This window comes from Lysobacter sp. (assembly GCA_013141175.1).
GTDB lineage: Bacteria > Pseudomonadota > Gammaproteobacteria > Xanthomonadales > Xanthomonadaceae > Lysobacter_I.
Genome location: JABFRN010000001.1, coordinates 3,327,582 through 3,558,267 on the forward strand (window position 1 = coordinate 3,327,582; position 230,686 = coordinate 3,558,267).

Genomic DNA, 230,686 nt, shown 5'->3' on the forward strand with positions numbered 1-230,686 from the left:
CGACAGCGGCGGCGTGGGCGCGATGTCCTCGGGTTTGGGCACTTCCGGCATCGAGATCTGATGCTCGGGGCCGGGCTCGACGATCTGGAACGACGCCGCGCACACGAAGATCGGCTGCCCGTGCTGGATCGCGGTGACCCGGCGCACCGAGAAGCTGCCGCCATCGCGGGTGCGGTCCACGTCGTACACGATCGGATGTTCGATATCGCCCGCGCGCAGGAAATACGCATGCAGCGAATGCGCCGCGCGCGGGCCCTTGTCGGCATCGGCCGAATCCAGCGTCGCCTGCGCCGCCGACAGCGCCTGCCCCAGCACCTGGCCGCCGAACACGTACTTGGTGCCGATGTCGCGGCTCTGGCCGCGGAACAGATTGTTTTCCAGCCGCTCCAGCGACAGCAGATCGATCAATTCGGAGACGGGAGAGGTCATGGCCGTGCCGGTGGGGATTCGGCCGGATTATAGGCGCTCGCCCGACACGCATCGTTGCCGGCATGCGGTCGTCGTCCCGCGCTGCACGTGCGACCCTGCGCTGCCCGTATCGCTGGAGAGCGCCATGACCACTGTCGTCGCACCCCGGGTCCACGACATCGGCGGCTTCGAAGTCCGCCGCGCCGTGCCGTCCATCCAGGCGCGCAGCGTCGGCCCGTTCGTATTCGTCGACCACATGGGCCCCGCCGTGTTCGCGCCGGGGCAGGGCATCGACGTGCGCCCGCATCCGCATATCGGGCTGGCCACGGTCACCTTCCTCTGGTCCGGCGCCCTCCACCATCGCGACACCCTGGGCACGACCCGGGAGATCGGCCCCGGCGACGTGAACTGGATGACCGCCGGTCGCGGCATCGCCCATTCCGAGCGCACCCCGGCGGCGCTGCGCGAAGACGGGCATCCGCTGCATGGCATGCAGACCTGGGTGGCGCTGCCGAAAGCCGATGAAGACGCCGCACCGGCCTTCCATCATCACGCCGCCGCCACGCTGCCGCAGATCGAACGTCCCGGCGCGCGACTGCGCATCGTCGCCGGCCGCGCCTATGGCGAGGAATCACCGGTGCGCGTGTTCGCCGACACCCTGTACGTCGCCATCGATCTCGATGCCGGCGCCGAAACCGACCTCGATGCCCGCCACCGCGAACGCGCGCTCTACGTGCTCGAAGGCGAAGCGCAGCTCGATGGCGCGGACATGCCGGCGATGCATCTCATCGTCCTCGACGACGGCGTCCGCCACCGCCTGCGCGCGAAGACAGCGCTCAAAGCCATGCTGCTCGGCGGCGAGCCGCTCGACGGCCCGCGCCATCTCTGGTGGAACTTCGTATCGTCGTCGAAAGAGCGGATCGAACAGGCCAAGGAAGACTGGCGTGCCGGGCGCTTCGGTCAAATTCCGGGCGAAACCGAATTCATTCCGCTGCCTGAGCGTTGAAGCGTTTTCTTTGCGAACGTTCGGTCTTCGGCATGGGGCATGTGGCCCCGTGCGAACAGAACGCCGTGCCTTGCGCGTTCATCGTCGAGATGCGCGCGCACGCCATCGCGTCGACGCAGTCACACGCGGTAGAACGTGCGATACCACTCCACGAATTTCTTGACTCCCACGTCCACCGACGTCGTCGGCGCATACCCGGTATCCCGCGCCAGCGCACTGACATCGGCATACGTGTCGGGCACGTCGCCGGGCTGCAGCGGCAGCAGGTTCTTCTCGGCCTTGCGGCCCAGGCAGTCTTCCAGCACTTCGATGTAACGCAGCAGTTCGACCGGACTGTTGTTGCCGATGTTGTAGACGCGATAGGGCGCGGACGATGTGGCGGGGCTCGGGTTCAGCGGGTCGTGCAGCGGATCGGGGCCGGGCACGCGGTCGAGGCTGCGGATCACGCCGTCGACGATGTCGTCGATGTAGGTGAAGTCGCGGCTGTGCTTGCCGTGGTTGAACACGTCGATGGGCTCGCCGGCGAGGATTTTGCGCGTGAACAGGAACAGCGCCATGTCCGGGCGGCCCCACGGGCCGTAGACCGTGAAGAAACGCAGGCCGGTGGTCGGCAGGTTGAACAGATGGCTGTAGGTATGCGCCATCAGTTCGTTGGCTTTCTTGCTGGCGGCGTACAGGCTGACCGGGTGATCGACGCTGTCTTCCACCGCGAACGGCAGTTTGCGGTTCGAGCCGTACACCGAACTGGACGACGCGTAGACCAGATGCTCGATGTTGCGATGCCGGCAGGCTTCGAGAACGTTGAGGAAGCCGACGATATTGCTGTCGATGTAGGCGTGCGGATTTTCCAGCGAGTAGCGCACGCCGGCCTGCGCGGCGAGGTTGACCACGCGGTCCGGCTTGAAGCTGTCGAATGCCGCTTCCAGCGTCGCGCGGTCTTCCAGCGAGCCCTTGACGAACGAGAAGCCCGGCTTCGGCGTGAGCAGCGCAAGGCGCGCGTCCTTCAGCGCGGGATCGTAGTAATCGTTGAGGTTGTCATAGCCCAACACCTCGTCGCCGCGTGCGAGCAGGCGGTGGCTGAGGGTGGAGCCGATGAAGCCGGCGGCGCCGGTGACGAGGATGCGCATGGTCGTATGCCTGTTGAGCCGAGGCTGCTGGTTCGATTGTCATTCCCGCGAAGGCGGGAATCCAGTGCCTTCATGCGTGTCGATCGATCAAGACGCCGGACCCCCGCCTTCGCGGGGCGACGCTCGCTTGATTCGGATGCCGTGGTGCCGCTGAAGCGCTTTTTCGTGGTTACAGCCGGCCGTCGACCGCATCGCGCGGCAGGACCGCCTTCACGTCGAACAGCACGCTGCCCGGCTTGCCGAACCGGCGGATGCCTTCGACGCCGAGTTCGGCGAATTCGCGATGCGAGACCGCGAGGATCACCGCGTCGTAGGCGCCGGCCTGCGGTTGCGCGGTCATGGTGATGCCGTATTCCTCGTGCGCAAGCGCGGCATCGACCCAAGGATCGTGCACATCGACCTGCGCGTGGTAATTGCCCAGTTCGGCGAGGATGTCGACCACGCGGGTGTTGCGCAGGTCGGGGCAGTTTTCCTTGAACGCCAGGCCCAGCACCAGGATCTTCGCGTTGGCGATGGGCAAGCCGCGCTGGGTCATCGCCTTGATCGTGCACTGCGCGACGTGCTGGCCCATGCCGTCGTTGATGCGGCGACCGGCGAGGATCACGTCGGGGTGATAGCCGATCTGCTGCGCCTTGTGGGTGAGGTAATACGGATCGACGCCGATGCAGTGGCCGCCGACCAGACCGGGCTTGAACGGCAGGAAGTTCCACTTCGTGCCGGATGCGGCCAGCACCTCGTGGGTGTCGATGCCGAGGCGGTGGAAGATCAGCGCCAGTTCGTTGATCAGCGCGATGTTCACGTCGCGCTGGATGTTCTCGATGACCTTGGCCGATTCGGCGACGCGGATGCTGGAGGTCTTGTGGGTGCCGGCGTGGATGATGCTGGCGTACAGCGCATCGACCACATCGGCGGCTTCCGGCGTCGAGCCGGAGGTGACCTTCATGATGGTTTCCAGCCGATGCTGCTTGTCGCCCGGATTGATGCGCTCCGGGCTGTAGCCGGCGTAGAAGTCCCGATTGAACGTCAACCCCGATTCGCGCTCGACGATCGGCACGCAGACTTCTTCGGTCGCGCCGGGATAGACGGTGGATTCGTAGATCGCGATGCCGCCCGGGCGGATCGCGCGGCCGACGGTGCGGCTGGCGGATTCGAGCGGACGCAGGTCGGGGCGCTTGTATTCGTCGATCGGCGTGGGCACGGTGACGATGAAGACATTGCAACCGACCAGATCCGCCGCATCGCAGCTGAAGCGCAGTTTGTCGGAAGCGCGCAGTTCGTCCCCGGACACTTCGAGGGTGTGGTCGTGGCCCTGACCGAGTTCGGCGACGCGTTTCGCATCGATATCGAAACCGACCACCGGATAGCGTTTGCCGAAGGCGGCGGCCAGCGGCAGGCCGACATAGCCCAGACCGAGGATGGCGATACGGATGTCGTCTTGGGCGGGGAGCGCGGCCTGCATCGTGCGGAATTCCATCAAGAATGTGCGGAGTGAAGTTTACCAGCCATATCGACGACGCCACCGGCGCAGACACGATGGGACGTCGCACGACTTGCTCTGCTAGTCTTCGGTGCTGTCCCCGGCGTCCCTGTGGTGGCTTGCCCTCGGGCACGCGCAGGTATCCGGGAGTTGACGCGGAAAGCGGTTGGGCGCGGCCATGTCGGTACGCGCACGGCCGTTTCGCGCGTCGTTTCGGCGCAGCCCATTGCGCAGCACATCACTTTTACTGGCGGGCCTCGTTCCCATGCATGTTCTGGTTTGCGGCGGTGCCGGTTACATCGGAAGTCATACCTGCGTGGCATTGGCCGAGCGCGGGCATCGGGTGGTCATCGCCGACAACTTCAGCAACAGCGCACCGCCGGTGCTGGAGCGACTGGCGCGCCTGACCGGGCAGGCGCCCGACGCGCATCGCGTGGATGTGCGCGATGCCGCAGGGCTCGCGGTACTGTTCGCGGGGCAGCGCTTCGATGCCGTGATCCACTTCGCCGCGCTGAAGGCGGTCGGCGAATCCTGCGAACGTCCGCTGGACTATTTCGACAACAACATCTCCGGCACGATCACGCTGCTGAAGGCGATGCGCGCGGCCGATGTGCGGCGTCTGGTCTTCAGTTCCTCGGCCACGGTCTATGGCGAGCCGAAATCGGTGCCGATCGACGAGGACGCGCCGCTGTCGTCGACCAATCCCTACGGCCGCACCAAACTGGTGATGGAGCAACTGATCGGCGATGTCTGTGCCGCCGATCCGGGTTTCCAGGCGATCAGCCTGCGCTATTTCAACCCGGTGGGGGCGCATCCGTCGGGCCTGATCGGCGAAGCCCCGAACGGCGTGCCGAACAATCTGATGCCGTACATCTGCCAGGTCGCGGCGGGCAAGCGCGAACGGCTGCAGATCTACGGCGGCGACTGGCCCACGGTCGATGGCACCGGCGTGCGCGATTACATCCATGTGATGGATCTGGCGCAGGCGCATGTGCACGCGCTGGAAAAGCTCGACGGCGTGCGCGGCCATCTGCCGCTGAACCTGGGCGCGGGTCGCGGGGTCAGCGTGCTGGAACTGCTGCGCGCCTTCGAGAACGCCAGCGGCAGGGAAATTCCATATCGCATCGTCGATCGCCGCACGGGCGATGTCGCCGAGGTCTATGCCGACCCGTCGCGCGCCGAGCGCCTGCTGGGCTGGCGCACGCGGTTGGACGTGGACGCGATGTGTCGCGATGCCTGGCGCTGGCAGTCGATGAATCCGGACGGCTACGGCGAGACCTGAAGCGCGCTCCCGTCGTGCCGGCGGCTACGCGCGCTCGGCCGCTCCGAAGTGATCGAGCACGAGGATCCGGCTGCGTCCCGGGCGGGTGCCGAGCTTCAGCGCGCGATGGACATAGTCCGATGCGGCGCTGCAGGCATCGATCAGGGGCAGGCCGAGCGCGAGCTGGGCGGTGATCGCCGAGGCCAGCGTGCACCCGGTGCCGTGGGCGTCCAGGTCGAGCCGCGGGTGACGGATCTCGCGCCTTACCCGGTCACCGCCCTCGCGCCGCGCCGAAAACAGATCGACCACCTCGTTGCCGTCGGCGAGGTGGCCGCCCTTGAGCAGCACCGCGCCCGCACCGAGATCGAGCAAGGCATCGCAGGCGTCGCGCATCGCGTCGAGGTCGGGAATGGACCGGCCCAGCAGGAATTCCGCTTCATGCAGGTTCGGCGTGATCACCGTCGCCATCGGCACCAGGCGCTTGCGCAACACTTCGATCGCGGTGTTGGCGAGCAGCTGCGCGCCGGACGTGGCGACCATCACCGGGTCGAGCACGATATGCGGCGGACAGTGCTGGTCCAGTGCTTTGACCACCGCCTGGATCATGTCGGCGTTGGCGAGCATCCCGATCTTGACCGCAGCGATGTCGAAATCATCGAAACAGGCGTCGATCTGGGCGCGCAGGAACGCCGGGGGCGGCACTTCCACCGCCGTCACGCCCCGGGTGTGCTGCGCGGTGAGCGCGGCGATCGCGCACAGGCCGTGCACGCGATGCGCGGCGAACGTCTTCAGGTCCGCCTGGATGCCGGCGCCGCCGCCGGAGTCGGAGCCGGCGATGGTGAGCGCGGACACGGGAGGCGAGGAAATTGTCATGAGCCGATTCTGACCGAAGATGCGATCCGGTCAAAGTCGCATATGCGGCGGTGGCAGGCACCTGCCATTCCCGACAGGCCCTGCGGCGGCGGATGCCTTTCGGGACGGGCGTGCGGGTGTGTCGTATCCATCGGCAAGGATCACGACCCAAGATCGCGGCTGGCGGTGCCGGCGATCAGCTCTCCGGCCAGGACGAGCGCAGCGTCGTAATTCGGGACGATGTGCAGCGCACCTTCGCGCGGATGCAGGTGCATCTGCCCGAACACCCGTCTGGGCTGCGGCTGCAGGCCGGAGAGGACCAGGATGATGCCGCGCCGCTGGCACCGCTCCAGCAGCGCTTCCAGCGCGTGCATGCCGCTGGCGTCGATCACCGGCACCAGGCGCATGCGCAGGATGAAGACCCGGGGCGGTATCCGGAACTGGTCGAGCAGATCGTCCAGCCGGTTGGCGGCACCGAAGAACAGCGGACCGCTGATCTGGAAGGCTTCCACGCCGGCAGGCAGCCGCGCGCGCTGGTCGGGATCGGCGCCGGATTCGTCGTCGTCGCGCATCTGCATGCCGGATTGCACTTCGACCGCTTCGGCCATGCGGAACATGAAGATGAAGGCGGCGACCACCACGCCGGCCTCGATCGCGATGGTCAGGTCGAAGAACACGGTGAGGAAAAAGGTCAGCAGCAGCACCAGGCGGTCGCCCTTCGGCGCCGACAGCGTATGGCGGAAGGCTTCCACTTCGCTGATGTTCCAGGCCACGATCAGCAGGATCGAGGCGAGCGCGGCCAGCGGGACGTACTGCATCAGCGGTGCGAGCAACAGCATGAACGCCAGCAGGAACGCGGCATGCAGCATGCCGGAGACGGGAGTGCGCCCGCCGGAACGGATGTTGGTGGCGGTGCGTGCGATCGCGCCGGTGGCCGGCAGGCCGCCGAACAGCGCCGACACGGTGTTGGCCAGGCCCTGCGCAACCAGCTCCATGTTGGAACGATGCCGCCCGCCGGTCATGCCGTCGGCGACGACCGCCGACAACAGCGACTCCACGCCGGCGAGGAATGCGATGGTGAACGCGCTGGGCAGCAGTTCGCGCATGCGCTCGAACGGAATCTGCGGGAAATCGAAGCTCGGCAGCGCCGAGGGCAGGCCGCCGAACTTGGTGCCGATGGTTTCCGCCGGCAGCGCGAAGCCCATGCAGACCAGCGTGCACAGCAGCAGCGCGATCAGGAATCCGGGCCACGCCGGACGCCAGCGCCGGAGCACCAGAATCGCGATCAGCCCCAGCAGGGTCAGCGCCACGGCTGCAGGCTGGGTGGTGGCGATGTGCTTCGCGTACGCGGCCCAGCGCGGAATGAATTCCGCCGGCACCTGGCCCATCTGCAGGCCCAGTGCGTCCTTGATCTGGCTGGAGAAGATGCTGACCGCGATCCCGGCGGTGAAGCCGGTGACCACCGGCTGCGGCATGTATTTCATCAGTGTGCCGAGCCGCAGCAGCCCCGCCGCGATCAGCATCAGCCCGGCCATCAGCGTGCACAGGATCAGCCCGCCGTAGCCGAACTTCGCGATCACCGCGAACACCACCGGAATGAACGCCGCCGTCGGCCCGCCGATCTGGACTTTCGAGCCACCGAAGAAGGAGATCAGGAAGCCGGCGATGATCGCGGTGTGCAGGCCTTTTTCCGGCGTGGCGCCGCTGGCGATCGCCAGCGCCATCGCCAGCGGCAGGGCGATGATCGCGACCGTCAGCCCGGCGACCGCATCGGCGCGCAGGTCGGCGGAGCCGTAGCCGCGCCCCAGGGCACTGAAGGTCTTGGGCCGGAATTCGCGGAAGTACGCACGCCATTCGCTGCGATTCACTGGTCGGTCTCCTTCAGGCGGACGCCGCGACCCTTGGCCTGGCTGATCTGCTCATTGCCGATCAGTTCGACGCCGGCGGTCTCGATGGCATTGATGATCCTGGTCAGGGAGCCGACCACGCCGCGCACATTGCCATCGCTGGCTTCCATGCGTTGGATCGTCGGCAGCGAGACACCCGAGAGTTTCGCCAACTGCCGCTGGTCGATCCCGAGCAGGGCCCGGGCGGCACGCATCTGGGACGCGGTGATCATGAATGGACTCCTGTGAGTACAGGGAGATTATCCACTCATGGGATATCAAACATCAATGATAAGACATCATTGGTGATGTTTTAAACATCATTTCGGCTGAACCGTTACGAACGTCCGGTGGTCAGCGAACGTCGAGATCAGCGGGAATCAGCGAATGCACGATCGCTTCGCGCGGGTCGCCGTCGACGAGGATCCCGTTGCGGGCGATGCCTTCGCAGACCGCGCCGAGCTTGATCGCCACCCGCAGGCTGGCGCGATTCTCCGGCAGCACCTGGATGACGATCCGCTGCAGGCCGAGCGTGTCGAACCCGAATCGTGCCGCCTGCTTCGCGGCCTCGACGGCAACGCCGCGTCCGCGCGCAGAGTCGGCCACCCAGTAACCGAGATGCGCCGAGCGCGCAGCGCGGATGCGATGGTTCAGGCCGACGCTGCCGAGCAGCGCGCCGGTCGCGGTATCGAATGCACCGAAGTGGAATTCGTCTTCGGCTTCGCGCATGCGCTGGCAGTACGCGATCCATGCCGCGCTGTCGTCGCGCGAGTAGCCCGGTTTCGCCCATGGCAGCCATTGCGACAGCGTGGGCAGCGATGTCGATATCGTGTCGAACAAAGCATCGGCATCGCTCGCCGTCCATGGGCGGATGAGGATGCCGTTGCGCGTACCGGGCGTGCTCATGTCGCGATCACAGGACCTCGGACGCGTAGTCCGCCAACCGCGAGCGCTCGCCGCGCTTCAGCGTGATGTGCGCGCTGTGCGCCCAGTTCTTGAAGCGATCGACGGCATAAGTAAGGCCGGAAGTGGTTTCGGTGAGATAGGGCGTATCGATCTGTTCGACGTTGCCGAGGCAGATGATCTTGGTGCCCGGGCCGGCTCGGGTGATCAGCGTCTTCATCTGTTTCGGGGTGAGGTTCTGCGCTTCGTCGAGGATCAGCCAGCGGGTCAGGAAGGTCCGGCCGCGCATGAAATTCAGCGAACGGATCTTGATCCGCGAGGCCAGCAGATCGTTGGTCGCGGCGCGGCCCCAACTGCCGCCGTCCTGGGTGTTCGGCATCAGCACTTCGAGATTGTCGGTCAGCGCGCCCATCCACGGCGTCATCTTCTCCTCTTCGGTGCCGGGCAGGAACCCGATGTCCTCGCCGACGCTGACGGTCGCGCGGGTCATGATGATTTCGCGGTAGCGCTGCTGGTCCATCGTCTGCGCCAGACCTGCGGCAAGCGCGAGCAGGGTCTTGCCGGTGCCGGCGGTGCCGAGCAGGGTGACGAAATCGATCTCCGGATCCATCAGCGCGTTCATCGCGAAATTCTGTTCGCGGTTGCGCGCGGTGATGCCCCAGACCGCGTGCTGATGGCTGCGGTAGTCGTCGATGATCTGCAGTTCGACGAACGCGTCATCGACTTTGGCGACGCGGAATTCGGCTTCGTCGTCGCCGGGCAGGTACACGAACTGGTTCGGGTACCAGTCGTCGCCTTCGATGCGCGCGACCTTGTAGTAGGTGCGTCCCTTCTCGGTCCACGACTTCAGTCCGTCGCTGTAACGCTGCCAGAAGTCTTCCGGCAGCGCGGAGGTGCCGGTGTAGAGCAGGCTGAAATCGTCGAGCGCGCGGTCGTTTTCGTAGTCCTCGGACGGAATCCCGGCGATCGCGCCCTTGATCCGCAGGTTGATGTCCTTGGACACGAACACCACCGGCACTTCGGGCTCCGCTTCGCGCAGGGCGAGGATCGCGCCGAGGATCTGGTTGTCCGGCATCACCGCGCCGAAGCGCTTGGCCGAATCGAAACTGCCGGTCTGGAAGCGCAGTTTGCCGATGCTGTCGGCGGCGCGCAGTTGCAGGCCTTTCGGCCGCGACAGCGTCAGGCCGGTGGCGATCTTGTCGCTGCCGTGGGTTTCGATCAGCTCGTTGATGAAGCGGCTGACCTGGCGCGCATTGCGGCTGGCTTCCGAGGTGCCTTTCTTGGCGTTGTCCAGTTCCTCGATCACCTGCATCGGCAGGAACACATCGTGTTCCTCGAATTTGAACAGTGCGGTCGGGTCGTGCATCAGCACGTTGGTGTCGAGGACGTAGATGCGCTTGCCTTTGGTCATCATGCGTGGGCGCTACCGGTTGCGGGAGTCGGAAGGGAAGGGGCACGAAACAGGATCATTCAGGCGACCGAAAACCACCGCAGCCCGCGTTGCGGGGCGATGGCCGGCATTGCGAAGACGTTGGATCACCGGGCCTGGGCAGCCTTCAGCGCGTCGAGCACGGCTTGGGCGTGCCCGGGGACTTTCACGCCGCGCCATTCGGCGGCGAGCTTGCCCTTGGGATCGATCAGGAAGGTGCTGCGCACGATGCCCAGCACTTTCTTGCCGTACATGTTCTTTTCGTGGATCACGTCGAAGGCCTTGCACAGCGCTTCGTCGCCGTCGCTGACCAGCAGGAAGTCGAAGCCCTGCTTGGTGCAGAAGTTCTGGTGCGATCTGATCGAATCGCGCGATACGCCGAGCACGGTGGCGTCGAGTTTCGTGAACTTCGGCAGCAGCGCGTTGAAATCGATGCCTTCGGTGGTGCAACCCGGGGTCGAATCCTTCGGGTAGAAATACAGCACCAGCCATTGGCCCGCGTAACCGGAAAGCCTGGCGGTGCTGTCGTCGGACAGCGCCAGCGGCAGCGAGAGCGTGGATTTCGGAAGCGCTTTGCCGGCTTGCAGCTTGGTGGCGTCGGTCATCGTCAGAACTTCATCGGGTCCATGATCGCGTCGAGGTTCAGATGGTCGCAGAACTCCAGGAAATCGTCGCGCAGGCCGGCGATGTGCATGTCCGCCGGCACGCCGATGGTGACCTGCGCGGAAAACATGTCGGCGCCGGTCTGCATCGCACGGTAGCGCGCACAGTGCAGGCTCTCGATGGTGATGCCCTGGCGGTCGAAGAAATCGGCCAGTTGGTAGAGGATGCCCGGCTTGTCCGCGGCGACCACTTCAACGACGTACGGCAACAGGTTCGATTGCAGCGGCTTCGGGCCGGTGCGATACCAGATCAGTTTGAAGCCTTCCTCGCGCTCCAGCTTGGTGAGCATGGCTTCGAGCTTGGCGATGGCGTCCCAGGGGCCTACCGCCAGCGCGGTGACCGAGACATCGCGGCCGACCGTGGACAGGCGCGAGTCGACAAGGTTGCAGCCGCTGTCCGAGATCCTCCGGGTCACCGCCAACAGGGGCGACTGCGGATGCGTCGTATAGGCGTTGATCAGCAGGTAGTTCTCGTTCGGCGCAGGCCGTGCGGCGGTAGCAGAATCGGTCAAGGTGGCGTCCGCGGCGAGGGAAAGTGTTGCGAAGTGGTTCGATCGACGGCCGGTCGCGCCATGCGCGGTCCGGACGTCCCCAGCATACTTGGCCGTGGTTTCAGGCCGCAAGCGAAGTCTGACGATTGTGCGGGCGGTGCCTGCGCGGTCTTGCAGGCGGTTCGCATGCCGGCATGCAAGTGGTTGATTCGCATGACCGGGAACGGGCCATGCCGGGTGCGCATGATGCCATCTGCCGCCACCGGGCGTATTCGCGAAGGATGGAGTGTTCAGACCTTCCCAAGTAACATCCGGAACTCCGGCGCCGGACTCCCGCGCCGTCCCTCCAGGCACTCCAAGGTATCCGCGTGCATCTGTCCGGCAGCATCACCGCGCTGGCGACGCCGTTCACGGCGTCCAGCGATCCCGATGGCGAACTCGATCTTCCGGCGTGGGACCGTCTCATCCAGGCGCAGATCGCGGCCGGAACCCAGGGCGTGGTGGTGGCCGGTTCGACCGGCGAGGCCAATGCCCTGTCCGAAGAGGAATACGAAACCCTGTTGCGCCGTGCCGTGGCCGTGGTTGGCGGACGTATTCCGGTGCTGGCGGGGACCGGGCTGCCGAATACCGCGAAAACCATCGAAATGACCCGCCGTGCCGCCGCGTGGGGCGCAGATGCCGCGCTGGTGGTCGCGCCGCCCTATGTGCGACCGACGCAGGCGGGCCTGATTGCGCACTATCGCGCGATCGCCGATGACGGCGCATTGCCGGTGGTGCTGTACAACGTCCCCGGGCGCACAGGCTGCGATCTGCTGCCGGCCACCGTCGCCGAACTGGTCGCGCATCCACGGATCGTGGCGATCAAGGAAGCGAGCGTCGAGCCCGGACGCATGACCGAACTCCTCGCGCTTCGCTCGCCATCGTTCGCGGTGCTGTCCGGCGACGACCCGACCGCCGCGCGCGCGATGCTGGCCGGCGCCGACGGCGTGATCTCGGTGGCTTCGAATGTGATCCCGGCGGCCATGCGCCGGCTTTGCGATCTCGCCCGTTCCGGCAGGCACGCGGACACGCACGCGCATGCGGCCGAACTGCAGCCGATCTTCGATTTCATGGGTATCGAGCCCAACCCCATTCCGGTCAAGGCGATCCTGGCGCGCCAGGGGATCGGCCACGGCCTGCGCCTGCCGTTGACCGCGCTGTCGTCGGTCCACGCGACCGGGGCCCAGGTCATTTCCCACCGGATCGTCGAGATCGAACGCGCCGCATCGGCTTCGCCCGCTGCACGGGCCGGGTGAACACGTTCGTGCCGGCTGTCCTTCACCGTATTCCGGGCCCGTTGCCCGCACCGCTTTTCCGAGGAGAACCCATGTCATCGATTCGTCCGAACCACCGCAATGCCCTGTCCCTTGCCGCGAGGATCGCGATCGTGGTCGCGATGTCCGTCGCTGTCATCGGCGCATCGGGTTGCCGCTGGTTCCACAAGAAAGACGTGTACGCGCTGGAGACCGACGCGCGTCCGCTCGAATTCCCACCCGCGTTCGACGCGACCGAAGCCGAGCGCAGCCTGGCGACGACCGCCAGCGGTTCGGTCACGCGGTCTTCGCTGCCCGGCGCCGAACCGACGACGCGTGCGCTCGGCTTCAGCGTCCCCGGCGATCGTGCGACGGTGTTCGCACGGGTGGGCGAGCTGCTCGGCGCCACGCCGGGCCTGACCATCGCCAGCCGCGCGCAGTTGCTGGGCGCATTCGATGTCGATTACGAAGGCCAGAAGTTCCTGATCCGGATCAGCGAGGGCAGCAGCGGCAGCAACGTCTCGGCGGTCGATCCGCGCGGTCAGCCGGCCGACAACGCAGCCGCCTCCAAGGTGATCGCGGCGCTGCGGGCGGCACTGGTCAAGAACTGATCCGCTCCAATGGCCGGAATGCGGAACGGGCGCCGAAAGGCGCCCGTTTCCGTTGCGACGATATCAAGGCCGACAGCGCCGGATCAGCGCTCCAGCAGCGGCAGTTTGTCGATCTTGCCTTCCCAATCCTTGGCATCGGGCAGGGCGTCTTTGCGGGTGGTGATCACCGGCCACACCGCCGACAGTTCCTTGTTGAGCGCGGCGAAATTTTCCTGGCCCGCAGGCACGTCGTCCTCGGGGTAGATCGCATTGATCGGGCATTCCGGTTCGCACAGCGTGCAGTCGATGCACTCGTCCGGATCGATCACCAGGAAGTTGGGGCCTTCATGGAAGCAGTCCACGGGGCAGACTTCGACGCAATCGGTGTACTTGCACTTAATGCAGTTTTCGGTGACGACGAAAGGCATGGTTCGATCCGGGGCAACGAGAGCTGACAGGCGGGCAGTGTAAGGCGAGGCGCGCGGTACGCGAAGCGGCCGGGACCACCCCATGTCCAGACGACGAAGCCCGCACATCGCTGTGCGGGCCCCGGAGTTGGCGCTCCCTACGGGATTCGAACCCGTGTTTTAGCCTTGAGAGGGCCACGTCCTGGGCCTCTAGACGAAGGGAGCAGTTGAACTGCGCTCCATCGACAACGCGCGGACATGGTTGCCCGGAATCGTCGCTAGGGATCCGCCCTTCGCCGCAGCAAGCGGTGGGGGGCGGACAGGCTGCTAGTATAGCGGGTCATTCCGGAGGATGAACAACGATCCGGATCCAGGGATCCGACTTCGGGGATCCGAACCGACTCCGACCCGCCCGCGCTTTCGACCATGGTTTCAATGACCGATCCCACACTCCTGCCGACCGCGCCGCGCACCATTCCCCGTGATCAACACGCGATTTCGCGCAAGGACATCAGTCCCAGCGCGCTGCGCGTGCTGTACCGCCTGCATGAGGCCGGGTACGGGGCGTATCTGGTCGGAGGCGCGGTGCGCGATCTGTTGCTGGGCGAGCATCCGAAGGATTTCGATATCGCCACCGACGCCACGCCCGAGCAGGTCAAGCATCTGTTCCGCAATTGCCGGCTGATCGGCCGCCGCTTCCGCCTGGCGCACGTGGTGTACGGTCGCGAGATCATCGAAGTGGCCACCTTCCGCGCCAACAGCGACGATGGCAGCGGCGACCGCGAGCAGGACCAGGAAGGCCGGGTGCTGCGCGACAACGTCTACGGCAGCATCGAGGACGACGCGGTCCGCCGCGACTTCACCGCCAACGCGCTGTACTACGCGATCAGCGATTTCTCGGTGCGCGATTACGTCGGCGGCTTCGAGGACGTGAACAACCGGGTGATGAAGCTGATCGGCGACCCGGAAACCCGTTACCGCGAGGACCCGGTGCGCATGCTGCGCGCGGTGCGACTCGCGGCCAAACTGCGTTTCAGGATCGATCACGAAAGCGCCGAGCAGATTCCGAAACTCGCATCGCTGCTGCAGGAAGCGTCCGCGGCGCGGTTGTTCGAGGAATGCCTGAAACTGTTCCTGTCCGGCCACGCCGAGGCCAGTTTCCTCGGGCTCGAAGCCCACGGGCTGCTGGCGGGCCTGCTCCCGGAAACGGCGGTTGCGTTGGCTTCCAATCGCAGCGGTGCGTTGCGGCGGATGCTGCTCGAGGGCCTGCGCGCCACCGATGCCCGCATCGCCGCCGATGAACCCGTCTCGCCTGCATTCCTGTTCGCGCTGCTGCTGTGGCCGGCCTACTGCCGCACGCTCGCGATGCTGCAGGCGCAGGGCGTGCATGTGGCCGAAGCCGAGCGCCGCGCCGCCGATCGGGTCACCTTGCATCAGGTCACGACCGTGGCCCTGCCGCGCAGGTTCTCGCTGCCGATGCAGGAGATCTGGCTGCTGCAGGCGCGGTTCGCCCAGCGTCAGCGCAAGCGCGTGGTCCGGTTGCTGTCGCATCCGCGCTTCCGGGCCGCCTATGATTTCCTGCAGTTGCGCCAGTCGGCATCCGACAGCCACGCCGAGGACATCGCGTTCTGGGCCGAGGCGCAGCGCGACCCCGACCATGCGCTCGAGGTTGCCGCCTTGACGGTGCAGTCGGACGAGGAAGGCGAATCCGCCGAATCCCGCGGTCCGCGCCGACGCCGCCGTCGGCGTCCCGCCGCTGTCGGGCATTGATGATGTCCGAGCCCATCCCCGAGGTGGCGCTGGACCGCAGTCCGGTGCTGGCGTTCGTCGGTCTCGGCGGCAATGTCGGCGATTCCGCCGTCACGCTGCGCGCCGCCGTGCACCGGCTGATGACCGTGCCGCGCAGCCGGCTGGTCTCGGCCTCGCGGTTTTATCGGACCCCCGCCTGGGGCCAGGAACACCAGGCCGATTTCGTCAACGCGGTGGTCGCCATCGAAACCGCACTGCCGGCGCGCGTCCTGCTGGATGAACTGCTGCGCATCGAACGCGACTTCGGCCGCGAGCGTGCCGCCGATGGCAGCGGTCGCTGGGGCCCAAGGGTCCTGGATCTCGACATCCTGCTGTACGGAGGGCGGGTGATCGATGAGCCCGGTCTGCACGTGCCGCATCCGTATCTGCACGAACGTGCATTCGCGCTGGTCCCGCTGCTCGATCTGGTGTCCGATATCGACATCCCGGGCAGGGGTAGTGCGCGTCGCGCGCTGATGCTGGTCGGCGGGGCCGGCATCGAGTCGCTGGTGGAACGCTGAAACGCCTGAAAGCGTCCGCTCCGAACTGCTAGGCTAGCCGCCCCGGCCTCTTCCCCCGGCCCCATTCTGGACGCATATGGCCATTCGAGAAGACAAGCCCTGGACCGTGCCCGCGTTGGCCGATGCCAAGCGCAGCGGTCGCAAACTCGCGATGCTCACCGCCTACGACGCGGTCTTCGCGCGCGTCTTCGATCGCAACGGCGCGGACCTGATCCTGGTCGGCGATTCGCTCGGCATGGTGGTCAAAGGACAAGCCTCGACGCTGCCGGTCACGGTCGACGACATCGCGTATCACACCGCTGCGGTCGCGAGTCATCTTGAGCGCGCATTGCTCATCGCCGATCTGCCGTTCCAGGCCGACGCCACGCCCGAGCGCGCGCTCGACGCCGCGACCCGGCTGCTGCAGGCCGGCGCGCTGATGGTCAAACTCGAAGGCGCCGGTCCGCACAAGCTCGAAGCGATCCGGTACCTGGTCGAGCGCGAGATTCCGGTCTCCGCGCATCTCGGGCTGACCCCTCAATCGGTGCTGCGCTTCGGCGGTTTCAAGGTGCAGGGCCGCGAGGCGCTTGCCGCCGCGAAACTGCGCGAAGACGCGCGCGCGGTCGAAGACGCGGGCGCGTCGCTGCTGGTGCTGGAATGCGTGCCGACCGCGCTCGCGCAGACGATCACCGCCGCCAGCGCCATTCCCACCATCGGCATCGGCGCCGGCCCGCACTGCGACGGCCAGGTGCTGGTGCTGCACGACATGCTCGGCCTCGACAGCGGCCACCGTCGACCGAAATTCGTGAAGGATTTCCTTGCGGCAGGCGGCTCGGTCGCGGGCGCGGTGCAGGCGTATTGCGCAGCGGTGCGCGACGGATCGTTCCCCGACGCCGAGCATGCGTACTCATGAATCCTGTCCGTGCGTCGATGACGGGCCTCGCCGCTGCGCTGATGGTGCTTGCGTTCGCCGCTGCAGCCGCGAAGCGGGACGTTCCGGTGGTTGTCGGCGTGGAAGAAGAAATCGATGCCTGCGGCGGTTGGGCCGAAGTGTCGGGGTTGAATCCGAAGGGCGATGGTTTCCTCTCGGTGCGCGGCGGCCCGGGGTCGGATTACCCGATGCGGGATCGACTGCGCGAAGGCGACACGTTCTTCGTCTGCGATGCATCGCGCGACGGCGAATGGATGGCGATCGTCTACCCACGCAAGGGACAGGCCGCCGACGTTTGCGGCGTCTCCCGCGCGGTTCCCGAAGCGCGCGAATATCGCGGTCCCTGCGCTTCGGGCTGGGTCAACGCCACCTGGGTTCGCGTCCTCGCCGGCTGACGCGCCACATTTCACCTCATCGAACACGTCCATGATCGAAACCATCGTCGAACTGCGCCACCTGCGCGAACGCATCCTCGGCTGGCGCCGCGAAGGTCTGCGGATCGGCTTCGTGCCGACCATGGGCAATCTGCATGCCGGCCATTACTCGCTGGTCGCACTGGCGCGGCGGCATGCCGACCGGATCATTTCCAGTGTGTTCGTGAATCCCACCCAGTTCGGACCAAGCGAGGATTTCACCCGCTATCCACGCACGCCGGAAGCCGACACCAGCGGGCTCGAAGCCGCAGGCTGCGATGCGCTGTGGCTGCCGACGGTGGAGTCGATGTATCCCTTCGGCGTCGATCTCGCGGTGCGCATGCGCGTGCCGGGCGTCGCCGACGTGCTGGAAGGCGCGCACCGTCCCGGACATTTCGACGGGGTCTGCACGGTGGTCGCGCGGCTGTTCAATCAGGTGCAGCCCGACGTCGCCGCGTTCGGCAAGAAGGATTTCCAGCAGCTTGCGGTGATCCAGCAGATGGTCACCGATCTGGCGTATCCGCTGACCCTGCTGCGTGGCGAGATCGTGCGCGAGGACGACGGATTGGCGATGAGTTCGCGCAACCAGTACCTGTCGCCGCAGGATCGCGTGGTCGCCGCCGAAATCAACCGGACGCTGTTGGAAATGCGCGCGCAGCTGCAGGCGGGGGTATCGCGCGCTTCGGTCGAAGCCGGCGCGGCCCTGCGACTGGGCGACGCCGGATTTTCGGTGGATTACGCCGCGATCCGTACGCCGGATCTGGCCGAGCCCGACATCGAGCCGACGCGCTATGCCGGGCCCGGTCCGCGCGTCGCGCTGATCGCGGCCCGTCTCGGACGGACCCGGCTGATCGACAACCTCGAATTCGAGATCGGTTGAGCAGGCGCTCTACTGAGTCGATCTGGATCGAGCCGCAAGACGCGCATCCGCACTGGTTTCGTTTGCATGCCGGCCGCCGCCGCCGGCACGGCGACGATCTGGCAGAATCCGCGCATCGCACGCCGCAGCCCGATGAGCCCGACATGTCAAACCCGCACGACACTGTGTTCGATTCGCTGCAGCCTCACGCCGAACGCCTGCGGCAGGTCCCGATCGCGCAGTTGATCGCCGACGATTCCGCGCGACCGAAGGATTTCGCACTCCGCGTCGGTCCGCTCTATGCCAGTTTCGCGCGACAGCATTACGACCGCCCGGCGCTCGATGCGCTGTTCGACATCGCTGAAGCGGCGGATCTCTCCTTTGCGGTGCGCCGGTTGTTCGACGGCCACCTCGTCAACATCACGGAAGGCCGTGCAGCATTGCATACGGCGCTGCGCAGCGATCTTTCCGATATCGCCCACGTGCGCGAAGCTGCGGCGCAGGCGCGCGCCGCGCGCACGCGGATGGCGGCGATGGTCGAAGAACTGCTTGCTTCGGGCGTGACCGATGTGGTCAGTGTCGGCATCGGCGGTTCCGATCTCGGTCCGCGTCTGGTCGCCGATGCGTTGAGCGATGCGGTCGGCGGCCCGCGCCTGCGCGTGCATTTCGTCTCCAACGTCGACGGCAATGCGGTGCGCCGCACGTTGGCCAGGCTTGATCCTGCGCATAGCGCAGCGATCCTGATTTCCAAGACCTTCGGCACCCAGGAAACACTGCTCAACGGCACGGTGGTTCGCGACTGGCTGCAGGACGACAGCCGCGTGTATGCGGTCAGCGCGAACGTGCAGCGCGCCGCGGACTTCGGCATCGACGAGTCCCGGATCCTGCCGATGTGGGATTGGGTCGGTGGCCGTTATTCGCTGTGGTCGGCGGTGGGGTTCCCGATCGCGCTGGCGATCGGCATGGAAGGTTTCGAGCGACTGCTTGCCGGCGCAGCGGACATGGACGCGCACGTGTTGGCGACGCCGCTGCGCGACAACGTCGCGGCCTGGCATGCGCTGACCGCGATCTGGAACCGCAACGCCATGCACGCCGGTTCGCAAGCGGTGCTGCCGTACGACGAACGCCTGCGCCTGCTGCCGAATTACCTGCAGCAGCTGGTGATGGAAAGCCTCGGCAAATCGGCGCGTCTCGATGGCGCTGCGCTCTCTGGTCACACCGTGCCGGTGTGGTGGGGCGGGGCGGGCACCGATACCCAGCACAGCTTCTTCCAGGCGCTGCATCAGGGCACGCAGATCGTGCCGGCCGATTTCATCGGCGTGATCCGCGCCGATCATGCGCACGAAAGCAATCACGCGGCCTTGCTCGCGAATCTGCTCGCGCAGACCGAAGCCTTCGCCAACGGCCAGGCCAGCGACGATCCGCATCGCGCCTATGCCGGCAATCGCCCCAGCACGCTGCTGCTGCTCGATGTGCTGACGCCGGAGTCGCTCGGTGCGCTGATCGCGCTGTACGAGCACAGCGTCTATCTGCAGTCGGTGCTGTGGGGCATCAACGCGTTCGACCAGTTCGGCGTGGAGCTCGGCAAGCAGGTCGCGAACAGATTGCTGCCGGCGCTGCAGGGCGATGTCGAGGCGGACGATCCGGTGACGCGAGCGCTCTTGTCGGAAATCAGACATCGCTCGTGAGGGTGCGCGTGCCGCGAACCGGGTTTTCGCGACGATCACAGTGATGGCGCGCGACACGCGCACCCTATGCGCAGTGTTGCTTCAGCGCCCATTCGACATGCTCGCGCACCATCGCATCGTCGGTCTCTCTTCTGGATTGCAGTGCCCCGATGGTGTCCGGCGTCGTCGGCGCATTGCCCAGCGCGATCGCGAGATTGCGCAGCCAGCGCGCGTAGCCGCTTCGGCGGATCGGCGAGCCTTCGGTGCGCTGCAGGAATTCGGCTTCGCTCCACGCGAACAGATCCGCCAGCGTCGCCGTGTCCAGGTCGTTCCGCGCGCGGAAATCCGGCTCGTCGGTGGTCTTCGCGAATTTGTTCCATGGGCAGGCCAGCTGGCAATCGTCGCAGCCGAAGATGCGGTTGCCGATCAAGGGCCGCAATGCTTCGTCGATGCTGCCTTCGTGTTCGATGGTGAGATAGGCGATGCAGCGCCGCGCATCCAGTCGATACGGCGCCACGATGGCCTGCGTGGGACAGATGTCGATGCAGCGCGTGCAGGTGCCGCAATGCGCGCCTGCCGGCGGATCGATGGGCAGCGGCAGATCGACGTAGAGTTCGCCGAGGAAAAACCACGAGCCGCCGTCCTTGTCGATCAGGCAGGTGTGTTTGCCGATCCAGCCGAGCCCGGCATTGCGCGCCAGCGCGCGTTCCAGCACCGGTGCGGAATCCACGAACACGCGATAACCGAACGGGCCGATTTCCCCGGCGATGCGATCGGCGAGTTTCTGCAGGCGGTTGCGCATCAGCTTGTGGTAATCGCGACCCAGTGCGTAGCGCGCGACATAGGCGCGTCCGTGGTCGTCGAGCGCGGCCCAGGCTTCGTCGGGATCGCGGCCGTAGTCCATTCCCACCGAGATCACCCGCAGCGTGCCCGGTACCAGCTCCGCAGGACGGCTGCGCTTGTCGCCGTGCTGCGCCATCCACGCCATCGAGCCATGCAGCCCCTGCGCCAGCCAGTCGTGCAGATGCTGCTCGTCTTCGCCCAGTTTGACATCGGCGACCCCGCAGCGCTGGAAGCCGAATTCGCCCGCCAGCGCTTTGATCCGCAGTGCGAGGGCAGGCAGGTCGATGTCGGTGCTCGGAATCACGCCACGAGTATAGAATCCGGGCATGCATATCGCTTCCCTCCACGATCTGCCGAAGCTCTACCGCAGCGGCGCGATCCGCGCCGCCGAGCAGGTGGCGATGACGCGCTTCGGCCTGGATGAAGACGACCTGATGGCCCGCGCCGGCCTCGCCGCCTGGCGTCTGCTGCTGGATCGCTGGCCGCAGGCGCAGCGGATCGGCATCGTCTGCGGCCCCGGCAACAACGGCGGCGATGGCTACGTCCTGGCCGAACTGGCGCGCAGCGCCGGTCGCCATGTCTTCGTGCTGCGACTGGGCGCCGAGGTGAAGGCGGGTGCCGCCCGCCGCGCCGCCGACGCGTTCGTGCAGGCAGGCGGCGAAGCGGCGACGTTCCTCGTCGACGACGGCCTCCCGCAGGCCGATGTGTGGGTGGATGCGCTGTTCGGCATCGGCCTGCAGCGTCCGCTCGAAGGCATGGCCGCCGACATCGTCGCTGCGCTGAACCATCAGGATTCGCCAGTGCTGGCGCTGGATGTCCCCTCCGGTGTCGATGCCGACAGCGGTCATCATCCGGGTCTTGCGATCAAGGCGGTCGTCACGCTGAGCTTCATCGCGGGCAAACCCGGTCTCTACACCGGGCCCGGTCGCGCGTCGGTTGGCGAAGTCGTGATCGATACGCTCGGCTTGGCCGATCACGTCTTCGACGATCTCGAACCGGCCGCGCGCATCGCCCGACCGGAGGCGCTGCCGCTGTGGCTCAAGCCGCGCGCGCGCAATGCGCACAAGGGCAGTTTCGGAACCGTGCTGTGCATCGGTGGCGACCATGGTTTCGGCGGCGCGGTCGCGCTGTGCGCGGAAGCGGCGCATCGTGCCGGCGCCGGCATGGTCGGTGCGGCGACGCGCGCCGAGCATGTGCCGGTGCTGCTGGCGCGCTGTCCGGAAACCATGGTGCGCGCGGTCGAGTCCGCCGCGCAGCTCAAACCCATGCTCGATCGTTGCACGGTGATCGCCATCGGCCCTGGACTGGGAGGTGGCGAATGGGGCGAAGCGCTGTTCGAAGCCGCACTGGCGCAAGGCTTGCCGATGGTGATCGATGCGGATGCCCTGAATCAGCTGTCGAAGTCGCCGAAAACGCTGGAAATGGCGGTGCTCACGCCGCATCCGGGCGAGGCCGCGCGCCTGCTGCGGACAGCCATCGCGGACATCGAACAGGACCGCATCGCGTCGGCGAAACGATTGGCGGACGAATACGGCTGCGTCGTGGTCTGCAAAGGTGCGGGCACCGTGGTCGCGGCGCCGAACGACATTCCGGTGATCGTCGATGCCGGCAATCCCGGCATGGCCACAGGCGGCATGGGCGATGTGTTGACCGGCGTGATCGCCGCACTGATCGCACAGGGATGCTCGAACTTCGAGGCCGCGGTCTGCGGCACATTGCTGCACGCTGCTGCTGGCGATGCCGCTGCGCATGACGGCGGCGAGCGCGGGCTGCTGCCGTCGGATCTGTTTCCGCATCTGCGACGTCTCGCCAATCCGGTGCGGCGCGCATGAGTGCCGCGGTCGAATATGCGACTGTCGTGCTGCATCTGCAGGACGCGGAAGCCACCGAACGTCTGGCGCGTTCGCTTGCGCAAACCGCACCGACGCCGGCCGTGGTCCATCTGCAGGGCGATCTGGGCGCGGGCAAATCCACGCTCGCGCGCGGCTGGCTGCGTGCATTGGGCGTGACCGGCGCGATCCGCAGCCCCACCTACACTCTGGTCGAGCGCTATCCGTTGCCCACAGGCGAGGGTCTGCATCTCGATCTGTACCGTATCGGCGACGGTGCCGAGCTGGAATTCCTGGGCTTGGACGATGTCGACGCTGCGCTGTGGCTGGTCGAGTGGCCGGAGCGGGGCGGCGATTCCCTGCCTGTCGCCGATCTGCGGATTAGCCTGGCGATAGACGGCGACGGACGTCGCTGTGAGCTGTCGCCGATGACCTCGCGGGGGGCGTCCTGGCTGTCTCGCTTGGCATCCGCGCATGGGCTTGCGACCCCTTGCTGATGCCACGGCAGAGGAAGTTCCGGCAGGTTACGGATTATTAAGGGAAAAGTGCTTGAAAAATTTCCCGCCGGGTGGTTGACTACCGTCCATGCGCGTGAAGGGGACCACCATCCAGCAAATCATCCTGGGCCTAGCATTGCTGGCCGCCCTGTGCTGGAACCTTGCGCAAGCGAATGAAATCAATGGCTTGCATTTGATCGACGGTGCCACCGGCACGCGCGCCGAACTGCAGCTCCAGAGCGATGTCGCGTTCCGTACGATGACGCTGTCCAACCCCGACCGCTACGTGGTCGATCTTCCCGATACCGCCACCGGCCGCAGCCTGCAGTTGCCTGCGCCTGTCGGCGTGGTCAAGGCCGTGCGCAGCGGCAAGCCCACCGCCGGGACGACCCGGATCGTGTTCGATCTCGCTTCACCGATCGCGCCGATCAAGCCGCATCTGGAACGCGGTGCCGATGGCGTGCGTCTGGTGCTGGAATGGCCGGGCGATGGCGCCAAGCCGCTCGCTGCGATCCCGGTATCGACGCCCCCCATATCGACGGCCCCGACATCCACGCCGGTCGTGTCGTCTGTCGTCGCTCCAGCAGCCAACGTAGCGGCAAAACCCGCGCAGGTGCCCACGCCAACCACTTCGCCGGTTGCATCGGTGCCGCAGCAGCCGTCTGTCCTGGATCAGGTTCTGCCTGCACTGACCGCGCCTGCCGTCACCGCGCCTGCGGCAACCAAACCATTGGCGACTGTCGTGCCATCTGCGTCCGCGCCCGTGGCGGTGATCAAACCTGCCGACACGGCTGCCAAGCCCGTGATTGCGGTCGTTGAACCACCCGCTGCGACCGGCAAGTCCCTGCAGGATCTGCGTGTCGGTACCCGTCCGCTGATCGTGGCCATCGATGCCGGCCACGGCGGCCAGGATCCCGGTGCGCACGGTCCCAGCGGCAAGCGCGAAAAAGACGTGACCCTCGCCATCGCCCGCGAACTGGCCCGCCAGATCAACGCCACGCCCGGCCTCAAGGCCTACCTGACCCGCGACACCGATGTGTTCCTGCCGTTGCCGCGGCGGACCCAGTTGGCGCGACAGGCCCGGGCCGACATGTTCATCTCGATCCACGCCGACGCCGCCGAGAACCGCGCTGCCAAGGGCTCCTCGGTCTACGTGCTGTCGCTGCGCGGCGCATCGTCGCAGCGCGCGCGCTGGTTGGCCGACAAGGAAAACGCCGCCGATCTGATCGGCGGTGCCGGTGCGCACAAGCCCGACAACACGCTGGCCTCGGTGCTGCTCGATCTCACCCAGAGCGGCCAGATGAGGGCGTCGGAAGATGCGGCCGGTCACGTGCTCTCCGGCCTGAAGACCATCGGCAACAACCACAAGCCCGGGATCGAGCGCGCCAATTTCTCGGTGCTGCGGACGTCCGACATGCCGGCGATGCTGGTCGAAACGGCGTTCATCTCGAACCCCGATGAAGAGCGTCGCCTGATCGATCCGCAGTACCAGCGGACGGTCGCGCGCGCGGTGCTCGATGGCGTGAATACCTACTTCACCCGTCAGCCGCCGCCGGGCACGATCTTCGCGGCTCGCGCCAAGACGCTGGAAGGCACGGTCGTGGCCAGCGCTGCGGTCCAGCCTGCCGCCACGACGGGCGGAAGTCCCTGATCCTCAACGCCGGGCGGTCGTGCCCGCGACGCTGACGTATCATCCCGGTAGCTGGGCTTCCGGGTTTCCCATGTGTCGATATCCACTGATGGTCGTTACGCTGATGGCGATCGCGTCCGCCGGCTGCGCGCCGGTGACGACAGCGGCATCGGATATCGACTGCGAGCGCAACAAGCTCGCCAACATGCGTGAACTGGTCGTGGAAGGCCGCGTGGTCGAGGACAGCGCCATGTTCGAGCGTGCGCGCGACGACATGAGTCTGTCGACATTGGTCGCGACGCTCGGGCCGGCGAGTCGCGACATCGGCTCGGGCCTGCACATCTTCGTCTGGGAGGCGCGCGACGGTTCGACGCTGCGCGCGAGCGCCGGCGGGCTCTGCGACCGCGTCCTGAAGTTCGAGCGCATCCGCAGGTGACAGTGCAGCGCACATCACCGACCATTGCACGCAGCAGAACGCAGGCCATTTCCTTTCCGTGACCATCCGCCAACTCCCCGACACCCTCATCAACCAGATCGCCGCCGGTGAAGTCATCGAGCGTCCTGCTTCGGTGGTGAAAGAGCTGGTCGAGAACGCCATCGACGCCGGCGCGCGGCGCATCGATATCGATCTGGAAGACGGCGGCGTGCGCCTGATCCGGGTGCGCGACGACGGCGGCGGCATCGCGCCGGAGGAACTGCTGCTGGCGGTGCAGCGCCACGCCACCAGCAAGATCGCGTCGCTCGATGATCTCGAAGCCGTCGCCACGCTCGGTTTCCGCGGCGAAGCGCTGCCGTCGATCGCATCGGTCAGCCGTTTCAGCATCGCGTCGCGTCGCGGCGACGATGACCACGGCAGCGCATTGCCGGTCGAAGGCGGTCGCGTTGGCGATCTCGCGCCGAAGCAGCAGGCCGCAGGCACCACGGTCGAAGTCCGCGACCTGTTCTTCAACGTGCCGGCACGCCGCAAATTCCTGCGCGCCGAGCGCACCGAGTTGGGTCATATCGAAGAGTGGCTGCGGCAGCTCGCGCTGGCGAGGCCCGACGTCGAACTGCGCGTCAGCCACAACGGCAAACCGCTGCGGCGCTACAAAGGTGACAGCGGCGTGCTGTTTTCGGGCGAACGCCTGGCGGAAACCCTGGGCGATGAATTCCTCGCGAACGCGCTGCAGGTCGATCACGCCGCGCCACTGCCCACCGACAGCGGCAGCCTCATGCGTCTGTACGGCTGGATCGCGCAGCCGGCGTATTCGCGCGCCAGCGCCGATCAACAGTATCTGTACGTCAACGGCCGCGCGGTGCGCGATCGCAGCGTCGCGCACGCGGTGAAGCAGGCGTATGCCGATGTGCTGTTCCACGGGCGTCAGCCGGCGTATGTGCTGTTTCTCGAAGTCGACCCGCGCCGGGTCGATGTCAACGTGCATCCGGCGAAGCATGAAGTGCGCTTCCGCGATGCGCGCCCGATCCACGATTTCGTCTACCGCACGCTGCACGCCGCGCTCGCCGAGACCCGCGCCGGCATCGTTGCCGGCGTTGCCGATGGCGTGCCCGCGTTGGCGTCTTCCGGGTCCACGGCGCCTTACGCGAACGGTACCGCGCAGAACGGTGGCATGCCGCAGTGGAACCGGCCGATGCCGCAGAGCGGCCTGGGTCTGCGCGTCGACGAGACCCGCGCTGCGTACACCGCGCTGTATGCGCTGTCGTCGTCGCCGCAGCCTGCGGTACGCCCGCTGCCCGAAACCGGCGATGGCGACGTGCCGCCGCTCGGTTACGCCATCGCGCAGTTGCACGGCATCTACGTGCTCAGCGAAACCGCCGATGGCCTGATCGTGGTCGATATGCACGCGGCGCACGAGCGCATCGGCTACGAAAAGCTCAAGACCGCGCACGACAGCGTCGGCCTGCGCATGCAGCCGCTGCTGGTGCCGCAGACCATCGCGGTGTCGGCGCGCGAAGCGGATACCGCCGAGCGCGAGGCCGACACACTGGCGGCGCTCGGTTTCGAGATCACCCGCAGCGGGCCGCAGAGTCTGACCCTGCGCGGCGTGCCGGGGCTGCTTGCCGACGGTGAGGTCGAGGCATTGTTCCGCGACGTGATCGCCGATCTGGTCGAGCACGGCGAGTCCAGGCGCGTGGCAGCGGCCCGCGACGAACTGTTGGCGACGATGGCCTGTCACGCTGCGGTGCGCGCCAATCGTCGCCTGGGTGTTCCGGAAATGAATGCGCTGCTGCGCGAGATGGAAGCCACCGAACGATCGGGGCAATGCAATCATGGACGTCCGACCTGGGCGAAATTCACGTTGGGCGAGATCGATCGCTGGTTCTTGAGGGGGCGTTGAACATGGATACGATCCAGATGCGTAAAACCGCAGTCGTGCTTGCGCGTGCAGCGACCTTGTCGCTGCTCTTGGCGACGGTATCGGCCTGCGGCGACAAGAAGGCGACTGACGATGCGCCCTTGAGCGAAGCCGAGGCACGGTATCTGTCCGAAGAAAGTCTCTGGCGCATGCAGCGTCAGGAGGACCTGACCCAACCCGACGGTTGGTCCAGTCTCATCGGTCTGCACTGGCTCTCGCTGCAGTCGCACTATGTCGGCAGCGGTGCGCGCAGCGGTATCCGTATCGCGCTGGGGCCGGAGTCGCTGGGCATGTTCCAGCGCAACAACGGGAAAGTGTTCTTCACGCCCGAACGCGGGCTCGCGCTGACCTTGGACGGCCAGCCGTTCAAGGGCCGCGTCGAGCTGAAGGACGACAGCAGTGGTTCGCCCAGCGTGCTCGGTTTCGACGAAGGCAAAGGCAAGCTCACCGTGATCGAACGCGGCGGCAATCGCGCACTGCGGGTGAAGCATGCCGACGCGCCGACGCGCACGAATTTCAAGAGCATCGATTACTGGCCGGCCGATCGCGATTGGCGCGTCGAAGCGACCTTCATCCCGAATCCTGCCGGTACCACATTGCCGATCGCCACGATCATCGGCACCACCGAGAACATGCCGAATCCCGGTGCGCTGGAATTCCAGCGCGATGGCAAGACCTATCGTATCGAGGCGCTGGACCAGGGCGAAACGACCCTGTCGCTGATCATCGCCGACCGTACCAGCGGCCACGAAACCTATGGTGCTGGCCGCTATCTCGACGTGCCGCGCCCCGATGCGAAAGGCAAGGTCGTGATCGACTTCAACCGCGCCTACAACCCGCCGTGCGCGTTCACGCCGTTCGCCACCTGTCCGCTGCCGCCGAACCAGAACCGGCTGGATCTGCCGATCACCGCCGGCGAGAAGCGCTACGGCGTGAAACACTGACGCCGCACCATCGATATCACTCCAAGGAACGCCATGATGTTCAAGTCCGTCCTGCTCGGCATACTCGCTGTTTCCGCGGCATCGCTCTGCGCGGATGCCGCCACCTCGTCGCGCACCGCAACGGCGGCGCCGCCGGTGCCGTTGATGTGGAAAGTGTCGGATGCCGACAACGATCTGTATCTGCTCGGTTCGTTCCACATGCTGAAGCCGGGCGACTATCCGCTGTCGGCCGATGTGGATGCGGCTTTCGACGATGCCGAAGCACTGGCATTCGAATTGTCGCCGCAGGAATTGCTGTCGCCCGAGCTGGGCCAGGCGATGGGCATGGCGGCGCTGCGCACCGATCGCACGCCGCTCAACAGCGAATTGCCGGACGCGACCATCGCGAAACTCGACGCCTGGATCGCTGCCAACGACAAGGCGTTGCAGAAAATGGGCATGCCCGCACAGGCATTCCAGATGTTCGAGCCGTGGTTCGTCGGGCTGACGATTTCGCTCATCGAAATGGACAAGCAGGGACTCGACCCGAAGATCGGCCTCGATATGCACTTCATCCGCCGCGCCGGGGAAACCTCCAAGCCCACGATGGGTCTGGAAAAAGGCAGCGAACAGATCGCGGTGTTCGACGGCATGAGCAAAGTCGAACAACTGCAGTTCCTCGACGAATCGCTGAGCGAAGCCCGGAACGCGAAGGCCGAGATCGAGAAGCTGCATTCCGCGTGGCGTCGCGGCGATGCAGCCGAGCTGTTGGACGGAATGGCCGGCGATATGCGCCGGGAATACCCGCAGCTCTATCGCAAGATCAATGTCGCCCGCAACGATGCCTGGGTACCCAAGCTGCAGCGCATGCTCGATGACGAAACGAAAGACGATACGCTGGTCGTGGTCGGTGCGCTGCATCTGCTCGGCGACGACGGCGTGGTCGAGAAGCTGCGCGCCAAGGGTTACAAAGTGGAGCGCGTATGTGCGGCGTGCGGTCCGGCGTCGACCGCGCGCGGCAAGCGCTGAGCGCGACTCAGCCCGGCTCCGATTCGAGAGGCGGGACCAGTACGATGCAATCCACCGGGCACGCGGGAATGCACAGCTCGCAGCCGGTGCACAGCGGTTCGATCACCACGTGCATGTGCTTGGCCGCGCCGATGATGGCGTCGACCGGGCAGGCCTGGATGCACTTGGTGCAGCCGATGCAGTCCGCTTCCACCACCACCGCCACCTGCCCGGGTTTGTGCGTGCCGCGCGTGCGGTCGTAGGGCTGCGCCGGCACGCCCAGCACGCGTGCGAGCGCGCGTGCGCCGGCATCGCCGCCGGGTGGGCAACGATCGACGCCGGCCGCGCCGCGCGCCATCGCCTCCGCATACGGCCGGCAGCCTGCGTAACCGCATTGCCCGCATTGCGTCTGCGGCAGGATACGGTCGAGGCGTTCGAGGACGTCGACGCTCACGGAGTCGTGGGGCTGTCCGCTGTCGAGCAGTACGCCGCGAATCCTTCGGCGGTGTTTTCGAAGTTCGCCTGTTTCGCCAGCTCCCACGGCCGCACGCAGTCGCGTTCGCGCGCGCACCACGTGTAACCGGCAGGCGCCAGGCAGCCGTGCGCGTCGCGGTCGCCGCCGATCGGGCGCGGGGCCGGCAGCGGTTCTTTCGAGGTCGTATCGCCCGTCGACGTGCCGGCACAGCCGGAGGCGAGCGCGATGATCGAGATTGCGGTCAACGCGAGCGGTAACAGACGGGTATGGACATGGGTACTCATCGCCGTTCAGCGCACCGGCATGCCGGGCTCGGCGCCGCTGTCGGCATCGAGCAACGCCAGCGCGCCGCCATCGAAACCGGCGGAGAGGATCATGCCTTCGCTCACGCCGAAGCGCATCTTGCGCGGCGCGAGATTGGCGATGAACACCACGCTGCGACCGACGAGTACTTCGGGTTCGGCGTAGCTGCCACGGATGCCCGAGAAGATCTGTCGCTTGCCCAGTTCGCCCGCGTCCAGATCGAAACGCAGCAGCTTGTCCGAGCCCTCGACGAATTCGCAGGCCAGCACCTTGCCGATGCGCAGATCGAGCTTCGCGAAATCGTCCATGCCGATGAATCCGCCCGTTGCAGCCTCCGCCTTCGTCGCCTCTGCTTTTGTAGGAGCGGCTTTAGCCGCGAGCTTTTCTTCCGAGTCCGCAGGCTTCGCGGCTGAAGCCGCTCCTACAACAGCGGCGTCGGTCGGCTTCATCGATTCTTTGGAGGCTTCGGTCATGGCTTCGATCTGTTTCGGGTCGATTCGGGTGAACAAGGCTGCATACGGCTTGATCGCATGATTCAGTAGCGGGGCATCCAAGTCGCTCCACTGCGAGGTAGTGGCTGCAAGGAAAGACTCGGCTTGCAAAGACGTGTCGGGGAGAATCGGTTTCAAGTAAGCGTTGATCAGTCTGAAAGCATTCAATGCAGTTGTGCAAGTGGCGCGAAGGTCGCCATGCACAGATGGATCGATTTCAAGCTGCTTTGCCAGTTTCCATGGTGCTTGATTGGCAACGTACGCATTGGCTTCATCGCATGCTTCCATGATGCCGCGGAGCGCAGCTGCGGGATTGTTTGCAGCATAAGAAGCAACGATTTCATCGCGCCTTGCTAGTGTTTTTGAATACAGTTCTTCGCCATTTCCTGCCGTAAATTCGCTGCCGATCATTCCATCGCAATGTTTTTCGATGAAGCCAGCACAGCGGCTTGCGATATTGACGAACTTCCCGACAACATCACTGTTCACGCGAGCAACGAAGTCGCTCAGATTCAAATCGACATCTTCAACTTGACCGTTGCTTTTTGTGGCGAAGTAATAGCGCAATGCCTCAGGATGCAGTCCGCTGTCGAGATAGGTGCGCGCTTGGATGAAAGTGCCACGGCCTTTCGACATTTTCGTGCCGTCGACAGTGAGATACCCATTCACGTGCAGCCGCGTCGGCGTACGAAAACCCGAGCCCTGCAGCACCGCCGGCCAGAACAGGCCGTGGAAATTCACGATGTCCTTGCCGATGAAGTGATGCAGTTCCGCATCGCTGCCGGCCTTCGTGAACGCGTCGAAATCGTAGCCCTTGGCATCGCACAGCGCCTTGAAGCTGCTGAGGTAGCCGATCGGCGCGTCCAGCCAGACGTAGAAATACTTGCCGGGCTGGCCGGGGATCTCGAAGCCGAAGTAGGGCGCATCGCGGGAGATGTCCCACGGGCGCAGGCCGCCGTCGGAATCCAGCCATTCCTGCAGCTTGGCCTTCATGCCCGGCACCATCACGGGGCCGGCCAGCCATTCGCGCAGGAAATCGCTGAACTGCCCGAGCTCGAAGAAGAAATGCTCCGACTCGCGCATCTCCGGCGTGGCGCCGCTGATCACCGAGCGCGGCTCCTTCAGATCGGTCGGCGCGTAGGTGGCGCCGCATTGTTCGCAGTTGTCGCCGTACTGGTCGGGGGTGCCGCAGTTCGGGCAGATGCCCTTGATGTAGCGGTCGGGCAGGAACATGCCCTTGGCCGGGTCGTAGAACTGCTGCACCGAGCGCCGGCCGATGTGGCCCTTGGCGTCGAGCTCGGCGTAGATCGCCTCGGTCAGCGCGCGGTTGCCGGCGGAGTGGGTGGAGTCGTAGTGGTCGTAGACCACGCCGAACGCGGCGAAATCGCGCACGTGCGCGGCCTGGATGTCGGCGATGAAGGCTTCCGGCGTGGTGCCGGCTTTTTCCGCCGCGAGCATGATCGGCGTGCCGTGGGTGTCGTCGGCGCAGACGAAGTGGACGGTGTCGCCCGACATGCGCCTCGCCCGCACCCAGATATCGGCCTGGATGTAGCCCACCAGATGGCCGAGATGGATCTGGCCGTTGGCGTAGGGCAGGGCGTTGGTGACGAGCGCGGAACGAGTCATGGGCGGGGCAGGCCGGCAGTGGAAACGGCCGGCGATTATCGCATGCGCCGCTACGGCGACTCCCGCAGCCAGGTCTGGGTGCGGCCGAGCAGGGACAGGCCGAGGAAACCGCGCACTTCAAGCTTCCTGCCGCCGGCGATGGGCGTCATCTTCACCGAGTATTCCTTGCCGTTCTCGGGATCGAGGATCCGGCCGCCGCCCCAGGCCTTGCCCTGCGGTTTCAGCCCCCAGGCGATGGTCATGCCGAGGATCGGCTGGTTGTGGCGCGCGCCGCTGCAGTCGTCGCAGAGCGGGTTCGGGCCGTCGCTGGTATCGATGAGTTGAACGATCTTCGCCGACAGCGTGCCGTTGCCGGCTGCGGAGACTTCGATCACCGCCTTGGGCTTGCCGGTGGCGTCGTCGATGCTGCGCCAGCGGCCGAGTGGGGTGTTCTGGGCATGGACACTCAGCGGCAACAGGCAAGACAAAGTGAAAACAGCGAGGGATCTGCGGATCATGGCGAGTGCGGCCGGTCTGGATGCGTGGAAATGAAAACGGCCCGCGAATCGTTTCCGATCACGGGCCGTAGGGACGACGCTTATGCGTTGGATCAGTTCTCGCGGGTCCAGACCTGCTTCTTGCAGATCGGACCGAGGCAGCCGGAAACCTCGAACTTGCTGCCGCCCGCCTGCAACTGGGCCTTGGATTTGTAGGTCTTGCCGTTGGTGAGTTTCAGCACCTGGCCGCCGGTGAAGCTGCCATTGGCGCCGGGCTTCTGACCCCACATGATGACCATGCCCTTGATCGGCTTGCCCTTCTTGTCGCCGCTGCATTCGGTACAGACCGCATTGGGCTGGAACAGCGTATCGACGACCTTGGCGGCGTAGGTACCGCCCTTGGCTTCGTAAACGTCGACGATGAGCCGGGCTTTGCCGGTTTCTTCATCGTAGGTTTTCCATTGGCCGACCGGTGAAGCGTTCTGGGCCGACGCGACGAACGCCGCGGCCAGCATCGGCAGCGCGAGCAGTGTCATGAGTGATTTGATGCGCATCTTTCCCCTCCCAGGGCGTGAATCGAGTTGTCGAGCCCGGCCTGGCGGGAGCCGCGCCGGGGCAGGTCTTTATACCGCATCCGGAGGGGTACGGATGCCGTCTGCCAGATGAATCAAGCGCGCGAGGCGGTCAGGCATCCGTGGGGCAAAAAAAGAGCCCGGCTTGTGCCGGGCTCTTCCGTGTTGCGGCTCGCGTGTTGGCGAATCAGAACTTGTAGCTCAGCTCGAGACCGATTTCGCGGCCGATGGCGCTGTAACCCTGCCAGAAATAGGGATAGGTGGTGAACGTCTGATCGCGCGGTGCGATGTGGTCGAACACATTGTTGATGTTCGCACGCACGTACAGGCTATCCGTGATTTCCTTGCCGACCGTCATGTTCCACAGGATGTTCGGACCGGTACGGCTCTCGATATTGCCGTTGACGACGTTCGCGTTGGAGGGCGTCCAGATCGGGAAGCTGCCCGTGCGTGTCATCAGCACGGTGGCATCCCAGTCGCCCCTGCTCCAACTGGTGGTCCAGCGGAGGCGGCTGCGATAGTCGGCGGTGGAGTTGAGGTCGCGGGTCTGCAGCACCGGATCGCCTTGGCTCGACTGCTGCGTCGATTCCAGTGTGTGCGACCAGGCGAGGCTGGTGTTGAAATTGCCGAAACGATCCGTGTTCAGCCGGTAGGCGACGGTCGCGTCGATGCCCTTCACACCCTGAAGCGCGAGGTTGATGGGACCGCTGCGAATCTCGGTGATCGCGTTCGTGTTCGGATCGCGGCTGATGCGCGCCAGGGTTTCGGCGCAGAAGGCCGAACCTGATGCGAACGGGTAGGGATCGCCGTTCGGGAAGAATCCGGTGTTGCAACCCAGTTCCGCCTGCAGGATCGACGTGCCGGACTGCACGGTCACGACGTCTTCGAGCTCGATGTTGTAATAGTCCGCCGTGACCGACAGCGAATCGGTGATATCCCATACCGCGCCTGCGGTCCACGACTTGCCGGTTTCCTCGCGCAGGCCGGGCTGGCCTTCGGAAGTGGTGAACGCCGAATAGTTGTAGGTGCCGCCTGCGCTGCTGCACACCGAGGGGCTGATGCCGGCCTGGAAGCAACGATAGAAGTCGGTGACCGTGCCGAAGCTGCCGCTGCGTTCCGAGAACACGTAATGCATGTCCGGCGCCTTGAAGCTGGTCGCGTAGTTGCCCCGGATCAGCAGGCTTTCGAACGGACGGAATTCGAGGCCCACGCCCCAGGTCTTGGCGTCGTCGACGTCGGTGATGTCGTCGTATTTGTCGTAACGGCCGGCGAGGCTCACATCGAGCATGCTGAATATCGGAATGCGGAGTTCGCCGCCCGCCGCATAACGCGCGCGCTTGCCGCCACCACCAGTGCCGGTGAGGTTATAGATTTCGCGTACGTTCGGGAAAATCCGCGGATCGCTCTTGAGATTGTAGGACTGGCGGCTGGCTTCCACCATGGCCGCGAATCCGATCGGACCGGCAGGCAATTCGAACAGATCGCCGCTCAGCACGAAGCTGGTCGACGCGTTTTCGGATTTGCCGTTGTACTTGACCATGGTCGACATCGAAGCGTAGTCGGCTTCGGAAATCGGGCCATAGAAATGATCGAGGTTCAGGCGATAGATCGGCAGGCCGTTCGGGATGCCGGCGATGCCGCTGGTGGTGCCGAGGCGTGGGCCGAGGAAATAGTTGGTGGCGCCGGTCACGGTCAGGCGCGGACGCTCGCGAAGCGCCTGGTACTTGGCGCCGCCGATGGTCCAATCCCAGTCGAAGCGATCGGCGATGGTGCCGCGCAGGCCCAAGGCCAGATCGTAGGAATTCTCTTCGAATTTCTGGAAGGTGCCCTCGCTCCCGCCATAGGTTTCGGGCGTCAGTGCACGGATCGGGAAGATGCGCATGCCGAACTGCGGATCGTAGAAACTGGCGCCCGGCTGCGGGCCACCCTGCCACTGTTCCACGCCGCCGCCCAGACGCGAGCGGGAATTGAAGGCCATGGCGCTGGCCCAGCCTTCCAGATTGTCGTTGAAGTTGTAGGTGCCGTAGACGTAACCGGACAGATCGTTGTTGCCGTTCAATACGGTTTGTTCGGCCGGGAAACGGTCGTAACCGCAGCCAGGACCGAAGGTGGCGCCGGTGGCGCTGCTGGTATAGGTGTGCGGACGGTAGAAATCGCTGGCGCTGCAGTCGCGACCCGGAGCCTGTACGTAGCTGATGGTCGCGCCGGTGCTGCTGAGGCGACGGATCTGGATGCCGATCGGCGGCTGATAGCCACCCACGCCCACAGCGCCGTTGACGCCGGGAGGCGCCGGATTGTCTTCGGCCGAATCCATGAAGTCGCGTTGATAGCCGAACAGCGGCTCCGAGTTGAAGGACTCGAACGCATACGTGACGCTCCAGTTGTCGCCGGATTTGCCGCCGATCCACTGCAAGTCGCCGATGTCGCGACCGCCCTGGGTGCTGGTCTGGCCCTTGATCTTGAGCAGGTTGCCTTCGTAGTTGGTCTTGAGCACCACGTTGATCACGCCCGCGACCGCGTCGGAACCGTAGATCGCCGAGGCGCCGCCGGCCAGGATTTCGATGCGCTGCACCGCCGCTGCCGGAATGCTGTTGAAGTTCTGGAAATTGCTGCGACCGTTGTACGGGAACGGATAGTCGTTCGCGCGACGACCGTTGACCAGCAACAGGGTGCGGCCCGGACCAAGGCCGCGCAGGTTGATTACGCTGGCGTTCGGCGTGAATCCGCCGGCAGCGTTGAAGTCGTTCTGGGCGAAGCCGGTGTTCGCACTGATGGTTTCCAGCGCGTCGTAAACGGTATTGAAGCCTTCGCGTTCGATCTGCTCAGAAGTGATGACCGTGACCGGCGATGGCCCTTCGACGTCGGCGCGCTTGATGCGACTGCCGATGACTTCGATACGGTCGAGATTCTGCGACTGCTGGCCGCTGGCCTGGCTGTCCTGCTGATCGTCTTCGTTGTTGGTGCCGGTATTGGTGTCCTGGGCGAGCGCCATGCCCGAGATCAGGAACGTCGCCAGGATGGCGGAGGTCAGTTGGCTGCGTCGCAGCCTGAGTTGTGTGCGAGAAGTCATGGATTTCCCCGGTTGCAAGTTATCAAGCGAATAGAGACGGCAGATGGTCCCCCCGTCGTCCGTGGCTGAACTTAACATGACTTTAACGACGCTGTCATGTGAATCGGGTAGGTGCAGGGCATGATTTCCGGCGCCGGCTTGATGTTTTCCCGAGTGCGTCCGGGAAGGGACAAGATCGGCACATCGGGCGCCGTCTGGCTACTGGCGGGCGGGGCGGACACAATGGCGGGATGAAGACGACCACCACGCTCAGAATTCCGCCGCACGCCGTCCAGCCGGAGCTGTCTCCCTTGCCCCGGATCCGCAACATCATCGCGATCGGGTCGGGCAAGGGCGGGGTCGGCAAATCGACCACGTCGGCCAACCTCGCCGTCGCCCTGGCCGATCTCGGGGCCCGGGTCGGCCTGCTGGATGCCGATATCTACGGCCCGAGCATCCCGACCATGCTGGGGTTGTCGGGCCGCCCGGACAGCCCCGACGGCAAGTCGATCGTCCCGATGCGGGCCCACGGGATCGAAACCATGTCGATCGGGTTCCTGGTCGAACAGGACACCCCGATGATCTGGCGCGGGCCGATGGCGACTTCGGCGTTGACCCAGTTGCTCAACGAGACCCGCTGGGGCGGCGACGACGGCGATGGTCTGGACATCCTCATCGTCGACCTGCCGCCGGGCACCGGCGATATCCAGCTGACCCTCGCCCAGAAGATCCCGGTCGCGGGTGCGGTGATCGTGACCACCCCGCAGGACGTGGCCACGCTCGACGCCCGCAAAGCGCTGAAGATGTTCGAAAAAGTCCATGTCCCCATATTGGGGCTGATCGAGAACATGGCCCAGCACGTGTGCTCGAACTGCGGGCACGTCGAGCATCTGTTCGGCAGCGGCGGCGGCGAGCGCATGGCCGCGCAGTACGGAGTCCCGCTGTTGGGTTCGCTGCCGTTGGAGATCGCGATCCGCGAACAGGGCGACGCCGGCACGCCGGTGGTCCGCGCTGCGCCCGCATCCGCAGCCGCGCAGGCCTATCGCGATGTCGCGCAGCGGCTGCTCGCCGAATTGGACAAACGTCCGCGCGTGAAGGCCGAAATCGGCGCGCAGCTCGTCTGAGCGGATGAACCGATGGCATCCCGTAGAATGCCGGCCCTGACAATGACTGAAAACGGGCCCCGTGGCCCCGGGACGAGTGCATGAGCATCAAGAGCGACCGCTGGATCCGCCGCATGGCCGAGCAACAGGGCATGATCGAGCCGTTCGAGCCCGGCCAGGTCAAACATGCCGCCGATGGCCATCGGATCGTCAGCTACGGCACCTCCAGCTACGGCTACGACGTGCGCTGCGCGCGCGAGTTCAAGATCTTCACCAACATCAACTCGACGATTGTCGACCCCAAGCACTTCGACAGCGGCAGTTTCGTCGACATCACCGCCGACGAATGCATCATCCCGCCGAACTCGTTCGCGCTGGCGCGAACGGTCGAATACTTCCGCATTCCGCGCGACACCCTGGTGGTCTGTCTAGGCAAAAGCACCTACGCGCGCTGCGGCATCATCGTCAACGTGACCCCGCTGGAACCCGAGTGGGAGGGACACGTCACCCTCGAGTTCAGCAATACCACGCCGTTGCCCGCGCGCATCTACGCCAACGAAGGCGTGGCCCAGATGCTGTTCTTCCAGTCGGATGAAGTCTGCGAAACCTCGTACAAGGATCGCGGCGGCAAATACCAGGGCCAGACCGGCGTGACGCTGCCGCGGACGTGAGTCCCGGAGCGATCCCGTTCGCCGACAGGCTCGCGCAGGTTTATGCGCTTCTGCAGCAGTCGCGCCTGCTGGAAGCGGAGCAGGCGCTGACGCTGCTGGCGCATCAGGCGCCGCAGGATCCCGCGCTGCATCGCGCCCGCGCGGTCGCGGCGCAGATGGGCGGCCGGATCGAGGCTGCGATCGATGCGATGCGGACGGCGGTGGAATTCGCTCCCGATGCCGCGGCATTGCGGATGGAGCTGGGGCAGTTGCTTGCTTCGGCGGTGCGGATCAACGAGGCGATCGTTGCCTTCCAACAGGCGGCCACGCTGCAGCCGGATCTGGTCGAAGCCTGGTATTTCATGGGCATGACCCTGTACGGCGCACGCCGCGACGCCGAAGCGCTGCCGGCGCTGGCGCGGGCGTTTGCGCTCGCGCCCGGGCAACCGCAGATCCTGCGCGCCTACGCCGAAACCGAATACGGCCTCGAGCATCATGCCGAAGCGCTCGCGCTGTACGAGCGTATCGCTGCATCCGGTCAGCCTCATGATCCGGGACTGCCGCTGCGGCTGTCGCAATGCCGGCGTCGGTTGGGCGAGCCGCAGGCGGCGCTGACCATCGTGCGCGCCGGCCTTGAACGTTTTCCCGATGACGCGCCGCTGTGGATGGAACTGGGATGGGTCGGGGAAGACCTCGGCGATGCGGCGCAGGCGCAGGATGCGTATGCGCGTGCGCACGCGCTGCAGCCGGAATGGGGCGATCCGCTCGCCGCCTCCATCGCGCTGCTGCGCGCGAACGCACCGGGCGCGCTCGTGCGCGACGCCGAAGCGATGCTCGCGCAGGCCAAAGTCCCCGAGCATGAGCAGGCCTATCTGCATCACGTGCTGGGCAAACGCGACGATGCGCGCGGTGCCTACGCCGATGCCGCCCGGCATTGGTCGGCGGCGAACGCGCTGCGGCGGCGCGTGGATGGGGGATTCGATCGCGTCGAGTATTCCGCGAAGATCGAGGCAGCCATCGGAACATTCACGCTGGATCTGCTGCGGTCGCGCAATGCCGATGCGCTGCACGACGAGCGTCCTGTCTTCGTGCTGGGCATGCCGCGCAGCGGAACGACGCTGGTCGAACAGATCCTCGCCGCGCATCCGCAGGTGCATGGCTGCGGCGAATTGACCGGCATCGTCGCGATCGCGCAGGAAGCATTCGAGCGCACCGGGCTGCGCTGGCCGCAGGATGCCGCCCGTTTCGAAACCGAATGGTTGCGCCAATGCGCCGTCGATTATCTGGATGCTGCCGCGAAACCGGCGCCCGGCGATACGAAACGCCTGGTCGACAAACAACCCTACAATTTCCTGCATATCGGACTGATCGCGATGCTGTTCGCGGACGCGCGCATCGTCTGGTGCCGGCGCGATCCGCGCGATGTCGCACTGTCGATCTTCAGCGAAAGCTTTTCGCCGCTGTCCAGCTATGCCACCGATCTCGACGATATCCGTTTCTTCATCGACGGACAGGAACGCCTGATGCGCCACTGGCAGTCGGTGTCGCCATTGTCGATCCTCGAAGTGCACTATGAGGACGTCGTCGCCGATACCGAAACGCAGGCGCGCCGGTTGATCGATTTCGCGGGATTGCCGTGGGATGCAGCGTGTCTGGCGTTCCACCGCAGCGGCCGCTCGGTGCAGACGCTCAGCCGCTGGCAGGTACGCCAGCCGGTGCATACGCGTTCGGTCGGCCGCTGGCGCAATTATCCGCAGTGGTTCGGCGAAGCCTGACGGGTCTGGAGAGTACCGTCGAGATGAAAAAACGCCGCCCGGGCAAGGGGCGGCGTTCCGCATGACGGGTTACGACGCGCCCGTGATGTTCTCCGGCGCTTCGATGGTCTGCGCCAGTTCCTTGGCTTTGAGCGAGCCCATCAACGACAGCAGTGTGTTGAACGCATTGCCGCCATCGCCACCGAGCTGGATCTGCGGCACCAGCGGCACGCGCGACGTCTCGAAGGCTTCGGCGATGCGCAACATCACCGTCTGCATCAATTGCTTGTCGGCGCCTTCGCCCTCCAGCGCTTCGGATTTCGCCTTGATCGCGGAGGCTTCGGCCTCGCCGACCGCCTTGATCGCCGACGCACGGCCGCTGCCTTCCATTTCCTGCTTGAAGCGTTCGGCCTGCGCCAGCGCTTCGATTTCCTGCCGGCGCTTCTCGGCCGCCTTCACCGCCGCGGAACCCATGTTTTCCTTGATCGAGATGTCGACCAGCGAAGCGGTGAGTTCCTTCTGTTTGGACGCACGCTGCTCGGCTTCGTTCAGTTCTCGCTGCTTGTCCGCGGCGATCTGCTTCTGGGCGAAGGTTTCCACCTGCTCGCGGGCGATCTGGCGGTCGCGCAACTGCGCCATGATGTACTCGATCTGGGTGTCGCCCTGCTGCGGCTTCGGCGTGCCGATCAGCACTTCCTGGAATTCCAGCGAGTAGGCGAGGAAGCGCGTCTTCATGTCGACCGATGCCTGGGTCTGCAGCTCGCTGCGCGACTGGATCAGTTCGATGAAGGTCTTGGTCTGCGAGATGTTCTTGAAGTACGAGGACACCATCGGGTCGAGCGTCTGCTCGACCAGCTGGGCGACGTTGCCGAAGCGTTGGATCACCAGCGGCGCCTTGCGGTAGTCGATGTGCACGACCACCGACAGCGGCAGATTGGGCTCGAACGCGTCCTTGGTGATCAGCGTGATCTCGCGGAGGTTGGAATCGAAGCGCGAGCCGCTTTCGCCGGATTTCCACATCAGCACGAAGTTGGTGGTCGGCACCAGCTCGATCTTGCCCGCGTAGGTGTTGAACGCGTATTTGCCGGGCATCAGCGGGTCCTGCCAGACGCCGCGACAGCCGTTCTGGACCAGTTCGCCGTGGCTGTAGTCCTTGCCGGTGATGTCCTCGCCCTTGCCGCCGGTGTAGGACACGACCACGCCGACGTGGCCGACCGGGATGATCGTCTTCTTGATGAATTCGACGGTCGCGAACAAACGGTTGATGTAGTACGTGCCTTCGACCAGTACGCGTTCCTGTCGACCGCGCTTGCCGCCTGCGGCGAGGAATTTCTCGGGCTCCTGGAACGAGTTGTGGTCGTCGCCGACATCGGGCGCCAGCAGTTCGTCCTTCGGAAGGCCGGGGCCGTCCATCACGGTGACGATGGCGAGCTGGTCGGATTCGTGCGCGCCGGCGTCTTCCTTGATCACCACCGGCACGAACGCCGAGCGCATGTCGAGCACATCGCGCATCTTGGCGTAGTAGGCCTGTTCGTCGCTGGCGAGGGTGAGCGAGTAGGTGGCTTCCTCGGTCATGACCACGAACATCACCGGGTTGATGATGTGGGTACCTTCGCGCAGGACCTTGCGCTGCGGGCCTTTCTGCCCGTTGGCGGTCAGGAATGCGCGCACATCGCGGAAATCCGAAGCGAGCGCGTTGTCGGCGAGGGTCTGGCCGGCGGGCAGGTCGTGACCGTCGCGTGCGAACACGTAGCCGATCTTGCCCTGGGTGACCGAGACCATCGGATGGATGTGCACGCGATACTGGAACGGGAAGAAGAAATGGAAGCCGCCGCGCAGGAGGTCGGGCTGGTAGCCGGCTTCGCCGCCTAGGGCGAGCAGGCCGCTCTGCACGGAGCCGGATGCGCTCCACAGCTTTTCGACGACGCCGATCTTGTCGTTCGGGATGTATCGGATGACGCCGGAGAAATACAGCAGTGCGCCGATCGCGCACAAGGAAGCCAAAACGATGCCGGCCGCGAACAGCCAGCTCATATCAGAGGAGGTGCTGAACATGGATATGTTTCCTGGGAATAAGAGATGCGCGTTCGGCAGGCACGTCCGGAAGCTGGTTTCGACGTCGGCAGAGATGTCGCAACGGACACCGACGGACAGCAGCTTGATGTGTAAAGACGTTGGAGACGTGGCCGGAGAAAGGGATGAAACGCCGAACGGCATGCGCATTATGCGCTTTTCCAAGGGCGTGGGTGGGCCTGGGGTGGTACTCCGAGGGCGGTGCGGGATACCTCAATCGAAACAAGCACATGCCGATCCGCGACCGCGGAAAGGCGACGGCGGAGGTCGCTGACGGAGGCGCTGGCGCGAGGGCGGCTTGCGGCCCGGCCCGGAATGTGTGATTAATTGACGCCATCAATCAACAAGGACGTCCTCGGCCCCGGTCGATGCGGGTCGCCGTCACAGCGAGCCGACACCCGGGGGGAACGGAGGCCGCATGGGGGAGCATGTACGGAGTCATCTTCGATTTTCTGCGCAGCTATGTCATCGAGCGCCATGGCGGCCGGGCCACATGGGACGCGCTGCTGGCCGAGGCCGGCATCGGCTACAAGGTCTACTTCCCGGTGGCCCAGTATCCCGACGAGGAAATGGTCACGCTGGCGACCACCGCCGCGCGGATGCTCAACGTGCCGATCACTGCGGTGCTCGAGGATTTCGGCCAATTCGTCGGACCTTCGCTCGTCACGTATTACGAGATGTTCGTCAGGCCGGAATGGAAGACCTTCGATGTGCTGGAGAACGCCAGCTCGAAGATCCACGACGCGATCCACCGCCACAACCCCAGGCGGAATCCGCCGAAACTCATCGCGAGCCGGACCGGCGAACACCAGATGGTGTTGACCTACCAGTCGGATCGCAAGCTGTGTTTCGTCGCCAAGGGCATCATCTTCGGCTTGTCGAAGAAATACGGCGAAGACATCCAGGTCCGCGAGACGCAGTGCATGCATTCGGGCGCGGAACGCTGCCGTTTCGAGATCGAAAGGCGCGAGTGAGCTCGGCATGAGGGGGCCGGAACTCCTGCGGATCATGTAAGGTAGCGGGCCCATGTCGCCCGCCGCCCCCACCGTGTCCGCAGAACCCGCCGCCTACGATCCCGCCGCCCTTCAGACCGCTGCCCAGGCCTTCTGGCGCGACACGCGCGCCTTCGAGATCGCCGAGCATTCGGACAAGCCGAAGTATTTCTGCCTGTCGATGCTGCCGTACCCGTCGGGTGCGCTGCACATGGGCCATGTGCGCAACTACACGATCGGCGACGTGATCAGCCGCTTCCGGCGGATGACCGGGCACAACGTGCTGCAGCCGATGGGCTGGGACGCCTTCGGCCTGCCGGCCGAGAACGCCGCGATCAAGAACAAGACCGCACCGGCGAAGTGGACCTACGCCAACATCGACCATATGCGCGGTCAATTGCAGGCGCTGGGCTACGCGATCGACTGGTCGCGCGAATTCGCCACCTGCCGCCCGGACTACTACGTCCACGAGCAGCGCATGTTCACCCGGCTGATGAAGAAAGGCCTGGTCTATCGCAAGAATTCGGTCGTGAACTGGGACCCGGTCGACCAGACCGTGCTGGCCAACGAGCAGGTGATCGACGGCCGCGGCTGGCGCTCCGGCGCTGTCGTCGAAAAGCGCGAAATTCCGCAGTGGTTCCTGAAGATCACCGCCTACGCGCAGGAACTGCTGGACGGCCTGGATACGCTGCCGGGCTGGCCGGATTCGGTCAAGACCATGCAGCGCAACTGGATCGGTCGCAGCGAGGGGTTGGAGTTCTCGTTCGATGTGGCCGGCAGCGACGAAAAGCTGTCGGTGTACACCACCCGCCCCGACACCCTGATGGGCGTGACCTTCGTGAGCATCGCCGCCGAGCATCCGCTCGCCGCGCGCGCCGCCGAAGGCAATCCCGGACTGGCCGCCTTCATCGCCGATCTGCGCAAGGGCGGTGTGTCCGAGGCCGAACTGGAAACCCAGGAAAAGCGCGGAATGGCCACCGGCCTGTTCGCGGTGCACCCGGTCAGCGGCGAACAGATGCCGATCTGGGTCGCCAACTTCGTGTTGATGGGCTACGGCACCGGCGCGGTGATGGCGGTTCCGGGCCACGACCAGCGCGATTTCGAATTCGCGACCAAGTATTCGCTGCCGATCCAGCAGGCCATCGGCGTGCGATCGTCGCTGCCGCCGCATCTGCTGCCGGAAGCACTGCAGTACGACGCCACGCAGTGGAAAGACTGGTACGGCGACAAGACCCGCGACGATCTGATGTGCGTGAATTCTGGCGAACTCGACGGCATGGGCTACCCGCAGGCCTTCGAGCATCTGGTCGCGAAGTTCGAGCGCGAAGGCCGCGGCGAGCGCCGCATCAATTTTCGTATCCGCGACTGGGGCGTCAGCCGCCAGCGCTACTGGGGCTGCCCGATCCCGGTGATCTATTGCCCGACCTGCGATGCGGTGCCGGTGCCGGAAGACCAGTTGCCGGTCGTGCTGCCCGAGAACGTGGAAGACGCCTTCGCCGCCGGCGTGGTGCTGTCGCCGATCAAGGCCGATCCGGAGTGGCGCAAGACCACCTGCCCGCAGTGCGGCGGCGCTGCCGAGCGCGAGACCGACACCTTCGATACCTTCATGGAGTCGAGCTGGTACTACGCGCGCTACACATCGCCGGGCGCGACCGACATGGTCGACGAGCGCGCGAAATACTGGACCCCGGTCGACCAGTACATCGGCGGCATCGAGCACGCGATCCTGCACCTGCTGTACTTCCGCTTCTATCACAAGCTGCTGCGCGACGAAGGCCTGGTGGACAGCGACGAGCCGGCGATCAATCTGCTTTGCCAGGGCATGGTGATCGCCGAGACGTTCTATCGCGAAAACGCGAACGGCTCGAAAGAATGGTTCAACCCGGCGGATGTCGATGTCATCCGCGACGAGAAGGGTCGCATCACCGGTGCCGCGCTGCGCGAGGATGGCCGGCCGGTGCACATCGGCGGCGTCGAAAAGATGGCGAAGTCGAAGAACAACGGCGTCGATCCGCAAGCGATGGTCGACAAATACGGCGCCGACACCGTGCGCCTGTTCTCGATGTTCGCCGCGCCGCCGGAACAGTCGCTGGAGTGGAACGAGGCCGGTGTCGAAGGCATGTCGCGCTTCCTGCGCCGGTTCTGGCGCGAGGTGACCACCCACGCGCTGCAACCGGACCATCCGCAGGTCGATGCTTCGCAGTTGAACGCCACGCAGAAAACGATGCGCCGGCAACTGCACGAGACGGTCCAGAAAGTCGCCGACGACTACGGCCGCCGCTACAGTTTCAACACTGCGATCGCCGCGCTGATGGAACTGCTCAATCATGTCTCGAAGTTCGACGACATGAGCGAACAGGGCCGGGCGGTGCGTCATGAGACGCTGCAGACGATGGTGCTGCTGTTGAACCCGGTCACCCCGCACATCAGCCACCATCTGTGGCAGGTGCTGGGCAACGCCGAAACGCTGCTCGAAGACCTGCCGTTCCCGCAGGCCGATCCGGCCGCGCTCGCCCGCGATGCGGTGACGTTGGCGGTGCAGGTCAACGGCAAGCTGCGCGGGACGATCGAGGTCGGCGTGCAGACGCCGCGAGAGACGATCGAAGCCGCCGCGCTGGCCGAGCCCAATGTCGTCAAGTTCATGGACGGGATGACCGTGAAGAAGGTGATCGTCGTGCCGGGCAAGATCGTGAACATCGTGGCTGCCTGAACCGTACCGCTGCTTGCCCGTCGCTTCCGCCTCCGCCAGACTGCGCCCATGAAAAGTTTCCGCTCCGTCATCGTCCTGTCGTTGCTGCTGCCGCTGGCCGGCTGTGGCTTCCAACTCCGCAATGCGCTGGTGTTGCCGCCCGATATGGGCCCGGTCGCGGTGACCGCACGCGACCCCTACAGCCCGCTCGCCGATGCGCTGGCGCGTTCGCTGGAGCGCGCAGGCGCCACGCCAGCGGCGGCCGATGCGGTGCAGACGTCGACCAGGCTGGAAATCCTGTCCGAGAAATGGGTCGACCTGCCGATCGCGGTCGACACCCTTGGACGCGCGCAGGAGTACAGCCTGCGCTACGCGGTGGTCTTCCAATTGCGCAAGCCGGGCGCCGCGATGGCCGATGACGGTACCTCCGAAGACCGCATGCTGGTGCCGCAACAGGCTGTGGAGCTGTCCCGCGACTACATCGCGCCGGCCAGCGACTCGATCGGCCGCAACAGCGAACGCGAGCTGCTGGGGAGCGAAATGCGCAAGGACATGAACGCCGCGATCCTGCGCCGGATCGACGCCGCACTGCGCACCACCAAGGCTGCGACAGCGCCCTGAGCGGGCGATCGCCGTGGCTCGCACGACACCGCAATGGAACTGACCCCGGAACGTCTCGCCGCGCAACTCGCCGGTGAGCCGCTGCGGCCGGCCTATCTGATCGCCGGCCCGGAAACCCTGCGGGTACTGGAAGCCGCCGACGCCGTGCGCGCGCAGGCGCGCGCCGAGGGCATCGGCGAGCGCGAAGTGTTCGACGCCGACGGCCGCGATTTCGACTGGAACCAGCTTGCGCAAAGCGTCAACGCGCCCAGTCTGTTCGCGTCGCGCCGGGTGCTGGAAGTACGGCTGCCGTCGGCCAAGCCGGGCAAGGACGGCGCCGAATTCATCTCGGAGTTCTGTGCGCATCCGCCAAACGACGTGGTCCTGCTCATCACCGGCGAGGACTGGAGCCGCCAGCACGGCGGCAAGTGGAGCGAAGCCATCGCGCGCGTCGGCCACCACGCCATCGCCTGGGCCCTGAAACCGCATGAAATGCCCGAGTGGGTCGAGCGCCGCTTGCGCGCGCGTGGCCTGCGCGCCGACCGCGACGCGGTCGAGCGGCTGGTCGAACGTGTCGAGGGCAATCTGCTCGCCGCCGCACAGGAAATCGACAAGCTCGCGCTGCTGTCCGACGGCGAATCGATCGATCTGGCGCGGATGGAATCCTATGTCGCGGATGCCGCGCGCTTCGATATCTTCAGGCTGCTCGACGCCACCCTCAACGGCCAACCGGCACAGGCGCTGCGGATGCTCCACGGGCTGCGTGCGGAAGGCGAGGCGGTGCCGGCGCTGATGGGCATGCTGGTCATGGAACTGCAGCGCGCCGCCGCGCTGGCGCGGGTGCAGGCCAAGGGCGGCAACCTGGCCGCCGAATTCAAGGCGCAGCGTGTGTGGGACGCCAAGCAGGCGGTCTACCGCCGTGCGCTGCAGCGCCACGATGCCGCGCGCTGGGAGCGTTTCGTGGTCGAGGCCGGGCGCGTCGACCGCATCGCCAAGGGCCGCCCGCGCATCGGCGAGGAACCGGCCGATGCCTGGCTGGCGCTGGAACGCCTGCTGCTGGCCGTCGCCGATGCGCGCGGGAGTTCGCTGCTGTCGACGCGGGCGGTGGGCTGATGTCGCTGCCCCTGCGCGCGTTCTATGGTGGCACCTTCGATCCGGTGCACAACGGCCATCTCGCGATTGCGCTTGCCGCGCGCGAAACACTCGGCACCACGATCTGGATGATGCCCGCCGCGGATCCGCCGCATCGCGATGCTCCGGGCGCAGACGCCGGGGATCGCGCGGCGATGCTGGAGCTGGCGATCCAGGGACTGGCCGGACTGCGCGTGGACCGCCGCGAACTGCAGCGCGACACCCCCAGCTACACCATCGACACGCTGCGCGAATTGCGCGCGAAGCATGGCGATGCCGCGCCGCTGGCGTTCCTGATCGGCGCCGACAGCCTGCATGGCCTGGCGACCTGGAAAGAGCCCGAGGCATTGCTCGCCGGTGCGCACTGGGTCGTGGCCGAACGTCCCGGCAGTGCGCTGGACGAACACTTGCCGCCCGAGGTCGCCCGATTGGTCGGTGCGCGCTGGACCCTGAACGCGGCAGCGCTGCGCGAGAGCCCGGGCGGCAAGGTGCTGCGTCTGCGCCAACCGCCGCACGGTGAATCCGCGACCCAGATCCGGCGCCGGATCGCCGCTGGCGAGACCTGGCACCACCTGCTGCCGCTCGCGGTGTCGCGCTACATCGTCGAGCACGGCCTGTATGGCGCCACATCCCGGCCCGCTGTGGCGCCGGGGGTATAATTCCGGCATTCCAAGCGAGGATCGCTCTTGTCAAACTCGAAAAACGCGCACGTGATCAAAACCGTGCTGCCCAACCCGGCGCCGTCGGCCGAAGCGCTGCTGCGCCAGGTCCGCCTGGCATTGGAAGACCTCAAGGCCAAGGACGCCATCGAGATCGATGTCCGCGGCAAGACCAGCGTCTGCGATTACATGGTCATCGCGTCCGGCACCTCCACCCGTCACGTGAAGTCGATCGCCGACGAAGCCGTGCGCAAAGTCAAAGAGCTCGATGTCATGCCGCTCGGCGTCGAAGGCGAGCGTGAGGCCGAATGGGTGCTGGTCGACCTCGGCGACGTCGTGCTCCATGTGATGCTGCCGCGCGTCCGCGAGTTCTACGCGCTGGAGCGGCTGTGGACGGTGGGCGATCAGCCGCCGGGCGCCGAAGACTGACCGGCCCGACGCCACCCGCGCGTCGATGAAAGCCCGCCTCATCGCTGTCGGAGAGCGCGCACCCGCCTGGGTCGCGCAGGGTTTCAGCGAATATCAGAAGCGGTTGTCGCACTGGCTCCCGCTGGAGCTGATCGAAATCGAACCCGGTCTGCGCGGCAAAGGTCGCGACGCCGTGCGCGCGACCGCCGATGAAGGCGCCCGGGTGATGTCTGCACTGCCGAAGTCGGCGTGCATCGTCGCTCTGGACGGTCGCGGCAGGATGCACAGCTCCGAACAGCTCGCCCAGCGGTTGGAACACTGGCGCGGCGGCGGTCGCGATCTCGCCTTCCTGATCGGCGGTCCGGAAGGGCACGCGCCGGAGGTGCTGGCCCGCGCGGACGAATCCTGGTCGCTCGGCCCGTTGACCCTGCCGCATATGCTGGTGCGCTTGGTGTTGGCCGAACAGCTCTACCGTGCCGCCGCGCTGCTGGCGAACCACCCTTACCACCGCGCCTGATACGCGCGAGGCGGCGGAATGCGGCGCATGCGGGCGATGGAATGCTGCGCATTCGGCGGTTCCGATGCTTCGATCGACGCATTATCCGGCTTCGCGATGGCCCGAAAAATGTGAGCAAGCTCAAAAAAAGCCGGAAAAACAACGACTAAGCGTCTATCGAGGACCACCGTCACGGTTTATTCCCGACGAGCTTGCATAGTTCGTGGGCGTTCCGGCACCCGGCATCCCGTCGTCAACGCCTTGCAGGCCGGCACCGACTGCCTTGCAAGCCCATCCCCCATCGGCACTCTCACCGGTTCGCGTTCCCCCGCGCGACCGTGCAGCAGGAGATCCAATGCAAAGGCTTTACCCGTCCGTTTCCGTTTCCCTGGCCCTCGGCCGGTTCCTCGGCAAGTCCGTTCCGCTCCTTGCCCTCACGTTCGCGCTGGCCGCCTGCGACAGCAGCAATACACAGGTTCGGGTGTCGAGCCGTCCAGCAAAACAACCGGTCCAGGGCGAACCGCGCGATGGCGCTCTTGCGCAGTCGCGACAGACACCTCCGGTCGCGTCCGTCGCCCCATCCGCCGCGCCGCCGCTCACCACGAGCGCGGTCGGTACTGCGGTCAGCCCACGCGTCTCCAAACCGCTGATGCCCGCCGCCGAAACCATCGGCGTGGTCGATGTCCGCCTGCATCCGATCGAAGGCGTCGCCGCCGGCACTTCGCAGCTGGTGACCTTCGGTATTCCGTTTCCGCGCGATTCGATCACCGTCGCCGGTCTGTCGAAGCTGCGGGTGCTGAATGCCAAGGGTATCGAAATTCCGGCCCATGTCGAACAGCTCACCCCGTGGCGGCACATCAATACCCCCGCGCTCGACGGTACCTCGGTGCGCGTCGCGCGCGTGCAGATCCGCTACACCTTCACTGCGATCTATCCGAACTTCGAGACCGTGCGCATCGAATGGGGCTACAGCAACCGCACCCAGTCGCTGGCCACGCTGGAGAATCCGCGCAACGGTTGGCAGCCGGTCACGACCGGCAGCTTCGTCGCCGGCGACGGGGTGTCCGAGCCCAAGGTCTACGCGGTGCTCCCGTCGGCGACGCTGAGCAAGGGCGTGCTGAAAATCGGCCCGATGCGTTCGTTCGCGCAGGAGATCGCCGCTACCCGCGACTCACCGACATTGATGGACGCCACCGAGCATTACCCCGAGTTCAACGAACAGATGTACGGCGCGAAGAATTTCTTCTATGCGCACATCAACGAGGACGATCCGCTCGTCACCGCCGCCAATCAGATCCCCTACAAATCCGCTGAAGGCGAGCCCTGGCTGTACGACCGCGTGTCCGCGTTCTACGGCCTGTATTTCCGCAGCGGTTTCTTCAAGGTGCTGCGCGAATCGGTGCGCGCCTCCGAGTATTACCGGGTCAACCTGTATCCGCAGGGCACCACGCCGGACAGCGCGGTCGGTGCGTTCAAGCTCAAGAATCCGAGTCCATCCGCGTATATCGGCGCCAACGGCGCGATGTACAGCTATCCGGAGGGACTGGCCTATACGCATTGGCTGACCGGAGACGATCTGTCGAAGGACGGCGCCAAACTGGCGGCGAAAGCGCAGCAGGACGCCAACGATGAACCCGACCGCTGGTCGACGACCAGCAGTTACACGGAGCGTCATATCGGCATCAAGCTCTCGGGCCTCGTCATCGGCTACGAACTGTTCGGCGACGTGCCGTACAAGACCGGCGCCAGCCAGACCTATCGCGAGCGGGTCGTCACCCTCACCACCAATCTGATCTGGCACCAGAACGGCGGCGGCGGTGCATTGCCGGCGAACCGCGTGGATGGTGGACTGTGGAAGTACGGCGGCCAGGAAGGCAACGGCCCGCCCGGCACCACCAACCTGTTGGTGAGTTTCTGGCAGACGCCTTTCGTGATCGATCCGATGGTGCGCGCCTATGTGCTGACCGACAACATCGAGATCGCGCATTTCATCCGCCGCACCGGCAACGCGCTGAAGTTCGCCGGGAAGTCCTACACGCCCGCGCAGCGCGATTACTTCACCGATGCGCCGGAAAACCTGCGTCTGGTCGACTACGTCACCTTCATCGACGGATCGACCTATGCCGCCGACGGCGTCGGGCCGGAACACGTGCTGTCCGTGGCTGGCGCGATGGCGTGGGCGTATTACTTCAGCAAAGTCACGCAGCAGCAGGACGACACGCTGAAGCAGGCCGCGAACGAGCTGTATCGCACCTACGATTACGAATTGAACGAATGGATCCGTCCGGCAGGGCCGGCCAGCGGGCTCAGCGCGTACCGCAACAATCCGCCGCGCCGCTACAACTGGACCTACAAGTCCACCGGCAGTCTGTCCTGGTGTCTGTCGGAAGTGCGCTGGGTGCGGGACTGACGCCGCGGATGCGGCGCCAGCCCGGCGCCGCTTGGTTGGGTGTTGAAAAACGCACTCCGTGTGCGTTTGACTCGCCGCATCCGCGCGGCTCGCCCCTTCGGGGTCAGCTTCGCTGTTCGCGCCGGCTCCTGCCGGCGCAGTCAATCGCAAGTCCGGCACATGTCCGGACTTGCTCACGACGAATCAACCGCTTGCGCGCTTGTTTCGTCGTGGCGGCCATCCATGGCCGCCCTGACAGGCTGTCTTCAACAGTCTGTCTCCAACAGCCTGTTAGCCCGCGAAGCGCGGGTAGTCGGTGTAGCCCTTCGCGTCCCAGGTGTAGAACGTGCTGCGGTCGGCTTCGGCCAGTGGTGCGCCTGCGCGCAGGCGCTCGGGCAGATCGGGGTTGGCGATGAAAGGCACGCCGAACGCGACCGCATCGAGTTTGCCGTCGGCGATCGCGCTATCGGCTTCCTCGGCGCTGTAGCCCATGTTGCCGATCAGCACACCCTTGAAGGTTTCGCGTGCGGGCGTCATCGCGTCGCCGTGCTGCTGGCCGAGGAAATCGCCGCGCATCACGTGCCAGTAGGCGAGATCGAAATCGTTGAGCCGCTGCCCGAGCCAGCGCACGAGACCGATCGGATCGCTGTCGCGCATGTCGTTGTAACTGTTGAGCGGCGAGACGCGCAGGCCGACACGGCCGCTGCCCCAGACGCCGCAGACCGTTTCCAGCACGTCGAGCAGCAGCCGCGCGCGCTGTTCGACCGGGCCGCCATACGGACCGCTGCGCCGGTTCGAGCCGTCGCGCAGGAACTCGTCCAACAGGTAGCCGTTCGCGCCGTGCACTTCCACGCCGTCGAATCCGGCGGCCTTCGCATTGCGTGCCGCATGCGCGAAGCCGGCGACGATGTCCGGCAGTTCGTCGTCGGTCAGCGCGCGCGGCACGACGTAATCGACTTTGCCTTTCGGCGTGTACACCTGATCGTTGCCGATGGCGATGGCGCTGGGCGCCACCGGTTGCGCATCATCGTTGAGATCGGGATGGCAGGCGCGCCCACCGTGCCAGAGCTGCAATGCGATGCGCCCGCCCGCAGCGTGCACGGCGCCGGTGACGCGCTTCCAACCGGCGACCTGCGCCTCGCTGTGGATGCCCGGTTCGCGCCAGAACGCGGAGTTGCCCGGCATCGCCATCGTCGCTTCGGCGATGATCAGACCGGCGCTGGCGCGCTGTGCGTAGTATTCGGCCATCAGCGGCCCGGGCACGTGATCGTCTTCGGCGCGACAGCGCGTCAGCGGTGCCATCAGGATACGGTTGGGCAGGGCGAGATCGCCGGCCTGCAGCGGTGCGAAGAGATGCTTCATCGGAGTGCTCGTGTGAGGGCCGACGAGTGTCGCAGGTGGCTGCGGCGATCACTACGCGCGATTCCACGCACAGGCAGAACGATGCGGCGCATCCGATATGCGAAAAACCGCCGGTCGCTTCGACAGCGACCGGCGGCAACGTGTTGAAGCAGGTACTCGTTCGTAGCGCTATTGCAGACTCAGGCTGAAATTCACCGGCACGATGCCGTAGACCTGTACGGCCCGGCCATCGCGGATCGCAGGCCGGAACATCCACTTGCGCAGCACCTGCCGGCGCGCGGCGTCGTCGAGCCTGCGGTTGCCGCTGCTGCGCTCGATCTCCACCGACAGCGGTTTTCCGTCCACGTCCACCAGCACCTTCAACACCACCGTGCCCTGGATGCCGTTGAGCAGGGCTTCGCGCGGATAGGCGGGCGCCGGTGCGGATGCGTATTCGAGCCGCGTGCTGGGCAGCGGGTCGGGATTCGGCAGCGTCGGACCGATGTCCGGCATCGGGTCGGCGAGAGTGGGCGGAACATAGTCGGTGCCGTCGGGCACGATCACGTCCTGGTCCGGCATCGGCTGCGGTTTGGGTGGATTCGACAGCGTCGGCGCGGTGGCGCGGATCGTCTGCGGTCTCACGATCGGCACCGGCTCGGGCTCCACCGGCTTCGGTTTCGGCGGTTCCGGGAGGGTGAAGATTTCCTGGTCCGGCGGTGCGATCCGCATCGGCGCCGACACCGGCACCATCAACAGCATCAGTGCCGCGACATTGAGCGCGATCGCACCGGCGATACCGAGGATGCGGACGGGCTCGACCCTTGAGATCGCCTGCTGCAGACCTGCCGCGTGCGCATGTGGATGGCGTTGGGACAGCACCATGGGACACCTCCATCGGTTGGGGACGATGGTGGAAACGCGCCTTGGATTCCGCCGGGGTTAAGTGGGTCGAAAAAAATCCTGCGCAAACGAAAACACCCGCCGTGGGGCGGGTGTCGATGGGTCGAGGACGTCGGTTTTTGCTCAGCGGCCGAGTTCGAACACCACGTTGATCGTGGCCGACAGCGAGCTTTCGCCCGGCGACATCGGCGTGTCCGCGGCTTCCATGGCGGCGGCGCGCATCATCACCGGCATCGGCGTCGGTGGGGTATAGCCACCGCCTTCATTGATGCTGACGACGCGACGCACGCGCAGGCCGAGCGCTTTTGCGTAGAGTTCGGCGCGGTGCTGGGCTTTCTTGATCGCTGCGAGTCGCGCTTCGTCGTAGGCTTCTTCCGGGTTGTCGATCTCGAAGTTCGGCCCGTTCACCTGGTTCGCGCCCACCGCGACCATCGCGTCCAGCACCTTGCCCAGTTTCGCGATGTCGCGGACCTTCACGTTGAGTGTGTTGCTGGCCTGGTAGCCGATGATCGCGGGCGGCTGGTTTTCGGCGTAGCGATACTGCGGATTGATGCTGATGCCGGTGGTCTGCACGTCGCGTTCGGCGATGCCGGCGGCCTTGATCGCCGCGACCACTTTGCCCATCTGTTCGGTGTTCTGGCGGAGCGCGGCGTTGGCATCCGTGGCCTGGGTGACGACGCCGGTGGACAGGGTCGCGATGTCGGGGATGCGGGTGGCGCGCGCCTCGGCGCTGATCGACAGCAGGGTGCCGTCATTGGCGATCGTCGGCGGGGTCTGTGCGGATGCGGTCATGGCGAGGCCCGAGGCGAGGACAGTGGTGAAGATGGTGGCGAGCAAGCGGGGGAGGCGATGCATGTGAGGCTCCTGGTTGAGCCCTTGCGGGCCAGCGGGTGAACGCACTGTGAGCCCTGTCGGGGTTCGGGGAAGAACCGCGTTCAGGTAGCGCCGGTCCGCAATGTATCCTAGGCCGATGCTGCATCTTGCCTCGAAATCCCCCCGTCGTCGTGAACTGTTAAGGATGCTCGGCCTCGACTTCGGAATCCTCGACCTCGACCTTCCGGAAACGCCCGCGCCCGGCGAGCCGCCGGAAGACTACGTGCGTCGGGTCGCCCGTGAAAAAGCCGGGGCCGGCTTGCTGCGCGTGGTCGGTCAGCCCGATGCGGTGGTTCTGGGTGCGGACACCGAAGTGGTGCTCGATGGCCGGATCTACGGCAAACCTGTCGATGCCGACGACGCCGCGGCCATGCTGCGAAGCCTGTCGGGACGCACGCACGCGGTGATTTCGGCGCTGTCGATGGTCTCGGGTGGGCGCGAACTGCAGGCGGTCTCGGTGTCCGAGGTGACGTTCGCGCCGATGAGCGAAGCGGACATCCGCGCCTATCTCGTCACCGGCGAATGGGACGGCAAGGCCGGCGCCTACGCGATCCAGGGATTGGCGCAGAGTTTCATTTCGCATCTCTCGGGCAGCTACAGTGGCGTGATGGGCCTGCCTCTGCATGAAACCGCAGCCCTGCTGCGACAGTTCGGATTATTCCCCGCGCATCGCGCCCCTACGCCTGATGACGGCACCGCCGTGGAGCGCGCGACATGAGCGAAGAGATTCTGGTCAATGTCACGCCGCGCGAAACCCGGGTCGCGGTGGTCGAGAACGGCATGTTGCAGGAACTGCACATCGAGCGCGGCTGGCGGCGTGGCGTGGTCGGCAACATCTACAAGGGCAAGGTGCAGCGGGTGATGCCGGGCATGCAGGCGGCGTTCGTCGACATCGGCCTGGACCGCGCCGCGTTCCTGCACGCCAACGACATCTTCCGCGCCAGCGCCGCGCCGGCCATCGACACCACGCTGGGCGAAACCGGGCTGGACGGCGAAAGCGAGCCCGTCGCCGCGACCATCGCGCCGACGCTGGTGGTGCCTTCGATCACCGAACTGCTGCGCGACGGGCAGGAGATCGTGGTCCAGGTGGTGAAGGATCCGATCGGCAGCAAGGGTGCGCGCTTGACGACCCAGATCAGCATTCCGTCGCGCTATCTCGTGCTGCTGCCGCAATCCAAGGTCATCGGCGTGTCTTCCCGGATCGAGGAAGAAACCGAGCGCCAGCGGCTGAAATCGCTGGTCTCGGGCCAAGGCCAGAACGCCATCCAGGGCACCGGCCAGAGCGGCGCCCAGAACGGCCAGACGTCGCCCGGGTACATCGTGCGCACCAATGCCGAGGGACAGCCGGCGGAAGTGCTGGCCGAGGACATCGCTTACCTAGGCCGGGTCTGGGCGTTGATCGAACAGAACGTGCGCACCACCACGGTCGGCGAATGCGTCTACGAGGATCTCAGCCTGCCGATGCGCGCGGTGCGCGATCTGATCCGCCGCGACGTGGAGAAGGTGAAGGTCGATTCGCGCGAAACCTGCGACCGCCTGCGCACGTTCGCCGCGCAGTACATGCCGGGCCTCGCCGAAAAGATCGAGCACTATGTCGGCGCGCGTCCGGTGTTCGATCTCTATGGGGTCGAGGACGAGATCCAGCGCGCGCTGGAGAAAGAGGTTCCGCTGAAATCCGGCGGCTATCTGGTGATCGACCAGACCGAGGCAATGACCACGATCGACGTCAACACCGGTTCGTTCCTCGGCCAGCGCAATCTCGAGGAAACCGTCTACCGCACCAACCTGGAAGCGGCGCAGTCGGTAGCGCGACAGCTGCGGCTGCGCAATCTGGGCGGCATCATCATCATCGACTTCATCGATATGGTCGATCCCGAACACCGTCGCCAGGTGCTGCGGACGCTGGAGAAATCGCTGGCCCGCGATCACGCCAAGACCACCGTCTACGATTTTTCGCCGCTGGGTCTGGTCGAAATGACCCGCAAGCGCACCATCGAAAGCCTGCAGCGACAGCTCAGCGAGCCCTGCCACGAATGCAGCGGGCGCGGCACGCTGAAGACCGCCGAAACCGTGACCTACGAAATCTTCCGCGAGATCACCCGCGCGGTGCGCCAGTTCGAAGCCGCGCGGCTGTTGGTGATCGCATCGCCGAAAGTGGTGGCCCGCATCACCGAAGAGGAATCGCCCGCCGTCGCGGAGCTGGAGGAGTTCCTCGGCAAATCGATCCGCTTCCAGGCGGATGCGCAGTACACGCAGGAGCAATTCGATGTGGTCCTGCTGTAAACGTCCGGCGGCGTTGTGCGGAGCGTGCGGCTGATGCCGACCTCGCTCCGCCGTCGTCTGCGTCTTGCGCGTCGCGGGCTGTGGTACGTCACGGCGGTCTCGCTGGTGCTGCTGGCGCTGGTCGCAGGCATCGTCAGCCAAGTGCTGCCGCTGGCCGAACGTCATCCCGATCGCATCGCCGAGTGGCTGACGGCGCGGGCGGGGCGACCGGTGCAGTTCGATCGTGTCCAGACCGAATGGACGAGACGCGGCCCGCTGCTGCGGCTCGACGGTTTGCGCGTCGGCGAGGGCAAGGATGCGGTTGCGATCGGTGCGGCGGAAATCCTGGTCTCGCAATACGCCGGCTTGTTGCCGGGGCGTTCGTTCACCGAGCTGCGCGTGCGCAACCTGGCGTTGACGCTCGAACGCGCCGACGATGGTCGCTGGCAGGTACGCGGTCTGCCGGGGCAATCGCAGGGCGGCGATCCGCTGGGCGCATTGGAAGGTCTCGGCGAGCTGCAGGTGATCGATGCCCGGCTGGGCATTTCGGCGCCGTCGTTGCAGATCGACACCATGATTCCCGATGTCGACGTGCGCCTGCAGGTCAGCGGCGACCGCGTGCGCGGCGGTCTTCGCGCGCGGATCCGCGACGACGCCTCGCCGATCGATGTCGTGCTCGATTTCGATCGCGACACCGGCGACGGACATCTCTACGCGGCAGCGAAGAATGCCGACCTCTCGGCGTGGTCGCCGCTGCTGCGGATCGGTGGTGTGAGGATTGCGGCCGGTCGTGGACGCGCAGAAGTGTGGGCGACGCTGCGCAAGCGCCAAGTCGCAGCGATCAGCGTCGACGGCGACCTGTCGGGCGTTCGGCTGCGAGGCGCACCGTTCAAGGACGACAGGACTGCGCTCGCGCACGCAGCGGCGACGGCGATATCGACCGCAGCCGCGGCGCCGGTCGCAACGTTCGCGCGTTTGCAGACCGTCGCGCATTGGTCGGCCGACGCCAACGGCTGGCGTCTCGATGCGCCGAGCATGCAGGTGCATGCCGAGGCCGACAGCAAACCGCAGATCCTCGATGGCCTGGTGCTCGCCGGCGGCAAACATTACGGATTGCGCGCCGAACGCATCGACGCCGGCCCGCTGTTCGCGGTGATCGCGCTGAGCGACCGGCTCGATCCCGGGCTGCGACGTTGGCTGGCCTCGGCGAAACCCGGCGCGGTGCTCGAGCGCGTGCGCGTCGGCGGTCTGCGTGGCGGTGCGATGACCGCAGCCGCCACCGTGCGCGGACTGCAGTTCGCCTCCGTGGGCAACTCGCCGGGCATCAGCGGACTCGGCGGCGATCTGCGTGGCGATGGCGACGGTCTCTCCTTCGAATTCGATCCTGCATCGAACATGCGTTTCGACTGGCCGCGCGGCTTCGGTGTCGTGCATGCGGTGGGGCTGCGCGGCGAGGCGATCGGCTGGCGCGATGGCGACGGTTGGCGCGTGGAAACACCGGCGCTGCGCATCGATGGCGAGGGTTATGGCGCCGACGTGCGTGGCGGCCTGTGGTTCGAGGGCGACGGCACCGCACCGCAGATCGACATCGCGGCGGAACTCGACGATGCCGCCGCGCCCGTCGCCAAGAAATTCTGGCCGAAGCACGTGATGTCGAAGTCGTTGATCGACTGGCTCGATACCGCATTGGTCGCTGGACAGGTGCGCAACGGTCGTGCGCTGATTTCCGGCGATCTGGACGACTGGCCCTTCACGCCGGTTGCGGGCGTGCCACCGCAAGGCGTATTCGATGCCCGCGCGACGCTCGGGAACATGCGCGTCAAATTCCACGACGATTGGCCTGCCACGTCGGATATGGATGCCGAGATCGCTTTCATCGGCAATGGTTTTTCGGTCGGCGGCAAGGCGGTGCTGGCCGAGGTCGGCCTGCGTGCATTCGATGCGGGCATCGCCGATTTTTCGCAGGGCGCGCTTGCCATCGATGCGCACGCCGATGCCGATGCGTCCAAATTGCTGGGTCTGATACGGCAGAGTCCGCTGCGCAAGGATCATGGCGACATCCTCACCACCTTGGGCGCCAGTGGGCCGGCAGCGGTCGACTTCGCGCTCGACCTGCCGCTGCACGGCGGCCCGGCGCAGAAAGCACGCATCGACGGCAGCATCGATCTGCGCGGCGTGAGGCTGTCGGAATCGCAATGGAAGCTCGCGTTTTCCGGGGTGAACGGGCGCGCGAAGTACGACCAGGATGGTTTCAGCGCGAACGGTTTGCGCGCGCAGTACGACCGCCAGGAAGGCAGGCTGTCGCTGCGCGCCGGTCCCGGCCATGTGCGCGACAAGCGCCAGGGTTTCGAAGCGGAACTCGAAGCGTCGATGACCACCGACGATCTGCTCGATCGCAGCAGCGATCTGGATTGGCTGAAACCCTATGTGCGCGGGCGTTCGCGCTGGACCGCCGGGATCGCGATCCCCGCCGGCGGCAGCGCGCGTCCGGTACCGAAGTCCGCCAAAGCGCCGGTCGCGGCGCAGGTGACGCGTCTGCAGTTGCGTTCCGACCTGGTCGGCACCGCGTTCGATCTGCCGGCACCGATGGACAAGAGCGCAGGCGCCGTGTTGCCGACCACGATCGATCTGCAGTTGCCGCTGGGCAAGGGCGAAGTGGCGATCGCCTTCGGCCAGCGTTTCGCGCTGCGTGCGAAAGAGACCCAGGGACAGCTCGGGATTCGCGCCGCATTCGGCACCGACCGCGTCGCCGAAGCGCCACCCGCATCGGGACTCGTCGTCAGTGGACGCGCCGCGACGCTGGATGCGATCGGCTGGATCGCGCTCACCCGGGGCGATGGCGGCAACCGGCTGGTATTGCGCCGCGTCGATGCCAGCGCCGAACGCCTGCTGCTGCTCGGCGCGAATTTTCCGGACACGCGGCTGCAGATCGCGCCCGCCAGCGGCGGTCTCGCCGTGCAGCTCGACGGCCCCGCGCTTGCGGGCGCGTTGCTGGTGCCGGATGCCGCGGGCGGCACCGTCGCCGGGCGTCTGCAGCGGCTCCATTGGCGCAGCGCGGGCACGCCGGCGACATCGCCGACGAGCAATGGCGTCGCCGCGAACGGTGCCGGCAACACCGGCGCGGAGATCAATCCTGCGAACATCCCGGCGATGAATCTGCGTGTGGACGATCTGCGCATCGTCGATGCGGCGCTCGGCGATACCCAGTTCCGTTCGCGCGCCACCGCGACCGGCATGGAAATCCTGCAATTGCAGACCCGCGCGTCGAAGCGGCGGATCGATCTCACCGGCGATTGGAGCGGACGCGGCGCCGCAACGCGGACCCGGCTGTCGGCGACCCTCGCCAGCGACGATTTCGGTGCGCTGCTCACCGACCTGGGCGTCGGTGGACGCATCGAGGGCGGCAAGGGCGAGGCGCGTTTCGATGCGGGATGGACCGGCAGCCCGATGGCGTTCCAGATGGCCACGCTCGACGGCACTCTGAAGCTCGACGTCAAGGGCGGGCGCCTGGTCGAAGTCGAGCCCGGCGGCACCGGGCGCGTGCTGGGCCTGCTCAGCATCGCGCAGTTGCCGCGCCGCCTCACCCTCGATTTCCGCGATTTCTTCTCGAAAGGCTTCGCGTTCAACAAGCTGGCCGGTACCGTGCACTTCGGCGGCGGCAGCGCGCGCAGCGACGATCTGGCCATCGACGGGCCGTCGGCGCGGATCAATATCCGCGGCGCGGCGAATCTGCGCGCGCAGACCTTCGACCAGACCATCGAAGTGCTGCCCAAGGCTGGCAATCTGCTGACCGCTGTCGGCGCGATCGCTGGCGGTCCGGTCGGGGCGGCGGTCGGCGCGGTGGCGAATGCGGTGCTGCAGAAGCCGCTCGGCCAGGCCACAGCGAAGAACTATCGCGTCACCGGCCCGTGGAAAGATCCAAAGGTCGAAGTCATCGAACGTCCGAACGTCTCGGCGCGCGGTGCTCCCGCTTCGGTCGGCGGCCGGCCTTGATCGCGCCCGCGTCCGTCGCCATTCCTTCCACATCGCAGAATCCCACCGGAACCCCCATGCCCCAGATGTTGCAATTGTCCGAAGCGCGCCTGCTCGCACCCGCCGGGCTGGACCATGCCGGTCTCGAACGCGCCTTCGGCCTGCTGCTCGGCCCCGGCATCGATTTCGGCGATCTGTATTTCCAGCATTCGCGGCGCGAGAGCTGGATGATCGAGGACGGCATCGTCAAGGACGGCGTGCATTCGATCGACCAGGGCGTCGGCGTGCGCGCGATCTCCGGAGAAAAGACCGGTTTTGCGTATTCGGACGAAATCCAGTCCGATGCGCTGCTGGTGGCCGCGCGTTCCGCGCGTGCCATCGCGCGCGACGGCGAAACGCGCACGTCGTCGTCGCTGGTCGCGACCGGTGCGCGGCCGTCGGCGACGCTGTATCCGGCGCTCGATCCGATCGACGCCTACGCCAACGCCGACAAACTCGATGCGATGCGTCGCGTCGATCGCCTGCTGCGCGCTGCGGATCCGCGCGTGCAACAGGTCGTGGTCTCGCTGAGCGGCGTGGTCGACACGATCCTGGTCGCGCGCAGCGACGGCGTGATCGCCGGCGACATCCGACCGCTGGTGCGCATGAACGTGCAGGTGATCGTGGAGCAGAACGGCCGCCGCGAATCGGCCAGCACCGGCTTCGGCGGACGCTGTTCATACGAAGAACTCTTCGGTGGCGACAAGCCCGAGCGTTTCGCGCGCGAAGCGTTGCGCCAGGCGCTGGTGAATCTGGACGCGATCGATGCGCCGGCCGGCACCATGCCGGTGGTGCTGGGCAGCGGTTGGCCGGGTGTGCTGTTGCACGAAGCGGTCGGCCACGGTCTGGAAGGCGATTTCAACCGCAAGGGCACGTCGACGTACGCCGGCCGCATGGGTCAACGCGTGGCGTCGCCGGGCGTGACCATCGTCGACGACGGCACGCTTGCCGGCCGGCGCGGCTCGCTCAACATCGATGACGAGGGCACGCCGACGAGCTGCACGACGTTGATCGAGGACGGCATCCTCACCGGTTACATGCAGGACACCCTCAACGCGCGGCTGATGGGAATGCCCGTCACCGGCAACGGCCGTCGCGAATCCTTCGCGCACCTGGTGATGCCGCGGATGACCAACACCTACATGCGCGCCGGCCAGGATTCGCCCGAAGACATGATCCGCTCGGTCAAGCGCGGCCTGTATGCGGTGAACTTCGGCGGCGGGCAGGTCGATATCACCAGCGGCAAATACGTGTTCTCGGCCACCGAGGCCTACATGATCGAGGACGGTCGCATCACCGCGCCGGTGAAAGGCGCCACGCTGATCGGCAACGGCCCCGAGACCATGCAGCGGGTGAAGATGATCGGTCACGACCTAGCGCTGGACGATGGCGTCGGCGTCTGCGGCAAGGACGGGCAGAGCGTGCCGGTCGGTGTCGGCCAACCGTCGCTGCTGATCGACCAGCTCACCGTGGGCGGGACGAAGACGTGATCCGACGCGGTACGGAGACCCGGCGCTCAGGCTTCGTTGCTGTCGTCCGGTCCGGCGCTGGCTTCGGCGTCTTCGGAATGCCTGTCCGCCAGCAGCTCCCGCAATTCGCGGAACAGTTCGCGGAACGCATGGGGCGGCTTGTTGCGCAGCTTTTCCTCGTGCGCATTGCGCGCGAGTTGGCGCAGATGCTGGCGGTCGGCATGCGGGTATTCATCCAGCAGCTCGGTCAGCGCCGCATCGCCGTCGGCCATGAGCCGCTCGCGCCAGGTTTCGGCGCGATGGAGCATGGCGGTTTCCAGACGCGCCGCCTCGCCGCTGGAATCGAGCGCATCGCGGATCGCCTCCAGCGTTTCGTCGTCTTCCCGGCGCATCTGCTTCGCCAGAAACTGCAGCTGGCGCTTGTGCGCGCCGTGCGACGGAATCCGCCGGGTTTCGTCGATGTGCGGGACCAGACGCTCGGGCACCGGAAGCCGCGCGATCTGTTGCGCGGTCAGTTCGGACAGCTGCCGGGCCAGCTCGAGCACTTCCAGGGCCTCGCGCCGTTGCTGGCTGCGGCTCGGGGACAGGAACTCACCGGTTTCGAAATCTTTGCCTCTCATGACGACAGGATAATGCATTGAACGTGATCGCTTCTTCCCCGGTGTCCGCCGGACACGACGACAGCCAGGCCCGGCTCGACCGCCTGTCCGATCTTGCCCGCAACCTGTTGGCCCGCGCCCGCGCCCAGGGCGCGACCCAGGCCGAGGTCAGCTGCGATGAAGACCGGGGCCTCAACGTCAATGTGCGCATGGGTGCGGTCGAGAGCGTGGAGTCCACCCGCGACCGCTCCATCGGCGTCACGGTGTACTTCGGCCAGCGCAAGGGCAGCGCCACCACCGCCGATCTGCGCCCGGAGAGTCTTGAAGCGACGGTCGCCCAGGCCTGCGCCATCGCCCGGCATACCGAAGACGACCCGGCCTCGGGCCTGGCCGACGCGGGATTGATGGCGACCGACCCGCGCGAGTTCGACAGCTGGCACCCATCGACGATGGACGCCGACGAAGCGGTGGATCTTGCGCTGGCCTGCGAAGCCGCCGGTCGAGAAGCCGACCCCCGCATCGCCAATTCCGATGGCGCTTCGGTCTCCTGCGGACAGTCGGTCGGTGTCTACGCCAATTCGCACGGCTTCCTGGGTCGCGACCGCAATACCCACTACAGCATCAGCTGCGCGCTGATCGCCGGCGAAGGCGACGCGATGCAGCGCGACTACTGGTACAGCTTCGGGCTGGCCCGCGAGGATCTGGAATCGACCACGGCGATCGGTCGCCGCGCCGCCGAGCGCACGCTGGCGCGGATGGATCCACGTTCGCTCGCCACCGGCGAGATGCCGGTGCTGTTCCAGGCCGAAGTCGCGCGCTCGCTGGTCGGGCACCTGATCAACGCCATCTCCGGCAGCGCGCTTTATCGCCGTGCCAGTTTCCTGCTCGACAGCGTCGGCACGCCGGTGCTGCCCGACTGGTGCGCGATCCGCGAGCAGCCGTTCCTGATGCGCGGCCTGAGGTCCAGCGCGTTCGACGCCGAGGGCGTCGCCACGCGGGAGTCCGACCTGGTGCGCGACGGGATCCTCCAGCGCTACATGCTCGGCAGTTATTCCGCGCGCAGGCTGGGACTGCAGACCACCGCCAATGCAGGCGGCGTGCACAACCTCGATGTCGCCGCCAATGCCGGCGGCCTGCAGGACCTGATCCGCGGCATGGGCACCGGCCTGCTGGTGACCGAACTGATGGGGCAGGGCGTGAACGCCATTACCGGCGATTATTCGCGCGGTGCGGCGGGTTTCTACGTCGAGAACGGCGAGATCGCCTACCCCGTGGACGGCATCACCATCGCCGGCAATCTCAGGGGCATGCTCAGGAATATCGAGGCCATCGGTACGGATATCGACCCCCGGTCGTATATCCGGATGGGGTCGGTACTCCTCGGGCGGATGACCGTTGCCGGCGGATTTTGACGTTTGTGTATGCTAGAGCCTGCCCGCGTCGCGGGCTGAAGTGTCACCGAACGCATCATCCGAACGTAATGGGGAATCAAAAATGACCGATGGGAACGAATTCACCGCACCGCCGCCGGCACCGTCCGGGGCGCCCTCCGAAGACCAGAAGACACTTGCGCTGATCACGCACATCTCGGGCATCGTCCTCGGCTTCATCGTCCCGCTGATCATCTGGCTGATCAACAAAGACCAGGCCGACAAGGGCTTCATCAACGATCAGGCGAAGGAAGCGCTGAATTTCCAGATCACGCTGCTCTTCGTCTATGTGATCGGCATCGTACTGACCATCATCCTGATCGGCGCGTTGATCAATATGGCCGCTTGGGTCGCTTGCGTGGTGCTGAGCATCATCGCCGGCGTGAAGGCGCACCAGGGCGAAGCCTACCGCTATCCGTTCGCGATCCGCCTGATCAAGTAATCGTCCGATCCAGCGGTTCCTGCATAAGCCCCGGCGCGTTCTTCGCGCCGGGGCTTATGCTTTTCCGGGCCATCGGTGTCAACCATCCATGCTTCCAGGCGTTCCCGGTGAGGTCTTCCGGACCCTGGCGCATGACATGACGAATCCAGCGACAACCGCAGCCGTCAACCGTTTCGGTCTGGGTGCGATGCCGGGCGAGCTCGCCCGGGCGGGCGATGCGCGCGGCTGGCTGCAGGCGCAGTTGCGGGCGAAGCCCGATCTCGCGGCGTTCGCGAACCTGCCGGACAGTCTCGAGATCATCCAGCGCCAGACCGAGTACCGCCAGCAGCGCCGTCGCGCGCGCAATGAGGCCGGCAAGGGGCCAGGCAAAGCTGCCGACGCCGCGATGGCGCAGGAGATGCCGGCCAATCCTGCCGGCAACGACATCGAACCCACGTCGCTACAACAGGCGCTGCGCCGCGATGCGATGGCCGATCTCGCGTTGCGCTATCGGGTCGCCGCGACCACGACAACGCCGTTCGTCGAACGCCTGGTGCATTTCTGGTCGAATCACTTCGCGATTTCGATCGACAAGAACAGCGCGCGATTGCTCGCCGCGCCGATGGAGCGCGAAGCGATCCGGCCGCATGTGCTGGGCCGCTTCTCCGAGCTGCTGGCGGCGGTGGAAACCCATCCGGGCATGCTGCTGTACCTCGACAATGCCGCTTCGGTCGGCGACGACTCGATGCTGGCGCAGCGCGCCGAGCGCCGCGACGCCAAGCGCAAGCTCGGTGTCAACGAGAATCTGGCGCGCGAAATCCTCGAATTGCACACCCTGGGCGTCGATGGCGGTTACGCGCAGCAGGATGTGATCGAACTGGCGAAAGCGATCACCGGCTGGGGTACGCCGCTGCGCCGCGATCTGCGGAATCCGCAAGGGTCGGCGTTCGTATTCCGACCCGGCGCGCACGAACCCGGCGCGCGCAGCGTGCTCGGAAAGCGCTATGCGGAAGGCGGCGAGGCGCAGGGCCGCGCGATCCTGCGCGACCTTGCCGTGCATCCGGCGACCGCGCGCCATCTCAGTCTGAAACTCGCGCGTCACTTCGTTTCCGATACGCCGTCACCGGCGCTGGTCGAGCGTATGGCGGCAGCGTTCCTGCGCAGCGATGGATCGCTGCCGGCGCTGTACCGCGCGATGATCGACGACGATGCCGCGTGGTCGGACGATGCGCGCAAATTCAAGACGCCCGAAGATTTCGTGGTCTCGGCGATGCGTGCCGGCGGACTGCGGATCGATCGTCGGCCGCTGATCCTGATGCGCCTGTTGCAGCAGCTCGGACAGCCGACCTTCACCCCGCGCTCGCCAGCGGGTTTTCCCGATACCGCCGCCGATTGGGCCAGCGGCGACGCGCTGCGCAAGCGCGTGCAGGCGTCCGGCGTACTCGCGGAACAACTTGCGACCACGCGCAAGCCGGTCGAGCTTGCGGCGGACGTGCTGGGTTCCGAGGCGGTGCAGGGCCCGTTCGCTGAGCTGCTGCGTCGTGCCGGCTCGCCGCAGGAAGGTTTCGCGGTGTTGTTTTCCAGCCCTGCCTTCCAGTGGAGAGTGTGATGACGATGCCCTCGATCACCCGTCGCCGATTCCTCGCCGCGCTCGGCGGTACCGCCATGCTGACGCTGTGGCCCGGTCTGTCGCCGGCCGCATCGGGCGGGCAGACGCGGCTGGTGGTGGTGCTGCTGCGCGGCGCGATGGACGGCCTGCACCTGCTGCCGCCGCGCGACGATGCCGATTATCTGCGCGCGCGCGGCGAACTCGCGGTGCGCGATGCGTTGACGCTGGACGGCGGTTTCGGCCTGCATCCCAAAATGGTTTTCGCGCACCAGCTTTATCGCGAGAAGCAATTGCTGCCGCTGGTCGCGGTGGCGCCGCCGTACCAGCGGCGTTCGCATTTCGATGCGCAGGATTGTCTCGAGAACGGCACCGCAGCGCCCGGCGGCGCGCGCGACGGCTGGATCGGCCGCTGCATCCAGAGCATGGCGTCGTCCGAGGGCGTCGCCATCGCCCAGGTCATGCCGCTGGCGATGCGCGGTTCCGAGCGCACCGGGATCTGGTCGCCGCCGCTGCCGCGCGACCTGCCCGATGCCCTGATGCAGCAGCTGCAGCCCCTGTATGCGGCCGATACGCGGCTCGCACCGGCGTTCGCGGATGCGATGGCGGTGGCTGCGACCGAGATGGGCGACGCGCAGGGCAAGAATGGGCGCGGTGCGTTCCGTTTGCCGGACGCGATGGCCGCAGCCGCCAAGCGCATGCGCGGCCCGGATGCCGCGCGCATCGCGTTCGTCGAGGACAGCGGCTGGGATACGCATCGTGGCCAGCAGCTCGCGCTCGATCGCAAGTTCGCCGAACTCGACGCCGGCCTGCGCGCGATCCGGGATGGCCTCGCCGACGAATGGAGCCGCACGGCGGTCGTCGTGGTTACGGAATTCGGCCGTACCGTGGCGACCAACGGCAGCGCCGGCACCGATCACGGCGTCGGTGGCGTGTCGTTGCTGGCGGGCGGTGCGGTGCGCGGTGGGCGGGTCGGCGGCGATTGGCCCGGGCTCGCTGCCGGCGCGTTGCTGGAAGGCCGTGATCTGCGTCCGACCACCGATATGCGCGCGTTGTTCAAGGGCCTGCTCGCCGGGCATCTGGCGGTGCCGGAATCCGCGCTGGAGACGCGGATATTCCCCGACAGCCGCGCCGTCCGGCCACTGGAGGGCCTGCTGCGCGGTTGAGACGAGCGCCGCGCCATCGAGGTGCCGCGCGTATGTCTTTCGTTGGCTTGTTTACGCCTGCGGATGCCTCATCTTGTGCATGCGCCGGACGGTTCCGGACGCGCATTCCAAAGGTCCGCTTTGGGAGGATTCCGCCATGAACGACACCCTGAACACCACCGACACCGTTTCGGATATCGCCTCCAGCGACCGCAACTGGGCCGCAGGCGCGCATCTGGCCGCCTTGGTCGCCGCTTTCGCGACGTCGTGGTTCGCCGGTATCGCCGGTGCGGTCGGCGCGCTGGTTGTGTGGCTGCTGGTGCGCGACCGTTCCAGCTTCGCGGCCACGCACGCGAAGGAAGCGCTGAACTTCAACGTCAGCATGTTCCTGTACGCGGTCGCCAGCATCGTGCTGGTCGTGTTCACGCTCGGCCTCGGGCTGCTGATCGCGGTGCCGCTGTGGATCGCGCTGGCGATCGCGTGGGTCGTGTTGACCATCGTCGCTGCGGTCAAAGCCTATGACGGCGAGATGTATCGGTATCCGCTGACGATCCGGTTGTTCTGAATCCCGCCGCTCCGCCGAAAACAAAAGTCATCCCGAACGAGGGCGAAGCCCGAGGAGGGATCTGCTGTTGCTTGTCGAAATCAAGAAGCACAAGCAGGTCCCTCCGTCCGCTGTGCGGACGTTCGGGATGACAGATTTTTTCCGTAGAGCGGGCTGACCGGCCAATCGGCTCTTGAAAATCAGCCCGTTGGCTCGGTCACGAAGCGATGAGCACCAGGCGCTATGAAAAACCAAGTCATCCCGAACGAGGGCGAAGCCCGAGGAAGGGTCTGCTGTTGCTCGATCATGGACGAAGCAGAAGCAGGTCCCTCCGTCCGCTGCGCGGACGTTCGGGATGACAGATGTTTTTTTCTCGCTCGCCGCTTCAGCGGTCGCGTTCGATCACCTGTCGCGCCAGCGCGGCGAGCAGCGCGGCGCCATCGCCGAATGGCGCCAGCGCCGTGTGCATGACGTCGGCGAGTGCCGACAGTCGCGCGCGCGAGGCGTCGATGCCCAGCAGCGCCGGAAAAGTGGCTTTGTTCTGCGCGAGATCCTTGCCGGCGGTCTTGCCCAGCGTCGTGCTGTCGCTTTCGATGTCGAGCAGATCGTCGCGGATCTGGAACGCCAGGCCGAGCGCTTCGGCGTAGCGGTCGAGCGCAATGGATGCGGTGTCGTCGGCATGGCCGGCGATCGCGCCCAGGCGCACCGCGCATCGCAGCAGCGCGCCGGTTTTCAGCGCGTGCAGCCGCTGCAGTTCATGCAGCGAAATATCGCCGCCCCGGCCGGTCGCATCGATATCGAACGCCTGGCCGCCGCACATGCCGGCGGCACCGCTGGCGCAGGCGAGTTCGCGCACCATCGCGATCCGCGCGTCGGCCGGCAGCGGTGCGTCGGCGAGTTGCTGGAACGCCAGCGACTGCAGCGCGTCGCCGGCGAGGATCGCGGTCGCTTCGTCGAAAGCGACATGCACGGTGGGCTGGCCGCGACGCAGGGCATCGTCGTCCATCGCCGGCAGGTCGTCGTGGACCAGCGAATACGCATGGACCAGTTCGACCGCGCTGGCGGGGGCATCGAGTACGGCAACGTCAGCGCCGAGCAGATCGCCGGTGGCGTAGACCAGCATCGGGCGCATGCGCTTGCCGCCGAGCAGCGTGGCGTGGCGCATGGCGGCCTGCAGCCGCGAATCGTGGAGGGTGTGGTCGAGCAGTGCGCGTTCGAGCGCGGCGTCGACGCGTTGCCGCCAGTCTGGGAAGGCGGTGCTCGCGGAGGTCGGGGCGCGGATCGTGATGCGATTGGCCGAAAGCGGATCAGCCATGGTCGCTGGCGGTATCGCCGAAGGGTTCAGCCGTATCGGGCTGTTCCGGATCGCTGAGCAGGCGCACGCGCAGTTCGGCCTGTTCGAGGGCCTGCTGGCAACGACGGTAAAGGCCGACGCCGCGTTCGTAGGCGGCGAGGGAATCTTCCAGGCTCATCTGCCCTTGTTCCATCTTCTCGACCAGATGCTCGAGCGCATCGAGCGACTGCTCGAAGTTCGCCACGGGCGAGTCGATCCGGGACGGGTCTGCAGTGCTGTCGGACGCGGTCTTTTTGGCCATGGCGCGAGTGTAAGCCTTCGCGGTTTCAGCCGACAGGGGCCGGTCGCCGCGTCCATACCAGCCGTGCGCCCTGCGACTGCATCCAGTGTTCGAATCCGGCCGAACGGAGGCGGTCGGCCACGGCGAGCAGAATGCCGTTTTCGCCGGTGCTGATCAGCGGCATGCGCGCGCGTTCCCAGGGCGGGATGCCCTGTTCCTGCAGGACATGCTTGAGCGTGTGATGGTGTTCGCCGCGATCCGGCAGCAGGATGCGTTCGCCGCCGCGCCGCGCATGCACGAGCAGGGGCGAGGGGAAGCCGGAGGCACCAGCCAATTCCAGGCTGTCGCCATTGGGCAATGTCAGCATCGCGCATCCATCCCAGCGGCAGGACCATGCGGGATCGAGTGCGCGTCCGGTCTCGATCGCGTACAGGCCATCGCGCCAGCGCCGGATTTCCACGCTATGCCAGGCGAAGCTCGGCATGCGGTCGCGGGCAGCGCGGTCGGCTTCGATGCCGAGCAGATCGGTGTCGATCCGTGCGATGCCTTTCGCAGGCAGCGGCGGCCAGTCGAGGCTTGCGACCCAGTGTCGCAGCACCCGGGCACGGCGCGCGGCCGGCAAATCCCGCAGGGCAGGTACCGACAGCGCTGCGCCATTCCCATCGCGAACCGCCGCGAGCGTCCGGGCGTCCTGTTCGCTCAACAGCGCACTGCTCTGCGCAGCCAGCATCGCGGCGCGCGCGAACGCGGCATCCGCATCGGGCCAGCGTTCGCGCAGCATCGGAAGCACCCGGTGGCGCAGGAAATTGCGATCGAGCGCAATGTCGGCATTGCTGGAATCTTCGATCCAGGCCAGCGACCGCGCCCGCGCATGGGACAACAACGCCGCACGCGGCGTATCGAGCAGTGGCCGCCACATCCACCCGGCGGCGAAATGCCGCCACGGCCGCATCGAGGCCAGACCATCGGGGCCGGAGGCGCGGAGGGCGCGCAGCAGGAAAGTCTCGGCCTGGTCGTCGCGATGCTGCGCCAGTGCGAGCGTCTCTCCCGTGCGCAGAGTGCGCGCGAAGACTTCGCGCCGCGCATGCCGTGCCGCGGCTTCCGGGCCCAGGCCGCTATCGCGTTCGACCGTGACCCGCACGATGTCGCAGTCGATGCCCAGATCGGCGCAGACCCGTAGGCAATGCGCTGCCCAGAGATCGGCGTCGGGCCGCAGCCCGTGGTGGACATGGAGCGCGCGCAAACCATGCGCGCGGATCGCGGCGTCGTCCGCCAGAAGATGCAGCAGCACGCTCGAATCCACGCCGCCGCTGTAGGCGACCAGCACGGCCGACGATACGTCCGGGGCGATCAGGCGGATAGGCGGCGGGGGAGGCATGCCGTCATGCTAACGGCTGGCGATGCGGGTGAGCGGCGATCGTCAGGCCCGGCCTGGATCGTGTTCATGTGCATCCGGTTCACATGAATCCGTTTCACGTGGCTTCGCGGGTCGCGATGTCGATCCATTCGCGTTGCTCGCGCTGGTAATACTTCGGTGCCACCCGCGAGCGTTTCAACACCGTATTGAAGATATCGGACGCCTGTGTCGCGCGGCCTTCGCGCTTGAGCAACAGGCCAAAGCGCACGCGGGCTTCCTCGCCCGGGAAACCCGCCACCAGCGCCTCGTATTCGTGGATCGCCCCCGGGATATCGCCCAAAGCCTCCAGGCAGCGCGCATAGAGCAGATGGCCGTCGTCGGACCGGAAGTCCGGGTTGGCGGCGATCAGATCGTCCAGCGTCTGCCGCGCGTCGGTGTTGAGATTGAGGGCGAACTGGGAGCGGGCCAGGCCGAGCATCAATTCGGGGTCGGTCGCGTACAGGCCGCGCAGGCCGGATCGATACAGTTCCGCCGCCTGCTGGTAGTCGCCGCTGTTGAAGCTTTCCTGGGCCAGCCGGCGGCGGTTGTCGAGGGTGTCGGCCACGTCGAGCTGGCGCGTGGCCTCGCGTTTTCGCCGTTCGGGATCGATGCGGTCCTGTGCCCCGCGCAGGGCGCGTCTGGCGGTCCTGTTCTGCCCCAGCCCCGGCAGTACTTCCGCAATCAAATACGCGGCGATCGCGATGTAGGAACCGATGAACAGCAGAAAGATCCAGTACATCGGCCGGCCGGTACGTACCACATGCACCACGCACCCGATCTGCAGGATCGCGGACAGAATCAGCAACGGATGCATCGGCTTCCCCGGCCAGCGTGCCATGCGCACGCGATCGACCCAGTGTAGTCAGGCCGGTGCGGGTGCTCAACCTGTTGGCCGGCCTGTTATGGTTTGCGTCGATGACGCGCCGTGGAGCCATCGAGCGACGATGCACAACCATTCGACCATCGCCCTGCCTCCGATGCCGGAGATGACCGACGATGAGCGCGTCGCCGCCGCTTGCGCGTTCGCCGACGATCTCGCCCGCCGCCGCACCGTCCGCGATTACGCGCCGACGCAGGTGCCGCGTGCAATCATCGAGCATTGCCTGCGTGCCGCCGGTAGTGCGCCCAGTGGTGCCAACCAGCAGCCGTGGCGCTTCGTCGCGGTGCAGGATGCGCGGATCAAGCGCCGCATCCGCGAAGCCGCCGAGGCCGAGGAGCGGGAGTTCTACGCGCATCGTGCACCGGAGGAATGGCTCGGTGCGCTTGCGCCGCTGGGCACGGATGCCGACAAACCCTTCCTCGAAACCGCACCTTGGCTGATCGGCATTTTTTACGAGCGCTTCGGTATCGACGCCGCCGATCGCAAGGTCAAACGCTATTACCCGCATGAATCGGTGGGAATCGCCACGGGCATGCTGATCGCCGCGCTGCATCGGGCAGGGCTGGCCACCTTGACCCACACCCCAAGTCCGATGGGGTTTCTGAACGATATCCTCGGCCGGCCGAAGAACGAAATGGCCTATCTGCTGCTGGTCGTCGGCCATCCCGTCGCCGACTGTCGGGTGCCGGACATCCAGCGTTTCGCGCTCGACGACTACGCGAGTTTTGTCTGATGCCGATGGGCCGCGTCGATTGGGGTTTCGAAACAGACCGTGTTCGCGGGCGATTGGTGGCCGAGGGCGATGTCGATCTGTACGTGGGGCTGTATGCCGACGTTTCGGTGATGCGGCACATCGCCCAAGCCTTGAGCGCGGATGCCGCTGCCGACATGTTCGCCAAGGCGTTGAGGCACAACGCCAATCCGGCAGCACGGGCGCGCTATTGGCATCTCTCGCACCAGCGGACCGGCCAGACGCTCGGTTTGGCGGCGCTGGTGCGCGATGCGGCGGTGCCCTCCCGCGGCGAATTGGGATTGATGCTGCTGCCGCAGGCGCAGCATACCGGCGCCGGTATGCAGGCCCTGGAAGGCGTGGTCGATGGCGCGCTGTCGCAGCGCTGGCGGTTGGGAATCGACGAAGTCACGGGCAGGCATGCCGCAGGCAATATCGGTGCCGGACGTCTGATCGAACACCTGGGGTTCGATCCGTTCGACATCGATACGCCCGGTAGCGTCGGCTGGCGGATGACGGCCGATGCATGGCGTGCCCGGCTTGCCTCTCGCGCGTCCAACCCACACCATCGATGACTGCGCCTGTGTCCGGAACCGAAATGCAACCCACCAAAGGCAGTTATGTGGCCGTCGGCCTCGGCATGATGCTCGGTGCTCACGTCAGCCCGCGCTCGCGCAGCGAGATCGAGCATGCCGATATCGTCTTCGGCCTGGTCTCCGACGCCATCGTCGAGCTGTGGCTGCAGGGCATGCGCCCGGACATGCGCAGCCTGCAGCCGTACTACGCCGAGGGAAAGCGCCGCAACCAGAGTTATCGCGAGATGATCGAGGCGATGCTCACCGAAGTGCGTGCCGGCCACCGGGTCTGCGGAGTGTTCTACGGCCACCCCGGTGTCTTCGCCCAGGTGCCGCATCACACCATCGCCCAGGCCCGGGCCGAAGGTTTCGATGCCGGGATGCATGCCGGCATCTCGGCCGAAGACTGTCTGTATGCCGACCTCGGCATCGATCCCGGCACGTACGGCTGCCAGCACTATGAAGCCAGCCAGTTGCTGTTCTACCGTCGCCGGCTGGACCCGACCGCCTATCTGGTGCTTTGGCAGATCGGCGTGGTCGGCGACCGCTCGGTGTCGCGATTCGGGACCGGCGCGGCCTATCGACAGCTGTTGCTGGAGCTTCTGGCGGAGGAGGGATACCCGCCCGGGCACGAAGTCATCGTTTACGAAGCGGCCACCCTGCCGATCTCCGCCCCCCGGATGGAGCGGCTACCGCTGTCGGCGCTTGTGGATGCAAAGCTCAGCCCCCAGAGCACCCTCGTGGTGCCTCCGGCCCGGCCCATGGTCCGCAATGAGGCCATGCTGGCCAGAATCGCTGAGATCGATGCGGCATCTCATTGAACTTGTTGATATTTTTGATCGACTGACTTAGCCTGCTATGTGATGTCAATGGATTAACGTCGGGTTGGGCTTGGGGATAAGCCCGGGAACCGGGACCGCGTTCAATACGGACCTGTATGAAAGTTCAGGGTTTGGCCATGAAACCGCCTAAACCACGTCTACTCATAGATAATAGGGGGAGTTGTAATGTCGAATGTGATTCAGTTTCTTGAATCGATGGGTGCCAATGCCGCCATGGCGAGGATGCCCATCCCGGATTACGAAGCAGCTGTTGCGGCATTGAACGTCGAAGAAAACCAACGCGATAGCTTGCGTAGGGGAGATGCCAAGAGACTTGGCGACCAGCTCAATGGTCGGGACACACTGCTCTGCCTCGTTTTCAGTCCGTCTGAAGAGGAAGAAAGGAAGGCTCCGGATCAGGAAGAAGAATCGTCGGAAGAAGAGCCGAAAGCGGAATGACTTTTCGGCGTCATCGAAACGGAAACTAGGCTTGGGGTGAGTTGTGCAAAGGATGCTCCTGACATTGGTACTGGCGTTTCTGGCCATGGCATCGACCATGACTGCCCATGGGGCATCGCGCTACGGCGATCTGCTCGCCGAAGCCGACAGCATACGCAGCTCCAACCCCAAGCGCTTTCTGGAAATCATCGTCGTCCTCGAGAAGCGGAAATCCGAGGCGACGAAGATCGAGTCGCAGAAACTCCGGTATCTGCAGGCTTTCTCCACGATCTATCAGGATCGGTTCGCGGACGGCTTCAAACAATCGACACGGCTCTACAAGCAGGTTTCCGACGTCGATCTCAAATTCCGCACGGGCAGCCTCATCGCCAATCTGACGGCGATCAGTCGCGACTTCAGTACTGGCTTGCCCTACGTGCACAGCAACCTGGAAATGCGCGACAAGGTCAAGGACAAGAAGATCCGTCAAGACGGCATCGGCACCGCCGCGATGTTCTACAACCAGATGGGCCAGTATTCGCTCGGTTTGAAATACGCCGACGAAGTGCTCGGCGGATCTCCGGCGCCGCGCGTGAAATGTTTCGCGAGCAGCGTGAAGCTCGAAGCCCAACAGGTGCTCGGCAAGCTCGACGGCTCCAGCGATTCCTTCGATTCGGCTCTGGCGGATTGCCTCAAGCTTCCGGAGCTCATGGCGGCCAGCACCTTGAGGGCGACGCGTGCGCGTGAGCTGGCGAAATTGGGCGAGATCGAGAAGGCCGTGGCGCTGCTGGAGCAGGACGCGCTTCCGGACGTGCTCGCCACGCGCTATCCGCGCCTGATCGCGGAAATCCGCTCGCTGCTGGGTGAATTGAAGCTCAAGAAAGGCGATCTCACCGAGGCGCAAAAGCAGTCGGAGGAGACGATCGCGCTCGGCGACGCGATCAAATCGACGCAGGCACTGGTGACCGCATACGGCACGCTGTATCAGATCGCCGAACGCCGCGGGCAGACCGAGCAGGCACTCGCGCTGTACAAACAGTATGCCCAGGCCGAGAAGGCCTATCTGGGCGACGTGAAAGCGCGTGAAGTCGCGTATGAAATGTTTCACGAGCAGACGCAGCAGCAATCGCAACAGCTCGCGCTCGAGCGCGAGAGCACGCAAAAAGCACGTCTTGTGATGGTATTCCTGATGCTGTTGCTTGCAGGCATCATTTTCTGGGTCATTCAGATCAAGCGTCATCAGGGCCAATTGCAGCGTCTGGCGCAGACCGACACGCTGACGGGGCTGGGCAATCGCCATTTCTTCACGCAGAAGTCCGAGCGTGCGTTGATCGACGCGGCGCGTGCCGGTCAACCCGCGGCGCTGGTCATGTTCGATCTCGACCACTTCAAGGCGATCAACGACACCTACGGCCATGGCGCCGGCGACTGGGTGTTGAAACAGGTCGGCAAGACCTGTTCTTCGCATTGTCGCAAGGTCGACTATCTCGGCCGTATCGGTGGCGAGGAATTCGCGGTGTTGCTGCATGGCCTCGATCTGGCCACGGCTGCGCGTCTCGCCGAAGACTGCCGTTCGCAGCTCGCCCAGATCGACACCCGCGAATGCGGTTACTCGTTCGTGGTCACGGCGAGCTTCGGTGTCAGTTCGACCGCGCAGTCGGGCTATGACCTGTCGCGCCTGCTCTCGCACGCCGATCAGATGCTGTATCGCGCGAAGAACGAAGGCCGCAATCGCGTCTGCGCCTATACCGCTGAAACCGCCGCTGATTACAAATCGCCGAAACGCACGCCGACCCTGAGCGTGGTCGGCGGCGGTTGAGGCCGTCCATCGCTTGCCGGATGCAATGACAGCCGACGCGGGCCCATGCGTTGCCGAGCCGGCGGTCGACGGCCCGCTGATCCTTCCTGCCGCGCAGTGGCAATCGCTGCGCGCTGCCTACGCCGAACCGGCGCGTGCCTATCATCACTTCGGGCATGTGCGGGAAGTCCTGGCGCTCTACCGGGAGATCGACACTGGCCCCGGTTGGCATCGTCCGAACGAAATCTGGCTGGCGGTGCTGTACCACGACGCCGTGTATATCCCCGGGCGAAGCGACAACGAAGCCGCTTCCGCGCGACTCGCCATCGAGCACCTCGAGCGGTGGCCGCAGGCTGGGATCGATCCGCAACGCGTTGCTGGACTCATTCTTCTCACCGCCCGCCATGGCAGCCTGCGCGTCGAAGATGCCGGAACCGGCGAGGGGGGTGAGGACGCGCGCCATTTTCTGGATTGCGACATGGCCATCCTCGGGGCGTCGCCGGAGGCATTCGCTGCGTACGATCGGGCGATCGCAGAGGAATACTGCGCGGTGCCGCGATGGCTGTATCGCATCAAACGCCGGCAATTCTTCAAGAGACTATCCGTCTCCGATACGATTTTTCTCAGCGATTTCTTTCGCGATCGCTTCGAAGCGCAGGCGCGGCGCAATCTTCAGGCGTCGCTCAAGGCTTAGAATCGCAGCATGAATGCAGATACCCGGACCGGACAGGCCACGATCATGCCAGTCATCATCGAGCCGGCCATGACCAAGCCGACCATGAGCAATCCCATTACGATCAAGAACATCGCCGCATACCATTTCGTTCCGGTGATGGATCCCGATGCGCTCGCCGCCGGGTTGCAGGCGCGCGCGGAGACGGGCGGGCTCTCCGGCACCATTCTGGTGGCCCAGGAGGGCATCAATCTGTTCCTTGCGGGCGAAACGGCGGCGATCGACGATCTTGTCGCTGCCCTGCGCGACGATCCGCGGTTCGCGGAGATGACGGTCAAGGCCAGCGTTTCGTCGCACGTGCCGTTCTCGCGGCTCAAGGTGAAGGTCAAGCCGGAGATCATCAGCTTCCGCCAGTCCGATGCTTCGCCCGATGCCGGGCGGGCGCCGACGGTTTCGCCGGCATCGCTCGCGCGCTGGATCGGCCAAGGCGCCGACGACAACGGCCGTCGGTTGGTCCTGCTCGACACCCGCAACCGTGAGGAAGTCGAGTACGGCACTTTCGCGGATTCGATGGTGCTGCCGATCGACAACTTCACCGAACTGCCCGACGCCGTGCTGGCGCGGCGGGAAGCGCTGGCCGATGCCACCGTCGTCAGTTTCTGCACCGGCGGGATCCGATGCGAGAAAGCCGCGCTGTGGATGCGTGCGCAGGGCATGGAGAATGTCCTGCAGCTCGATGGCGGCATCCTCGGCTATTTCGAGGCGGTGGGCGGCCAAGGTTACGAGGGCGCCTGTTTCGTGTTCGACGACCGGATCGCGCTGGATCCTTCACTGACTCCCATTCCCGGCACGAACAGGTCAGAATCCGCGCATTCACCGAGAGGACATCGCGACCATGGCTGATATGGGCTGGATCGGACTGCTGTTGGCCATCGTCGGGGCGTACTTCGCCATCAAAGTGGTGAAGTTCGTCTTCAAGTTGTTCTGGTGGGCGGCGGTGCTGTTCGGCGCGTACTGGTTCCTGGCGCCGACGCTGGGGCTACCGCGCCCGTTCTGACCGCATCCACTCGCTCTGCGGAGGATGGCAATGACATCGCGCGACACGACATCGCTGGATCCACGCGTCGACGCCTACATCGCGCGTTCGGCCGACTTCGCCAAACCGGTCCTCGAGTACGTGCGTGCGCGGGTGCACGAGGCGTGCCCCGATGTCGAAGAGACGATCAAATGGGGCATGCCGACCTTCATGCATGCCGGCGGCATTCTCTGCGGCATGGCCGCGTTCAAACAGCATGCGTCGTTCGGATTCTGGAAGCATGCGCTCGTGGTCGGCGACGGCTCTCCCGTCGAGGGCATGGGGAGCTTCGGGAAGCTCTCGTCGGTAGCGGATCTCCCGGCGAAGCGGCAATTGCTGGCCTATCTCAAGAAAGCAGCGCGCCTGAACGAGCAGGGCGTCAGGACACCGGCTGCGCAAGGCCGCAACGCCCAAGCCGCTGCCGGAGGTCCCCGCCGATTTCGCAGCCGCACTGCGCGGCAATGCCACCGCGAAAACCACGTTCGAGCATTTCGCTCCGAGCCACCGTCGCGAATATCTCGAGTGGATTCTCGACGCCAAGCGCGAGGAGACGCGCGCGCGCCGGATCGCGCAGGCGGTGGAATGGCTTGCGGAGGGCAAATCCCGGAACTGGAAATACGAAAACTGCTGAAGCGGTTTCAGCGCAGCGTTTCGTCCGTCCGCATCACCGGATACAGCCCGAAACGTTCGTCCCACGCGGTGTGCAGGCGATAGAAGAACTCCAGCCGCGCCTGCGGATCGGCGGCGAATTCCGGGTCTTCCTTGATCCTGCGTTCGAAGCGCTCGCGCACCGCGGGATCGCGCGCGAGCATCTCGCGGGCCACGTCTTCGGCGACGTAATCCTCCATGTACTCCTTTTGCTCGAACGCATTGTTGAACAGCCCCCACGCGAGCAGCGAATCCGGCGCCAGCGGTTCGAGTAGCGACATCGCCAGCCGCGCCTTGGGCTGCGCGATCGGGACGAACAGCGCGCCTGTGCCGATGTCGTGGGTCTCGGCTTTCCATTCGCCTTCCACCGTCAGCCGTTGGTGGCTTTCCGAGGAAGCGGCGGCGAAGGTCGGAGTTTCATCGCGGAAAATGCCGACTTCCGCTTTCGTCAGCGCGTGGCCCAACCGTTGGTAAGCGATCCCGTGCGTGCGCAGTCTGGCGGCGACCATGTCGGCGTAGGCGGCCGGTACGAGATAGCCGCCTTTCGGTGCCGCGATGGCAAGGCCGGGTACGACATCATCACGCAACGGCAGCTTCCAGACCTGGGGTTTGCTGTCGTCGTACCGCGTCATCAGTGCGCCTGAGACATCCGACGGCGTGCGGGTATAGGCGTAGCCGCGGAAATCGATGGTGCGGACCTTGTCGCTGGCGGTCCAGGTCAGTGGAACCATGGTGCCGCCGAGTCCCTTCGCGCGCGAGTCCGCTTCGAGTGCGGTCCGGCGCCAGTCCGCGCCGTGCTTCGCCACGAGTTCCATTACCGCGATCACGCTGTTGCGCGTGATCCGGACCCGGGTCGGGTAGTCCTTCCACGAATGGGTTTCGACCAGCATCGCGATGCGATTGCGCAGGTGGAAATAGCCGGTCGAGAAGCGCGGCGGCGCGACGCCATCGACGAAGCCCGAGGCCGGGTTGTCGTTCTCGACGAAGGAGGGATAGAACGCCACCGGCAGCGAGCCCTGTTTGCGCAGTGCCGCCAGCGTGCCTTCCCGCAGTGCGAGACCGGCGGCGCGCAGAGGCTCGTCGCCGGCATGCAGCGGTTCCACCTGGATCGATACGTCGTGCTCGAATTTCGCCCCGTCGGTGACGTGCAGGTCGATCGTCGCGATCGGATCCCAGGCATTCTCCAGTGCCAGCATCGCCTGCATTTCGGGCGTGTCGGCCTTGGCGTAGTCGCGATTGAGATTGAAGTTCTGCGCGGTGACGCGCCAGCCCATTGCGGCCGGGCCGTTCTGGTTCGGGCGGTTCCATGCGCCGAAGCGTTCGTGGCCGTCGATGTTGAACACCGGCACGAAGATCAGCACGGTCTTGTCGAGCGCGCCGCGCGCGGCCTGTCCGTCCAGCATTTGCCGCAGCGCGAGGAATCCCGCGTCCTTGCCGTCGATCTCGCCCGCGTGGATCCCGCCCTGTATCAGCACGACCGGAAGGCCGGCACTCCGCGCCGCGTCAGCGGTCAGCGCGCGATTGCTGGCGACCAGCGCCTTCATCGGCCGGCCTTCGGGTGTGGTGCCGAAATCGATGCAGCGCACACGGTCCGGGTAGCGCCCCGCGAATGCGTCGCAGAGTGCGATCACCTCCGCGTAGCGGCCGGTGCGTGCGTAACCGCTGCGTTCTGCTTCGGTGGTGAGTCCTGCGGCGGCATGGACGGCGATGCTCGCGGTGAGCATCAGCAGGGGCAATGCGATCGACACGGCTGGGCGCATGGCGGAAGGGCTCGAAGGCGATCTCGCATTGTGCCGCGATCGGCCCTGCTGCGGGCATGTCTTTGGTCATGCGCGATCGCATCGGATGGCGTGCGAAGATTGGCGTCTTGGCATCTGGGTATTCGCATCTCGATACAGGAGTGGACATGAGCGCACCGCACTACACCCTTTATTATTCGCCGGGATCGGCCAGTCTGGTGGTTCACTGGATGCTGATCGAATTGGGCGCGCCGCATGCGCTGGCGCTCGTCGATACGGCTGCCGGGGCGCAGAAGCAGCCCGGATATCTGGCGCTGAACCCGAACGGCGTGGTGCCGACGCTGGTGATCGACGGTGCGCCGCACTATGAAGCCGCTGCGCTGCTGATGCATCTGGCGGATGCTTTCCCGGCTTCGGCGCTCGCCCCGCCGCTGGCGGACCCGCAGCGCGTCGACTACACCCAGTGGATGTTCAATCTCGCGAACATGGTGCAGCCGCTGTTCCGGCAGTGGTGGTATCCGCATGAGCCCGCGGGCGAGTCCCATGCCGAAACCGTGCGGCACTATGTGCAGCCACGGATCGAGGCGCAGTGGCAGCGCATCGATGCGCATCTCGCCGGGCATGGCCCGCATCTGCTGGGCGATCGCCTGACCGCCGCCGATTTCTATCTGGTGATGCTGATGCGCTGGTCGCGGAACATGCCGAAACAGGCGATCGATTGGCCGCATCTGGCCGCGTTGGCATCGCGTCTGAAGGCGCGGCCGTCGTTCACGACCCTTTACGAGCGCGAAGGGCTGGCCGAATGGGTTTGACAGGCGGCGCTCGATCGCAACAGCGCGGGATGTGGGCGCAAATGTCCCGCCTGCATCCCCGCATCACTCCGGCGGTGGTTGCTGCCGGCCCCGATTTCCCGACGAGGCGCTGATCCATGACGACCGCTACAGAAGCCAGCACGCCGGACTCCGGCGCGAAACTGCCCCGTCAGATTCCCTACATCATCGGCAACGAGGCCTGCGAGCGCTTCAGTTTCTACGGGATGCGCAACATCCTGGTGCAGTTCCTGGTCAGCAGCGTGATCCTGTCCTACCTGCCCGAAGCGGAACGGCAAGGCATGGCCAAAGAGGTTTTCCACAGTTTCGTCATCGGCGTGTATTTTTTCCCGCTGCTCGGCGGCTGGTTGTCCGATCGCTTCTTCGGAAAGTACCACACCATTTTCTGGCTCTCGCTGCTGTACTGCGTCGGCCACGCCTGTCTGGCGATCTTCGAAGGCAACCGCACCGGTTTTTATACCGGTCTGTTCCTGATCGCGCTCGGTTCCGGAGGCATCAAGCCGCTGGTTTCGTCGTTCGTCGGCGATCAGTTCACGCAATCGAACAAACATCTGGCGAAGATCGTTTACGACGCTTTCTATTGGACGATCAATTTCGGTTCGTTCTTCGCCTCGCTGCTGATGCCGATCCTGCTTCGCAACTACGGCCCGGCTGTGGCCTTCGGCGTGCCCGGCGTATTGATGTTCATCGCAACCATCATTTTCTGGATGGGCCGCAGCAAATACGTCAACATGCCCCCGAGCGCGCACGACCCGAATGCGTTCATGCGTGTGGTGATGACCGCGCTGCGCGGCGGAGCCAGCGGGCGGACGGGTATCGGTAGTGCAGTCGCGGCGAGCGGCGTGCTGATCGCTGCCGGCATGCTGCTGGGCTGGTGGCTGTCGCCGGTCTGGTGGCCGAAGGATTTCGGCTTCGTCATCTCGTTCTGTCTTGCGCTCGGCGCGGTTCTGCTGTTCGGTGGTGTCGGTACCGCGCTGCAACTCGACCATGCGCGCGGTGCGCATCCGGACGAAGTGGTCGACGGCGTACGCGCGGTGCTGCGGATTCTGATCATCTTTGCGATTGTCAGTCCGTTCTGGTCGTTGTTCGACCAGAAGGCATCGACCTGGGTGCTGCAGGGCAAGACCATGATCATGCCGAACGATCAGTGGTGGTGGCCCGGCTGGCTGATCAAGGAAGCTGGACAGATGCAGGCGCTGAATCCGCTGCTGGTGATGGCCCTGATTCCCTTCAACAATCTCGTGTTGTATCCGCTGCTGACGAAATTGGGCTTCAAAGTCACGGCGCTCCGTCGGATGGGCTTCGGAATCGCCTTTTCGGGCCTTGCGTGGGTCTTCGCCGGCATGATCCAACTGTGGATCGATGGCGGCGATCCGGTATCGCTGGCTTGGCAGATACTGCCTTACGCATTATTGACGCTCGGCGAGGTGTTGGTCTCGGCCACTGGTCTGGAGTTCGCGTACAGCCAGTCCCCGCCGAAAATGAAGGGCGTGATCATGAGCTTCTGGATGCTGTCGGTCACGTTCGGCAACGTCTGGGTGTTGCTGACCAACGCGGCGGTGCGCAACGACACCGCGATGGCGCAGATCGCGAGTACAGGATTGAGCGAGAACGCGTTCCTGATGTTCTTCTTCGCCGGATTCGCTTTTGTGGCAGCGCTGATCTTCGCCGCGTACGCCAGGCGTTATCCGCTGCAGGACCACTATCGTGCGGCTTGAGCCATATGTGATCTTTGAACCAGGCGCGTCATCTCGTCGGGAGAATGCATGAACGGCTACATCACGTTGGCGCTGATCGCAGTGACCGTGCTGGTGTCCTGGCAGGCCTGGGAGCGACCACGCTTGCTGGAGCGGCTGATCCTGTGGCCGCCGGCGATCGATCGCCAGCAGCAGTACGACCGGTTGCTGACGCATGGTTTCATCCATGCGGACGGGATGCACCTGATCTTCAACATGGTCACGTTGTATTCGTTCGGACAGATGATGGAGGGCTACTTCAGCGCACGCATCACGCCGATCGGCTATCTGTTGTTCTATCTGTCTGCAGTGGTGGTCGCGATCCTGCCGACGTTCATGAAACACCGGCACGATGCGAGCTATCGCAGTCTTGGTGCGTCGGGTGCGGTCTCGGCGGTTCTGTTCGCCTCGATACTGCTCGACCCATGGAGCGGGATCTACATGTTCTTCATCCCGATTCCCATACCGGCTTTCATCTTCGCGGGCCTGTACGTCTGGTACAGCATCTGGATGGACAAGCGCGGTGGCGACAACATCAATCACAGTGCGCACCTGTGGGGCGGGCTTTACGGAATGATGTTCACATTACTGCAGCAGCCGGAACTGGCGGGTCAATTCCTGCGGCGTCTGGTCAGCCCCGCTTTCGGTGGGGGCTGACCAGACGGTATCGCGTCAAGCGGCGTAGGCGGTACGGGTGATCTCGCCGCCGTAGGTCTGCTGCAGGCGCTTCTGGATCACGTAATCCAGAAGTTGGAACTCGCGGGTAGCAGTGTCGCCCTGGCGGGCGAGGTCGTACAGCCGCTCGACGACGGTGTCGTCGCTGACGTTGGCGGCGGGAGCATCGAGTTGCATGTGGACTCCTTAAGAGAAAAGGTGTCGCTATCGGTGGGACGGGGAACGCTGCACGGGTGTTTCAAGGAGTATTCAAGCATGAACCGTGCCAGCTGTTTCAGCGTCATGGAGGCGGCTTGAATCTGCCGCAATGTGTCAGCTTTCAACCGGATGCTGGTCGGCGATGACCTGTTGGGTCGCATGCCGCAAGTGGATGGCATGGGCAGGGTGGGGTGTCCTGATCCTTGAAAATGCGCTGTATTCAGGCGGGTTGAGCCGGGCGCTGGCATTGTGGTCCGCATGCGTCCTCGCCCTGCCCAGAAAACTTCGTCCCCCCACTTCCCAAATTGCCGGCGATGTGGTGTATGGTGGGCGCACTGTTCCAAGCGGGATCACGGTACATCGTGGCCCGATGCGGTAGATCCAAGGTTGCAAGCCGGCAGCGGCCCGTCCCGAACTTCCTCCATGAGGGCGTTCCCGACGGGGTTACACTCGGTCAAGCCCAGACGATCCGCTCATCGTTCGCGTTACCCCTGGCTAGACAGTCGCGGCGCCGCAAGGCTTCGTGTATCCACCAACTGTTTATGTTTAAGAGGAGTAACACACCATGTCCGATCGTCAGAGTGGCACCGTCAAGTGGTTCAACGATGCCAAGGGCTATGGCTTCATCACCCCGGAAAGCGGCCAGGATCTGTTCGTCCACTTCCGTTCGATCCAGGGCAATGGCTTCAAGTCGCTGAAGGAAGGCCAGCAGGTCACCTTCAAGGTTGTGCAGGGCCAGAAAGGCCTGCAGGCCGACGAAGTCCAGGCGCTCTGATACCGTACATACGAAACACGGCCCCGGGCGCCTGCGCTTGGGGCTTTCTTATTGGTTTCACCGGATACGGTCCCGGCCGATAGGCCCTGTATCCATCACCAGTCAATTCTCCAGGAGTAACGCAACATGTCAGATCGTCAGAGCGGCACCGTCAAGTGGTTCAACGATGCCAAGGGTTTTGGCTTCATCACCCCGGAAAGCGGCCAGGACCTCTTCGTCCACTTCCGTTCGATCCAGGGCAACGGCTTCAAGTCGCTGCAGGAAGGCCAGAAGGTCACCTTCAAGGTCGTGCAGGGCCAGAAGGGCCTGCAGGCTGATGAGGTCCAGGCGGTCTAATCACCGCTTGCGCAACAAGGCCCCGGGCGTTCGCGCCCGGGGTTTTTTTTGCCCGCGATTCCCATGGCCGGACATCCGGTGGGTCGATTCCGAAGTCGAACGACGCCTCCGATCTTCGGCTCACCGGCATCATCCGGTATCCTGATCACCCCGTTGTCGCCACGGCAGGCACCGCATTCCCATGAGTTACATCATGTCCAAAGCGCCCCGTTTTGTGCTTGTTGCCGCACTCGGCACCGCTGTTCTGTTGACTGCCTGCGACCAGAAAAAGGGCGCCGAGTCCGGTACGCAGACACCGGCTGCTGCGCCTGTCGCTGCACAGGCGCAGCCTGCGCCTGTCGAGCTGAAGGACGTCATCGAAAACGATGCCCGCTACATCATCGGCATCAGTTATCCCAAGCAGGCCGCGAAATATCCAGGCCTCGCGCAGGCGCTGCGCAGCTATGCGGACAGCGCGCGCGCAGAGCTTTTGAAGGCGATCGCTGCCGGTGATGCCGCCAAGCAGAATGGCCCCTACGACCTGACCTTGAATTTCACGCTTGTCGCGGAGACGCCCGAGGTGGTTGCGGTGGCCGCCGATGGCAGCAGTTTCACCGGGGGTGCGCATGGCACGCCGCTGGTCGCGCGCTTCGTGTGGTTGCCGCAACAGAATGCGCTGTTGGCTTCCGATACCCTGTTCGCCGACCCGCGCAGTTGGGGCGCCATTTCCGATTACACCCGCGAACAGCTTCACGCCGCGCTGTCGCAGCGCGTGGATGCCGACGAACTGCCGCCGGAAGAGCGTGCCGACGTCATGCGCTCGGTCGGCAAGATGATCGATGCCGGCACCGAGCCGGTCGCTGCCACGTTCGCTGCGTTCGAGCCGGTGCTCGCGCCCGAGGGCGACAAGCTGATGGGACTCCGCTTCGTGTTTCCGCCGTATCAGGTAGGCCCTTATGTCGACGGCGTGCGCACGGTCGAAGTGCCGACCGCTGTATTGATGCCGCATCTGGCGCCCGCGTATCGCGGCATGTTCGTGGCCGTCAACCCTGCGACGGTGGTCGACGCCGCCCCGGCGCAGACCGTGCCGCCGGGGCAATAACTTCCGCTGCCGCTCAATCGGTGGCGAACAAAGCGGCAAGCACCGCGCCGCAGTCGTTTTCCAGTTTCAGATCGACCAATCCATCAGCGCGCGTCTGTCCGCGATTGAGGATCGCGACGGGGGCGCCACGCTCGTGCGCCATCCGCGCGAAACGGAAGCCGGAATACACCATCAGCGACGAGCCGACGACCAGCATCGCATCCGCCGCTTCCAGTGCCTCCACTGCCTGCGCGTAGCGCACGCGCGGCACGTTTTCGCCGAAGAACACCACGTCCGGTTTGAGCAGGCCGCCGCAGAGCGTGCAGTACGGGGGCTCGAATTCCAGGACGGCGGCGGCATCGATGTCGGCATCGCCATCCGGCGCAACCGCCGCATCGCGGGGTCGCCAGTCGGCGTTGGCTGCGGTCATCCGCGTCTGCAGTTCCGTTCGTGGTCGTTCGTCGCCGCAAGCCAGACAGAGGACGCGGTCCAGCCGTCCGTGCAGATCGATGACGGCCCGGCTGCCGGCGCGCTGGTGCAGGGTATCGACATTCTGGGTGACCAATGCCGTGATGCGGCCGGTCTGCTCGAATGTCGTCAATGCGCGATGGCTCGCGTTCGGGGCTGCGGCCGAGAAACCGGGCCAGCCGACGTAGCTGCGTGCCCAATAGCGGCGGTAGGTGGCGGGATCGCCGACCAGCGCCTGATAGGTCACCGGCGGCGGTCGTTTCCACGCGCCATCGGTGTCGCGATAGTCGGGAATGCCCGATGCGGTGCTGACGCCGGCACCGGTGAGCACGAACACGCGGGCGTGGCGATCGAGCCATGCGCGCAACGCATGCGCATCGGCTGCGATCGATCCGGTATCCGAAGCTCGAAGCGAATGCGGCATCGGTCAAGCATAGGTCATGTCTGCGATCAGTGTGGGCCGAAAACGACATCGCCCGGACGAGCCGGGCGATGTCGGGAACGCGATGGCGGAGCGATCAGTGCGTGGTCAGACCGCGACGCTTCAGCAGCGGCTCGATCTGCGGTTCGCGACCGCGGAACTGCTTGAAGGTGCTGATCGCGTCTTCCGAACCGCCGCGGCTGAGCAGCTTGGCGCGGAACCAGTCGCCGTTCTTGCGGCTGAGACCGCCGTTCTCCTTGAACCATTCCACGCTTTCGGCATCCAGCACTTCCGACCAGATGTAGGCGTAGTAACCGGCCGAATAGCCGCCCATGATGTGGCTGAAATAAGTGGTGCGGTAACGCGGCGGCACGGCGTAGAAATCGGTGCCGTTCTTCTTCAGCGCCGCCGCTTCGAACGCGATCAGGTCCTTGCCGGCCGGCACCTGGTCGGCGCTCAGCTGGTGATAGCTCTGATCGAGCATTGCCGCACCCAGGTACTCGGTGGTGGTGAAGCCCTGGTTGAACTTCGATGCGGCCAGCACCTTGTCGAGCAGCGCCTTCGGCATCGGCTCGCCGGTCTGGTGGTGCTTGGCGTAATTGGCCAGCACTTCCGGCCAGTCGGCCCACATCTCGTTGACCTGCGACGGGTATTCCACGAAGTCGCGCGGCACGTTGGTGCCGGAGAAACGCGGGTACTGCACATCGGAGAACATGCCGTGCAATGCATGGCCGAACTCGTGGAACATGGTGGTCACTTCATCCCAGGTCATCAGCGTCGGTTCGCCGGCCGGCGGCTTCGGGATGTTGAGATGGTTGGCGACCACCGGCAGGTTGCCGGTCAGGCCGGACTGCGACACGTACTCGCTCATCCACGCACCGCCGCGCTTGGACGGACGCGCGTACATGTCGGCGATGAAGATCGCCAGCTGCTTGCCGTCGGCGTCGTACACGTCGTACACGGTGACGTCGGGGTGATAGACCGGCAGATCGGTGCGCTGCTTGAATTTCAGGCCGTAGAGCTGGCCGGCAGCGAAGAACACGCCGTTCTCCAGCACGTTCTTCATTTCGAAGTAGGGCTTGAGCTGCGATTCGTCGAAGTTGTAGCGCGCCTGGCGCACCTTCTCGGCGTAGAACGCCCAGTCCCACGGTTCCAGCTTGAAGCTCGGCTGTCCCTTGGCTTTCTGTTCGGCGTCGATCACCGCCTGCATATCGACGGCTTCGCGCTTGGCGTTCGTGACCGCCGGCGGCGCCAGTTTCGCCATCATCGCGTTCACCGCCTGCGGATTGCGCGCGGTTTCATCTTCGAGCACATAAGCCGCGTGGTTCGGGTAGCCCATGATCTTGGCGCGTTCGGCGCGCAGCTTGAGTACCTGCGAGACGATGGCGGTGTTGTCGAATTCGCCGCCGTGGCTGCCGCGCCCGATCGACGCCTTGTAGACGCGTTCGCGCAGGGCGCGGTTCTCGAGCTGGGTCAGCGTCGGTTGGCCGGTGGTGTTGAGCAGGGCGATGACGTACTTGCCTTCCAGTTTGCGCGTCTTCGCCGCTTCCGCCGCCGCCGCGATCTGGCCATCGGAGAGGCCGGCGAGTTCAGCCTTCGTGTCGACCACGACTGCAGAGGCGTTCACTTCCGCCAGCACGTTCTGGTTGAACTTCGTGCCCAGCGTCGCGAGTTCGGAATTGATGTCCTTGATCCGCGCTTTCTGGGCTTCGGTCAGGTTCGCGCCGGCGCGGACGAAATCGGTGTAGTAGCGTTCGATCAGGCGCACGCCTTCGGCGTTCAGGCCGAGCGACTGGCGTTGATCGTGGAGCGATTTGATCCGCGCGAACAACTTCGGGTTCAGCGAAATCGCGTCGCTGTGCGCCGACAGCTTGGCGGCATAGTCGCCTTGCAGTTTCTCGCGGGTGTCGTTGGTGTCGGCGCCGGTGAGGTTGAAGAACACGGTGGCTGCGCGGCCCAGCACCTGGCCGGATTTCTCCAGCGCGACGATGGTGTTGTCGAAGGTGGCCGGCTCGGCGTTGCTGGCGATGGCCTCGACTTCCTTCAGCTGGTCCGCCATGCCGCGGTCGAACGCCGGACCGAAGTCGCTGTCCTTGATCTTGTCGAACGTGGGGTATTTCAGCGGCAGCGTGCTTTCTGCGAAGAAGGGATTGTCCTGGGCGGCGGGTGCAGGCATGGCGGTCTTGTCGTTGTCGGCGTAGGCGGGCGGTGTGGTGGCGCAGCCGGCGAGGCCGGTGGCGATGGCCAGCGCGACAGCGCAGGCGAGCGGGCGATTCATGGGCGGTCCTCGGCGGGAGCGGGCGTGCGGAATTGCAGTGCTCAGGGTAGCGGATAGGGGCCGCTTCCGGCCCATGACGAAAGGCATGTTGCCTGCGGTGCGAAGCGGGGGGCGGTCTGTAACACACTGAATTGACGAATTGTTTACAATTTTCCGAACGGTCACCGGCGCTTTCCGCCAAACCACGCATCGCCGCCCCTCGGTTCTTCCCCACTCTCAGGATTCAATGTCATGACTCATTCCCATCGTCACGGCCGCCGCGCGTTGCGTATCGGCGGACTGGCCGCCGCCGTTCTTTTCGCTCTGCCGGCCATGGCCCAGGACACCGCCGCCCAACCCGGCGCACCCGAACTCGACGCCATCACCGTGACCGCGCAGCGCCGGGCCGAGAACATCCAGGACGTGCCGATGGCGATCACCACCGTCGATCGCGAAAAACTCGAAGTGCTGACTTCCGGCGGCGACGACATCCGCCTGCTTTCGGGTCGTCTGCCGAGCCTCAATATCGAATCCTCGTTCGGCCGCGCCTTCCCGCGCTTCTATATCCGTGGCCTGGGCAATACCGACTTCGATCTCAACGCCTCGCAGCCGGTGTCGCTGGTGTACGACGGCGTGGTGCAGGAGAACCCGATCCTCAAGGGTTTCCCGCTGTTCGATCTGGACCAGATCGAAATGGCCCGTGGCCCGCAGGGCACGCTGTTCGGCCGCAATTCGCCGGCCGGTGTGATCAAGTTCGAGTCCGCGCGTCCGGAGCAGGAGTTCGGCGGTCACGCCCGGATCGGCTACGGCAAATACAACACCATCAATGTCGAAGGCGCGGTCACCGGCGGCCTCAGTGAAACCGTCTCGGCGCGCCTGTCGGTGCTGCATGAGCGTCGCGACGACTGGGTCGACAATGCCGCGAACGGCCCGGGCGACGATCTCGAAGGCTACAAGGAAACGGCCGCGCGCCTGCAGGTGCTGTTCCAGCCCAGCGACACGTTCGAGGCGCTGGCCAATGTGCATATGCGCAAGCTCGACGGCACCGCGCGTCTGTTCCGCGCCGGTCTCATCCGTCCGGGCAGCAACGATCTCAACAGCGGCTTCTCCCGCGACCGCGTTTCGATCGATGGCCGCAATGAGCAGACCCTCGACCAGTTCGGCGCCAATCTGCGCATGCGCTGGGATCTCGGGCGCGTCAGCCTGTATTCCACCACCGGTTACGAAAGCGTCGAGACCTTCAGCCGTGGCGATATCGACGGCGGCTCGGTCTATGCCTTCCCGACCGGACCGATCGGCACCTCGTTGTTCCCGGCCGAGTCCGCCGACGGGTTGCCGGATCACCGCCAGCTGAGCCAGGAATTCCGCCTCGAATCGAACGAATGGGGTCGTTTCGACTGGCAGGCGGGGCTGTTCTGGTTCGACGAATCGATCGACGTGGACAGCTTTTCCTACGACGGTTTCGGCGGCCCGCAGAACGGCTACGCCATCCAGCGCCAGGACAACACCGCATGGGCGGTGTTCGCCTCCGGCGATTTCGATGTCACCGACAGGTTGAAGCTGCGCGGCGGCCTGCGTTACACCGACGACCAGAAGGATTTCAGCGCCGAGCGCGTCGTCGGTCCGTTCGGTCCGCCGATCGCGCCGATCAAGGTCAGCCCCAGCGACACCGATGTCAGCTGGGATCTCAGCGCGGTGTACGAAATCAACGATGACGTGAATGTCTATGGCCGGGTGGCCCGCGGTTTCCGCGCGCCGAGCGTGCAGGGCCGTTTGATGTTCGCCGATGCCACGCTGCCGGCGGACCAGTTGGTCACCGTCGCCGATACCGAAACCGTGCTGTCGTGGGAAGCCGGCGTGAAGGCGCAGTTGTGGGACAACCGCCTGCGTGTGGGTTTCGCCCTGTTCCGCTACACCGTGAACGATCAGCAGCTGACGGCGGTCGGCGGCGCCAGCAACATCGCCACATTGGTCAATGCCGACAAGACCATCGGCCAGGGCGCCGAGCTCGATGTGCAGGCCTGGTTGACCGACAATCTGTTCGTCACTTTCGGCGCCAGCTACAACGACACCGAGATCCAGGATCGCAACCTCACCGTGTTCGGCTGCGGCGGCGGCTGTCAGGTCAACGATCCCGCAGGCACCGTGGCCGGCACGTTCCGCATCGACGGCAACGCGCTGCCGCAGGCGCCGAAGAACGTCTACAACGTCACCGCGCGCTATGGCATTCCGACCAGTCGCGGCGAGTTCTTCGCTTACACCGACTGGGCGTATCGCAGCGACGTCAACTTCTTCCTTTACGAGTCGACCGAGTTCACCGGCGCCTCGCTGCTGGAAGGCGGCCTGCGCCTGGGCTACGCCTGGAACAGCGGCGATTATGAAATCGCGCTGCTGGGCCGCAACATCACCGACGAGGAAGCGATCGTAGGCGGCATCGACTTCAACAACCTCACCGGCTTCCTCAATGAGCCAAGGACGTGGGGCGTGGAGTTCAAGGCGAAGTTCTGATCGCACGACGCCTCGTGGATGACATCACCCGGCCTGCAGCGATGCGGGCCGGTTTTTTTGCGTCGGATCCGGATTCTCACCGGATGCGACGCGCCCGGTTACAGTAGCCACTGGCTTCCGACGCATCTCTGTTCCCATGAGCAAACCCGCTTCGAAAAACGCAGGTAAAGCCCGCACTGCCTTCGTCTGCGGCGACTGCGGGGCCGAGTCCGGCAAGTGGCAGGGGCAGTGCGGCGAATGCGGGGCGTGGAATACGCTCACCCAGATCGTATTGGAATCCGCAGCGTCGGCAGCTTCGCCGGCCGCGCGTCGCAGCAGTTGGGCCGGCAAGGTCGATCCGCCCAAGGTGACGCCGCTGAAGGACGTGCTGCATCACGAGGATGCGCGCACCAGCACCGGCATCGGCGAGTTCGACCGTGTGCTTGGCGGCGGGCTGGTCGAGGGCGCGGTGATCCTGATCGGCGGCGATCCGGGCATCGGCAAATCCACACTGTTGCTGCAGGCGCTGGCGGGCATGGCCGGGCGGTTGCCCGCGCTGTATGTCACCGGCGAGGAATCGCTGGCGCAGGTCGCCGGGCGTGCCTCCCGGCTCGGGCTGCCGCTGGATGGCCTGAGCGCGCTGGCCGAAACCGGCGTCGAGCGCATTCTCGAACAGGCCTCGCAGATGCGGCCGAAGCTGTTGGTCGCCGATTCGGTGCAGACGCTCTGGACCGAATCGCTGACCGCCGCGCCGGGCTCGGTCAGCCAGGTGCGCGAGAGCGCCGCACGACTCGTGCGTTATGCGAAGGAAACCGGCACCGCGATCTTCCTCGTCGGCCACGTCACCAAAGAGGGCGGCATTGCCGGCCCGCGCGTGCTCGAACACATGGTCGATGCGGTGCTGTATTTCGAGGGCGACAGCGGCAGCCGGTTCCGGGTGCTGCGCGCGTTCAAGAACCGCTTCGGCGCGGTGAATGAGCTGGGCGTGTTCGCGATGGGCGACAAAGGCCTGCGCGAAGTACCGAACCCTTCGGCGATCTTCCTCTCCGGCGGCAGCACGCCGCAGCCGGGCAGCTGCGTGATGGTCACCCGCGAGGGCACGCGCCCGCTGATGGTGGAAGTGCAGGCGCTGGTGGATTCCTCCCCGCTGTCCAACCCGCGCCGGGTCGCGGTCGGTCTAGAACAGAACCGCCTCGCGATGCTGCTGGCGGTGCTGCATCGCCACGGCGGGATCATGATCGGCGACCAGGATGTGTTCGTGAACGTGGTCGGCGGCATCCGCGTGCAGGAAACCGCCGCCGATCTGCCGGTACTGCTGGCGGTGCTGTCGTCGCTGCGCGACCGGCCGTTGGCGGACAAGACCATCGCGTTCGGCGAGGTCGGGCTGTCGGGCGAAATCCGCCCGGTGCCGAACGGCGAAGAGCGGCTGAAAGAAGCCGCCACCCACGGGTTCAAACGCGCCATCGTGTCCAAAGCCAACGCACCGAAAGCCGGTTCCTACAAAGGCATGGAGGTGGTCGCGGTCGAGCGACTTGCGGACGCGTTGAGCGCCGCCGCAGACTGATCGCGTTTTCCACTGACTCCGGAGCGTCGCCGATGACAGGTTTCTTCGCTGCAGTCCGTTCGTTGTTCGGTGGAGGCGCTGCCGAACCACGGATGAATCCCGCCGACTTCACCGAAGAAGTCGCGCGCCGCGTGCGTGCAGCCGCTCCGCGACTCGATGTGCGGGTCGTAGGCGAGCTGGAGCTTGCGATCGACATGAGCGAGGACGGCGGCAATCGCGCCTTCCTCAACAACGCCTATCAGATGTACCAGGGCGAATCCGCGCGCAATCGCAGCGATCTGATCGACCGGTTCGTGCGCTCTTTCGCCGAAGCCGCGGCAGGTCTGGAACGCAGTCGCGACGCGATCATCCCGATCGTCAAGGATCGCGGCTGGCTGGAGGAGATCCGCCAGTCGATGCGGCAGATGCACGGCACGGAAGGGCAGGACAAGGTCTACGAAGATCTCAACGACGATCTGGTGGTGGTCTATGCCATCGATACGCCCAGCAATATCGCCTATCTCAATCCGGATGAATTGGAACGGCTGGATGTGCCGCGCGAAGACCTGCGCGCGCTTGCCGTGCGCAACCTGCGTGGTTTGCTGCCGGGCATCGAAGTCCATCGTGGCGATCTGGTCAACATGATCACCGCCGACGGCAATTACGAAGCTTCCCTGCTGCTGTTCGCGGACCTGTGGGAGCGCGAGCGCGAAAAACTGCGCGGCGAACCGGTCGCCGCCGTGCCCGCTCGTGATCTGCTGCTCTTCGCCGACTCCGCCAACGCCGACGCGGTCGCGCAACTCAAGCAACTGGCATCGAAGATGCGCGCCGAAGCGACCTATGCGCTGACCGGTCGCCTGTTCGTGTTGCGCGACGGCCACTGGCTGCCGTTCTGACAGCGGTCGCTGGAATCGCGCTTAAAATCGGGTCATGCACGAGATCGAACCGCCGTCTGACGATGACGATGCGTCCGCTGCCCCAGCGGTCACGCCCGGCAAGCGACGCCGTCCGGAACTCACGCCCGCGCAGCGCGCGCTGGGACTGCTGGTCCGCCGCGAACATTCGCGCAAGGAACTGACGCGCAAGCTGACCGCACGCGGTGTGGAGGTGGACGACGCCAAGGCTGCCGTGGCACGGATGACCGCCGAAGGCTGGCAGGACGATGCCCGCTTCGCCGAACTGCTGGTCCGCAGTCGTGCCAGCAACGGCCATGGCCCGCTGCGGATCCGTGCCGAGCTGGGTACCCATGGTCTGGATCGCGACATCGTCGTCGCGGCAATGGACGCCTACGATGGCGACTGGACCGAAAACGCCCGCGATCTGGCCCGCCGCCGGTTTCCCGGACGGCTCGACGACCGTGCGATCCAGCGCAAGGCCGCCGATTTCCTGCTGCGCCGAGGTTTCAGCGGGGATCAGGTCCGCGCGGCGGTGCGGCTGGACGATGATGATTGAGCCCGCCAATTGTCATCCCGAGCGCAGCGAGGGACCTGCTTTTCGTTGTTCATGTTTCGCTTGTCGAAAAACAGATCCCTCGCTGCGCTCGGGATGACGGATCTTGTGTTTTCCCGTCGTCGAGCGCCGCCCAGTCGCCCTCCGCCTGTTAATCTAGAAGATCTTGGGTTGTTCGCTCGATTCCGCGTCGGCACATTGCCGTGCTTGCGGCGCGCGGACTGCGCCCGTCACACCGCCGATACCATGAAAACCACTGCTGACATCCGTCAAGACTTCCTCGAATTCTTCCGCTCGAAGGGCCACACCGTGGTGCCGTCCAGCCCGCTGGTGCCGGGCAACGACCCGACCCTGCTGTTCACCAATGCCGGTATGGTCCAGTTCAAGGACGTGTTCCTCGGCGCCGAGAAGCGCAGCTACACCCGCGCCGTGTCCAGCCAGCGCTGCGTGCGCGCCGGCGGCAAGCACAACGATCTCGATCAGGTCGGCTACACCGCGCGTCACCACACGTTTTTCGAAATGCTCGGCAATTTCAGCTTCGGCGACTACTTCAAGCGCGACGCCATCGCCTACGCATGGGAACTGCTGACCGGCGTGTGGGGCCTGCCGAAAGAGAAGCTGCTGGTCACGATCTATCACACCGACGACGAAGCCTTCGACATCTGGCACAACGAGATCGGCCTGCCGGCCGACCGGATCATCCGTATCGGCGACAACAAGGGCGCGGCGTACGCCTCCGACAATTTCTGGCAGATGGCCGACACCGGCCCCTGCGGCCCCTGCACCGAGATCTTCTACGACCACGGCGCGCATATTGCAGGCGGGCCGCCCGGATCGCCCGACGAAGACGGTGACCGTTACATCGAGATTTGGAACAATGTGTTCATGCAGTTCGACCGTCAGCCCGACGGCACCCTGCTACCGCTGCCGGCGCCGTGCGTGGACACCGGCATGGGCCTGGAGCGCATCGCCGCCGTGTTGCAGCACGTGCACAGCAACTACGAAATCGATCTGTTCCAGCATCTGGTCAAGGCCGCCGCCGCGATCACCAGCACCGCCGATCTCGAACACAAATCGCTGCGCGTGATCGCCGATCACACCCGCGCCTGCAGCTTCCTGATCGTCGACGGGGTGTTGCCGTCCAACGAAGGTCGCGGCTATGTGCTGCGCCGGATCATCCGCCGAGCGATTCGCCATTTGTGGAAGCTCGGTGCGCTCAGCGCCGAAGGCAACTTCTGGCGCATGGTGCTGCCGCTGATCGACGTGATGGGTGAAGCCTATCCGGAGCTGATCGAGAAGCGCGCGCTGATCGAACGCGCTCTCAAGGCCGAAGAAGCGGCATTCGCGCAGACCCTTGATGCGGGCATGGTCCGTCTCGAAGGCTATCTCGCGCAGAACAACGGCGGCATCGATGGCGAGCAACTGTTCCAGTTGCATGACACTTATGGCTGCCCGCCCGATCTGATCGCTGACATCCTGCGCGAAAAAGGCGGCGAACTGCCGCCGAGCGTGATGGCCGATTACGAACGGCTGATGGAAGAACAGCGTGAGCGTGCGCGCGCGGCCGGCAAGTTCGGTGGCGGTGTCGCGTTGCCGGCGGAACTGATTTCGCAACTGCAGCCCACGGGATTCCTCGGCTACGACGATCTCGAAGCCGATGGATTGGAGGTGGGCGCGATCCTCAAGGATGGAAAGCCGGCCGAGCAGATCCACGCGGGCGACAACGCCATCGTGATCCTCGACCGCACCCCGTTCTACGCCGAATCCGGCGGCCAGCTCGGCGATATCGGCCATTTGCTGGGCGAGGGCTCTGATTTCGCGGTTTCGGACACCCAGAAACTCGCCGGCCAATTCTTCGGCCATGTCGGTACGTTGAACGCCGGTACTCTGAAGCGCGGCGATCGCCTGAGCGCTTCGGTCGATGCCACCCGCCGCAGCGCCATCATCCTCAACCACAGCGCCACCCATCTGCTGCATGCGGCGCTGCGCAGCGTTCTGGGCACCCATGTGACCCAGAAGGGCTCGCTGGTGGCGCCGGATCGCCTGCGCTTCGATTTCGCGCATTTCCAGGCGATGAGCGCTGCGGAGCTGGCCGAGATCGAGCGTCTGGTCAATGTCGAGATCCGCGCCAACAGCGAGGCCGAAGTGCGTCACATGGGCATGCAGGAGGCGCTGGATTTCGGCGCGATGGCGCTGTTCGGCGAGAAATACGGCGAAAACGTCCGTGTCCTGCGCATGGGCGACACCTCCACCGAGCTGTGCGGCGGCACCCACGTGGGGCGTACCGGCGACATCGGCGTGTTCAAGATCGTTTCCGAAGGCGGCATCCAGGCCGGCGTGCGCCGGATCGAGGCCGTGACCGGGCAGGGCGCTCTGGATTACATCGCTGCGGAGGAGCGCCGACTCGATGAAGCGGCCGATCTGCTGGGCGGCAATCCGGCCGAGATCGGCGACAAACTGCGCGCGCTGCTCGATCGCCAGAAAAAGCTGGAACGCGAGTTGGAAGGCCTGAAAGCCAAAGCTGCCAATGCTGCGGTGGCCGATCTGGCGGCCTCGGCGGTCGACATCGGCGGGATCCGGGTGCTCGCCGCCCGTGTCGAAGGCCTGGACGCGAAGGCGTTGCGTGATGCCGTCGACAACCTGAAACAGCAACTTCGAGACGCAGTCGTACTGCTGGCCGGAGCTGCGGATGGTAAAGTAGCGCTCATTGCGGGTGTGAGCGGCGCAGCTCTGGGGTCGATCAAGGCCGGAGAACTGTTGGCGCACGTGGCCGGTCAGATCGGGGGCAAAGGCGGTGGCCGGCCCGATATGGCCCAAGGGGGCGGAGAAGATGGCCCCAACTTGCGTATCGCACTGGAAGGCATTCAGGAATGGGTGGGCGGGCGCTTGCGACCCGGGGCATGACCTTCGGCGCTTCCCGTTTCTGTATTACTCCGGTTATTCTTATCCATTGCGTTCGCGACGCAGGTTCCACCCCCGATTGATTCAGTCGCGGAACAACGACAGGGTGCCGACGAGGGGGACGTCGGCCATTGGAGACATGCAATGCTTATCTTGACTCGCCGGGTTGGCGAAACTCTGATGATCGGTGACGAGGTCACCGTGACGGTCCTTGGAGTGAAGGGCAACCAGGTGCGTATCGGAATCACGGCGCCTAAAGACGTCGCCGTGCACCGCGAAGAAATCTACCAGCGAATCCAGCGCGGCGAAGGCCACAATCCGAATTCGGGTTTGCCGCAGGGCGACTGAGCCAGTATCCTTTTCATCACGCGCATCGTCGCGTCGACGGAGAGTTGCCCGAGAGGCCGAAGGGGCTCCCCTGCTAAGGGAGTATGGGGTCAAAAGCTCCATCGAGGGTTCGAATCCCTCACTCTCCGCCATTTTTTCGCGCTTCATGCCGCTGATTCTTGAAGCGGTACGCAGAACGTCAGGATGGATGATCGACGCCAGCGCAGGATTGACCAAACCGATCAGGATTGGCACAATCCCGCTTCTTCACAACGCGCCCGTAGCTCAGTTGGATAGAGCACCAGGCTACGAACTTGGGGGTCGGGAGTTCGAATCTCTCCGGGCGCACCATCTGCATGAAAAAGCCGGCACTCGTTGCCGGCTTTTTCATTGTTGCGCATTGCCGCTTCGCTGCCGCTGTTTCAGGGGGCGTTTCCTTCCATCCGCTTGCGCAGCGACAGCGGACGCATGTCGGTCCAGACATCTTCGATGTGCCGCAGGCAAGCGGCCTTGTCGCCGCTGAAGCCTGCATCGTTCCAGCCGAGCGGCAATTCGCGATCCGCAGGCCAGATCGAATACTGCTCTTCGTGATTGATCACGACGCGGTAAATGCGGGTGTCTTCGGTGTCCATGGCAATCTCGATCTCCGTATAGCGATCGTCGGTTGTGCCGCTCTGGTTCGGGGCGACGATTCGCATCCTACGCCCGTGAATCGGACTTTCAATCGAGGAACTGCAATTTCGCGAGTTCCGCGTACAGTCCGCCCTGTGCCAGCAGTTCTTCGTGCGTGCCTTCGGCCACGATCCGGCCCTTGTCCATCACTACGATGCGGTCGGCCTTGAGGATGGTGGCGAGGCGGTGCGCGATCACCAGCGTCGTGCGCCCGCGCATCAGGTTTTCCAGCGCGTGCTGCACCGCGCGTTCGCTCTGCGCATCGAGCGCGGAAGTCGCTTCGTCCAGCAGCAGGATCGGCGCATCCTTCAACAGCGCGCGTGCGATCGCGATGCGCTGTTGTTGCCCGCCCGACAGCCGCACGCCGCGTTCGCCGAGTTCCTCGTCGTAGCCTTTCGGCAGTACGCTCAGGAATTCGTGCGCTTCGGCCGAACGCGCGGCGGTTTCGACTTCGGCGTCGCTCGCTTCCAATCGACCATAGCGGATGTTGTCACGCGCGCTGGTCGCGAACAGCGTCGGCTGCTGCGGCACCAGCGCGATGCGTTCGCGCAACTCGACCGGGTCGCAGTCGCGCACATCGATGTCGTCGATGGCGATGCGCCCGCTCTGCGGATCGTGAAAGCGCAGCAGCAGCGAGAACACGGTGCTCTTGCCGGCGCCGGAGGGCCCGACCAGCGCGACCGTCTCACCCGGTTTCACGAGCAGGTCGAAATCCTCGAGCGCGGGCAGTTCCGGGCGCATCGGATAGTGGAAAGCCACGTGGTCCAGCCGCACCTCGCCGCGCAGCGGTTTCGGCAGGGATTTTGGATGCGCGGGTGCGACGATCCCGGCGGTTTCCTGCATGAGTTCGCCGATGCGGCCCATGCCGCCGGCGGCGCGCTGCAGTTCGTTCCAGACTTCGGCCAATGCCGCCACCGATCCGCCCGCGAACAGCGCATACAGCACGAACTGGATCAGGGTGCCGGCGGTCATGCGGTGCGCGATCACGTCGTGCGCGCCGGACCACAACACCAGCGTGATCGCGCCGAAGAAGAGCATGATCGCGGCAGCGGTCATCACGGCCTGTGCGCTGATCCGCCTCGTCGCGGTGCGTACCGCGATCTGCACTGCGATGTCGAAGCGCCCGCGTTCGTAGATTTCGCGCGCGTGCGCCTGCACCGTGCGCACCGCGCCGAGCGTCTCGGTGGCCAGCGCATTGGCATCGGCGATGCGGTCCTGGCTGTTGCGCGAGATGCCCTGCATCCAGCGCCCGCCGATCACCATCGGCAATACCGCCAGCGGGATGCCGATCAACGCCCAGGACGCCAGCCGCGGGCTGGTCACGAACAGCATGACCAGCGAGCCGATCACGGTGATGCTGCTGCGCAGCGCCACGGACATGCTGCTGCCGACCACGCTGCGGATGAGCTCGACATCGGCGGTCAGTCGCGACACCAGTTCACCGCTGCGGTTGCGCTCGTGGAAGCCGGCGTCGAGCCCGATCAGGTGCGCATACAGCCGTTCGCGCAGGTCGGCGACCACGCGCTCGCCCAGCAGCGAGATGAAGAAGAAACGCGCCGCGGTGCTCAGCGCCAGGACCAGCGCGACTCCGAACAACAGCAGGAATGCGTGATCGATGTCGCTGCCGCTGCCGCTGCGGAAGCCTTCGTCGATCATGGTCTTGATCGCGAGCGGAAAGCTCAACGATGTGGCCGAGGACACGGTCAGCGCAAGCAACCAGGCCATGAACAGAACGCGATGCCGCCGTATGAAGGGCCAGATCGCGCGCAGGCTGCCGATGGGGGCTTTGGAATCGATCGGGTCTGGGTTGCTCATGGTTCGTTCGTCGGGAGAGGGGATGCATCGGCACCACGCGCTCGTCCGCGCGTCGCTGGGGACCCCGCGTTCAATCCTGCGTTGCGAACCGCACCCGGTCACGGGTGGTGTCGCGAAGGCGTGTTTTCAAGTCGTCGACGCGATCCGCGGGCAGCCGGACCCGCAGATTGACGCCGTCGGCATCGAAACGTTCGTCGATTTTGGATGCCTCGGCGGCGTTGAGCGCTGCGTGGGCATCGCCGAGGTTCGCGAACGGGCAGGCGAATTCGAGTTCGGCGAACACGATCAGCGGGCGTTTTTCGGCGCGACGCAGGCTTTCCGCCGCCGAGCCGCCGTAGGCACGCACCAGACCGCCGGCGCCGAGTTTGATCCCGCCGAACCAGCGTGTGACCACGACCAGCACCTGATCGCAGCTTTGGCCGTCGATGGCGGCGAGGATCGGCCTGCCGGCCGTGCCTGCGGGTTCGCCGTCGTCGCTGGAGCGGTACTGCGCGCCCACCCGCCAGGCCCAGCAGTTGTGGGTCGCGGCGGGGTCGCACAACGGCGCCAGGACGGCTTGCGCGGCGTCGGCGGAATCGATCGTCACGGCCTGTGCAAGAAACCGGCTGTGTTTGACTTCGAGCAGGTGCGAGGCCGGCGCGGCCAGCGTCCACAGGGTCATTTCACGGCGCGGGCAGGGTCGCCGCCAGTTTCCGCAGATCTTCAGGCAACTCGATATCGGGATAGCGCCGACGGAATTCCTGCAGGCTGTTCCGCGCCGCCTCCTGCTCGCCTTTGGCGATATGGTCGCGTATCCGCTTCAGCCACGCTTGGCGGAATTCCGGCGAATCGGCCGTCACCGGTGGGCTGGCATCGTAGGCGTCGAGGTCGCGCACTTTCCGCGCCTCCGCATCGCCTGCGGTGTTGTCGACGTAGCCGCGCGCCCGCTCGCTCTGCCGGGTCGGTGCGGGCGGTGGTGGTGAGGCGACCGCAGCAGGTCGTGCCGCAGCGGCGGCGCGATTGGCCGTCGATTTGGTCTCCGATTCCGAGAGCGCCTGTTCGCGGCGGTCGTTGAGCGGTGTGCGCGTGTATTCGGCGGCACCGACAGCGCGCTCGGCGGCAACGCGGGAACCGGTCACGCTGACCTTGTCGAGGGCGTCATCGGCCGCGACCGCGTTGGCGCTGGTGCCCGCAGATGGCGGCGAAGCGGCCGGAGCTTCCGTCGATACGACCGATTCCGCCATCGGCGCGTCCGCGACGAAATCGTGCTCGGAAGGTGCAGGCGCAGCCTTTGCCATGGGTGCCTGTGCCACATCGGCGCGACGCACGGCCGCATCCGCAGCACCGCCCAACGGCGGTGGTGGCGGTGGTGGGGTGCGCTCCATCGGCGGTTCCAGGATCACCGCTTCGGTGGCTTCTTCGTGGAAGACGGCTGCCGGAACGGATGAAGCACTGAAATCCTTCGAGCTGCCGTCGCCATCGCCCTGCAGACGCCAGCCGATCCCGGCGGCGAGCACCAGCGATGCGGCCAGACCCATGCCCAGCGGCCAGCGCGGCGTGGGTTTGCGTGGGCGCAGCGGTGTGACTTTGGGGTCGGCGGGCGTCGCTTCCCCGGGAGGCGCGGTCGTGGCTGCGGCGGGTTCGGACACCGCTGCGCGGGCCGCCGCCAGGATGATCGCATCGAGCGCAGGCGCAGGCTCGCGCCGGCCACCCAGACGCGCGAGGCGCTGGGCGAGGTCGCGTTCTTCCGCGGTCAGGGGTTCGCTCGGGCGGTTCATGCGTTCAATCTCTGGCGTAGTTTGTCCATCGCATAGCGCAAACGCGACTTCACGGTTTCCCGGCCGACGCCGGTCATTTCGCCGATTTCCTCCAGACTCAGGTCCTGTTCCAGACGCAGCAGGATCACCTCGCGTTGTTCGTCCGGCAATTCATCCAGCGCCAACTGCAATCTCCGCCGTTCCTCGAATTCAGACAACTGCCGTTCGGGGGTGTCGTGGTCGGGCATCCGCTCGGTGCGCTCGTCGGCATCGTCGGGCGTCGGCGGCCGGTGCTGCAGTGCCCGCCAATGGTCGGCGAGGCGGTTGTGCGCGATCCGGTACAGCCAGGTCGAAAACGCCGCGTCGGGCTTCCAGCTCTGCCGCGCGGTGATCACGCGCTGCCACACGTCCTGGAAGAATTCGTCGGCCAGTGCTCCGTTGCCGTGCAGTTGCCGGGCCAGAAACCGGTAGAGCTTGCTGCGATGGCGCTGGTAGAGGCGCTCGAACGCAGCCGCATCGCCCGCCGCGTAGGCGAGCATGAGGCTTTCGTCGCTGACCTCTGCCACATCGTTCATGGCGTGAAGGTTACGGGTTGCGGCCCGCTGCGTGAAGCCTGTCGCATATCGCGGGGTGCGCGAGCGACGGGCGACGGTGGTGGCAATGGCGGTGAAGGTAGGCATGACGGCGTGGACCGTGTCCGGGCGACGACGGCCTTACGGCCGCCGTCGGGTGCGGGTCAGTCGGCGATCATCCCGATCTGCGGCGTATCGCCTGCGGTGATCCGACGTGCGCTGTCCACCAGTTCGATGAACTCGGCGCGCTCGTGCCACGGGTCGCTGCCGGTGGCCTGACGCGCGGCCTTGGCGATGTCCTCCCATTTCCACTGCTCCAGGTGCGTACCGCCGCGCAGCGCATCGGCGTAGGCCGCGACCGCGGAGGCGAAGCGCATCGACGCGCTGGGGGCGTAGCGGCGCGGTTCGTGCACCGGCAGGATCGGCGTTTCGATCAGGCGGCTGTTGTCTTCGCCCGGACGCTTGTAGCGCAGGCGCAGATGCGCGAGTTCGCCTGCGACCGTGCCTTCCGTGGACTGTTTCTTGTCGCCGTAGCGCAGCGCGGACAGGCGCTCGGCGCCGGAGCCGACGAGGGTCAGTTCGTAGAGTGCGGTGACTTCATGGCCGGCACCGATGTCGCCGGCATCGACCTTGTCGTTGGCGAAGTCCTCATTGCGCAGCGCACGGTTCTCGTAGCCGATCAGGCGGTATTCCGCGACCCGCGCCGGATTGAACTCGATCTGGATCTTCACGTCCTTGGCGATGGTCAACAGCGTCGACTGCATTTCCTGCACCAGCACTTTGCGCGCTTCCTGCAGCGTATCGATGTAAGCGTGGTTGCCGTCGCCGACATCGGCCAGGCGCTCGGCCATCGCGTCGTTGTAGTTGCCGCGACCGAAGCCCAGCGTGGTCAGCGCGATGCCGTGCTTGCGCTGGTCGCCGGCCAGTGTTTCAAGCGCTTTCTGATCGGTGGTGCCGACGTTGAAATCGCCGTCGGTGGCGAGGATCACCCGATTCACGCCGTGCTTCATGTAGGCCTGCTTCGCCATCGCATACGCCAACTGGATGCCGGCGCCGCCGTTGGTGCTGCCGCCGGCACCCAGGTTGTCCAGCGCAGCGAGGATTTTTTCTTTCTGATCGCCGGGCGTGGGTTCCAGCACCAGGCCGGCCGAGCCGGCGTAGACCACCATCGACACGCGATCCTGCGGGCGCAGCTGTTCGACCAGTTGGGCGAAGGATTTCTTGAGCAGCGGCAGTTTGTTCTCGTCGCTCATCGAGCCGGAGGTATCGACCAGGAATACCAGATTCGCAGGCGGCAACTGCGCCTTGGGCACGTCGTAGCCCTTGATGCCGATCATCAGCAACTGGCGCTTGCCGTTCCATGGCGCTGCCGCGATTTCGGTGGTGACGCGGAACGGTGTGCCGAGCGCGGTCGGTGCGGGATGGCCGTAGTCGAAGTAGTTGATCATCTCTTCCGCGCGCACCGAGTCGGCCGGGGGACGCATGCCCTGGCGCAGCATGCTGCGGACGTTGGCGTAGCTGCCGGTGTCGACATCGATCGAAAAGGTGGACACCGGCTCATCGCTTGCGCGACGCACCGGGTTGTCGTCGCGATCGTCGTAGTGTTCGGTGTTGGCGAGCTCGGGCATCGGCTCGGCCGGCGCGATCATCATCAGGGGTGAAGGCGGAGGCGGCGCGGAGGCGTAACCGTCGGCGACGATGCCGTTGGCGGCTTTGCGCTCCTGCAGGCGCGCTATGCGTGAACCGGTGACCGCGATCTTGTCGACTTCCTGAAGGCCGCCAGCGGGTTTAGCGGCAGCATCGGCCCTGGGGCCTGTTTTCGGGGCTTCCTGACGCACTCGGCGCGCTTCGCTGCCGGTGGTCGCAACGGAATCCAGTGTCTCTTCGTCGGCAGCGGGCGCCGATCGGTCTTGTTGGCTGCCGACCCGGGCATCATCGCGCTTGTCGGCGAGGGTGGCACTGCGTTGGCAGCCCGCCAGCGCGAGCGCGCAGAGCACGGCGGCGGCGAGGACATGGCGGGGCATCTGGGCGGCGGAACGGTGCATGGCGGGTCTCCGTGAGTGGGCAGACCTGCAAACGCCCCATGCCGTCGAATGGGGTTGGCGGAACGCAAAACGGAGCGGACAGCCTTCGCCGACCGCTCCGTCGAGTCATCTCCGATGAATCATCTCCGCCGATTCATCTCCGCCGATTCATCTCTGCCGATTCATCGCGATGGATCCGCGATCAGAACCGGTAATCCACCTTGCCGTAGAAATACGTGCCATTGATACCGAAGGGCAGGGTTTCCCAGCCATAAGTGAAGCCGAGCTGCGGGAACGGGAACGCGTTGACCGCATCCCACTTGTCGGGATAGGTGTCGAAGATGTTGTTGCCGCCGATGCTGATCCGCAGCTTGTCGCTGACGTTCCAGCCCAGCGCGGCATCGAACAGGGTCGCGCCATCCCAGGTCTGCTTGAAGCCGGGCGTGAAGCCTTCGCCCGCGACTGCGCCGTAGTAGTTCGCACGCAGCGTCCAGTCCCAGTCGCCGCGCGTCCACACGCCCTGCAGGACGTGATGCGCGCCCGGCTGGCCTTCTTCGATCAACGTGACCTGACTGTCGTCGAACAACTGCTGCGGCGAGAGGATCGCCGACTGCGAGCGGCGCGCGGTGACTTCGGTCTTGTTCCAGTGCAGCAGCGCGGTGAGGTCGAGCGTGCCGCCGGCCGCCTCGGTGCTGAACTCGCCGACGATATCGAGGCCGGTGGTTTCGGTGTCGATGGCATTGGTGAAGAACTGCGCCTGGGCGACGCCGAACGGCGCCAGGATCGCGCGGATCGGGCAGTTGGTGTTCGTCGGTGTGCACGGCAGGCCGTTGGTGCCGACGGTTTCCGGTGCGATGTTGCTGGAGAAGATGATGCGGTCGTCGATGTCGATGCGGAACACATCGGCGGTCAGGCTGAAATGTTCGCTGGGACGCCAGGTGAAACCGATGCTGCCGCTCTTCGATTCCTCTTCCTTCAGCGGATCGATGCCGAAGGCGCGGGTGACCGCGCTGTTCTGGCGGGCGGTGAGCGTGTCGGCGAGCAGGCCGGTCGCAGGGTCGATGTTGGTCGAGCGCTGGCTGTAGAACAACTGCTGCACGCCGGGCGCGCGGAAACCGGTGGAGACGGTGCCGCGCAGCGCGAAGGTGTCGGTGAAGTCGTAGCGCAGCGACAGCTTGCCGGTGGTGGTGTTGCCGAAGTCGGAGTAGTCCTCGAAACGCACCGCGCCGCCGACCAGGAACTTGCCGCCGAAGCGGGTTTCGGCATCGGCGTAGAGCGCGTAGTTGTGGCGGCCGTCATCGACTTCCTCGTTCGGCGAGAAGCCCGGGAAGCCCTGGATGCCGGGTGCGGCGAACCCACCGTTCTGGTCCAGGATCACGATCGCAGGATTGTTGGTGCGGCCGTAGGTGTAGGACACCGGGTCGCCGGCTTCGATCGCGTAGTTCTCGCGTCGGTATTCGCCGCCGACCGCGAGGCTCAGAGGTTCGCTGCTGCCGAAATCCAGACTGCCGCGCACGTCGAGATTGACCGTGGTCTGGTCGAACTTCAGCGTGCCGGTGTCTGCGGACGTGGGCGATGCGCCATGGATGCCGGCGCCGAGCGGTTCGTACCACCAGCTCACGTTCACCGAGTTGCGTTCGTGGAAGCCGAACCGGCTGCGGCCATGATTGATGGAGACGTCCCAGTCCCACGTGTCGTTCAGTGGGGCGCGATAGCCGACCGCCAGCGAGCCGTCGTCGACGGTGGTGATGATGTTCGGCAGGAAACCGTTCGGGTACAGCGCCGGCACGGTGCGGCCATCGCCTGCGCTGCGGAAGAAACCGGAGGAATCGCCTTCGCGCCGCGAGAGTCCACCGAACCAGTACAGCTCGCCGGCGCCGAGGCCGATGCCGATGCCGCCGTTGAGCCACAGATATGCATCGGTGGAGTCGGCGTCGCCGATGCGCTGCGTCACGCGCGGCGGGTTGACCCGCAAAGTGTCGGGGCCGGCGCGGTTGGTTTCGCCGCGATCGCGGTATTCCACGCTGAGATTGATGAAGCCGTTGTCGCCGAGTTCGAACCCGGTGTTCAGGCCGCCGTGCAGCACTTCGCCATCGCCCTCGCGGGTCTGGCCGGCTTCGAAGAACAGTTGGGTTTCCTTGGTCTGCTTCTTCAGCACGACGTTGATGACACCGGCGATGGCATCGGAGCCGTACTGTGCCGCCGCACCGTCGCGCAGCACTTCGACGCGATCGATCGCGGTCACCGGGATGGCGTTGATGTCGGTGCCCGCGGAGCCGCGCGCGATGGTCTGCTGCACGTTGACCAGCGCCTGCTGATGGCGGCGCTTGCCGTTGACCAGCACCAGCACCTGATCCGGACCCAGCGCGCGCAGCGTGGCCGGGCGGAGGATGTCGGTGCCGTCGGAAATGGTGGTGCGCGAGAAGTTGAAGCTCGGTTCCAGCATCTGCAGCAGTTGACCGAGTTCGCGTGCGCCGGTCCTCTCCAGTTGCTGGCTGTCGATGATGTCGACCGGCGCGGCGGTTTCGGCGGCGGTGCGGTTCCTGGCACGGCTGCCGAGCACCTGGATGGTGTCGAGATCGCCGGCCTGTTGTGCGGTCTGTTCCTCGGCCGGCGCGTCCTGGGCGAGGGCGGGCAAGGCGACGCTCAGGGCCAGCGCGAGTGCGGTGATTGCGGGCGCGATTGGGCGGCGGCGGGTGGACATCGAGTAAGACATGGGACCTCCTGATCCTTCGGGTAGTGGGCGGAACGCCTGTGACGACGCTCCCCTCTAGCGCCGGCCAGGCCGGTGAGGGCGTGGCGATTCGGCGGCATTGATAACATTTTTTTAGCGTATGGACCGGTCGAGCCGGCACAGAACGCGAACTTCGTGTCGTCGACGCTTGTGATGCTCGACCGCTAGCGTAGGCTGAACGCTTTCCGGCAGAAGGGGCTGTCCATGGGAACGACCGAATCCGATCCGTCCTCGGCCCGGGGAAGCCCGCACCAGCGGCTTGCGCGGATGGCCGGGGACTGGGAGGGTGTCTACCGGCTGTGGTTCGAACGCGACATGCTCGCGGCGGAATCCAGCCAGCGCGGCACCGTGCGGATGGTGCTCGGCGGGCGGTTCCTGTTGCATGAGTACAGCTGGGAATTCGATGGCCGCAGCTACGCCGGTATCGCGCTGTACGGCTATCACATCGACGAGAAGCGCTGGGAATGCGCCTGGGTCGACAGCTTCCACAGCGGCAGCTCGATCGTGTTCTCGCACACCTCGGGCGATGCCGACCCCGCGCATTTCGCGGTGCTGGGCAGTTACGGCGACGGCCAGACACCGCCCGGCCCGCGTTGGCGTTGGCGCACCGAGATCGAACAGAGCGACGACGACGGCCTCCTCATCACCATGACCAACATTTCGCCCGATGGCGAAGAGACCCGGGCGGTCGAAGTGGAGTACGTGCGCAAACGCTAATCGTCTTTTTCGACGCGTAGTCTCAATGGTCCATCGCGCAGCCGTGCGTCGAGTTTTTCGCCGTTCTGCACATCATGCACGCTACGAACGATGCGGCCGTCGTTGCGTTGCAATATCGCGTAACCGCGCGCAACCGTCGCCAATGGGCTGACCGTTTCCAGCGAACGCGCCAACCCGTGCAGATGCAGTGCATGCCTCTGCAGCGCGCGTACGGTCGCGGCCTGGGGGCGTGGCGCCAGCGATTGCAGACGATCGCGCAGCAGCGAGAGCCGCCGCTGCGGGCGCGATGCGTGCAGCACCGCTGCGGCGTGCCGCAGCTGCGCGCGACGACGCTGATCCACAAGCGTCCAGGATGCGTGCAATCGTCGCAAGGCATCTTCCTGACGGCGGCGCAACGCATCCAGTCGCGCCTGTGGGCGCAATGCCTGCAGGCGCAGGGCCGCGCGATCGGTGCGCTGTGCGGCACTGCGCAGCAGGCGTTCGTGGACCGCATGCAGGCGTCGCATCTGCGCGCGCAGATGCGCGGTGAGATCGGCGCGATCGGGCACCAGCAGTTCGGCGGCGACCGAGGGCGTGGGCGCGCGCAGATCTGCGGCGAAATCGGCGAGGCTGATATCGACTTCATGCCCCACCGCCGACACCACCGGCACCGGCGAAGCGGCGATCGCGCGGGCCAGCGCTTCATCGTTGAAGGCCCAGAGATCTTCCAGAGAACCACCGCCGCGGGTGATCAGCAATGCGTCGTAGCGACCGCTGCGGCCGGCAGCCTGCAGCATGCGCACGATCTGCGCGGCTGCGGTGTCGCCCTGCACCGGGACCGGCAGGATCTCGACATCCACCAGCGGGAATCTCCGGCGCAGCACGCTGAGCACATCGCGCACCGCCGCGCCGCTGGGCGAGGTGAGGATGCCGAGCCGGCGCACATGCGCGGGCAGTTCGCGTTTGCGCGCCTGATCGAACAGGCCTTCCGCCTGCAGCTTCGCCTTCAACTGTTCATAGGCGCGTCGCAGCGCGCCTTCGCCGGCATCCTCCATCGTGTCGAGGATCAGCTGGTAGTCGCCGCGCGCTTCGTACAGCGTCAAACGGCCGCGCGCGAGCACGCGCAGACCTTCGCGCGGGGTGAATTTCAGCCACTGGCTTTTCGGCTTGAACAGCGCGCAGCGCACCTGGGCGCGTTCGTCCTTCAGGGTGAAATACAGATGCCCGGATGACGGGCGCGACAGGTTGCCCAATTCGCCTTCGACCCAGATCAGCGGGAAGGCGTCTTCGAGCAGATTGCGGGCGAGGGCGTTCAGCTGACTCGGGGTCAGGGCCTTGCGGTCGTCGCTGGGGGGGAAGGCGGGCATCGGCACAGGATACGGGAGACGGTCGTTTCCGTAGGCGACCCTGTGGCCCGGGCGAAAGCGCAGCCACTGGTTTTCTCACTCCCTTCGGCCTTCAGACCGAGGGGGGCGGAGAGGGGGCTTTGCTCAACCCCCTCCCAACCTCCCCCTGCGCTGCGCGCAAGGGGAGGAGCAATAGCGGTCTTCGCTGACCAAGTAGAATGCACCCATGTCCGCACAGCCCTTGCCCTGCCAATCCGAAGCCGCAGCGCCGATCTTCGGCCCCGCATCGCGTCGCAGCACCCGCCAGGTCCACGTCGGCGGCATCGCCGTCGGCGGGGATGCGCCGGTGGTGGTGCAGTCGATGACCAATACCGATACCGCCGATATCGCCGGAACGACCAGACAGGTCGCCGAACTGTGGCGTGCGGGCTCGGAACTGGTGCGGGTCACGGTGAACAATGCCGAATCCGCCGCCGCCGTGCCGCGCATCGTCGAGAAGCTGGCGATGATGGGCATCACGGTGCCGATCATCGGCGACTTCCACTACAACGGGCACCAGTTGCTGACCGCCGAGCCGGCCTGCGCCGAGGCGCTGGCGAAATACCGGATCAATCCCGGCAACGTCGGTTTCGGCAAGAAGCGCGATACCCAGTTCGCGCAATTGATCGAATTCGCGATCCGCTACGACAAACCGGTGCGGATCGGTGCGAATTGGGGTTCGCTGGATCAATCGCTGGCCACGCGGTTGATGGACGAGAACGCACAGCGCGCCACGCCGTGGGACGCCGGGCGCGTGCTGCGCGAAGCGCTGATCCGCTCGGCATTGGATTCGGCGGAGCGCGCGGTGGAGATCGGACTGGCGCGCGAACGCATCATCCTCAGCGCGAAAGTCAGCGGCGTGCAGGAACTGATCGCGGTCTATCGCGATATGGCCGCGCGTTCGGATTTCGCATTGCATCTCGGTCTTACCGAAGCCGGCATCGGCAGCAAGGGCATCGTTGCGTCCAGCGCGGCGCTGGCGGTGCTGATGCAGGAAGGCATCGGCGACACCATCCGCATTTCGCTCACGCCCGATCCCGGCGCGTCGCGCACGCAGGAGGTGATCGTCGCGCAGGAGCTGCTGCAGACCATGGGCCTGCGCGCGTTCACGCCGATGGTCACCGCCTGTCCGGGCTGCGGTCGCACCACGTCGGAGTTTTTCCAGGAGCTGGCGAAAGTGGTGCAGGAGCATGTGCGCGCGAAGATGCCGGAGTGGAAGATCAGCCATCCGGGCGCGGAGAATCTCACCCTTGCGGTGATGGGTTGCGTGGTCAACGGCCCGGGCGAATCGCGTCACGCGAACATCGGTATTTCGCTGCCCGGCACCGGCGAGGCGCCGGCGGCGCCGGTGTTCGTCGATGGCGAGAAGAGCGTGACCCTGCGCGGCGACAATATCGCGCAGGAATTCCTCGGCCTCATCGACGGCTACGTCGAACGCAAGTTCGGGCGTGACGCGCACGCCGGCTGAAGTGACCGCGACGCTGCGCGGGCAGCTGCGCTTCGGCGTGGATTTCCTGCGCCGCCGGATGCTGCGGCTGGCGCTGCTGTTCGTCGGCCTGCTGTTGCCGCTGTGGGGCTTCGCCGAGCTTGCCGACGAAGTCCGCGAGCGTGAGCCGTTCGTCTTCGACGAACCGATCCTGCGCTTCGCGCATGCGTTGACCGGCGATGGCCTCGACCGCGTGTGCGTATTCTTTTCGGCGGTGGGCTACCAGTGGGGCGTCGTGCCTTTCGATATCGCACTGCTTGTACTGCTGGCGTGGCGTCGGCGGATGCGCGACGGTCTGTTCGCCGGCATCGCGATCATCGGTTCGGCGTTGCTGAATCTGTCGACCAAACAGATTTTCGCGCGCGACCGTCCGAGCCTGTGGGAGTCGATCGCGCCGGAAACCACTTTCAGCTTTCCCAGCGGCCACGCGATGGGCTCCGCCACGATCGCGTGGGTGCTGCTGCTGTTGGCCTGGCACACCTCTTGGCGCTGGCCGGTTGCGGTGATGGTCGCGGGTTTCGCGGGCATGGTGGCGTTTTCACGGGTGTACCTGGGCGTGCATTACCCGTCCGACATCCTCGCCGGTTGGGCGGCGGCATCGGTCTGGACGGTGTCGGTCTACGTGCTGGTGTATCGCAATGGCATCCGCCCCTGGCATCCCGCCTGAGCGCCGGCCCGGGACGCCGAACGGACGCCGAAGGTCGGTGTGATGACGCTTTCATGACGTCCGGTTATTTGTGCACCGCAAAATCGACGGGAAGAAAGCAGAATTGAGAATGTCTATCACCGGCATGTCGGATCGGTGCTCATGATGCCTATACAATCGGGGCTTCGACCGCCCCAGGGGCGTTTCGAATGGGGCGCCTCTTCTTGCCGAAGACGGCTGCTGTGCCCCACGGGGTACATGGATTGACTCAGGGGTTTCGAATCCAACCTTCGCTTACCGAATTTGTCCGGGGGACAGTTATGTCACGCATCAACAAGTGGGGCGTCGCGGCCGGTGTATCCGTGCTGATCGCTGCGGCAGCTGCGGCTGCCTATCAATACACAACGAATGGACCGGGCGCTCCGGTCGTCACCGACGACGCGGGTCTCTCCGCGTCCAACGCCACGAGCGTCCCGGCGGGTCCTGCCGCCGACAGCGTGGGCAGCAGTGGCGTCAACGCCGCGGCAGGCGCCGCCTCCGACGTTCGCCAAGGCCGTGGTACCTACATCGTGGTCTTCAAGGAAGCCGCGTTGGCCAGCTACAAGGGCACCATTCCCGGCATCGGTGCCCCCGAACGCCGTCGCGACAAGCAGGGTACGCTGCGACTCAATGCGCAAGGCGACAACGCGCAGGAATACGTCGGTTATCTCGAGGCGCGCCAGCAGCAGATGGAAGCGCGCATGTCGACGATGGCCGGACGCGACGTCACCCCGCGACTCACGATGCAGCACGCCCTCAACGGCATGATCGTCGATCTCGCCGAAAGCGAAGCCAGCGCCGTCCGTGGCATGCCCGACGTCAGGCTGGTCGAGGAATATCGCGAAATCCCGCTCAATACCGACCTTGGCCCGCAGTTGATCGGCGCGGGCCCGGTCTGGGCCGGTACCAATCCCGGCGCACCGGGTCCGTTCAATGGCGAAAACGTCGTGTTCGGCGTGATCGATTCCGGCATCAACTTCGGCAGCCCCTCGTTCGCGGGCGTCGGCCCGGCCGACGGCTACGTCCACAACAATCCGCTCGGCGCCGGCAACTATCTGGGTTCCTGCGATGTCGGTGGCGTGGATGCCGGGCGTTGCAACGACAAGCTGATCGGCGGCTACGATTTCGTCTGCGGTTTGCCTGCCAATCTTTGCGGCGGTACCAACGTCCGCGAAGAACCGGGTTTCGGAGACACCAATGGCCACGGCAGCCACACCGCGTCGACTGCGGCCGGCAATACCCGCGACGTGGTCTTCAGCGGCAACAACCTGCGGATTTCCGGCGTTGCGCCTCACGCCAACGTCATCGCCTACGACGTCTGCTACACCAACACCTCGACCGGCCAGGGACTCTGCCCGAACTCGTCGGCGGTCGCGGCGGTGAACCAGGCGGTCGCCGACGGTATCGTCGACACCCTCAACTACTCCATCAGCGGCGGTGCCAACCCGTGGAGCGAATCGATTTCGCTGGCGTTCCTGAATGCCACCGACGCCGGTATCTACGTCGCAGCCGCTGCCGGCAACGCCGGTCCCGGTGCGAATACGCTGGACCACAACGAACCGTGGGTGGGCTCGACCGCTGCGTCGCAGACCGGCCGCAACGGCTTCTCCTATGCGTTGATGGTCACCGGTCCGGCCCCCGTGCCGGCCAATCTGGCGCCGGTGCTGATCAATGAAGGCAGCGGCGGCGTGCTGCTGTCCGCCACGATCCCCGGCACCACCCCGCTGCGGATCAGCTCGGGCATCGGCGGCACATCCGACGGCTGCGCCGCATACCCGGCCAACACCTTCGCCGGTGCGCTCGCGGTCATCCGTCGCGGTACCTGCAGCTTCACCATCAAGGTCAACAACGCCTCGGCTGCCGGCGCCATCGGCGTGATCATCGCCAACAACGCGGCAGGCGTGATTCTTCCGTCGGTGCCCGGCACGACCATCCCGGTCTTCAGCGTCACCCAGACGGAAGGCGATGCGCTGGCCACTTTCGGCCAGACCAATCCGGCCACCGCGACCGCGCAGATCACGTTCCCGCCGCTGCCCGTTCCGAATACGCCGGACGCGCTGGCATCATTCAGTTCGCGGGGTCCGGCCGGCACCTACAACCTGCTGAAGCCCGACATGACCGCGCCGGGCGTGCAGATCCTGGCCACGACTTCGGGCACCACGGCGGTGACCGGCTTCGAGCAGTCGATCGGTCTGATCAGCGGCACCTCGATGGCATCGCCGCACCATGCCGGCGCTGCGATGCTGGTTCGTCAGGCGCGGCCGACCTGGACACCGCCGGAGATCAAATCCGCGCTGGCCATGACCGCCGCCCAGACCGTGTTGCTGGAAAACCAGGTCACCCCCGCCAACCCGTTCGCGCGCGGTAGCGGTCGCATCCAGGTCGACAGGGCGATCAACGCCGGTCTGGTGCTCAATGAAACCACCGCCAATTACACCGCGGCCAATCCCGCCATCGGCGGCGACCCGACCACGCTGAACCAGGCGAACCTGTTCAACCGCAGCTGCTATCCGACCTGCGTGTTCAACCGCACCTTCCGCAATACCGGTGCGACCGCGACCACTTGGCGGGTGCAACTGGTGGGCGTCAGCGGTTCGGTCACGCCGATCATCACCGTGCCCGGCAACGGTTCGCTGACCGTGAAGTTCACGATCTATGGCTACAGCCTGCCGGCCAACGGTGCCACCAGCTTCGGTACCGTCGTGCTGACTCCGGCGACGGGCACCGCGCCGGTGCTGCGTTTGCCGGTGGGCCTGTCGGTACAGCCGCCGGTGATCTCGATGCCGGCCAGCCTGTCGTCCTCGCTGTCGACCAATTCCGCAGGGTCGGCGTCCTTCACGATCGGCAATACCGGTGGTTCGACCCTGAACTACACCTTCATCAACAGCGGTTCGGCTCCGGGGACGCTGGTCAACACGACCGGCACCGTCACCGGCAGCGGCTTCCGCAGTACCAGCTACACCGATCCCGCGACCGCCGGAAACCAGGCCCAGTTCTCGGCCGACGATTTCGTGCTGACGCAGTCGACGCAGATCACGTCGCTGTTCGTGGAAGGCTTCACGCTGGTGGCGCCGCCGCTCTCGACGGTCTCCCCGACGCTGACCTGGAGCCTCTATCCGGATGCCGGCGGTTTGCCGGCGGGTAATCCGCGTTCGGCGCCGGCTGCGGCCGTGTGGACCTACACCGCAGGCGCGACGTCGGCGGGCGTGACCACCATTTCGGACGCGAACGGCGACAACATCCTGCTCAACCTCACCGCTGCGGGCCAGAACGTGACGCTGCCACCGGGCCGCTATTGGCTGGTGGTGAATGCCAACAGCACCTTCGCCAATCGCTGGCACTGGTTCATCACGACCCAGGTCAGCGGCACGAGCGGCATCGCGACGATCTCGGTCTCGACCACCGGCACCGGTGCCTGGGCTGCGAACGCCACGACCGGCCTGTCGATGCGCGTCAACGCCTTGCTGCCCTGCGGTGCCCCGTGGATCAGCGGCACCTATGCGACGACCGGTACCTTGGCGCGCGGGACCAGCCGTACGGCGTTGACCGCGATCAACAGCACCGGCTTGGCTGCCGGCGGCTATCTGGGCAATGTCTGTGTGCAGAGCAACGACCCGGCGACCCCGGTGTTGGCGGTTCCGCTGTCGTTGACCGTGACGCCGTAAGGTCAAGCGTCAGCGTCGATCGAGGGCCCGGAGCGATCCGGGCCCTTTTTTGTGACCGGTATCACTCTCTTTCAACGTTCAAGCCGCTGAGCACCCGCTTTGGGCGCACCCGAGACCACCCCATGTGTCCTATCGATCCGGCCGGCGCGCATGCCGATCTCCTCGACTTCCTGCGCGAACGACTCGAACGCGGCAACGACTGTCTGCTGGCGGGCAACGCGCGTGGCGCCATCGTCTATTACGACAGCGCGCTGGCGTCTTTTCATCCGAACAGCCAGATCCCGGTGTTGCAGCCGACCTACCGCGCGCTCTGGACGAACAAGGCGTTGGCGCACCAGCAACTGCGTGAAATGGTCAAATCGCAGGAAGCGACGATGTTCGCGAACAGCCTGCCGCTGTCGGGTTGATCCGCCGTACCGATCGGGTCGGGTTCAAACAAACGGCCGCCTCCCGGCGGCCGTTCGCGTCGTGCGTGCAGATGCGAAATCTCACCAGATCCGCACGCGCTGCTCCGGAGGCAGGTAGAGCTTGTCGGCGGGTTTCACGTCGAAGGCGCGATACCACTCGTCGAGGTTCCGCAACGGACCGTTGATGCGGTACTGCGGCGGAGAATGCGAGTCGGTCTTCAGCCGGTTGAGCGTGGCTTCCTCGCGGGACTTGGATTTCCAGACCTGCGCCCAGGCCAGGAAAAAGCGCTGGTCGCCGGTCAGGCCGTCGATCACCGGCGCTGCCTTGCCTTTCAGACTGAGTTTGTAGGCGGTGTAGGCCATCGACAGGCCGCCGAGGTCGCCGATGTTCTCGCCCATGGTGAGCTGGCCGTTCACGCACTGGCCTTCGATGGGGCAATAGCCGGCGTACTGCGCGCCGAGCGCCTTGGTCCGTGCGTCGAAGCGGGTGCGGTCCTCATCGGTCCACCAGTTGCGCTGGATGCCGGCGGAGTCCGACTTCGAGCCCTGATCGTCGAAGCCGTGGCCCATCTCGTGGCCGATCACGCCGCCGATGGCGCCGTAGTTCACCGCCGGATCGGCATTCACGTCGAAGAACGGCGGCTGCAGGATGCCCGCCGGAAACACGATTTCGTTGAACGAGGCGTTGTAGTACGCGTTGACCGTCTGCGGGGTCATGAACCATTCCTCGCGATCGGGTTTTGTACCGAGGCGGCGGTTCTGGTCGTCGATGGCGTAGCGTCGCACCGAGAGGACGTTCGCGATCAGGTCGCCCGGAACGATCTTCACGGTGGCGTAGTCGCGCCATTTCCGGGTATAGCCGATCTTCGGCAGGAACGTGCCGAGTTTCTTGTAGGCCTCCGCCTTGGTCGCCTCGCCCATCCAGTCGAGGTTCTGGATGTTCTGGCGCAGCGCGGTACGCAGATTCTCGACCAGGTCATCCATCGCCGCCTTGGCTTCGGGTTTGAAGTGGCGGGCCACGTACATCCGGCCGACCGCATCGCCGAGGCCGGCGCTGCCACCGACGGCGGCGACCGCGCGTTTCCACGACTCTTTCTGCGCCTGCTGGCCCTGCAATACTTTGCCGGTGAACGCGAATGCGGCTTCATCGATCGCGGTGCTCAGCAACGGCGCGTGGTTTCGCACGGCGTGGTAGGTCAGATAGTCGCGCCAGACCGGCAGCGGCGTCTTCGCGACCACATCGAGCACCGGGCCGACTGCGCTGGGCGTCGAGATGTTGACCTCGGCCGGCGTCGACAGGCCCTGCGCGGCGAAGTGCGCGGCCCAGTCGTAGCCGGGGAATTCCTCGCGCAGCTGTGTGAAGCTGCGCAGGTTGTACGTCTTGTCGCGGTCGCGCAGTTGCGCGCGATCCCAGAGCCGTTTCGCCAGCTCGGTTTCCAGCGCGATGATCGCTTCGGCGCGGGGCCCGGCATCGGCGACACCGGCGAAGCCGAGCATCGTCGTCACGTGTTCCAGATACGCGGCCCGGATCTGGACGAAGCGCGGTTCCGGATTCAGGTAGTAGTCCTTGTCCGGAAGACCCAGGCCGCCCAGGCCGACTCCGACCAGATAGCGGTCCGGATTCTTGCGGTCGAGGGTCACGTTGGCGCCGACCGGGCTGCTGGTGCCGTCCATGCCGGAACGGCCGAAGGCGGCGGTCAGCGTCGCGACCGAATCGATGCCGGCGATACGGGCCAGGGTCGGCTTCAGCGGCGTGATGCCAGCGGCGTCGCGCGCGGCGGTATCCATGTAGCTGGCGTAGAAATCGCGGACTTTCTGCTCGTCGCTGCCCGGCACCAGATCCTTCCGTGCCAGCAATGCCTCGATGATCGCGCGGGTCTGTTCCTCGGCCAGATCGCTCAGCGCGTTGAACGAACCGTAGCGGGTGTCGTAATCGCGCAGCCGATAATTGTCGAACCATTGGCCGTTGGCGTAGCGGTCGAAATCGTCGCCGGGCTTCGCCGACAGGTCGCGATTCTCGAGCGCGATCCCGAAGCTGCCGAGCTGCGGCGGGGCGTTGTCGCTGGCGAATGCGGTGGCGGACGCCAGCGCGAGGCCCAGGGCGACATTCAGGGCGGTGCAGCGGTATCTCATCTTCGGTTCCGGAAAGAGCGGGCGATCCGCAAGCCTAGCGCGCATCGCCGCTCCGGCATGTGCCGAAGGTGTTGGGGCGCGATGCTAGGGCGTCGGCGGCGGGCTCTGCGTGCCGTAGATCGATTGCCGCGCTTCCTGCAGGCGGACGCGCAGATAGTCGTCGCGGCTCATGCCGCCGGGATAGCTCGTCATCGCCAGCACTTCGTTGACGATCTGCGCCTCGCGCGCCTTGTACTTCTGGAACTGGGTGTCCCGGCGTTGCTGTTCCTGGAATGCCGCCTGCCGTTCGGCGGTCTGTTTGCGATAGCGGTCCACGATCGCCTGCGACTGGCGGACGCGTTCAGAGTCATCCAGGACAGCCGCCTGGATCAGGCCGATGCGCAACACCACGGCGTCGCCTGCGGAGAGTTCCCGCGCCTGTTCGCGCCGATCGATCTCGCGACTGATGGCGCGCGCGCGCTCCAGTCTTGCGTTTGCGTCGAGCTTGGGGGCGTCGCGCAGGAACGCACGCGCCTGCTGTTCGAATGCCAAACGGCTGCGGTACGCCTGGGCTTCCGGCGTCGCTTCCAGCGCCGCCTGCTTGGGGTCGGTGGAGACCGGCGCTGGCGCCGGGGTTTCGGCAGGGATGTCGAGGCTTTCGACGAATGCATCCTTGCGGTGCCGGGCCGACATCCAGAGCGTGAGCGTCAGTACGGCAGCGATCGCCAGGCCGATGTGAATGGGTTTGATCTTCATGATGGGCGGCGCAGGATTCCTGGAATTGAGGGCGTCTCCCGGCGAACCCGCAGGACGGGTCCGCCGGGAGGCCGCTTGGACGATTAGACCAGCTGGTCGATGGTCCAGTACAGCAGATTGAACGGTTTGCTGCGATCGGCGGCGTCGCTGGCTTCGGTGGCGTCCAGCACGTTGCCCGAACCGACCAGTACGCTGTCGATGAAGTTCTTCAGCTCGAGGCTCATGGTCTGGACGTCGCCGTTCTTGAAGTCGACGATCGTGGTGCAGTGGCTTTCGTTGAGCGCGCGATATTGCGGGAAGTAGCCGCCGAAGTTGCCCAGGCCGTTGAGTTTCGCCGACAGCCGCTGGGTGTCGGTGCCCCAGCGGGCATGGATCAACGCTTCCTTGGCGGCCTGGGTCGGTGCGTTCTGGATATCCGTGAAGAACCGCTCGTACGAATACGAGGAGTAGTTCAGATCCTGCCAGAAGTGGGTTTGGCCGAGGCGGTCGTTCGGATACTTCGCGGACAGCGCGTTGTAGAGCGTGCCGAGCTGGTTGAGGTCGAGCTGCGGCATCTGGCTGGCAAGGTAGGGCAGCGGCCCATTCGGCTTGTTCAGCCCCCACGCCTGGCGCATCAGGCCCTGCAGCGGCGCGGACGGGTAAACACTCGGATTGCCGCCGAGCGGGGCGTCGAAGACCGGACCGGAATCGTCGATCAGGAAGCCACGGGTCGGCGCGAGGTCGCGGCGCAGCGGTGCGTAGTTGGTCAGGCTGCCGGCGCCGCCGGCGCTGCAGCCGGTGGACAGCATCTGCGTCGGACGCTGCACGTTGTCCTTCAGCCAGCTCACCACGGCGCGCACGTTGCGGGTGCCGTTGTGGTGCCAGACCAGCGGCGGCTTCAGGCCGGCCGGATCGTTGTAGACAGCCACTTTGTCGCCGCTGTAGATATCGCCGGTGCAGTAGGGCACGTAGACGATGTTCCATTGCTGGGTCTTGACCGAATCGAACGGACTGATGCGGGTGATGAACGGGCTGACCAGGCTCGCGCCGGGATTGAGCAGGCTCATGTAGTCGTCGGGAATGCCATTGGGATTGCGCGCGCCGCGCACGCCGGTCTGGCCGGTGCAGCTCGGGTAATCCCAGCAGGCGCCGCCGCCTTCCATGTAGATGATGGTGTTGCGGGTGTTGGGCACGCGATTGAAGAAGAACTTGTACTGCGAGCCGTTGCCGCAGACCGCGCCGGTTTCGGGGGCGAGCTTGATGGTCTGCCATTGGCTGTAAGCGCCGGGGCTGAAACCGTCGGCATAGCCGCCCGGGTTGGACAACAGCGGATAGTCGCCGGTGCGTTGCGCAGCGGTGACCTTGTTGTCGGCTTTTGGCGGTGTCACCAGATTCGCCAGTGTCTGCCAGAACGAATAATCGCCTTCCTCGGCACGCAGCGGCGCTGCGACCAGGATGGTGGCGATGGCGGTTGCAAGCACGACAGGCCTGCGGATTGATGCGGTCATGACCTTCTTTCCTTTGGGTGATGGACTGCGTTGAGTAAGACGCCCGTGGATGGGCGCTGTGCGACCGGCGACGCCCCCTGCATCGCGCCGTGCGATCCGGGCGATGCCGCGGACCGAAGGCGTGATGTACACCGGCGCACTTGAGCGGTCAATCGTGGTTCGATGATTCCATCCATCGCGCTGCGGCGGCGCACCGGGATTATTGCGTTGCAGCATCATTCGCCGGGCTTCACCGCTTCGATCGGTGCATGGGTGGCATCGCGGCGTACGAGCTGCGATTCGCGGTGTGCGATATAGGCGTTGGCCACGAAGATCACGCCCGCGCCGAGTGCGGTCCAGCGGTCGAGCGGTTCCTGGAACAACAGCCAGCCGGCGATCGCGACGATCGGCAACTGCATGAAACTGATCGGCGTCAGCGCGGAAACGTCGCCGATCTTCAGCGCCCGCGTCCACAGCATGTGCCCGCCGGTGCCGAGGAAGCCGGCGGCGACCACCCATGCCCACACGACCCCCTGCGGCCACTCCCAGACCGTCAGCGCCGGCAGCAGCGACATCGGCACCCACAGCAGCGTGGTGTAGAACACGATGCGATCGGCAGGCTCCACCTTCGACAACTGTTTGATCTGGATCGCGACGATGCCGCTGAGCACGGCCGCGGTCAGCGCGACCAGGCTGCCGGCGGTGAAGCTGTCGCTGCCGGGACGGACGATGATCATCATGCCGACGAACCCCAGCGCGACCGCCGCCCAGCGACGTGCGCGCACCTGTTCGTGCAGGAAGACCACTGCGGCGATGGTGACGAAGATCGGCGTGGAATACGACAACGCCACCGCCTGCGCCAAAGGCAGATGGCCGATGGCCCAGAAGCCCGCCATCATCGACACCGCACCGATGACGCAACGGAACAGATAGCGCGGCAGCTGCGTGGTCCGCAGCAGGTCCGGGCCATGGCGCAACAGCAGCGGCAGCGCCGCGATCAGCCCGAAGAAATTCCGGAAGAACGCGATCTCGAAGGTGTGCAGCGTCGCGGAGGCCAAGCGGATCGCGACCGCCATCAGCGCGAAGAACACGGTGCTGCCAAGCATCAACAGGGCCGCGCGCAGAGGCTGCGACCGCGCGGCGTTCACCAGTGCGCGCCGACGATCCGTGGCTCGGGCTCGATCGCGACGCCGAAACGCGCATGGACGCTGGTGGAGATCCCGCGCGCCAACGCCAGCAGTTCCGTGCCGGTCGCAAGGCCGTGATTCACCAGTACCAGCGCGTGTTTGTCGGACACGCCGGCATCGCCGCTGGCGCCGCCGCGATGGCCTTTCCAGCCGCAGGCGTCGATCAGCCACGCCGCCGAAAGTTTGCGCGTCGTGGCGTTGCCGCCGGGAAAGATCGGCAGCGTGGCGTGTTCGGATTTCAGCGCATCGGCCTGCGCGACCGGCACGATCGGATTCTTGAAGAAGCTGCCGGCATTGCCGATCACGGCGGGGTCGGGCAGCTTGCGGCGACGCAGGCGGATCACCGCTTCGGCGACGTCGCGCGCGTCAGGCGCCGCGATGTCCATCGACGCCAGTTCATCGCGGATGCCGGCGTAGTCGAGTTTCAACGCAGTCGTTTCCCGCGTTGGCGCAAGCTTGAATTCCACCGCGGTCACCAGCCAGCGGTCGGGCTCGTGCTTGAACACGCTGTCGCGGTACGCGAACCCGCACGCCTGCGCATCGAGGCGCTGGAATGCGCCGCTGGCGCGCTCGAAGACCTCGACCGCATGGATGCGCTCGCCCACTTCCACGCCATAAGCGCCGATGTTCTGGATCGGCGATGCGCCGACACTGCCGGGGATCAACGCAAGGTTTTCCAACCCCGCCAATCCGTGCTCCAGCGTCCACATCACCAACCGGTGCCATTCGACGCCGGCGTCTGCGCGGACAATGCCGGCCTGCGCATCGAGCGCTTCGATGCGCTGCGAATCCAGATGCAGTGCGGTCGTCGGCGCTTCGACGATCAGCAGGTTGCTGCCGCCGCCGAGAATCAACAGTTCCGGAGCCTGCGGCGAGTCGGCGGCGAGTTCATGGGCGAACAAGCCCGGCAGATCGTCGGCATGGTCGGTTTCGATCAACAGATCGACGCGCGCATCGACGCCGAAGGTGTTGCGCACGGGCGCGCGTTCGATGCGGCGGACGCTCATGCGTTGTTCGACAGGTGCCCGCGGCTGGGCGCTTCCTTGCGGCGGCGGATCGCGTCCACGCAGTCGTGGATCAGCGTCGGTCCGCGATAGATCAGGCCGGTGTAGCACTGCACGAGGCTCGCGCCGGCCGCCATTTTCTTCACCGCATCGGCGCCGGTCAGGATGCCACCGACGCCGATGATCGGAATATGTTCCGGCAATCGCGTGCGCAGCATGCGCAGCACCGCGGTGGATTTCGCCATCAGCGGTTCGCCCGACAGGCCGCCGGCTTCCTTCGCCAGCGGATGCTGGTGCACCGCGATCCGGGAGACAGTGGTATTCGTGGCGATCACACCGTCGACCTGCAGCTCGCCGAGCACGCGCGCGGTCACCTCGATGTCTTCATCGGCCAGGTCCGGCGCCACCTTCACCAGCATCGGCACGCGTTTGCCGTGGCGTGTCCACAGGCGTTCCCGGGCTTCCTTCAGCTCGCCGAGCAGACGCCGCAGGGCCTGTTCTTCCTGCAGCTCGCGCAGGCCGGCGGTGTTGGGCGAGGAGATGTTGATGGTGACGTAATCGGCCAGCGGATAGACCTTTTCCAGGCAGTGGACGTAGTCCAGCGCGGCCGATTCGTTCGGCGTGTCCTTGTTCTTGCCGATGTTGATGCCGAGGATGCCGTTGCCCTTGCGTCGCGCCTTCTCGACATTGCGCACCAGCGCGTCCACACCGTCGTTGTTGAAGCCGAGGCGGTTGATGATCGCGTTGTTTTCCGGCAACCGGAACATCCGCGGCTTCGGATTGCCCGGCTGCGGCTTCGGCGTGACCGTGCCGACTTCGACGAAACCGAAGCCCAGCGCGAACATCGCGTCGACGTGCGCGCCGTTCTTGTCCAGCCCGGCGGCGAGGCCGACCGGATTGGGGAAGGTCATGCCCAGCACCTTGACCGGAAACGACGGCATGCGCCTGGTGAGCAGCGGATTCAGCCCGGTGCGATAGGCGACTTCCAGCATCGACAATCCGAGGCCATGGGCGCGTTCGGCGTCGATGCGGAAGAGGAACGGGCGGGCGAGTCCGTACATTGAATTACCGGCGCAGGAAGGGGTTGTGTCGCGTCATGTCTCGACGCTCCGGGGTTCCACGAAGAGGAACGACAGCGCCAATACGGTTTCGACCAGGACCGCTGGAAGAATGTATGCATTGGCGTGCCCGGTGACGTACTCGACCAGTCCCAGCACGGCGAGGAGGCAGCAACCGGCAGCAAGGCCGAGACTCATCGCCTTTCTCGCCGACGATGGCGCCGAATGCCGCGCCAACCACAGCATGACGCCGAGGCCTGCGAAGAGTGCCGCGCACCGCCGCCCGACGAAACCGCTCTGGTAGGACGTTTCGACATCCCAGATCGACAGCGGCAGATCGGGAGCGCACATCCAGATCAATGCCAGCGCACCACAGGTGGCGGCTGACACGGTGGCCAGAGTGGCGTACTTCAGGGCCATGGCGGTGCGGGGATCCGGTGGTTACAGATCGAACTTGATGCCCTGTGCCAGCGGAAGCGCGTCCGAGTAGTTGATGGTGTTGGTTTGACGACGCATGTAGACCTTCCACGCATCCGAACCCGATTCGCGGCCACCGCCGGTTTCCTTCTCGCCGCCGAACGCGCCGCCGATTTCCGCGCCGCTCGTGCCGATATTGACGTTGGCGATGCCGCAGTCGCTGCCCGAAGCCGCGAGGAACGCTTCCGCCGCGCGCAGGTTGGCGGTGAAGATCGACGACGACAGGCCCTGCGGGACCGCGTTCTGCATGTCGATGGCTTCATCCAGGGTCTTGAACTTCATCACGTACAGGATCGGCGCGAAGGTCTCGTGCTGCACGATTTCCGCGTCGTTGGTGAGGCCGGTGACGATGGCCGGGAGCACGAAGTTGCCCTTGCCTTCGATCGCCGCGCCGCCGGTTTCGACCTTGCCGCCGCTGGCCTTGGCCTTGGCGATGGAATCGAGATAACCGTCGACCGCATCGCGGCTGTTGAGCGGACCCATGAGGTTCTTCGGGTCGGTCGGGTCGCCGATCCTGGTTTCCACCTGTTTGTAGGCGGTGATCAGCTTCGCCAGCACATCGTCGTACACGCTTTCGTGCACGATCAGGCGGCGGGTGGTGGTGCAGCGCTGGCCGGCGGTGCCGACGGCGCCGAAGACGATCGCCGGAATCGCCAGCTTCAGGTCGGCGCTGGCGTCGACGATGATCGCGTTGTTGCCGCCCAGTTCCAGCAGCGAACGCGCCATGCGTCGCGCGCAGCGCTCGCCGACGATGCGGCCGACCTTGGTCGAACCGGTGAAGCTGATCAGCGGAATGCGCTTGTCGTCGACGAAATTCGAGGCCAGTTCGGTGCCGGCGTCGTTGAACAGGAAGAAGATGTCCGGGAAGCCGCCTTTCTTCAGCGCCTCGTTGCAGATCTTCATCGAAGCGATCGCCGAGAGCGGGGTCTTCGGCGATGGTTTCCAGATGGTGATGTCGCCGCAGATCGCTGCGACGAACGCATTCCAAGCCCACACCGCGACCGGGAAGTTGAACGCCGAGATCACGCCGACGATGCCGATCGGATGCCACTGCTCGTACATCCGGTGACCCGGGCGCTCGCTGTGCATGGTCAGGCCGTAGAGCTGGCGCGACAGACCGACCGAGAACTCGCCGATATCGATCATCTCCTGCACTTCGCCGTCGCCCTCGGGCTTGGACTTGCCCATCTCCAGCGCGACCAGCGAGCCCAGTGCGTCCTTGTGGGTGCGCAGCGCGTCCGCGCACAGGCGGATGGCCTCGCCACGGCGCGGCGCCGGGGTGGTGCGCCAGGTCTTGAACGCCGCCTGGGCGCGCTCGACGATCAGATCGTAATCCGCCTGAGACGATGCCATCACCCGGCCCAGCACCTCGCCCGTGGTCGGATTGATCGGCTCCAGCACCCCTGCGTCGCTGGTCTTGGACCACTCGCCGTGGCCGAGATAGGTGCCGGATTCGCTGGCGCCAAGGCCGAGGGCGGTGAGGACGTGATGGGTCATCGGGAACTCCTGAGTGCGGTGGGGCCGCCCATGCCTGCCGGCATGCGCGCTTGCGAGTTGAATGGTGCTGGTGGCCCCGACACGATTCGAACGTGCGACCTGTCCCTTAGGAGGGGACCGCTCTATCCAGCTGAGCTACGGGGCCAAGTCCGGGATTATCGCAGGCTTGGTCGGGGGCCGGCACCCCCGGAAGTCGCCCCTAACCCCGCATGCGTCAGTCCTGCACATCCTTCTCCCCATGCCAAGCATGGGGAGAAGGTGGCCGAAGGCCGGATGAGGGGCCGCTTTGGCTTTGCGTCTCCATGCGAGGTGTCTCTTGGGGAGTCGCGCGCCGGTGCGGAGACTGGACAAACCGCTCCGGCCTATGGGCATCATTCGGCACGGCCGGCATGGACCGGGAACGGATGTTCGACAACGACAGGGAGGCTCGTATGCAGACCGGCAACGGCGGTGGTCCGGGAGGGAGCGTCATCGAGGATGCATCCGATGGCGACAGGCTCGAAGTGATCCAGGACATCGCAGCGGTCCGCGACGCGCGACCCAACATCCTGCTGATCCTGGTGGACCAGCTGTACTACCCGAATCCCGGCTACGGCGACGCAGGCTTCGCCAACGATCTCAAGAAAATTCTTTCCTTCGTCGGCAGCCTCGAAGGCAACGCCTACGCCAAGCATTTTCCGGGCTTCTGCAAACTGCGCGAGTACGCGACGGTATTCACCGACCACACCATCGCCGAATCGGCATGTATCCCCAGCCGCGCTGCGATCATGACCGGGCAATACGGGCCGCGCACCGGCGTGACCCAGACCGACGGCCTGTTCAAGAGCGGCGATGCGCAGAATTTTCCGTGGCTGCGTCCCGACGGTGCCCCCACGGCGGGCGATTATTTCCGCGAGCTGGGCTACAGCACGCACTACTTCGGAAAATGGCATGTCAGCGAGCCGCCGGAGCACACGCTGAAGGGCTACGGCTTCGGCGATTGGGAACTGTCGTGGCCAGAGCCGCACGGGTCTTCGATCAACAATCTCGGCACCTTCCGCGATTACCAGTTCGCCGATCTGGCATGCAACTTCCTGCGCAATCGCGGCTTGGGCGTGCCCTACAACCGCGCACTGTCACAGCAGGGCATGGATACGCCGCTCGACACGCGCAAGCCGCAGACGCCGCCGTTCTTCGCGGTGTGTTCGTTCACCAATCCGCACGACATCGCGACTTATCCGACGTTGCCGCGCGGGCTGCAGCCGAGCTTCCCGCCGCCCAGCGAGCTGGCGCCGCCGTCGCCGGTGGGGCCGGGCGGTTCGGTGCCGATTCCGCCGCAGGGCACGGTCAGCGTGACGCCCACCGAGGGCACGTTCCAGGTACCGCTGAATCCGACCGGGCTGCCGCAGGACTGCGCTACGGCATCTCCGACGCAGAACGAAGACCTGCTGACCAACAACAAGCCGCGCGCGCAGTACGACACCGCGTACAAGGTCGCGCTGGGGCTGGCGTCGAAGACCGGCCTGAGCATCGGTCAGGCGGCCGGCGGCGATGCGCAGACGGTGCTGCAGAATGCGGTGAAGGCGACGCTGGGCATCGCGATCCCGTTCCAGTTGCAGGACGACCCCGACGGCGCCGCCACCGGCTTCCTGCAGTACTACGCCTACATGATCTCGATGGTCGATCGCCACATCCTGCGCGTGCTGGAAGCGCTGGAAGCCAGCGGCCTGCGCGACGACACCATCGTGGTGTTCGCGTCGGATCACGGCGAATTCGGCGCCGCGCACGGCATGCAGATCGAGAAGTGGCACGGCGCGTATCAGGAAGTGGTGCATGTGCCGTTCCTGATCAGCAGCAGGCGCTTCAACGAAGCGCGCGACACGCCGCGCGCGGTGCTCGCGCAGACCAGTCATATCGATGTCCTGCCGACGCTGTTGAAGCTCGCACATGCGACCGACGACCACATCGCCCGCGCGCGACGCAATCTGTCGAAAACCCATGCCGCTGCGCCATTGCCCGGCGCGGATCTGCTTCCGGTGATCCGCGCCGGTGGCGGCCCGGTGATCGGGCCGGACGGCCATGAGCGCGAGGGCGTGCTGTTCGCCACCGACGACCTGATCACCGAGCCGCTGCCGCGCGACGACGACCCGCACAACGTGCAGTCCTGGCAGCAGTACGCGGTGTTCAACGCCACCGTCGAACTGCTGCGCACGCCGCCGGTCGCAGGCGCCGCCACGCATGCGTATCTGCCCGATCTCGCGCCCGGGCCGGTCGTGCAGCCCGCGCACGTACGCGCGCTGCGTTCGCAGCAATGGAAGCTGGTGCGCTACTGCGACCCGTGGAGCGAACGGCCGGTGCCGGACCAGTGGGAGTTGTACAACCTCGCTGTCGATCCGATCGAAAACATCAACCTGCTGATCTACGACGGCGCGTTCCCGACCTTGATCGATACGTTGCCCGACGGCTTGGAAGCCGCAGTGGTGCTTGAAGTTGCCCATCGCCTGCGTGCGGAGCTGGCGCGGCAGGAACTGGCGCTGCTGTCGCCGTATCCCAGCCGCTATCCCAGCGCGAGCGTGTGATTTCCGGCGGAAGTGGTCGGCAAAAGAAAAGGGACCTTGCGGTCCCTTTTCCGTAAGCGGCTATCGCTTGCGCGCATCGGCGTCGCGATTATTCCGGACGGACATCCACGCGAACGCGGATATGGTCGCCGGGGTGGTAATCGGTGCGGGTGACGTACTGGCGTCCGGCGTATTCGTAGGTCACGTCGTACGCGGTCACGTTGCTGCCGGTGTTCGAGTAGCTGCCTTCGCGTACCGGGTCGCACACCGTGATGCGCGGCTTCGGCTGGCGATTGCGTTGGCTGGTTTCGTAGATGCCGCGTCCCGCCATGCCGCCGACCATCGAACCGACCGCAGCGGTCGCGTAGCGGGCCGAACCGCCCCCGACCTTGCTGCCGAGCGCGGCACCGACGATACCGCCGATCACGGTCGCGACATTCCGGCCGGTCTCGGTGCCCTGGGTGCTGGAATAGCGGCCATCGTAGCGGCGGTCATCATCGCCTCGGCTGTCGTAGCCGCGGCTGTCATAGCTGCGGTTGTCATAGCCGCGGTTGTCATAGCGATCGTCGTAACGACGGTCGCCGTAGCGGTCATCGTACTGATCGCCGCTGCCGGCGTAGACATCATCGCTGTAGCAACGACCCGAAGAAGTCTGGGTATTGCCGTAGCCGGATTGCAGCACCGGGTCGACGCGGATGACGCGCGCTTCGTCGTAATAGGGGCTTGCCGTCTGCGCGTAGCGATCGTTTGTCGACGCCGGGTATTGCTGGCCTTGCATGGTGCTGTTCTGTGCAGATGCGGTGCCGGTGGTGGCGACCAGGGCGACGGCGAGGATCGAAACGGCGAGGCGGTTCATGAGGGACTCCGGACGCCGGGATGGCGCGGTGTGAACGCTAGGGTCGGCCGGCTAACGCTTGGCTGAATATCGCGGTTCCCGCTCCCGGGGTGTCCAAGGGGTTTATCCCGCCGTCATCCGCACGCCTGGCATGGAAGCGGTTCCAGCGGACGGAAGGGGCGAAGCCGAGTGATCGTATCGGGATCCCGCGAACAACGTCGAACGCAATATCCGCACGAAGGATTTCCAGAAAATGCCTGCATCAGGATCTGCATCAGGGAATGTCCACATCAGCGCAATCGGTCTTTGCGGCGGGTGCGGGCGCCCAGCACGAGCAACGAAAGCATCGACGCGAACAACATCGCGAAGATCAAGCCGTAGCACCAATCCGCAGGCCCCGAGTGGCCGACCGACTCGATGCCGAAAGACGATTCGAGCCGTGACCAGACGGGGAACAACAGTACCGTGATCACCACGCTCAGCGGCACGGCCAGCAAACATCCCGCGGCGAAAACAAGAATGGTGCGCAAGTGATGCTTCATGACGATCCCGCGTCGCAGAAGGATGCCCGGACTGTAACCGATGCATGCAGCAAGGGCATCAAGGGTGATTCCCGCGATTCCCGCCTGTCCGGCATCGCCACGCTGTCATCCTGCTTGACTCCGCGCCGGGCGCGACACCGCCCGGCGCTTTCGCTGTCGCTCGCGGCATCTCCCGCATCAGAACTTGAAGTTGCCGTCGTTGCGCGTCGTCGGCGCGCTGCAGTTGGCGGGCGTGGCGAATTCGCGGTTGCCCGACGTCGTGGCCTGATTGCTCTCCCACGCGGCGGTCGCTCCGTTCCATTTCACGTACTTGTACTGGATCGCGGTGCCGGGCGGCAGCGTCACCGTGCCCGACCACGGCACATTCGCGCCGCTGCCCTGGATGGTCAGGGCGAAGCCTGTGCCCGCCGACCAATCGCCGAGCGCGGCGACATTGCCGACCACGTACAGGTTCTGGCCGACGACGGTGCTGGCGTTGGCGATGGTGAAGGTGACCTGGCAGCTGCTGGGTGCGGTCGTGGTCACGTTGCGGGTGGCGCTGCTCGCCGAGACGTTGCCTGCGGCATCGTAGGCCCGCACCGTATACGCATAGGCGGTCGCGGCGGACAGTCCGGAATCGGTGTAGCTGGTCCCGGACGTGGTGCCGATCTGGTTGCCGCCACGGAAGATGCGATAACCGGCGACGCCGACATTGTCGGTGGACGCAGTCCACGACAGCGTCGCCGAGGTCGCAGTCACGCTGCTCGCGGTCAATCCCGTCGGCGCGCTGGGTGCGGTGCTGTCGTCGCCCAGGCACGGATCGGTGGTGCTGATCACGTTGTTCGTGATCGATGACACGCCGGTGGCGACCGGATAGTTCGCGCCGTTGCGGCTGTCCCAGACGCCGCTGCCATTGTTGAACGTGACCTGCGCGCCGGTCGCGGCGCCGATATTGATGGCCTTCGTGAACCAGCCGCTGCAGGCCGCCGTCATCGCCACGCCGGGAACCGCCGTCCAGCTGCCGCCGTTCGGTGCGTAGTGGATATTGACCGTGGTCCACACCGTCGTCGGCTTGTAGTAGATCGTGGCCATGTTGTTGACCAGCGGCGGTGTGGTCACGCTCAAGGCCGCGCTGGCGGCGGACAGATTGCCCACCGCGTCCTGCGCCTTGACCGTGTAGCTGTAGGTCGTGCCGGCGACAAGTCCGCTGTCGGCATGGCTCGTCGCCGCCGTGGTTCCGATCTGCGTACCGTTGCGATAGACCAGATACGCGGACACGCCGACATTGTCGGTCGATGCCGTCCAGCGCACGGTGACCGAGGTCGAGGTGAGGTTCTGCGCATTCAAGCCTGCGGGCACGCTCGGCGCCTGCGTGTCGGCGCGCGCCGGCGTGGTGATCGATACGGCCGTGGGAGCGGTGGAAAGATTCCCCGCAGCGTCGTAGGCGCGCACGGTGTAACTGTAGGTCATCGACGGCTGGACGGTGTTGTCAATGTAGCCGGTGCCGGTGGCGACGGTGCCGATCTGCAAGGTGTTGCGATACACGCGATAGCCGGCGATGCCGACGTTGTCGGTCGCCGCATTCCACGTCAGGCTCACCGTGTTGGCGTCGATCGCCTGGCCGCTCAGGCCGGTGGGCACCGATGGCGCCTGGGTATCGAGCGTGCAGGGGTCGGTTCCGGTGGACACCGCGCCGTTCTCGATCACGGAAATGCCGGTGCCCAGCGCGTAATTCTGGCCGCCCTTGTTGTCCCAGATGCCGCTGCCGTTGTTGAACACCGCCGCCAGTCCGGTGGCGCCGCCGAGATTCGCGGAATAGCGGTGCCAGCCGCTGCAGGCGAGCGTCATCGGCACGCCGGGGACGGTTGTCCAGATGCCGCCGGTCGGCGAGAAATGCAGGTTCACCGTGGTCCAGCCGGCGGGGGCGCGGTAGTACACGTTGGCGACGTTGCCGGCGAGCGTGGAAGCGTTGAGCGCCGCCGATGCGATCGATTGATTGCCGGCCGCGTCCTTGGCCTTGATGGTGTAGGTGTAGGCGGTCGACGGTTGCAGATTGTTGTCGATGTAATTGGTCGTGGTGGATGTGCCGGCCAACGAGCCATTGCGATGAATCTGATAGTCGGCGACGCCGTAGTTGTCGGTCGCCGCTGTCCAGCTCAATGCGATCGAACTTGCGGTCCTTGTGCCTGCGACCGGCATGCCCGGTGCGCTCGGAGCGACGGTGTCCGCCGCACGGGTGGTGATCGCCAGCGCCGCGCTGCGCGCGGATTGATTGCCGGCGGCATCGAACGCGAGTACCTGATAGCTGTAGGCGGTCGACGCCGACAGGCCGCTGTCGTTGAACTGCGTGCCACTGCCGGTCCCCACCAGCACATTGTTGCGGAAGATCTGATAGCCCGCGACGCGGACGTTGTCGGTGGCCGGCGACCAGGCGATCGTCACCGAGCGATCGGTGAGGTTGCTCGATGCGAGCGCGCCCAGGAACACCGGCGCGGTGGTGTCGACGGTCAGGAACGGGCGCACGCCCGCGACCGTGCCGTTGGTGTCTTCGACATGGCCCGAGCCGGTGGTGGTCTTGCGATAGGTGCCCGCGCCGACATGGACCTGCTGGATTTCGCTGCGGGTGACATTGCCGCGGCTGTCGGTCGCTTCGATGTAATAGTCGAGCAACTGGTTGCGATAGCCGCTGAAATACGCGAAGTAGAGATTGCCGATTTCCTGCGCGGGCAGCACCTGCATCGTCGCCTGGGTGGTCGGCATCCACGACACGCCGTTCATCACCGGGCGCAGGTCGCGCATCTGCATCGGATACGAGGTCCACGCCGAGACGTTGGCCGGCGTGATCGACAGCCCGGGCTTGCCGACGTTCGCGGCCGGGTCGTAGACCTTGTAGGTGTCGTCGCTGGCGGCGATGTCGAGGGACGCATGCGTGCGCACCTTCACCCTGATGTCGGCGATGTTCGACAGATCGTAGGCGTAGGTGTAGATCGCGAATTCGTTGTTGTAGTGCTGGACGGTCCAGCCTTCGGCCTTCGATGCGTTGACCGAACCGGGGTTGTACGGATAGCGCTGCGGCCACCACACCGACGGCCCGGTGCGGTCCTTCACCAGGTTCGGCTGCACCAGCAGCTTCGAGAAGTACAGCGAATTGTTGAAGGCGAGGGTGGGTTTGACGTTGTCGTCCTTGTTCTCGTCGTAGTAGCCGAAACCCGAATCCATCGCCGGCAGCAGGAAATACCACGACAGCTCGGCCGGATTCGCGCCGCCCGCATAGCCATTGGCGGCATTGCCCTTCACCGGGTACGACATCATCCACGGATTGAGCTGATTGCCCGGATGGGTGATCTGCTGGTCCAGCGCGGTCGTCGGCGACCAGTGCGCCGGATGATCGTCCAGCCAGATCTGTTCGGCGGTCTTCGCGTAGTTCAGCGCCGCCTGCAGCAGCGCGAAATTGCGTTCGAGATAGTGCCAGCCGTATTCGAACGACACGGTCGCGCCTTCGGCCACGCCGGCGAGATTCACCTTCGGCGACAGATTGCTGCCGGTGGCGGCGTTGTAGGCCGGGAACTGGCCTTTCCAGATCAGGAACGGCAGTCGCCAGTGGTACCAGGTGGGGTCGGAAGACGAGTCGCGGGTGTCGATCCACGAACCGTCCTGCACGTGCTGGACATCGTTCGCCGGGATCGGATTGCGCAGCAGGTATTCGTCGATGCCCAGACAGCTGCCGCTCCCGGAACAGGTCGTGCCGTAGCCGTTCTGCCACGTCGACAGCGAGCCCGCGCGTCCGCCGGAGTTGTCGCCATCGTGGGCGATCACGTAGAACTGGCGCGGTTCCAGGCTCGCGTACGGCACGTATTCGTCGACCGTGACCGCGCCCTCCCAACCTTCCAGCCACGATCCGTTCTGGGAGACGGGAATGCCGGCGATCCTGCTGACCGTGCCGGTCGCCGGATCGACATGACGCACCCAGTGCGGCGTGGAGGCGAACGGATATTTGTTCACCACGACCTGTTGTTCGTGCGCCATCGGATTGGCGACCCAGGCACCGCTGGTCGATGTGTTGCGCAGGTCCGCGCGGTTCGGCGGCGAGGTCAGCGTGTCGCCGTTCGCATCGTAGGTCGCGTAGGGGTAGTCCTTGAGCGTGCGCGAAAAATGGTTGTTGCCGATCACCGACCACTGGATGCCGAGTTTCGACAGCACCGGGATCAAGCGGTCGGAAAAGCCGAGTTCGGTCGGGAAAAAGCCGCGCGACGATTTGAAGTTTCCACCGAGGAAATACGGCTGCGCCAGCGTCGCGCTCTGGTAGATCAGATCCTTGAGGAAATAATCGCTGCCCACCAGCGGGCCCATCGAGTGGTGGCCGGTGAAATGGATCAGGTCGAGGGTCTTGAAGTTGTTCTGCGTCGGCAGCCCGGTGTAGGCGCTGCGCCACGACGCGCCCCAACCGGGATTCGAGTAACCGGCGACATTCTGCGTGCTCTGCAGGTTGTCGACGTTGTTCACCACCGCGCCGGACATCGTGACGTGGATCTGGCCCTGCGATCCCGAATAATTGCGCAGCTCGTTCGCCACCTGTTGCGGCCAGTACTGGTATGCGCCGGTTTTCGCATCGTGGCTGTAGTACGTCACCAGATCGTCGTGCGGCATGATCGTGCCGCCGAGCGCTGCGGGCAGGTAGTAGCTGTAGCCTGCCGGCGGATTCTGCTTGAGCTTGATGACGTCGCCGTCGTAGAGGTAACGGATCGGCGCGCCGACCGCGGTCGCGTTGTATGCGTTGCCGACATCCACCGCGTAGAACGGCCAGAAGTTCGGCATGTGGTTGTGGTAGACGTGCGCGGATGGAATCGCTGCGGGCGCAGTCGAGCAGACCGATGCCAATACGAAAAGTCCGATCCCGATGGCGAGATGTGTCTTGCGAGCCTTCATCCTTGGTTCTCCCGATGGCGATTCGTGTGCAGCGCATCATCGCCGGACACCGCGTGCCCGTTGTCTGCGCGGCGACGTGCGTTGCGGATGCGTACTGTTGCGTCTTCCCCTGGCGCCGCGATTATTGGCCCGGCTGCGGGATCAAAGTCATTATTGAAAACGTATACATGCAATTCTTATTTGCTGCTGTGCAGCAATGCGGCGCCGACGATGCGTGCAAATGTGATGCGTGGCACGACAAGGATTCCGCCGTATCAACGATGCGCGTTCGACGACGCGCACGTGGTCGCGATCTGCCTCGATGCGCCGTAAACACTGGCGACACACACACGGCGGCGGAATGGTCGACGGCTCGATGCATCGCCTGTCCGGACGTCACGGGAAGCATGCCCGCTTGCGGTCCTCGTGCAGCTCCGCGCAGCGGCCATCGGCACCGGGGTGCCGATGCAAGCCTGCATCGCAGGCGCCGTCAGGGTTGTCCCGGACGCGTGCGCCCATCTTCCAATTTCCAGCAGCCTGCTAGACTTGGGCCATGGCATCCGCTGTCCGATCCAAGGCGAGTCGGAGCCATCCTGTCAGGGGGGACAGGATCATCGATTTCAGAACGGGAGATGGAAATGAACCGTAGTGATGTCCTTGGCTTGGTCCTGATGCTGGTCCTGTTGCCCGGTATGGTCGGCGCCGCCGAGACGATCGAATACGTCGCGCTGGTCGATGGCGGCAAGCAGGCAGGTCATCAGAAGGTCGTCCTCGGCGACGACGGCGTGACCCGGGTCGACTTCCTGTTCAAGGACAACGGCCGCGGCCCCGAACTGAAAGAAGAATATGTGCTCGCCGCCGATGGCACGTTCGCGACCTATGCGGCAAAGGGCACCTCGACCTTCGGTGCGCCGGTCGACGAGAGTTTCCGCGTCGAGAACGGCGTCGCCATCTGGAAGTCGACTTCTGACGCCGGTGAGCAGCCGCTGGTTGCCGGCGCCGCCTATTCGCCGCTCGGCGGCTCGCCGCAGGGTCTGGCGGTGGCGTTCTCGGCGCTGAGCCGTCGCAGCGACGGCAAGCTGCCGCTGATCCCCAGCGGCACGCTGACCATGCGCACGGTCGCCGAAGTGGATGTCTCCAAGGACGCCGAGACCCGCAAGGTGCAACTGGTGATGTTGACCGGCGTCGGCTTCACGCCGACGTTCTTCTGGGCCACGGTCGGGCCGCAGCCGCGGATGTTCGCTTTCATCTTCCCGGGTTACCTGCAGCTGATCGAAGCCGGATGGCAGGCCAATGCTCCTGCGCTCGAAGTCCGCCAGGAAGAGGCGGAGGCCGAAGCGTTGTCCGACCTGCAGCGGCGACTGTCGCATCCGCTGCGCGGGACGACCCTGATCCGCAATGCCCGCGTCTTCGACAGCGAGCACGCGACCCTTGGACCTGCGTCCGACCTGTTGATCGCGAACGGGCGCATCGTCTCGATCTCCGGCGGTGGCGAGGAAACCGCCCGTGTCGATCGCGTCGTCGATGCCGGTGGCCGCGTGCTGCTGCCCGGGCTGTTCGATATGCACGGTCATATCAATGCCTGGCAGGGCGGCCTGCATCTGGCGGCAGGCGTGACCACCGTCCGCGACATGGCCAACGACAACAAGACCCTGCAGCAGCTGATGGCCGATGAACGCGACGGGCGCCGCATGTCGCCGAGCATCGTCGCTGCCGGTTTCATCGAAGGCGAAAGCCCGATGTCCGCGCGCCATGGATTCGTCGTCAGCGATCTCGCGGGCGCGAAGCAGGCGGTGGACTGGTACGCCAGGCATGGCTACCCGCAGATCAAGATCTACAACTCGTTCCCGAAGGAGATCCTGCGCGAGACCGTGTCCTACGCGCACAGTCGCGACATGCGCGTGAGCGGGCACATCCCGGTGTTCCTGCGCGCGCAGGATGCGATCGACATGGGCTACGACGAGATCCAGCACATCAACCAGGTGTTGCTGAATTTCCTGGTCGAGGACACCACCGACACGCGCACGCTGGAGCGGTTCTACCTGCCGGCCAAGCGCATCGCCGACATGAATTTCGATGCCAAGCCGGTGCAGGACTACATCGCGCTGCTGGTGAAGAACCAGATCGCGATCGATCCGACGCTCGCCACGTTCGATTTCATCCGCCAGCGTCCCGGCGAGATGTCGCAGGCCTTCGCTGCGGTCGCCGACCACATGCCGCCGGATGTGCAGCGCGGCTTCAAGGTCGCGGAGTTCGATATCCCGGACGACGCCACCGCCGCGCGTTACAACAAATCCTACGACAAGATGGTCGACTTCGTCGGCCGCATGTACCGGGCCGGCGTGCCGATCCTCGCCGGTACCGATGGTCTGCCGGGCTTCACCCTGCAGCGCGAACTCGAACTCTACGTGAAGGCCGGGATGACCCCGGCGCAGGCGCTGCAGGTCGCGACCTGGAACGGCGCGAAGTACGCGCGCGTCCTCGATGACCGGGGTTCGATCGCGGTGGGCAAGCGCGCCGATCTGATTCTGGTCGATGGCGACCCCACCGTCGACATCGCCGCCATCCGCAACGTCGCGCTGGTGATCAAGAACGGCACCGCCTACTACCCGGGCGAAGTCTACGAAGCGTTGGGCATCAAGCCGTTCGCTGCGCCGCTGAAGGTAGAGTCCACCGCGCAGCAGGCTTCGCAGCCGTAACCGCATCACACGCCGTACGAACCACACACGCCAGGAGTGCCGGGATGACCACCGCTTATGATTTTTCCGCTGTCGATATCGATGGTCACGATCAAGCGCTTTCCGATTACAGCGGAAAAGTGCTGCTGGTGGTCAATGTCGCCTCGAAATGCGGATTCACCCCGCAATACACCGGGCTGCAGTCGCTGTGGGAAACCTATCGCGACCGCGGCCTGGTGGTGATGGGGTTTCCCTGCGACCAGTTTTCCCACCAGGAGCCGGGCGACGAGGCGGAAATCAAGAATTTCTGCACGCTGACCTACGATGTCGATTTCCCGATGTTCGCGAAGATCGACGTCAACGGCGCCAAGGCGCACCCGCTGTGGAAGTGGCTGAAGGACGAGAAGGGCGGCCTGCTCGGTATCGGTGCGATCAAATGGAACTTCAGCAAGTTCCTGGTCGGTCGCGACGGCCGGGTCATCAAGCGCTATGCGCCGACCGATACGCCGCAGTCGATGACGAAGGATATCGAAGCCGCGCTGGGCTGAGCATGGCTGACAGGGGCATGCAACCGTGACGTCCGGATTCGATCCGCAAAAACCGGGTTTCCAACTGGCGTTGAACACCGAAAGCAGCGGGCTGGTGGCCAATGTCACCGGCCGTATCGACACCGTCGACGCGCTGATCGCGTTGTTCATGGCGATCGGCGCCGAACTGCAGCGCACCGGCTTGCGCAATCTGCTGGTGATCGATCACACCTTCGGTGCGGTGCCGCCGGAGAATCAGCTTCGCAGGCTGTTTTCCTCGGTCGAGGGACAGGGTTTCGCCGAAGTGCGCGTGGCCTATGTCGACGCCCGGGGCACTGCGGTCAGTCGCATGGAAGTAGGCGAGATCATGGGCCGCGAACACGGCTACGAATGCCGTGTCTTCGACAACGAGGCGCGCGCACGCATCTGGCTGCATTACGGCGAGTAGAACGGGCCTTGGCGCGGGCCGCAGGGCGGGCTTCGGCCCGCTGCCCTGTTCATTTCTCGACGAACGCGCGCTCGAACACGTATTCCCCGGCAGTGCCGATCCGCGGCGAAGCGGTGAAGCCGTGGCTGTCGAGAATCCGGCGGAAGTCGGCCAGCATCTGCGGACTGCCGCAGATCATCGCGCGGTCGTATTTCGGGTCCAGCGGCTCGATGCCGAGATCGCCGGCGACGCGACCGCTGTCCAGCAGATCGGTGATGCGACCGCGCCGATGCTTGCCGTGCCAATAGAAGTCTTCGCGGCTCACCGCCGGGTAATAGAGCAGCTTGGCCCTGATTTCGTCGCCGAGGAATTCATGGCGCGGCAGTTCGTTGACGATGTAATCGCGATACGCGAGATCCGGCTCGCCGCGCACGCCGTGGCAGATGATCACGCGCTCGAAGCGTTCGTAGGTGGCGGGGTCTTTCACCACGGCCATCCACGGCGCCAGGCCGGTGCCGGTGGACAGCAGATACAGATTGCGGCCCGGGTGCACGTCGGAGATCAGCAGCGTGCCGGTGGGCTTGCGTCCGATCAGGATGGTGTCGCCGGGCGCGATGTGCTGCAGGCGCGAGGTCAATGGCCCGTTCTGCACCTTGATGCTGAAGAATTCGAGCTGCTCCTCCCAGTTGGCGCTGGCGATGGAATACGCGCGCATCAGCGGTTTTCCCTCCACTTCCAGGCCGATCATCACGAACTGGCCATTGTCGAAACGGAAACCGTCGTCGCGGGTGGTGGTGAAGCTGAAGTACGCGTCGGTCCAGTGGCGGACGTCAAGCACGGTTTCGGTACCGTAAGGGGAGGCCATGCGTGGGGTTCGGAAGTATTAGCAGGATCTAATTATAGCGGACCGCGCGCGCAACCGTTTTTGACCCGGCTCAGAATGCCGATCCGGAAACGCAGAAGGCCCGGGCAGCACCCGGGCCTTCGTGCGCATCGCGCTCGCCGGCATCGTCGCGGATCTTCAAAGCATCAGCGTGTGCACGACCTGCGCCCGGTCGTCGGGGTCGCTCTGGGTCACGAAGCCCAGGTGATGCGCGAGATGCGCCATCTCCCGGTTTTCGGCGAAATCGAGCGACACCATCCGTTTGATCCCACGTTCGCGGGCGGCCGAGATCAGGCGCTGCATCAGCAGCGTGCCCAGGCCGTGACCCTGCCAATCGTCGAGCACGGTGACCGCGATCTCGCATTGCAGCGGGTCGCTGCACACGGCGTAACGGGATACGCCGACGATCCGGGTGTCGGCGCTGTCTTCGGACAGAGCGACGAATGCCTCGTCGTTGATGTGATCCACATCGACCAGTTTCGCGACCATCTCCTGGCTGGGTTCGCCGATCTGTTCCTGGAAGCGGTAGCGGCGCGACTGCGGCGACAGCGCGGTGATGAATTCGCGCTCGGCGTCGGCGTCGCCGGGATTCATCGGGCGGATCAGTACCTGGCGCCCGTGCGCGAGCGTTTCGAGGCTGTAGGGCAGGAAGTGGTCGGCTGGCTCGAGATCGGGACCGGGCACTTGGGAGAGGGTATTCATTGCGCGACTCCGGGAGGGGGTATCCGGGATTGTGCGCCGCAACAAACGGCGGTTTTCTGATTCCGATCAGTTTGGGCCCGCGTGCGCCCGCGGGAAGCGCGGACCGAGAGCCTAGAACCGATGGTCGAACACGCAGGACCCCGCTGTCGCGGGGTCTGTTGCGCGTTGTCGGCGGGCCGTTCTTCCTCCGCCTGCCGATGGTTCCACCGGTATCCGCTGCCGCAGACCGCCGTATCAGCGCTCGGCTGCGGCCTTCATCTTCGCCAGACCGGCCTCGAAATCCTTGCCGATCATCTTGTCCATGTTCATCACCGTGTCCATCACCTTCGTGATGTAAGGGCTGGGGCCATCCATGACCCAGACCACCTCGGTGGTCCCATCCGGTTTGGGCGTGAGGGTGAATTCGGCCGTGTTGTGGGCCTCGAAGGGCGCGATGAAATCGAGTTTGATCATGAGCTTGCCGGGCGCTGCGGATTCGGTGATCTCCATCCGCCCTTGGCCGACATCGCGATTGCCGCTCCAGGCATAGGTCGCGCCGATGCCCCGGGCGGGGCCGCCGAAGGTGCGGGTCATGCCCGGGTCGAGCTCCTCCCACGGCGACCAATCGCGCCAGCGGTGGAAGTCGTCGATCATTTCAAAAATCTGCTCCGGCGGCGCGGCGATCGTCGTCCGGCGTTCGACCCGGAACGTGTCTGGTTTGGTCGCGGCATAGCCCAGCACGCCCGCGATGGCGATCAACAGCACGATCAGGATTTTCTTGAGCATGACGGCTTCCCTCACGGAATGGACGTAGGACGATTGTCTGCCGATTCCCGCCGCATGCAAGTGTGCGCCCTGCGCGGCGACGCCCGGCGCGCGGTAAAATCCGGATCCCCACACGTCCCGATGGTCCGCCCGTGTCCGCCCACACCACTACGCTGCCCGTCGACCGCCGCCCGGTCTCGATCAGGCAGGAAGACCTGATCCAGTCGATCGCCGATGGCCTGCAGTACATCAGCTACTACCATCCGGTCGACTACATCCGGAACCTCGCTGCCGCCTACGAGCGCGAGGCCTCCCCAGCGGCGAAGGACGCCATCGCCCAGATCCTGATCAACTCGCGGATGTGCGCCGAAGGCCATCGTCCGATCTGCCAGGACACCGGCATCGTCACCGTGTTCCTCGAAGTCGGCATGGACGTGCGTTGGGACGACGCGACGATGGGCGTCGAGGACATGGTCCACGAAGGCGTGCGCCGCGCCTACAACCATCCGGACAACAAGCTGCGCGCGTCGGTGCTGGCCGATCCCGCCGGCAAGCGCACCAACACCAGGGACAACACGCCCGGCGTGGTCAACGTGAAGATCGTGCCCGGCAACACCGTCCATGTGATCGTCGCGGCGAAGGGCGGCGGTTCCGAGGCCAAGTCGAAGTTCGCGATGCTCAATCCCTCCGATTCCATCGTCGATTGGGTGCTCAGGACCGTGCCGACCATGGGCGCCGGCTGGTGCCCGCCGGGCATGCTGGGCATCGGCATCGGCGGCACCGCCGAAAAGGCGATGCTGCTGGCGAAGGAAGCCTTGATGGAACCGATCGATATCGTCGATCTGCAGGCGCGCGGCGCATCCAATCGCGCCGAGGAGCTGCGGCTCGAACTGTACGAGAAGGTCAACGCGCTGGGCATCGGCGCGCAGGGCCTGGGCGGTTTGACGACCGTGCTCGACATCAAGGTCAAGGACTACCCGACCCATGCCGCGAACCTGCCGGTGGCGATGATTCCGAACTGCGCCGCCACCCGTCACGCGCATTTCACCCTCGACGGCAGCGGCCCGGTGATGCTGGATCCGCCGTCGCTCGCCGATTGGCCTGAGCTCACCTACGACGCCAGCAAGGGGCGCCGGGTGAATCTCGACACCGTGACACCCGAAGACGTCGCCGACTGGAAGCCGGGCGAAGTACTGCTGCTCAACGGCAAGCTGCTGACCGGCCGCGACGCCGCGCACAAGCGGATGGTCGAGATGCTCGACAAGGGCGAGCCGCTGCCGGTCGATTTCAAGGGCCGCTTCATCTATTACGTCGGCCCGGTCGACCCGGTGCGCGACGAAGTGGTCGGCCCCGCAGGCCCCACGACGGCAACGCGCATGGACAAGTTCACCGAGCAGGTGCTGGCGCAGACCGGACTGCTGGGGATGGTCGGCAAGGCCGAACGCGGTCCCGCAGGCATCGACGCGATCAGGAAACACCGGTCGGTCTATCTGATGGCGGTCGGTGGCGCCGCGTATCTGGTGTCGAAGGCGATCAAGGCCTCGAAAGTCGTCGGTTTCGCCGATCTCGGCATGGAAGCGATCTACGAATTCACGGTCGAAGACATGCCGGTGACGGTGGCCGTCGATTCCACCGGCGAATCCGTGCACAAGACCGGCCCGCGCGAATGGCAGGCGAAAATCGGCAAGATTCCGGTCGTGGTGGAATAGCCCCGCCAGAACGAAGACTTGCGGTCCGGATCCGGGCGGATGCGGTTGTGCCGCGGAACGCTGCTTGGAAGCGAAAACCTGCAGGCAGTGCCGGCGAGCGGTCCAGCGCAGCCCCGGCTCCGGCAAGATCGGGATTTCAATGCGTCGCGCCCGCAGCGATGCGCTGGTCTTCGTGCGCGATCAACGCGGTTTCAATCATCAACCTGAGCGCGGCAACGACCGTTTCCAGCGGCAGGTCGGGTTCGCCGGGCCGGTCCTGCGTTTGTTCGGGCAGATACGGGATGTGGATGAAGCTGCCGCGTGGTCGTGCGCGCGTCGCCGCCAGTGCGCGCATCAGCGCGTAGAAGACGTGGTTGCACACGAAAGTGCCGGCGGTCTGCGATATCTCGGCCGGAATGTTCGCGGCCAGCAGCGCCGCGCGCATGGATTTGATCGGTAGAGTCGTGAAATAGGCAGCGGGACCGCTGCCGACGATCCGTGTGTCGATGGGCTGGACGCCGTCGTTGTCGGCGATGCGGGCGTCGTCGATATTGATCGCGATCCGCTCCAGCGAAATCCACGGCCGGCCTCCCGCCTGGCCGATGCACAGGATCAATGCCGGTGCATGCTCGCGTAGCGCCGCGCGCAGGATGCGCGGTGCGCGCGCGAACGAAGTCGGCAGTTGCACGCCGACGATACGATGCCCGGCGATGACTTCGCCGTGCAGGCGCTCTGCGGCCAGCCAACTGGGGTTGGGGCATCACCGCCGAACGGATCGAAGCCGGTCAGCAGCACGGTCGGCGACAACTGTTCGCTCATTGCGGCGCCCTCATCGAAACATGCTCTCGTCGGAGCAGGCGCTCATCGGAACACGACCACGTACATCAGCACGATGTTGCACATCAGCAGCAGCGCGCCGGTACGCCACTGGGCGCGGATCACGCCATGCGGATCCTTCAGTTCCAGCAATGCGGCCGGCACCAGATTGAAGTTGGCGGCCATCGGCGTCATCAGCGTGCCGCAGTAGCCGGAGAGCATGCCGATCGCGGCCAAGGATGCCGCATCGGCGCCGTGCAACTTCACGAGCAGGGGCAGGGCGATGCCGGCGGTCATCACCGGAAACGCAGCGAAGGCGTTGCCCATGATGATCGTGAAGGCGGCCATGCCCAGGGCATAGGCGACGACGACCACGAATGCGTTGTCCACCGGGATCGCTGCGCGCACGAGTCCGGCGACCGCCTGGCCGACGCCGGCGGCATCGAACACGCTGCCCAGCGTCGCGAGCAGCAGCGGCAGCAGCGCCGCCCAGCCGATGGCGTCGACGAGTCTTCGCGATTGTTCGATGGCGCTCCACGGCGATTGCCGGGTCAGTCTGCACGCGGCGGCGAGCGCGATCAGACAGGCGATGGCGAGCGATGTCAGGGTGACGGTGTTGGCGCTGTCGAACAGCGGTTGGCCATGCCATTCGATGCGTTTCAGACCGAGCGTGCCGGACAGGGTGATCGCGGGAATCAGCAGCGCCGGCCAGAACAGGCGGTTGTTGAGGCGTTTCGCCTCGCCGCGTTTGTCGTCGGCGCTGGTTTCCTGATAGCGCCCCATGCGCAATCCGCCGAAACCGGCGAGCAGGACCAGCGCGATCACGCAGATGCCGACCGCGCGTACAGGCATGCGGTCCGCCGCGAACAGCAGCAGCGCCAGCAGCGCCCAGAACAGCGCGGTGGTATGACGACGCGGATTGCCGGTATCGCGGAAGCCGCGCCATGCCAGCGCAGCGAAGTAGGCACCGAGCAGCCAGTAGACGACGGTCATCGAGATCATGCGCCGGTTTCCGGCGCTGCCTGCGCGGCGGTAGCTGCCGATGCCTGTCGCGCGGCCAGCGCGCGCTCGAAGCGGCGGATGCGCCAGGCGTGGATGATGAAGGCGCAGATCGCGGTGGGAATGCCCCAGAGCGCGATCTGCAACGGCGCCAGTTCGATGCCGTTGTCCTTGAAGAACGACTGCATCAGCAGCACCGCGCCGAAGGCGATGAAGATGTCTTCGCCGAAGAACAGGCCGACATTGTCGGTCGCTGCGGACATCGCGCGGATGCGTTCGCGCTCCGCCTCGGGCAGCGCGCCGTGCGTGGTTTCGGCGGCACCTTCGGCCATCGGCGCCAGCAGCGGACGCACCGCCTGCGGATGGCCGCCGAGACTGGTCAGACCGATGGCGGAACTGGCCTGGCGCATCAGCAGATAGGCGATCAGCAATCGCGCCATCGTCGCGCCGCGCAGACGTGCGATCCACGCCTGCGCATGTTCCTTCAGGCCGTGGCGCTCGAGCAGCCCGATCACCGGCAGTGTGATCAGGAACAGCAGCAGGAAGCGCTTTTCGGTGAACGCCTTGCCGAGGATATCGATCACGTCCAGCGGCGACAGTTTCGCCGCCAGTCCGGCCACGAAACCGGCGACGACGACCACCAGCGCGGTGTTGAGTCGCAGCAGGAAGCCGAGCACCACGGCGAGCACGCCGAGCAGGGGCCAGTAGTTGATCGCGGCGTCGGTCATCGCTGAGGCTCGAGGGAATGGATGCGCACGCCGGCCTCAGTGAGCGCGGTGTGCAGGGCGTGGGCGAAATCGGCGGCATCGGCGCGGTCGCCGTGCAGGCACAGCGTGTCCGCTTGCAAACGCAGCGTGCGGCCATCGTGCAGTGCGATGGCATTGCGCAGCGCGAAGCCCAGCGCCTGCGCGGTGGCGGCAGCGGATGCCAGCACCGCGCCCGGCGTGCCGCGCGGCAGCAAGCGTCCGTCGGGGCCATAACCGCGTTCGGCGAAAACTTCATGCGCGGTGCGCAGGCCTGCGGCTTGCGCGGCTTCGATCGAGACGGTGCCCGACATCCCGACCAGCAGCAGCGACGGATCGTGGTCGCGCACGGCCTCGGCGATCGCGGCGGCGATGTCGGGTTCGCGCGCGGACTGGTTGTACAGCGCGCCGTGCGGTTTGACGTGGCGCAGCGTCAGTCCCTGTTCGCGCGCCAGGCGATCCATCAGCGCGATCTGATCGCGCACCAGCGCGACCAGCTCGGCATGCGGCAACGCCAGTTCGCGACGACCGAAGTGTTCGCGATCGGCATAGCCGGGGTGGGCGCCCACGACCACGCCATGCACATGGCACAGGCGCAAGGTTTCGCGGATCGTCGCGTCGTCGCCGGCATGCGCGCCGCAGGCGATGTTGGCCGAACTGATCCACGGCATGATCGCCGCGTCGTCGCCGCAGCCTTCGCCGAGATCGCAGTTGAAATCGATGCGTGGCATGGCGGTATCAGCGTCCCGATGGGTCATGAAGGGCAAGGTCGATGGCCCAGTGTAGCCGCGCGACATCACCCTGTCGGCGCTGCGCCGCAGCGCGTGCGGCGATGGCATCGACCGCGACGAAGCGCAGCGCGTCGCCGGCACGCCACTGCGCGAGACGCGGCAGATCGGCGGCGATCACATGCCCGAGTCGCGGGTAGCCGCCGACCGTCTGCGCATCGGCGAGCAGCACGATGGGCTGGCCATCGGGCGGCCGTTGGATCGTGCCGGGTGCGACCGGCGCCGAGATCTGCTCGCCGGTCGTCGCAGCGATGGCATCGCCGACGCAGCGCAGGCCCTGGCGATTGCTGCGCGCATCGACGGTCCAGGCGCGTTCGGCCAGCATCGGCGCCTCGGGCGATGCGCCGGGCACGTAGCGGATCGCATCCTGCGCGGATGCAGTCGCGTCGAGCGCGATCCACCAGTTCGGCGATGTTGGCGCATCCACCTCGATGGCGGGGTGCGCGCCGAGCGGCAGGGCATCGCCAGCACACAAGGCGCGACCGTCGAGACCGCCGAAGCCGCCGCGCAGATCGGTGCTGCGGCTGCCGAGCACACGCGGCACATCGATGCCGCCCGCGACCGCAAGCCACGCGCGCAGACCGTTGCGGATCATCCCGAGTCGCAGCGTTCCCGCAGGCAACGTCACCGGCCGGCCGAGTGGGACGACATGGCGCTGTGCGCGGGCATCCTCGAAATGCGCGTCGATCCGCGCGCCGCAGAGTGCCATGCGCGTGGGCTGCGCGAATTCGAGCACGGGGCCGCGCAGCGTGAGTTCGAGCACGGCGGCATACGCAGGATTGCCGACCAGACGATTCGCGAGCGACGCCTGCGCAGGATCCAGCGCACCCGCATGCGCGACACCGAGATGACGCCAACCGCTGCGGCCGGAATCCTGCACGGTGGTCAGCGCACCGCCGTGCCGCACATGCAGCGTCATGCTTCGCGCTCCGATCGCGCGAAGGTGTCGGCATCGATCGCGACGAACCGCACGCGGTCGCCCGGTGCGAGCAGCGACGGCGGGTCGCGCCGCGCATCGAACAGACGCAGCGGTGTGCGTCCGAGCAATCGCCAGCCGCCGGGGCTTTCGCGCGGATAGATGCCGGTCTGCGCGCCTCCGATCGCGACGCTGCCCGCAGGCACGTGCGTGCGCGGTGTGGCGAGCCGGGGCAGGGCCAGCGTCGGGTCGAGCCCACCCAGGTACGGGAAGCCGGGTGCGAAACCGATCATCGCGACCGTATACGTCGCTTCGCCATGGCGTGCGATCAGTTCGGCCGGTGCGATGCCCAGTTCGGTGGCCGCAGCCTCGAGGTCTTCGCCATGGGCACCGCCGTAACAGACCGGGATTTCGACGGTCCGGGATGGCGGCGCTGTCGTCGTTTCGATATCGGCGAGGCACTGCGCACGCAGCCAATCCCGTGCGCTGTCGGCATCGATGCTGCCGTCGAAAAACACGCCGAGGCTGGTGTAGGCGGGGACGAGGTCGCGCAGCCACGATGGTGCCGTGGCACGGATACGCGCAACGATCGCGTGGACGTGCGCATTGGTGGCGGTGTCCGCTGTCGTGCCGAGATGGATCAGCCAGGCATCGCCGGCGAGCGCTTCGAAACGTGGTGTCATCGCATGCGTGCTGTGTTCAATCGAAGCCCGGCCAGCGGCCGTTGTTGCGATCGACCCAACGGATCACCGCCCAATACCACCAGGCGCCGATGAAGTTGAATGTGCCCAGCAATGCCCATGGAAATACCACGGCGACCAGCATCGACAGCAAGCCCAAAGCGATGCAGCTCCAGAAAAACGCCAATGCCATGCCGCGCGAACTCAGTCCCCACATGCCCAGTTTGATCAGCGGGGGCGGTTGCGGCGGTAGGCGTGGTGGCATGGCCATGCAGTGTCCTCGATGTGGTTGGTGTCGGGATGGAGTCCGTGCGCGGTCAGTGCGCTTCCAGCGCATCGCGCAGCACTTCGACGCGCGCGATCAGCAGTTCCGGCGAGTACGGTTGGGCGCTGGCGGTACCCCAGACCGGGCGCGGCCAGGCGATATCGTCCTGGAAGCGCGCGATCACATGCACATGCAGTTGCGGCACCATGTTGCCCAGCGCGGCCACGTTGAGTTTGTGCGGTTTCACAGCAGCCTGCAGCGCGCGGCTGGCGCGGTCGATTTCCTGCATCAATTGCGTCTGCTGCGTCGTATCCAGATCGACCAGTTCGATCGCATTCTCGATCCTTGGCACGAGGATCAGCCACGGATGATTGGCGTCGTCCATCAGCCGCAGTTCGCACAGCGCGAACTGGGCCAGCGGGTGGGTGTCGTCGGCGAGCTGCGGATGCAGATGCCAGCCGTGGACTTCATGATGCGAATGGCGGCTCATCGCAGGTGCTCCTTCAGGAAAGCGGTGGTGCGTTCCCAGGCCAACGCGGCGGATTCGGGGGCGTAGTCGTGGCGCTCGTCGCAGTTGAAACCGTGGCCGGCCGGGTAGATGTGAACGGTGGCGTCGGGATGGTGCTCACGGTGCTTCTGCACGTCTTCGGGCGGAATGAGTGAATCGTTTTCGCCGAAATGGAACAGCATCGGCGCGCGTGCCGGTTCGCCCAGGAACGGCACGCTGCGTCCGCCGTAGTAGGTCACCGAGGTCAGGCCCTGACGGGTGTTGGCGAGCATCGCCACGGTGCCGCCCCAGCAGAAACCGGCCACGCCGACGCGGTGCCCGGACTCGCGCAGCCAGCGCGCGGCTGCCGAGACGATCTGCAGCGCGCGCTCGAAACCGAGGCTGGCGGCATGGTCGCGCCCCCGCGAGACGCCGGTGTCGTCGTAGCCAAGCTCGACATCGGGCTGCACGGGATCGAAAAGCGCGGGCGCCATCGCAGTGAAACCGGCCTTCGCGAACCGGTCGGTGACCCGGCGGATGTGCGGATTCACGCCGAAGATTTCCTGAACGACCACGACCGCGCCGAGCGGGGGCTGTTCAGGCCGAGCCAACCATCCGCGAACCGGGCCGGCAGGCGTCGTCAATGGAATCCACTCGCCCATGGGTCGGTCTCGCGGTCTCGGGGCTTCCATCCTAACGCCGCCATCGCGAGACGTGGGCAACGGGGGCGGCAAGGGGCAGGAGGCTATACTTCGCACCCGTTTTTCAACTTGCGGAGCCCGTTCGCGGCTCCCGGACCGTGCCCATGTCTCCACCCGAAGTGTCTTCCAGCGGTCGCAAGGTCGGTTTCGTCAGTCTCGGTTGCCCCAAGGCGCTGGTCGATTCCGAACGCATCCTCACCCAGCTGAAGGTCGAGGGTTACGACATCGTCCAGACCTACGACGATGCCGACGTGGTGGTGGTGAACACCTGCGGTTTCATCGACTCGGCGGTGACCGAGTCGCTGGACGCCATCGGCGAGGCGATGGCCGAGAACGGCAAGGTCATCGTCACCGGCTGTCTGGGCAAGCGCCCTGAACAGATCCGTGGAGTGCATCCGGGCGTATTGGCGATCACCGGTCCGCAGGATTACCAGAGCGTGATGGCGGCCGTGTACAAGGCGCTGCCGCCGCAGCACGACCCGTTCACGGACCTGGTATTGAAGCGTGCGGACGACAATGACATCGGCATCAAACTCACGCCGAAGCATTACGCCTACCTGAAGATTTCCGAAGGCTGCAACCATCGCTGCAGTTTCTGCATCATTCCGTCGATGCGCGGCGATCTGGTCTCGCGCCCGGTCGACGATGTGCTGCGCGAAGCCGAGAAACTGGCGATGGGTGGCGTCAAGGAACTGCTGGTGATTTCGCAGGACACGAGTGCTTATGGCGTGGACGTGAAATACGCCGAGCGCACCTGGCGCGGCAAGTCGTACCAGACGCGGATGAAGGCGCTGTGCGAAGGTCTGTCCGAACTCGGGCTGTGGACACGCCTGCACTACGTGTATCCGTATCCCCACGTCGACGACATCATTCCGCTGATGGCAGACGGGAAATTGCTTCCTTATCTCGACATCCCGTTCCAGCACGCCAGTCCGCGCGTGCTCAAGCTGATGAAGCGTCCGGGTGCGGTCGACAAGACCCTCGAACGCATCCAGCGCTGGCGCGACATCGCGCCGGACATCACCATCCGCAGCACCTTCATCGTCGGCTTTCCGGGCGAAACCGAAGCCGAGTTCGAGGAACTGCTGGATTTCCTCGACGAAGCGCAGCTCGACCGCGTCGGTGCGTTCGCCTACTCGCCGGTGGACGGCGCTGCGGCGAATGCGCTCCCCGGTCCGGTGCCCGATGAAGTGAAGCAGGAACGCCTGGCGCGTTTCATGGAACGCCAGGCGGATATCTCCGAAGCCAAGCTCGCCGACAAGATCGGCAGCGTGCAGCGCTGTCTGGTCGATGCGGTCGACGGCGATCTCGCCATCGCCCGTTCGATGGCCGATGCGCCGGAGATCGATGGCCTGGTGCAGATCCAGAACGGCCTCGAAGCCGGTCTGCGGCCCGGGCAGTTCGTCGATGTGCGGATCATGGGCAACGATGAGCACGATCTGTACGGCGAAGTCCTGATCGACGATTGACCGGTTCCGATCGGCATGGCGAAACGCCGGTTCATCGCGCCATCGCGAAGCGGGCTGGATGCCGCGGTCTTCGCGCATCCGGTCTTCGCGGGTCTCTCGCGCTTCCATGATTGGCTGGCATCGCCGGATTGGCCGATGTTGGCGCGGTTGAACGATGCGATGCCATTCGCACACGAAAGATTCGTACAGCAGGACCAAAGCCTGCTCGACGACGGCCTGCACTATGAAGTCCGTATTGCCGAACGCCATGCCATCGCGACCCGCGCGGAGAATTGGCACGACCTGTTCAACGCGATGATCTGGTGCCGTTATCCGGCCATCAAACAGGTGCTCAATGCGCGGCAGGTCGCGCATATCGCCACGATGGGCGCCGTACAGCGCAACCGCGCGCAATATGCGCTGACCCAGTTCGACGAAGCCGGCGTCATCGTGCGCGTGCGCGATCCGGCACTGCTCGCGCTGTGGGACCGGCACGATTGGTCAGCGCTGTTCCACCGGCATGCATCCGCATGGCGATCGGGCGATCTGCGCATCGCCGCAGTGATCGGCCATGCGCTGCTGGAGCACGCGCTGGTGCCGGAATTGCTGCTCGTCGGGAAATGCCTGGTGGTGCAGGGCGATGTCGACGACGAAACCTGCATCGCTGCGATTGCGCGCGCGATCGCCGAAGGACGTGTGCTGAACGACCCGCAGGAACTGCGTCCACTGCCGTTGGCCGGCATTCCCGGCTGGTATCCCGGACAGGATGCCGCGTTCTACGCCGAGGCCGAATGCTTTCAGCCGGCGCGCGCGGGGCGGGTGTATCCGTCGCCGCTGTGATCGCGACCCGCAGATATTCCGCAACGGCCCGACGCTGAGCCCGGAGTGATGCCGGGACCATCGATGCGGTCTGCCAGAGTGATTCGCACAATCACGACAGGGAGTAGCGACATGGTGGAATCGACTGTTTCGGAAGAACTGAAGTTCGGCGGCGCGATGTGGATCGTGCTGTTCGGGCTGGTGGTGATCGGTTGTCTTGCGTTCTTCCTGACCGGCAACGGCGCATGGGAGCCGGCGGACATCACCGCCCTCATCGGTTCGCTGACGACCTTCCTCGGCACCGTGGTCGGCGCGTTCCTGGGCGTGCAGGTCGGCGCGACCGGAAAGGCGAATGCCGAAAACGTCGCCAGACGCGCGCTCGCCGCGCTGCCGCCGGAATCGGCGAGGCAGGTGCTGGGGGATTGAACTGACTAGCGCATCGATCACGAAGAGGTTGCCATCGGTCCCGCCGCAAAGCGTGCTGCCTTGGCGGACCGCTTGATTTCCAGTCTGTGCGGGCCTTGGCTTTACAGGGCTACGACTAAACGCTTCATCAGTGAGCGTACTCGCCCCGCCTCAACGCGGCGGATCAACAAGCTCCATCGGTTCGATCACCACGCGTTTCAGATGCAGGTTCGCGACGTGTTCGGACGGTTTGCCGCCGTCCCAGAACTGCCAGCGTGTGGTCAGTTCGTCCGGGCCTAGGAAGGTGAAACTGGCGTCGTGCATATGCCCGGCCTTGGCGGGGTCGAAATTGATTGCGCCGTCGTAGTCGAACACCACGCGATCGCCGCCGGTATCGCGGGCGCGCATTTTCGGGTGATGGCCGCTGGCGCAGAAGTGCACCAGCACCACGTCGTCGCCGTCGCGCACGTACAGCGTGCGCATTTCGTGCGAGGTGCCGGGAAAGAGCAGTTCTTCCACTGCATTGCCGCCGGCGGTGACGGTGTAGCTGACGTTGGTGTCCGGCATCGAATTGCCGTCGAGACCCGCGCCGCTCCATTCGCCGGCCAGCGACTTGAAGCGTTCCAGGAGATGCGGTTTTGCGGCAGCTGGAGCAGTGGGCGCATCATGCGCTGACACGGGCAGGGCGAGTGCTGCGAGCAGGACGGTGGCGATCAGACGGCGCATGGCGGCGACTCCGGCGGTGGTGGCGTCGATCCTACGCCGTGGGCCTGCCTTTGCAACATGCACAATCCGGTGTTTGCGTCTTCAGGCGAGGTATTCGACTGCGACGATGAAAAATCTTTGCGGCCCATCCGGCAACTGCGCCTCGAAGTCGTCGTCGATGCGCTTTTTCAACATGGCGCGCGCCAGCGGCGAGTCGATGCTGATCCAGCCGAGTCTGGCGTCGGTTTCGTCGGGGCCGACGATACGGTAGCGGCTGCTCTCGCCGCTGACCGCGTGCTCCACTTCGACCGTGGCGCCGAAGAACACCGCCTCCGGGTCGCTGGGCGCGGTGTCGACCACGCGCAGCGCTTCGAGGCGTTTGGAGAGGTAGCGCACCCGGCGGTCGATCTCGCCGAGCTGCTTCTTGCGATAGATGTATTCGGCGTTCTCGGAGCGATCGCCCTCGGCCGCAGCGGCGGCGAGGGCTTTCACCACATCCCGGCGACGCACGCGCCAGAGATCGTCGAGTTCGGCCTTGAGCCGGGCATGGCCCTCGCGGGTGATGAGGGCCGTGCTTTTTTCGGCCGGAGGCCGCCAGCGCGACATGCTGGGCGCGTATCGAGGGGCGCTTACTTGGCGTCGGCCTGGCGCTTGAGCGTGGCGCCGCCGACGATCTTGACGCTGTCGTTGGACTCGATATCGAGCTGGCGATCGGTTTCGCCCTTGCTGTTGGGATCGAGCGTGACTTTCTTGCCGCCCTTCTGCAGCGTCCAGGTACCGTCGGTGGCGTTCCCGTCGATGCTCAGTGCGTAGGTGCCGTCGGCATTGATGTCGAGGGTGGTGTTGTCGGCGACATAGCGGCCGTCGAAGGCTTTTGTATCGAAGGTGGGCGCGGCGGCGATCGGCGTGGAGTGATCTTCGATGATCGCGGCATCGGTGCCCGGGACCGGCGCCGGCGGCGGAGGCGGCTCGACGGTACGGGCATCGAGGCCGGGGTCGGCGGCCGGTTCGACCGCGGTTTCCGCGGCGACTTCGGTGGCCGAAGCCGCTTCGGCTTCTTCGGCGGCATCCTTCTGGCAGCCGGCAGCGAACAGGACGAGGGGCAGGGCGAGCCACAGCAGCGGAGCGGACGTTCTGGAGGTCATCGTTGGGATCTCGATTGGTCGGAGGGTGAATGGATGAATCGCGTCAGCGCTTGCCGCCGAAAATGCCGCCGAGCAGGCCACGCAGGATCTGTTTGCCGAGCTGGTTGCCGACGGTGCGCGCGGTCTGTTTGGCCATGGTTTCGACCATGCCCTGGCGACGGCTGGTGCCGAACACCGCATCCTTGACCGATTGACCGAAACCACCTCCCTCTGCATCGTCCTGCGCGCGGGTGCGGGCAGGCGGGGCCTTGGCCTGTTCGGGCGCGGCTTCGATCTTTTTCGCCAGCATTTCGGCGGCGGACTCGCGGTCGATGCGGGTGTCGTAGCGGGTGCCGACCGGGCTGCCGGCGCGTACCTGGGCGCGTTCGGCTTCGGTGATCGCGCCCATCCGGCAGCGCGGCGGTGCGATCAGCGTGCGTTCGACCGGCATCGGAATGCCCTTGTCCTGCAGGGTCGATACCAGCGCCTCGCCGGTGCCGAGTTCGCCGATGGCCTTGGCCACGTCCAGCGCCGGATTGGCGACGAAGGTCTGCGCTGCGGTCTTCACCGCTTTCTGGTCGCGCGGCGTGAACGCGCGCAGCGCGTGCTGGAAGCGATTGCCGAGCTGGCCGAGGATATCGTCCGGCACGTCGTCGGGGAACTGCGAACAGAAGTACACGCCGACGCCCTTGGAACGGATGATGCGCACGACCTGCTCGATGCGCTGCCGCAAGGCCGGCGGAGCATCGTCGAACAGCAGATGTGCTTCGTCGAACACGAACACGAGCTTGGGTTTTTCCAGATCGCCGACTTCCGGCAGGCTCTCGAACAGCTCCGACAGCAGCCACAGCAGGAAGCTCGAATAGAGTTTCGGCTTGAGGATCAGCTGGTCGGCGGAAAGGATGTTGATCACGCCGCGACCATCGGTATTGGTGCGCATCAGGTCGTTGAGTTCGAGCGCCGGTTCGCCGAAGAACATCTCGGCGCCCTCCTGCTCCAGCCGCAGCAGCGCGCGCTGGATCGCGCCGATCGACTGGGTGCTGACCAGGCCATAGCTGGTCGAGATGTCCTTGCGCTCCTCGGCGACCAGGCCGAGCAGGGCGCGCAGGTCTTCCAGGTCCAGCAGCAGCAGGCCGCGGTCGTCGGCCAGCTTGAACACGATGTCGAGCACGCCGGCCTGGGTGTCGTTGAGTTCGAGGATGCGGCCGAGCAGGGTCGGGCCCATTTCGCTGACCGTGGTCCGCACCGGGTGGCCGAGCTTGCCGTAGATGTCCCAGAACACCACCGCGTTGGCCTCGTTGCGGTAATCGGGGTTGCCCATCAGCGCGAGGCGCTGCTGGATCTTCTCGTTCATGGCGCCGGCGGTGGCCAGGCCGGCCACATCGCCCTTCACATCGGCCAGGAACACCGGAACGCCGATCCGCGAGAATCCTTCCGCCAGCGTCATCAGGGTCACGGTCTTGCCGGTACCGGTGGCCCCGGCGATCAGGCCGTGGCGATTGCCGAACTTCGGCAGCAGATGCACGTTGCCGCTGGTGTCGGTGGTGACGGCTTTGCCGACCAGGATGGGGTCCATGAAGGGTCCTCGGAGTGGATCGTGGAATTCTATTCGGGATCGGGTCGATGCGTGCGTGCGATCGCATCGATGTGGTGCCGGGCAGGTGCCGGGCTTCGACACTGAACCTCGATGTGGCCCCCGACTTCGGCGGGTTGCCCGCATCGGCCCCGGGGGCTACCCTGCAGCTCCCCGCCGGTGTCGCTGTTGTTCATGTCCGAATCCGCTGCTGTTTCCGGGCCTTTGGCCCGTCTCTCCCCGTGCCTGCGCTTGGCCTGCCTGTTCGTATTGATGGTGCTGGCGGTGTTCCCCCATCGCGACGCGCAGGCGCAATCGCGCCGCGAACGCGATCTGGACGCCATGAAGATGAAGATGGCGGCTGCCGAGGGCCGGTATCGCGACGCGCTGATCAAGATCGACAACAACGACCCCACCGGCCTGCTCGAAAGCAACGCGGCGCTTGAGGATATGGAGGATGTGATCGCCGCCTGCGTCAAGGTCAAGAACTGTCCGATGTCGCAGTTGCTGACCAGCTACAAGCGCCTGTTGAAGACCGATGTCGACGCGCGGGTCGCCAGCGAAGGCGGCGACGAAGACGGCCAAGCGCTCATCGATACCGAGCTCGCCACCGGCAACGTGCCGAGTTCGGCCGAGGCGGCGGCGCTGTTGAGTGCCGATGGCCAGCGCTTCGTGAACATGGTGCAGATGAATCCGGCGGTGCAGGCGGGCATCCGCCGCTGGCTCACCGACATGCGCGTGTCGCTGGTGCAGAGCCATGAGAACTACCAGTACCTGCGTCATCTCATGGCGCCATCGTTCCAGCGCAACGGCCTGCCCGAAGCGCTGCTGTTCGGGATCATGGCGAAGGAATCCACCGGGCGTGTCCACATCGGTTCGCGTGTCGGCGCGGTCGGCCTGCTGCAGTTCATGCCTGCGACCGGGCGTCGCTTCGGCTTGGGGCCCGATGGCACCGGCTTCGATACCCGTTACGACCCGCGCGCTTCGGCCGATGCGGCAGCGTCGTATCTCAATGAGCGCTATTCCGAACTGGGCAACAACATCGAACTCTGGCTGGCCGCCTACAACGGCGGCGAGGGCCGTGCGCTGCGAGTGTTCCGCGCCTATCCGGACCGCAGCTTCTGGGACGAATCGGTCTACAACCAGTTCCCGGCAGAAACCAAGGACTACGTGCCGATGGTGATCGCCGCGGCCTGGCTGTATCTGCACCCGAAGGAATACGGCCTGAGCTTTCCGAAGATCGACGCCAAACCGGCGACGATCCGCCTCGTCCGCGCCACTTCCATCTACGAGCTCACGATCTGCCTGGGCAACGGCGGCACCCGCGACGGTTACATGCGCGCGCTGCGCAACCTCAACCCGCGCTTCGAAGCGGACGGCTGGATCTCCAGCGGCACCACGCTCAATGCCACGGTGAAGATCGCCGGCCTGTACAACCGCTATTGCGTCCAGGGCGAGCGCGCCGAGCTGGCGAAGCGGCTGGTCGAGAGCGAAGTGAGCGCGGCCATCGTCAGGGTCGGGCCGCTCGAATCGGTCGTCGCCACCGCCACCGGCGTGGACGGCACCGTGGCCCCTGCCGAAGCGCCGGCGCAGGGCAAACCCAAGCCGAAAGACACGCCGAAGCCCAAAGCCGCGCGCCAGCACAAGGTCGAACGCGGCGATACGCTGGTGTCGATCGCGCGCAAGTATTCATGCGATCTGGGCGATCTGGCCAAGGCCAACAGCATCAAGGGTCCGCGCTATACGGTGCGGCCGGGCCAGCGGTTGAAGTTGCAGGGCTGCGGCGGCTGATCAGGACGCGAACTGGTAGCGCACCAGCGCCATCGCCAGCGCGAACAGATAACCGTAGCCGAAGCGGTCGATGCGCAGACGCGTGTCGCCGCGTCGCGCACGCCAGCGACCCATGGCCATCATCGCCAACCCCGCCGCCAGCGGAGTCAGGACGATGTTCGCGATCCGCCATGCCTCCGGCACCAGGTTGTGGGGAAGGACCAGCAGGCTCAGTCCGCCGACGACAGCGCCGAACAGCGCATAGCCGATCGCGGCGATCCAGGGGTTCGGTGGTTTCCTGAGCGGCTCTGCGATCGAATGGATGCCCAGTTCGACCAGGAATTCAACGACGATCTGGATCAGCAGTTCGCCGAGCAGTTCCAACAGGAATTCCATGCCGCGCTCCAGTGTGGTGTAGAGGTCTGTTGGGCGTCATCGGTTTGATGCCGCCGCGCACGATCAAGCGGGCGCCACGATCCCGGCATCGGCGACCAGCGTCGATCCATCGCGGTTGCGACGGCTATCGCTGCCATCGAGGAACTGCAGGCACGCCAGTTCTTCGTACAGCCCGCCCTGCGCCATGAGGCTCTGATGCGTGCCTTCGGCGACGATACGGCCGCGATCCATCACCACGATGCGATCTGCCTTGAGGACGGTGGCCAGACGATGCGCGATCACCAGCGTCGTGCGTCCGTGCATCAACGATTCCAATGCGCGCTGCACCGCATGTTCGCTATGGGCATCGAGTGCGCTGGTCGCTTCGTCCAATAAAAGTATCGGTGCGTTCTTGAGCAAGGCGCGCGCGATCGCGATGCGCTGTTGCTGACCGCCCGATAGCCGCGAGCCGCGCTCACCCAGATCGGTATCCAGGCCTTGCGGCAACGCGGCGAGGAAATCGGCGGCTTGCGCCGCCCGCACCGCCGCCTCGAACGCAGCCTCATCGGCCGCGAGATTGCCGTAGCGGATGTTGTCGCGCGCCGAAACCGCGAACAGCGTCGGCTGCTGCGGCACAAGCGCCACCGCACCGCGCAATTCAGCTGGATCCAAGCGCGTCAACGGCACGCCGTCCACGCGGATGAGGCCTGCGCCGGGATCGTGGAATCGCAGCAACAACGAGAACACCGTGCTCTTGCCGGCGCCGGAAGGGCCGACCAACGCCACGGTTTCGCCAGGACGCACTCGTAGACTGAAGCGTTCAAGCGATGGCGTGTCCTGGCGCTGCGGGTAATGGAAAGTCACATCTTCGAAAACGATGTCGCCGCGAACCGGCTGCGGCAATCGTTCCGGGTTCGTTGGCGCGACGATCGCGGCGCGTTGCGCCAGCAATTCGGTGATTCGGCTCATGCCGCCGCTGGCCCTCTGAACGTCGTTCCAGACTTCAGCCAAGCCGCTCACCGCATCGCCACCCAGCAACGCGTACATCACGAATTGCGTCAACGTCCCCACGCTCATGCGTCCGGCCGCGACATCGTGCGCGCCGAGCCAAAGCACGAACAGAATCGCACCGCTGCCGAGAACGCCCGCTACCACCGTGAGCGCGGCCTGCGCCTGGATACGACGGCGCGCGGCCGATAGCGCGGCTTCCAACATGGCGGCGAAACGGCCGTGTTCATGATCCTCGCGCACATGCGCCTGTACCGTGCGTACGGCAGACAGTGTTTCATTGGCGAGCGCGTTGGCATCAGCGATGCGGTCCTGACCTGTGCGCGCAAGACCGCGCAAGCGACGCCCGCCCAGGATGCTGGGCAATACCGCCAGCGGGATTGCAAGCAACGCATAAAACGCCAATTGCGCGTTGGTCGCGAACAGCATCGCGATCGCACCGATCGTCATCACGGTACTGCGCAGCAGCCCGGAGATCGCAAAGGTCAACAAGAAACGCAGGAATTCCACATCGGACGTCAGTCGCGACACCAGCTCGCCGCTGCGGTTGCGGTCGTGGAAAGCGGCATCCAGCGTGAGCAGTCGCACGTAGAGGCGCTCGCGCAAGCTGGCGACCACGCGTTCGCCAAGCAGCGCCGCGAAGATATAGCGAGCGGTGCCGGCCAACGCCAACACCAGAGTGATGCCCAACAAGGCGAGGAAATCGCGATCGATCCGGGACGGGTCGCCTTGCGCGAAGCCACCATCGATCAACTGCGCCGAAGCCACCGGCAAGGTCAGCGTCGCGATGGTCGCCACGGCGAGCGAGATCAACCAGATCGCGAACAGCCAAGGATGTCGATGGACCAGTGGCCACAGCGCGCGTAGATCGCTTGTGGCGGTGGGCGTCGCCTGCTGCGTCGTGATGGTGTCGTCGTTGGTCATCGCATCCTGTGTTGCCAAAGGGGAGTACGAAGTGTGGCGCGGTCGCCACGCACACTCAAGCACCACCGTCATGCCCTAGGGCGCACCATGTTGCGTTGCGGCAATGGTGGACGTTCGAAGCTGGGCGCGACACCGGCGAACCTTGCACGCTTTGGCGAACGACCGGCTCGACCATAGCGCGCCGATCATCACGTTTCCATCGGCTGCAACGCCATCAGGACCAGCCTGCACACTGAACGAACGTGCGCGGGTATTGAATCCGCGGATAAGGGAGTTGACCTTATCGGTACAGCATGTTAACAACCAGAATAGAGTTGTCGGCGGTGGCAACCGGAATGGATAACAGCATCGGGGCAAGGCCCTGCCGCTTACGTCGCAATCTTCAATTTGTCTAAGGAACTGCCGTCATGCAGAACAATCAGGACGTTACGCTTTCCCAATTGGCCTCGTTGCAGAAGGTCGACACGAAGGCCGATCACAAGATCTTGCAGGCCCGTGTTGGCGTGGCTGCGGCAGGCTGCGCCGACCCGACCAACCAGGCCTTGCATCGCGTCCATCGATGCTGGCGCGGTTCCGATAGGAGGTATTGGCGCTGAAAACACGCAACGGGCCCCGACGCGGGCCTATCGCATTCACGTTAACGCTGCGTCGACGCGTGCTATGCGAATGTGAGGTTGCTCCCTTCCCTAGGGAGCCTCAGAACAATTCGGAGGCTCCGCGCGCCAGGGATGGCGCGCTCGCGGATCGATCGCGCAAGTGATCGATCCGGCGGGAGCAGACTCGGGCTTGGCCTGAGTCTGCGACGTCTGAATCACTCCAGGATGAAATATTCAGACCTTGCCTAGCAACACCCAAAAAACCAACAAGGAGTGACTTCATGCAGAACAAGAAGACGTTCGCTTTCCAACTCGCCTCGACCCAGAAGACCGAGGCGAAGGCCGATCAGAAGCAGTGGCAGGTGCGTGATGGCGTCGCGGTCGCCGGTTGCACAGACCCGACCCGTCAAGGCGATTTCCGTGAATCCTACGATATCTGGGGCACCTATCGCGGTCGCGACAAGGGCTACTGGTGCTGACTCGGCCGGCTTGAAGTTCCGGCGCCGCCGTCGCGAAAACGGCGGTCTCGAACGAACCATCGTTCACCACATCGATTCGACCCATAACACCATGAACATGGAGAAAGACATGCAAACGGACAACAAAACCAAGTCGTTCGCGTTCAAATTGGCTGCGGATACGAAACAGAAGACCGATAAGCAGCAGGCCTGGCAAATGCGCGACGGCGTTGCGGTCGCCGGTTGCAGCGGCCCCGACGCGCGCGCCGACAGGGCCTTCCCGTATCGCCGGGATGGCGGCATTTATTGTTGAGACACCATGTGCGGCCGAGCGATCCCCACACGCCGGCAACCGGGCCCCGCATCGCGGGGCCCGTGTTTTTTGCGCGAGATCGCTATCGCGCTTCACGATTCGCGACGACACATCCCCCAGTCCATGCATGAATAAACATATCCTGGTCATCACCCACAGCGGCGATCTGCATGCCGATCTGGTCGTTGAACGATTGCTCGCGCGCGACGCGGGCGTCTTCCGTCTCAACCTGGACCAGTTTCCAGCGCATTACCAATTGGATGTCCGCCAGATCGATGGCGTCTCGATCGGTGTCATGCGCCATCTGCCTACGAAAGCCGTGGTATCGATGGCCGACATCGGCAGTGTATGGACGCGCAAGTCCGGCGATTTCATGTTCTTGAGCGATGGCGAACTCGGCCCGCAAGAGCGCGCTTATGCGATCGAGGAGACCAAGCACATCCTCACTAGCCTGTTGCTGACGATCGACGGCTATTGGATGAATCATCCGATGGCGTCGCAGGCCGCGATGTGGAAGGGCGAGCAACTGCGCCGCGCGGCGCGACTTGGATTCCGCGTGCCGCTCTCGCTGGTGACCAACGATGGCGACGCCGTGCGCCGCTTCCGCAGCGCGGTCGGCGGTGAGATCATTTTCAAACCGCTGTCGTCGCCGTCGTTGGGCGCGGACGACGTCGATGTCGCCGATCGCATCGTGCCCAATCTCGCAACGACCATCATCACCGATGAGCACGAGGACATGCTCGACGCCCTGCGCGAGCTGCCTGGTTTTTTTCAGCAATATATCCCCAAACAGCACGAGCTTCGGGTGACGGTGATCGACGGCCACGTGTTTGCGGCACGCATCGACTCCCAGGGCGACGAACGCACACGCACCGACTATCGCGATTTTTCGGCGGAAATCGATTACAGAGCGGAACGGCTGCCGCCGGAGATCGAACGCCGCTGTCGCGACTTCATCCACAGCTATGGCTTGAAGTTCGGCGCCATCGACTTGATCTTCACGCCCGGAGGCGAGTATGTGTTCCTCGAGAACAATCCTGCCGGGCAATTCCTCTTCGTAGAGCAATTGGTGCCCGAGCTGCGCATGCTGGATGCGGTGACCGATTGCCTGGTCGACGGCGCGCAGCGCAAAGGCTGAAACCATGTCGGCATTCCCGCAACTGCAACTGTTCGAGCGCGATGGCCAGAGTCGCGCGCTGATTTTCGGCGCGACCCATTTGGACGCCGAACTCCTCCCCATGCTGTACGACACGCTGCGCAACATCGGCCACTCGCCTCGCCTCGATGTGATCGTGTATTGCCGCGGCGGTGAGGTCGCGGTGGCGCGGCGGATCGGCCTCCTGCTGCACCGGTTCACCGATCGTCTGCGTTTGATCGTGCCGCACCACTGCCAATCGGCGGGCACGGTGATGGCGCTCGCCGCGCATGAGATCGTGACTGGGCCGATGGCGATGTTCTCGCCCATCGATCCGCACCTTCACGGTAGCGATGCCCAAGGCGAGGTGACCGCGATGTCGGCGCAGGACATCCGCATGTTTCCGAAAATGGCGCAGGATTGGTTCGGTCTGGATGAATCCGAAGCGCGTGAACGTGCTCTGCCCCTGCTCTGCGACAGCATCGCACCGGCAACGCTTGCTGCGTTTTATCGCAGCACGCTCGCTGTACGTCAGATCGGCGAGGAGTTGCTTTGTTTGCATATGTCGCAAACGCCTGAAGCGCAACGCACCGCTGTCGTTGAGACATTGCTGTTCGGTTATCACGCGCACGATCACACTTTGACCGGAGAGGACCTGGCCTCGATCGGGCTGAACGTGCGCAACGATCCAACCCTGACCGATGCGGCGTGGGAGATCGCGCGCGAATTGCGCACACGCATGGGCCCGGAAACGCGGAAAACGAATGCGCGCGGCTGGTGCGATGCGCTCATCGCCACCCGCAACGGCGGCTGGGTACGCACGCGTCAACAGGACATGTTGCCCGGCGACTGGGACGTGTTCGAGGTCGCGTGATGAGCGTCGAATCCTATCTTGCGGAATGCTGTCGATGGTACGTGGTGATCGCGCTGCTGGCCGCAGCCGTCGGCAAGAGCATGGGCTTCGGGAGTTTCCGCAACAGTCTGGACGAATCGTTCCCGCCCTTGAAGGCCGGTGGAAGCCTGCTCGCCGCAGCTTCTATCCTGGTCGGCGAGTGGTCGGCGGCGCTGCTGATGCTTGCTGGCGGCGTGTTGTCGCGCGCGGGCTTGATGCTGGCATTCGGTTTGTTCGTGTTCCTCACCGCGGTCGTCGTGCTGGTGCTGGCGAAAGGCCTGTCAGTGCGCTGCAACTGTTTCGGCGCGTCGCAGCAACGCATTTCCGTTGTCGACCTGATACGCAATCTGCTGTTCATCACGGCTGCAGGCTTCGGTTTGTACGGCGCTTCCGCCACCGGTATCGCGAGCGCTTCTGGCGGTCTCGATGCGCCCGCCTCCGTGGCGATCGTCATGGTGGCCATGATGTTCTTCCTTCTTTCGATTCATCTGCGCGAGATCGCAGGTCTGCTGCGTATCCGTGGCGAGGATTTGTGACGATGTTCGACAGCGTCTTCGTTCCGCTCGATTCCACCTTGCTCAGCTTGCTGGTGGTCGCATTGGCCGTGCTGGTCGCGATCAACTTGTTCCTTAGCCTGCGCCTGACTACGCTGGTCGGCGCACTGGCTCATGCGCGATTGCCGGACACCGTGCCGATCGGTGTCGCCTTGCCGGACTTTCGGGCGCGGATGCTCGATGATGGCCGCCGTGTCGATGCGGATACTTTGCTGGCCGAACAGGCGACGGTACTGGTGTTTCTGAGCCCCGGCTGCAAATCGTGCCTGGAGCGTTTGCCGGAACTGCGGCGCATGCAGCCGCTGATGGAAGAGACTGGCGTGGCTCTGTGGGTGATCAGTAGTGGCCGCGAGCGACGTCTGCGCGCTTATTTCGAATCCACCGGCTTGCTATCGCGGGCGCTGCGCGTGAGCGACAGTGACATGCGCATGCTCAACCCGAAATACTCGGCACCGTTCTATATCTTCGTCGATGCGACGCGGGTCGTGCAGGCCAGCGACCTGATCGGCGATGCGAACTGGTTGAGTTTCCGTGACCAGATCGGCGATGCGGAATCGATTGATGCGGATGTTACCGGTACGAATTTATCGGCGACTTGAAACCGGCCGCGACGCATGCCTGCGGACGAATCAACCGCTCTTCGATGGCGACGTATCGAACGCGCCGGTTTCGATCAACTTGTCGATCACTGCGTCCATCGTCTCGGGGCGCGCGGCGCGGCAGACGATGCGACCGCCGGTCATCGCAGGGGTGACGAGAAACGTGCAGGTTTCGATGCGATCGGCGACGACGTCGTGATGTGCGTCGTGCAGCAAGCAGGATGGGCATCGCTACGTTCAACCCATCCTGCTTGCTGGGCTGCAACCTCGTTGCCGTTGAGTCCGGCCGTGATTCTTGGGAACACTGCCTCCAAGCAAGGCTTGGCGGGGAGACGTTCAACAACCTGTCGGGTCTCGTGCTTCGCGCCGTGGCTCAGAAGGCGGCCATCTCGATGCCCGACAACTTCCACAACAGAAGTTTCTCGCGTTTGAAGATCAAGGTCGAAGGCGGGATGGCATCGTCGTCGGGATGGAGCCTGACCGCGAACGTATTGAAGTCCTCGTAGCGCATTTCGGCCTGCCATTGCGGTAGATGCCTGCTGCTCTCGCGGTTGCCGTCCGCATTGCGGATGCCGGCGGTCGCCAATCCGTCGAGGGCGAGCCCGCCTCCCGTGAACATCATCGACAGCGCCTGTGGCGACAACATCGCATCGATCATCGGGTCTGCGATCGCGGTCGCCAGGCGGGCGCCCAGCTCACCGAATGCGTCGGCGCCATCGCTACCGCCGATGCGTTCGCCCATGGCGTCGGCAAGCTGGCGTTTGACGCTTTCGCGCAGTGCCGGGAAATCGATATGAGCGGCCAAGGCTTCAGCGTCGCCGCGCTCTGCAGCCAGACGCATCGAGCGCACGGTGAGATGCGGCGCGAAATACATCCACACGCAGAACGCGACGCCGAGGGCGACGATGGCGAGTCGGGCGATCCGGTTCATGCGCGGCTCCGGCGCGACGGGCGCCCACGCAAGTCTAGCGGCAACGACGGCTCGATGCCCCGACCGTTACCCGAACTGCAACCGAAGCGACTGTTCGCTCACCTCGTGATTCTGGACGAAGACATCGCCGCTCGTTCCCTTGCTCACGTTTTCGTAGGTCTCGAAACCCAGGCCGTCGCCGTTGTCCCACTCGATCTGATCGCCGATCTCGACCGACCAGTCGGGGTCCAGTTCGATGATGGTGTAACCGGAATCCGCAGTCAGGATCGCGGCGGCGCCCTGGTCGGGATCGATGATGCTGATGGTGCCCTTGCGACGCATGTCGTTCTCCTTGTCGTGCGACCCTTGCGGATCGCGTCGCCCCTGCGCGACGGGTGTCGCGCTCCCTGGTCAGCCGTCAAACATGTCGGCCGGCTGATTGGAACTTAAGCGCTATGGCAGGACAAGATCAATCGGCACAGGCTATAAGAAGTGACAGGTTTTTGGCAGCGACCGCTGCCCGTTCTGGAGCTGCGTGTCCGATGTGCGACTCAGTTCACGCTCGCCAGCGTTTGCCCGAGTCGCACCGGCGTTTCGGGTTTCAGGATGTCCGGCAGTTTCGCCACGCCCTTGGGCAGCAGCACGATGACGGTAGAGCCGTAGTTGAAGCGCGCCATCTCGGCGAAGCGGTCCAGCGCGATGTTCTGGCCGCGCCAGTCCTTGCGGGTGATGCGGTCGCCGTAGGCCGGGATCTCGACGCCGCTCCATACGGTTTCCACGCCCGAGACCAGCAGGGCGCCGACCATCACCTGGCACATCGGGCCGAAGTCGGTATCGAAATGGCAGACGAGGCGTTCGTTGCGTGCGAACAGTCGCGGCACCGATTTCACCGCATCGGTGCCGACGCTGAACAGCCGGCCCGGGACGTGCACGGTTTCGCGCAGCGTGCCGGCCCAGGGCATGTGCACGCGGTGGTAGTCGCGCGGCGAGAGATAGACGGTCGCGAAGACGCCGTCGGCGAACGGCGCGGCGGCGGCTTCGTCGCCCAGTAGTTCGGCGACCGTGAAGGATTGGCCCTTGGCCTGGAAGATCCGGCCTTCGACGATGTCGCCGCACTGGCTGATATGGCCGTCTGCCGGCATCAACAGCGCGCGCGGATCGGCGTCGGGCGTGCGCGCGTCCGGTTTGAGTGCGCGCGTAAAGAAGGCGTTGAAGGTCGGATAGGCGCGGGGGTCGGGTTCCGCGGCTTCATCCAGATCGACCTTGAACTTGCGGGTCACGGTATCGATCAGCCACTGCTTGATGGCCGGATTGCGCGAATACGCCAGCCGGCGTGCCGCCGAAGACATCCATCGATGCGGGAGGACGTAGGTGAGAGTCGTGATCAGCCCCACTTATTTGCCTGCCCCGGTGAGCGCGATCAGGTCCTCGGCGATGGCCTTGGGCTTCAGCGGCGGCTGGATCACACCGGCCATCCGGCCCTGCGGGTCCAGCACCACCACGGCGGCGGAATGGTCGATGGTGTACTGATCGGGCGGGGCATCCTTGCCCAGCGGTACTTTGGCGAACACCAGCGACAGCGATTTCGCGAATGCCTCCAGCGTCGGCAGGTCGGCGGTGGCGGCGAGGGTGTCCTTGTGGAAGCCATGGGCGTATTCGCCGAGCTTCTCGATCGAATCGCGCTCCGGATCCACCGAGACGAACAGGACCCGCGGTCGCGTGGTTTCCGGCAGCGCCGCCCAGCGCGCCTGCGCCTGCGCCAGTTCGCCGAGCGTCGTCGGGCACACGTCCGGGCAGTAGGTGAAGCCGATGAAGACCAGTGTCCAGTGTCCGTGCAGCTCGCCCGGGACCATTTGGGTCCGATCCGACTGCCGCAGCGTGAATCCCGGCAGCTCGCGCGGAGTCGTCAGCAGGCGGACGGTCTGCAGCTCGGGGCCTGCGGCGGTACGGCTGCCGAGAAAGTATTCGGCGGCCCAGAGCCCGGCGCCGGTCGCCAGCGCGACCAGCAGGATCAGGAGAGTGGTGCGGTTGAACATCGTGGCGATGTCTCGAGGGATGGCGACGGGTACGGCCATGATAACCGCGCGGCCGTTATACTTCGCGGTCACGCCGCGCGACCCCCAAGCCCAGACCCCGCCATGACCGACGAGCTGCAGACGATCATCGACCTGATCCGGTATGGCGCCAGCCGTTTCAACGCGGCCGGACTGACCTTCGGCCACAGCTACGACAACGCGCTCGACGAGGCCACCCAGCTCACCCTGCACGCCCTGCACCTGCCGCACGACCTGCCGCCGGTCTACGGCCAGTCGCGGGTCACGCTGGCCGAGAAGGAAGATGTGCTGAAACTGTTCCTGCGCCGCATCGAGGAACGCATTCCCGCCGCCTATCTCACCGGCGAGGCCTGGTTCGCCAGCCTCAGCTTCAAGACCGACGCCCGTGCGCTGGTGCCGCGTTCGCCGATCGCCGAACTCATCGAGTCGGGCTTCGAGCCCTGGCTGGGCGGCAGGGAGGTTCGCCGCGCGCTGGATCTGTGCACCGGTTCCGGCTGCATCGCCATCGCCATGGGCCACCACAATCCGGATTGGCAGGTCGACGGCATCGACATCAGCGACGACGCCCTCGCGCTGGCATCGGAAAACAAGGCGCGCCTGCACGCCGAAAACGTCCGTTTCCTGACCTCTGACCTGTTCGCTGGTCTGCAGGGCGAACATTACGATCTGATCGTCACCAATCCGCCCTACGTCACCAACGCCGAAACCGACGCGCTGCCGAAGGAGTATTCCTTCGAGCCCGAGCTGGGCCTGCGCGCGGGCGACGACGGCCTCGATCTGGCCCTGCGCATCCTCCGCGATGCGCCGCTGCATCTCACAGAAGACGGCGTGCTGATCTGCGAAGTCGGCGAGTCCGAGCGCGCACTCGGTCGCCTGCTGCCGGAACTGCCGCTGGCCTGGGTCGAGTTCAAGGTCGGGCAGATGGGCGTGTTCGTCGCCGAGTGTCGCGATCTGGTCACGTATCACGCGCGCATCCGTCAGCTGGCCGATGCGCGCGATCCCGCGCTGCGTACGCCTCCGGCACCGGCATCCGCCGGTTTGTTCTGAGGCCGGCCGCGTGAGCAACAGTTTCGGTCAACTGCTCCGCGTCACCACCTTCGGTGAATCGCATGGGCCGGCGATCGGCTGCGTGATCGACGGCTGCCCGCCGGGTCTGGCGATCTCGGAAGAAGCATTCGCGCAGGATTTGCAGCGTCGCGCCACCGGGCGCACGCGACACACTTCGCAGCGGCATGAAACCGATGCGGTCGAAATCCTCAGCGGCGTGTACGAAGGTCGTACCACGGGCACGCCGATCGCACTGCTGATCCGCAATACCGATGCGCGCAGCAAGGACTACAGCGACATCGCCGCGCAGTTCCGCCCGGCGCACGCCGATTACACCTACTGGCAGAAATACGGCCATCGCGATCCGCGCGGTGGCGGGCGCAGCAGCGCGCGCGAAACCACGATGCGCGTGGCCGCTGCCGTGATCGCCAAGCAATGGCTGGCCGAGCGCTACGGCGTGACCGTGCGCGGCCATCTGTCGCAGCTCGGTGAGGTGTTGCCGGATCACGCGCTGGGCGCGTTCGACTGGAGCGCGGTCGAGGACAACCCGTTCTTCTGGCCGGTCGCCGCACAGGTGCCGGCGCTCGAAACCTACATGGATGCGCTGCGCAAGTCCGGCGATTCGGTTGGCGCGCGCGTCACCGTGGTCGCGGATGGCGTGCCGCCGGGTTGGGGCGAGCCGGTCTACGGCAAGCTCGATGGCGATCTGGCCGCAGCGATGATGTCGATCAACGCGGTCAAGGGCGTGGAGATCGGTGATGGTTTCGCAGCCGTCGCGCAGAAAGGCAGCTTCCATCGCGATGGGATGAGCCGCGAGGGTTTTCTGTCGAATCACGCCGGCGGCATTCTCGGTGGGATCAGCAGCGGCCAGCAGGTGGTGTGTTCGGTGGCGTTCAAGCCCACGTCGAGCCTGCGCCTGCCGGGACGCGGCATGAACGTGCTGGGCGAGGAGGTCGAAGTGATCACCACTGGTCGCCACGACCCCTGCGTGGGTATCCGCGCGACGCCGATCTGCGAAGCGATGATGGCGCTGGTGCTGATGGATCAGGCGCTCCGCCATCGCGCGCAATGCGGCGATGTCGGCGAGATTTCGCCGCGAATTCCCGCGACCGCGAAAGCGGACGAAAAACGATAGCGGCCAGTCGCCGAATCCCGCCCCCCACAGGCACCGACTGCGCCGCAGCGACATCCGAAACGAATTTTTTCTGTAGGAGCGGCGCAAGCCGCGATACGCGCCCTGCAAACGGCTGATCGCGGCTTGCGCCGCTCCTACACCAGACCATAGCGAGCGAATCGAATGAGCAAGCAATTCAAGGTGGCGGTGGTCGGCGCGACGGGCGCCGTGGGCGAGGTGATGCTGACGGTGCTGGCCGAGCGCAAATTCCCGATCAGCGAGATCCATGCGTTGGCGAGCGAACGCTCGGCCGGCGAGTACGTGAAGTTCGGCGACGACGAAGTGATGGTGCGCGACCTCGCGACCTTCGATCCGGCCGGCATCGACATCGCGCTGTTTTCGGCCGGTGGCTCGATTTCGAAGGAATACGCGCCGAAATTCGCGGCTGCCGGCGTGGTGGTGATCGACAACTCCTCGGTCTTCCGCTACGACGACGACGTGCCGCTGGTGGTCAGCGAAGTCAATCCCGAGCAGATCCGCAACCGCCCGCGCGGCATCATCGCCAATCCGAACTGCTCGACCATGCAATTGATGGTCGCGCTGGCGCCGATCCATCGCAAAGTCGGGATCGAACGCATCAACATCGCGACCTACCAATCGGTCTCCGGTACCGGCCGGCGCGCGCTGGAGGAATTGGGCAAGCAGACCGCCGCGCTGTTGAACTTCCAGAGCGCCGAACCCGAGGTCTACCCGGTGCAGATCGCGTTCAATGTGATCCCGCATGGCGGCGATTTCCTCGACAACGGCTACACCAGCGAAGAAATGAAGCTGGTGTGGGAGACCCGCAAGATCCTCGCCGACGACAACATCCAGATCAATCCGACCGTGGTCCGGGTGCCGGTGTTCTACGGCCACTCCGAGGCGGTGCATATCGAAACCCGCGACAAGATCACCGCCGCCGAGGCCCGCGCGCTGCTGGAGCAGGCGCCGGGAGTGGAAGTCGTCGATGAACGCCAGGCCGGCGGTTATCCGACGCCGGTCACCCATGCGTCGGGTCGCGACCCGGCCTTCGTCGGCCGCATCCGCGAGGACATCTCGCACCCGCGCGGGCTCGATCTGTGGGTCGTCTCGGACAATATCCGCAAGGGCGCGGCGCTGAATGCGGTGCAGATCGCCGAACTGGTCGCGGCCGAAGGCTGACGGCAACCGTTGCGAACCCCGGGACAGATGGCTAGAGTCTCGGGGTTGGCTCTGGGGACAAGCGTGATCAAACACTTGCGCATCACAGTTAGTGTGCTACTGGCAGTGGCGGCCTTGTTGTCGCCGCTGTCGGCGTGGGCGCTCGGGCTGGGCCAGATCAATGTGATCTCGCAGCGCGACCAGCCGCTGTTGGCCGAAATCCCGATCATTTCCACGGATACCTCCGAGCTGGAGGCCCTTCATGCGCGTTTGGCTTCGCCGGAAACCTTCGCCCGGATCGGCCTGTCGCCGCCGCAGGGCATCGTCTCGGATCTGCAGTTCTCGGTCGCCCTGGACGCCCGTGGTCGTCCGGTGATCCGGGTGACCAGCGCCGTACCGGTGCAACAGTCGCTGTTGACCTTCCTCGTCGAGGTCGATTGGGGCAAAGGCCGTCTGGTGCGCGAATACTCCGCGCTGCTGGAGACCCCACAGACCGCCGCCGCACCTGCGCAGCCGCCGATCCAGGAAGCGACGGTCGATCCGGGCAATGCCGTCGTCCGACTCCCGGACCCGCCGCCAGCGCCCGCCAACCCCCTGGAAGCCGCCACGCCGACCGCTGTGCCGCTGCCGCCGACGCCCACCGGGCAGCAGACCGCGTCCGCCCCGAGCGACGTGCTCAGTTCGCCGGTCCCCATGCCGATCCCGCTGCCGGCCGAACCCGACGAAGTGGCGACTGCTGCGCCGATCGAAGTCGTCGCTGGCGGCGATACCCGGGCTGTGCGTGCCGGAGAAACCCTTGGCGGCATCGCCGCGGGTCTGGGGCGCGGCCACAGCCTCGACCAGACCATTCTCGCCTTGCTCCGCGCGAACCCGGAAGCCTTCATCGATGGCAATGCCAACCGGCTGAAGGCCGGCGCGGTGCTGCGCATCCCCGACGACGCCAGCATTGCCCAGTACACGCCCGACGAGGCCGCCGTCGTGGTGCGCGAACAGGCAGCGCAGTGGCGCGGCACCGGCCGTGCGCTGCCGCAGCCACCGGCAGTGGTGGGTGCGCCGACTAGCGATCCGGTGCCGGTCGCGACGGCGGCAACGCCAAGGCCTCCCCGCGCCGCGCGCCCGACCGCGCAGGCACGACTCGAAATTGTTCCGCCGTCGGCCAGCGACGCGCGGCGAGCAGGAACGCGATCCGGCGTCAGCGCCGGCGGTGAGGGCGAGATGTTGCGACAACAGGAACTGCAGCAGACCAAAGAAACATTGGTGGCGCGCGACGCCGAAGTCCAGGAGCTCAAGGCGCGCGTCGCCGAGCTCGAACAGCTGAAACAGCAGCAGGACCAGCTGGTCGCGCTCAAGGACAGCGAACTGGCGGCGGCGCAGCAACGCCTCGCCACGACCCAGGCGGCCGATGCCGGGACACCCGTGAATTTCGGGCCGTGGCTGGGTGTCGGCGCCGGTCTGCTGGTGATCGGTCTTCTGGCCGGATGGTGGTTGCGCCGTCGTCAGGCGGTCGCGGATGGGATCGGGCTGGATCGCCAGCGTGTCGCCCCGGCCATGCCCGAGTCTGCTGATGCCGACCTGGAAGCGCAGGGCGCGTTCGCCGAAGACGAGATCCCGCCGCAACCCGAACCCTTGCCGGTCGAGCCGGCATGGAACCGCCTGGCCAAACCCGTCGAGCCTGAGATCGAGACACCCGCGCCGCCCACGCGTGGCGTGCCGACCTGGCATTCCGGCGATTTCGAAGTCGGCCCGCTCAATCCGGCACCTCCGGGTCAAGGACGCCTCGATCTGGCGTGCGCCTATCTCGAGATGGGCGATCGCGACACCGCACGCAGCCTGCTGCAGGAAGTGGCGACCCGTGGCGACAACATCGATGTGCGCCGTCAAGCCGAGCAACTGTTGCGGGAACTGGGCTGACAGGATCTGTCGATGCGATATGCCCTTGGCGTCGAATACGACGGCAGCAATTTCAAAGGATGGCAGCGGCTCACGCCTTACGGCCAGGAAGGCGGGCCGCGCACGCTGCAGGTCACGCTGGAAGACGCCCTGTCGGGCGTCGCCAGCCACCCGGTTGAAGTGACCTGCGCCGGGCGTACCGACGCGGGCGTGCACGCCGAATGCCAGGTGGTGAATTTCGACAGCGATGCGCGGCGCGATCCGCGCGCGTGGGTCCTGGGCACGACCACGCGTCTGCCGCCCGCGATGCGCGTGCGCTGGTGCGTGCCGGTGAGCGATGAATTCAATGCCCGGTTTTCGGCACGGGCGCGGCGTTACCGCTATCGTCTGCTCAACCATCAGGTACGGCCGGCGCTGGGCAGGCAATACCTGGCCTGGGAGCGCCGCAGGCTGGATGCCGATGCGATGCATCGCGCGGCGCAAAGCCTGCTGGGCGAGCAGGATTTCACGACCTTCCGCACCGTGCATTGCCAGGCCTCGCATCCGCGACGGCACCTGCAGTTCATCGAAGTCGTACGGGAAGGCGATATCGTCACGGTGACCGTGCAGGCCAATGCGTTCCTGCATCACATGGTCCGCAATATCGTGGGTTCGTTGCTGATGATCGGCGCCGGCGAACGGCCCGAAACGTGGATGACCGAATTGCTGGCGGCGCGCGATCGCAGCGTCGCGGGGCCGACGGCCTTTGCGCAGGGATTGGTGTTGATCGGTCCGCGTTATCCCCGCGAATGGCCGTTGCCCGAAGAAGTGCTGCTCGATGCATGACCTGCGTCGCACCCGGATCAAATTCTGCGGACTGACACGCGCCGAAGACGTGGCCGTGGCTTGCGCGCTCGGTGTCGACGCCATCGGATTCGTGTTCGCCGAACGCAGCAAGCGCCGGTTGTCGCCGCAAGCTGCCGCCGCGCTCCGCGAGGAACTGCAGCCGTTCGTCGACACGGTCGCGCTGTTCATGGACAACGATGCCGACACCGTGCGCGACAGCGTCGCGATGGTGCGACCGACCTTGCTGCAGTTCCATGGTGGCGAGGACGATGCGTTCTGCGCCGGTTTCGGCCTGCCCTACCTGAAAGCGATCGCCATGGGCGGCGATGCAGGTATCGATGCCGATACCGATGCTGCTTCGCTGCTGCGCCGCTACCCGCGTGCGGCGGGCTTCCTGTTCGACAGCAACGCCAGCGGCCAGGCCGGTGGCAGCGGCCACACGTTCGACTGGTCGCGCATCCCTGCGGACTGCCCGCGACCGTATCTGCTTGCCGGTGGATTGAATCCGGACAACGTGTTCGAGGCGATCCGCGCCACCGGCTGCTGGGGCGTCGATGTCTCCAGCGGCATCGAAACCGCGCCCGGCGTCAAGAATCATGAGCGGATGCGGCGATTCGTGGCGGAAGTCGGGCGCGCAGACGGTATCCTGTGAACCTGCGCGCAGCGGATCGCGATCCGGGCGCTCCCCTTCCAGGATGCAGTGATCACGTCATGCTCGACACGCACACCGACTACAACGCCTTTCCGAACGCCGAGGGGCACTTCGACCGTTTCGGCGGACGCTTCGTCGCCGAGACCCTGATCGGCCCGCTGCAGGAATTGGCGGCGGCTTACGACACGGCCCGGGTCGATCCGGCATTCATCGCCGAGTTCGATCGCGATCTCAAGCACTACGTCGGTCGCCCCAGCCCGATCTACCACGCCGAACGGCTGAGCGCGAAAGTCGGCGGTGCGCGCATCCTGCTCAAGCGCGAAGACCTGAACCACACCGGCGCGCACAAGATCAACAACACCATCGGCCAGGCGCTGCTCGCCAGCCGCATGGGCAAGCCGCGGATCATCGCCGAAACCGGCGCCGGCCAGCACGGCGTGGCTTCGGCCACGGTCGCCGCGCGCCTCGGGCTGGAATGCGTCGTGTACATGGGCGCGACCGACATCGAACGCCAGAAGATCAACGTCTACCGGATGAAGCTGCTCGGTGCGACCGTCGTGCCTGTCACCAGCGGATCGGCCACGCTCAAGGACGCGTTGAACGAAGCGATGCGCGACTGGGTGACGAACGTGCACGACACGTTCTACATCATCGGCACCGTCGCTGGCCCCGACCCGTACCCGCGCATGGTCCGCGACTTCAACGCCGTGGTCGGCCGCGAAGCGCGCGCGCAGATGCTGGCCGATTACGGCCGACTGCCCGATGTGATCACCGCCTGCGTCGGCGGCGGCAGCAACGCGATCGGTATCTTCCACGCCTTCCTCAACGATGCCGGCGTGCGCCTGGTCGGCGCAGAAGCGGCGGGCGAGGGCATCGACACCGGTCACCACGCCGCGTCGCTGGCGGCAGGCCGTCCCGGCGTGCTCCACGGCAACCGCACCTACGTGCTGTGCGACGACGATGGCCAGATCATCGAAACCCACTCGATCTCGGCCGGCCTCGACTATCCCGGCGTCGGCCCCGAGCATGCGTTCCTGAAGGATCGCGGTCGCGCCGATTATCTCGGCATCACCGACGACGAGGCGATGGAAGCTTTTCATCTGCTTGCGCGCACCGAGGGCATCCTGCCGGCGCTCGAATCCGCCCATGCCATCGCCCAGGCGATGAAGCTCGCCCGCGAATTGCCGAAGGACGGGCTGGTGCTGTGCAATCTGTCCGGTCGCGGCGACAAGGACGTGCATACGGTCGCAGCGCGCGAAGGCATCATCTTCTGAACTGGGCACGCCTTGGCGCACCGTTCAAAAAACATCGCACTTCGGTGTGCCGAATGTAAAGCAACGGTGCGCCAAGGCGCACCCTATCGAATGAACCCATGAACCGCATCGACACCCGTTTCGCCCAGCTCAAATCCGTCGGCCGCAAGGCATTGGTGCCGTTCATGACCGCAGGCGATCCGTCGCGCGAAGCCACGGTGCCGGTCATGCATGCGCTCGTCGATGCCGGCGCCGATGTGATCGAGCTCGGCGTGCCGTTCTCCGATCCGATGGCCGACGGTCCGACCATCCAGCGCAGCTCCGAGCGTGCGCTCGCGCGCGGTGCCGGATTGACGTTCGTGTTCGAAGCGGTGCGTGAATTCCGCACGGTCGATGCCGATACGCCGGTGGTGCTGATGGGCTATCTCAACCCGGTCGAGATCCGCGGCTACGCGCGTTTCGCCGAAGAGGCCGCTGCCGCAGGTGTCGACGGTCTGTTGGTGGTCGATCTGCCGCCCGAGGAAGCCGACGATCTGCGCATCGCGATGCGAACGCACGGACAGTCGCTGATCCTGCTGGCCTCGCCGACCACTCCGGACAAGCGCCTGGACAGGCTCTGCGCCGACGCCGAGGGTTATCTCTATTACGTCAGTTATGCCGGGGTGACCGGTGCCGATCGCCTCGACGCCGGCGACGCCAGCGGACATCTCGACACCATCCGCTCCCGTGCCGGAGTGCCGGTCGTGGCCGGTTTCGGAATCAAGGATGCCGCCAGCGCTGCGGCGATGGCGCGCTCGGCCGAAGGCGTCGTGGTCGGCAGCGCGCTGGTCGCCGCCCTCGCGGAGGCGACGGATCCGGCCGATGCGGCGGCGCGCGCGCGCACCTTCCTCGCGCCACTGCGGGCGGCGCTCGACGCGGGTTGATGTGGCGACATCGTCTGCAGCGGAAGGCGGCACCATGCGGCAGCGTACGGAATACGAGGGGCAGTCTTGCTAGACTGCAGCGCTCGGGCCGATCCGGCCTGAGCCCTGTCCACACCTGAAGACGACACTCGAACGCATGTCCTGGCTGAAGAAATTGATGCCCGTTCGCATCCGCACGGAAAGCGGAGCCTCCCGGAAACGCAGCGTGCCCGAAGGGCTCTGGGAGAAATGTGATGGTTGCGGTGCGGTGCTGTACCGGCAGGAGCTGGAGGACAACCTCGAGGTCTGCCCGAAATGCGCGTTCCACATGCCGATTCGCGCCCGCGCCCGACTCGCCGGGTTTCTGGATGCCGGCGCCGGCCGTGAGATCGGTGCGGAACTCGGCCCGACCGATCCCCTGAAGTTCAGGGACCAGAAGAAATACATCGATCGCATCAAGTCGAGCCAGAAGGCGACCGGCGAGCGCGACGCGCTGATCGTGATGGAAGGCGCGCTCCGCCAGCGCCCGATCGTGGCCGCCGCGTTCGATTTCGCTTTCATGGGCGGCTCGATGGGATCGGTGGTCGGCGAACGCTTCGCCCGTGGCGCCGAACGCGCCCGAGACATCGGCTCGCCCTTCGTGTGCTTTTCCGCCAGCGGCGGCGCACGCATGCAGGAGAGCCTGTTCTCGCTGATGCAGATGGCCAAGACCTCGGCTTCGCTCGCGCGCCTGCGCGCGGCGGGTCTGCCGTACATCTCGGTGATGACCCATCCGACCACCGGCGGCGTGTCCGCGTCGTTCGCGATGCTCGGCGACATCAATATCGCCGAACCCGGCGCACTGATCGGTTTCGCCGGCCCGCGCGTGATCGAACAGACCGTGCGCGAGACGCTGCCGGAAGGTTTCCAGCGCCCCGAATTCCTGCTCGACCATGGCGCCCTCGACCAGATCTGCGACCGCCGCGAACAGCGCGAACGCATCGCACGGCTGGTCGCGCTGCTGATGCGCCAGCCGGAACCCGAAGACGAAGCCGTGGTGGAAGGCTGAGGCCGGCACCGCGGTATCCGTAATGCAGAATCGAGAAGCGAAGTGTCGTTGTCATCCCTCGCCCGCGGATCGGGGCGACGGCGACACGGGACGTTCACATTTTCCATTTCCCTTTTTCGATTCCCGGTTGTTCCAATGACAAGAAAATACTTCGGCACCGACGGCATCCGCGGCAGGGTCGGCGAGGGTGCGATCTCGGCGGATTTCGTGCTGCGCCTCGGCAACGCCTACGGTCATGCGCTGCGCCGCGCGGTACGCCATATCGACGAGAAAAACGGCGACGAATGGCGCAAGCCCGTCGTCGTGATCGGCAAGGACACGCGCATCTCCAATTACATGTTCGAGGCGGCGCTGGAGGCCGGGCTGGTGGCGGCCGGCGTCGACGTGCAGTTGATGGGGCCGATGCCCACGCCGGCGGTGTCGCACCTGACCCGTTCGCTCGGCGCCGATGGCGGCATTGTCATCAGCGCATCGCACAATCCGCACTACGACAACGGGATCAAGTTTTTTTCGGCCGAGGGCGAAAAGCTCGACGATGCGACCGAGCTGGCGATCGAAGCCGCGCTGGAGAAGCCTTTCAGCACCGTGCCCTCCGACCAGTTGGGCAAGGCGGTGCGCACCCGCGACACCATCGGCCGCTATGTCGAAGCCTGCAAGAGTTCGGTGCCGCGGCGTTTCGATCTGGGCGGCATGAAGATCGTCGTCGATTGCGCGCACGGCGCGACCTACCAGATCGGCCCGCTGGTGCTGCGCGAGCTGGGTGCCCAGGTCGAGGCCATCGGCGTCGATCCCAACGGCCTGAACATCAACGATGGCGTCGGCTCGACCCATCCGGAAACGCTGGTTGCGCGCGTACTGGCGAGCGGCGCGGACCTGGGCATCGCCTTCGACGGCGACGGCGACCGGCTGATGTTCGTCGACAGCGACGGCACGGTGCGCGATGGCGACGATCTCCTGTATGTGCTCGCGACCGACTGGCAGGCCAGCGGCCGTCTGCGCGGCCCGGTGGTCGGCACGCTGATGACCAATTACGGATTGGAACGTGCGTTCGCCGAACGCGGGATCGAATTCCTGCGCACCAAGGTGGGCGACCGCTACGTCCATCAGGCGCTGATCGAGCGCGCTGCGGTGCTCGGTGGCGAAACCTCCGGGCACCTGCTCTGCCTGGACCGGGTCAGTTCGGGCGACGGCATCATCAGCGCGCTGCAGGTACTGGAAGTGCTGCGCCGGCGCGGTCTGACGCTGCAGCAGGTGCTGGCCGGTTTCGGCAAAGTGCCGCAGAAGACCGTGAACGTGAAAATCGATGCCGGCAGCAAGCCCGCCGAAGCCGACAGCGTCAAGGCGGCGCTGGTCGAAGCCCAGGCAGCGGTAGCAGGGCGGGGAAGGGCGTTCCTGCGGCCTTCGGGTACCGAGCCGGTGGTGCGGGTCACCGTGGAGGCCGACGATGAGGCGTTGATGCGGGGTATCCTCGACCGCCTCGCCGAAGCAGTCCGCGCCGCCGCTTGATCGCGATCAAAGCCAACCAGGCCTCGCTGCAGGCAGAATTCCGCACTTCGCATGCCGGCCGGGCCCGGCAGCGGTAATCTTGACGACGACTCTCAGGACGATAGAACGACATGAGCGACCAGCCTTATATCCCGACCCTCGACATCCGCCGTTTCGATACGGACCGCGATGCTTTCGTTGCCGAACTCGGCGCGGCCTACCGCGAATGGGGCTTCGCCGGCATCCGCGGCCACGGTATCCCGCAGGAACTCATCGACGGCGCCTACGACGCCTTCCTGCACTTCTTCGCGTTGCCCACCGGAACCAAGATGCAGTACCACATCGCCGGCGGCGGCGGCGCGCGCGGCTATACGCCGTTCGGTGTGGAAACAGCGAAGGATTCCAAGCACTTCGATCTGAAAGAGTTCTGGCACGTCGGCCGCGAAGTGCGCGATGCCAAATACGTGGATGTCATGGCGCCGAACGTGTGGCCGTCGGAGGCCCCTGAATTCCGCGAGCGCGCGCTCGCGTTGTACGGTGCGCTCGACAGTCTCGGTTCGCGCATGCTGTCGGCGCTCGCGCTGAATCTCGGCCTGGCGGAGAACTACTTCGCCGACAAGACCGACAACGGCAATTCGATCCTCCGCCCGATCCATTATCCGCCGATCACCACCGACGACGTTCCGAACGTCCGTGCCGGCGCGCACGAGGACATCAACCTGATCACCCTGCTGGTCGGCGCCAGCGCTGAAGGCCTGCAGGTGCTGTCCCGCAAGGGCGAGTGGGTGCCGTACACCGCCGCCGCCGACACCATCGTGGTCAACATCGGCGACATGCTCCAGCGCCTGACCAATCATGTGCTGCCGTCGACGACCCATCGCGTCGTCAACCCGCCGGGCGAGAAGGCGCGTCAGCCGCGATACTCGACGCCGTTCTTCCTGCACCCGAATCCGGATTTCGTGATCGATGTGCTGCCCAACTGCGTGACTGCCGACAATCCGAACCGTTATCCCGAAGCGATCAGTGCACAGGGCTATCTCGAGGAACGGCTGCGCGAGATCGGACTGATGTGATCCGTGCGGGCGACCGGTGTTCCGGCGCTCGCGATTCCCGATGCCCCATCGATGAAAAGGGCCCCCGGTCGCTCGGGGGCCCTTTTCCGTTTGCAGGAAGCGGTCATGCCGCCTGCGGTCCGGTGCGAAGCATCAGCAGCCGATGGCGTTGCAGATCGGCACGATGTTGTAGCTGCTGAAGCGGGCGCCGACATAGGCGGTGCCGAACGCTCCGATATGCGGCCCGCTGACGACGCTGTTGACGAAATTGCCGGCGTGCGAGTTGTGGGTGAACTCGCGCAGCCATGGCCCGCCGCTGCTGCCATAAGTCATGTCGCAACCCTGCACCAGCACGTCGGAGCCTTCGGATGGTGCGTAGTAAGTCCATCCCGCGCAGACATTCGTGTACTGGGTGCTGAAGTTGCTGGCGTAACCATGGGAATAGGTCCACTGCTCGTAGCCCCAATCCCAACTGCGGCCCAGCCAGCCGACATAATTCACTACCGGCAGGCCGGTGGAGCTCTCGCCGGTGAGTTTGATCGCGGCGACATCGTCGCGGCGCCCGCCGACGTTGATCCAGCTGGTCAGGATCGTTGCCGTCTGCCAACCGTAGCTGCCGTAGGGCGCGGCGCCGTAACGGTCGGCCGGCACGAACACGAAGTTGTAGTTCCAGCCGGCGCCGCGGGTGTAGACGCAATGTGCCGCAGTGAGGATCACCGAATTGCCGCTGGCGACGCTCGCCGTGCAGTACGAACTGCCGCCGCCGGGCACGTTGAAATACAGCTTGCCGATCTTGTTCCACGGCGGGACCGTCCACTGCGAGGTGTAGTAGTTGCCCAGGAAGCGGGTGAAAGGATAGTGGGCGCCATCCTGCGGCGTGATGTCCCGGGTGCCGGCGGCACCGTTGTTTTCCTGCGCGGCGACCTTGTCCACGACATTCCATGCGCCCGGGAAGTCGTTGCGGGCCATGTAGTCGCCGAAACTGGGAGCGGTGCCACCGCTCGCCAGATCGGGGCGTGAAGCCCGGGTGCCGACGGTGGGCGCAGCAGGGCCGGCGTTTGCCACGGTGTCGTTCCAGATCATCGGTTTCACGGCCGCCCGCTGCGCCATCGTCGAGAAGGGGCGGACTGCGGTTGCGGATCGTTGCGCGGCCGGTGCGGCGATCTGCGCGATCTCGCCCGGTGCTGCGCGAAGGTTTTTCTCTGCGGAGAAGGCTGGGGCGCAGAAAGCGCCGAGTGCGATCGTGCAGACAGTGGCCATGCCGATCAAATGGCCGAGTGCACGGGAAGATCTCGATGCATCGTTCATGACGATTTCCTTCTGTTGATTGTGAAGAAACGAGCCACCGTCATCCGGACGGTGTGGGGCTGCATGCCGTGTTCGTACTGCGCGCAGCATCGCGTCGAGTCGCTCGTTTTATCCCGACGCGATTGTTCTATCGTGCTTGCATGGCGTGGATGGGACGTATGGCATCCCGCCGGCGGGTTCGTGGGCGAATGCTGGCAGGTGGTCGAATGCCGCCTCTGCGGAAGCGAGGGCGCTCCGGCCGGATGCTGGTCGATGTGGATGTCTGTATGGCATCCATGGAGACGCACGCGTCGGCATGCGCGCCCACCCGTCCGGTTCCGGTCCCTGCGGCGAGGCGGTATCGCCGCCTGCCCGGTACTTCCGTGCCCGGTACTTCCGTGTACGGTACTTCCGTGTACGACATATGCAGAACTCCTGTGCTGCAAATGATGATCCCGCTGCAATCATCGAAAACTTTTAATGCGTTGGCCGCAAGCTGTCATATCCAACAGCCCGTCATATCCAACAGCCCGTTTGCGGCGATGCTCGGGAAGCCACTGGCGGTCGTCCGGGCACGCGGAACGATCCGATGTGCGGCCGGTCACGCTCAGTCGCTGTCGCGGAATTCCTTGCTGCGGCTCGCCACCAGTGATCGTGCCAATCCATCCGGCAGGTATTTCGAAATCCCGGCGATCACCCGGTTGGCGCGTCCGGTCACGTAGCGGGTGCGACCCCGTTCCACCGCGTCCAGTCCCAGCCGGGCGACGCTGTCGGCGTCGAGCCACAGCAGCTTCGGCAGTTTCGACACCCGTTCGCGCATGCCGTTGACATCGTGGAACTCGGTGTAGGTGAATCCGGGGCAGAGCGCGCACACGTGGATGCCCTTTGCCCGTGTTTCCAGCGCCAGGCATTCCGAGAACCGGATGAGGAAGGCTTTGGTCGCGCCGTACAGCGTATGGCCCGCCGAGGCTGGAACGAGCCCCGCGAGCGAGGCGACGTTGATGATCCTTCCGTAGCCGGCGGCTTCCATTGCCGGCAGGAAGCGATGGGTCAGCTCGCAGACGCCCGTCAGCATCACCTGCAACGAATCGGCATGGGTCTTCCAGTCGGCGGACAGAAAGCGTCCGGGCACCCCATAGCCGGCATTGTTCACCAGATGCGCCACATGCAGGCCCCGGGATGCGATCTCTGCCTGCAGCGCCGCCGGGGCGCCGGGATCGGCCAGGTCTGCCGCCAGCACCACCACATCGACCTGCTTGCCGAGCTCTTCGGCCAAGGCCTGCAGGCGCTCGATCCGGCGTGCGGTCAGGATCACCGGCACGCCGCGACGGGCGTATTCCCTGGCGATCGCGGTGCCGATGCCGCTCGATGCGCCGGTGACCAATGCATGGCCTGCCACTGTGCTCGCCTGGTTTTTCGGGCTCATCCTGTTCTCCGTCGATCGGGGCCGCCAAGCATACCTGTGCCCCGACGACGCCCCGCCATCGGCTATCCTGTCGCATCTCGCTTCGGAGCAGGCCATGCGTCGCAAAATCGTTGCCGGAAACTGGAAGCTGCATGGCAGCAAAGCGTTCGCGGCGGATCTGGTCACTGCGATCGTCGCCGGCATGCCGGCGGACGGGGTCGATGTCGTGGTCCTGCCGCCGCTGCCTTATCTCGGTGAACTGATCGAAAGCTTCGAGGCCCGCATGCTGTCGTTCGGCGCCCAGGACGTCAGCGCCAACGAAAAAGGCGCTTACACGGGCGAGGTTTCGGCTGGGATGCTGGTCGATATCGGGGCCCGTTACGGTCTGGTGGGCCATTCGGAGCGCCGCCAGTACCACGCCGAGAGCGATGCCCTGGTCGCCCGCAAATTCATCGCGGCCAAGCACGCCGGGCTGGTTCCGATCCTCTGCGTCGGCGAATCGCTGCATGAGCGCGAAGCCGGGCAGACCGAATACCGGATCGAGACCCAGCTCGCCGCGATCTTCGAGCTTGCGGGCGCGCAGGCCTTCGCGGGCGCCGTGATCGCCTACGAGCCGGTCTGGGCGATCGGCACCGGAAAGACCGCGACACCTGCCCAGGCGCAGGCGGTCCATGCCTTCATTCGTGGCGAAATCGCGGCACGCGATGCTACAATCGCCGGCTCGCTGTCCATCCTGTACGGGGGCAGCTGCAAGCCGGACAACGCGGCCGAGCTGTTCTCGCAGCAGGACGTGGATGGCGGGTTGATCGGCGGCGCCTCGCTGGTGGCGTCCGATTTCCTCGCGATCGTCACGGCCGCACGGGCCTGATGTTTCCGGTTCCGCGCGGGCCGTGCCGGCGCCCCGCATTCCATTTCTGACGAGCGCCAACGATGCTGTTGATCCTCAATGTTCTCTACGTGCTGGTCGCGATCGCCATGATCGCGCTGATCCTCATGCAACGCGGCGCGGGTGCGCAGGCGGGTTCGGGCTTCGGTGCCGGCGCATCGGCCACGGTGTTCGGCTCGCGCGGTGCGTCCAACTTCCTGTCGAAGTCGACCAAGTGGCTGGCGATCGTGTTCTTCGCGGTGGCCCTGTTCATGGCCTGGAACGCGACCCACAGCGCCAAACCGAAGGCGGTGTCCGAACAGGATCTCGGCGTGATGTCGCAGACCGCGGTGCCGAAAGCGGACCAGAAGGCGCCTGCGGCACAGCCTGCTCCCAAAGCGGTTCCGCAAACGATCCCGGCCGCGCCAACGCAGTCGGTTCCCGCAGCGCCGACGCCTTCGCAGTCGGCACCGGCTGCGACGCCCCCCGTCTCGCCAGCGCCGAAGGGAGGCTGATCGCCAAGCGCTTCAGATATGCCGGGCGGATCCTTGTCATTGCCCGGCGCTGCCGACATTCGTCGCATGGCGGATGTCCCGGCGAACAGTGATGATCCGCATCCGGTTCTTGTTTGCTCCGGTCCTGCGATTCGGATCGATAAGGGTGCGACTTTCACTCGGCATCCTTTACAATATCCCGGCTTCGCGAATGCAAAGACGCGGGACCGCAGCACTGCCCAGATGGCGGAATTGGTAGACGCACTACCTTGAGGTGGTAGCGACGTAAGTCGTGGGGGTTCGAGTCCCCCTTTGGGCACCAATACGAAAGCTCGTGCATGGAAGCATGGGCTTGTCAGTCAGGGACGATGGACGTCAGCGATGGCGCCCGACCATGGCTCTCCGTGAGATCCGCACCTGTCGAGCGGCTCTGCGAAAGGCCAATGGGCCAGGAACGGCGCATTCGCGGTCGTTTCCGGCAACAGTCGTGGAGACGCGGCTATGTTTTTTCACGATCCGTCGACACAACTCAACGCCGAGAGAACTGAAGTGCTGGCCGAATATCTGCCGACCCTGCTGTTTCTGATCGTTGCTACCGGCATAGGCATCGCCCTGATTGTCGTTGGCAACTTCCTTGGCCCCAAGCGCTTCGATCCCGATAAGCTGTCGCCCTATGAGTGCGGATTCAACGCATTCGAGGACGCACGCATGCGTTTCGACGTCCGCTACTACCTGATCGCGATCCTGTTCATCGTCTTCGATCTCGAAATCGCCTTCGTCTACCCGTGGGCGCTGGTCTTCCGCGAGCTGGGCGTGTTCGGACTGATCGAGATGGGCGTGTTCCTGGGGCTGCTGCTGATCGGTTTCATTTACGTCTGGAAGAAGGGTGCGCTGGAATGGGAGTGATCCAAACCGTCCAGAAGGTCGCGGACTTCGCGAACAACCCGATCCCGGAAGGGAGGGTCGACGACATCCTTCGCCCCGAAAGCCTGCTCTCGACGGACGGCAATCCGCTGCTCGAGCATGGTTTCGTCACCACCAGCTTCGACGTGCTCTGGAACTGGGCACGTACCGGTTCCATGTGGCCGATGACCTTCGGCCTGGCCTGCTGCGCCGTGGAAATGATGCACGCCGGCGCTGCGCGCCTCGATCTCGACCGCTACGGCGTGGTGTTCCGCCCGTCGCCGCGCCAGTCGGACGTGATGATCGTCGCCGGCACGCTCGTCAACAAGATGGCCCCGGCGCTGCGCAAGGTCTACGACCAGATGCCCAATCCGAAGTGGGTGATCTCGATGGGCAGCTGCGCCAACGGCGGCGGTTACTATCACTATTCCTATTCGGTGGTGCGCGGCTGCGACCGTATCGTCCCGGTCGATGTCTATGTGCCCGGTTGTCCGCCGACCGCCGAAGCGCTGGTCTACGGCATCCTGCAACTGCAGAAGAAGATCCGTCGCGGCACCAATTTCGGCGACAACATCCAGGGTGTCCGCTGACATGGCTGAAACCGCCTTCGTCGAGCGCCTGCGCGCGCACTTTCCGGACGCCACCGTCACTGTCGCCGAGCCGCGCGGCGAAGTCGGCATCGAATTTCCGAATGGCGACTGGCATGCCGGCTGTGCAGCGCTGCGCGACGAGTTCGGTTTCGAGTCGCTGGTCGATCTGTGCGGTGTCGATTATCTCGGCTATGGCAGCGACGAGTGGGATACCGACGTGTCTTCGGAAGGTTTCAGCCGTGGCGTCGAAGGTCGTGGCGTAGGCCGTTTCAAGTACGGCGAAACCACCACCCGGCAGACCCAGGGGATCGAAGGCCAGGCCATCGAGCCCGTGCCGCACCGCCGCTACGCTGCGGTTGCGCAACTGTTGTCGGTGCAGCACAACCGCCGCGTGCGCGTGAAGGCCTTCGCGCAGAACGACGACCTGCCGGTCGTGGCCTCGCTCACCGGTCTGTGGCCGGTCTCGAACTGGTTCGAGCGCGAAGCGTTCGATCTGTTCGGCATCATCTTCGAAGGCCATCCCGACCTGCGCCGCATCCTCACCGACTACGGCTTCGTCGGTCACCCGTTCCGCAAGGATTTCCCGCTGATCGGCAACGTCGAAGTCCGTTACGACGAAGAGAAGAAGCGCGTGATCTACGAACCGGTCACTTCCGTCGAACCCCGCGTCGGCGTGCCGCGCGTGATCCGCGACGACGCACGCTACGCCACCGCCTCGGGCGAGTCGGCTGCGCGCAAGGCGGAGGCGACGAAATGAGCACTGCGCATCCGGCCAATGAAGCCTTCGCAAGCAACGCTGCGGAGTCGAAGCAGGAAATTCGGAACTACACCCTGAATTTCGGTCCGCAGCATCCGGCCGCGCACGGTGTGCTGCGCCTGATCCTGGAAATGGACGGCGAAATCGTCCAGCGCGCCGACCCGCATGTCGGGTTGTTGCATCGCGGCACCGAAAAGCTTGCCGAATCCAAGCCATTCAACCAGTCGATCGGCTACATGGATCGCCTGGACTACGTGTCGATGATGTGCAACGAACACGCCTACGTCCGCGCGATCGAAACCCTGATGGGGATCGAAGCGCCGGAACGCGCGCAGTGGATCCGCACGATGTTCGACGAGATCACCCGTATCCTGAACCACTTGATGTGGGTCGGCTCGAACGGTCTGGACCTCGGCGCGATGGCGGTGTTCCTGTACGCCTTCCGCGAGCGCGAAGAGCTGATGGACGTGTACGAAGCCGTGTCCGGCGCGCGCATGCACGCGGCCTACTACCGTCCCGGCGGCGTGTATCGCGATCTGCCGGAAAAAATGCCGCAATACCGCGAATCGCCGTGGCGCAAGGGCGGCAAGCTCAAGCGCTTCAACGAATGGCGCGAAGGCTCGATGCTCGATTACCTGGAAGCGTTCACCCACGACTTTCCGGCGCGCGTCGACGAATACGAAACCCTGCTCACCGACAACCGCATCTGGAAACAGCGCACGGTCGGCATCGGCGTGATTCCGCCGGAACAGGCGCTGGCCTGGGGCATGACCGGCCCGATGATCCGCGGTTCCGGCATCGCCTGGGACCTGCGCAAGAAGCAGCCGTACGCGAAATACGCCGAAGTGGATTTCGATATCCCGGTCGGCGTGAAGGGCGACTGCTACGACCGTTACCTGGTCCGGATCGCGGAAATGCGCGAGTCCAACCGCATCATCCAGCAGTGCGTGAAGTGGCTGAAGGCGAATCCCGGCCCGGTGATGATCGACAACTACAAGGTCGCACCGCCGAGCCGCGAGTCCATGAAGGACGACATGGAAGCGCTGATCCACCACTTCAAGCTGTTCACCGAAGGTTATTGCGTACCGGCCGGCGAAACGTATTGCGCGGTCGAAGCGCCGAAGGGCGAGTTCGGCTGTTACCTGGTATCCGATGGTGCGAACAAGCCGTTCCGTGCGCATCTGCGCGCGCCGGGTTTCGCCCATCTGTCGTCGATGGACGCGATCGTGAAAGGCCACATGCTGGCCGACGTGGTCGCGATGATCGGCACCTACGACATCGTGTTCGGCGAAATCGATCGCTGAGGCGCAGAGAAGAATGAAAGCGACTGGAAATTTCGAAGCCTGCCGCAACGTCGATCCGATGGTCGCGTTGTCCGACAAGACACGGGCGCATATCGATCACTGGCTGGCCAAGTTTCCGCCGGATCGCAAGCGTTCGGCGGTGCTGCAGGGCCTGCACGCGGCGCAGGAACAGAACGGCGGCTGGTTGAGCGACGAGCTGATCGCTGCGGTCGCGAAGTATCTCGACCTGCCGCCGGTGTGGGCGTACGAAGTCGCGACTTTCTACTCGATGTTCGAGACCGAGAAAGTCGGCCGCCACAACGTGGCGTTCTGCACCAACATCAGCTGCTGGCTCAACGGCGCCGAGGATCTGGTCGCGCATGCCGAGAAGAAGCTGGGCTGCAAGACCGGCGAATCCACCGAGGACGGACGCATCTTCCTCAAGCGCGAGGAAGAATGCCTGGCCGCGTGCTGCGGCGCGCCGATGATGGTCATCAACGGTCATTACCACGAAAAGCTCGACGTCGCGAAAGTCGACGAGCTGCTCGACGGTCTGAAGTGAGGCAGGGCGACGAGATGGCTCATCACGACACCAATCCGCACGCCACCGGTCCAGTCGGCCCCGCGCCGAAGGAACATCAGGTCGTCTACACCACGCTGCATTTCGACAAGCCGTGGTCGTACGAAAACTACCTGAAGACGGGCGGCTACAGTGCGCTGCGCAGGATCATCGAAGAAAAGATCCCGCCGGAACAGGTGATCGAAATGGTCAAGGGTTCCGGGCTGCGCGGCCGTGGTGGCGCGGGCTTTCCCACCGGCCTGAAGTGGAGCTTCATGCCCAAGGGCACCGGCATGCAGAAATACATCCTCTGCAACTCGGACGAATCCGAGCCGGGCACCTGCAAGGACCGCGACATCCTGCGTTTCAACCCGCATGCGGTGATCGAAGGCATGGCCATCGCGTGTTACGCGACCGGTTCGGCCGTCGCTTACAACTACCTGCGCGGCGAATTCCATCACGAGCCGTTCGAGCATCTGGAAGAAGCCACCGCCGAAGCCTACAAGCACGGCTGGCTGGGCAAGAACGTGCTCGGCAGCGGCCTCGACATCGATATCCACAACGCGCTCGGCGCGGGCGCCTACATCTGCGGCGAAGAAACCGCGCTGATGGAATCGCTGGAAGGCAAGAAGGGCCAGCCGCGCTTCAAACCGCCGTTCCCGGCCAACTTCGGCCTGTACGGCCGCCCGACCACGATCAACAACACCGAAACCTATGCGTCGGTGCCGGCGATCATCCGCAACGGCGCCGAATGGTTCCTCAATCTCGGCAAGCCGAACAATGGCGGCCCGAAGATCTTCTCGGTCTCCGGCCATGTCGCCAAGCCGGGCAATTACGAAATCCGACTCGGCACTTCGTTCGCCGATCTGCTGGAGATGGCAGGCGGCGTGCGCAATGGCCACCAGCTGAAAGCGGTGATTCCGGGCGGCTCGTCGATGCCGGTGCTGCCGGCCGAGACCATGATGGGCCTGACCATGGATTACGACGCGATCCAGAAGGCCGGTTCCGGTCTTGGCTCGGGCGCGGTGATCGTGATGGACGAAACCGCCTGCATGGTGCGCGCCTGCCAGCGCATCGCACGCTTCTATTTCAAGGAAAGCTGCGGCCAGTGCACGCCGTGCCGCGAAGGCACCGGCTGGATGTACCGCATGCTCACCCGCATCGTCGAGAAGCAGGCGACGATGGACGACCTGCACATGCTGAAAGCGGCGGCGGGCCAGATCGAAGGCCACACCATTTGCGCGTTCGGCGAAGCCGCCGCGTGGCCGGTGCAGGGTTTCCTGCGCCATTTCTGGCACGAATTCGAATACGCGATCGTGAACCGGCGTTTCCTGGTCGATGATCGGCGCGCGGGCACGGTGGTCGAACAGGCAACGGCCGAGAAGGTGACGGCATGAGTACCGAAACCGTCAACGCGCCCGTCGTGCCGGTCGTCCCCGAGGGCCACGTCGCGATCGAGATCGACGGTCAGCCGCTGTTCGCGCCGAAAGGCTCGATGATCATCCACGCCGCCGACAAGGCCGGCATTCCGATTCCGCGCTTCTGCTACCACGAGAAGCTGCCGATCGCCGCGAACTGCCGCATGTGTCTGGTCGACGCCGAAATGGGCGGACGGCCGATGCCCAAGCCGCAGCCGGCCTGCGCCACGCCGGTCGCCGACGGCATGAAGATATTCACGCGCAACGAGAAAGCGCTGAAAGCGCAGCGCAACGTGATGGAATTCCTGCTGATCAACCATCCGCTCGACTGTCCGATCTGCGATCAGGGCGGCGAGTGCGAACTGCAGGACATGTCGCTGGGCTACGGCCGTTCGGTCAGCCGGTTCTCGGAGCGCAAGCGCACCGTGGCCGACGAGGACATGGGGCCGCTGGTCGCCACCGACATGACCCGCTGCATCCAGTGCACGCGCTGCGTGCGCTTCACCGCGGACATCGCCGGCACCTACGAACTCGGCGGCATGCAGCGCGGCGAGAATCTGCAGATCGGCACGTTCGACGGCAAGCCGTTGACCACCGAACTCTCCGGCAACGTCATCGACGTGTGCCCGGTCGGCGCGCTCACCAATAAAGTGTTCCGCTTCCGCGCGCGTCCGTGGGAACTGATCGCCAAGGAATCGCTCGGCTATCACGATGCGCTGGGCAGCAACCTGTTCCTGCACGCGCGTCGCGGCGACGTGCTGCGTTCGGTGCCGCGCGACAACGAAGCGGTCAACGAGTGCTGGCTGTCGGATCGCGACCGTTACTCGCATCAAGGCCTGGGCGCCGAGGATCGCGCGACGAAGCCGCTGATCAAGGAAGGCGACACCTTCCGCGAAGCAAGCTGGGAAGAGGCGCTGGCCAAAGCCGCCGACATCCTGCGGGCCAACCGTGGCGACGCGCTGGGTGTGCTCGTGCATCCGGCGAGCTCGAACGAAGAAGGCGCGCTGCTCGCCCGTCTCGCCGGAGCGCTCGGCACCGGCAATCTTGATCACCGCATCGCCCAGCACGACCTGTCCGATGGCGCGACCGCCGCGCAGTTCGGCATGTCGGTCGCCGATCTCGAAACCGCCGATGCGATCGTCATCGTCGGCTCGAATCTGCGCCATGAAGTGCCGTTGCTGCATCAGCGCCTGCACAAGGCGGCGAAGCGCGGCGCGAAGATCCACGTCATCAATCCGGTCGATTTCGATTTCACCTTCAAGGCGGCTTCGAAGACCATCGTGCCGCCGTCGCAGTTGGCGTCGTCCTTGGCCGGCTTCAAGCTGGACAACCTCGCGAAAGCCGCGGTGATCGTCGGTGCCGTGGCCGAAAATTCCATCCACGCCGCTGCGATCCGCAGCGCAGCGGCTGCGTTCGCTTCCGCGAACAATGCCGCGCTGTGCCGCATTCCGCAGGGCGCCAACGCGCTGGGTCTTTCGCGCCACGGTGTGCTGCCGACCGCGCTCGATGCGCAGGCGATGCTCGCCGATCCGCGTGCCGCGTACGTGCTGTACGGCATCGAACCCGGCCTCGACTTCGCCGACCAGGCGCGCGCGCTCAAAGCGCTGGGTGCGGCCAAGGTCGTGGCGTTCAGCCAGTTCGCCTGCCGTTCGACGCGTGCGGTCGCCGACGTGATCCTGCCGATCGGCGCGCTGCCGGAAATCGACGCCACGCTGACCAATCTCGATGGTCGAGACCAGCGCGCGATCGCCGGCGGCAAGTTGCCGGGCGATGCGCGCCCGGGCTGGCGCGTGCTGCGTGCGCTTGGCGGCGAACTCGCTGCCCCCGGCTTCGAATTCACCGATCTCGCCGGCCTGCGTGCAGGCATCAGGACGCGCGATGTCGCGGTCAAGGTCTCGATGTCACCGACGCCGACCGGCGAGGGCATCGAACTCGTTGTCACACAGGCGATCTATCGCGTCGATGGCGTGACCCGTCGCGCCGCCGCGCTGCAAGCGCATCCGCTCAATGCCGGTCCGCGCATCGTGCTGCATCCGCAGGATGCCGCTGCGGCTTCGCTCGTGACGGGTGCGATGGCCAAGGTCGACAATGGTGTCGGCACTGCAACGCTGCAGGTCGTCCTCGACGATCGCGTCGCCAAGGGGGCCGCCTGGGTCGAATCCGGTTACGGCCCGACCGCAGCGCTGGGTGCGGGACGCGTTCGCGTCGCGGCGGTCGCATCGACGGGAGCCGACGCATGAACATGCTGTTCGACGTCCTGCGCGACTGGATCCTGGCCATGGGCACCACCGGCGCGGTCCTGTGGATCGTGCTGAAGATCCTCGCGGTCGCGATGCCGGTGATCATCGCCGTCGCGTTCTACGTGGTCTGGGAGCGCAAGCTCATCGGCTGGATGCATGTCCGTCATGGGCCGATGTATGTCGGCTGGGGCATCCTCCAGGCGTTCGCGGACGTCTTCAAACTGTTGTTCAAGGAAGTGATCCAGCCCAGCAGCGCGAACAAGCCGCTGTTCATCCTCGCGCCGATGATCGCACTGGTTCCCGCATTGGCGGCCTGGGCGGTGGTGCCGTTCGACGCGAAGCTGGTGTTGTCGAATGCGAACGCCGGCCTGCTGTATCTGCTGGCGATGACCTCGCTGGGCGTGTACGGCATCATCCTCGCCGGCTGGGCCTCGAACTCGAAGTACGCGTTTCTCGGCGCGATGCGCGCTGCCTCGCAGGTCGTGTCCTACGAAATCGCGATGGGCTTCGCGCTGGTCGGCGTGCTGATGGCCGCCGGCAGTCTGAACATCACCGACATCGTGGTCGCGCAGTCCGGCAACGCCGGCCCGTTCGAGTGGTTCTGGCTGCCGCTGCTGCCGCTGTTCGTCGTCTACTTCGTGTCCGGTGTGGCCGAAACCAACCGCGCGCCGTTCGACGTGGTGGAAGGCGAGTCCGAAATCGTCGCCGGCCACATGGTCGAGTATTCGGGTTCGCAGTTCTCGCTGTTCTTCCTGGCCGAATACGCCAACATGATCCTGGTCAGCTTCCTGACCGCGCTGTTCTTCCTCGGTGGCTGGCTCAGCCCATTCCAGGGCGTTCCACTGGGCGACGTGTCGCCGTGGGTCGACTGGATCTGGAAGGGCGGTTGGCCGTGGCTGTTGATGAAGGTGTTCCTCTTCGCCAGCCTGTTCATCTGGTTCCGCGCATCGTTCCCGCGTTACCGCTACGACCAGATCATGCGTCTGGGCTGGAAGGTCTTCATCCCGATCACCCTCGTGTGGATCTTCGCGACGGCGTTGATGGTGTTCTTCGGCGTGTTCGAGGCGGGGCAGTGATGAACAAGGCGATGTCCTATCTCAAGAGCCTGCTGCTGCTGGAACTGTTCCAGGGCATGTGGCTGACGCTGAAGTACCTGTTCCGTCCCAAGTACACGCTGATGTACCCGATGGAAAAGACCCCGCAGTCGCCGCGCTTCCGCGGCCTGCACGCCCTGCGCCGCTATCCGAACGGCGAAGAGCGCTGCATCGCCTGCAAGCTGTGCGAAGCGGTCTGCCCGGCGCTGGCGATCACCATCGATTCGGAGCAGCGCGCCGACGGCACCCGCCGCACCACGCGCTACGACATCGATCTGTTCAAGTGCATCTTCTGCGGATTCTGCGAGGAATCCTGCCCGGTCGATTCGATCGTGGAAACCCATCTCCACGAGTACCACTTCGAAAAGCGCGGCGAGAATATCGTGACCAAAACGCAGCTGTTGGCGATCGGCGACCGTCTCGAAAAAGAGATCGCCGAACGTCGCGCCGCCGACGCCAGCTACCGCTGAACATGCATCGTCGAATGAACAAGTCTCCCTGAGGGCCGCCGTGGAATTCACCACTCTCGCATTCATGGTTTTCGCCACGGTCGCCGTGCTTTCGGCGGGCGCGGTGATCACCGTGCGCAATCCGGTGCACGCCGCGCTCTGCCTCGTGCTGACCTTCTTCACCGTGGCCTGCACCTGGATCCTGGCCGGCGCCGAGTTCCTTGGCGTTGCGCTGATCCTGGTCTACGTCGGCGCGGTGATGGTGCTGTTCCTGTTCGTGGTGATGATGCTCGACGTCGATACCGCGCCGATGCGCGAAGGCTTCGTGCGCTATCTGCCGCTCGGGCTGCTGGTCGCGGTGGTGATGCTGATCGAAATGCTGACCCTGATCGGCGTGGAAGCGAAGTTCGCCTCGACATTCGGCGAGGATCCCGCCGCCGCAGCCGGCCTTTCGAACACGGCCTGGCTCGCCAATGCACTGTTCACCGATTACATGCTGCCGTTCGAGGTCGCCGCGGTCATCCTGACCATCGCGGTGGTCGCCGCCGTGATGCTGACCCTGCGTCGCCGCGTCGGCGCCAAGCATCAGAACCCGGGCGAGCAGTCGCGCGTTCGTGCGCAGGACCGGGTCCGTCTGGTCAAGATGGATGCGGTACGCCCGGCGCCGGTCGGCGACGCCGTCGCAGCCGATGAGGTGAAATCATGATGGGACCGTTGGCCCTCGGGCACTATCTGGCGTTCGGCGCGGCGCTGTTCTGCATCAGCCTGGCCGGCATCTTCCTCAACCGGAAGAACGTCATCATCCTGTTGATGTCGATCGAGCTGATGCTGCTGAGCGTCAACATCAACTTCGTCGCGTTCTCGCGCCACCTCGGCGACGCCGCCGGTCAGATCTTCGTGTTCTTCATCCTGACCGTGGCCGCTGCGGAGGCTGCGATCGGCCTGGCCATCCTGGTCACCCTGTTCCGCAATCGGCGCACGATCAACGTCGCCGAAATCGACACCTTGAAAGGCTGACGGGACCCGGTATGGAACCTGCTGTTGTGGAACATGTGATTTCCAAGTCCATCCTGGTCGTGATCGTCCTCGCGCCGCTGATCGGCGCGATCCTCGCCGGGCTGTTCGGCCGTCGCATCGGCCGGGTCGGCGCGCACAGCGCGACCATCCTCGGCGTCGGCATCAGCTGTGCATTGTCGTGCTATGTCCTGTGGCAACTGGTCGCGCAGGGCGTTTCGCCGTTCAACCAGAACCTGTACACCTTCTTCGATGTCGCCGGTTACGACGCCCACGTGGGTTTCATGGTCGACAAGCTGACCGCGATGATGATGGTCGTGGTGACTTTCGTCTCGCTGCTGGTGCACGTCTACACCATCGGTTACATGGCCGAAGATCCCGGTTACCAGCGCTTCTTCAGCTACATCAGCCTGTTCACGTTCTCGATGCTGATGCTGGTGATGAGCAACAATTTCCTGCAGCTGTTCTTCGGCTGGGAAGCGGTGGGCCTGGTGTCGTACCTGCTGATCGGTTTCTGGTTCAAGCGGCCGAGCGCGATCTTCGCGAACATGAAGGCATTCCTCGTCAACCGCGTCGGCGACTTCGGCTTCCTGCTCGGGATCGCCGGCGTGCTGTTCTGGTTCGAGACCCTCGATTACGCGACCGTGTTCGCGAACGCGTCCAGCACGATCGGCGGCGGCCAGACCGTTGCGATCTTCAGCGGCCACGAATGGTCGGTCGCGACCGTCATCTGCATCTGCCTGTTCATCGGTGCGATGGGCAAGTCGGCGCAGGTACCGCTGCACGTGTGGCTGCCGGATTCGATGGAGGGCCCGACCCCGATCTCGGCGCTGATCCACGCCGCGACGATGGTGACCGCCGGCATCTTCATGGTCGCGCGCATGTCGCCGCTGTTCGAGCTGTCGGAGACCGCGCTGAACTTCGTGCTGTTCATCGGTGCGACCACCGCGTTCTTCACCGGCCTGATCGGTATCGTCCAGAACGACATCAAGCGCGTCGTTGCGTACTCGACCTTGTCGCAACTGGGCTACATGACCGTGGCGCTCGGCGTGTCGGCCTATTCGGCGGCGGTCTATCACCTGATGACCCACGCCTTCTTCAAGGCGTTGCTGTTCCTCGCGGCCGGCTCGGTGATCATCGGCATGCACCACGAGCAGGACATGCGCAAGATGGGCGGCCTGCGCAAATACATGCCGATCACCTTCTGGACCAGCGTCATCGGCACGCTGGCGCTGGTCGGCACGCCGTTCTTCAGCGGGTTCTACTCGAAAGACACGATCATCGAGGCCGCAGCGCATCACGCGCACGAGTCGGCGACATGGGTCGCGAACTATGCTTACCTGGCCGTGTTGCTGGGCGCGTTCGTGACGTCGTTCTACAGCTTCCGCCTGCTGTACATGACGTATTTCGGCGAAGAGCGCTTCCGTCACGCGCACGACGCGGATGGCCATGATGATCACGCGCATCACGATGCGCATGCCGGGCATGCGCAGGACGACAACGGTCATGACGCGCACGGCCACGATGATCACGGCCATCACGGCGCGCATGAGCCTCACGAATCTCCATGGGTGGTGACCGTTCCGCTGATCCTGCTGGCGATCCCGTCGGTCGTGATCGGTTTCCTGACCGTCGGGCCGATGCTGTTCGGCACGGACTGGAGCGGCCATCACCAGCAGTTGCCGTTCTTCCTCGGCGCGATCGACGTAAGCGGGGCCAACGACGTGATCGGCAAGCTGAAGGAGGAATTCCACGGGCCGGTCGCGTTCGCGCTGCACGGTTTCATGGCCCCGGCGTTCTGGCTTGCGTTTGGCGGTTTCGCGCTTGCGACCCTCATGTATCTGATCAAACCGGAGCTGCCGGCGAAGTTCGCGGCGTTCCCGCCGTTCGCACTCGCGCGCCGGATCCTCGAAAACAAATACGGGATGGACGATCTGTGGATCGGCGGCTTCGCGGGCGGTGGTCTGCTCGCCGGCAAGCTTTCGCGCAGGAACGATGAGAAGGTCATCGATGGCTTCTTCGTCAACGGCAGTGCGCGGATCGTCGATCTGGTCTCCGGCCTGCTGCGCAAGACCCAGTCCGGCTATCTCTACCATTACGCCTTCGCGATGATTCTCGGCCTGATCGCTTTGCTGGCCGTGTTGATCAAGTTCTGGCGCTGAACTTCGATGTCGATCGAAACGAACTGACGGATACCGAATCGCGATGCAAAATTGGCCTCTTCTCAGCACGCATTTACTGAGCACGTTGATATGGCTGCCCATCGTTGGCGGCGCAGTCGCGCTCGCGCTCGGCAATCAGCGGGCGCAGACCGCGCGTTGGCTGGCGCTGACGGTCGCTTTGGCGACGTTCGCCCTGAGCATACCGCTGCTGACCGGGTTCGATCATGTCACTTCCGCGCTGCAGTTCATCGAGCAGCGCGAGTGGATTCCGGCCTACGGTATCCAGTACCACCTCGGCGCCGACGGCCTCTCGGTCGCGCTGATCGTGCTGACCACGCTGGTCACCGCGCTGGTCCTGATCGGTGCGTGGGGTTCGATCGACAAGCGCGTGAACCAGTACGTCGCTGCATTCCTCTTCCTCGAAGGCCTGATGATCGGCGTCTTCGCCGCCGTCGATGCGATGCTCTTCTATGTGTTCTTCGAGGGCATGCTGATTCCGATGTTCATCATCATCGGCGTCTGGGGCGGTCCACGACGCGTGTACGCATCGGTGAAGTTCTTCCTGTACACCTTCCTCGGCTCGGTGTTCATGCTGGTCGGGTTGATCTACCTGTACCTGAAGGCGGGCAGCTGGCAGTTGCCCGATCTGTACGCGCTGCCGCTCGGCGCCAGCGAGCAGATGTGGCTGTTCTTCGCGTTCCTGATCGCGTTCGCGGTCAAGGTGCCGATGTTCCCGGTCCATACCTGGCTGCCCGACGCCCATGTCGAAGCGCCGACCGGCGGCTCAGTGATCCTGGCGGCGATCATGCTGAAGATCGGCGGTTACGGTTTCCTGCGCTTCAATCTGCCGATCGTTCCCGACGCCAGCCACGAATTCGCCTGGCTGGTGATCGCGCTGAGCCTGATCGCCGTGGTCTACATCGGACTGGTCGCGCTGGTCCAGGAAGACATGAAGAAGCTGATCGCCTATTCGTCGATCTCGCACATGGGTTTCGTCACGCTCGGCATCTTCATCGCGATGATGCTGGTGCGCGATGCCGGCAACCCCGAAGCCGCACGGCTCGGCATGCAGGGCGCGATGGTGCAGATGGTGTCGCACGGTTTCATCTCCGGCGCCATGTTCTCCTGCGTCGGCGTGCTCTACGACCGCATGCACAGCCGCATGATCAAGGATTACGGCGGCGTCGCCAACGTGATGCCGTGGTTCGCCGCGTTCATGGTGTTCTTCAGCATGGCCAATGCCGGTCTGCCGGGCACCTCGGGCTTCGTCGGCGAATTCATGGTCATCCTGGCCAGCTTCCAGGCGCATCCGCTGCTGGCTTTCACCGCTGCGATGACCCTCGTCATCGGCGCCGCCTATACGCTGTGGCTGGTCAAGCGCGTGGTGTTCGGCGACATCGGCAATGCGCATGTCGCCGAGCTCGAAGACATCAATCCACGCGAATGGATCGTGCTCTCGGTCTTCGCCGCAGGCGTGCTGCTCATCGGTCTGTATCCGAAGCCGTTGACCGATCTGATGGAACCCGCCATCGCCCAACTCGCCAGCCAGCTGGCGATCAGCAAGCTCTGAGACCATCATGATTGCAAACAGCGTCACTCCCGCCGATCTGATGCCGTTGCTGCCCGAGCTGGTGCTCGTGGGCGCTGCGTTCGCCTTGCTGCTGCTCGATCTGTTCGTCAGCGAGCGTCAGCGCGGCATCGTCCACATGCTGGCCATCGCCACCCTGATTGCGGTCGCGGGCATGCTCGCGCTCCATGTGGGCGGGCAGGGCACGGTGCTCAACGGCATGTTCATCCGCGACACCATGGCCGATGTCCTGAAGTGGGTGGTCTGCGTGGTCAGCGCGCTGGCGATGGTCTACACATGGTCGTTCCTGCGCGAGCGCGGACTGTACAAGGGCGAGATCGCGGTGCTGATGCTGTTCTCCGTCGCCGGCATGATGCTGCTGATCTCGGCCGGCAACCTGGTGATGGTCTATCTCGGCCTCGAAATGCTCGCGCTGTGTTCGTACGCGCTGGTCGCGATCGACCGCGACAGTCCGCTGGCGTCGGAAGCGGCGATGAAGTATTTCGTGCTGGGCTCGCTGGCCTTGGGCATGCTGCTGTACGGCATGTCGCTGATCTACGGCGCCACCGGCAGCCTCGACCTCGCTGCGATCCATGCCGCGACCACCTCCACGCCGATCCTGTTGACCGGCATGGTGTTCCTGGTCGCGGGCATCGCGTTCAAATTCGGCGCCGCGCCGTTCCACATGTGGCTGCCGGACGTCTATCAGGGCGCGCCCACGCCGATCACCCTGTTCATCGGCGCCGCGCCCAAGCTGGCGGCGTTCGCGATGGCCTACCGTCTGCTCGAAGCCGGTGTCGGCCCGCTCGACGAACAGTGGCGGACGCTGCTGTCCGGGATCGCGGCGCTGTCGCTGGTGGTCGGCAATCTGATCGCGCTGGCGCAGACCAATCTCAAGCGGATGCTCGCGTATTCGACCGTGTCCCACGTCGGCTTCCTGCTGATGGGCCTGGCCGGCGGCGGCGCGGTCGGCTATGCGGCCGGCATGTTCTACGCCATCAGCTATGCGGTGATGGCGGCGGCGGCCTTCGGCACGATCGTGGTGCTGTCCCGGCAGGGTTTCGAAGCCGACCGTATCGAGGACTTCAAGGGCCTGAATGCCCGCAGCCCGTGGATGGCAGGCCTGGTGCTGTGCGTGATGGCGTCGCTGGCCGGCGTGCCGCCGTTCCTCGGCTTCTGGGCGAAGCTGGCGGTGCTGCGCGCGGCGTGGGAAGGCGGCCAGATCTGGCTGGTGATCGTCGGTATCGTGTTCGCGGTGATCGGTGCGTTCTATTACCTGCGGGTGATCCGTGCGATGTATTTCGACGAACCCGAGGGCGAGCCGATGATCCAACGCGAAGACTTGTCGCTGCGGGTGGTGTTCGCGGTCAATGCGCTGTCGCTGCTGGTCCTGGGCATCGCCTGGAACCCGATCATTGCGTGGTGCCAGAAGGCCTTCGCTTGAGCTGAATCGGCCGCGTCCGGGTCCACGGCAGTCACTTGCATCCGCTTGGACCGCATAACAATGGCTTGCATTTTCATGACTCTGTCACCATAATTCCGCTCCTGATGCGGGGTGGAGCAGTCTGGCAGCTCGTCGGGCTCATAACCCGAAGGTCGCAGGTTCAAATCCTGCCCCCGCTACCAGCTTTCGAGTTCGGAAATCGCCATGTTTCGTGGTGGTCGAAGAGCTAGGGAAGTCGGGCTTGGTCGAAGCATGAGCTGCGCTTCGACGCCGAAATCCAGCGGTATTGGACAAGGGGCCCGCAAGGCCCCTTTTTCATTCCGGAAATTTTATGGCGGACAAGGCCACCGACATCTCGAATCTGCTGTCACCGACGGTGCAGGCCCTGGGCCTGGAACTGCTCGGTGTCGAGTATCTGCCTTCGCAGGGCGGCGCGTTGTTGCGGCTTTACATCGATATTCCGCAGGATGCGATCGGCGATGCGGAGACACCGCGCATGGTCGGTATCGAGGATTGCGAGTCGGTCAGCCGGGAAGTGTCCGCACAGCTCGATGTCGAGGATCCGATCAGCAGTCACTACACGCTGGAAGTTTCGTCGCCGGGCGTGGATCGCCCCTTGTTCACTCCCGCGCAATTCGCGCGTTTCCTCGGTGAGCAGGCCAAGATCGGCCTGAAACTCCCCCAGGACGGGCGCCGCAAGCTGCAGGGGAGGATCGTTGCGGTCGAGGGCGAGCGGATCGACGTCGAACTCGACGCCAAACCCGAACCGCAGCGCGTTTCGATCGCTTTCGAGAATATCGAGAAGGCGCGTCTGATCCCCGATTGGGCTGCGCTGGGCTTCGGCCCGGCGAAGCAGGAACCCCCGGCGGGACCGGACAGGAAGAAGAAGCCGGCCGGAAGATCGGCAGGCAAGCCGAAGGGCAAACCGAAGGCCTCGCGGCCTTCGGGCAGTTGAACGGGATTCCGGCGCTTCGTTCGCGGAGTGCTTCCAGCGCAGACATGGCATCACGGTCCGCGCTTCCAACCAAGACACGACATTCAAGTTTTAGAGGCGTAACAGAATGAGTAAGGAACTCCTGCTTGTCGTCGACGCGGTCGCCAATGAAAAGGGCGTGCCGGAGTCGGTCATCATCGAGGCCCTCGAGGCGGCGCTGGCGACGGCGGCCAAGAAGCGGTATCACGAACAAGACGTCCTGACCCGCGTGTCGATCAATCCGAAGGACGGCAGCTACGAGACCTTCCGTCGCTGGGAAGTGGTCGCCGATGACGTGGTGATGGAGTCGCCCGACCGCCAGACCCGTCTGATGGATGCCGTCGACGAAGTCGAAGGCGTGGAAGTCGGCGACTACATCGAAGAGCAGATCGAGAACCCCGAATTCGGCCGCATCGCCGCGCAGGCCGCGAAGCAGGTGATCGTGCAGCGCGTGCGCGAAGCCGAGCGCAATCAGGTCGTCGATGGATGGAAAGATCGCGTCGGCGAGCTGGTGACCGGTATCGTCAAGCGTGTCGAACGCGGCAACGTGTACGTCGATCTCGGCGGCAATGCCGAAGCCTTCATTCCCAAAGACAAGGCGATCCCGCGCGACGTCGTGCGTGCCGGCGATCGCGTTCGCGGCTATCTGTTCGACGTGCGCAGCGAACCGCGCGGCCCGCAGTTGTTCATCAGCCGCGCCGCGCCCGAATTCATGATGGAACTGTTCAAGCTCGAAGTGCCGGAAGTCGGCCAGGGCCTGGTCGAAATCAAGGCCTGCGCCCGCGACCCGGGCGACCGCGCCAAGATCGCGGTCATCGCCTACGACACCCGTACCGACCCGATCGGCGCCTGCATCGGCATGCGCGGCTCGCGCGTGCAGGCGGTGTCGAACGAACTCAATGGCGAACGTGTCGATATCGTCCTGTGGTCGGACAACCCGGCGCAGTTCGTGATCAATGCGATGGCCCCGGCGGAAGTGCAGTCGATCATCGTCGACGAAGAGAAGCACTCGATGGATCTGGCGGTCGCCGAAGAGCGCCTGGCCCAGGCGATCGGCAAGGGCGGCCAGAATGTGCGCCTCGCCAGTCGTTTGACCGGTTGGCAGCTGAACGTGATGACCGCCGACCAGGTTCAGGCCAAGAGCGAAGCCGAGCAGACCGCTGCCCGTCAGCTGTTCATGGCGAAACTCGAAGTCGACGAGGAAATCGCCAGCATCCTGGTGGCCGAAGGCTTCAGCACGGTCGAGGAAATCGCTTACGTGCCGGTCGGCGAGCTGCTGGCGGTGGAGGGTTTCGACGAAGACATCGTCGAAGAACTCCGCTCGCGCGCCCGCGACGCTCTGCTGAACGAGGCTTTGGCGGTCGAGGAAGAGCTGGACGAGCACCAGCCGGCCGAGGAACTGCTGGGTCTGGACGGCATGGACAGCGATACCGCGTATGCCCTGGCCGCGCATGGTGTCCGCACCGTCGACGACCTGGGCGAGCTGGGCGCGGACGAAGTGGCGGAGTTCGGCATCGAAGGTCTGGACGAGGCCCGCGCCGCGGCGCTGATCCTGGCTGCCCGCGCCGAGGAAATCGCCCGTCTCGAACGTGAAACCTGAGCCACGCAACACGATTAGAATCCAACGTTTACCGAGCATGAGCCCACCCGAGGCCGGTCTGCCTCCAGTCCAGCCTCACGCGAGCCCAGTTGTACAACCAGCAGCTTCACAATAAGCAGCCCACGCGCGACACCGTCGATCCATCGCCGGCCGCGCCTCAGGATACGGACACCGAATGTCGCAGCAAACCACCATCCGCACACTGGCCGAACTGGTGAACACGCCGGTCGAGAAGTTGCTGAAGCAGTTGGCCGAGGCCGGCATGAGCTTCAGCGGCCCCGATCAGACCGTGACCAGCGCCGAGAAGCTGAAGTTGCTCGGTTTCCTGAAGCGTTCTCACGGCAAGGGCGAAGCCGCTGCCGAAGAATCGGCCGGGCCGAAGAAGATCACGCTCAACCGCAACCGCAAGCAGGAAATCACCGTGGGCGGCGGCAAGAACCGCCAGACGGTCGATGTCGTGGTGCGCAAGAAAGTCACGCTGGTCAAGCCGCAGGACGGACGCCCCGCGCCCGGTAGCGACGACGAGCGTGCCGACATCATGCGCAAGCTCGAGGAATCGCGCGCGCGCAATCTCGAAGAACAGCAGCGCTTGGCCGAAGACGATCGCAAGCGTGCCGAAGCCGTCGCCGAGCGCAAGCGGCTCGCCGATGAAGTGGCTGCCCGCGCTGCCGCTGCGGCGGCGCCCAAGGTCGCAGCGGCCGGGGAAGAATCCACCGCGGCCACGACGGCGGCCCCCCGCCCGAAGACCGGAGCCCACGGCCACGCCAAGCCTGCGCGTACCGAACCGGCCCGCGTCGACGATCGCGCTGGCCAGAAAAACAAGCCGAACCGCGGTTCGCACGCGATGGTCGCCGACGTCGAGGACGACGACAGCACGGCACGGTTCGCCGGCCAGTTGCATCTGTCCGCGACCGAGCGCGACCGCCGCACGACCGCGCGTACCAAGCCCAAGGCCAAGCGTCAGCTCGAGCAGAGCCGCAGCGGCGGCGGCCAGCACGGCTTCACCCGTCCGACCGAGAAGGTCGTTCGCGAGATCGCCATCGGCGACGCGATCACCGTCTCCGATCTGGCGCAGAAGCTGGCGCTCAAGGGCGGCGATGTGGTCAAGGCCCTGTTCAAGATGGGCGTCATGGCCACCATCACGCAGTCCATCGATCACGATACAGCGGTGCTGATCACCGAGGAGCTCGGCCACAAGGCGATACGCGCCGGTGGCGACGACGCCGAAACCGAACTGATGGCGCATATCGAAGACCAGCAGGGCGAGCGGACTCCGCGTCCGCCGGTGGTCACGATCATGGGCCACGTCGATCACGGCAAGACCTCGCTGCTCGATTACATCCGCCGCACCAAGGTCGCGGCTGGCGAAGCCGGTGGCATCACCCAGCATATCGGCGCGTATCACGTCGAAACGCCGAAGGGCGTGGTCAGCTTCCTCGACACCCCGGGCCACGCCGCGTTCACCGCGATGCGCGCCCGTGGCGCCAAGCTCACGGATATCGTGATCCTGGTGGTCGCCGCCGACGACGGCGTGATGCCGCAGACGGTGGAAGCCGTGCAGCATGCCAAAGCGGCCGGCGTGCAGCTGGTGGTGGCGGTCAACAAGATCGACAAATCCGGCGCCGATCCGCTGCGCGTCAAGAACGACCTGCTCGCGCACGGCGTGGTGGCGGAAGAATTCGGCGGCGAAACCCAGTTCATCGAAGTGTCGGCCAAGACCGGCCAAGGCGTCGACGAACTGCTCGACGCGATCCTGTTGCAGGCCGAAGTGCTGGAGCTCAAGGCCGTATCCGAAGGCCACGCCACCGGTGTGGTCATCGAGTCCGCGCTCGACAAGGGGCGTGGCCCGGTCGCGACGGTGCTGGTCCAGGGTGGCAGTCTGCAGAAAGGCGACTATCTGGTCTGCGGCGTGCAGTACGGACGCGTCCGTGCGCTGTTCGACGAAACCGGCACGCAGGTGCAGTCCGCAGGCCCGTCGATTCCGGTGCAGGTGCTCGGCCTGTCCGGCGTGCCGGATGCCGGCGACGACTTCGTGGTCGTGGCCGACGAGCGCCTGGCGAAGGAAGTCGCCCAGCAGCGCGATACCAAGCGCCGCGAAACGCGCCTGGTCGCGCAGGCGGGCAACCGCATGGAAGACATCATGGCCCAGATGGGGCAGGGTGGCTCCCAGCTCAGTCTCAACCTCGTGGTCAAGGCGGACGTGCAGGGTTCGGCCGAAGCGCTGCGTCAGGCGCTCGTTGGCCTGTCGAACGATCAGATCCGCATCAACATGATCGTGTCGGGCGTGGGCGGCATCACCGAATCCGACGCCAATTCCGCGCTGGCGGCGAAAGCCACCATCATCGGCTTCAACGTCCGTGCCGACGCATCCGCGCGCAAGGTCATCGACGCCAATGGCCTCGATCTGCGCTACTTCTCGATCATCTACGACGTGATCGACCAGGTGAAGCAGGTCGCATCGGGTCTGCTCGGTGTCGAGATCCGCGAAGAGATCATCGGTACCGCACAGGTTCGCGATGTGTTCCGCAGCTCGAAGTTCGGCGCCATCGCCGGCTCGATGGTCATCGAGGGCGTGGTCAGGCGCAACAAGCCGATCCGCGTGCTGCGCGACAACACGGTCGTCTTCGAGGGCGAACTGGAATCCCTGCGCCGCTTCAAGGAGAACGTCGACGAAGTCCGCAACGGTACCGAATGCGGTATCGGCGTGAAGGCCTACAACGACGTGAAGCCGGGCGACCAGATCGAATGCTTCGAGCGCATCGAGGTCCAGCGCACGCTCTGAGCGTGCGTTGACCCGAAGAAGATCGACCGTGAAGAAATCCTTCCATCGCACCGATCGCGTCTCCGCCCAGCTCCGCCGCGAGCTGGGCACGATCGTGCACGCCATGGTGCGTGTGCACGGCCTGCCGTCGGTCAGCGTGTCCGATGTCGAGGTGACCCGCGACATGGCCCACGCCAAGGTATTCGTGACCGCGCTGCAGCCCGAGCGCGCGAAGGAAGCCATGAAGGGGCTCAAGGAACTGGTGCCGGAAATCCGCCACGAGCTGTCGCGCGCGGTGAAGATGCGCCATACCCCCGAACTGCATTTCCACTACGACGATTCGGTGGATCGCGGCGAGCGCATCGACAATCTCCTGCGCGATCTCAACACCGAGTCATAGGGTGCGCCTTGGCGCATCGGCTTTTTCCCATGCGATGGCGCGTCAGGGCGCACCGGCTGTTTTCCGATGCAATGGTGCGCCAGGGCGCACCCTATACACCGGCCGATTAGGACATATCATCCCCCGATGGCCGAGGCTCCCCGCAAACAATTCCGCAAACTCGACGGCATCCTGCTGCTCGACAAGCCGCAGGGGTTGAGCTCGAACCAGGCGCTGCAGCGCGTGCGTCATCTGTTCCGCGCCGACAAGGCCGGCCATACCGGCAGCCTCGATCCGCTGGCCACCGGCCTGCTGCCGATCTGTTTCGGAGAAGCCACCAAGATCGCCGGCAATCTGCTCGGTTCGCGCAAGGCCTACGACACCGTGGCCAGGCTCGGGATGGTCACCGATACCGACGACGCCGAGGGCGTCCTGCTGCGCGAACGTCCCGTCCAGCGTTACGACATCGACACCATCGATGCCGCGCTGCGCGATCTCACCGGACGCATCATGCAACGGCCGCCGATCTATTCGGCGCTCAAGCGCGGCGGGGAACCGCTGTACGTGAAGGCGCGTCGCGGCGAGGCCATCGAGATCGATCCGCGTCCGGTCGACGTCCACGCCTTCGAGCTGCTGTCCGAAGCCGATCTGCTCGATGGCGACGAGCCGCGTCTGCGCTTGCATGTGGAGTGCGGCTCGGGCACCTACGTGCGCAGCCTCGTGCGCGATCTCGGCGAAGCATTGGGCTGCGGCGCGCATGTCGCCGAACTGCGGCGGCTGTGGGTGGACCCGTTCCGCGATCCGCGGATGTGGACGCTCGAATCGCTGCAGGCACTGGCCGAGCGCGACGCGCACTGTCTCGATGCCTGCCTGTTGCCGATCGAAGTGGGGCTGGTCGGCTATCGCCGGGTCGATCTCACCGATGACGGCGTGCGCCGGTTCGAGCACGGCCAGCGGCTGCAGGTGAGCCATGAAATCCCCGGCGAATGCGCGGTGTTCGATCCTGCCGGCCGCGCGCGCGGGCTTGCCCGGATCGACGAGGAAGGCAGCCTTGCGCCGCAGCGGTTGTTCCACTGCCCGCCTTCCGGAAAACACTGAACTCACGGAGCCATTGCATGCCCAGTTTCCGCTTCCTCCGCTTTCTGTCGCTGTCGCTCGCGCTGCAGTGCGCAGGGCCGGTCGCTGCCGCCGAACTGACGGTCGACATGCTGCCCGAGCAGGTCGCGCGCGAGGCCTACAGGCGCATGCAGGCCGCCGACTGGGTCGCCGCTGCCGAGACCTTCGATCCCGCCGCGCTGAAGCGTTTCCGCGAATTGCTGCTGCCGGTGCTCGATGCGGTCGGCGCGGCCGGCAAGGATCCCGCTGGCAGTAAGCAGGCCGGCAAGGATCAGGACAGCGCGTCCGCCGGTGCGCTCATGCTGTGGGTGCTGTTCGCGCCCGCGACCTCGGTCGAGGAGATCAAGGCGCTGTCCGATCGCGAGGTCTTCGCCCGGATCATGGCCAATACGATGTCGCTGGCCAGCGCGAAGCTGGAAGGCCAGGACGTGATCGGGAGCGTGGCCGAGGGCACCGACATGGTGCATGTCGTCACCCGGAATGTCGCCAAGGTCGAAACGATGACCATGACCAAGGTCGAAGCCATCACCCTGCATCGCACGCCGCAAGGTTGGCGGCTTGCGCTCACCGGCGATCTGGAAGGGCTGGCGGAAACGCTGCAGGCTTCGATCGCGCCGCCTCGAGACGCCGCAGCGGGCGACGATTCGCCTTCACCCTGAACGATTTTTTGCGGCGCGGATCCATGCGCATCCCGCCTCCGACCCTTGTTCGAACCGGGGGGCGGGGCTACAATTCCGCTGCTGTCCGGGCCGGATTTGATCCGATCCCCGGACAGCGTCCTTTCTGCGGTTCCACTGTTCGTTCCATCAATCCATTTCATTCAGGCGGATTCTGCGGTGCGCCGTGCCGGTCGAGACCGGTGCCGTTCCTGCCGATCACGCGTCCAAGAGGCCTTTCATGTCCATCGATTCAAACACTGTCATCGAAGCGCACAAGCGCAGCGAGAACGACACCGGTTCGCCGGAAGTCCAGGTTGCGCTGCTCACCGCGCGCATCACCCAGCTTACCGAACACTTCAAGATGCACAAGCAGGACCACCACAGCCGTCGTGGTCTGTTGAAGATGGTCAACAACCGTCGCAGCCTGCTCGACTACCTGCATCGCAAGGATGCCGAGCGTTACAAGGCCCTGATCGAAAAACTCGGTCTGCGTCGCTAAGCATCACCCGACCGCGGCGCAGCAATGTGCCGCGGTCTTGTTTTTGGGCCCGCGAGGCCCGGTTTGGCAGATTCAAGGCAATCCGCTTTCAAGGCAATTCGCTGCAGCGCAATCCGAATTTTCGTATTGCCCGGCCGCATCGCGCGGCCACCCGGACCGGGGCAGGGGCTCCGACCGGTTCATCGACAAAGATTTTCGAGGACATTCCAACGTGGCAAAAGTGACCAAGCGTTTCCAGTACGGCAAGCACACCGTGGTGCTCGAGACCGGTGAAATCGCCCGCCAGGCCGGCGGCGCAGTGATGGTGTCGGCCGAAGGCACCGTTGTGCTGGTGACGGCCGTCGCCGCGAAGACCGCGCGCGAAGGGCAGGATTTCTTCCCGCTCACCGTCGACTACCAGGAAAAATTCTATGCCGGCGGCCGTATCCCGGGCGGCTTCTTCAAGCGCGAAGGCCGTCAGACCGAAAAGGAAACGCTCACCTCGCGCCTGATCGACCGTCCGATCCGCCCGCTGTTCCCGGAAGACTTCAAGAATGAAGTCCAGATCATCGCGACCGTCATGTCGCTGAACCCGGAAGTCGACGGCGACATCCTGGCCCTGCTCGGCGCATCCGCTGCGATGGCCCTGACCGGCGCGCCGTTCGACGGCCCGATCGGTGCCGCCAAGGTCGGCTACAAGAACGGCCAGTACATCCTCAACCCGAGCACGACCGAACTGGTCGACAGCGAACTCGAACTCGTCGTCGCCGGCACCAGGAGCGCGGTGCTGATGGTCGAATCCGAAGCGAAGGAACTGTCGGAAGACGTGATGCTCGGCGCGGTGATGTTCGGTCACCAGCAGATGCAGATCGCGATCGACACGATCAACGAACTCGTCGCCGAAGCCGGCAAGCCGAAGTGGAACTGGCAGGCTCCGGCCAAGAACGACGCCATGATCGCTGCGATCAAAGCGGCGGTCGGCGACCGCCTCGGCGGCGCCTTCCAGGTGCGCGACAAGCTCGAGCGCAAAGACGCGATCTCGGCGCTGAAGAAAGACGTGATGGCCGGCCTCGCCGGGCAGATGGAAGCGAACGGCTGGAATACCGCCGACGCCTCCAAGGAATTCGCCGAACTCGAATACCAGACCCTGCGCAATTCGGTGCTGAGCACCAAGATCCGCATCGACGGCCGTGCGCTCGACACCGTGCGCCCGATCACCTCGAAGGTCACGGTGCTGCCGCGCGTCCACGGCTCCTCGCTGTTCACCCGCGGCGAAACGCAGGCGATCGTGGCGGTCACCCTCGGCACCGCGCGCGACGGTCAGGTCATCGACGCGGTCGGCGGCGAGTACAAGGAACACTTCCTGTTCCATTACAACTTCCCGCCCTATTCGGTCGGTGAAGCCGGTCGCATGATGGGTCCGAAGCGTCGCGAAATCGGCCACGGCCGTCTCGCCAAGCGCGGCGTGCTCGCGGTGATGCCGACGATGGAAGCCTTCCCGTACACGATCCGCGTGGTCTCGGAAATCACCGAGTCCAACGGCTCCTCCTCGATGGCTTCGGTCTGCGGCAGCTCGCTGGCGCTGATGGATGCCGGCGTGCCGATCAAGGCGCCGGTCGCGGGCATCGCGATGGGTCTGGTGAAGGAAGGCAGCGACTTCGTGGTGCTGTCCGACATCCTCGGCGACGAAGACCATCTCGGCGACATGGATTTCAAGGTCGCCGGCACCGAGAAGGGCGTCTCCGCCCTGCAGATGGACATCAAGATCCAGGGCATCACCGAAGAGATCATGAAGACCGCGCTGGCCCAGGCCAAGCAGGGTCGTCTGCATATCCTCGGCGAGATGGCCCATGCCATGACCGCCCCGCGCGCCGAACTGTCCGAGTACGCGCCGCGTCTGATCACCATCAAGATCCACCCCGACAAGATCCGCGAAGTGATCGGCAAGGGCGGCTCGGTGATCCAGGCGATCACCAAGGAAACCGGCACCCAGATCGACATCCAGGACGACGGCACGATCACCATCGCGTCGGTCAGCGCCGCGGCCGGCCAGGCCGCCAAGTCGCGCATCGAGCAGATCACCTCCGACGTCGAGCCGGGTCGTATCTACGAGGGCAAGGTCGCCAAGCTGATGGACTTCGGTGCGTTCGTCACCATCTCCCCCGGCAAGGACGGTCTGGTCCACGTGTCGCAGATATCCAACGACCGCGTCGAGAAAGTCAGCGACGTGCTCAAGGAAGGCGACATCGTCAAGGTCAAGGTGCTCGAAGTCGACAAGCAGGGCCGTATCCGTCTGTCGATGAAGGCAGTCGAGGAAGGCGAAGGTTAAGCTGCTGACTGTCGCATAGCGACGGGACAGGCCCGGAGTTCATCGGGCCGCGAAGGGTGGGAGTTGTCGGGTACGCCCGATGGCGCCCACCCTTTTTCGTTGGCGCGGGTCGTTGCGCCTGTCGCGTGCAGGACGCCAAAACAGTGTGCTAGGGTTTCGTATCCGTCGCGATGGTATGCGGCGTGTGGGCCGCAGGAGCGGTCCGCGTGGATCAACAGGGGCGTGTTGCAGCTATGGACGGCACAGGATCGGGCGAAGCCCGGCAGGCGGTACCCACATCGTTGTTCGTACTGTCGTTGCCCCGTTCGCTGTCCACGGTGGTCTATCACGCCGCGTGCATGTCGCTTGATCTCAGCCAGCCGGCATGGACGACCGACGGCGAACTGCTGAATTCGGATCGTTTCGCACGATCGCCCGGCGACGATGCCGGCGAACCGGGCACCAAGTACACGCAGCGCGGGCACGCGCCGACCTTCTTCGACGATCTCGGCCGTTTTCTCGACCGCACCGTCTCCCTGCAAGGACATGGTTACAAGGATGTCGTGCATCCTTTCGTCTGCGCGGCGTGGTTGGCGGACGGTCGTTTTCCCACTCTAAAGCTGCGTCGCGACCCGGCCGAAGTGGCGATGTCGATGCTGGCGCGCGGATGGCATTACCCGGCGACGGTGGCATCGCCCGGCCGCGCGCTCGACGTGGCCGTCATCGAAGGTTTGCTGCGTGCCTGGCGCGCGATCGATGCGGTGCCCGGCGTGACGCTGGACTACGACGCCGTGATCGCCGATGAAGACGCGCTGCATGCGGCGCTCGCCGAACTGTATCCGGAAGTGCCGCTGCGCCGCGTCCGCTTCATCGACAGCGCGTTCGGCAACGATCGCGACCATCAGCTCGCCCGGCGCGAAACCGACGAATACCGCCGGCTGTCCGCGATTGTCGATGCGGTGGCAAGCGATCTCGACGCGGTGCCGCATTCGAACGGACCGGATCCAAAGACGGCAGGAGCATGAACCGACCACGATCATGACCACGACAAGGGGGTGTCGCCGCAGAAAACCATGCAATCGGATCTTGCGATAAAGGAACGTCCATTCAACCAACAGGAAAGGAAAGATCATGAAGATCATCAACAAGACCAACGACCGGCTGTATTACCTCGTGACCCCGAGCGGAACCACGCTCTCCGGCTCCAAGGTCATCGCATCGGGCGTGGTCGACAAGGGCAATGCGCTCGAGTTTCCGCTGCCGGCGGGCAAGAGCCCGATCGTGTACGTGAAATCGATCGGCCAGTACGACCAGGGCTATTTCTCGGCGCAGCCCGCGGACGGCAACGGCACGGTCACGATCGCGCTCATCACGTCCTGACGCGCGGTGGCTGCGGTCTGCGGAGCATTCGCAGGCGCAGCGATCGTGCGTGGAACGCAGCCCGCTGTCCGGGCTGCGTTCTCCAGGAAAACCGCAGGAACCAGCGCAAGGATCAGCATGAACGCAATTCCATCGGCGGCATCCCGTCCCCCGGTCCTGTTCGTCGGCGATGCCGTGGCCGCCACCGGCTTCGCGCGCGTGATGCACAGCCTGTGCGAAACGCTGCAGTCCGATTACGACATCCATCAGATCGCGATCAACTACCACGGCGATCCGCACGATTGCGCCTGGCGGATCTACCCCGCGAAACTCGGCGGCGACGCGTTCGGCGTCGGCCGTTTGCTGCCGCTGGTCGAAAGCGTGCGTCCGGCATTGATTTTCCTGCTGAACGATCTGTGGATTCTCGCCGACTACATGGCGCAGCTGCGGACATTGCCGCGGATGCCGAAGGTCGTGATGTACTGCCCGGTCGATGCCGGTCCGATCGAACCCTCCGCCGTCGAACGCATCGAGGGCGTCGACAGATTCGTGGTCTATACCGAGTTCGCCAGGCGCGAGATAGAAGCGGCGTTGGCCGCTCTGCGCCGCAGTCGTCCGGACTTCGTGTTTCCGCAGATCGAAGTCATCGCCCACGGTGTCGATACCGCATTGTTCCATCCGCTGTCGTCCGATGACGTGGGCGAATTCGCGTCGGCGGGTCGCCGGCATGCGATCCGGTCGATCTTCGGCGACGATCCGGAGATGGAGGATGCCTTCATTGTCCTCAACGCCAACCGCAATCAACCGCGCAAGCGCATCGACCTCACCATCAAGGGGTTCGCGCAGTTCGCCTCGGGCAAGCCGGCGAACGTCAAACTCCATCTGCACATGGGTGTCGAGGATGCGGGTTGGAACGTCGTGCATCTCGCGCGCCGCTACGGGATCGACGAGCGGATCATCCTCACCACAAACGGCGACAATCTGCCGTCGGTGCCGATCGAACAGCTCAACACGATCTACAACGCGGCTGCCGTCGGCATCAATACATCGATCGGAGAGGGCTGGGGTCTGGTCAGCTTCGAACACGCGGCCACCGGCGCCGCGCAGGTCGTGCCGCGCCACTCCGCCTGCGAGGAGCTGTGGCAGGACGCCGCGTTTATGGTCGATCCGGTGATGAGCCTCACCACCGAAGGCATGCTCACCGAAGGCCATTATGTTTCGCCCGAAGGCGTGGCCGCGGCGCTGCAGCGGCTGTACGAAGATCGCGCGCTGCTGCGCGACCTGTCGCAGGCGGCTTATCGCAATGCGACCCGGCCCGAGTACCGATGGTCGGTGATCGCGGGACAGTGGCACCGGTTGTTCGACACGGTGCTGAAGTCTCCGGTCTGATCGGATCGCAACGCGCGTCACGCGCAGCACGCATGCTGCGTGTGCAAGAATCGACGCATGCGATGCTGTCTTCTCACGATCATGCTGTGGTTGCCGGCCTTCGACGCCTGCGCGCAGGCATCGGTATCGGATCCTGTCGACGACGCCGAAACGCTCGACACCGTGACGGTGACCGGCGCTGCACGCAGCCTGCGCCGATTGCCGGGCAGCGTTTCGATCGTCGATACCGATACGCTGCGCGATGGCCAGCGGCAGGTGAATCTTTCCGAATCGCTGCAGCGGGTGCCCGGATTCACTGCGCTGGACCGGCAGAACCACGCGCAGGATCTGCAGATCCAGTCGCGCGGTTTCGGCGCGCGTTCGACGTTCGGTATTCGCGGTGTCCGGCTGATCGTCGATGGCATTCCCTCCAGCGCTGCGGACGGGCAGGGGCAGGCTGCGGCATTTCCGCTGTCGTCGCTCGATCGCATCGAAGTGCTGCGCGGACCCTTGGCGCTGCAGTTCGGCAATGCGGCGGGCGGCGTGATCCTGGGCATCAGCGACTTGGGCGATGCGCGTGGCATGTCTGCGGAAGTGTGGGCGGGCGAGCATGACAGCCGGCGAGCGAGCGTCCGTGTCCACGGCGGCGATGACGACAACGCATGGCGCTGGCGCGCGAGCGGCAGCGCGTTCGCGACCGTTGGCGCGCGCCCGCACAGCGCGGCGCGACGCACACAGGTCAACGCCATCGGCGAGTGGTCGCGCAGCGAAGGCGAGCGTCTGCGCGTGGTCTACAACGGTCTGCGCCAGCCGCTCGCCGAAGATCCGCTGGGGCTGACGCGAGAGGCCTTCGCGCGCGATCCCGGAAGCACCGATCCTGCGGCGCTGTCGTTCGATACCCGCAAAACGGTGCAGGAGGATCAGCTCGGTCTGCGTTGGCAGCGCGACGCGGGCTCGGGCGGCGGGCGCTGGTTGTCGGCGTATCGCGTCGAGCGTGCGATCGAACAATTCCTTGCGGTGCCGGTCGCGGCGCAGCGCGCAGCGGGCAGTGCCGGTGGTGTCGTCGATCTGGGGCGCGGTTCGACCGGCGTCGATGTCGGCCGGCGTTGGGCGAATGCGCGCGGCTCGATCGCGTTGGGCATCGAAGCCGTACGCCTCGACGAAACCCGTCGTGGTTACGAGAATTTCGTCGGCGACCGGCTGGGCGTGCGCGGTCGTCTGCGTCGCGACGAACGCAATCGTGTCGATGCCATCGATCTGTACGCTGCCGGCGATGTTCGCTTCGCAGACGATTGGACCGTGTCTCTGGGCGCGCGCCGCGCCGCGCTGCGCTTCGGGAGCGACGACCGCCATCTCGCCAATGGCGACGACAGCGGCGCCACGCGCGATGCGCGGTTCGCATGGTCGTTCGGCGCGATACGCGCGTTCCCGCAGGGCGAAATCCATGCGGGCTACGGTCGCGGTTTCGAGACGCCGACGTTGAACGAGCGGGCGTACCGGCCGGATGGTGCGTCGGGATTCAATCGCGAGCTGCGTGCGGCGGAGCTGGATTCGTTCGAAATCGGTGCGCGCTGGCGCGGCGGCTGGGGCGATGCCTCGCTGGCGTTGTATCGCGTCGATGGCAAGGACGACATCGTGCCGGCGCTCAATCGCGGTGGCCGCGCCAGTTTCGCCAATGCAGGCGCGACGCGTCGCGAGGGCATCGAGTTCGGTGTGTCCGGCGGGATCGGCGCGCACTGGGGCTATGCGCTGGCGGCGAGCTGGATCGATGCGCGCTTCGTCGACGGCTTCACGTTCGCGGTCGCCAGCGGGCCGTTGATCGAAACCCGGATCGTCGACGCCGGCAATCGCATTCCCGGAATCCCGCGCGCCGATGCGTTCGCCGAATGGACATGGCGTTCCGGCGATGGTCGCTGGTCGAGCGCATTGGAATCGCGTTGGCTCGGCGAGATCGCGACCGACGATCGCAACACCGACGCCACGCAGGGCCATGCCCGTTTCGCATGGCGCGGGCAGTGGCGCGCGCGACGCGACCGGGGCTGGTATGCGTTCCTGCGCATCGACAATCTGTTCGATCGCGACGATGCGGGGTCGGTGATCGTCAACGAGGCCAATGGCCGATACTTCGAACCCGGCGCCGGCCGCAGCGCGACCCTTGCCGTCGGCTGGTCGGGGCGGCGTTAGATCGCCGCCCTCGTTCCGACGGTCAGGACAGGCCGAGCGCAGCGAGCAACCGCTGGATCCAGTTTTGCTCATCGCGCTGGCGCGCGCGGATCGCACGCGAGCTTTCGCGCATCGATTCGCCGTACGCGGGCTGCGGATTGGCCGGCAGATTGGCCATGATCCGGGCTTCGTCCGTGGCCAAGTACTGCGGCGTGAGATCGGTGCCCTGGAAAACGCCCATCGGCGTGTAGCCGGTGTAGCCGGGGAAGACCGTGCCGAGTTTGTTGTTGCCCATGCGCCGGATCAGCAGTTCCGAGAACACGCGGCGGAAGTCGGTGGTCACCGGCACGTCGCCGAAATACGGCGACAGGACCTGCGGATCGAGACCCAGCCACTGGCCGTAGAACTTCCGTCCGTTCACCGGTCCGCCGAGGACCAGCATCGGATTGCCGTAGCCGTGGTCGGTGCCGCTGCTGCCGTTCTGGCGCACGCGACGGCCGAATTCCGACTGCACGATCACGGTGACGCGCGCGGCTTCGCCCCCGGTGTTGAGGTCGTTGTAGAACGCGGTCAGCGCTTCGGAAAGTTCGACGATCTTGTTCTGGTAGTAGTGGTAGCCGCTGCCGGCGGTGCCTTGGCCGTCGTGGGTGTCCCAGCCGCCGAGGTCGAGCGTGGCGATCCGCAGGCCGAGGTTGAAGCGGATGGACTGCGCGACCGTCCACAGTTGGCGGGCGAAGTTGGTGGTGGGCCATCCGGCCGGAAGCGTCGAGGTATACGCCTGCTGGCCGATCACGCGCAGCGCGGAATCGGCGCGCAGGCCGCCGACTTCGACACCGGTCTGACCGGTCCACAGCGACGCCAGCGTCTCGTTGAGACCCTTGGTGCCGGCAGGCATGCCGCTGCGGAACTTCTGCCACTGCCAGGCACCGGTATCGAGCGAAAAATCGGTGGGGCTCGGCATCGACAAGGCTTCGGTCGAGCCCAGCAGGTTGGCCGGCTGACGGCTGTTGACGGCAACGACCGGCATCACCGGGTTGCCAGTGACGCCCGGTTGGGTACTCCAGGCGCGGGTGAGCCAGCCGCTGCCGCCGCCCTGCTGTCCGGGGGTGCCGAGATCGAGGTACAGCTGCGCGTCGAAGTGGCTGCGGGTGACCACTGTCGGCATGCCGCAGCTGTGCACGATCGCCAGCTTGCCGGCGTCCCACAGGCCTTTCAGTCCCGTGGCGGCCGGATGCAGGCCGAAGCCCGTGGCGGCGCCGCTCGCCAACGTCAGCGGCAGTGCGCCGTAGGTGCCGCTGGCGGCGATGTTCAACGAGGGGCGCGCTTCCTCGTAAAAGGTGCGGTCGTTGCCGGAGACGGGCGGCACCAGATTCAGCCCGTCCATGCCGCCGCGCAGGAAGACCAGGACCACGGTGTCGTAGGTGTTGACCGCAGCCTCCGCTTCGCTGGAGAACAGCAGGCCGGGGCCGGCGGCGCCGACGGCGGCGGTGGCGCAGGCGCCCTTGATGAATTCGCGACGATCGATGTGGAGCTCGGACATGGTTCAGAGCCTGTTGTTGGTCTCCCCATGTTCCGCGCTGACCCGGCAGGGGCGCGGAGCAAGGAGGAGTGAGTGAATGGATGTCGATCCACGACCGAGCGAGGACGCGGCGCCGCGCCCCTGCCGGGACAGCCCTGCGGGTTGTGCCGCAGAGCGGCCCTGACGCCCGCGCGTCGCTTGACCAGACCGCCTGTCTGGCGCTGCGCGACGCGCGGTCACCAGAACCGCTCTGCGGCACAACGCGGAATATGGGGAGACCAACAACAGGCTCTCCCCTCAGCGGCTCATGAATTCGGGGGACATCAGGATCAGCGCGACCATGCTGCGCAGGCGTTGCTGGTTGTAATGCGCCTTCGGATTGCCGGCTGCCCAGGTATCGGTATCGGCGATGACCTCGGTCGCGGTGCCGTTCTGGGCCATGAACGCGACCAGCGTCTGCCGGCGCGACGCGACCGGCAGCGCGCCGAGAATGCGCTGGCACCAGAAATCGACGAGATTGTTCGCGGTCCAATTGCTCACGTTGCTGCGCGTCAGGTCGAGGATCGGCGCCATGAACACGCTGTTCTCGCTGGTTTCGCTGATCCAGTTCAACAGCTTCCAGCTCATCGCGTAGCTGTTGGACCCCGACCAGGCGACGCCGGTGTCCGGGTAGCCGTTCGGCGCCGGCCATTCGTAGGGCATATTGCCGGTGAAACTCATGCGCCAGAACAGTTCATCGCTTTTCGGGTCGCCGACGCGCGTCGTCCAGTCGGATCCCAGCGCGCGCAGCGTGGCGGCGGCGAGCTCGAACGGACGGCGGTTCTTCTGGCCCCAGCTGTGGATGAAGGCGTTCGACAACAGGATATGGCGCAGGGTCAGCGCGATCTGGTTCGGGCTTTGCCAATTCGCGCGGAAGATCGCTGCGGCGCTGTCGATCAGCGCCTGATCGGGTTTGTCGGAGATGAAACGGCGGATCAGCTTCTTGCAGATGAATTTGGCGACGCGCGGATGGCTGGCGAGGCGGTCGAGGATGTCGCGACCGTCCTTCATCGACGGTTGTTCGGGATTGAGGAACTTGCCGAGCACGAATTTCGGGCCGGAGTCGTGCCACGCCTGACGATAGACGAAGGTGCCGTCGTCCTCGGTCGGATATTGCCAGTGGCCGTCCTTGACCGACCAGCCGGTGAATGCGGAAGCGGTTTCGTACACATCCACATCGGTATAGCCGATCGGATACGTGGGGTCTTCGGGGCAGGGCGGGACCTGGAACGGATCGACGAATCCGAGATAGTTCTCGGCGCCCAGCGTGTGCAGTTCCAGCAGCTCGCGCGCGAAGTTTTCGTTGGGGCCCGAGCGCGTGTTGGAAGCGTTGTCGAGGAAGTACATCATCGATGTGCTCTGCGCGACCGCTTCGAGCATCGTGCGGAAGTTGCCGAGCGAGTTCGCGCGGATCACATCGCGGTTGTAGTGCACATACACCGGACCACAGGAGAAATCGGTGACAGTGACGTTGAAGTGGTTGTGCCAGAAGCCGACCATCACTTCCTGCAATTGGCGCTTCGAATGCACCGCGCGCACCAGCGCCGATCTCTGCACTTCCCAGGCGGGGCGCATGCGGATGTCGTAGACCGGATCCGGTGCGACATGGTCGGCCCACAGTTGGGTCAGACTCTTGCCGAGCGTGGTGTAGCCGGCGCTGGCGAGACGGGTGTCGAGCGCACTGTCGTCGATCGCCGCTGGATTGAGCTGCTGGTCCACGAAGGCGGTCAGTCGCGCGGTGTCGTTGGCGCCCAATGCGTTGAATTGCGACACCAGCGTCGGCGTGACGCCGTAGGTCAGATGATTCAGGGCGCGCACCGCGAACGGCGCGCGCTGCAGGGTCAGCAGTTCGGCCTGCGAAATATTCGCCGCCGATGGGCCGGACATGCGCGGGGTGCGCTGGGACACGGCGACCGCGTCGGGAGTCGCGGCTTCGGGCAGGCGGTTCGGCGGAGACTTGAAGCGGAGAGGACCTGCAAGCCCGTATCGACGGGCGATCACGGTTTGCATCGCTTTGCGGCGTGAATTCGAGAGCGGTCTTGCCATCGGTGGACTCCAAGTCATGCCTCGTGAACAGGCAACCACAGCACTATAGGCCGGATTTCCATGGCAGATCGGGAAGCCTCAGCAGCCGATCTGTGACGGAGGCCGCGATCCCGTCATCCCGTCGTTCCCGATGTCGGAGACGTGGAGGCGCCATGTCCGCTGCGGCGTCAAAACAGGCCGTCGGAACGGCCTGGGTTGTGCGGCACGCAGATCGATTACGACAGGCCCAACGCGGCCAGTAGACGCCGGATCCAGCTGCGGTCGTCGCGTTCGCGGGCGCGCAGCGCCCGCGACGTTTCGCGCAGCGATTCTCCGTACACCGGCTGCGGATTGGCGGGCAGATTCGCGATGATCTGGCTCTGTCCGGATCCGGCGATGTATTGCGGGGCCAGATCGGTGCCCTGGAAGACGCCCATCGGCGTATAGCCCGTGTAGCCCGGGAAGATGTCGCCGAGCTTGTTGTTGGCCATGCGCCGGATCATCAGTTCGCTGAAGACGCGACGGAAATCGGTGGTGACCGGGACGTCGCCGAAATACGGCGACAGCACCACCGGATCGAGCCCCAGCCACTGTCCGAAGAGCTGACGGCCATTGACCGGCCCGCCCATCACCAGCATCGGACTGCCATAGCCGTGATCGGTGCCATTGCTGCCGTTCTGACGCACGCGACGCCCGAACTCGGATTGCACGATCACCGTGACCCTCGCGATTTCGCCGGTCTGGTTCAGTTCGTTGTAGAACGCGGTCAACGCCTGCGACAGCTCGGTGATCCTGTTCGAGTAGTTGCTGTTGCCTGTCGTGCCCTGGTTCTCGTGCGTGTCCCAGCCGCCAAGGTCGATCGCGGCATAGCGCAGGCCAAGATTGAAGCGGATCGATTGCGCCACCGTCCACAGCTGGCGTGCGAAGGTCGTCGTCGGCCAGGCGACCGGTGCGGTGGGCAGGGTCGAGGTATAGCCCTGCTGCGCGATGAGCCGCATCGAAGCATCGGCGCGCTGGCCGGCGACTTCGACGCCGGTCTGGCCGGCCCAGAGACTGGCCATGGTTTCGGTGACGCCCTTGGTCCCGACCGGCATGCCCGAACGGTAGGCCTGCCACTGCGGAGCGCCCGAGGTCAGCGCGAAATCGCCCGGGCTCGGCATCGACAGGGACTGGGTGGAGCCGCGCATGTTGTTCGGCTGGCGGCTGGCGACGGCCAACAGCGGCATCGGACTGCTGATGCCGGCACTCTGTGTCTGCCAGGCCCGGGTCATCCAACCGGTGCTGACGTTGAGATTGCCGGGTGTCCCCAGATCGAGATAGGCCTGCGCATCGAAGTGGCTGCGCGTCACCACGGTCTGCATGCCGCAGGACTGGACGATGGCGAGCTTGCCCGCATCCCAGATGCCGTGCAGCCCGACCGCCGAAGGGTGCAGACCGAAACCGGTGGCGGCTCCGGAGGCGAGCGTCAACGGCAGGGCGGCATCGGTGCCGGTCGCGGGGATGCGCAGTGACGGGCGCGCTTCCTCGTAGAAGCCCCGATCGTTGCCGCTGACCGGCGGGACCAGATTCAGGCCATCGAAGCCGCCGCGCAGGAACACCATGACCACGGTATCGAACGGATTGACCGCCGCATGCGCATCCTGCGAGAACAGCAGGCTCGGGCCGCCGACTGCGCCGACCGCTGCGGCGGCACCGCAGCCTTTGAGGAATTCGCGTCGATCGAAATGGAGATCGTTCATCGGACAGTCCTCAGCGGCTCATGAATTCGGGGGACATCAGGATCATCGCGACCATGCTGCGCAGGCGCTGCAGGTTGTAATGGCGCTTGAGATCGGTGGTCGCCGAAGTGTCGGTGTCGGTGATGACGTAGGTCGCGGGGTCGCCGTTCTGGGCCAGGAATGCCACCAGCACCTGCCGGCGCGAAGCGACCGGCAGATAGCCGAGAATCCGCTGGCACCAGTAATCGACCAGGTTGTTCGCGGTCCAACTGGCGACATTGGCGCGGCTCTGCGCCACGATCGGCAGCAACGGCGTCAAGGCGGTATCGGTGTCGAGCGTTTCGGTCAGCCAGCTCAGCATCTTCCACGTGGTGACCATGTTGTTGGAACCCGCCCAGGTCACGCCGACATCCGGGTAGCCGTTCGGCGCCGCCCAGTCGTAGGGCGCGTGGCCGGTGGCGGCGAGGCGGTTCATGAAATCGTTGCTGCGGGTTTCGCTGATGCCCTTGATCGTCCAGTCGCTGCCGCAGGCGCGGACTGCTGCAGCGATCAACTCGAACGGGCGCCGGTTCTTCTGTCCCCATGCGTTGATGAACGCGTTGGACAGCAGGATGTGGCGCAGCGTGAGCCGCAGCTGGTTCGGATGCTGCCAGTTGGCGCGGAACACCGTCGCGGCGCTGTCGATCAGGGCCTGGTCCGGCTTGTCGGACACGAAGCGCCGGATCAGTTTCTTGCAGATGAACTTGGCGACGCGCGGATGGGTGGCCAGACGGTCGTAGATGTCGCGCCCGTCCTTCATCGCCGCCTGCTCGGGGAAGATGTACATGCCCAACACCTGCTTGGGACCGGCGTCGTGCATGGCCAGGCGGTAAACGAACGTGCCGTCGTTTTCGGTCGGAAAACCGTTGCCCCCGTTCTTCACCGTCCAGCCGGTGAACGCTGCGGCGGTGTCGTAGACGTCGAGATCGGTGTAGCCGATCGGATAGCTCGGGTCCTCCGGCGCGGGCGGCACCTGCGCCGGGCTGACGAAGCCGAGGTAATTTTCCGCGCCCATCGCATGCAGTTCCAGCAGCTCGCGCGCGTAGTTCTCGTTGGGGCCGGAGCGCGAATTGCTGCGGTTGTTGAGGTAATACATCATCGCGGTGCTCTGGCCCACCGCTTCGAGCATGGTGCGGAAATTGCCGAACGCGTTGGCGCGGATCACGTCGCGGTTGTAGTGGACGTAGACCGTCGAGGCGGTGCCGCTGTTGATGGCGACATTGAAATGGTTCTGCCAGAAATCGACCATCGTCTCCTGCAACTGGCGTTTCGAATACGCCGCGCGCACCAGCGCGGCGCGCTGGGTTTCGCGTGCCGGCGCCGAACTGTCGGTGTTGACGAGGGTATGGTCGGCCCAGAGCTGGGCCAGCGACTTGTTGAGCGTGGTGTAGCCGTTGGCGGTGGAAAGCCGGGCCTCCAGCGCGCTGTCGTCGATCGCGGAAGGATTGAGCTGCTGATCGACGAACGCGGTGAGCCGCGCGGTATCGTTCGCGCCCAGCGCGTTGAACTCGGCGATGGACGTGGCGGTGGCGCCTGCGGTCAGGTTGTTCAGCACGCGGACCGGGAACGGTGCGCGCTGCATCGTCAGCAATTCCGGCTGCGAGATATCCGCCGTGCCCGGGCCGGCCATCCTGGGTATGCGTGGCTGATCGTTCGACGCTCCCGGCAGGGCGGAATCGGCCAGCGGTTCGAGGTCGGATGTGCCGAAACGCTCCGGCAGCGGCTGGAAGCGCAAGGGCCCTTTGATGCCATTGCGGCGGGCGATCTCTGACAGCAGCTTGCGTTGGCGCGTGGTGGGAGCGATGGGTCTGGGCATCTGGCAAACTCCGTTGCGCCCGCGCCTGTCGGCCGCGTGCGTTGGCTTTATGACTCCGGATTCCCCTCTGCCAGCATGCGCGATGTCATGGCACCGGGAATGTGACCGGGCTCAAGTTCCATGAACGTCCGACCGTGGGATGCGTTGACCGGCCGGTACGATTCGACGCCCAACTCGGCGCGCCGCGATGCCGCCCGCTACTGCGCGGTCCAGCCGCCATCGATCGGGAAGGAGGCGCCAGTCACGTTGTGCGCCTCGCGCCGGCACAGCCACAGCACCATCGAAGCGATGTCCCCGGGCAGCGACATGCGCAGGCTCGGCTGCTTTTCCGAGAGCAGTGCGCGGACACCGTCGTCGCGGCTGCCGCCATCGCGGCGCGCTTCGATCTGCGGTTCGATCAATGCGGTTTCCACCCAGCCCGGGCAGATGCAGTTGACGGTGATGCCGCCGCTGTCGCGGGTCCCGGCGGCGGCGTATTCCAGTGCCGCGACCTTGCTCAGACCGACGATTCCGAATTTGCTGGCCACGTAGGGCGCCTTGTTCGCCGAGGCGACCAGGCCGTGTACGGACGCGATGTTCACCACGCGGCCATAGCCACGCGTCGCCATGCCCGGCATCGCCAGACGCATGCTGTGGAACGCGGAGCTGAGGTTGATCGCGAGAATGTCGTTCCACTTCTGGGTCGGCATCTCGGCCAGCGGCACCGCGTGCTGGATGCCGGCGTTGTTCACCAATACGTCGAGCGGCGACCACGCATCGATCGCGGCCATCATCGCTTCGATCTGGTCGGGGTCGCGCAGGTCGGCGCCGAAGTGGCGCACATCGCCCGCGCCCGCGTCGCGCACCGCTTGCCGTGCGGCTTCGATCTGCTCCGGCGTGCCAAGCCCGTTGATCGCGATCTTCGCGCCCGCTGCGGCCAGACCGCAGGCGATGGCCAGGCCGATGCCGGAAGTGCTGCCGGTGACGAGGGCGGTGCGCGAAGCGAGGAAGGTGTCGGACATATGAGGACTCGGCAGAAAGATCGAGTAAAGCGCAATTGCGCTGAGGGGATTATGCGGCTTCAAGCGTAGGGCGGGCCCTGGCCCGCCGTTGCGATGTTTCCGATCGCGGCGCGCGATGATCGAAACCGCTCTCGATCATTGCTGCTTTCAACTGAGAGTTGGCAATGGCGGGCCAGGGCCCGCCCTACGAGGTTGGCACCACCCGATCACACCAGTCCGGTCAGATAGAACGCCGCGATGACGACGAATACCGCAGAGGTCTTGATCAGGGTGATCGCGAAAATATCCTTGTAGGCCTGGCGGTGGGTCAGACCGGTCACCGCGAGCAGGGTGATCACCGCGCCGTTGTGGGGCAGGGTGTCCATGCCGCCGGATGCCATGGACGCGATGCGATGCAGGACATCCATCGGAATCTGCGCCGCCTGGGCGTTGGCGATGAAGGTTTCGGCCATGGCCGCCAGTGCGATGCTCATGCCGCCGGATGCGGAGCCGGTGATGCCGGCCAAGGCGGTGACGGTGATCGCTTCGTTGACCAGCGGATTCGGAATCGCGTGCAGCGCGTTCGCGACCACCAGAAAGCCGGGCAGGGCCGCGATGACGGCGCCGAAACCATACTCCGAGGCGGTATTCATCGACGCCAGCATCGCGCCGCCGATGGCGTTCTTCGCGCCCTCGGCGAAACTCGCGGTCACCGGCTTCCACGCCAGCACGATGACGCTGGCGATGCCGACCAGCAGCGCGCCCTGCACGGCCCAGATCGCGGCCACTTTCGACACTTCCTGCACCACCGGTGCGGCGTTTCCGATCACCGCCGGCACGAACTCGTGGCTGGTGCCGTAGACCTTCGGAATCCACAGGGTCAGCAGTTTGTTGACGATGCCCACCAGCAGCAGCGGCGACAGCGCCAGCAGCGGATGCGCGAGCTTGCTGTCGGCGAAGGGCGCGGGTTCGTTGCTGAGCGTCGCCGGGTCGCCGTAGCCTTCGCCGTTGCGCTTGGCGGCGCGGCGGCGCCATTCCAGATAGCTCATGCCGACGATCAGGATGAACACCGCGCCGATCGTGCCCAGCCACGGCGCCGCCCAGGTGGTGGTGCCGAAGAACGAGGTCGGAATGATGTTCTGGATCTGCGGCGTGCCCGGCAGCGCGTCCATGGTGAAGGTGAAGGCGCCCAGCGCGATGGTGCCCGGGATCAGCCGTTTCGGGATGTCGCTCTGGCGGAACAGTTCCGCGGCGAAGGGATAGACCGCGAACACCACCACGAACAGCGACACGCCGCCGTAGGTCAGCAGCGCGCAGACCGCGACGATCGACAGCATTGCGCGCTCCGCGCCGAACAGCCCGATCACCGCGCGGACGATGGATTTCGAGAACCCCGACAATTCGATCAGCTTGCCGAAGATCGCACCGAGCAGGAACACCGGGAAGTACAGCTTCAGGAACCCGACCATCTTGTCCATGAACAGGCCGGTGAACATCGGCGCGACCAGCGAACTGTCGGTCAGCAGCACCGCCCCCAGCGCCGCGATCGGCGCGAACAGGATCACGCTGTAGCCGCGATAAGCCACGAACATCAGGAAGCACAGCGCCGCCAGCACGATCAGAAAGGACATGTCACCGTCGCCATGAAGAGTTTCTCGGGAAGACCGCGATCGGGCGCCGTGGAGACGCGCGTGCTGGCCGTCGGCCACGGAGCGGCCCTGCGCAGCCGCAGTTGGGGCCGCCAGTGTCGGCAGCCGGCGCTGCGCGGCCCATTGTCCGAAGGTACAAGTGCCCGGGCCGGCGTCACTGCCTAGTCTTGCCACCATGTGGCCGCCGAGCGTCGGCAGCCTGACCGTTTGAGGAAAGATCGATGAGTCGTGCGAATCCAACCGCCTTCCCGGCCAATGCCGCGCGCAAGCGTGGAGCGTTGCCGTACAGCAGCCTGAGTCTCGCCGTCGGGACGGCGCTGGCGCTCGGCATGTTCGCGCCGATGGGGTATGCCCAGGACGCCGCTGCTGGCGCCGAATCCGATCGGAACACCCTGGATACGATCACTGTCACCGCGCGCAAACGCGAGGAAACCCTGCAGGACGTGCCCGTCGCGGTCACCGCGTTCACCGCCGATTCGCTCGACAAACTCAACGTCGAAGACCTCAGCGACCTCGACGCGCAGGTGCCCAACCTCACGATCTACGCCGCGCGCGGCTCCAGCAGCACGGTCACCGCCTACCTGCGCGGCGTCGGCCAGTCCGATCCGCTGTGGGGCGTCGATCCGGGCGTCGGCATCTATCTGGACGATGTCTACATCGCCCGTCCGCAGGGCGCGCTGCTCGATGTGTTCGACGTGAACCGGGTCGAAGTGCTGCGCGGACCGCAGGGCTCGCTCTACGGCAAGAACACCATCGGCGGCGCGATCAAATACGTCTCCAAGCCGCTGCCGGAGCAGGTCGACGGCTTCGCCTCGATCACCGTCGGCAACTACAACCAGCTCGATACGAAGGCTGCCATCGGCGGTCCGTTGTTCGGCGAGAACAGCGGCCTGCGCGCGCGGATCGCGGTCGCCAACCTCAACCGCGACGGCTTCGGCGAGAACGTCAACACCCACCAGCAGGTGAGCGACAAGGAAATCAACGCGTTGCGCTTCAATCTGGGCGCCTATTCGGAGGATGATTTCGATGTCCAGTTCGCCTTCGACTGGGTCGACGACAAGTCCGGCGTGCGCGCCGCGCGGATGCTGGCGCCGAACCGTTTCGCGCCGACCGCGCTGCCGCTGGACGATCGCTACGACGTGCGCAATGGCATGCTCAACACCAACAACACCGAGTTGAGGGGCGCTTCCGCGACCGTCAACTGGCGCCCGAGCGACAGTTGGGCCTTCAAATACGTGGTCGCCAAGCGCGAATCCGACACCGAGACCAACATCGATTTCGACACCCTGCCGAACAAGATCGCCGACGTGAAGGCGTTCTATACCGACGAGCAGACCTCGCACGAGATCCAGGCGAACTACGATGGCGGCGGTCGCTCTCGCGGCGTGTTCGGCGTCTACAAGTTCGACGGACGTGCCGGCGGCCAGGTGCTCAACAACTTCTTCAACCTGCTGTTCGGCGATACCCAGGGTGACGTGTTCACCAACAGCGTGGCCGTCTACGGCGACTGGACCTTCGATCTGACCGACCAGCTCAAGCTCGATGTCGGCATCCGCTACACCGACGAAGACAAGCATGCCGTGGTGCTGAACCGCTTCTACACCGACGCCACCTACACCGTGCTGCGTCCGGTCGCGCCGATCGCTGCGAACTTCGACAAGACCATCAACTTCAAGAACACCTCGCCGAAGATCTCGCTGGACTACCAGTTCAACGACAACATCATGATCTATGGCCTCGCCAGTCGCGGCTTCAAATCGGGTGGTTACAACATCCGCGCGCAGGCGGTTGCGGTGCCGCGCTCGGCCGAGCCCTTCCAGGACGAGTCCGTGGACAGCTTCGAGATCGGCAGCAAGATGTCGTTCCTCGATCAGCGCCTGTTCGTGAACCTGTCGGCGTTCCACAACACCTACAAGGACATCCAGCTGTCGGTGTTCACCGCCTACGACAGCAACGGCGACGGGACCGACGACGCGTTCTTCGGCGACTTCACCAATGCCGGTGAAGGCACCGTCAACGGTTTCGAAGCCGAATACCAGTGGCTGCCGTCCTCGCACTGGGCGATCTCGGGCAACCTGGCATGGCTCGATGCCAAGTACGACCGCTACATCTTCAAGAACGTCGATATCTCCGGCCAGCAGGAATTCACCAACGCACCGGAATTCTCGGGCGCGCTGAATCTCGAATACCGCACGCCGGTCGGGGCGATGGGCAATCTGTCTGCGCGAGTGGGCTACAGCTATCAGACCGATGTGGTCGCGACCACCGAAGTGGTCCGCGATCCGGTCACCGGCGCCACCGCGACCCCGATCACCCAGGACGGCTACGGCCTGATCAACGCCGGCGTGATCTGGAAGCTCAACGATGCCTGGAGTTTCTCCCTGCAGGGCAGCAACCTCGCCGACGAGGAATACCTCACCACCGGCTACAACCTGGTGTCGGCGCTCGGCGTGTTCACCGGGTTCTACGGCCCGCCGCGCCAGTACACGCTGTCGGCGCGCTACGATTTCTGATCGCAGCACAAGTCGGGCAGAGATCTGAAACAGCGGCGGACGTAAGTCCGCCGTTTTTTGTAGGAGCGGCTTCAGCCGCGAAGCCCGCATTGTTTCCGCTGCAGCGCAATTCGTCATCCGGATGAGATGCCTTGTGCTAGATAGCGGGCATCATTGTCTATGCAAGCCTATGGGCTTCGCGGCTGAAGCCGCTCCTACAGAAAGCCAAGGCGTCCGCACTCCCGTGGTGTATGTCCATCTGCGATATCCTCCCGATTCGAGAGAGACCAGTCCGCATCGGGGATATGCCGAAGACCGCCATCCAGCGTAGACCCACGAGCGCAGCGTCATGCTGAGCATCGGTGTCGTGATCCTCGCCAGCCTCGGTTGGCTCGGGATCATGTTCGCGGTCGCGGTCTACGGTGAACGCCGACCGCAGGCCCTGGCCCGGCGCTGGCCGGACATCTACGCGCTCTCGCTCGCGGTGTATTGCACCTCGTGGACGTTCTTCGGCACCGTCACCCAGGCCGCGCGCTACGGCTGGCCGCTGCCGCCGACCTTCGTCGGCACCATCCTCCTTTACGTCTTCGGGATCGGCCTGTTGATGCGGCTGGTGCGGCTGGTGCGCGAAAGCAACAGCACCTCGATCGCGGATTTCGTCGCCAGCCGGCTCGGGCAGGATGGTTGGCTCGCCGCTGCCGTCACCTTCGTCGCGGTGCTGGGCATCGTGCCGTACATCGCGCTGCAGCTGAAAGCCGTGGCGATGAGCTTCGCGCTGCTGGTCCACGACGATGCGGCGCAGGTGCCGGCGTGGCAGGACAGCGCGCTCTACGTGGCGCTGGTGATGGCCGCGTTCGCGATGCTGTTCGGCACCCGCAGCGCGAGCGCCGCCGAGCACAATCGCGGACTGATCCTGGCGATGGCGTTCGAGGCCCTGCTCAAGCTGGGCGCGATGCTGGCGATCGGGGTATTCGCGTTCGGATTGCCGGCGGCACCGTCCGCGACCGAATTGCTGCGCCCGCAGGCAGGCGATCTTTCCGGCTTCGCGCCGCTGGTGTTGCTGGGCATGCTGGCGATGTTCACCCTGCCGCACCAGTTCCACGTCGGTGCGGTCGAATGTCGCGACGAGCGCCACGTGCTGCGCGCGCGCTGGCTGTTTCCGCTGTATCTGCTGCTGATCGCGATTCCCATCCTGCCGCTGGCGCGCGCGGGCGATGCCCTGCTCGGTGCGCAGAACGTGCCGTCCGACCTGTACGTGCTGGCGCTGCCGCTGTCGCAGGGCCGCGAGGGGCTGGCGCTGCTCGCGTTTCTCGGCGGCTTGAGCGCGGGCACCGGCATGGTGATCGTCAGTACGGTCACGCTGAGTCTGATGATCGGCAATCATTGGCTCACGCCGCTGTGGCTGCGCGGGGTGTGGGCACCGCGACGCGGCGATCGGGCCACGCCATCGGAGCAACCCGACCTGCGCGGCGCGGTGCTGGTGCAGCGCCGGATCGGCATTCTGGTCATCGTGCTGCTGGCCTGGGGTTACAGCCGTCTGATCGCCGGCAACGATGCGCTGGCCGATGTCGGTGCGCTGTCGTTCTCGGCGTTGGCCGCGCTGGCGCCTGCGCTGGGCTTCGCGCTGTGGCGACCGCAGACGCCGCCGCGCGCGGTGCTGCTCGGTATCGCCGCAGCGGTCGCGCTCTGGGTATGGCTGCTGCTGGTGCCGGCGCTGGTCGAAGCGCGCGGCCTTGAGACGCAGTGGTTGCGCGAGGGGCCGGGTGGCTGGTCGATACTCGCGCCGGACGCGTTCTTCGGGCTCACCGGCTGGAGCCGGCTCGGACGTGCGGTGACGATGAGCCTGTTCGCCGGCGTGATCGTCACATTGTTCGCATCGACGCGCGCGACCGCGTGGTGGCAGGCGGGCCCGCGCCGTGCGGGCGCGCGCGGACTCGCACTCGATACCTTGCGCGATGCCGGACGCCGATTTCTTCCGCGCGAGACCGTCGATGCCGCGCTGCTGGGCGCACCCGCCGCCGGTGCGGTGCCGGTGCTGCAGGAGACGCGGCTGGAGCGCGAGCTCGCGGCGGTGTTGGGGTCGGCGTCCGCACGCCTGCTGCTGGACGCCGCGCGTCGCGAGGCGGGCCGCGATTTCGATACGGTCGCCGCGATCGTCGGCGAAGCCTCGCAGGATCTGCGCTTCAACCAGCGCCTGCTCGAAGCCGCGTTGGAGAACATGAGCCAGGGCATCAGTGTCGTCGATCGCGATCTGCGCCTGGTGGCATGGAACCACCGCTACGCAGAACTGTTCGGTTATCCGGAATCGCTGCTGCGCGTGGGCGTGCCGGTCGCCGATCTGGTGCGCTACAACCTGCGCAATGGCTGGAACGCGAGTTCGATCGAAGAGGAAGTCGAGAAACGCGTGCGCCACATGCATGCCGGCACACCGTACATCAGCGAGCGCGTGTTTCCCGATGGCGGTGCGGTCGAAGACGGCGTGATCGAAATCCGCGGCAATCCGATGCCCGACGGCGGTTTCGTCGCGACGTTCACCGATGTCACCGCGTTCCGCCATGCCGAGGCCGAACTGATCCGCAGCAACGAAACGCTGGAGCAGCGCGTGGCCGACCGCACCGCGCGACTCGATCAGGCGCGTGCCGACGCCGAGCGCGCCAACGATGCCAAAAGCCGCTTCCTCGCCGCGATCGGCCACGATCTGCTGCAGCCGCTGCATGCGGCGCAGTTGTTCACCGACGCGCTGGTGGAACAACTGCCCGCCGAAGCGCAGCGCGCGACCGCACAGCAGATCCGCGGTGCGCTGGATTCCACCGGCGACCTGCTGTCGGGGCTGCTGGACATGTCGCGGCTGGAAGCCGGTGGTCTGGTGCCGCAGCCGCGCGTATTTCCGCTGGCCGACGTGCTGGAACCGCTGGCGTCGGAATTCCGCGCGCTCGCCGCGGAGCGCGGCCTGCGCTTCCGCTATCGCGCCACCCGCGCCTGGGTGCACACCGATCCGCAGTTGTTGCGGCGGGTGTTGCAGAACTTTCTCGCCAATGCCGTGCGTTACACCGAACGCGGCGGCGTGCTGCTGGGCGTTCGCCATGACGGCGGCCGACTGCGGATCGAAGTACACGACACCGGCCCCGGCATTCCCGAATCGCAGCAACGGGTGATCTTCGAGGAATTCCGGCGTGGAGACGGCGCCGCAGGGCAGGGGCTCGGTCTGGGCCTGGCCATCGCCGATCGCATCGCGCGTCTGCTCGATGCGCCGCTGCGGCTGCGCAGTCGCCGTGCGCGTGGAACGGTGTTTTCGCTGATGCTGGCTTCGATCGCCGCGCCACAGCAGGAAGCGACGCCTGCCGCGGCGGGTCTCGAAGGGTTGCGCGTGTTGATCGTCGACAACGATCGACACGCGCTGGCGGCACTGCGCACGATTCTCGAAAGCTGGCATTGCAGCGTAGACGCCGTCGCCGATGGCGCGGATGCCGAAGCGCTGCTCGCTGCGGGCGCGGATCATGCGCTCTGGCTGTTCGACTATCACCTCGACGATGGCGATACCGGCGTTGCGGTGCAGGCCCGGCTCGCACAGCGTTTCGGCACGCGTCCGACCTTGATCCTCAGCGCCGACGACAGTGGCGATGTGCGTCGCGTCGCGCTGGAGCATGGCCTCGGTCTGTTGCCGAAGCCGGTCAAAGCGCTGGCGCTGAAATCGATGCTTCGAAGGATGTTGACCGCGCGCGCGGCGTGATCGGCTGCGCGATGTCGTTTCACAGGGTGTGCGTGTCGCGCACCGGTTTCGAGATCATCGCGAAAAGCCGATGCGCCAGGGCCTGATGCATCCCCACACTTCGTGCAGTTCAAGAAACGTCGTTATCCCCACGAATGTGGGGATCCAGCGACTTCAAGCTTCTGCGCAGCATAAAGACACTGGGTTCCCGCGTTCGCGGGAACGACGGGTAAAAAGAGCGGTGTCTGCAGATCAGGTGACTGCCGATCAATCGATCCGTTCGATGTCCATGGGGAAGAAGTGGGGACGCCCCAGGCCAAGGCGCCCCCTATAATCCGTTCGTTCGTACAGGAAGCTTCGCATGCCCTACACACCGATTGTCGCCACACTCGGCTACGTGCTGTCGCCGGATCGCAGGCAGGTGCTGTTGATCCACCGCAATGCGCGGCCCGACGACCAGCATCTCGGCAAGTACAACGGCCTCGGCGGCAAGCTCGAAGCCGACGAGGACGTGGTCGCGGGCATGCGTCGCGAGATCCACGAGGAGGCCGGCATCCACTGCGATGAACTCGTCTTGCGCGGCACGATCAGCTGGCCGGGTTTCGGCAAACAGGGCGAGGACTGGCTCGGGTTCGTGTTCCTGATCACGGCTTACAGCGGTACGCCGCACGCGACCAATGCCGAAGGCGTGCTGGAGTGGGTGCCGGTGGAGCGCATTCTGGATTTGCCGCTGTGGGATGGCGACCGCCGCTTCCTGCCGCTGGTGTTCGACGACGACTCCCGAGGCTTCCATGGGGTGATGCCGTATCGCGATGGCAGGATGGTGTCGTGGGCGTATTCGCGGGTGTGAGCGATGACGCGATGTCCACTCCCGCTCATGTCCGGGCTAAAGTGGGCCGCCGATTTGACACTCGATTTGACAGGGGTACTGCATGAAACAATTCGTCATCACCCTGATCGCCGTGCTCGTCGGCGGTTTCCTGGCGCTGTTGGGCTACGACCGTTTCATTGTCCAGCCGCGCGAGGCTGCGGCGGCCGAGGCCGCTGCCAAAGCGCAGGCAGGACCCGCGAATCCGCAGGTTGATCTGGGGCGCGCCCGCGCCGAAGCGCAGCAGGTCGCCGCCGAGGTCGAAGCTTCGGTGCAGCGCAGCGTCGACGGCGCCCGCGAAGCGATGGATGCCCAGGCCAAGGTGATGGACCGCCGTGCGCTGATCGCGGATGCCGCCAGCCGGGCGACGATGTTCCGGGTGTCGCTCACCGAGTATTACCAGAGCAATGGTCGCTGGCCGCGCGATGCCGATGAGGCAGGACTGCCGGCCCCGACCGAGATGCGCGGCGGCGCCGTGCGCGAGATCAGGCTCGGGACGCAGGGCGTGGTCACGGTGAAGATGGACGAACGCTTCCCCGAGGGCAGTGCGATCGTGCTGCGTCCTGCCGTGAATGCGGCATCGGGAATGGTCGACTGGACCTGCGAGGTCAAGGGCGATGAGTTGAAGCAGTCCCTGCCGAGATGCAAAGGCTGAACATGGACAGCCGCCGCAACCTCAATTGCGGCGGACCAGCACCACGGTGATGTTGTCCGAGCCGCCGCCGTCGAGTGCAGCTGCAACGAGACCATCGACGCATTCCTGTGCGCTGCATTCGATATGCGAGAGCACCTGCGACAGGTTGCCGTCGTCGACTTCCTCGGTCAGACCGTCGCTGCACAGCAGCAGTTGCATGCCCGGGCGCAGCTCCCCGGACAGGGTCTCGACATTGAGGTTCTGCGGGTCGGTCACGCCCAATGCCTGGGTGACGACGTTGCGATGCGGATGGCTGCGCGCCTGATCGACGGTGATCGCGCCCTGCGAGATCAGTTCCTGGACATAGCTGTGGTCGTGCGAGAGCTGGGCCAACTGGCCGTCGCGCCACAGATAGGCGCGGCTGTCGCCGACCCAGGCCACTTCGAAGCGGTTGCCGAGGACGCGCAGGGCGACCACGGTCGTGCCCATCGGCAGGGCGTCGCTGCGCTGGCGAGAGACACGGATGATTTCCTCATCGGCGGTGCGGATCGCCTGGGCGAGGGATGCGCCCTGGCGGATCTCGCGGACGATGGTCTCGCGGGCGAGCGCGCTGGCGACTTCGCCGTACTCATGGCCGCCCATGCCGTCGGCGACCAGCCACAGCCCGAGGTCGCTGTCACCGTAATAGGTGTCCTCGTTGAGCTCGCGGCGCAGTCCGGCGTGGGTCAGGTGCCCGAA

General features: G+C 65.3%; 203 protein-coding genes, 6 tRNA genes and 2 pseudogenes (2 of these 211 only partly in view). 127 read left to right on the plus strand and 84 right to left on the minus strand.

What is annotated here, in order from left to right:
• Positions 1–429, minus strand: the start of a protein-coding gene (locus HOP03_14635; GenBank protein ID NOT89399.1) for an acyl-CoA thioesterase II. The gene continues 480 nt to the left of window position 1, outside the view; only the first 429 of its 909 coding nucleotides appear in the window; the start codon lies at positions 427–429; its stop codon lies off the left edge, out of view.
• 124 nt (positions 430–553) lie between these two features.
• Between HOP03_14635 and HOP03_14640 the strand changes: the two genes are divergently transcribed.
• Positions 554–1,414 (plus strand): pirin family protein, encoded by an 861-nt coding sequence (locus tag HOP03_14640; GenBank protein ID NOT89400.1) that lies wholly within the window; start codon positions 554–556, stop codon positions 1,412–1,414.
• 119 nt (positions 1,415–1,533) lie between these two features.
• Here the strand turns inward: HOP03_14640 and HOP03_14645 are convergent, their stop codons facing one another.
• Both HOP03_14645 and HOP03_14650 read right to left on the minus strand, forming a co-directional pair.
• Complete coding sequence (locus tag HOP03_14645) at positions 1,534–2,541, minus strand: NAD-dependent epimerase (protein ID NOT89401.1); 1,008 nt, start codon at positions 2,539–2,541, stop codon at positions 1,534–1,536.
• A gap of 169 nt (positions 2,542–2,710) precedes the next feature.
• Positions 2,711–4,000, minus strand: coding sequence for a nucleotide sugar dehydrogenase (locus tag HOP03_14650; GenBank protein NOT89402.1), 1,290 nt, complete (start codon positions 3,998–4,000; stop codon positions 2,711–2,713).
• Between the two features lie 283 nt (positions 4,001–4,283).
• Here HOP03_14650 and galE point away from each other — a divergent pair, with 283 nt between their 5' ends.
• On the plus strand, positions 4,284–5,300 hold the full coding sequence (gene galE / locus HOP03_14655) for a UDP-glucose 4-epimerase GalE (GenBank protein NOT89403.1): 1,017 nt from the start codon (positions 4,284–4,286) through the stop codon (positions 5,298–5,300).
• Between the two features lie 24 nt (positions 5,301–5,324).
• Here galE and thiD read toward each other — a convergent pair whose 3' ends face one another.
• From thiD to HOP03_14690, 7 genes are all read right to left on the minus strand, one after another.
• Entirely contained in the window at positions 5,325–6,152 is an 828-nt protein-coding gene (thiD, locus tag HOP03_14660) for a bifunctional hydroxymethylpyrimidine kinase/phosphomethylpyrimidine kinase (GenBank protein NOT89404.1), read from the minus strand.
• A gap of 140 nt (positions 6,153–6,292) precedes the next feature.
• The gene (locus HOP03_14665) at positions 6,293–7,999 is read right to left on the minus strand and encodes an STAS domain-containing protein (GenBank protein ID NOT89405.1); all 1,707 of its coding nucleotides are present in this window, start codon (positions 7,997–7,999) and stop codon (positions 6,293–6,295) included.
• On the minus strand, positions 7,996–8,250 hold the full coding sequence (locus HOP03_14670; GenBank protein ID NOT89406.1) for a helix-turn-helix domain-containing protein: 255 nt from the start codon (positions 8,248–8,250) through the stop codon (positions 7,996–7,998). Before HOP03_14670 ends, HOP03_14665 begins: the two co-directional genes overlap by 4 nt.
• Positions 8,251–8,371: 121 nt before the next feature.
• Positions 8,372–8,923 (minus strand): GNAT family N-acetyltransferase, encoded by a 552-nt coding sequence (locus HOP03_14675; GenBank protein NOT89407.1) that lies wholly within the window; start codon positions 8,921–8,923, stop codon positions 8,372–8,374.
• A gap of 7 nt (positions 8,924–8,930) precedes the next feature.
• The gene (locus tag HOP03_14680) at positions 8,931–10,331 is read right to left on the minus strand and encodes a PhoH family protein (protein ID NOT89408.1); all 1,401 of its coding nucleotides are present in this window, start codon (positions 10,329–10,331) and stop codon (positions 8,931–8,933) included.
• 125 nt (positions 10,332–10,456) lie between these two features.
• Entirely contained in the window at positions 10,457–10,954 is a 498-nt protein-coding gene (locus HOP03_14685) for a peroxiredoxin (protein NOT89409.1), read from the minus strand.
• Between the two features lie 2 nt (positions 10,955–10,956).
• Entirely contained in the window at positions 10,957–11,523 is a 567-nt protein-coding gene (locus HOP03_14690; GenBank protein ID NOT89410.1) for a glycine cleavage system protein R, read from the minus strand.
• A 347-nt stretch (positions 11,524–11,870) separates the two neighbouring features.
• On the opposite strand from HOP03_14690, the gene HOP03_14695 reads away from it, so the two are divergent.
• Both HOP03_14695 and HOP03_14700 read left to right on the plus strand, forming a co-directional pair.
• Entirely contained in the window at positions 11,871–12,797 is a 927-nt protein-coding gene (locus tag HOP03_14695; protein NOT89411.1) for a 4-hydroxy-tetrahydrodipicolinate synthase, read from the plus strand.
• A gap of 140 nt (positions 12,798–12,937) precedes the next feature.
• Complete coding sequence (locus HOP03_14700; GenBank protein NOT89412.1) at positions 12,938–13,405, plus strand: hypothetical protein; 468 nt, start codon at positions 12,938–12,940, stop codon at positions 13,403–13,405.
• A gap of 83 nt (positions 13,406–13,488) precedes the next feature.
• On the opposite strand, the gene HOP03_14705 is transcribed toward HOP03_14700, so the two are convergent.
• Complete coding sequence (locus HOP03_14705; GenBank protein NOT89413.1) at positions 13,489–13,812, minus strand: ferredoxin family protein; 324 nt, start codon at positions 13,810–13,812, stop codon at positions 13,489–13,491.
• Between the two features lie 128 nt (positions 13,813–13,940).
• Positions 13,941–14,016, minus strand: a tRNA-Glu gene (locus tag HOP03_14710).
• A 201-nt stretch (positions 14,017–14,217) separates the two neighbouring features.
• On the opposite strand from HOP03_14710, the gene pcnB reads away from it, so the two are divergent.
• The 6 genes from pcnB (at position 14,218) to pgi (ending at position 19,970) form a co-directional block, all read left to right on the plus strand.
• The gene (gene pcnB, locus HOP03_14715; protein ID NOT89414.1) at positions 14,218–15,561 is read left to right on the plus strand and encodes a polynucleotide adenylyltransferase PcnB; all 1,344 of its coding nucleotides are present in this window, start codon (positions 14,218–14,220) and stop codon (positions 15,559–15,561) included.
• A 2-nt stretch (positions 15,562–15,563) separates the two neighbouring features.
• Positions 15,564–16,100 (plus strand): 2-amino-4-hydroxy-6-hydroxymethyldihydropteridine diphosphokinase, encoded by a 537-nt coding sequence (gene folK / locus HOP03_14720; GenBank protein ID NOT89415.1) that lies wholly within the window; start codon positions 15,564–15,566, stop codon positions 16,098–16,100.
• Between the two features lie 76 nt (positions 16,101–16,176).
• Positions 16,177–16,992, plus strand: a complete 816-nt coding sequence (gene panB, locus HOP03_14725) for a 3-methyl-2-oxobutanoate hydroxymethyltransferase (GenBank protein ID NOT89416.1) — start codon at positions 16,177–16,179, stop codon at positions 16,990–16,992.
• Entirely contained in the window at positions 16,989–17,405 is a 417-nt protein-coding gene (locus tag HOP03_14730) for an integron (protein ID NOT89417.1), read from the plus strand. The genes panB and HOP03_14730 overlap by 4 nt, the downstream gene beginning before the upstream one ends.
• A gap of 31 nt (positions 17,406–17,436) precedes the next feature.
• Positions 17,437–18,303 carry a pantoate--beta-alanine ligase gene (locus tag HOP03_14735; protein ID NOT89418.1) on the plus strand — a complete coding sequence of 289 codons (867 nt, stop codon included), beginning with the start codon at positions 17,437–17,439 and terminating at the stop codon, positions 18,301–18,303.
• A 143-nt stretch (positions 18,304–18,446) separates the two neighbouring features.
• Complete coding sequence (pgi, locus tag HOP03_14740) at positions 18,447–19,970, plus strand: glucose-6-phosphate isomerase (protein ID NOT89419.1); 1,524 nt, start codon at positions 18,447–18,449, stop codon at positions 19,968–19,970.
• Positions 19,971–20,034: 64 nt separating this feature from the next.
• Here pgi and queG read toward each other — a convergent pair whose 3' ends face one another.
• Entirely contained in the window at positions 20,035–21,120 is a 1,086-nt protein-coding gene (queG, locus tag HOP03_14745) for a tRNA epoxyqueuosine(34) reductase QueG (protein ID NOT89420.1), read from the minus strand.
• Here queG and HOP03_14750 point away from each other — a divergent pair.
• From HOP03_14750 to HOP03_14780, 7 genes are all read left to right on the plus strand, one after another.
• A complete protein-coding gene (locus tag HOP03_14750; GenBank protein ID NOT89421.1) occupies positions 21,119–22,624 on the plus strand; it encodes an NAD(P)H-hydrate dehydratase in 1,506 nt (501 codons plus the stop codon). The two genes, queG and HOP03_14750, sit on opposite strands and share 2 nt — an antisense overlap.
• On the plus strand, positions 22,621–23,118 hold the full coding sequence (gene tsaE, locus HOP03_14755; protein NOT89422.1) for a tRNA (adenosine(37)-N6)-threonylcarbamoyltransferase complex ATPase subunit type 1 TsaE: 498 nt from the start codon (positions 22,621–22,623) through the stop codon (positions 23,116–23,118). Before HOP03_14750 ends, tsaE begins: the two co-directional genes overlap by 4 nt.
• An 88-nt stretch (positions 23,119–23,206) precedes the next feature.
• Positions 23,207–24,769: an N-acetylmuramoyl-L-alanine amidase gene (locus HOP03_14760; protein ID NOT89423.1), complete on the plus strand. Its 1,563-nt coding sequence runs from the start codon at positions 23,207–23,209 to the stop codon at positions 24,767–24,769.
• Positions 24,770–24,839: 70 nt separating this feature from the next.
• On the plus strand, positions 24,840–25,184 hold the full coding sequence (locus HOP03_14765; GenBank protein NOT89424.1) for a hypothetical protein: 345 nt from the start codon (positions 24,840–24,842) through the stop codon (positions 25,182–25,184).
• 58 nt (positions 25,185–25,242) lie between these two features.
• Complete coding sequence (mutL, locus tag HOP03_14770) at positions 25,243–27,084, plus strand: DNA mismatch repair endonuclease MutL (protein ID NOT89425.1); 1,842 nt, start codon at positions 25,243–25,245, stop codon at positions 27,082–27,084.
• Positions 27,085–27,086: 2 nt separating this feature from the next.
• On the plus strand, positions 27,087–28,046 hold the full coding sequence (locus HOP03_14775) for a DUF1684 domain-containing protein (protein NOT89426.1): 960 nt from the start codon (positions 27,087–27,089) through the stop codon (positions 28,044–28,046).
• 36 nt (positions 28,047–28,082) lie between these two features.
• A complete protein-coding gene (locus HOP03_14780) occupies positions 28,083–29,054 on the plus strand; it encodes a TraB/GumN family protein (protein NOT89427.1) in 972 nt (323 codons plus the stop codon).
• Between the two features lie 7 nt (positions 29,055–29,061).
• Here HOP03_14780 and rnfB read toward each other — a convergent pair whose 3' ends face one another.
• The 6 genes from rnfB to HOP03_14810 all read right to left on the minus strand — a co-directional run bounded on the left by rnfB (position 29,062) and on the right by HOP03_14810 (position 36,046).
• Positions 29,062–29,487 (minus strand): Rnf electron transport complex subunit RnfB, encoded by a 426-nt coding sequence (rnfB, locus tag HOP03_14785; GenBank protein ID NOT89428.1) that lies wholly within the window; start codon positions 29,485–29,487, stop codon positions 29,062–29,064.
• Positions 29,484–29,792 (minus strand): hypothetical protein, encoded by a 309-nt coding sequence (locus HOP03_14790; protein ID NOT89429.1) that lies wholly within the window; start codon positions 29,790–29,792, stop codon positions 29,484–29,486. Before HOP03_14790 ends, rnfB begins: the two co-directional genes overlap by 4 nt.
• Before the next feature lie 6 nt (positions 29,793–29,798).
• Positions 29,799–31,928 carry a methionine--tRNA ligase gene (metG, locus tag HOP03_14795; GenBank protein ID NOT89430.1) on the minus strand — a complete coding sequence of 710 codons (2,130 nt, stop codon included), beginning with the start codon at positions 31,926–31,928 and terminating at the stop codon, positions 29,799–29,801.
• 50 nt (positions 31,929–31,978) lie between these two features.
• Positions 31,979–32,425 carry a DUF2147 domain-containing protein gene (locus HOP03_14800; GenBank protein NOT89431.1) on the minus strand — a complete coding sequence of 149 codons (447 nt, stop codon included), beginning with the start codon at positions 32,423–32,425 and terminating at the stop codon, positions 31,979–31,981.
• Between the two features lie 92 nt (positions 32,426–32,517).
• Positions 32,518–32,958: a DUF2147 domain-containing protein gene (locus HOP03_14805; protein ID NOT89432.1), complete on the minus strand. Its 441-nt coding sequence runs from the start codon at positions 32,956–32,958 to the stop codon at positions 32,518–32,520.
• A 205-nt stretch (positions 32,959–33,163) separates the two neighbouring features.
• Positions 33,164–36,046, minus strand: coding sequence for a TonB-dependent receptor (locus HOP03_14810; protein ID NOT89433.1), 2,883 nt, complete (start codon positions 36,044–36,046; stop codon positions 33,164–33,166).
• Between the two features lie 230 nt (positions 36,047–36,276).
• On the opposite strand from HOP03_14810, the gene apbC reads away from it, so the two are divergent.
• The 3 genes from apbC to HOP03_14825 all read left to right on the plus strand — a co-directional run bounded on the left by apbC (position 36,277) and on the right by HOP03_14825 (position 39,553).
• A complete protein-coding gene (gene apbC, locus HOP03_14815; protein NOT89434.1) occupies positions 36,277–37,149 on the plus strand; it encodes an iron-sulfur cluster carrier protein ApbC in 873 nt (290 codons plus the stop codon).
• Between the two features lie 80 nt (positions 37,150–37,229).
• A complete protein-coding gene (locus HOP03_14820) occupies positions 37,230–37,799 on the plus strand; it encodes a dCTP deaminase (GenBank protein NOT89435.1) in 570 nt (189 codons plus the stop codon).
• Positions 37,796–39,553: a tetratricopeptide repeat protein gene (locus tag HOP03_14825; GenBank protein NOT89436.1), complete on the plus strand. Its 1,758-nt coding sequence runs from the start codon at positions 37,796–37,798 to the stop codon at positions 39,551–39,553. Before HOP03_14820 ends, HOP03_14825 begins: the two co-directional genes overlap by 4 nt.
• 69 nt (positions 39,554–39,622) lie before the next feature.
• On the opposite strand, the gene HOP03_14830 is transcribed toward HOP03_14825, so the two are convergent.
• Complete coding sequence (locus HOP03_14830) at positions 39,623–41,566, minus strand: flotillin family protein (GenBank protein NOT89437.1); 1,944 nt, start codon at positions 41,564–41,566, stop codon at positions 39,623–39,625.
• A gap of 467 nt (positions 41,567–42,033) precedes the next feature.
• On the opposite strand from HOP03_14830, the gene HOP03_14835 reads away from it, so the two are divergent.
• The 8 genes from HOP03_14835 to HOP03_14870 all read left to right on the plus strand — a co-directional run bounded on the left by HOP03_14835 (position 42,034) and on the right by HOP03_14870 (position 50,990).
• The gene (locus HOP03_14835; GenBank protein ID NOT89438.1) at positions 42,034–42,579 is read left to right on the plus strand and encodes a heme NO-binding domain-containing protein; all 546 of its coding nucleotides are present in this window, start codon (positions 42,034–42,036) and stop codon (positions 42,577–42,579) included.
• Positions 42,580–42,631: 52 nt separating this feature from the next.
• On the plus strand, positions 42,632–45,307 hold the full coding sequence (locus HOP03_14840) for a leucine--tRNA ligase (GenBank protein ID NOT89439.1): 2,676 nt from the start codon (positions 42,632–42,634) through the stop codon (positions 45,305–45,307).
• A gap of 48 nt (positions 45,308–45,355) precedes the next feature.
• The gene (locus HOP03_14845; GenBank protein NOT89440.1) at positions 45,356–45,907 is read left to right on the plus strand and encodes a hypothetical protein; all 552 of its coding nucleotides are present in this window, start codon (positions 45,356–45,358) and stop codon (positions 45,905–45,907) included.
• Between the two features lie 33 nt (positions 45,908–45,940).
• Entirely contained in the window at positions 45,941–46,999 is a 1,059-nt protein-coding gene (locus HOP03_14850; GenBank protein NOT89441.1) for a DNA polymerase III subunit delta, read from the plus strand.
• Positions 47,000–47,004: 5 nt separating this feature from the next.
• A complete protein-coding gene (gene nadD / locus HOP03_14855) occupies positions 47,005–47,676 on the plus strand; it encodes a nicotinate-nucleotide adenylyltransferase (GenBank protein NOT89442.1) in 672 nt (223 codons plus the stop codon).
• Between the two features lie 27 nt (positions 47,677–47,703).
• Positions 47,704–48,105, plus strand: coding sequence for a ribosome silencing factor (gene rsfS, locus HOP03_14860; protein ID NOT89443.1), 402 nt, complete (start codon positions 47,704–47,706; stop codon positions 48,103–48,105).
• 25 nt (positions 48,106–48,130) lie between these two features.
• Positions 48,131–48,601, plus strand: coding sequence for a 23S rRNA (pseudouridine(1915)-N(3))-methyltransferase RlmH (gene rlmH, locus HOP03_14865; GenBank protein ID NOT89444.1), 471 nt, complete (start codon positions 48,131–48,133; stop codon positions 48,599–48,601).
• Positions 48,602–48,935: 334 nt separating this feature from the next.
• Positions 48,936–50,990: a hypothetical protein gene (locus HOP03_14870; GenBank protein NOT89445.1), complete on the plus strand. Its 2,055-nt coding sequence runs from the start codon at positions 48,936–48,938 to the stop codon at positions 50,988–50,990.
• Between the two features lie 270 nt (positions 50,991–51,260).
• Here the strand turns inward: HOP03_14870 and HOP03_14875 are convergent, their stop codons facing one another.
• The 3 genes from HOP03_14875 to HOP03_14885 all read right to left on the minus strand — a co-directional run bounded on the left by HOP03_14875 (position 51,261) and on the right by HOP03_14885 (position 54,065).
• Positions 51,261–52,331, minus strand: a complete 1,071-nt coding sequence (locus tag HOP03_14875; GenBank protein ID NOT89446.1) for an alkene reductase — start codon at positions 52,329–52,331, stop codon at positions 51,261–51,263.
• A 168-nt stretch (positions 52,332–52,499) separates the two neighbouring features.
• Entirely contained in the window at positions 52,500–53,192 is a 693-nt protein-coding gene (locus HOP03_14880; GenBank protein NOT89447.1) for an energy transducer TonB, read from the minus strand.
• A gap of 141 nt (positions 53,193–53,333) precedes the next feature.
• A complete protein-coding gene (locus HOP03_14885) occupies positions 53,334–54,065 on the minus strand; it encodes an SIMPL domain-containing protein (protein ID NOT89448.1) in 732 nt (243 codons plus the stop codon).
• Positions 54,066–54,180: 115 nt separating this feature from the next.
• Here HOP03_14885 and maf point away from each other — a divergent pair, with 115 nt between their 5' ends.
• The 4 genes from maf to tldD are packed head-to-tail and all read left to right on the plus strand — an operon-like array spanning position 54,181 to position 61,846.
• Complete coding sequence (maf, locus tag HOP03_14890; protein ID NOT89449.1) at positions 54,181–54,801, plus strand: septum formation inhibitor Maf; 621 nt, start codon at positions 54,181–54,183, stop codon at positions 54,799–54,801.
• Complete coding sequence (rng, locus tag HOP03_14895) at positions 54,798–56,366, plus strand: ribonuclease G (GenBank protein ID NOT89450.1); 1,569 nt, start codon at positions 54,798–54,800, stop codon at positions 56,364–56,366. The genes maf and rng overlap by 4 nt, the downstream gene beginning before the upstream one ends.
• A gap of 33 nt (positions 56,367–56,399) precedes the next feature.
• The gene (locus HOP03_14900; GenBank protein NOT89451.1) at positions 56,400–60,338 is read left to right on the plus strand and encodes a TIGR02099 family protein; all 3,939 of its coding nucleotides are present in this window, start codon (positions 56,400–56,402) and stop codon (positions 60,336–60,338) included.
• A gap of 56 nt (positions 60,339–60,394) precedes the next feature.
• A complete protein-coding gene (gene tldD, locus HOP03_14905) occupies positions 60,395–61,846 on the plus strand; it encodes a metalloprotease TldD (GenBank protein NOT89452.1) in 1,452 nt (483 codons plus the stop codon).
• Positions 61,847–61,872: 26 nt separating this feature from the next.
• Here tldD and HOP03_14910 read toward each other — a convergent pair whose 3' ends face one another.
• Entirely contained in the window at positions 61,873–62,445 is a 573-nt protein-coding gene (locus HOP03_14910) for a DUF615 domain-containing protein (protein NOT89453.1), read from the minus strand.
• A gap of 17 nt (positions 62,446–62,462) precedes the next feature.
• On the opposite strand from HOP03_14910, the gene pmbA reads away from it, so the two are divergent.
• The 5 genes from pmbA (at position 62,463) to HOP03_14935 (ending at position 67,591) form a co-directional block, all read left to right on the plus strand.
• Positions 62,463–63,836: a metalloprotease PmbA gene (gene pmbA, locus HOP03_14915; GenBank protein ID NOT89454.1), complete on the plus strand. Its 1,374-nt coding sequence runs from the start codon at positions 62,463–62,465 to the stop codon at positions 63,834–63,836.
• An 82-nt stretch (positions 63,837–63,918) separates the two neighbouring features.
• Positions 63,919–64,296: a DUF4870 domain-containing protein gene (locus tag HOP03_14920; GenBank protein ID NOT89455.1), complete on the plus strand. Its 378-nt coding sequence runs from the start codon at positions 63,919–63,921 to the stop codon at positions 64,294–64,296.
• A gap of 136 nt (positions 64,297–64,432) precedes the next feature.
• Complete coding sequence (locus HOP03_14925; GenBank protein NOT89456.1) at positions 64,433–65,884, plus strand: DUF1800 domain-containing protein; 1,452 nt, start codon at positions 64,433–64,435, stop codon at positions 65,882–65,884.
• A 5-nt stretch (positions 65,885–65,889) separates the two neighbouring features.
• Positions 65,890–67,047 carry a DUF1501 domain-containing protein gene (locus tag HOP03_14930; GenBank protein ID NOT89457.1) on the plus strand — a complete coding sequence of 386 codons (1,158 nt, stop codon included), beginning with the start codon at positions 65,890–65,892 and terminating at the stop codon, positions 67,045–67,047.
• A 136-nt stretch (positions 67,048–67,183) separates the two neighbouring features.
• Positions 67,184–67,591: a DUF4870 domain-containing protein gene (locus HOP03_14935; protein NOT89458.1), complete on the plus strand. Its 408-nt coding sequence runs from the start codon at positions 67,184–67,186 to the stop codon at positions 67,589–67,591.
• 364 nt (positions 67,592–67,955) lie between these two features.
• On the opposite strand, the gene HOP03_14940 is transcribed toward HOP03_14935, so the two are convergent.
• The 4 genes from HOP03_14940 to HOP03_14955 all read right to left on the minus strand — a co-directional run bounded on the left by HOP03_14940 (position 67,956) and on the right by HOP03_14955 (position 71,354).
• Positions 67,956–68,885, minus strand: coding sequence for a geranyl transferase (locus HOP03_14940; protein NOT89459.1), 930 nt, complete (start codon positions 68,883–68,885; stop codon positions 67,956–67,958).
• A complete protein-coding gene (locus HOP03_14945) occupies positions 68,878–69,165 on the minus strand; it encodes an exodeoxyribonuclease VII small subunit (protein NOT89460.1) in 288 nt (95 codons plus the stop codon). The genes HOP03_14940 and HOP03_14945 overlap by 8 nt, the downstream gene beginning before the upstream one ends.
• A 25-nt stretch (positions 69,166–69,190) precedes the next feature.
• The gene (gene tilS / locus HOP03_14950; protein NOT89461.1) at positions 69,191–70,522 is read right to left on the minus strand and encodes a tRNA lysidine(34) synthetase TilS; all 1,332 of its coding nucleotides are present in this window, start codon (positions 70,520–70,522) and stop codon (positions 69,191–69,193) included.
• Between the two features lie 94 nt (positions 70,523–70,616).
• A complete protein-coding gene (locus tag HOP03_14955; GenBank protein NOT89462.1) occupies positions 70,617–71,354 on the minus strand; it encodes a tetratricopeptide repeat protein in 738 nt (245 codons plus the stop codon).
• 130 nt (positions 71,355–71,484) lie between these two features.
• Between HOP03_14955 and HOP03_14960 the strand changes: the two genes are divergently transcribed.
• The 9 genes and pseudogenes from HOP03_14960 (at position 71,485) to HOP03_15000 (ending at position 78,161) form a co-directional block, all read left to right on the plus strand.
• Positions 71,485–72,153 carry a nitroreductase family protein gene (locus HOP03_14960; GenBank protein NOT89463.1) on the plus strand — a complete coding sequence of 223 codons (669 nt, stop codon included), beginning with the start codon at positions 71,485–71,487 and terminating at the stop codon, positions 72,151–72,153.
• Entirely contained in the window at positions 72,153–72,725 is a 573-nt protein-coding gene (locus tag HOP03_14965) for a GNAT family N-acetyltransferase (GenBank protein ID NOT89464.1), read from the plus strand. Before HOP03_14960 ends, HOP03_14965 begins: the two co-directional genes overlap by 1 nt.
• 65 nt (positions 72,726–72,790) lie before the next feature.
• Positions 72,791–73,546: a hypothetical protein gene (locus HOP03_14970; protein NOT89465.1), complete on the plus strand. Its 756-nt coding sequence runs from the start codon at positions 72,791–72,793 to the stop codon at positions 73,544–73,546.
• Between the two features lie 186 nt (positions 73,547–73,732).
• Positions 73,733–74,005, plus strand: a complete 273-nt coding sequence (locus HOP03_14975) for a hypothetical protein (GenBank protein ID NOT89466.1) — start codon at positions 73,733–73,735, stop codon at positions 74,003–74,005.
• A gap of 97 nt (positions 74,006–74,102) precedes the next feature.
• Positions 74,103–75,803, plus strand: a complete 1,701-nt coding sequence (locus HOP03_14980; protein NOT89467.1) for a diguanylate cyclase — start codon at positions 74,103–74,105, stop codon at positions 75,801–75,803.
• A gap of 25 nt (positions 75,804–75,828) precedes the next feature.
• Positions 75,829–76,476 (plus strand): hypothetical protein, encoded by a 648-nt coding sequence (locus HOP03_14985; GenBank protein ID NOT89468.1) that lies wholly within the window; start codon positions 75,829–75,831, stop codon positions 76,474–76,476.
• Between the two features lie 84 nt (positions 76,477–76,560).
• Positions 76,561–77,358 (plus strand): sulfurtransferase, encoded by a 798-nt coding sequence (locus HOP03_14990; protein ID NOT89469.1) that lies wholly within the window; start codon positions 76,561–76,563, stop codon positions 77,356–77,358.
• The gene (locus HOP03_14995) at positions 77,351–77,512 is read left to right on the plus strand and encodes a hypothetical protein (protein ID NOT89470.1); all 162 of its coding nucleotides are present in this window, start codon (positions 77,351–77,353) and stop codon (positions 77,510–77,512) included. Before HOP03_14990 ends, HOP03_14995 begins: the two co-directional genes overlap by 8 nt.
• 30 nt (positions 77,513–77,542) lie before the next feature.
• Positions 77,543–78,161 (plus strand): annotated as a pseudogene (locus tag HOP03_15000) (hypothetical protein).
• A gap of 7 nt (positions 78,162–78,168) precedes the next feature.
• Here the strand turns inward: HOP03_15000 and HOP03_15005 are convergent.
• Positions 78,169–79,938, minus strand: a complete 1,770-nt coding sequence (locus HOP03_15005; protein NOT89471.1) for a M14 family metallopeptidase — start codon at positions 79,936–79,938, stop codon at positions 78,169–78,171.
• A gap of 146 nt (positions 79,939–80,084) precedes the next feature.
• Here HOP03_15005 and HOP03_15010 point away from each other — a divergent pair, with 146 nt between their 5' ends.
• The 3 genes from HOP03_15010 (at position 80,085) to HOP03_15020 (ending at position 83,140) form a co-directional block, all read left to right on the plus strand.
• The gene (locus tag HOP03_15010) at positions 80,085–80,729 is read left to right on the plus strand and encodes a glutathione S-transferase family protein (protein NOT89472.1); all 645 of its coding nucleotides are present in this window, start codon (positions 80,085–80,087) and stop codon (positions 80,727–80,729) included.
• A 116-nt stretch (positions 80,730–80,845) separates the two neighbouring features.
• The gene (locus HOP03_15015) at positions 80,846–82,465 is read left to right on the plus strand and encodes an MFS transporter (protein ID NOT89473.1); all 1,620 of its coding nucleotides are present in this window, start codon (positions 80,846–80,848) and stop codon (positions 82,463–82,465) included.
• A 48-nt stretch (positions 82,466–82,513) separates the two neighbouring features.
• Positions 82,514–83,140, plus strand: a complete 627-nt coding sequence (locus HOP03_15020; protein NOT89474.1) for a rhomboid family intramembrane serine protease — start codon at positions 82,514–82,516, stop codon at positions 83,138–83,140.
• A gap of 15 nt (positions 83,141–83,155) precedes the next feature.
• On the opposite strand, the gene HOP03_15025 is transcribed toward HOP03_15020, so the two are convergent.
• Entirely contained in the window at positions 83,156–83,335 is a 180-nt protein-coding gene (locus HOP03_15025) for a hypothetical protein (protein NOT89475.1), read from the minus strand.
• A gap of 586 nt (positions 83,336–83,921) precedes the next feature.
• Between HOP03_15025 and HOP03_15030 the strand changes: the two genes are divergently transcribed.
• From HOP03_15030 to HOP03_15040, 3 genes are all read left to right on the plus strand, one after another.
• Positions 83,922–84,131 (plus strand): cold-shock protein, encoded by a 210-nt coding sequence (locus tag HOP03_15030; GenBank protein ID NOT89476.1) that lies wholly within the window; start codon positions 83,922–83,924, stop codon positions 84,129–84,131.
• A gap of 126 nt (positions 84,132–84,257) precedes the next feature.
• Positions 84,258–84,467 carry a cold-shock protein gene (locus HOP03_15035; protein ID NOT89477.1) on the plus strand — a complete coding sequence of 70 codons (210 nt, stop codon included), beginning with the start codon at positions 84,258–84,260 and terminating at the stop codon, positions 84,465–84,467.
• Between the two features lie 193 nt (positions 84,468–84,660).
• A complete protein-coding gene (locus HOP03_15040) occupies positions 84,661–85,548 on the plus strand; it encodes a DUF3298 and DUF4163 domain-containing protein (GenBank protein NOT89478.1) in 888 nt (295 codons plus the stop codon).
• Positions 85,549–85,561: 13 nt separating this feature from the next.
• On the opposite strand, the gene HOP03_15045 is transcribed toward HOP03_15040, so the two are convergent.
• Positions 85,562–86,419 carry an NAD-dependent protein deacetylase gene (locus tag HOP03_15045; GenBank protein ID NOT89479.1) on the minus strand — a complete coding sequence of 286 codons (858 nt, stop codon included), beginning with the start codon at positions 86,417–86,419 and terminating at the stop codon, positions 85,562–85,564.
• Positions 86,420–86,513: 94 nt separating this feature from the next.
• Complete coding sequence (locus HOP03_15050) at positions 86,514–88,694, minus strand: M3 family metallopeptidase (protein NOT89480.1); 2,181 nt, start codon at positions 88,692–88,694, stop codon at positions 86,514–86,516.
• 231 nt (positions 88,695–88,925) lie between these two features.
• Here HOP03_15050 and HOP03_15055 point away from each other — a divergent pair, with 231 nt between their 5' ends.
• From HOP03_15055 to HOP03_15090, 8 genes are all read left to right on the plus strand, one after another.
• Positions 88,926–91,181: a TonB-dependent receptor gene (locus HOP03_15055; protein NOT89481.1), complete on the plus strand. Its 2,256-nt coding sequence runs from the start codon at positions 88,926–88,928 to the stop codon at positions 91,179–91,181.
• Between the two features lie 136 nt (positions 91,182–91,317).
• Entirely contained in the window at positions 91,318–92,724 is a 1,407-nt protein-coding gene (radA, locus tag HOP03_15060; GenBank protein NOT89482.1) for a DNA repair protein RadA, read from the plus strand.
• Positions 92,725–92,756: 32 nt separating this feature from the next.
• Positions 92,757–93,599 carry a DUF1444 family protein gene (locus HOP03_15065; GenBank protein ID NOT89483.1) on the plus strand — a complete coding sequence of 281 codons (843 nt, stop codon included), beginning with the start codon at positions 92,757–92,759 and terminating at the stop codon, positions 93,597–93,599.
• Between the two features lie 34 nt (positions 93,600–93,633).
• Positions 93,634–94,155 (plus strand): regulatory protein RecX, encoded by a 522-nt coding sequence (locus HOP03_15070; protein NOT89484.1) that lies wholly within the window; start codon positions 93,634–93,636, stop codon positions 94,153–94,155.
• Between the two features lie 243 nt (positions 94,156–94,398).
• Positions 94,399–97,056 carry an alanine--tRNA ligase gene (gene alaS, locus HOP03_15075; protein ID NOT89485.1) on the plus strand — a complete coding sequence of 886 codons (2,658 nt, stop codon included), beginning with the start codon at positions 94,399–94,401 and terminating at the stop codon, positions 97,054–97,056.
• Positions 97,057–97,197: 141 nt separating this feature from the next.
• Positions 97,198–97,401 (plus strand): carbon storage regulator CsrA, encoded by a 204-nt coding sequence (gene csrA, locus HOP03_15080; GenBank protein ID NOT89486.1) that lies wholly within the window; start codon positions 97,198–97,200, stop codon positions 97,399–97,401.
• 38 nt (positions 97,402–97,439) lie between these two features.
• Positions 97,440–97,532, plus strand: a tRNA-Ser gene (locus HOP03_15085).
• Between the two features lie 122 nt (positions 97,533–97,654).
• A tRNA-Arg gene (locus HOP03_15090) sits at positions 97,655–97,731 on the plus strand.
• Positions 97,732–97,802: 71 nt separating this feature from the next.
• Here HOP03_15090 and HOP03_15095 read toward each other — a convergent pair.
• From HOP03_15095 to HOP03_15125, 7 genes are all read right to left on the minus strand, one after another.
• Positions 97,803–98,012 (minus strand): MbtH family NRPS accessory protein, encoded by a 210-nt coding sequence (locus tag HOP03_15095; GenBank protein ID NOT89487.1) that lies wholly within the window; start codon positions 98,010–98,012, stop codon positions 97,803–97,805.
• Positions 98,013–98,100: 88 nt separating this feature from the next.
• Entirely contained in the window at positions 98,101–99,867 is a 1,767-nt protein-coding gene (locus tag HOP03_15100) for an ATP-binding cassette domain-containing protein (protein ID NOT89488.1), read from the minus strand.
• 70 nt (positions 99,868–99,937) lie between these two features.
• Positions 99,938–100,528: a YigZ family protein gene (locus tag HOP03_15105; protein NOT89489.1), complete on the minus strand. Its 591-nt coding sequence runs from the start codon at positions 100,526–100,528 to the stop codon at positions 99,938–99,940.
• A 1-nt stretch (position 100,529) separates the two neighbouring features.
• Positions 100,530–101,624, minus strand: a complete 1,095-nt coding sequence (locus HOP03_15110) for a hypothetical protein (GenBank protein ID NOT89490.1) — start codon at positions 101,622–101,624, stop codon at positions 100,530–100,532.
• Positions 101,621–102,178, minus strand: a complete 558-nt coding sequence (locus HOP03_15115; GenBank protein ID NOT89491.1) for an RNA polymerase sigma factor — start codon at positions 102,176–102,178, stop codon at positions 101,621–101,623. Before HOP03_15115 ends, HOP03_15110 begins: the two co-directional genes overlap by 4 nt.
• Before the next feature lie 161 nt (positions 102,179–102,339).
• Positions 102,340–104,199 (minus strand): VWA domain-containing protein, encoded by a 1,860-nt coding sequence (locus HOP03_15120; GenBank protein NOT89492.1) that lies wholly within the window; start codon positions 104,197–104,199, stop codon positions 102,340–102,342.
• A gap of 202 nt (positions 104,200–104,401) precedes the next feature.
• Positions 104,402–106,915: a TonB-dependent receptor gene (locus HOP03_15125; GenBank protein ID NOT89493.1), complete on the minus strand. Its 2,514-nt coding sequence runs from the start codon at positions 106,913–106,915 to the stop codon at positions 104,402–104,404.
• A gap of 222 nt (positions 106,916–107,137) precedes the next feature.
• Between HOP03_15125 and HOP03_15130 the strand changes: the two genes are divergently transcribed.
• A complete protein-coding gene (locus tag HOP03_15130; protein ID NOT89494.1) occupies positions 107,138–107,650 on the plus strand; it encodes a DUF1579 domain-containing protein in 513 nt (170 codons plus the stop codon).
• Here the strand turns inward: HOP03_15130 and HOP03_15135 are convergent.
• Entirely contained in the window at positions 107,647–108,996 is a 1,350-nt protein-coding gene (locus HOP03_15135) for an exodeoxyribonuclease VII large subunit (GenBank protein NOT89495.1), read from the minus strand. The two genes, HOP03_15130 and HOP03_15135, sit on opposite strands and share 4 nt — an antisense overlap.
• Before the next feature lie 205 nt (positions 108,997–109,201).
• On the opposite strand from HOP03_15135, the gene ispG reads away from it, so the two are divergent.
• The 4 genes from ispG (at position 109,202) to HOP03_15155 (ending at position 115,257) form a co-directional block, all read left to right on the plus strand.
• Positions 109,202–110,482, plus strand: coding sequence for a flavodoxin-dependent (E)-4-hydroxy-3-methylbut-2-enyl-diphosphate synthase (gene ispG / locus HOP03_15140; protein NOT89496.1), 1,281 nt, complete (start codon positions 109,202–109,204; stop codon positions 110,480–110,482).
• A gap of 58 nt (positions 110,483–110,540) precedes the next feature.
• A complete protein-coding gene (locus HOP03_15145; protein NOT89497.1) occupies positions 110,541–111,167 on the plus strand; it encodes a phosphatase PAP2 family protein in 627 nt (208 codons plus the stop codon).
• 188 nt (positions 111,168–111,355) lie between these two features.
• Entirely contained in the window at positions 111,356–114,850 is a 3,495-nt protein-coding gene (locus tag HOP03_15150) for a S8 family serine peptidase (GenBank protein ID NOT89498.1), read from the plus strand.
• A gap of 122 nt (positions 114,851–114,972) precedes the next feature.
• Positions 114,973–115,257: a hypothetical protein gene (locus tag HOP03_15155; protein NOT89499.1), complete on the plus strand. Its 285-nt coding sequence runs from the start codon at positions 114,973–114,975 to the stop codon at positions 115,255–115,257.
• Positions 115,258–115,338: 81 nt separating this feature from the next.
• Here the strand turns inward: HOP03_15155 and HOP03_15160 are convergent, their stop codons facing one another.
• From HOP03_15160 to HOP03_15200, 9 genes are all read right to left on the minus strand, one after another.
• Entirely contained in the window at positions 115,339–117,390 is a 2,052-nt protein-coding gene (locus tag HOP03_15160; GenBank protein NOT89500.1) for a M13 family metallopeptidase, read from the minus strand.
• A gap of 84 nt (positions 117,391–117,474) precedes the next feature.
• Positions 117,475–118,125 carry a hypothetical protein gene (locus HOP03_15165; GenBank protein NOT89501.1) on the minus strand — a complete coding sequence of 217 codons (651 nt, stop codon included), beginning with the start codon at positions 118,123–118,125 and terminating at the stop codon, positions 117,475–117,477.
• An 83-nt stretch (positions 118,126–118,208) separates the two neighbouring features.
• Complete coding sequence (locus HOP03_15170; protein ID NOT89502.1) at positions 118,209–119,612, minus strand: hypothetical protein; 1,404 nt, start codon at positions 119,610–119,612, stop codon at positions 118,209–118,211.
• A gap of 215 nt (positions 119,613–119,827) precedes the next feature.
• Positions 119,828–120,697, minus strand: coding sequence for a DMT family transporter (locus HOP03_15175; GenBank protein NOT89503.1), 870 nt, complete (start codon positions 120,695–120,697; stop codon positions 119,828–119,830).
• A gap of 38 nt (positions 120,698–120,735) precedes the next feature.
• On the minus strand, positions 120,736–121,785 hold the full coding sequence (murB, locus tag HOP03_15180) for a UDP-N-acetylmuramate dehydrogenase (GenBank protein NOT89504.1): 1,050 nt from the start codon (positions 121,783–121,785) through the stop codon (positions 120,736–120,738).
• Complete coding sequence (locus tag HOP03_15185) at positions 121,782–122,843, minus strand: quinone-dependent dihydroorotate dehydrogenase (protein ID NOT89505.1); 1,062 nt, start codon at positions 122,841–122,843, stop codon at positions 121,782–121,784. The genes murB and HOP03_15185 overlap by 4 nt, the downstream gene beginning before the upstream one ends.
• 33 nt (positions 122,844–122,876) lie before the next feature.
• On the minus strand, positions 122,877–123,260 hold the full coding sequence (locus HOP03_15190; GenBank protein ID NOT89506.1) for a hypothetical protein: 384 nt from the start codon (positions 123,258–123,260) through the stop codon (positions 122,877–122,879).
• A 21-nt stretch (positions 123,261–123,281) separates the two neighbouring features.
• Positions 123,282–124,814: an aldehyde dehydrogenase family protein gene (locus HOP03_15195; GenBank protein ID NOT89507.1), complete on the minus strand. Its 1,533-nt coding sequence runs from the start codon at positions 124,812–124,814 to the stop codon at positions 123,282–123,284.
• A 68-nt stretch (positions 124,815–124,882) separates the two neighbouring features.
• Positions 124,883–124,959 (minus strand) — tRNA-Arg (locus tag HOP03_15200).
• Positions 124,960–125,245: 286 nt separating this feature from the next.
• On the opposite strand from HOP03_15200, the gene HOP03_15205 reads away from it, so the two are divergent.
• Positions 125,246–127,372, plus strand: coding sequence for a sulfatase-like hydrolase/transferase (locus HOP03_15205; protein ID NOT89508.1), 2,127 nt, complete (start codon positions 125,246–125,248; stop codon positions 127,370–127,372).
• A gap of 88 nt (positions 127,373–127,460) precedes the next feature.
• Here the strand turns inward: HOP03_15205 and HOP03_15210 are convergent, their stop codons facing one another.
• From HOP03_15210 to HOP03_15220, 3 genes are all read right to left on the minus strand, one after another.
• A complete protein-coding gene (locus HOP03_15210) occupies positions 127,461–128,207 on the minus strand; it encodes a hypothetical protein (GenBank protein NOT89509.1) in 747 nt (248 codons plus the stop codon).
• Between the two features lie 269 nt (positions 128,208–128,476).
• Positions 128,477–128,716 (minus strand): hypothetical protein, encoded by a 240-nt coding sequence (locus HOP03_15215; protein NOT89510.1) that lies wholly within the window; start codon positions 128,714–128,716, stop codon positions 128,477–128,479.
• A 189-nt stretch (positions 128,717–128,905) separates the two neighbouring features.
• The gene (locus HOP03_15220; GenBank protein ID NOT89511.1) at positions 128,906–133,633 is read right to left on the minus strand and encodes an alpha-amylase; all 4,728 of its coding nucleotides are present in this window, start codon (positions 133,631–133,633) and stop codon (positions 128,906–128,908) included.
• A gap of 617 nt (positions 133,634–134,250) precedes the next feature.
• Here HOP03_15220 and HOP03_15225 point away from each other — a divergent pair.
• Genes HOP03_15225 through HOP03_15235 form a run of 3 tightly spaced genes read left to right on the plus strand, consistent with a single transcriptional unit; the run spans position 134,251 to position 137,265 of the window.
• Positions 134,251–136,311: an amidohydrolase family protein gene (locus HOP03_15225; protein ID NOT89512.1), complete on the plus strand. Its 2,061-nt coding sequence runs from the start codon at positions 134,251–134,253 to the stop codon at positions 136,309–136,311.
• A gap of 44 nt (positions 136,312–136,355) precedes the next feature.
• Entirely contained in the window at positions 136,356–136,838 is a 483-nt protein-coding gene (locus HOP03_15230; protein NOT89513.1) for a glutathione peroxidase, read from the plus strand.
• Between the two features lie 25 nt (positions 136,839–136,863).
• The gene (locus HOP03_15235) at positions 136,864–137,265 is read left to right on the plus strand and encodes a hypothetical protein (GenBank protein ID NOT89514.1); all 402 of its coding nucleotides are present in this window, start codon (positions 136,864–136,866) and stop codon (positions 137,263–137,265) included.
• 49 nt (positions 137,266–137,314) lie between these two features.
• On the opposite strand, the gene HOP03_15240 is transcribed toward HOP03_15235, so the two are convergent.
• From HOP03_15240 to HOP03_15250, 3 genes are all read right to left on the minus strand, one after another.
• Positions 137,315–138,109 (minus strand): ferredoxin--NADP reductase, encoded by a 795-nt coding sequence (locus tag HOP03_15240; protein ID NOT89515.1) that lies wholly within the window; start codon positions 138,107–138,109, stop codon positions 137,315–137,317.
• A gap of 156 nt (positions 138,110–138,265) precedes the next feature.
• Positions 138,266–138,829: a GNAT family N-acetyltransferase gene (locus HOP03_15245; protein NOT89516.1), complete on the minus strand. Its 564-nt coding sequence runs from the start codon at positions 138,827–138,829 to the stop codon at positions 138,266–138,268.
• Positions 138,830–139,063: 234 nt separating this feature from the next.
• Positions 139,064–139,594, minus strand: a complete 531-nt coding sequence (locus HOP03_15250; protein ID NOT89517.1) for an SRPBCC family protein — start codon at positions 139,592–139,594, stop codon at positions 139,064–139,066.
• 152 nt (positions 139,595–139,746) lie between these two features.
• On the opposite strand from HOP03_15250, the gene HOP03_15255 reads away from it, so the two are divergent.
• The gene (locus HOP03_15255; protein NOT89518.1) at positions 139,747–141,282 is read left to right on the plus strand and encodes a fumarate hydratase; all 1,536 of its coding nucleotides are present in this window, start codon (positions 139,747–139,749) and stop codon (positions 141,280–141,282) included.
• Positions 141,283–141,418: 136 nt separating this feature from the next.
• Here HOP03_15255 and pcp read toward each other — a convergent pair.
• From pcp to HOP03_15300, 9 genes and pseudogenes are all read right to left on the minus strand, one after another.
• Positions 141,419–142,080: pseudogene (gene pcp / locus HOP03_15260) on the minus strand (pyroglutamyl-peptidase I).
• A 42-nt stretch (positions 142,081–142,122) separates the two neighbouring features.
• A complete protein-coding gene (locus tag HOP03_15265) occupies positions 142,123–143,079 on the minus strand; it encodes a DUF979 domain-containing protein (protein NOT89519.1) in 957 nt (318 codons plus the stop codon).
• Positions 143,076–143,804, minus strand: coding sequence for a DUF969 domain-containing protein (locus HOP03_15270; GenBank protein ID NOT89520.1), 729 nt, complete (start codon positions 143,802–143,804; stop codon positions 143,076–143,078). The genes HOP03_15265 and HOP03_15270 overlap by 4 nt, the downstream gene beginning before the upstream one ends.
• Positions 143,801–144,550, minus strand: coding sequence for a LamB/YcsF family protein (locus HOP03_15275; GenBank protein NOT89521.1), 750 nt, complete (start codon positions 144,548–144,550; stop codon positions 143,801–143,803). The genes HOP03_15270 and HOP03_15275 overlap by 4 nt, the downstream gene beginning before the upstream one ends.
• A 7-nt stretch (positions 144,551–144,557) precedes the next feature.
• On the minus strand, positions 144,558–145,526 hold the full coding sequence (locus HOP03_15280) for a biotin-dependent carboxyltransferase family protein (protein NOT89522.1): 969 nt from the start codon (positions 145,524–145,526) through the stop codon (positions 144,558–144,560).
• Complete coding sequence (gene pxpB, locus HOP03_15285) at positions 145,523–146,206, minus strand: 5-oxoprolinase subunit PxpB (GenBank protein NOT89523.1); 684 nt, start codon at positions 146,204–146,206, stop codon at positions 145,523–145,525. The genes HOP03_15280 and pxpB overlap by 4 nt, the downstream gene beginning before the upstream one ends.
• A 16-nt stretch (positions 146,207–146,222) precedes the next feature.
• Positions 146,223–146,474 carry a hypothetical protein gene (locus HOP03_15290; protein NOT89524.1) on the minus strand — a complete coding sequence of 84 codons (252 nt, stop codon included), beginning with the start codon at positions 146,472–146,474 and terminating at the stop codon, positions 146,223–146,225.
• 46 nt (positions 146,475–146,520) lie between these two features.
• A complete protein-coding gene (locus HOP03_15295) occupies positions 146,521–146,958 on the minus strand; it encodes an HIT domain-containing protein (protein ID NOT89525.1) in 438 nt (145 codons plus the stop codon).
• On the minus strand, positions 146,955–147,617 hold the full coding sequence (locus tag HOP03_15300; protein NOT89526.1) for a dienelactone hydrolase family protein: 663 nt from the start codon (positions 147,615–147,617) through the stop codon (positions 146,955–146,957). Before HOP03_15300 ends, HOP03_15295 begins: the two co-directional genes overlap by 4 nt.
• Positions 147,618–147,760: 143 nt before the next feature.
• On the opposite strand from HOP03_15300, the gene rimO reads away from it, so the two are divergent.
• The 3 genes from rimO (at position 147,761) to HOP03_15315 (ending at position 150,349) form a co-directional block, all read left to right on the plus strand.
• A complete protein-coding gene (gene rimO, locus HOP03_15305; GenBank protein ID NOT89527.1) occupies positions 147,761–149,125 on the plus strand; it encodes a 30S ribosomal protein S12 methylthiotransferase RimO in 1,365 nt (454 codons plus the stop codon).
• Positions 149,126–149,140: 15 nt separating this feature from the next.
• Positions 149,141–149,944, plus strand: coding sequence for a DUF3025 domain-containing protein (locus tag HOP03_15310; protein ID NOT89528.1), 804 nt, complete (start codon positions 149,141–149,143; stop codon positions 149,942–149,944).
• A 111-nt stretch (positions 149,945–150,055) separates the two neighbouring features.
• Positions 150,056–150,349: a hypothetical protein gene (locus HOP03_15315; GenBank protein ID NOT89529.1), complete on the plus strand. Its 294-nt coding sequence runs from the start codon at positions 150,056–150,058 to the stop codon at positions 150,347–150,349.
• A 150-nt stretch (positions 150,350–150,499) separates the two neighbouring features.
• Here the strand turns inward: HOP03_15315 and HOP03_15320 are convergent, their stop codons facing one another.
• The 4 genes from HOP03_15320 to HOP03_15335 all read right to left on the minus strand — a co-directional run bounded on the left by HOP03_15320 (position 150,500) and on the right by HOP03_15335 (position 153,733).
• Positions 150,500–151,054: a hypothetical protein gene (locus tag HOP03_15320; protein ID NOT89530.1), complete on the minus strand. Its 555-nt coding sequence runs from the start codon at positions 151,052–151,054 to the stop codon at positions 150,500–150,502.
• Positions 151,055–151,135: 81 nt separating this feature from the next.
• Entirely contained in the window at positions 151,136–151,639 is a 504-nt protein-coding gene (gene greB / locus HOP03_15325; GenBank protein ID NOT89531.1) for a transcription elongation factor GreB, read from the minus strand.
• Positions 151,640–151,662: 23 nt separating this feature from the next.
• A complete protein-coding gene (locus HOP03_15330) occupies positions 151,663–152,178 on the minus strand; it encodes a hypothetical protein (GenBank protein ID NOT89532.1) in 516 nt (171 codons plus the stop codon).
• Between the two features lie 43 nt (positions 152,179–152,221).
• Positions 152,222–153,733: a DUF853 family protein gene (locus tag HOP03_15335; protein ID NOT89533.1), complete on the minus strand. Its 1,512-nt coding sequence runs from the start codon at positions 153,731–153,733 to the stop codon at positions 152,222–152,224.
• 270 nt (positions 153,734–154,003) lie between these two features.
• On the opposite strand from HOP03_15335, the gene HOP03_15340 reads away from it, so the two are divergent.
• Positions 154,004–155,521, plus strand: a complete 1,518-nt coding sequence (locus HOP03_15340; protein ID NOT89534.1) for a transglycosylase SLT domain-containing protein — start codon at positions 154,004–154,006, stop codon at positions 155,519–155,521.
• On the opposite strand, the gene HOP03_15345 is transcribed toward HOP03_15340, so the two are convergent.
• Both HOP03_15345 and HOP03_15350 read right to left on the minus strand, forming a co-directional pair.
• Positions 155,522–155,896 carry a hypothetical protein gene (locus tag HOP03_15345; GenBank protein NOT89535.1) on the minus strand — a complete coding sequence of 125 codons (375 nt, stop codon included), beginning with the start codon at positions 155,894–155,896 and terminating at the stop codon, positions 155,522–155,524. It abuts the gene before it with no gap.
• Between the two features lie 63 nt (positions 155,897–155,959).
• Positions 155,960–157,807 carry an ATP-binding cassette domain-containing protein gene (locus tag HOP03_15350; GenBank protein NOT89536.1) on the minus strand — a complete coding sequence of 616 codons (1,848 nt, stop codon included), beginning with the start codon at positions 157,805–157,807 and terminating at the stop codon, positions 155,960–155,962.
• A gap of 407 nt (positions 157,808–158,214) precedes the next feature.
• Here HOP03_15350 and HOP03_15355 point away from each other — a divergent pair, with 407 nt between their 5' ends.
• The 7 genes from HOP03_15355 to HOP03_15385 all read left to right on the plus strand — a co-directional run bounded on the left by HOP03_15355 (position 158,215) and on the right by HOP03_15385 (position 162,354).
• Positions 158,215–158,403 carry a hypothetical protein gene (locus HOP03_15355; GenBank protein NOT89537.1) on the plus strand — a complete coding sequence of 63 codons (189 nt, stop codon included), beginning with the start codon at positions 158,215–158,217 and terminating at the stop codon, positions 158,401–158,403.
• A 281-nt stretch (positions 158,404–158,684) separates the two neighbouring features.
• Positions 158,685–158,882: a hypothetical protein gene (locus HOP03_15360; protein NOT89538.1), complete on the plus strand. Its 198-nt coding sequence runs from the start codon at positions 158,685–158,687 to the stop codon at positions 158,880–158,882.
• Between the two features lie 109 nt (positions 158,883–158,991).
• A complete protein-coding gene (locus tag HOP03_15365; GenBank protein NOT89539.1) occupies positions 158,992–159,174 on the plus strand; it encodes a hypothetical protein in 183 nt (60 codons plus the stop codon).
• A gap of 127 nt (positions 159,175–159,301) precedes the next feature.
• The gene (locus HOP03_15370; protein NOT89540.1) at positions 159,302–160,312 is read left to right on the plus strand and encodes a hypothetical protein; all 1,011 of its coding nucleotides are present in this window, start codon (positions 159,302–159,304) and stop codon (positions 160,310–160,312) included.
• A gap of 79 nt (positions 160,313–160,391) precedes the next feature.
• Entirely contained in the window at positions 160,392–161,183 is a 792-nt protein-coding gene (locus HOP03_15375; protein NOT89541.1) for a hypothetical protein, read from the plus strand.
• A 41-nt stretch (positions 161,184–161,224) separates the two neighbouring features.
• The gene (locus HOP03_15380) at positions 161,225–161,737 is read left to right on the plus strand and encodes a hypothetical protein (GenBank protein ID NOT89542.1); all 513 of its coding nucleotides are present in this window, start codon (positions 161,225–161,227) and stop codon (positions 161,735–161,737) included.
• Positions 161,738–161,739: 2 nt separating this feature from the next.
• A complete protein-coding gene (locus tag HOP03_15385; protein ID NOT89543.1) occupies positions 161,740–162,354 on the plus strand; it encodes a redoxin domain-containing protein in 615 nt (204 codons plus the stop codon).
• Positions 162,355–162,384: 30 nt separating this feature from the next.
• Here the strand turns inward: HOP03_15385 and HOP03_15390 are convergent, their stop codons facing one another.
• The 5 genes from HOP03_15390 to HOP03_15410 all read right to left on the minus strand — a co-directional run bounded on the left by HOP03_15390 (position 162,385) and on the right by HOP03_15410 (position 165,300).
• Positions 162,385–162,570 carry a hypothetical protein gene (locus tag HOP03_15390; GenBank protein NOT89544.1) on the minus strand — a complete coding sequence of 62 codons (186 nt, stop codon included), beginning with the start codon at positions 162,568–162,570 and terminating at the stop codon, positions 162,385–162,387.
• Between the two features lie 157 nt (positions 162,571–162,727).
• Positions 162,728–163,285 carry a DUF2939 domain-containing protein gene (locus tag HOP03_15395; protein ID NOT89545.1) on the minus strand — a complete coding sequence of 186 codons (558 nt, stop codon included), beginning with the start codon at positions 163,283–163,285 and terminating at the stop codon, positions 162,728–162,730.
• Positions 163,286–163,351: 66 nt separating this feature from the next.
• Complete coding sequence (locus HOP03_15400) at positions 163,352–163,606, minus strand: hypothetical protein (GenBank protein ID NOT89546.1); 255 nt, start codon at positions 163,604–163,606, stop codon at positions 163,352–163,354.
• Positions 163,607–163,815: 209 nt separating this feature from the next.
• Positions 163,816–164,658 carry a phosphatidylserine decarboxylase gene (psd, locus tag HOP03_15405; GenBank protein NOT89547.1) on the minus strand — a complete coding sequence of 281 codons (843 nt, stop codon included), beginning with the start codon at positions 164,656–164,658 and terminating at the stop codon, positions 163,816–163,818.
• Positions 164,659–165,300 carry an SCO family protein gene (locus HOP03_15410; protein ID NOT89548.1) on the minus strand — a complete coding sequence of 214 codons (642 nt, stop codon included), beginning with the start codon at positions 165,298–165,300 and terminating at the stop codon, positions 164,659–164,661.
• A gap of 102 nt (positions 165,301–165,402) precedes the next feature.
• Here HOP03_15410 and prmB point away from each other — a divergent pair, with 102 nt between their 5' ends.
• The 11 genes from prmB (at position 165,403) to HOP03_15465 (ending at position 177,786) form a co-directional block, all read left to right on the plus strand.
• Positions 165,403–166,365: a 50S ribosomal protein L3 N(5)-glutamine methyltransferase gene (gene prmB, locus HOP03_15415; GenBank protein ID NOT89549.1), complete on the plus strand. Its 963-nt coding sequence runs from the start codon at positions 165,403–165,405 to the stop codon at positions 166,363–166,365.
• Positions 166,307–167,500: a chorismate synthase gene (gene aroC, locus HOP03_15420; GenBank protein NOT89550.1), complete on the plus strand. Its 1,194-nt coding sequence runs from the start codon at positions 166,307–166,309 to the stop codon at positions 167,498–167,500. The genes prmB and aroC overlap by 59 nt, the downstream gene beginning before the upstream one ends.
• A 162-nt stretch (positions 167,501–167,662) precedes the next feature.
• Positions 167,663–168,679 carry an aspartate-semialdehyde dehydrogenase gene (locus HOP03_15425; GenBank protein NOT89551.1) on the plus strand — a complete coding sequence of 339 codons (1,017 nt, stop codon included), beginning with the start codon at positions 167,663–167,665 and terminating at the stop codon, positions 168,677–168,679.
• A 27-nt stretch (positions 168,680–168,706) separates the two neighbouring features.
• Complete coding sequence (locus HOP03_15430) at positions 168,707–170,569, plus strand: ferrous iron transporter B (GenBank protein ID NOT89552.1); 1,863 nt, start codon at positions 168,707–168,709, stop codon at positions 170,567–170,569.
• A gap of 12 nt (positions 170,570–170,581) precedes the next feature.
• Complete coding sequence (gene truA, locus HOP03_15435) at positions 170,582–171,373, plus strand: tRNA pseudouridine(38-40) synthase TruA (GenBank protein ID NOT89553.1); 792 nt, start codon at positions 170,582–170,584, stop codon at positions 171,371–171,373.
• Positions 171,366–172,025: a phosphoribosylanthranilate isomerase gene (locus HOP03_15440; protein NOT89554.1), complete on the plus strand. Its 660-nt coding sequence runs from the start codon at positions 171,366–171,368 to the stop codon at positions 172,023–172,025. The genes truA and HOP03_15440 overlap by 8 nt, the downstream gene beginning before the upstream one ends.
• Before the next feature lie 59 nt (positions 172,026–172,084).
• Positions 172,085–173,299, plus strand: a complete 1,215-nt coding sequence (gene trpB, locus HOP03_15445) for a tryptophan synthase subunit beta (protein NOT89555.1) — start codon at positions 172,085–172,087, stop codon at positions 173,297–173,299.
• 98 nt (positions 173,300–173,397) lie between these two features.
• A complete protein-coding gene (locus HOP03_15450) occupies positions 173,398–174,201 on the plus strand; it encodes a tryptophan synthase subunit alpha (protein NOT89556.1) in 804 nt (267 codons plus the stop codon).
• Positions 174,202–174,337: 136 nt separating this feature from the next.
• Positions 174,338–175,228: an acetyl-CoA carboxylase carboxyltransferase subunit beta gene (locus HOP03_15455; protein NOT89557.1), complete on the plus strand. Its 891-nt coding sequence runs from the start codon at positions 174,338–174,340 to the stop codon at positions 175,226–175,228.
• A gap of 135 nt (positions 175,229–175,363) precedes the next feature.
• On the plus strand, positions 175,364–176,734 hold the full coding sequence (gene glmM / locus HOP03_15460; GenBank protein ID NOT89558.1) for a phosphoglucosamine mutase: 1,371 nt from the start codon (positions 175,364–175,366) through the stop codon (positions 176,732–176,734).
• A 110-nt stretch (positions 176,735–176,844) separates the two neighbouring features.
• Positions 176,845–177,786: an isopenicillin N synthase family oxygenase gene (locus HOP03_15465; protein ID NOT89559.1), complete on the plus strand. Its 942-nt coding sequence runs from the start codon at positions 176,845–176,847 to the stop codon at positions 177,784–177,786.
• Between the two features lie 132 nt (positions 177,787–177,918).
• Here HOP03_15465 and HOP03_15470 read toward each other — a convergent pair whose 3' ends face one another.
• On the minus strand, positions 177,919–178,830 hold the full coding sequence (locus HOP03_15470) for a hypothetical protein (GenBank protein NOT89560.1): 912 nt from the start codon (positions 178,828–178,830) through the stop codon (positions 177,919–177,921).
• A 1-nt stretch (position 178,831) separates the two neighbouring features.
• Here HOP03_15470 and HOP03_15475 point away from each other — a divergent pair, with 1 nt between their 5' ends.
• Positions 178,832–179,092: a hypothetical protein gene (locus HOP03_15475; GenBank protein ID NOT89561.1), complete on the plus strand. Its 261-nt coding sequence runs from the start codon at positions 178,832–178,834 to the stop codon at positions 179,090–179,092.
• A 567-nt stretch (positions 179,093–179,659) separates the two neighbouring features.
• On the opposite strand, the gene HOP03_15480 is transcribed toward HOP03_15475, so the two are convergent.
• Positions 179,660–180,478, minus strand: coding sequence for an SDR family oxidoreductase (locus HOP03_15480; protein ID NOT89562.1), 819 nt, complete (start codon positions 180,476–180,478; stop codon positions 179,660–179,662).
• Positions 180,479–180,572: 94 nt separating this feature from the next.
• On the opposite strand from HOP03_15480, the gene HOP03_15485 reads away from it, so the two are divergent.
• The 30 genes from HOP03_15485 to HOP03_15630 all read left to right on the plus strand — a co-directional run bounded on the left by HOP03_15485 (position 180,573) and on the right by HOP03_15630 (position 212,481).
• Positions 180,573–181,325, plus strand: coding sequence for a triose-phosphate isomerase (locus HOP03_15485; protein NOT89563.1), 753 nt, complete (start codon positions 180,573–180,575; stop codon positions 181,323–181,325).
• Between the two features lie 62 nt (positions 181,326–181,387).
• Positions 181,388–181,837: a preprotein translocase subunit SecG gene (gene secG / locus HOP03_15490; protein NOT89564.1), complete on the plus strand. Its 450-nt coding sequence runs from the start codon at positions 181,388–181,390 to the stop codon at positions 181,835–181,837.
• 216 nt (positions 181,838–182,053) lie between these two features.
• Positions 182,054–182,138 (plus strand) — tRNA-Leu (locus HOP03_15495).
• Between the two features lie 227 nt (positions 182,139–182,365).
• Positions 182,366–182,722, plus strand: coding sequence for an NADH-quinone oxidoreductase subunit A (locus HOP03_15500; protein NOT89565.1), 357 nt, complete (start codon positions 182,366–182,368; stop codon positions 182,720–182,722).
• Positions 182,713–183,309: an NADH-quinone oxidoreductase subunit B gene (locus tag HOP03_15505; protein ID NOT89566.1), complete on the plus strand. Its 597-nt coding sequence runs from the start codon at positions 182,713–182,715 to the stop codon at positions 183,307–183,309. Before HOP03_15500 ends, HOP03_15505 begins: the two co-directional genes overlap by 10 nt.
• A gap of 1 nt (position 183,310) precedes the next feature.
• Complete coding sequence (locus tag HOP03_15510; GenBank protein NOT89567.1) at positions 183,311–184,066, plus strand: NADH-quinone oxidoreductase subunit C; 756 nt, start codon at positions 183,311–183,313, stop codon at positions 184,064–184,066.
• Entirely contained in the window at positions 184,063–185,370 is a 1,308-nt protein-coding gene (locus HOP03_15515) for an NADH-quinone oxidoreductase subunit D (GenBank protein ID NOT89568.1), read from the plus strand. Before HOP03_15510 ends, HOP03_15515 begins: the two co-directional genes overlap by 4 nt.
• 13 nt (positions 185,371–185,383) lie before the next feature.
• A complete protein-coding gene (gene nuoE, locus HOP03_15520; protein NOT89569.1) occupies positions 185,384–185,911 on the plus strand; it encodes an NADH-quinone oxidoreductase subunit NuoE in 528 nt (175 codons plus the stop codon).
• A gap of 14 nt (positions 185,912–185,925) precedes the next feature.
• Entirely contained in the window at positions 185,926–187,305 is a 1,380-nt protein-coding gene (gene nuoF, locus HOP03_15525; protein ID NOT89570.1) for an NADH-quinone oxidoreductase subunit NuoF, read from the plus strand.
• Positions 187,302–189,566 carry an NADH-quinone oxidoreductase subunit NuoG gene (nuoG, locus tag HOP03_15530; GenBank protein NOT89571.1) on the plus strand — a complete coding sequence of 755 codons (2,265 nt, stop codon included), beginning with the start codon at positions 187,302–187,304 and terminating at the stop codon, positions 189,564–189,566. Before nuoF ends, nuoG begins: the two co-directional genes overlap by 4 nt.
• Positions 189,563–190,642 carry an NADH-quinone oxidoreductase subunit NuoH gene (gene nuoH, locus HOP03_15535; GenBank protein NOT89572.1) on the plus strand — a complete coding sequence of 360 codons (1,080 nt, stop codon included), beginning with the start codon at positions 189,563–189,565 and terminating at the stop codon, positions 190,640–190,642. The genes nuoG and nuoH overlap by 4 nt, the downstream gene beginning before the upstream one ends.
• Positions 190,642–191,130, plus strand: coding sequence for an NADH-quinone oxidoreductase subunit NuoI (gene nuoI / locus HOP03_15540; protein ID NOT89573.1), 489 nt, complete (start codon positions 190,642–190,644; stop codon positions 191,128–191,130). Before nuoH ends, nuoI begins: the two co-directional genes overlap by 1 nt.
• 40 nt (positions 191,131–191,170) lie before the next feature.
• Positions 191,171–191,815 (plus strand): NADH-quinone oxidoreductase subunit J, encoded by a 645-nt coding sequence (locus tag HOP03_15545; protein NOT89574.1) that lies wholly within the window; start codon positions 191,171–191,173, stop codon positions 191,813–191,815.
• Entirely contained in the window at positions 191,815–192,126 is a 312-nt protein-coding gene (gene nuoK, locus HOP03_15550; protein NOT89575.1) for an NADH-quinone oxidoreductase subunit NuoK, read from the plus strand. The genes HOP03_15545 and nuoK overlap by 1 nt, the downstream gene beginning before the upstream one ends.
• A 26-nt stretch (positions 192,127–192,152) precedes the next feature.
• The gene (nuoL, locus tag HOP03_15555) at positions 192,153–194,285 is read left to right on the plus strand and encodes an NADH-quinone oxidoreductase subunit L (GenBank protein NOT89576.1); all 2,133 of its coding nucleotides are present in this window, start codon (positions 192,153–192,155) and stop codon (positions 194,283–194,285) included.
• Between the two features lie 43 nt (positions 194,286–194,328).
• Complete coding sequence (locus tag HOP03_15560; protein ID NOT89577.1) at positions 194,329–195,855, plus strand: NADH-quinone oxidoreductase subunit M; 1,527 nt, start codon at positions 194,329–194,331, stop codon at positions 195,853–195,855.
• A gap of 7 nt (positions 195,856–195,862) precedes the next feature.
• On the plus strand, positions 195,863–197,296 hold the full coding sequence (gene nuoN, locus HOP03_15565; protein NOT89578.1) for an NADH-quinone oxidoreductase subunit NuoN: 1,434 nt from the start codon (positions 195,863–195,865) through the stop codon (positions 197,294–197,296).
• Between the two features lie 105 nt (positions 197,297–197,401).
• Positions 197,402–197,478: transfer RNA gene (locus HOP03_15570), tRNA-Met, on the plus strand.
• A gap of 149 nt (positions 197,479–197,627) precedes the next feature.
• Positions 197,628–198,251: a ribosome maturation factor RimP gene (locus HOP03_15575; protein NOT89579.1), complete on the plus strand. Its 624-nt coding sequence runs from the start codon at positions 197,628–197,630 to the stop codon at positions 198,249–198,251.
• Between the two features lie 106 nt (positions 198,252–198,357).
• Positions 198,358–199,869, plus strand: a complete 1,512-nt coding sequence (gene nusA / locus HOP03_15580; protein ID NOT89580.1) for a transcription termination/antitermination protein NusA — start codon at positions 198,358–198,360, stop codon at positions 199,867–199,869.
• A 175-nt stretch (positions 199,870–200,044) separates the two neighbouring features.
• A complete protein-coding gene (infB, locus tag HOP03_15585; protein NOT89581.1) occupies positions 200,045–202,651 on the plus strand; it encodes a translation initiation factor IF-2 in 2,607 nt (868 codons plus the stop codon).
• 28 nt (positions 202,652–202,679) lie between these two features.
• Positions 202,680–203,030 (plus strand): 30S ribosome-binding factor RbfA, encoded by a 351-nt coding sequence (gene rbfA, locus HOP03_15590; protein ID NOT89582.1) that lies wholly within the window; start codon positions 202,680–202,682, stop codon positions 203,028–203,030.
• Between the two features lie 126 nt (positions 203,031–203,156).
• Positions 203,157–204,107 (plus strand): tRNA pseudouridine(55) synthase TruB, encoded by a 951-nt coding sequence (gene truB, locus HOP03_15595; GenBank protein ID NOT89583.1) that lies wholly within the window; start codon positions 203,157–203,159, stop codon positions 204,105–204,107.
• 17 nt (positions 204,108–204,124) lie between these two features.
• Complete coding sequence (locus HOP03_15600; protein NOT89584.1) at positions 204,125–204,784, plus strand: hypothetical protein; 660 nt, start codon at positions 204,125–204,127, stop codon at positions 204,782–204,784.
• Positions 204,785–205,022: 238 nt separating this feature from the next.
• A complete protein-coding gene (rpsO, locus tag HOP03_15605; GenBank protein ID NOT89585.1) occupies positions 205,023–205,283 on the plus strand; it encodes a 30S ribosomal protein S15 in 261 nt (86 codons plus the stop codon).
• 211 nt (positions 205,284–205,494) lie between these two features.
• On the plus strand, positions 205,495–207,591 hold the full coding sequence (pnp, locus tag HOP03_15610) for a polyribonucleotide nucleotidyltransferase (GenBank protein ID NOT89586.1): 2,097 nt from the start codon (positions 205,495–205,497) through the stop codon (positions 207,589–207,591).
• Positions 207,592–207,824: 233 nt separating this feature from the next.
• Positions 207,825–208,595 carry a hypothetical protein gene (locus HOP03_15615; GenBank protein ID NOT89587.1) on the plus strand — a complete coding sequence of 257 codons (771 nt, stop codon included), beginning with the start codon at positions 207,825–207,827 and terminating at the stop codon, positions 208,593–208,595.
• A gap of 106 nt (positions 208,596–208,701) precedes the next feature.
• Positions 208,702–208,950, plus strand: a complete 249-nt coding sequence (locus HOP03_15620; GenBank protein NOT89588.1) for a hypothetical protein — start codon at positions 208,702–208,704, stop codon at positions 208,948–208,950.
• A gap of 117 nt (positions 208,951–209,067) precedes the next feature.
• A complete protein-coding gene (locus HOP03_15625; protein ID NOT89589.1) occupies positions 209,068–210,318 on the plus strand; it encodes a glycosyltransferase family 4 protein in 1,251 nt (416 codons plus the stop codon).
• A gap of 57 nt (positions 210,319–210,375) precedes the next feature.
• The gene (locus HOP03_15630) at positions 210,376–212,481 is read left to right on the plus strand and encodes a TonB-dependent receptor (protein ID NOT89590.1); all 2,106 of its coding nucleotides are present in this window, start codon (positions 210,376–210,378) and stop codon (positions 212,479–212,481) included.
• A gap of 22 nt (positions 212,482–212,503) precedes the next feature.
• On the opposite strand, the gene HOP03_15635 is transcribed toward HOP03_15630, so the two are convergent.
• From HOP03_15635 to HOP03_15660, 6 genes are all read right to left on the minus strand, one after another.
• On the minus strand, positions 212,504–214,000 hold the full coding sequence (locus HOP03_15635; protein NOT89591.1) for a DUF1501 domain-containing protein: 1,497 nt from the start codon (positions 213,998–214,000) through the stop codon (positions 212,504–212,506).
• A 276-nt stretch (positions 214,001–214,276) separates the two neighbouring features.
• The gene (locus tag HOP03_15640; protein NOT89592.1) at positions 214,277–216,064 is read right to left on the minus strand and encodes a DUF1800 domain-containing protein; all 1,788 of its coding nucleotides are present in this window, start codon (positions 216,062–216,064) and stop codon (positions 214,277–214,279) included.
• Between the two features lie 215 nt (positions 216,065–216,279).
• Positions 216,280–217,782 carry a DUF1501 domain-containing protein gene (locus HOP03_15645; protein NOT89593.1) on the minus strand — a complete coding sequence of 501 codons (1,503 nt, stop codon included), beginning with the start codon at positions 217,780–217,782 and terminating at the stop codon, positions 216,280–216,282.
• A gap of 10 nt (positions 217,783–217,792) precedes the next feature.
• Positions 217,793–219,616 (minus strand): DUF1800 domain-containing protein, encoded by a 1,824-nt coding sequence (locus HOP03_15650; protein ID NOT89594.1) that lies wholly within the window; start codon positions 219,614–219,616, stop codon positions 217,793–217,795.
• Positions 219,617–219,813: 197 nt separating this feature from the next.
• On the minus strand, positions 219,814–220,617 hold the full coding sequence (locus HOP03_15655) for a 3-hydroxybutyrate dehydrogenase (protein ID NOT89595.1): 804 nt from the start codon (positions 220,615–220,617) through the stop codon (positions 219,814–219,816).
• 206 nt (positions 220,618–220,823) lie between these two features.
• The gene (locus HOP03_15660; GenBank protein NOT89596.1) at positions 220,824–222,227 is read right to left on the minus strand and encodes a GntP family permease; all 1,404 of its coding nucleotides are present in this window, start codon (positions 222,225–222,227) and stop codon (positions 220,824–220,826) included.
• Between the two features lie 347 nt (positions 222,228–222,574).
• Here HOP03_15660 and HOP03_15665 point away from each other — a divergent pair, with 347 nt between their 5' ends.
• The 4 genes from HOP03_15665 to HOP03_15680 all read left to right on the plus strand — a co-directional run bounded on the left by HOP03_15665 (position 222,575) and on the right by HOP03_15680 (position 229,969).
• The gene (locus HOP03_15665) at positions 222,575–224,758 is read left to right on the plus strand and encodes a TonB-dependent receptor (GenBank protein NOT89597.1); all 2,184 of its coding nucleotides are present in this window, start codon (positions 222,575–222,577) and stop codon (positions 224,756–224,758) included.
• Between the two features lie 328 nt (positions 224,759–225,086).
• Entirely contained in the window at positions 225,087–228,467 is a 3,381-nt protein-coding gene (locus tag HOP03_15670; GenBank protein ID NOT89598.1) for a response regulator, read from the plus strand.
• Between the two features lie 340 nt (positions 228,468–228,807).
• A complete protein-coding gene (locus HOP03_15675) occupies positions 228,808–229,296 on the plus strand; it encodes an 8-oxo-dGTP diphosphatase (GenBank protein NOT89599.1) in 489 nt (162 codons plus the stop codon).
• 82 nt (positions 229,297–229,378) lie between these two features.
• Positions 229,379–229,969: a hypothetical protein gene (locus HOP03_15680; GenBank protein ID NOT89600.1), complete on the plus strand. Its 591-nt coding sequence runs from the start codon at positions 229,379–229,381 to the stop codon at positions 229,967–229,969.
• Positions 229,970–229,990: 21 nt separating this feature from the next.
• Here the strand turns inward: HOP03_15680 and HOP03_15685 are convergent, their stop codons facing one another.
• Positions 229,991–230,686, minus strand: partial view of a serine/threonine-protein phosphatase gene (locus HOP03_15685; protein ID NOT89601.1) — the 3' portion only. Its footprint extends 9 nt past the window's final position; only the last 696 of its 705 coding nucleotides appear in the window; its start codon lies off the right edge, out of view — the gene reads right to left on this strand; it ends in the stop codon at positions 229,991–229,993.

What these genes read in the sequence shown, in the direction of transcription:
- HOP03_14640 (NOT89400.1), top strand. Translation starts at nt 554, where the DNA reads ATGACCACTGTCGTCGCACCCCGGGTCCACGACATCGGCGGCTTCGAA.
- HOP03_14645 (NOT89401.1), bottom strand. Translation starts at nt 2,541, where the DNA reads ATGCGCATCCTCGTCACCGGCGCCGCCGGCTTCATCGGCTCCACCCTC.
- HOP03_14650 (NOT89402.1), bottom strand. Translation starts at nt 4,000, where the DNA reads ATGCAGGCCGCGCTCCCCGCCCAAGACGACATCCGTATCGCCATCCTC.
- galE (NOT89403.1), top strand. Translation starts at nt 4,284, where the DNA reads ATGCATGTTCTGGTTTGCGGCGGTGCCGGTTACATCGGAAGTCATACC.
- thiD (NOT89404.1), bottom strand. Translation starts at nt 6,152, where the DNA reads ATGACAATTTCCTCGCCTCCCGTGTCCGCGCTCACCATCGCCGGCTCC.
- HOP03_14670 (NOT89406.1), bottom strand. Translation starts at nt 8,250, where the DNA reads ATGATCACCGCGTCCCAGATGCGTGCCGCCCGGGCCCTGCTCGGGATC.
- HOP03_14675 (NOT89407.1), bottom strand. Translation starts at nt 8,923, where the DNA reads ATGAGCACGCCCGGTACGCGCAACGGCATCCTCATCCGCCCATGGACG.
- HOP03_14680 (NOT89408.1), bottom strand. Translation starts at nt 10,331, where the DNA reads ATGACCAAAGGCAAGCGCATCTACGTCCTCGACACCAACGTGCTGATG.
- HOP03_14685 (NOT89409.1), bottom strand. Translation starts at nt 10,954, where the DNA reads ATGACCGACGCCACCAAGCTGCAAGCCGGCAAAGCGCTTCCGAAATCC.
- HOP03_14700 (NOT89412.1), top strand. Translation starts at nt 12,938, where the DNA reads ATGTCCGTCGCTGTCATCGGCGCATCGGGTTGCCGCTGGTTCCACAAG.
- HOP03_14705 (NOT89413.1), bottom strand. Translation starts at nt 13,812, where the DNA reads ATGCCTTTCGTCGTCACCGAAAACTGCATTAAGTGCAAGTACACCGAT.
- pcnB (NOT89414.1), top strand. Translation starts at nt 14,218, where the DNA reads ATGGTTTCAATGACCGATCCCACACTCCTGCCGACCGCGCCGCGCACC.
- folK (NOT89415.1), top strand. Translation starts at nt 15,564, where the DNA reads ATGTCCGAGCCCATCCCCGAGGTGGCGCTGGACCGCAGTCCGGTGCTG.
- panB (NOT89416.1), top strand. Translation starts at nt 16,177, where the DNA reads ATGGCCATTCGAGAAGACAAGCCCTGGACCGTGCCCGCGTTGGCCGAT.
- HOP03_14730 (NOT89417.1), top strand. Translation starts at nt 16,989, where the DNA reads ATGAATCCTGTCCGTGCGTCGATGACGGGCCTCGCCGCTGCGCTGATG.
- HOP03_14735 (NOT89418.1), top strand. Translation starts at nt 17,437, where the DNA reads ATGATCGAAACCATCGTCGAACTGCGCCACCTGCGCGAACGCATCCTC.
- pgi (NOT89419.1), top strand. Translation starts at nt 18,447, where the DNA reads ATGTCAAACCCGCACGACACTGTGTTCGATTCGCTGCAGCCTCACGCC.
- HOP03_14750 (NOT89421.1), top strand. Translation starts at nt 21,119, where the DNA reads ATGCATATCGCTTCCCTCCACGATCTGCCGAAGCTCTACCGCAGCGGC.
- queG (NOT89420.1), bottom strand. Translation starts at nt 21,120, where the DNA reads ATGCCCGGATTCTATACTCGTGGCGTGATTCCGAGCACCGACATCGAC.
- tsaE (NOT89422.1), top strand. Translation starts at nt 22,621, where the DNA reads ATGAGTGCCGCGGTCGAATATGCGACTGTCGTGCTGCATCTGCAGGAC.
- HOP03_14760 (NOT89423.1), top strand. Translation starts at nt 23,207, where the DNA reads ATGCGCGTGAAGGGGACCACCATCCAGCAAATCATCCTGGGCCTAGCA.
- HOP03_14765 (NOT89424.1), top strand. Translation starts at nt 24,840, where the DNA reads ATGTGTCGATATCCACTGATGGTCGTTACGCTGATGGCGATCGCGTCC.
- HOP03_14775 (NOT89426.1), top strand. Translation starts at nt 27,087, where the DNA reads ATGGATACGATCCAGATGCGTAAAACCGCAGTCGTGCTTGCGCGTGCA.
- HOP03_14780 (NOT89427.1), top strand. Translation starts at nt 28,083, where the DNA reads ATGTTCAAGTCCGTCCTGCTCGGCATACTCGCTGTTTCCGCGGCATCG.
- HOP03_14790 (NOT89429.1), bottom strand. Translation starts at nt 29,792, where the DNA reads ATGAGTACCCATGTCCATACCCGTCTGTTACCGCTCGCGTTGACCGCA.
- metG (NOT89430.1), bottom strand. Translation starts at nt 31,928, where the DNA reads ATGACTCGTTCCGCGCTCGTCACCAACGCCCTGCCCTACGCCAACGGC.
- HOP03_14800 (NOT89431.1), bottom strand. Translation starts at nt 32,425, where the DNA reads ATGATCCGCAGATCCCTCGCTGTTTTCACTTTGTCTTGCCTGTTGCCG.
- HOP03_14805 (NOT89432.1), bottom strand. Translation starts at nt 32,958, where the DNA reads ATGCGCATCAAATCACTCATGACACTGCTCGCGCTGCCGATGCTGGCC.
- HOP03_14810 (NOT89433.1), bottom strand. Translation starts at nt 36,046, where the DNA reads ATGACTTCTCGCACACAACTCAGGCTGCGACGCAGCCAACTGACCTCC.
- apbC (NOT89434.1), top strand. Translation starts at nt 36,277, where the DNA reads ATGAAGACGACCACCACGCTCAGAATTCCGCCGCACGCCGTCCAGCCG.
- HOP03_14820 (NOT89435.1), top strand. Translation starts at nt 37,230, where the DNA reads ATGAGCATCAAGAGCGACCGCTGGATCCGCCGCATGGCCGAGCAACAG.
- HOP03_14830 (NOT89437.1), bottom strand. Translation starts at nt 41,566, where the DNA reads ATGAGCTGGCTGTTCGCGGCCGGCATCGTTTTGGCTTCCTTGTGCGCG.
- HOP03_14835 (NOT89438.1), top strand. Translation starts at nt 42,034, where the DNA reads ATGTACGGAGTCATCTTCGATTTTCTGCGCAGCTATGTCATCGAGCGC.
- HOP03_14840 (NOT89439.1), top strand. Translation starts at nt 42,632, where the DNA reads ATGTCGCCCGCCGCCCCCACCGTGTCCGCAGAACCCGCCGCCTACGAT.
- HOP03_14845 (NOT89440.1), top strand. Translation starts at nt 45,356, where the DNA reads ATGAAAAGTTTCCGCTCCGTCATCGTCCTGTCGTTGCTGCTGCCGCTG.
- HOP03_14850 (NOT89441.1), top strand. Translation starts at nt 45,941, where the DNA reads ATGGAACTGACCCCGGAACGTCTCGCCGCGCAACTCGCCGGTGAGCCG.
- rlmH (NOT89444.1), top strand. Translation starts at nt 48,131, where the DNA reads ATGAAAGCCCGCCTCATCGCTGTCGGAGAGCGCGCACCCGCCTGGGTC.
- HOP03_14870 (NOT89445.1), top strand. Translation starts at nt 48,936, where the DNA reads ATGCAAAGGCTTTACCCGTCCGTTTCCGTTTCCCTGGCCCTCGGCCGG.
- HOP03_14875 (NOT89446.1), bottom strand. Translation starts at nt 52,331, where the DNA reads ATGAAGCATCTCTTCGCACCGCTGCAGGCCGGCGATCTCGCCCTGCCC.
- HOP03_14880 (NOT89447.1), bottom strand. Translation starts at nt 53,192, where the DNA reads ATGGTGCTGTCCCAACGCCATCCACATGCGCACGCGGCAGGTCTGCAG.
- HOP03_14885 (NOT89448.1), bottom strand. Translation starts at nt 54,065, where the DNA reads ATGCATCGCCTCCCCCGCTTGCTCGCCACCATCTTCACCACTGTCCTC.
- maf (NOT89449.1), top strand. Translation starts at nt 54,181, where the DNA reads ATGCTGCATCTTGCCTCGAAATCCCCCCGTCGTCGTGAACTGTTAAGG.
- rng (NOT89450.1), top strand. Translation starts at nt 54,798, where the DNA reads ATGAGCGAAGAGATTCTGGTCAATGTCACGCCGCGCGAAACCCGGGTC.
- HOP03_14900 (NOT89451.1), top strand. Translation starts at nt 56,400, where the DNA reads ATGCCGACCTCGCTCCGCCGTCGTCTGCGTCTTGCGCGTCGCGGGCTG.
- tldD (NOT89452.1), top strand. Translation starts at nt 60,395, where the DNA reads ATGCCCCAGATGTTGCAATTGTCCGAAGCGCGCCTGCTCGCACCCGCC.
- HOP03_14910 (NOT89453.1), bottom strand. Translation starts at nt 62,445, where the DNA reads ATGAGAGGCAAAGATTTCGAAACCGGTGAGTTCCTGTCCCCGAGCCGC.
- HOP03_14920 (NOT89455.1), top strand. Translation starts at nt 63,919, where the DNA reads ATGACCGATGGGAACGAATTCACCGCACCGCCGCCGGCACCGTCCGGG.
- HOP03_14925 (NOT89456.1), top strand. Translation starts at nt 64,433, where the DNA reads ATGACGAATCCAGCGACAACCGCAGCCGTCAACCGTTTCGGTCTGGGT.
- HOP03_14930 (NOT89457.1), top strand. Translation starts at nt 65,890, where the DNA reads ATGCCCTCGATCACCCGTCGCCGATTCCTCGCCGCGCTCGGCGGTACC.
- HOP03_14935 (NOT89458.1), top strand. Translation starts at nt 67,184, where the DNA reads ATGAACGACACCCTGAACACCACCGACACCGTTTCGGATATCGCCTCC.
- HOP03_14940 (NOT89459.1), bottom strand. Translation starts at nt 68,885, where the DNA reads ATGGCTGATCCGCTTTCGGCCAATCGCATCACGATCCGCGCCCCGACC.
- HOP03_14945 (NOT89460.1), bottom strand. Translation starts at nt 69,165, where the DNA reads ATGGCCAAAAAGACCGCGTCCGACAGCACTGCAGACCCGTCCCGGATC.
- tilS (NOT89461.1), bottom strand. Translation starts at nt 70,522, where the DNA reads ATGCCTCCCCCGCCGCCTATCCGCCTGATCGCCCCGGACGTATCGTCG.
- HOP03_14955 (NOT89462.1), bottom strand. Translation starts at nt 71,354, where the DNA reads ATGCATCCGTTGCTGATTCTGTCCGCGATCCTGCAGATCGGGTGCGTG.
- HOP03_14960 (NOT89463.1), top strand. Translation starts at nt 71,485, where the DNA reads ATGCACAACCATTCGACCATCGCCCTGCCTCCGATGCCGGAGATGACC.
- HOP03_14965 (NOT89464.1), top strand. Translation starts at nt 72,153, where the DNA reads ATGCCGATGGGCCGCGTCGATTGGGGTTTCGAAACAGACCGTGTTCGC.
- HOP03_14970 (NOT89465.1), top strand. Translation starts at nt 72,791, where the DNA reads ATGATGCTCGGTGCTCACGTCAGCCCGCGCTCGCGCAGCGAGATCGAG.
- HOP03_14975 (NOT89466.1), top strand. Translation starts at nt 73,733, where the DNA reads ATGTCGAATGTGATTCAGTTTCTTGAATCGATGGGTGCCAATGCCGCC.
- HOP03_14980 (NOT89467.1), top strand. Translation starts at nt 74,103, where the DNA reads ATGACTGCCCATGGGGCATCGCGCTACGGCGATCTGCTCGCCGAAGCC.
- HOP03_14985 (NOT89468.1), top strand. Translation starts at nt 75,829, where the DNA reads ATGACAGCCGACGCGGGCCCATGCGTTGCCGAGCCGGCGGTCGACGGC.
- HOP03_14990 (NOT89469.1), top strand. Translation starts at nt 76,561, where the DNA reads ATGAGCAATCCCATTACGATCAAGAACATCGCCGCATACCATTTCGTT.
- HOP03_14995 (NOT89470.1), top strand. Translation starts at nt 77,351, where the DNA reads ATGGCTGATATGGGCTGGATCGGACTGCTGTTGGCCATCGTCGGGGCG.
- HOP03_15005 (NOT89471.1), bottom strand. Translation starts at nt 79,938, where the DNA reads ATGCGCCCAGCCGTGTCGATCGCATTGCCCCTGCTGATGCTCACCGCG.
- HOP03_15010 (NOT89472.1), top strand. Translation starts at nt 80,085, where the DNA reads ATGAGCGCACCGCACTACACCCTTTATTATTCGCCGGGATCGGCCAGT.
- HOP03_15015 (NOT89473.1), top strand. Translation starts at nt 80,846, where the DNA reads ATGACGACCGCTACAGAAGCCAGCACGCCGGACTCCGGCGCGAAACTG.
- HOP03_15020 (NOT89474.1), top strand. Translation starts at nt 82,514, where the DNA reads ATGAACGGCTACATCACGTTGGCGCTGATCGCAGTGACCGTGCTGGTG.
- HOP03_15025 (NOT89475.1), bottom strand. Translation starts at nt 83,335, where the DNA reads ATGCAACTCGATGCTCCCGCCGCCAACGTCAGCGACGACACCGTCGTC.
- HOP03_15030 (NOT89476.1), top strand. Translation starts at nt 83,922, where the DNA reads ATGTCCGATCGTCAGAGTGGCACCGTCAAGTGGTTCAACGATGCCAAG.
- HOP03_15035 (NOT89477.1), top strand. Translation starts at nt 84,258, where the DNA reads ATGTCAGATCGTCAGAGCGGCACCGTCAAGTGGTTCAACGATGCCAAG.
- HOP03_15040 (NOT89478.1), top strand. Translation starts at nt 84,661, where the DNA reads ATGTCCAAAGCGCCCCGTTTTGTGCTTGTTGCCGCACTCGGCACCGCT.
- HOP03_15045 (NOT89479.1), bottom strand. Translation starts at nt 86,419, where the DNA reads ATGCCGCATTCGCTTCGAGCTTCGGATACCGGATCGATCGCAGCCGAT.
- HOP03_15050 (NOT89480.1), bottom strand. Translation starts at nt 88,694, where the DNA reads ATGAATCGCCCGCTCGCCTGCGCTGTCGCGCTGGCCATCGCCACCGGC.
- HOP03_15055 (NOT89481.1), top strand. Translation starts at nt 88,926, where the DNA reads ATGACTCATTCCCATCGTCACGGCCGCCGCGCGTTGCGTATCGGCGGA.
- radA (NOT89482.1), top strand. Translation starts at nt 91,318, where the DNA reads ATGAGCAAACCCGCTTCGAAAAACGCAGGTAAAGCCCGCACTGCCTTC.
- HOP03_15065 (NOT89483.1), top strand. Translation starts at nt 92,757, where the DNA reads ATGACAGGTTTCTTCGCTGCAGTCCGTTCGTTGTTCGGTGGAGGCGCT.
- HOP03_15070 (NOT89484.1), top strand. Translation starts at nt 93,634, where the DNA reads ATGCACGAGATCGAACCGCCGTCTGACGATGACGATGCGTCCGCTGCC.
- alaS (NOT89485.1), top strand. Translation starts at nt 94,399, where the DNA reads ATGAAAACCACTGCTGACATCCGTCAAGACTTCCTCGAATTCTTCCGC.
- csrA (NOT89486.1), top strand. Translation starts at nt 97,198, where the DNA reads ATGCTTATCTTGACTCGCCGGGTTGGCGAAACTCTGATGATCGGTGAC.
- HOP03_15095 (NOT89487.1), bottom strand. Translation starts at nt 98,012, where the DNA reads ATGGACACCGAAGACACCCGCATTTACCGCGTCGTGATCAATCACGAA.
- HOP03_15100 (NOT89488.1), bottom strand. Translation starts at nt 99,867, where the DNA reads ATGAGCAACCCAGACCCGATCGATTCCAAAGCCCCCATCGGCAGCCTG.
- HOP03_15105 (NOT89489.1), bottom strand. Translation starts at nt 100,528, where the DNA reads ATGACCCTGTGGACGCTGGCCGCGCCGGCCTCGCACCTGCTCGAAGTC.
- HOP03_15110 (NOT89490.1), bottom strand. Translation starts at nt 101,624, where the DNA reads ATGAACCGCCCGAGCGAACCCCTGACCGCGGAAGAACGCGACCTCGCC.
- HOP03_15115 (NOT89491.1), bottom strand. Translation starts at nt 102,178, where the DNA reads ATGAACGATGTGGCAGAGGTCAGCGACGAAAGCCTCATGCTCGCCTAC.
- HOP03_15120 (NOT89492.1), bottom strand. Translation starts at nt 104,199, where the DNA reads ATGCCCCGCCATGTCCTCGCCGCCGCCGTGCTCTGCGCGCTCGCGCTG.
- HOP03_15125 (NOT89493.1), bottom strand. Translation starts at nt 106,915, where the DNA reads ATGTCTTACTCGATGTCCACCCGCCGCCGCCCAATCGCGCCCGCAATC.
- HOP03_15130 (NOT89494.1), top strand. Translation starts at nt 107,138, where the DNA reads ATGGGAACGACCGAATCCGATCCGTCCTCGGCCCGGGGAAGCCCGCAC.
- HOP03_15135 (NOT89495.1), bottom strand. Translation starts at nt 108,996, where the DNA reads ATGCCCGCCTTCCCCCCCAGCGACGACCGCAAGGCCCTGACCCCGAGT.
- ispG (NOT89496.1), top strand. Translation starts at nt 109,202, where the DNA reads ATGTCCGCACAGCCCTTGCCCTGCCAATCCGAAGCCGCAGCGCCGATC.
- HOP03_15145 (NOT89497.1), top strand. Translation starts at nt 110,541, where the DNA reads ATGCTGCGGCTGGCGCTGCTGTTCGTCGGCCTGCTGTTGCCGCTGTGG.
- HOP03_15150 (NOT89498.1), top strand. Translation starts at nt 111,356, where the DNA reads ATGGGGCGCCTCTTCTTGCCGAAGACGGCTGCTGTGCCCCACGGGGTA.
- HOP03_15155 (NOT89499.1), top strand. Translation starts at nt 114,973, where the DNA reads ATGTGTCCTATCGATCCGGCCGGCGCGCATGCCGATCTCCTCGACTTC.
- HOP03_15160 (NOT89500.1), bottom strand. Translation starts at nt 117,390, where the DNA reads ATGAGATACCGCTGCACCGCCCTGAATGTCGCCCTGGGCCTCGCGCTG.
- HOP03_15165 (NOT89501.1), bottom strand. Translation starts at nt 118,125, where the DNA reads ATGAAGATCAAACCCATTCACATCGGCCTGGCGATCGCTGCCGTACTG.
- HOP03_15170 (NOT89502.1), bottom strand. Translation starts at nt 119,612, where the DNA reads ATGACCGCATCAATCCGCAGGCCTGTCGTGCTTGCAACCGCCATCGCC.
- HOP03_15175 (NOT89503.1), bottom strand. Translation starts at nt 120,697, where the DNA reads ATGCTTGGCAGCACCGTGTTCTTCGCGCTGATGGCGGTCGCGATCCGC.
- murB (NOT89504.1), bottom strand. Translation starts at nt 121,785, where the DNA reads ATGAGCGTCCGCCGCATCGAACGCGCGCCCGTGCGCAACACCTTCGGC.
- HOP03_15185 (NOT89505.1), bottom strand. Translation starts at nt 122,843, where the DNA reads ATGTACGGACTCGCCCGCCCGTTCCTCTTCCGCATCGACGCCGAACGC.
- HOP03_15190 (NOT89506.1), bottom strand. Translation starts at nt 123,260, where the DNA reads ATGGCCCTGAAGTACGCCACTCTGGCCACCGTGTCAGCCGCCACCTGT.
- HOP03_15195 (NOT89507.1), bottom strand. Translation starts at nt 124,814, where the DNA reads ATGACCCATCACGTCCTCACCGCCCTCGGCCTTGGCGCCAGCGAATCC.
- HOP03_15205 (NOT89508.1), top strand. Translation starts at nt 125,246, where the DNA reads ATGCAGACCGGCAACGGCGGTGGTCCGGGAGGGAGCGTCATCGAGGAT.
- HOP03_15210 (NOT89509.1), bottom strand. Translation starts at nt 128,207, where the DNA reads ATGAACCGCCTCGCCGTTTCGATCCTCGCCGTCGCCCTGGTCGCCACC.
- HOP03_15220 (NOT89511.1), bottom strand. Translation starts at nt 133,633, where the DNA reads ATGAAGGCTCGCAAGACACATCTCGCCATCGGGATCGGACTTTTCGTA.
- HOP03_15225 (NOT89512.1), top strand. Translation starts at nt 134,251, where the DNA reads ATGAACCGTAGTGATGTCCTTGGCTTGGTCCTGATGCTGGTCCTGTTG.
- HOP03_15230 (NOT89513.1), top strand. Translation starts at nt 136,356, where the DNA reads ATGACCACCGCTTATGATTTTTCCGCTGTCGATATCGATGGTCACGAT.
- HOP03_15240 (NOT89515.1), bottom strand. Translation starts at nt 138,109, where the DNA reads ATGGCCTCCCCTTACGGTACCGAAACCGTGCTTGACGTCCGCCACTGG.
- HOP03_15245 (NOT89516.1), bottom strand. Translation starts at nt 138,829, where the DNA reads ATGAATACCCTCTCCCAAGTGCCCGGTCCCGATCTCGAGCCAGCCGAC.
- HOP03_15250 (NOT89517.1), bottom strand. Translation starts at nt 139,594, where the DNA reads ATGCTCAAGAAAATCCTGATCGTGCTGTTGATCGCCATCGCGGGCGTG.
- HOP03_15265 (NOT89519.1), bottom strand. Translation starts at nt 143,079, where the DNA reads ATGATCTCGATGACCGTCGTCTACTGGCTGCTCGGTGCCTACTTCGCT.
- HOP03_15270 (NOT89520.1), bottom strand. Translation starts at nt 143,804, where the DNA reads ATGACCGACGCCGCGATCAACTACTGGCCCCTGCTCGGCGTGCTCGCC.
- HOP03_15275 (NOT89521.1), bottom strand. Translation starts at nt 144,550, where the DNA reads ATGCCACGCATCGATTTCAACTGCGATCTCGGCGAAGGCTGCGGCGAC.
- HOP03_15280 (NOT89522.1), bottom strand. Translation starts at nt 145,526, where the DNA reads ATGACGCTGCATGTGCGGCACGGCGGTGCGCTGACCACCGTGCAGGAT.
- pxpB (NOT89523.1), bottom strand. Translation starts at nt 146,206, where the DNA reads ATGACACCACGTTTCGAAGCGCTCGCCGGCGATGCCTGGCTGATCCAT.
- HOP03_15290 (NOT89524.1), bottom strand. Translation starts at nt 146,474, where the DNA reads ATGGCCATGCCACCACGCCTACCGCCGCAACCGCCCCCGCTGATCAAA.
- HOP03_15295 (NOT89525.1), bottom strand. Translation starts at nt 146,958, where the DNA reads ATGAGCCGCCATTCGCATCATGAAGTCCACGGCTGGCATCTGCATCCG.
- HOP03_15300 (NOT89526.1), bottom strand. Translation starts at nt 147,617, where the DNA reads ATGGGCGAGTGGATTCCATTGACGACGCCTGCCGGCCCGGTTCGCGGA.
- rimO (NOT89527.1), top strand. Translation starts at nt 147,761, where the DNA reads ATGTCTCCACCCGAAGTGTCTTCCAGCGGTCGCAAGGTCGGTTTCGTC.
- HOP03_15310 (NOT89528.1), top strand. Translation starts at nt 149,141, where the DNA reads ATGGCGAAACGCCGGTTCATCGCGCCATCGCGAAGCGGGCTGGATGCC.
- HOP03_15315 (NOT89529.1), top strand. Translation starts at nt 150,056, where the DNA reads ATGGTGGAATCGACTGTTTCGGAAGAACTGAAGTTCGGCGGCGCGATG.
- HOP03_15320 (NOT89530.1), bottom strand. Translation starts at nt 151,054, where the DNA reads ATGCGCCGTCTGATCGCCACCGTCCTGCTCGCAGCACTCGCCCTGCCC.
- greB (NOT89531.1), bottom strand. Translation starts at nt 151,639, where the DNA reads ATGTCGCGCTGGCGGCCTCCGGCCGAAAAAAGCACGGCCCTCATCACC.
- HOP03_15330 (NOT89532.1), bottom strand. Translation starts at nt 152,178, where the DNA reads ATGACCTCCAGAACGTCCGCTCCGCTGCTGTGGCTCGCCCTGCCCCTC.
- HOP03_15335 (NOT89533.1), bottom strand. Translation starts at nt 153,733, where the DNA reads ATGGACCCCATCCTGGTCGGCAAAGCCGTCACCACCGACACCAGCGGC.
- HOP03_15340 (NOT89534.1), top strand. Translation starts at nt 154,004, where the DNA reads ATGGTGCTGGCGGTGTTCCCCCATCGCGACGCGCAGGCGCAATCGCGC.
- HOP03_15345 (NOT89535.1), bottom strand. Translation starts at nt 155,896, where the DNA reads ATGGAATTCCTGTTGGAACTGCTCGGCGAACTGCTGATCCAGATCGTC.
- HOP03_15350 (NOT89536.1), bottom strand. Translation starts at nt 157,807, where the DNA reads ATGACCAACGACGACACCATCACGACGCAGCAGGCGACGCCCACCGCC.
- HOP03_15355 (NOT89537.1), top strand. Translation starts at nt 158,215, where the DNA reads ATGCAGAACAATCAGGACGTTACGCTTTCCCAATTGGCCTCGTTGCAG.
- HOP03_15360 (NOT89538.1), top strand. Translation starts at nt 158,685, where the DNA reads ATGCAGAACAAGAAGACGTTCGCTTTCCAACTCGCCTCGACCCAGAAG.
- HOP03_15365 (NOT89539.1), top strand. Translation starts at nt 158,992, where the DNA reads ATGCAAACGGACAACAAAACCAAGTCGTTCGCGTTCAAATTGGCTGCG.
- HOP03_15370 (NOT89540.1), top strand. Translation starts at nt 159,302, where the DNA reads ATGAATAAACATATCCTGGTCATCACCCACAGCGGCGATCTGCATGCC.
- HOP03_15385 (NOT89543.1), top strand. Translation starts at nt 161,740, where the DNA reads ATGTTCGACAGCGTCTTCGTTCCGCTCGATTCCACCTTGCTCAGCTTG.
- HOP03_15395 (NOT89545.1), bottom strand. Translation starts at nt 163,285, where the DNA reads ATGAACCGGATCGCCCGACTCGCCATCGTCGCCCTCGGCGTCGCGTTC.
- HOP03_15400 (NOT89546.1), bottom strand. Translation starts at nt 163,606, where the DNA reads ATGCGTCGCAAGGGCACCATCAGCATCATCGATCCCGACCAGGGCGCC.
- HOP03_15410 (NOT89548.1), bottom strand. Translation starts at nt 165,300, where the DNA reads ATGTTCAACCGCACCACTCTCCTGATCCTGCTGGTCGCGCTGGCGACC.
- prmB (NOT89549.1), top strand. Translation starts at nt 165,403, where the DNA reads ATGACCGACGAGCTGCAGACGATCATCGACCTGATCCGGTATGGCGCC.
- aroC (NOT89550.1), top strand. Translation starts at nt 166,307, where the DNA reads ATGCGCGCGATCCCGCGCTGCGTACGCCTCCGGCACCGGCATCCGCCG.
- HOP03_15425 (NOT89551.1), top strand. Translation starts at nt 167,663, where the DNA reads ATGAGCAAGCAATTCAAGGTGGCGGTGGTCGGCGCGACGGGCGCCGTG.
- HOP03_15430 (NOT89552.1), top strand. Translation starts at nt 168,707, where the DNA reads ATGGCTAGAGTCTCGGGGTTGGCTCTGGGGACAAGCGTGATCAAACAC.
- truA (NOT89553.1), top strand. Translation starts at nt 170,582, where the DNA reads ATGCGATATGCCCTTGGCGTCGAATACGACGGCAGCAATTTCAAAGGA.
- HOP03_15440 (NOT89554.1), top strand. Translation starts at nt 171,366, where the DNA reads ATGCATGACCTGCGTCGCACCCGGATCAAATTCTGCGGACTGACACGC.
- trpB (NOT89555.1), top strand. Translation starts at nt 172,085, where the DNA reads ATGCTCGACACGCACACCGACTACAACGCCTTTCCGAACGCCGAGGGG.
- HOP03_15450 (NOT89556.1), top strand. Translation starts at nt 173,398, where the DNA reads ATGAACCGCATCGACACCCGTTTCGCCCAGCTCAAATCCGTCGGCCGC.
- HOP03_15455 (NOT89557.1), top strand. Translation starts at nt 174,338, where the DNA reads ATGTCCTGGCTGAAGAAATTGATGCCCGTTCGCATCCGCACGGAAAGC.
- glmM (NOT89558.1), top strand. Translation starts at nt 175,364, where the DNA reads ATGACAAGAAAATACTTCGGCACCGACGGCATCCGCGGCAGGGTCGGC.
- HOP03_15465 (NOT89559.1), top strand. Translation starts at nt 176,845, where the DNA reads ATGAGCGACCAGCCTTATATCCCGACCCTCGACATCCGCCGTTTCGAT.
- HOP03_15480 (NOT89562.1), bottom strand. Translation starts at nt 180,478, where the DNA reads ATGAGCCCGAAAAACCAGGCGAGCACAGTGGCAGGCCATGCATTGGTC.
- HOP03_15485 (NOT89563.1), top strand. Translation starts at nt 180,573, where the DNA reads ATGCGTCGCAAAATCGTTGCCGGAAACTGGAAGCTGCATGGCAGCAAA.
- secG (NOT89564.1), top strand. Translation starts at nt 181,388, where the DNA reads ATGCTGTTGATCCTCAATGTTCTCTACGTGCTGGTCGCGATCGCCATG.
- HOP03_15505 (NOT89566.1), top strand. Translation starts at nt 182,713, where the DNA reads ATGGGAGTGATCCAAACCGTCCAGAAGGTCGCGGACTTCGCGAACAAC.
- HOP03_15510 (NOT89567.1), top strand. Translation starts at nt 183,311, where the DNA reads ATGGCTGAAACCGCCTTCGTCGAGCGCCTGCGCGCGCACTTTCCGGAC.
- HOP03_15515 (NOT89568.1), top strand. Translation starts at nt 184,063, where the DNA reads ATGAGCACTGCGCATCCGGCCAATGAAGCCTTCGCAAGCAACGCTGCG.
- nuoE (NOT89569.1), top strand. Translation starts at nt 185,384, where the DNA reads ATGAAAGCGACTGGAAATTTCGAAGCCTGCCGCAACGTCGATCCGATG.
- nuoF (NOT89570.1), top strand. Translation starts at nt 185,926, where the DNA reads ATGGCTCATCACGACACCAATCCGCACGCCACCGGTCCAGTCGGCCCC.
- nuoG (NOT89571.1), top strand. Translation starts at nt 187,302, where the DNA reads ATGAGTACCGAAACCGTCAACGCGCCCGTCGTGCCGGTCGTCCCCGAG.
- nuoH (NOT89572.1), top strand. Translation starts at nt 189,563, where the DNA reads ATGAACATGCTGTTCGACGTCCTGCGCGACTGGATCCTGGCCATGGGC.
- nuoI (NOT89573.1), top strand. Translation starts at nt 190,642, where the DNA reads ATGAACAAGGCGATGTCCTATCTCAAGAGCCTGCTGCTGCTGGAACTG.
- nuoK (NOT89575.1), top strand. Translation starts at nt 191,815, where the DNA reads ATGGGACCGTTGGCCCTCGGGCACTATCTGGCGTTCGGCGCGGCGCTG.
- HOP03_15560 (NOT89577.1), top strand. Translation starts at nt 194,329, where the DNA reads ATGCAAAATTGGCCTCTTCTCAGCACGCATTTACTGAGCACGTTGATA.
- nuoN (NOT89578.1), top strand. Translation starts at nt 195,863, where the DNA reads ATGATTGCAAACAGCGTCACTCCCGCCGATCTGATGCCGTTGCTGCCC.
- HOP03_15575 (NOT89579.1), top strand. Translation starts at nt 197,628, where the DNA reads ATGGCGGACAAGGCCACCGACATCTCGAATCTGCTGTCACCGACGGTG.
- nusA (NOT89580.1), top strand. Translation starts at nt 198,358, where the DNA reads ATGAGTAAGGAACTCCTGCTTGTCGTCGACGCGGTCGCCAATGAAAAG.
- infB (NOT89581.1), top strand. Translation starts at nt 200,045, where the DNA reads ATGTCGCAGCAAACCACCATCCGCACACTGGCCGAACTGGTGAACACG.
- truB (NOT89583.1), top strand. Translation starts at nt 203,157, where the DNA reads ATGGCCGAGGCTCCCCGCAAACAATTCCGCAAACTCGACGGCATCCTG.
- HOP03_15600 (NOT89584.1), top strand. Translation starts at nt 204,125, where the DNA reads ATGCCCAGTTTCCGCTTCCTCCGCTTTCTGTCGCTGTCGCTCGCGCTG.
- rpsO (NOT89585.1), top strand. Translation starts at nt 205,023, where the DNA reads ATGTCCATCGATTCAAACACTGTCATCGAAGCGCACAAGCGCAGCGAG.
- HOP03_15615 (NOT89587.1), top strand. Translation starts at nt 207,825, where the DNA reads ATGGACGGCACAGGATCGGGCGAAGCCCGGCAGGCGGTACCCACATCG.
- HOP03_15620 (NOT89588.1), top strand. Translation starts at nt 208,702, where the DNA reads ATGAAGATCATCAACAAGACCAACGACCGGCTGTATTACCTCGTGACC.
- HOP03_15625 (NOT89589.1), top strand. Translation starts at nt 209,068, where the DNA reads ATGAACGCAATTCCATCGGCGGCATCCCGTCCCCCGGTCCTGTTCGTC.
- HOP03_15630 (NOT89590.1), top strand. Translation starts at nt 210,376, where the DNA reads ATGCGATGCTGTCTTCTCACGATCATGCTGTGGTTGCCGGCCTTCGAC.
- HOP03_15635 (NOT89591.1), bottom strand. Translation starts at nt 214,000, where the DNA reads ATGTCCGAGCTCCACATCGATCGTCGCGAATTCATCAAGGGCGCCTGC.
- HOP03_15640 (NOT89592.1), bottom strand. Translation starts at nt 216,064, where the DNA reads ATGGCAAGACCGCTCTCGAATTCACGCCGCAAAGCGATGCAAACCGTG.
- HOP03_15645 (NOT89593.1), bottom strand. Translation starts at nt 217,782, where the DNA reads ATGAACGATCTCCATTTCGATCGACGCGAATTCCTCAAAGGCTGCGGT.
- HOP03_15650 (NOT89594.1), bottom strand. Translation starts at nt 219,616, where the DNA reads ATGCCCAGACCCATCGCTCCCACCACGCGCCAACGCAAGCTGCTGTCA.
- HOP03_15655 (NOT89595.1), bottom strand. Translation starts at nt 220,617, where the DNA reads ATGTCCGACACCTTCCTCGCTTCGCGCACCGCCCTCGTCACCGGCAGC.
- HOP03_15660 (NOT89596.1), bottom strand. Translation starts at nt 222,227, where the DNA reads ATGTCCTTTCTGATCGTGCTGGCGGCGCTGTGCTTCCTGATGTTCGTG.
- HOP03_15665 (NOT89597.1), top strand. Translation starts at nt 222,575, where the DNA reads ATGTTCGCGCCGATGGGGTATGCCCAGGACGCCGCTGCTGGCGCCGAA.
- HOP03_15670 (NOT89598.1), top strand. Translation starts at nt 225,087, where the DNA reads ATGCTGAGCATCGGTGTCGTGATCCTCGCCAGCCTCGGTTGGCTCGGG.
- HOP03_15675 (NOT89599.1), top strand. Translation starts at nt 228,808, where the DNA reads ATGCCCTACACACCGATTGTCGCCACACTCGGCTACGTGCTGTCGCCG.
- HOP03_15680 (NOT89600.1), top strand. Translation starts at nt 229,379, where the DNA reads ATGAAACAATTCGTCATCACCCTGATCGCCGTGCTCGTCGGCGGTTTC.